Source organism: Aliiglaciecola sp. LCG003, from assembly GCF_030316135.1.
In the GTDB taxonomy this organism is placed as follows: Bacteria; Pseudomonadota; Gammaproteobacteria; order Enterobacterales; family Alteromonadaceae; genus Aliiglaciecola.
In genome coordinates this window covers 3,517,961-3,748,646 of the sequence record NZ_CP128185.1, presented here as the reverse complement: position 1 = coordinate 3,748,646, position 230,686 = coordinate 3,517,961, and the positions used below count along the sequence as shown (strand labels likewise).

Sequence of the window (230,686 nt, the reverse complement as noted above, 5' to 3'; positions counted from 1 at the left end):
TGGCCCGTCCCAAGGCTCCATATGCATAGAGTTAAACTCATAAAACGCACGCAGATCATCGTCCATGGTATTGTTGTTTTGATATGCCGGTGGGACTAACAGACGCATCGCTCTAAATAAATCCATGCCGCCTGCTAAAAATAACTCGAGCATATTATCCAAGGATGATGAATCGGATCCCTCGTTATTCACAAAGGGAGCGGCATCCTGCAAATCTGGTAATAGTGGCGTAACAAATTTTCCGGAGCGGGCTTGTGCCCAATCTCGATTCCCTCTAATGGTGTTTATTTCACCATTATGAGCGAGAAATCTGAACGGTTGTGCTAAAGGCCATTTGGGCAGGGTGTTGGTGGAAAAACGCTGATGGAAAACGCAAATCGCTGACTGCAAGCGTTCGTCCGCTAAATCAAGGTAAAAATTAGGCAAGTCCTTAGGCATGATCAGACCTTTATAGATCGTGACCAAAGCGGATAAGCACGCGATATAAAATTCACTGTCATCCTGAAGACGCTTTTCTACCCGACGACGGGCCATGAATAAACGACGCTCCAGATCTCGTTTCCGCCAACCAGGAGGTGCGTTCACAAATACTTGTTCGATTTGCGGCACACCTTGAGCGGCCAAATCGCCTAGTACTGATTGATCAACGGGGACTTTCCGCCAGCCGACAACTGCAAGAGTTTCTTTGTTGAGCTCTTCATTTAAGGCTTGACGGGCTATTTCGGCTTTTTCTTCATCATGGCTGAGGAAAATCATCCCCACACCGTATTTTTTGCCCAGCTTCCAGCCATTTTCCTCTGTGATTTTGCGAAAAAAAGCATCGGGCATCTGCATTAGCAAGCCACAGCCATCGCCAGTTTTACCGTCGGCGGCTATGCCGCCGCGATGTTGCATGCGATCTAGGGCTTCAATTGCTGTACTCACAAGCCTATGGCTAACTTCACCCTCTATATGGGCAATCAGTCCAAAGCCACAATTGTCTTTTGAATCATTTGGATTATACAAACTCATTAACGTAACTCCTTCAACCTTAGGCCGGGTAAGGTCGTGTATGCCAACCGTTGTGTTGGTTGTTTTGCTGTACTGCGTCGGATCTGACTTCTGTGGTCAGCTTCACCCAACGCTTATCATTATTGTTTTTCTTGTCGTTAGTTTGAGGATACCAGCCGGTTATCGAATTTTTATGTCTTTTTAGCCAAGCGGCCTGACAAAATACCGACATTGCTGATAGAAATCAATTATCGCTTATAGTATATCTTCAGCTTTTTAGTCTAAAAAAAATAAAATATACAATTAATACTTTATTTTCATTGATTTAGGTTCCCAATCTATAATTTGGTTATAACCTAGTGCTAAATGATTATTTATAAAAAAGTTGTTAATAATAGGTTTCAAAAACAAATAAAACTGGAACAAATGGTCAAGAACGTAACTGGTCTTTTGCATAAATATTTATAATTTCTGCATATATCTTAGTGTGTGAGCTGTTCCCATGACTTGAGTATCGAACTTTTACTGCTGGTTTTCGGTGATATGCCTGCGCTGTATAAAAAATAGTCTAACATTGTAGGGGAGTCTTGCTTTATAGCATACAACAATAACTAAAGGATTAATTATGGGCTGGTTTAATACACTATTTTCAGGCGGCGCGACTGAGGTTATCGAGCGAGTAGGGGATGTTATTGATGAATTTCATTTATCCGGAGAAGAGAAGCAAAAATTTAAGCTGCAACTTCGTCAAGTTCTAGCGGCCCGAGAATCAGAAGTTGAACAGACTATTCGGCGAAATTTAGAGGCCAAAGAAAGGATCTTAGTAGCTGAACTTGCCCAAGGTGATACTTATACTAAGCGCGCCAGACCTTCGGTGGTGTATTTTGGATTAGGCATGATCGGATTAAATTATTTTGTCGTGCCTCTAATGGGGCTGCTCTCTGGCAATGAACCCAAACCCTTCCCATTGCCAACAGAATTTTGGGCTGCGTGGGGCGGTATTGTTGCAACCTGGGCGGTAGGACGTAGCTTTGAAAAAGCAGGAGCCGGAAATAGTGTCACTAAGGCTTTGACGGGAACTAAGCGTGTGTCATTACTCGAAGATGATTCGGCTGCAGGTTAAGGGTTTAACATGGCCACAACGACTACAATTAAACAGCATCGCCTATCCGGTGGTGGCTGCCGCTTTAAAGCGTCACCTAATCATGGCAATGTTTTCGCCGCCGGTAGAGCTGATACCATAGTCATTCATTTCACCGCAGGCAGTAGTTTTCAATCTTCAATTGACCATCTATGTAGCGAAAGTGCTAAAGCTTCTGCCCATCTAGTGATTGGCCGTGAAGGTCAAGTAACACAATTGGTGCCATTCGATACCATTGCTTGGCATGCTGGTGATAGCCAATGGCGAGGGCGCAGTGGACTTAATCAATATTCGATTGGCATAGAACTAGACAATGCTGGTGAACTGAAGCGCAATCAAGCGGGGCAATATACATCTTGGTTTAATCGCCATTATGAAGCGAGTGAAGTGTACAAAGGTATTCACCGTAATCAGTCCAGCCCGAGTTTTTGGCATGAATATACTGAATTGCAGATAGAAAAAACCTTCGAAATTTGTAATTTACTTCATGAGGTCTACGCCATTGGGGAAATCGTAGGTCATGAAGAAATTGCTCCCGGGCGCAAAACCGACCCTGGGCCAGCATTTCCCTTAGATAAATTGCGCATGTGTATCAAGGCCGATCGATCAGATGATGGCTCGATTAATGAACTTGAACTCCATCGACAAAAAATCGTTTTGGCTAGTAAACTGAATATTCGTAGTGGTCCGGGCACTGATTTTATGGTGGTAGCTAAGCCGCTGGTTAGTGGTGATAAAGTCAAGGTATTACAGAAGCAGGGTGAGTGGTCGCAAATCGAATTTAGCCAGACCGGTTGGGTAAATGGACGTTATCTCAAAGAAGAGTAACAACACCGATTTTAAGCCTTTATTTAGTCTATGGTAGACTGAAGGTTGTTGTGGTGATGGAATCTCCGGATAAGATTAAATGATTCAATTATCAACGATTTTTATGAGCGTTAGGGCAGATTAACATTCACCCAAGAGCACTTTTCTTGGTAGCATTAGGCATCAACCATTTCTGAGATGATTAAATATGCAGTCTAACGCCCCGATAGATTCTTGGGCAATCCGTGTAGCACAGTTTGTTCAGCGCTTCGGTACACTCAAAACTAGTATCTTATTTGTGTTGCTGACCTTAGCATTTACTATTGGCGGATCTTACGCATTGCGTATGGCATTAAATGGCGAAGTGGAAATAGAAGATTTTGTCAGCGCTATCATTCTAACTATGCTTAGCGCGCCTTGGGTGTTATTTATCTTTACCGAATTGGTTAAACAACTAGAGCAATCCCGCGCCAATTTAACCGCAGCGGTGAAACAGTTAGAAAAATTACGCGAAGCCGATGTGCTGCTAAACCATGAGTTACAAAGTAATATCAAAAAACTCAATCATGAGATTGAACAACGCAAAGTAGCGCAACTCGAACGAGAAGCTGTGTTCCAAGATTTGGAGCGTGAAATAGCCGATAAATCTGAGCAAGAACTGCAAGCCAAACGTCTTTCCACCTTGCTACGCTCTATTATTGATGCCTCCCCCGACCTGATTTATTACCGTAATGAAGAGGGGCAGTTTGCCGGATGCAATCGTGTTGCTGAGCAAATGACAGGTAAAACGGAAGAGCAGCTTATTGGCCTAACTCCCCATCAAGTCTATGATGAAGACTTGGCTAGACAAGTGGTTGCCAGTGACCACGAAGTATTGGAAACCAATGCTAGCATTACCGAAGAATTATGGCTGCGCTTTGCTGATGGCAGACGCAGATACTTCGAAATGCGCAAAGTCCCCTTCTATGATAAAGACGGCACTCGACTAGGTTTGTTAGCTTTTGGTCGGGATATTACCGAGCGTAAGCAGGCGGAAAATGCGGTAACCAAAGCCAACAAAGACAAAACCGCTTTTATTGCTACTATCAGCCATGAGTTGCGTACGCCGTTAAATGGTATTGTCGGTCTGAGCCGCATGCTTAGAGATACCAAATTGTCTGATGAACAATTTAGTTGGGTAAGTACCATTTACGCTAGTGCGATCACCCTAGGGAATATATTCAATGACATTATTGATTTGGATAAACTTGATAGGGACAGATTGGAGTTATCTCTCAAAACCGTTTCGTTAAAAGAATTTACTAATGAATTGAGCAGTATCATTCAACTGCTTGCGGCCGACAAAGGCCTGCGCTTTGAAACCGAAATAATTGAGCCCGTACCTTTCCAGGTTGAGGCCGATGGCACCCGCTTGCGCCAAGTTTTATGGAACCTGCTGTTTAACTCAATTAAATTCACCCAAAAAGGCAAAGTCAGTCTGACGGTTGAAGCGCACAATGCTGACCAACCTGGCGTTAGTATGGTCAAGTTTATTATTCGCGATACTGGTGTGGGCATTCCGAAAGAAGAATTATCAAACATTTTTGCAATGTATTATCAGGTTAATCATCCTGACCATCAATCTGCCACGGGAACCGGTATTGGTTTAGCAATTTGTAAGCAGATGGTCAAAATGATGAATGGTGAAATCAAAGTCAACAGTGTGGTGGGTGAAGGAACCTGCTTTACCGTCGAGTTGCCATTAACTATCAATAACAAACCCCTGCAGTTGGAAGAATTGCATGTTCATGATTTAAATATACTGTTGGTTGAAGACATTGAGCTCAACGTGATGGTAGCTAAAGCCTTGCTAGAAAAACTAGGCCAAAAGGTCGAGGTAGCCATGACCGGCCAAGAAGCGTTAAATATGGCTAGAAACAATCAATATGACCTTATTTTACTGGATATTCAACTGCCTGATATGAACGGCTTTAACGTTGCAAGCGTGCTACATGAAGAGGGATTGGTTGAGCAAACTTCCATAGTCGCACTTACCGCTAATGTAATTAAAACTCGTCAGGAGTATTTAAATAACGGTATGGATGATGTGATTGCAAAGCCAATCAAAAAGAGCCGTGTTATTGAAGTGTTCAATCAGTTATTTAGCGAGCAAAAGCCCCTTCCGCAATTTTCAGTTGAAGAAGCCAAAAACAGTGACATGGAAGCCTTTTTGGATATTGATTTACTGCAAATGTTAGTGGATACCATAGGGCATGAAATGGTTAGAACCAGCATCGGTGTATTTCAAGAGAACATGCCTGATTATATGGAAATCCTTAAGATTAGTCTCAGTGCTAATGAAAAAGACGAAGTCTGCTCACAAGCCCATAAGATAAAAGGCGCTGCTGGCTCTGTAGGCTTGGCGCGAGTGCAGAAAATTGCTAATCGGATCCAACAGGGGGACCACCCTACATGGTGGGAAAACGTGCACGATTGGGTTGAAGAACTGGAAATGGCAGAACGCCAAGACTTGATTAAAGTGCAAGACTGGCTGAACTTACAAAATATCGACGACTAATCTGTGCGAGCTCGTTCAACACCTGTTACATGGTCTAAATTAATTATACTTGCCTTAAAACGCTATATTCCCGCCAAAATCAGCAGCTCTTGAGAGCTGCTGCTCTAACTCAATCTGATGACTTTTAAATTGGATTTCGACCTAGCCTGACAGTCGGTTATGAGCGATAACCAGTAAAACGATTAATTAGCTGTGAAGCTCGCCTTACTGAAAAAGCAGACGTTCACGTTGTTTGGTTTGAATGACAAATTTGTGCCAATTTGGTTGTTGTAAATTTTTACCGGTAATTTCCTCAAGATGAGCCTGCTTTAGGCATCAGTCTCTGATGTAGTGTTCACATTTCAGCGACATTTTAGTCACATTGGCTTTGCTAGACTCCCTGCGTTACATCAATAAATACGGTCGATTTTGGAGGATAGCAATATGAGCACGCAATTTAAAAAGGCATCGTGGTTAACTCTTGGAGGGATAGCAATATGAGCAGACATTTGATAATGGCATCGTGGTTGAGTCTGTCGGCGCTTCTGATTAGCTATCCATTTTTTGCCCATGCCGCAGAGGAACCCGGTGCGCTGACTGTGATAGTCAAAGATCAGAATAGTGACCGGCCACTGTCAAGTGTGCAGATCACGATAAAGGATCGGGAAACGACTTTCACGCAAACCTTTCAAACCGACGAACGAGGTCGCATTGTTATTGAACAACTAGACCCTGGACTCTACTCGGTAAACGTAGCCAAAATCGGGTTCGCTTCATTGTATGAGCCAAGCATACGCGTGGTTACGCGCAAAAATATAAAGATAGAATTCGAACTTAGAGAGAACACAATTGAAGTAGTGGAGGTTCGAGGGCAGCAAGCTGATGTAACTGCTTCAGCTTCCAGCACATATCTCGACAGAGAAGCATTGCGAAGTGCTGTAGGCGGTGGTGCAGATCCGCTCCTCTCATTGGATGGATTGCCAGGCCTGGCATCTGCCAGTGAATTCGCAAGCTTTAGTGTACGCGGCCGTGGCCCAAGAGATAATTTGTTGCTAATTGACGGCTTTCCCTTTGATAAAGCGGTGCACTTTGATGCGACACTGGGAGAAGAGGAAGATGTCGGTGGTGGTGGCCGCTTCTCCATTTTCGCACCGAACGTTATTCGCGGAGCAGAGTTCTCACCGGGAGGGTGGGGTGCGGCTTATGGTGGCCGGGCAGCATCGTTACTCAAACTGGAAGTCGCCGATGGCAATCCAAGCCCTTCAGCAAGTTTCCGCTACGACCTAGCAGGCTATGAAATTGGTTACGACGGTCCAATCGGTATCACTGAAGACGCAACGATGCTCGTTTCTGCTCGACGACTAGACTTCGGCGCTTTGTTTGAAACTATCGATGAACTAGACATTGGGGAGCCTGTGTTAAGAGATGTCATCGTAAAGTCGGTCATACCAATCAATCAAAATAACACATTTGAAATTCTACTTATGGACACGCACGAGGACTATACTCGCGACGTGACACACGTTTTCGCATCGCCTAATTTCGAAGATGCTGCGCTGCAAGATTCTGAACAAGATAGTGATTTATACGGTTTGACATTGCGATCATTGATCGGTGAAGAAGCTGTCTGGACAAACAAGGTTTACTACCGCTCAAGCGACAAGATTAGCTCAGAGGGTGAAGCTTTTCCTGATCTTGTAGCAGCAGGATCGCCTGCGTCTAGTTTTCCGGTGAGGGAGGACATCATTACCATTGGTGAAAATGAAACGGAGACCGGCTGGCGAAGCGACTTTGAGACAGTGAATCAGTGGGGGATGTTCAATGCCGGTGTTCGAGTTACACAAATTGAACTAGACTATAACACTGTGTTAGATGGCGATTGGAACCGATTTACCTACGATGAAGATGATTATAGAGCAGACCCAGATCAGCGTTTTATTGTGCTGACTCCGGAAAACATCAACTCCTCAATACGTCAGAAAGAAACGAGCTATGCCGGCTACGTAGATCAAGTGTTTGAATTCGGTGATTGGGATTTTGGCACCGGCGTGAGGATAGAACGGGACGGTTTTGCCAATGAAAGCTTCGCGGCGCCTAGGTTCAGCGTCAACTGGCAGCCGAGTAAAACGATTAGATATTTCGCAACCGCCGGCATCTTTCATCAGTCGCCACGGTATTTAGAGCTTGCAGCTAACGAGTCAAATGACCTTAAGACCGAAAAAATCATACATAGTAGTGTCGGTTTAAAGTATTTTCCGAACTACAATTGGTCAGTATTAACAGAGGCTTATTATCAAAACCTCGACGACCTAGTGGTAGACCTTGATCGGGCAAGTGGAACCTTTGCCAACATTGGTGAGGGCATATCGTATGGCGTCGATATCGTTGTCAACGGCACGGTCTTCGAAGGCCTTTACGCTACCGCAACTTACTCTTACAACGATGCCGTGGTCGACCGCAAAGACGGTCGCGGTGATGTTGCAGCTGAGTTTAGTCGCGAGCATGTCGCTACACTCGGTTTGACCTGGGAAATAAGCGACCGTTGGAAGGTCGCAGGGCGATACAAATATCTTTCCGGCAGACCAGACGACGAGTTTATTATTCACCCAGACGTGTTGGGGTCAGAACAACCTCTGCGCTACTCGAAAGAGATCATTGAGCGCAATGTCGGTCGCAAAAGCGGTTCCAGTTTGTTGAACGTTCGCGTTGACTATCGGCGCGCATTTGGCCCCATAGATGTAACCGCCTTTCTTGATGTCATCAACGTAACGGCAGCTTCATCGAGTGACGACAACGAGTTTGACTACCGCCGAGGCGTTGAAGTTAAAGACGAGAGCGAAGCAGAGCCGCTTATTGGACTACGTCTGGATTACGCTTGGTAAGGAGCAGCAGATGGAAAATGCACTGAGTGCCGCGCCGATTAGAGCGTTGATTGTCGAAGATAACCGCGACATTTGTGCGAACATTGCCGCGTATCTTGAAAAGCATAGCTATATATTGGACTTTGCCTATGACGGTATTAGCGCGATGCACCTGGCGTTGACGAATCCGTTTGACGTTATAGTGCTGGATCTGATGCTTCCGGGGATGGATGGCCTGAGTTTCTGCCAAAAACTGCGAGCTGATGCCAAACAAGATACTCCCGTGCTTATGCTAACGGCGAGAGACACGCTTAACGATAAACTTGAGGGATTCAAGGCGGGAGCCGACGACTATTTGGTCAAGCCATTCGCATTGCAGGAGCTACATGCGCGACTACAGGTACTGAACAAACGTAGTCGAGGAAAAACTAACAAACTGTTAACTGTTGGTGATCTGACTATGAACCGGTCCACGCTGGAAGTTTATCGAGCTGGGCGTCGCGTCGATCTCAACCCTGCTGGCATGAAACTGCTTCAGCGATTGATGGAAGAGTCGCCGTCTGTTGTGACTCGCGATGATCTCGAGACGTTGTTGTGGGCTGATGACCGCCCTGATGGCGATGCGCTTCGCTCACATTTGTACAAACTGCGAAAGGCTGTCGAAAGGCCGTTTGAAAGCCCGCTAATTCATACAGTGCATCGCATTGGGTACCGAATTGCAGAGGATCCTCAGTAATGTACCGACATAGTTTGCGCAAGCGTGTCGCATTTGCATTTGGAATGTGTGTTGTAGTGCTCAGTATCGTCTGGGGATTCGCTTTCTTCTCTGCGATAAGGTTGAGCGAAGACCGTGTACTGGTGCATCAGCTAGAGCGAGCTGTCGAAAACTATCCTTCTCTTTCGATGAACCTTCGTGGATACGATGAGGTTGCTAACTTGCCGGAATCACTCAGGGAATGGGCACAAACCAACCCCGCTGAAGGATTTTACGAATTCGATACCGAAGAGTTACATGTCGCGGTAATACCTTCCGACAATGAACAGCGAACTGCCTTTGTTGTTTTCGACGTTGCTGGGATTGAGGCTGCATCGTCAGAGGATTGGTGGTTACTGCTCGCAATTACCGGTGTTGTGGGAACGCTAGGTGCTCTCGGTTTTGGGCTTGGAGTTATTGTAATGCGCAGAGCGGTAGCCCCTGTGGTTCAACTCGCTAAGGCGGTTGCGGACCTCGACCTAGAAAATCTATCGGCCGAAGATTATAAACGTATAAAATCTAGTCAGTTTGGTGATGATGAGGTTGGTATGCTCGCGGGGACTATTGAGAAGACACTTGAGCGTATCAGCGCATTTATTGTAAGAGAGCGGTACTTTACCAATTCAGCGAGTCATGAGTTGCGCACCCCAATTACCGTGATAACTGGTGCAATTGAGCTATTAGAAGAAAGCGATCTGTCACCGACCGATATTAAGTCTGTAGATCGAATGAGACGTGCGACACTTGATATGAATACCACTGTTGAAATGTTCTTGTGTCTCGCTCGCGAAACCGACGATGGGTTGTATGACGAGCTGTTTCTAGTCATACCGCTGGTGAAAAAGGCCATAGATCAGCACCGTTACCTACTGAGTGGTAAGTTCATCGATATTGAAATAGAATATCTTGCAAAACCCAGAATATACGGTCATTCACAGGCTTTTTCTATCGCGGTCAACAATCTAGTGCGAAATGCGTTCGAACACACCCTCGACGGACAGGGCCCGATCACAATTCGTATCAAAGAGCACGAGCTATTAGTCACCAATCAGGTGAGCAGTGAAGCTGATGAGAGGTACCCACCGACCAAGGTGGCATCGTCTAACGGTTATGGTCTGGGTCTCGGTATTGTTCAACGGCTATGTGAGCGCAATGGCTGGTCGTTTTCGCTGCTCACTGATGAGGTGCGCGTAATCACCCGTCTTTCGTGGTGACGACGGCAGATCACCGTATTGGTCTAATTAGCAGAGTATAAAGTGATTAAGTTAGGGATGCGAAAGAAGCGTGTATCTTCCTCGTCTCGCTAAATATGTGAAAGTCTGCATTATATTCATATCTTTGCATCTAATTGTTGTATAAATAGGTTCACGTAGTTTTGGCTCCCATACCGCACTACTAGAGATCTTCCCCTATGTCTGTAGGCCCTTTTCACTAAGAAACCGAAGTAAATCTGCTGGGCGTTATGTCTGCTTTCTGCTAACAGCACTCATAGCGGTGTTAGGGTGCTAATGTCACCTTCTAGCACTGAGCTGCCCAACAACTGACTAGCCGGAACGGGGAAAACGCTCATAGCTTTTCTGGCTATTATCAAAATTATTGGCTTAGGGATTGAAAACAGCCATTGTTAGTGGAGTTATCGAGGTACTTTGAAGGTGTTTTATACAACTCTTACTAATTAGCATTGATATAAATAATCAGGTATTAAGAAATTCAAAAATCAAACTATTTTGTGTCAATGGCTAACATTTAAAGTGTTGCCTGAAAAGTAAAAACCGTTCTGCTTTCATCTGAATTCACGGTTAGTGTGCCGTTGTGTGCTGCGGTTATTTGCGACGCAATGAACAAGCCCAAACCCAAGCCTCCGGTTTGTTTATTGCTTTCGTTTCGCCAAAAGGGCTGAAATAGTTTATCAATCGTTTCAGGACTTATTGGCGCGCCTCCGTTACTAACACTTAATGAGAAAATGCCGTGCTCGATAGTTGATTTAACTTCAACTATTTGTTGTGGATCGCCGTGCACAATGGCATTTATTAATAGATTAGACAGCAATTGAGTAAGTCGCTCAGGATCACAATTAAACGAACCCTCTATTTTGATACTGGTTTGGATAGCTCGCTGTGGATGTAATCCAGACAGTTCAGAAACAGTATGAATTAGAATTTCTTGCAGATTGCTAACCGGCTTTACTTTCAATTCAATGCCATTGCCCATTTTTCCATGGGTCAAGTCCATAACATCACTAATCAGACGCTTCATTCTGTTTGCACTATTGTCCATTCGAGCGAGTATTTTTTGAGAGGTTTCATCTTTTACCTGCTCTTTTAAAAAACTGACACCCATCGTAAGGGCAGACAATGGGGTTCTTAAATCGTGACCTAGAATCGCAATATATTGCTCTCGCAACTTGGCGGCTGCCTGTTCGTTGAACAATTCAGACTCCGCAATATTTAGTCTTTCGTCAGCCGTAATCTGCCTAGAAATTAATTCAGCAAATGATTTGATTTTAAGTTCAATTTCAGAGGTTTTTAATTTTGCGGGTAAAGGATCTAAACCACATATTGTGCCGAAAAAGTTGCCATCTTTACTATAAATAGGGAAAGAAAAGTAACTTTCAAACCCGTACATAGTGGGAATTGGACTTTGGCTGTAATGCCCATCGTTTTGAGCGTGCTCAATGATGATTGGTTGTGTCGACTTTCGAACCTGATTACAAAAAGTAGTATCTATATCGAGCTGGTCACCGGGGTTGAGATTAAAGTTAACTAAATCTAACACCGCGCAAGTAGTCCATTTTGAATCAGTTACTCGGGCAATACATATGAAGCGCAGCCCTGTAGCATCCGATAACATCTTCATTATAAAAGGAACAGCCTCTATGGACTGAATGGTACGGATATCTTTTTCGATTAACGAGTTCATAAATACTCTTTGATTAGCACTCTTAGGCACTTTAACGATTGGCGACTGAGATATTTTGTATTTCATTTGTCGCAGGAGTGCCTTTAAGTTTTGAAATAATTTAGATAAAACAAAAGGCAACTAAACGTAATTTTTTAACATTACTCACTGACACTAAGCATCTGACTTCACCCAAAAGCGTTCTAGGCTCGCGGTTATAGATGTGGAAAACTGAACTGCAATTTATTTGATTAGCAGGGTACTTGTGATTAGCCACTAACTACACAGTATTACCCTGAATCTGTAATAGTATCATCAAGAAGTAGTGCTGATAAGCATATTGAATGGGGATTTTGACTTTTTTATAGTATAGGTGTCCTTGATTTAAATGAGCCAAAAGAAGGGGGACTGACGCTGCAGCGTACTTCCATACTGGGGGCACAACAGGAGTGCCGAAACTTGCCGCTCACAACCACGAGGGGCAGCTCACTGCTGCATCCGGCTGTGCCGCGTTAATGAACCTCGAGCCTGCCGATGTCGTGACCGGCACGCTTCCAATGTTTCATGTCGCAGGTACGATCCTAATCGGTATCAGCACATTTATCGCCGCAACCGAAGTAATTCTCATGTCGCCATCTGGGCTGCGCAATCCCGCGATGGTCACCAATTTCTGGCGGATCTGTCAACGATTTGGCGTCACGGTCGCCGGTGGCGTGCCTACGTCAATCGCTGCGATCATCCAGGTTCCTGTCGACGAGGCAGACATCAGTTCACTCCGAAGTGGGCTCACTGGTGCATCATCGCTACCTGTCTCAGTACGTGAAAAGTACGAGACTATCACCGGCATACAACTGAAGGAGATCTTCGGCATGACCGAGGCATCAGGTCTCATCTCCTGCAATCCGTTCCAAAGCCAAAGCGGCGCCGGTTCGGTGGGTTTGCGTCTCCCATATACTATGGTAACTGTTCGCCGCCTCGTAGACGATGGCACACTCGGTGAGGTATGCGAAGTTGGTGAAATCGGCGTGCTGACCATTGCCGGGCCAACGGTCTCACCTAGCTATCGGAACACTGAACAAAACGAAGGGACCTTAAGCGACGGCGCACTTAACAGTGGCGACCTTGCCTACACCGACTCCGAGGGCAGGATTTACATCGCGGGGCGGTCGAAGGATCTCATCATTCGCAGCGGGCACAACATCGATCCTTTGATGATCGAAAACACCCTTCAGCGCCACCCAGCGGTGGCGGTTGCCGCGGCTGTGGGGATGCCCGACGTGTACACTGGCGAGCTGCCAATCTGTTACATCCAGCTTCTCCCAAACATGACCACCACCGAAGACGAACTTCGAGCGTTTGCCGAAACCGAGATCAGCGAGCGGCCCGCGTGGCCCAAACACATCCACATTGTTGACTCGATCCCAGTCACGGCGGTGGGCAAGATTTTCAAACCGACGCTTCGTCGCAACGCGGTCAAGCGCGCCGTCGACACCATCCTCACTAAGAACAAATTTACCGGCAACGTCACAGTGACCGTCGGCGGTCCACGAGGAATGCGCGTCGACGTCAAACTCTCCGACGCTCAGCAAAAAGACGCAACACGACTTCAGGATTTGTTGGATGCCTATCTGTTCGAAGCGACGGTCACGAGCTAGGCATTGGCTGAAGCCGAGCCATCAGAATGGGCAATAACGGCGCGCATCGCAAGAGTTGCGTACCTAAATGCACTAATTGGAAACACGAGAGCCTGCGCCTTTGCATTACCCGCTCTGGTGTATCAGAAAAATGTTGGTAATAATGACTTACAGCAAAGTTAGTTGCCATCTCAAATCGCCTTACCGCAATTACAGGGAGATCCATGTTAATGTGCTAAAACTTAGGCTTTTTACTCTGACCCTTTTGATAGAGACGATTAGCAGACTTTCATGACGTTAGGTTATCATTGACCAATAATGGAATCAGGGAACGTTGGGAATGCACAAAGTAATTTTATTTATTTTGACTTTTTTTGCGTCAACCATGTTGGGTTGCTGATCAACTGAAACAAATACAAAGCGTCTTTTTTTAACTGCGAAAACATAAGGTAGGTGTTTGGAACTGGCAGTTATAACTGGACTGTTGGGGTGAGGGAGAAGATAGAGCAAACTCACTTTGCTCTATCTGTGATTATTGTGTTTGGGTCTTGGCGCAAGGTCGTCAAGTTAAAGCGTCAAGCAACCTTGAGCTAGTTTCCTCGCAGGGAATAGCTGCTGCAAGGTAGTGTTTAATTGTTGCCATTGCTGCGCCATATTATCTGCCTGCTCTTGAGTTAACACTTTACCAAATTCTTTTTCCCGTAGGTCTTCTATTCGAGTGTAATGAAAAATACGCATATCTAGATCCATGGCATCTTTATACGCACGGTAGACATCATCAATATTCTTTTTCGAATCGTCGACAAACACGATAGCTGCAAATTCTCTATCAGCTTTGTCTAACAGGTATTGCAACATTTCGCCTTTATTCATCCCTGATGTCATCATAACCCCTTGCATATAGCTGAGTTCTCGGCCCTTCATTTCTCTAAATATCAGCGTATCTTGCCCAAGTGGTACTAGCGCACTGGCGGATAAGTTAACTTGATTACGGATTAATTCGCGCTCGGTGGCAGCGCGATACTGAGGCGCTCGAGAGGTTAGTGCAACTAGCGTATGTCCCGTGTTTTGCCAATTCACGATGGTACTATTTAGCCTATCTTCGGTTAATCTCATCGGTGATAATTCGTATAGCAAACCAATTGAATCTTCAAATAAACAACTGACTTTTTGCGCTGGAGAGGGTTTAACATCAAGCTTACCCGTTTGCCATTGATACCAAACATCACTGCCTAAATCTGTGCTACTTGTCAGTATGGTATTATCAATATCCATCACAATTAACACGTTTTTAGCACCATACTGGCGGCTTAACTCAGTGGTTTCAGATACTACATCTGCAAAGGTGAGTGTTTCTTGTTTGACCACCCTAGTGGCAACAGGATTAAGCTGAGCATCTTGACTGACTACCGCACAAGATGAAATAAACAAAGTAGAGAAGACTATGGGTAAGTAGCTGGATAGGTTAAGTTTCAAAATTATTCCCGTAAAAATGTTTAGTAAAGAATCAGGCTAAGAAAACTATTATCGGCATAATAAGTCACCAAGTCGACCCTGTAGCATCAGGATGTTGTCACTCATTCTTTTGAAAGGTCTCAAAAAAATTACAACGAAAACATTAGTGAAAAATCAATGCTCTCTGATTATGTCTTTGATTTAGTAAATTGCTTGGCTTTGATCACCAAAATTATTCCGCCTAGAATGCTAATCGAGGCGACTAACAACCTAATAGAAAATGTTTCGTTCAGCAGTAAAATGCCGCCCAGAGCTGCAATAATCGGTACACTTAATTGACATACCGCGGCAATATTAGCGCGCAAATAGGGTAGCACCTGATACCAAATGGCATAACCAATACCAGATGTCAGTGTGCCTGATAGGATGGCGTACACGACTCCCTCAAGTTGAATTTGAGAATGGACGAATAGTATAGGTACTAACATCACCGATAATAGTGATGCTTTAACAAAATTGGCAGCTGTATCTTGTAATGGTGTGGCAGATTTAGCCCCTAACAGTGAGTACCAACCCCAAGCCATTCCTGCCAAGCTCATTAGCAACACACCGGATAAAGATGGTGCTGTTACCCCCGGCGAAATTAAGTAAATAAAGCCAGCAAAGGCGCTAAGTAAGCCAAGCCATTCAAGCTTTGTCGGATGTTGCCCACGGAGGATTCCCACTACTATCATGGTGATCTGCACACATGTAAATAGCACCAGGGCACCTGTTCCTGTGTCTAAATCAATGTATCCATAGGAAAAACCCGCAGCGTAGATAAACAAAGCCAATGCTGACAGCCAACTACCTGAATGAAAAACGGTATTGTTACTTTGGCGGGTAAACAGAATAGTGCTGAGGATTAAGGCGCCAGAAACTAAGCGGATTAAGGTGAAGCTGGTGGCATCGATAGTATGGTTAGCTAATGCCAGTCTGCACAGCAATGAATTGCCAGCAAAAGCAATCAGGGCAAGCGTTGTTAAGCTGATGATTTTTAAGCTTGAAATGTGCTAGTCCCTTATCTATTTGCTATAGGTCACATTAAAAATAGAGTAGCTGTACCTAAAAATGCGAATATCCCCACCACATCGGTAATGGTCGTGAGGATTACGCTTCCGGCCAATGCAGGATCAATTTTCAGACGTTTCATCACCAAAGGTAAGGTTGCGCCAGCGAGGCCTGCGGCTACCATATTGATCATCATCGCAAAGGCTATCACCCCGCCAAGCATCCAATCTTGTTTCCATAGCGCTATCACGGTGGCAATGAGCACCGCCCAAATCATACCGTTGAAGAAGCCGATAGCCAGTTCTTTAGTGATCAAAAACTTGGAGTTTCCGGCGCTAACATGACCCAGTGCCATACCGCGGATAACCAGAGTCAAGGTTTGGTTGCCTGCGACCCCGCCCATACTGGGCACTATGGTATTGAGGATTGCAAGGACCGCTAATTGACTCAGTGTTGCTTCAAATAAATCACTGACTGCAGCCGCGAGTAAGGCTGTCACCAAATTGACCGCCAGCCACACCGAACGCCTTTGGGTACTTTGTAACACCGGCGCAAAGGTATCTTCTTCATCGTCCAAACCGGCCATACTCATCATTGAGTGCTCAGCGTCTTCACGAATGATATCGACAACATCATCAATGGTAATTCGACCTAAAAGCTGGTGGTTTTCATCTACAACTGGTGCAGACAACCAATTATAGCGAGCAAATAATTTGGCTACATCTTTCTCAGGCATGTCTATCGGGATAGCTTCTGGCTCTTCATCCATTAAATCGCTAATCGACAGCTCGGGTAACGCAGTAAGCAGTTTGGTTACCGCGACTGTACCGATTAAGGTGTCATTGCGACTGACCACATAAAAGGTATCGGTACTTTCTGGTATTTCACCTCGCAAGCGCAGATATCTTAGTATTACTTCGATAGTGACATCAGCACGCAGGGTGATGGTGTCGGTATTCATAATAAAGCCGGCAGTATCCTCTCCATAAGATAGGGCTTTTACTGCGCGCAAACGATCTTGCTCGTCCATGGACTGCAGCACATCATTACTGACCGATTGTGGCAGGCTGCTGAGGGTTTCGGCCAAATCATCGATGTCCATATCTTCAAGGGCATCGACCACTTTTTCTGGCACCATTTGACCGATAATGCCATTACGGACATCCTCTGACAGTTCTTCGAGAACATCACCGTAAAAATCAGGGTCAAGCATCTGCCACAACTCGTACCTAGATTTGGTCGGAGTTGATTCAAGCAGTAGGGCTATATCACTAGCAGGCATATCGTGAAGCACTTTGTGCACATGCACAAAACGGCCACTACTCAAGGCTTGATTAATTGCCTTGAGCTGTCGTTGGGCGTGCTTAACTTCTAGGGCTTCTGCCATGAACCTACAGCTTGATGAAAAGATTAAACTTATTAATAGTTTAGTGGAGTAAGGGAGTCAGGTCAGCAATTATATTAGCTTCTGCATCGTTTGTTTATATTTTTGCAGGATGAGCTTATTCTTGTTCGTTGAATTTTTCGACAATCAACTTTTCAATGGCTTCCATAGCAATTTCTGCATCTGGCCCTTCGCTGATCACAGTAACCTCGCGGCCCTGATAACTTTCTAACATCATCAATCCAAGCACACTGACAGCGGAAGTGCTTTTTTTACCTTGTTGCAAGGTGACTTCGGCATCAAATTGGGTGGCGAGTTTAACCAGTTGAGTCGCTGCTCGGGCGTGAAGGCCGAGTTTGTTGACGATAACCATTTTCCTTTCACAACGGATCAACGGTTTAATTCTCGGTGACGGATCTGAACATCTGGATGGGACGCCCCAAAGGTCTTGGCTAAGGATTCGGCCACAAATACCGAACGATGTTGACCCCCAGTGCACCCGATAGCTACTGTCACATAACTGCGATTGTTACGTTCTAGGTGGGGCAGCCATGTGGAGATTAAGTTTTGGATTTGCCAAATAAATTTAGTCACTATAGGTTGAGAGCCAAGAAATATTTCAACCGCAGCATCAAGGCCCGTAAGATGTTTTAAATCCGGCTCCCAGTGTGGGTTGGGTAAGAAGCGGGCATCAAACACATAGTCGGCGTCTTTAGGGATCCCGTACTTAAAGCCAAATGATTCAAATACCAATACTAATCTTGAGCTCTTTTTACCTAAGATACGTTCACGAACTAATTCAGCTAGTTGATGTACCGATAATTTATCAGTATCCAGGTATAAATCGGCTCGCTCAGCGATAGGCGCTAATAGCTGTCCTTCGGCTTGAATTGCATCAGACAAAGATTTGTTCTGGCGTGAAAGAGGGTGCAGACGACGGGTTTCGCTGAATCGTTTTATCAGCATATCGTCGCTGGCATCTAGATAGACAATGGTCATATCCCAAGTGGAGGGTAAGTAGTCAAGTATCTCTACTAATTCCCCCGGGATCTTAGGTAAATTCCGTACATCGATACTGACTGCCACCTGATCGTATTCGTCCACCACTGTGTGAGTAAGGGTGGGTAGTAAGTTGACCGGAATATTATCAACACAGTAATAACCTAAATCTTCTAAGGCCCGCAGAGCGATAGACTTACCTGAGCCAGAACGGCCACTTATGATGATCAATTTCATCCAATGATTGCCTCATACAATTGCCCATCAGTCTCGCATTTTCGGAGTACTTTAAGGACTTCCTTATCACTGAGTCTAGTTGCTATGGTTGCCAAGGTTTGCAAATGCCCTTGGGCTTGTTCTTCAGGAACCAAAATGGCGAAGAAAATGTCAACCGGACAATTATCTATAGCATCAAAGGCTATAGCGGGTTTACAGGTTATTAATATGGCCAAAACCTTATCAATGCCTTGCAAACGGCCATGGGGTAACGCAATGCCATTACCAATTCCAGTGCTACCAAGTTTTTCACGACTTAACAGGCTCGTAAGTATATCGGTTTGATCAATGTCGGGCAGCTTTTGGGCTGCGAGTTGACTGATGATTTCTAATATACGCTTTTTGCTCGTCCCCTGAACTGCACAGCTTGTGCAGTCAGGAGTAAGTATGTCTCTAATTTCCATTAAGATTCAAATTTTAGGTTAATGGCGCTTAACTTTTTCCTTATGCTTGATCACCTGTCGATCAAGCTTGTCAATCAAACTATCAATAGCCGCATACATGTCGTTATGCTCAGAAGTGGCGAAAACTTCGCCTCCTGTCATGTGAACGGTTGCTTCGGCTTTTTGATTGAGTTTCTCGACATTTAGGATTACATGAACATTGTTTATATGGTCAAAATGTCGTTCTAACTTAGTAAATTTCGTGTCTACATAGTCTCGCAATGAATCTGTAATTTCTACATGATGGCCAGTAAGGTTAATTTGCATAAAGCGTCTTCCTTCTGTTGATGAGCCTACAGCAGGCTCTTGCGTTGATTAGACGGTGGGATCGAAAGAGACTCCCGATATTTTGCTATGGTCCGTCGGGCAACCTGTATACCTTGGTCAGCCAACAGTTGAGCAATTTTGCTATCGCTTAATGGTTTCGTCGTAATTTCAGACGCTACCAGCTTTTTAATCAGAGCGCGTATGGCGGTAGATGAACATTCTCCACCTGAGTCAGTCGCCACGTGGCTTGAGAAAAAGTATTTTAATTCAAAAATCCCACGGGGTGTATGCATATACTTTTGCGTAGTTACCCTTGAAATGGTTGATTCATGCATGTCGACCATTTCCGCGACGTCATTTAACACCATAGGTTTCATCATTTCCGGGCCGTGCTCGAAAAATCCAATTTGCTGTTGAACGATACAATTGGCCACTTTTAACAAGGTATCATTTCGGCTTTCAAGGCTTTTAATAAACCATTTGGCTTCTTGCATATGAGAACGGATAAATTGGCTGTCACTGGTATTTTTGGCACTACGGCTCATTGCTGCATATTGCTGATTCACGTTTAACTTGGGCAAGCTGTCTGGATTTAATTCGACTTGCCATCTGCCACTTTTTTTCATTACCGTTACATCAGGAATAACATATTCAGGCTCACCAATAAGTAATGCACTTCCAGGACGTGGATTCAATGTTTGCAACAAGCGCATGGCTTCCCGTAACTCTTCTTCTTTCAAACGCGTCTTACGCATAAGAGTACGATAATCTTTACTGCCGAGAAGTTCCGCATGCTCACCAATTAATAATTTAGCCTCAGCTAACCAAGGTGTGTCCGCTGAAAATTGATTGAGCTGAATCATTAGGCATTCTTGTGGGGAGCGAGAACCTGAGCCTATGGGATCAAACATTTGAATGCGCTTGAGTACGCATTCTACTTCGTCAAGCTCTACTTCATCATCATCGAGACTGGCTAACACCTCTTCGGTGCTCATGGTTAAATAGCCAGATTCATCAATTGAATCAATAATTGCGGTAGCGATGGCGATATCTAAATCGGAAAAATGAGTGAGGCGCATTTGCCACAACAAATGATCTTGGATGTTGTCTGTGGTTTCACCTTGAAATATTTGGTCATCATCACCACCACCACCGCTGATGGAAGCCGGAGCGGAAGACGCGCTAATGTAGTCATCCCAAGTACTATCAATGGGTAATTCGTCAGGTAAATCGTTTTTCTCTAATGCCTCATTTGTGTCCATAGTGTCGGCACTTGCAGAGATAATCTCGTCCGCTTCGTTACCATTATTTTCAGCTAATGCAGCGTCACCGCTAGGGCCATCAGAGCCTTCTTCTATCTCCAATAACGGATTAGACTCAAGCGCCTCTTGTATTTCCTGTTGGAGATCAAGGGTCGACAGTTGCAGCAATCGAATAGCCTGCTGAAGCTGCGGAGTCATTGTGAGTTGTTGGCTAAATTTTAACTGTAACGAGGGTTTCATTTATTTTTTAAGTTCTTACTCAGTTAGCCAGAAAGCTGTGGGTTAAATTCTTGATACCTTAACTATAGCTTGAATTGCTCACCAAGGTATACATCTCTCACTTGTTGATTATTTAATACTTCTTCTGCGGTGCCTGATGCGATCAGTTCACCATGACTTACTATATAGGCTTTTTCACAGACATCCAAAGTTTCCCGAACATTATGATCCGTTATTAACACCCCAATACCTCGCTCGCGCAAGTGTTGAATAATCTTTTTTATATCATTTACCGAAATAGGATCAACACCAGCAAAAGGTTCATCAAGCAGAATAAACTCGGGGGATGCAGCCAAGGCCCTGGCAATTTCAACTCGTCGTCTTTCGCCACCAGACAGGCTCATTCCTAAACTGTTTCGAATGTGGTTAATATTGAATTCATCTAACAAAGAATCGGCTTGTTCTTCTCGCTGTGTAGCGCTTAGCTCTTTGCGGGTTTGCAAAATAGCCATAATATTTTGATACACAGTAAGCTTGCGAAAGATGGACGACTCTTGAGGTAAATAACCTATACCTTCGCGGGCTCTGATATGCATGGGCTGAAAGGTCAGTTCTTTCTGATCAATCATGATCTCGCCTTTATCCAAGGGCACCAAGCCCACTATCATATAGAATGTAGTGGTTTTACCCGCGCCATTGGGACCCAACAAACCGACAATTTGTCCAGTGGACACCTCTAAGCTAACGTCGCGTACTACTTGTCTAGATTTGTACGCTTTGGCTAGATTGGTTGCTCTTAAGGTAGCCATTAAGGTTTTTTATCCTGTTCAAGTTGCTGCTCAGATTCTTTATCATCTGATTTTTTGCGTAAACTGTCCGGCTGAAAAATCGCGGTTACTCCACCTTCACCGTTGTCGCTGCTCTCTGCTACCAGTTGTTCCAGTTCCATATTAAAGATAATCGACTCACCCTTAACTAAACTACTATCCTGATTCAGCTCAGCATTTCCAGAAAGGGTTAGGGTTCTGCTACTGACTTCATATTTGATTTCATTCGCAGCGGCACTTATGGAGCCTCCATCATCAAGTTTCTGGGTATACTTGGCAGGCTCTCCTCTGGCGATGAAAATTTCTTTGCCTTCCCCTAGGCCGGCAATGACTTCTACTTCATCCGCTAAAATCTCCAACGAACCTTGAGTGATTTTGACATCTTTGCGAAAAATGGATGTTTTGGTTTTGCCATCAAAAAAATTAGATTGAGAATCGACTTTTATGGGCAGTTCAAAGTCATTTTCGTCAGCTAATGAAACTTGGCTGCTGGCGATGAAAAATATTAGTGCACTAGCGCGGAGCATATTGTGTTTGGACATGATCTTTTAACTCATATTCTTGTGTGGCTAAGTTTGCTGAAAAGCCATTGCTCATGACAACAAAATTTTTGCCGTTAATTTGTACTGGTTGATCTGACATCATGGTCTTGTCTCCCAGATTAATTTCTAAAAATTGAGTCTTGATGGTTTGGATAAATCCACTTTCGTCCAAGCTGCGGATTTCAACATCAGTTTCCAATTGAATTCGGTTGTCGTCGTACAAGGTTCCTTCTGTCGCCTCAACATGCCAAGGGTTTTGTTGATCCGCCACATATATGGTGTAACGTGGCTGACTAAAGAGTGTGAAACCTAATAACTGATAATGTTCCATCTTTAAGGCAAATACTTGGTGATTAATTTCACCAAACTCATTGTACAAAGTACTGCGCATGTTACGTGCTTGATAGTTAGGTCGCCAAGACTCTTCGTTAGTTTCATTGGTGTTTTGTGGATCTGCGCTCATCCAGCTTGGTACATAAATCAATAAGACCAACAAAAATAATAGGCCGATACTGATAGTTATTCGACTCATGTGCTACTTCCGTAGACATGATTTAACTTATTATTGGCGAACAAAATCAAATCGCACACTTCACGCACGGCCCCAGCGCCACCATAGGTACGGGTCACATACTCGGCTTGTTGACGAACATAGGGGTGGCCATTGGGTACGCTAAAAGCGACATTGCTTTCTTGGAACATGCCAATATCTCCAACGTCGTCACCAATGGAGGCTACATTTTCTTTTTTAATTCCCAAGTGGCTGATCATCTTTTTTACGGCCGATTTTTTGTTTTCTTCGCCTTGTACAATCAAGGATACACCTAAGGCGGACATTCTAGTCTCAACTATGGCAGATTCTCGGCCGGTGACAATAGCCACTTCTACACCGGTTTTTAGCATCGCTTTGATACCATAACCATCTAAAGTATTAAATGCTTTGAGCTCTTCCCCACTGTTACCCATGTAAATATTTCCATCAGAAAACACGCCATCCACGTCACATACCAGTAGTTTTACTTTACTCAGCTTACGGATAAGGTTGTTCTTTACCGGACCATACAGGGTATCAATAGTCGACATTATAGCACTCCAGCTTTGAGCAACATGTGCATATTTAGCGCACCTACAGGTAAGTTGTTGTCATCCACTGCGAACAGTGCGCTTATTCTGTGCTTTTCCATTAGATTCAATCCTTCAACTGCAAGCATATCTGCTCGGCCGGTTATACTATTAGAGGTCATGACCTGTGAGACGGCCGTCGAGTGAATATCGATTCGATTGTCCAAAATGCGGCGTAAATCACCATCAGTGAAGATACCCCTAAGTAGACCTTCATCATTAATGATGCCAGTCATACCTAGCCCTTTACTGGATATTTCCATTAGTGCGCTACTAATGGTCTGTGCTTCTTTTACTAGAGGAAGCTCACTGCCAGTATGCATAATATCTTCGATAGTAAGTAATAACCGCCTACCTAAACTTCCACCTGGATGAGACAGGGCAAAGTCCGCCGGAGTAAATCCATTAGCATCCAGCAGGGCGACCGCCAGTGCATCCCCCATGGCTAAGGTTGCGGTGGTGCTAGCGGTAGGAGCTAATCCTAACGAACAGGCCTCTTGTTCAACTTTGACACACAACACTGCATCAGAATACTTAGCTAATGCGCTGTGTTTATTATTGGTCATGGAAATAATTGGAATTTTAAGCCGCTTGACGACAGGTAACAGATTCAACAACTCAACGGTTTCACCAGAATTAGAAATGGCCAGTAAAATGTCGCGTTCACTAATCATGCCCAAATCGCCATGGTTAGCTTCGCCAGGATGCATGAAAAATGCCGGTGTACCTGTGCTAGCCAACGTAGCTGCTATCTTTTTGCCGATATGTCCAGATTTCCCCATCCCACAAACGACTACTTTGCCGGTGCAGTTAAGCAGTAATTCACAGGCTTTGTCAAAGCTGCTATCGATATATTGTTGCAGCTGCAAAATAGCCTGAGATTCAATCTCAAGCACCTTAATCGCTGACAGTCTAAACGGTGAAGACATACTTAGTTTCACTTAATTTAGTAGAATAAAAAGGCGCAATAGGCGAAATAGCACAATATTAGTGCCACACCTTCCCATCGGTTGATTCGTCTGGTGCCACGAAGATTGAAACTAAAGGCTATCATCAGACTCGTGATGAATAACATCGCATAGACATCTCGGCTAGCGACGTTTTCATCAATGAAACCAGGGGCAAATAACCCTGGCATGGCTAGTACGGCTAACAAATTAAAAATATTCGAACCTATGATGTTACCCAAGGCTAAATCATCTTCGCCTTTCAATACCCCGGCTATACTTGCTGCAAGCTCCGGTAAACTTGTTCCCAGCGCTATTATTGTCAAACCTATTACCAGCTCGCTCATACCGAAGAAGCGAGCAATCTCTACCGCTGAGCCGACCATAAAGTGCGCACTGACAGGTAATAAAATCAGTCCAATTATCACCCAAAAAATAGCTTTAGAGGCAGGTACGCCAATGGGAATTTCGTCTTCTGTTTCTGCTTGCAGTGGATCATCTTTTTCCACATTCATAGAGATAAGGGTTAACCCTCCTATGCTGACGAAAAATAATATGATTAGGATGACACCTTCATTGAAGCTCAGGTAATTATCTGACAAGAAATACATGGCTAATAAGGTCACGGCCAATAGCACCGGCATTTCACGCCGTACAGTAGTTGATGAAACAATTAGAGGTTTGAGCAGTGCGGTTAGTCCAAGGACTAAAGCCACGTTGGTAATATTAGACCCTATGGCATTACCCACAGCGGTATCTGGATTATTGGCCAGTGATGCAGTGGCTGAAACTACAATTTCTGGTGCGGACGAGCCCATGGCAACTATGGTCAAACCAATTACCATAGAAGATACACCGATATTTTTGGCCAGTGCTGAGGCACCAAATACAAATCTGTCAGCACTCCAACTAAGTACAGCCAAACCGGCAATAAAAATAGCTACTTCTGTTATCACTTCATCAATTCTTTGGAAAACAATGGTATGATTATCTCAAAATTCACAGGTATTTCCTATTGCGCTGTTCAATATTATTTAATTCATAATATTGTGATCAATTTTGTCAAAATCAAGCTACAAATTCTTACGATTTTTTTTATTATATTTTGTTACCTTTAGTTTTAGTTACTTACCCTTGAAAAAGGGTAAAATGGCCTCAAATCGGACGGCTCGTTGAAACATAAAGTGTAATTAGCGTGTCTACTACCCAAGGCATCTCGGAGTTTCTAGTGAAAAATGTGATTGAAATAGAGAGTTTGACCTTTAAAAGAGGAGAACGCGTTATTTACGACGATATTTCCTTGCAGATCCCAAAAGGTAAAACAACCGCCATAATGGGACCAAGTGGAATTGGTAAGACGACCTTGTTGAGATTAATTGGTGGTCAATTGAGACCAACCCATGGAGATATCAAATTTCATGGTGAATCCATACCTGGGATGTCACGTAATAGATTATTCAAGGTGCGACGTCAGATGAGTATGCTATTTCAAAGTGGTGCTTTGTTCACTGAAATGAGTGTATTTGACAACATCGCTTATCCATTACGTGAGCACACAAAATTATCCGAAGATTTAATCAACACAATAGTGTTGTTAAAATTGCAAGCGGTTGGTTTACGCGGAGCTGCGAAGTTAATGCCCAGCGAGTTGTCTGGTGGCATGGCGAGGCGAGCTGCATTAGCCCGCGCAATTGCCCTTGACCCAGAATTGATTATGTACGATGAACCTTTTGCCGGTCAGGACCCTATTTCTATGGGGGTATTGGTTAAGCTGATTAAACAACTGAACAATGCATTGAATCTTACCAGTGTGGTTGTGACCCATGATGTTAAAGAAGTGATGAGCATTGCTGATTACGTTTATATAATGGCAGAAAAGAAAATCATTGGGTCAGGTACACCAGATGAAATTCGTCACAGCGACTCAGCACTCGTCCAACAATTTTTACGTGGTGAAGCTGATGGTCCAGTGCCATTTCATTTTCCAGCAGACTCCCTCGAACATGAATTTATGGGATTAAATTAATGGATTGGTTAGCAAATCTGGGGCGCTCGGCATTAGATAAATTTGCCGCTAATGGCCGTGCAACTAACGTGCTAATTGGTGCAGTTATCGCTGTTCCGCAATTGAAAAATGTTTCTTTGACGATCAAACAACTGTATGTGGTTGGTGTGCAGTCACTATCTATAATTGTGGTGTCTGGTTTGTTCATTGGTATGGTAATGGCTCTGCAAGGTTATACCATATTAGTTGATTACGGTGCGGAAGGTAGTCTCGGACCTATGGTGGCATTGTCGATTCTGCGGGAATTGGGGCCGGTGGTGACCGCTTTGTTGTTTGCCGGTCGCGCTGGTTCAGCACTAACCGCAGAAATAGGCCTGATGAAGGCAACCGAGCAACTTAGTAGCTTGGAAATGATGGCGGTTGACCCTTTGCGGCGTATTGTGGCACCGCGTCTGTGGGCTGGAATATTGTCGATGCCTATGTTGGGGCTGATATTCAGTGCAGTAGGTATTATTGGCGGGCATCTTGTTGGCGTAGAGTGGCTAGGTGTTGACAGTGGAAGCTATTGGTCGATTATGCAATCCACAGTCGAATGGAAAGCGGATGTGATGAACGGTGTGATTAAAAGTATCGTATTTGCATTTGTTATTACCTGGATAGCAATTTTTAAAGGATATGATTCAGTTCCTACATCGGAAGGTATCAGTGCGGCTACAACCCAAACAGTAGTGTATTCGTCGCTCGCTGTGCTTGGTTTAGATTTTGTATTAACAGCAATCATGTTTGGAATAGAGTGAGGATAGGGGCATGACATCAAGGAAAATTGAAATATATGTGGGATTGTTTGTTGCTCTGGCTATCGCTGCAACATTAATGCTGGCGTTAAAAGTCGCCAGCCAAGGATCCGTAGGACAAGGCGATACGTATAACTTGTATGCCAAATTTGACAACATCGGCGGTCTAAAGGTGCGCTCATCAGTGAAAGTTGGCGGAGTCACCATAGGACGAGTTGAAGATATCCAGTTGGACCCAGAGGATTTTACCCCGGTAGTAACCTTAAGCATTTCGAAACAATATAATGCCTTTCCAGAAACAAGTTCAGTGTCGATTTTGACCTCAGGTTTGTTAGGTGAGCAATATATTGGCTTTCAGCCGGGCTTTTCAATCGACGACATCGAAAATTTAGCCGAAGGTGATTATATCGCAGATACAAAATCAGCCTTGGTACTTGAAGATTTAATCGGACAATTTTTATTTAGTCGTGATAGCACCCAATAGGCTGCTCAGGACCCGTTAGGACTTATTATGAATAAACCATTTTTAGTTAAAATAGCAGCGCTAGTTCTAGTATTAGCGACTTCAGCTTCAACTGCTTTTGCAAAGGAGATCAGTAAAGACGATCCCTATGCGATGGTGCAAGATGTGGCAACGATTACCTTTGAACGAATTAAAAATGATCAAGCAAAGATAAAAGCGGATCCAGATGTGCTGCGCAATATAGTAAAAGAAGAATTGCTGCCTTATGTAGATTATAAGTTTTCGGCTTATAAAGTGCTGGGCAAATACGTGACCAAAGCACCTAAAGAGCAGTTGCAAGAGTTCGTTATGGTGTTTCGTGAATATCTAGTCACCACTTACGCGGTTGCGATGGGCTATTATGACAACCAAACGGTAGTGTTTGAACCGACCAGCGACTTTGAAGATGAACGAGATGTTACGGTCAGAGCAATCGTAAAAGATCCCAATCGCCCAGATATTAAAATTGCATTCAAAGTACGCAAAGACAGAAAAACCAATCAGTGGAAAGCCTACGATATGATTGCTGAAGGGATCAGTATGTTATCTAGCAAGCAAAGTGAATTTGAGTCTATCTTGCGCCAACAAGGGATAGAAGTTGTAATAGATTTGATGAAAGATAAAATCAATAAACCTATTACCATGGACAAGGCTGAAGGAGCGAACTAAGTGTCTTCAAAATTGACCGTCTCACTTGTGCAGAAAAATCAATTCAAACTGAGCGGCGATTTAAACCGTGAGACGGTGATGCATTGCTGGCCGGAGCAAGCTGAGATTATACAATCTGCTGCTCAGGCCAAGCAAAGCCTGACAGTCAATCTAAGTTCTGTCGAAGCTGTGGATACCGCAGGACTAGCTTGGCTGATGCATTTGGTTAGAGACTGCCAAGCAGCCGAAGTGCCTTTAGCGATCACCCAAGCGCCGACAGGATTGGTGAATTTGGCGAAATTAAGCAACGTTGATCCACTTTTACCGTTACAATAGACTCATGCAAGCATTATAAAAAGACGACAGATGGAAACTAACGAAATAGAAATTTTGCTCAAAGAGCAACTCGGATTGGCTGAAGTACACGTAACTAGCGATGGCTCGCATTTTCAAATTATAGCCATTAGCGATCAATTCGATGATATGAGTCGAGTCAAAAAGCAACAAATGATCTACGGCCCACTAAAAGATAAAATTGCGGATGGCAGTATGCACGCGATTTCTATTAAAACCTTCAATGAAAAGCAATGGCAACGTGAACGCATGTTCAACATGCCTCAGTAGCCTTATATTTTATGCAAAAATTACTTATAAACACTAGCCCTGCGCTGCACGGTGAAGTGGTGATATCAGGCGCTAAAAACGCTGCGTTACCCATTTTGATGTCGACTATCTTGGCAGATTCAGCTTGCCATTTCGACAATGTCCCGCATTTGCGGGATATCAAAACCAGTATAGCCTTATTAGCCGAACTCGGTGTCAAAGCTACCCGTCATGATAATTTGGTACTCGAGCTAGATCCGAGCAATATTGATAATTTCACTGCGTCTTATGATTTAGTCAAAACCATGCGCGCATCGATTTTAGTGCTAGGTCCTTTGCTCGCCAAATATGGTCAGGCGAATGTGTCCTTGCCTGGTGGCTGTGCCATAGGCGCCAGACCCGTCAATTTGCACCTAGATGGCTTGAAGCAGATGGGGGCTCAAATTGACGTGGACAATGGCTACGTTCGTGCCAAAGTTGATGGTCGACTAAAGGGGGCACATATCTTTATGGATATGGTCAGCGTAGGGGCCACCGAAAATCTAATGATGGCTGCGGCTTTAGCGGAGGGCGAAACTGTATTAGAAAATGCGGCAAGAGAGCCTGAAATTACCGATTTGGCTAATTGCCTCAATCGCATGGGGGCCAAGGTCACTGGAGCAGGCACGGATAATATTAAAATTGTAGGTGTAAAACGCCTACATGGTTGCCATTATCGAGTGTTACCTGATCGGATTGAAACTGGGACTTTCTTAGTGGCTGCTGCGGTAACTGGCGGTCATATAAAATGCCTGAATGCCGCACCAGATACCCTAGATGCGGTCTTGAGCAAGTTGAGTCAAGCAGGTGCAGATATTCAAACCGGCGAGGATTGGGTGTCTTTGAATATGCACAGTAAGCGGCCAAAAAGCGTCAGTATAAAAACCGCACCTCATCCCGGTTTCCCTACTGATATGCAAGCGCAATTTGTCGCTATGAATTGTATCGCGCAGGGCAGTGGCGTTGTAACTGAAAATATTTTTGAAAATCGTTTTATGCATGTTCCTGAACTGCAACGAATGGGAGCTAATATTTCACTAGAAGGTAACAGTGCTGTTTGTAACGGTGTTGACCAGTTAAACGGTGCACAGGTGATGGCTACAGACTTACGTGCCTCTGCGAGCCTTATCATTGCTGGGCTGGTGGCTAAGGGTGAAACCGTGGTCGATCGTATCTATCACTTAGATCGTGGTTACGAAAATATCGAGAAAAAGCTAACTAATCTTGGTGCTAATATTCGCAGAGTGGAATAGTAAGTCAGTTGCAGCCCTCCGAACTAATCAGTTCAATTGTCTCTGTTATTGCCAGCAATCTGTTTGTAAATCGTGATTGCTGGCTCCTCCATATTATTGTAGTTATCAATTTGCTTTGTAAGTCGAGATGGCAATCACAACTCGCATTTTGGAAAGATTCTATTTAGTCAGCGATTTGAATTCATATTAAATCTGGAAATCGATTAGCAGATTCGCTAGGCTAACCTTCAGGACATAGTACTGAAAGGGAATACCATGAAATACATATACATGCTGCTTATATTAACCTTAGTCGGATGCAATGCTGATGATGAGCTAACGGCATTAACTGCCACTGCTTCTGAGGATAAAGTTTGGGTGTTTGCGCAGTTTAATGTGCAGGAAGAAACCGATGGTACGGAATCCTATTATTACTATGCGATGATATCCGCACAGACTTATAAGCTCATTAGCAATAATAAGCTCAAACAGGGTTTTATTCTTTTGGAGAATGTGAAGTACTGGGGAGCTAATGATTTAATTTATGACTATCGCGATGAAGAAAACTCCGGTGAGTTGGTGTTTCGAATCGAAGATATTGTTAAATTAGATTTAGTGAATCAGGCTCCAATTGTAGGCAAGGGTGTCGAACAATATGACAGTGAGCAATCCAAAGAAGAAGAGGTCAGTGCCACCCAACAAGCGCAGGATAACGAATCTGAACAAGTAACATCACGTCCTAAAAGAACGCTTAAATCGGGATTATGACGGCTTAGCTTGCTATTTAATCTGCTTGGTTACATCACCTGTCCTCAGCAGAATTAGCGGCTCTTGCTTTTCGCAAAACATCATTACTGTGTAGCTTCGCCCACCACTACTTGAATACTGATAACTTTACCATCTCGGGAAACAGATAATTCCAGTTGTTCTCCCGGGCTACTTTTGGCAATCATATCGAAGGTTTGATCAAGAGTATCTAGCTCAAACTGATTGATTGAAAGAATGATATCAAATTGTTTCAAGCCGCCTAAATCAGCTGGGCCGCCGGCAACAACGTTGGTAACCACAACTCCTGTTACATTGGGATCTATGCCACCAGTAAAGCCTAGTTGTCCATGAGTCGCTCTGCCACTTTCAATGATTTCATCCATGACTCTTCGTGCTAGAGAATAAGGCACAGCAAAGAAAATGCCATTTACATCAACAACTCTGCGTTGGCTATCGAGGGTTTTAAAGTTTGCATTATTAATGCCAATTAAATAGCCATTACTATCAACCAAAGCACCACCAGAATTACCTTCGTGTAAAACTGCATCGGTTTGAATAAATTCTCTAAAATTTTGGGTAACGGTGTGGCCAGAACGGCTGACAATGCCTTGGGTAATAGTCTGTCCGATATTGAGGGGATTACCGATCGCTAGTACTACGTCACCTACACGGATTTCGGGGGCTTCTAATTGAGGAATAACCTGCAGGTTATCGGCGGTGATTTTCAATACTGCTAAATCTGTCAGTTCATCATAACCGGCAAGTTCAGCTGGAAGTCGGCGTCCATCAGGCAAACCTACCACTGTCATTTCTGCATTTTTTATCACATGCCAGCAGGTTAAAATGTAGCCATTTTCAGTCATGATCACACCAGAGCCTAAGCTGGTTCGGTTGACTTGACGGCGTCTAACAATATCGATACTGGAACTGTAAATATTGACTACGGCAGGAGCGGAACGACTAATCGCATCATAATAACTGAGCTTTTCAGGGGCGTGGTTATTTTGACTAAACACGTCCAAACTCAGGCCGCTGCCTTTCCTAAGCTCTGGGACAAGTGCGAGGATTAATGCAGACATAATCAATCCTAATGCGACTGATTTGCCAATAAACTGTAGCCAGGAAGGTATTTTCACGGTTTAAACAAGGTTAAATGACTGATTAGTAAGAATAACACTGAATAAGCCATGATGATAGGCGTGCTAGCCAGGAATCTACAATGCCGGGTTTTTGATAAACTCGGCATTGCAGTTAGGCGGTACTAAAATAATTAGCGAATGACCAGATACAAAGAGGATTTCCCACGTTGCACATTGAGCGCTATCACACCTTCAGCATCTTCCATCTGTCGGCGTAATTCGGCTACATTGTTGATGCGGTTTCTATTCACACCAACAATGATGTCACCCTCTTGCAAGCCAAAACGGGCAGCTGGTGAGCGGGCGTCTAGTTCACTGATCTCAACGCCTTTATTGCCTCGCTCGGTTGTGCCATCGGCTAAGGTTGCCCCTTCCAACGCAGGATGTATTTCACGGGCTGCAACCACCGCTGCACCGGCATCTCCCAAGGTCACTTTGACCTTTTTAGATTTACCCTTGCGTAGTAATGTAAGCTCTACTTCCGCACCCGCGCCCATACTACTAATTTTAGCTCGAAGTTCTTGGAAGCTATCAACGATTCTGCCGTTTATGTGAGTGATAATATCACCAGACTCAATTCCACCTTTGTCGGCAGCTGAATCCGGACTCACCTCGCTGACGAAGGCGCCTTTATTTACTTCTAGATTCATTGCTTCAGACAAACCCGCATCTACGTCTTGGCCGAGAATCCCGAGCAGCCCACGACGGACTTCACCAAATTCAATGATTTGGTCAACGAGACTTTTCATCATATTACTGGGAATAGCGAAACCGATACCCACATTACCGCCATTTGGTCCGAAAATAGCGGTGTTGATACCGACTAACTCACCACGTAAATTAACTAAAGCGCCACCAGAGTTACCGCGGTTAATCGCTGCATCGGTCTGAATGAAATCTTCATATCCGCCAATATTCAAACCCGAACGGCCAAGGGCACTAACGATGCCTGACGTTACCGTTTGGCTTAAGCCAAATGGATTTCCGATAGCCACCACAAAATCACCCACGCGTAATTTATCAGAATTAGCTAAAGGCAGAGCTTTCAGTTTTTCTGAGTCTATTTGTAACAGAGCAATATCGCTTTGTTCATCGGCACCGAGTTTTTTTGCTTTTAATTCGCGCCCGTCAGTCAACATAACGGTGATTTCATCGGCGTTGTCGACAACATGATTATTCGTTACTACATAGCCTTTTTCGGCATCGATAATGACGCCGGATCCTAAACCTTTAAAGGGTCGCTCTTGCACTTGTTCATTCTGACCACCAAAGAAATGACGAAACATCTCTGGCACTCTCTGTCGCGATACCTGGGTACCTTCAACCGAGATGCTCACTATCGCCGGAGTCGCTTCTTGCAGCATCGGCGCTAATGATGGAATTTCTTCTTTATCAGAAGAGAAGAATGGTAACGCAGCATTTGCGTTCATAGTAAATGACAAGGTACTGACAATGATGCCAGTGGTAAGTAACAAACGATTCACAGCTTTTTTCATCGTAATTTTGTCTCCAAAGTAATGCTACTTGATAAAATAGTCAGTCAAATGACCTAACAATGGTGGCCAAAGTTCAGATTTAATTATTTATTGTCGACGACTTGCTTATTTTTTGCGTCAGTAAACAGCCCAGAGCTTTCAGTTGAAAAATCTTTTGGTTGAAATTCCGCCGTTTCGGTTTTGCGCTTTTGCTTCGCTTGTTGATGACGAATGAACAAGGTCGCGTGTTCACCAAAGAAGGTTAAATTATCCTTGCTGTCATCCATTTGGCTTGCATTAAGCACATTTTCATAGGCGTCCAGTTGCTCATTCAGATCTTCACACTGAGATTGCAATGTCGCCACTATTTCACGAGATTGACTAAGATGATCAGCTGCGTGCTGCGCCATCATTTCTTTCAAGGTGCTGTCACTAGCTTTTTCGGCTTGTTCTGCATATTTTCGCTCCAAAAGGAACTTGGCAGCAAAAAATCCAATAATCATACCCACTACTAATAGCAATAGCCCTACTAACCAGTCCATAATGTCTCCAGATTCTACAAATGCTTTACTTAATCATACTCGCTTAGCAAACTATGCGGCCATTTATTTTTCATTCAAGACGATTTTTAACAATTTAATATTAGCGGATATACATGATTACGCCTTGGCAAAAATATCAAAACGATTTAACCGATCCAGAGTTTCTATTCGACGCTGCTCAAGAAAACGCAGTTAAGGAACTTCAACGCTTATATGATGAATTAACCCAACCTCGTAAAAAGCTTACGTGGCGAGTGCATCTGGCCAGCAAGTTTGGAATGGGAATGAGTAAACCCAGTATTCAAGGGCTCTACTTTTGGGGAGGTGTGGGACGAGGTAAAACTTATTTAGTGGATACATTCTATGAGTGTTTACCTTTTGAGCGCAAAATGCGCATTCACTTTCATCGTTTTATGCACAAAGTACATCAGGAACTAAAAACCCTTGGGGGTGAAAGTGATCCATTAAAAATTGTGGCAGACAATTTCGCTAAACAAACTAAAGTGATTTGTTTTGACGAATTCTTTGTCTCAGACATTACCGATGCCATGATCCTTGGCACGTTAATGCAAGAATTGTTTGCCAGAGGTATCTGCTTAGTCGCGACTTCTAATATAATTCCGGATGAGCTGTATCGAAATGGGCTACAACGAGCACGCTTTTTACCCGCTATAGAATTAATTAACCAAAATTGTCGAGTGGTAAATGTGGATTCAGGCGTGGACTATCGCTTACGGACGTTAGAACAGGCGGAGATTTACCATTATCCGTTGGATACAAAGGCGACCGAGAATTTGTCGCGGTATTTTACTCAGCTGGCCCCAGAAGTGGGCAATAGCAATCGTCAGATTGAAATCGAAGGCCGCAAAATCCCGTCTATCCAAGATGCCGATGGGGTTATCATGTTGGAATTTAGAGCGCTATGTGACGGCCCTCGAAGTCAAACTGACTATATGGAGCTAAGTCGATGCTATCATACGGTTCTATTGGCCAACGTAGAACAGATGGGCCGTGAAATAGATGATATCGCTCGGCGATTCATTGCTATGGTGGATGAATTTTATGAGCGAAATGTGAAATTAATCATTTCAGCAGCGGTACCGATGGAAGCCTTATATACTAGCGGACAGCTTAATTTTGAATTCAACCGATGCTTGAGTCGGCTAAAAGAAATGCAATCACATGAGTATTTAGCGACACAACATTTGCCCTAGGCCTAGCTGTCTGGGTAGAATTCACCGACAGAAATATTAACCCAATTAAAAAAGAGCAATTCATAATGGGAAGAAAGTTTGAAGTTCGCAAACTTGCGATGGCGAAAACAGCGGGTCAAAAAACCAAAGTTTATTCCAAATACGGTAAAGAAATCTACGTAGTAGCGAAGAACGGCGGCACGGATCCCCATGCAAACCTTTCTCTTCGCCGTTTAATCGAAAAAGCCAAAAAAGATCAGGTGCCTGGTCACGTAATTGATAAAGCAATTGAGAAAGCCGAGGGCGGTGCAGGTGAAGACTTCTCAGTTGCACGCTACGAAGGATTTGGTCCTGGCAATTGCATGGTGATCGTGGATTGTTTGACGGACAATAATAATCGTACTATCACCGAAGTCCGCAATTGCTTTACTAAAACTAATTCTAAGATTGGTGCTCCAGGCGCAGTTGCGCATATGTTTGATCATCAAGCCGTTCTGGCATTTAAAGGTGATGACGAAGACGCTGCGTTAGAATTATTAATGGAAGCTGATGTGGATGTAGCGGATATTGAGAATGAAGAAGGCGTGATTACGGTTTTCGTTCCTCACACCGAATATTTCAAAGCTAAAACTGCGCTCACCGATGCTATGGGCGAAATAGAATTTGATGTTGACGAGATCACCTTTATTCCGCAAATGCATACCGACGTGACCGGTGATGATGTAGAGGTGTTCGATAAATTTATTGATATGCTCAACGATTGTGATGACGTTCAGGATGTGTATCACAACGCTGAAGTCCAGCGTGAAGAAGCGTAATCCATAAGCTGTCTAATGCTGCATAGATGCTTTAAAAGTAAATAGACTTTTAGCAGACGAATAAGGCCCACTTCGGTGTGGGCCTTCTCATGTTTGTCTCTCCCTCCCCAAATGAGACACCCATGTTTATTCAACACCCCAAATAAGACATCCATTTTTATAAATGATTTAATGAAGACCCTTTATGCAATGTTTGATTGTCAAAGTGTCTTAGTTCTGGGTAGGTAAAATAATGCCTAACTGCAGATTTTGAATACGATATCGGTTATTCATTTGATAAGTCGGTCGATTTACCAAATCCTAAGCAGCCGAAATTACCCGCTTATTGTGGCATGCAGAGACTTGATGATTTGATGTTGTTATGCGTGTTTGAACAATATTTTTGCCTTACCCATGCCTCTTATGCGTTGATGTTTTGTGTGACGCTTGAACTGCTGAAGCATATGCTCACTGCCCACCGCGGTGGCAAAGTGCTTTTCGAATTCAGTGGTGAGTGCCAGCCATTGCTCTGTATTGATGTTTAGTCGTTGAAGAATGTCGCTCTGGCTATGGTCAATATATCCGGCTTTGTCGTCTCGAAGACTTCTGCCAGTGCTATCAACTAGTACACAATAATCAATCAAGCTGAAGGCGATACCTTTGGGCATATTTTGTCGATAATTACCTACAAAACACATCAGAGAAGCAGGTTGTTTGCCTTCTTTGAGGGCGTGAATACGTTGAAACACACTAGTATGCTTGGAGGTTTCTGGCGTACTTTCCATTTTGGAGCGAATTGGGTTTAAATCCACATAGGCCATACAGGCTAGCACCGCGCTTTCATCTAGCAAGGCCTGGCTTTTGAATCTTCCTTCCCAAAACCTGCCCGTGCAGCCATCTTCTGCATTGGCTTCACGAGCAATGTGTTCATTTAATTCACGCATAAACCAACTGATGTCGTATAAGCGATGACGGACAACCTCAACGGTTTCATCCACTGTCAGTTGCTCGCAATGACTTAGTGCATCACCGCGTAAATACTTTTGTGTGAGAAACGTACCCTTGTGTAATCGATGCCAGCGGGTAAGCACCTCTTTATCAGACCAACTGCCCGCAAGGTCTTTATCCACACACAGCACCACATGGGTATGATTACTCATCACCGCATAGGCCGCGATATCAATGGCAAATACCGAACCTAAAAATAACAAACGAGATTCTACCCAGTCCCGGCGATGTTCATAACTTTGTCCCGTGTACTCATCTTCGCCACACAAAAAAGAACGCCGTACACAGCGGGAAACACAATGATAATAAGGGGTATCGATTAAGCTGATTTGATTTTTTCGAGCTTGAGGCATACATCATCCATCCATGGTTGATTAACGTCCTTAAAGCCTAGTCGAAGATTGAAACTTTAACAGTCTAGGAATGGGTGTCTTGATAAGAATAGTCTAGGAATGGGTGTCTTGATAAGAATAATTGATAAGAATATAGGAATAGGTGTCTTGATAAGAATATCTTGATAAGAATATAATAAGAATAATTAAATGGAGAAATTGGGATTTAAACTTTGCTATAGGTTAAATTTTCGTCCGATTTCTTCGGGTGGTTCATTGATAGTGCTCAGCCTGGTTAGGCAATTCATTCACTATAAACAGAACCTGCCTGTTGTAACAAAACCGTCATCTAGCCCAGACCAATTGGGCATTGAAGAGGGACCTTGTAAACCAACGAAAATTCTACTAAATAGCAGGGAGTGAAAATTAACTATATATAAAACAGCAAGTTAAAACTAATTTTCCTATACAAATCAGTACTCTAAATCAGTCCGCAAATTCACTACCATTTTGTAATAATACTGTCACACAATAGCCCTATCCTTGCCGCAGTTTTTATTGTTGGTGAGCTACCAACCTGATTCCACATTAGGGCTTGATTGTATGAAATTTATAAATACGCTGTCTGCTTTATTACTCGCCAGCTTAATGGCCAGTACAACAGCTACCGCACAGCAGGATAAAGATCTGGAGCCTGCTTTAGCAGCTGCTGCAGAGATAAACCAATCAGCGGCCACGTCGCAATCTAAGATCAATACTATTACTGATCAGATTGATAACAAGCTGCAACAGTTCAAAACTATCAATAAAGAAATTGAAGGTTTATTGGTTTATAACAACCAACTTAAAAAGCAAATCGCCAATCAAGATCAAGAGATGCTTGATTTGAATGCGGCCATTGACGAAGTCAGCGTAATTGAACGTCAAATTACCCCATTGATGATTCGCATGATTGATGGTTTAGGCCAATTCGTAGAGTTAGACATGCCTTTTCTACCCGAAGAGCGTGCCAATCGAATTATTGATTTACGCAATATGATGGATCGCGCCGACGTTGCGCCGTCAGAAAAGTTTCGTCGCGTGATGGAGGCCTATCAGGTTGAAATGGATTACGGCCGCACACTGGAATCTTACCCCGGCCTACAGCTGATTGATGGGCAAGAGCGTAATGTTGACTTCTTACGCATCGGTCGTACTGCGTTGATATATCAAACCCGAGACGCTAGCAAACAAGGTATCTGGAATAAACAGACACGCCAGTGGGAAGAGCTTTCTTCTGACTATCGTACCCAAGTTACTAAGGGGTTGCGTATGGCCAAGAAACAAATGGCACCTGACTTGTTGATGTTGCCTGTTGCGATTACAGACTGAGAGATTCCATAGCATGAGAAAATTACTTAGAAATACTGCAGTTCTTTTGGTCGCAACCTTCATGGGTAGCGCTATTGCTCAAGAGAGCAAACCATTGGATCTAGATGCACTGTTAAAGCAGTTGGAGCAAGGTCAATTCCAACAAAATCAACAGAATTCGCAACGTGAGAAAGAATTTGCACAGATGCGTTCTGAGCAAGACCAAATGTTACGTGACGCGGCTAAATTGCGCACAGCGACACTTGCAAGCTCTGAGAAGCTAGAAACCCAGTTTGAAGAAAATGAGTTCAAATTAGCCGATTTAAATGAAGCACTGGATAAACGTTTGGGCTCATTGAAAGAGTTGTTTGGGGTTTTGCAGCAAGTAGCTGGTGACACCAAGAACAAATTTTACAACTCTGTTGTGTCTGCACAGATGCCTGGTCGCTCTGACTTCTTAGATAAAATGGCGCAATCTATGGGCACCAGTTCTAAGCTTGCTACGATTGAAGAAATCGAGCGTGTTTGGTTTGAGATCCAGCGAGAGATGACCGAAAGCGGCAAGGTTACCAAATTCAATACCGATGTGGTAGAAGCCGGTGGCGCTAAAGTTAATAAAGAGGTGGTTCGTGTTGGACCCTTCGCATTAGTAGCAGATGGCATGTATCTAAAATATGAAGGTGAAACCAATACGGTGGCCGAGCTTATTCGTCAACCTGCTGACCGTTACATGAACAGTGCGCAAAACTTACAAGATTCTAATGGTGAACTGGTCGAGTTTGGCCTTGACCCCACTGGTGGCACAATCTTAAGTTTGTTGGTTCAAGCCCCTAGCTTAGAAGAACGAATTCATCAAGGTGACTTGGTCGGTTACATCATTATTGCGGTGGGTGCAGTAGGTATCTTGGTTGCTGTATGGCGTTTCATCGTACTGACTATGATTGGTGCAAAAGTTAACGCACAGTTGAAATCTGATAAGTTGTCCTCAAACAATCCATTGGGTCGGGTATTGAAAGTAAAAGAGAAATATCCTGATGTGGATACTGAGGCCTTAGAACTGCATCTAACCGAGGCCATTTTGGGCGAAGTCCCTAAATTAGGTCGCTTCCTTACCTTGGTCAAAATGATTTCAGTGGTTGCGCCCTTGGGTGGTTTGCTTGGTACGGTAACGGGCATGATTGTAACCTTCCAACAAATTACTTTGTTTGGTACCGGTGACCCTAAGATCATGGCTGGCGGTATATCTTCAGCATTGATCACCACGGTATTAGGTTTGGTTGTGGCTATCCCAACTACCTTGCTTTATGCACTGCTTAGCACCCAAAGCAAAAACATTGTGGCGATTTTGCAAGAGCAAGCCGCAGGTGTAATTGCTGAGCGTGCTGAAAGGCACACTGGCGCTAAGGCATAACATTATGTTTGTTGAGATCTTTGAATCAATCCGAGACTTCACCGAGACCGGCGGGATTATCCTGCTGATCATCGGTGGGCTAATTTTCGTGATGTGGATATTGATACTCGAGCGGATCTTTTATGTGTCTTTTGGTCACAAGCAATTTAAAAAACAGACTATCGAAGCATGGCAAGCACGAAGTGACCGTAGCTCGTGGAACGCTGAGCAAATTCGGCAGGCGATGATTTCCCGTGTGAGTTTAAAACTACGTTTTAGCTTACCGATTATTCAAGCTCTGGTTGCCTTGTGCCCATTGCTAGGATTGATGGGAACCGTAACCGGAATGATAGTGGTGTTTGATGTAATGGCGATATCTGGTGGCGGTAATGCTCGCTCTATGGCGGCTGGTGTATCCCAGGCGACCATTCCAACGATGGCAGGTATGGTTGGCGCTTTGTCTGGTGTATTCGCATCAACATGGTTAACACGTACAGCTAAGACTGAAAAATTGCATTTAGAAGACGCATTAGAGGTTCAACGCTAAGCCAAATGGCGAGTTGAGAAGGGTTATTTATGAAAAAAATTCAGAATTTAGTTGAAGAAGAAGAAGCCACAATTGATATGACACCAATGTTGGACGTGGTCTTTATCATGTTGATCTTCTTTATCGTGACCGCATCCTTCGTTAAAGAATCGGGCATTGATGTGAATCGCCCTGACGCCGCTACTGCGGTGAAAAAAGACCGAGCGAATATACTTGTTGCAATCAGCGACAAGGGTGAAATTTGGATTAATAAGCGCCGCATTGATGTACGCGCAGTACAAGCCAATATTGAGCGTCTTAAAGCCGAGAACCCACAAGGAACAGTGGTGATCCAAGCTGACAGAAAAGCGACCACGGAAGTTCTTATTAAAGTTATGGACGCCTCGCGAGCAGCGGGTGTGTATGACGTGTCTATTGCAGCACAAGAGTAGATTATAATGGCAAGACTACTTCTGGCAGTTGTTTTAGCGTTTTTTATCACCGTCAGCTTGTTCTTTTTGATGCAAGCTTTGATAGCCAGTGGTGATCAAACGCTAGATGACCCTAAACCGGGCGCGCAACTGGATTTTATTCGATTGAAGAAAGAGGAAGCGGTTGAGTCTAAAGACCGTAAACCTCGTAAGCCGCCTCCGCCAAAAGAGCCGCCACCACAGATGGAGCAGCCACAAATGGACACCCCTACTCCTAACGCGGAAGGCTCAGGTATAGCCTTTGAAGCCGACGTGGGTGGAGATATCGCCCTAGGTGGTGGATTAGCGCTGGAATCAGGTGATGGTGAATATTTGCCGATAGTAAAAGTAGCACCGGTTTATCCCCGTCGTGCATTATCTAGAGGTATTGAAGGTTTTGTGATAGTTGAATTTACTGTGAGCAAACTTGGCTCAGTGAAAGATATTCGCGTAATCGAAGCCACACCACCGGATATTTTCAATCAAGCGGCAGTGGATGCGGCAATGAAGTTTAAATACAAACCTCGGGTCATCGACGGTGAGCCGACAGAAGTATCTGGTGTGCAAAACCGTATTACTTTCCAGATTGATGGTTAACAGGAGGCGAACATGAAAGCAATTCCATTCATTCTAGCAGTCTTGACTACCACCTTGGTGGCATCGACTATCAATTTGACTCTGTCAAGCGTGGTTATCGCCCAAGAAAAAGCCAGTGACAAGAAGACCAAGCGCACGCCTGCCATGCGTACCCGGGTTTATGACCAATTAGCCCGGGCGCAATCAGTCGCTGACGAGGGAAAAACTCAAGAAGCCCTTGATATACTTGATGTAGTGGCTAGTAAAGAAACCTCAATGAACAGTTATGAAATCGCCATGTTGCAAAATTTCTACGGGTTTATTTACTACAACGCCGAGAATTTTGACAAGGCCATTGAATCTTTTGAAAACGTAGTCGCGCAACAGCCGATCCCTGAAAAATTCGAACAGAGTACTTTGTTCAGCTTGGCTCAGTTGCATATGATGCGTGGCAACTATGATAAAACCATCGAATATCTAGAGCGATGGGAAAACCTCCAAGCAGGCAAACTTCCGGTAAAAAACTTGGTGCTTAAGGCTCAAGCTATGTATCAGAAAAAAGATTATGAAGCGGCATCCGGCTATATTAATCAAGCTATTGAGCAGCAAGAAACCAGTGATGAAGGCTATAAAGTTGACGAAAACTGGTACGTGCTACAACGTGCTATCTATTATGAATTGAAACAGCCGCAAAAGGTCACAAAAGTACTCGAAAAAATGGTTAAGTTATTTGACCGACCGGATTACTGGATTCAATTGGCCGGCATGTACGGTGAACTTGGTGAAGAGAAAAAACAATTAGCGGTATTAGAATCAGCCTATCAACAAGACTATATCAGCAAAGCCTCTGATATTTTCAACTTGGCGCAACTCTATTATTACCATCAGGTGCCCTATAAAGGCGCCAGATTGATGGAACAAGCCATGCAAAATGGCCTATTGGAAAAGAACTTACGTAACTTGAAATTTTTGGCGCAAAGCTGGACCTTAGCCAAAGAAAATGAAAACGCAGTACCTGTTATGCGCTCGGCGGCGGCGTTATCCGAGGATGGTGAACTCGACGCGCAGTTAAGTCAGTTGTTTCTCAATTTAGAGCGTTATGATGAGGCCATCGAAAGTGCATTAACCGCGCTAGACAAAGGCGGTTTGCGTAATCAAGGTACAACTCATTTGGTGTTGGGCATGGCATATTTTAACAATCAACGTTTTGTTGATGCTTTAAATCAGTTGGCAGAGGCAGAGAAGCACCCGACGAGTCGAGGGATGGCTCAACAATGGCGCAAGTTCGTGCAATCTGAGAAGTCTTCAAAAGAACAGTTGCAAGCAGAATTAGGCTCTTCCTAATCTGGAATTTCCTTGAAAAGGTACAGTTTCGCTAAAACGCCGCAATTTTGCGGCGTTTTTGTTTTGTATTTAAACCGTCCCCACGTATCATGGGGTGACGAATTTAAAAAACAGGGACTTTACCGCTATGCGAAATATATTAATCTTCGCTCTTCCTTTGGCCTTTTTGTCGGCCTGCTCACCAGTAAAAGAATCAGAAATGCAAAGTACCGCCAAACAAATCGAAATGCCTAGTGTTACGAGAATAAAACAGTTAGATATTCCTGCTCCTGTTGCCCCGAAGCAAGACTATACCGCGCAATATCATGGCAAAACCGTGAATGACCCTTATAACTGGTTAAAAGATCCTGGTTACCCTGAGGTTAACGACCAGCCTATCATCGACTATCTAACCAAAGAGAATGAATATTTCAATGCTTTTTTGGCTCCTCATACAGCTCTTGTTGATACCTTGTTTGAAGAATTTAAAGGACGCACCAATGAGCAGGAGAGCTCTGTTCCTTGGATTGATAACGGTTATGAATATCGTTGGTATTATCGTGAAGGTGAAGAATATCGTACTCGTAGCCGCAAAGATTTAGCCACTGGCGAAGAAACTGTTTTCTTAGACGAGACTGCGCTAGCCAAAGATTACGACTATTTTTCACTGGGTGGCTGGGATATCAGTCCGGACAATCGTTATCTAGCCTATTCTTTCAACACTAATGGCGACGAGCGTTATTTGCTGCGTGTTAAAGATTTACAAAGCGGAGAATATTTAGAAGACGAAATCACTGATATACAAGGCGGTGCAGCGTTTGGTGCTGACAGCCAAACTTTAGTGTATGCAAAACTAAAAGAGGGCAAATGGCTGACGGAAAGCGTCAATGTACACAAGCTTGGTACACCCCAATCAGCTGATAAAGTGATGATTGCCGAACAAGATGAAGGTTTCTTCCTTGGTTTTGACATGAGTAGCGACGACAAGTACATCATACTGGTGAGTAGTCAGCGCGAAGTGCAAGAAACACATGTAGTGCCTACTGATGATCTCTATGCAAAACCAAAGTTATTGGTCTCAAGAACACAGGGGTTTTCAAATTCTATTGATCACGCTAATGGACAATTTTACATTCTGGCCAATGATACCCATACCAATTTCCGTCTAGCTACGGTGGATGCTGCTGAGCCAGATTACGCAAAGTGGCAGAGTTTAATTGACGGCTCAGACAGCGTATATCTTTTGGGGATGCAGACCTTTAAAAATTTCATCGCGATTAATGCAAGAGATAATGGCATTGAACAAATTAGGATCCGCAATTATCAGAGCGACATGCATGATGTTGCTTTCCCAGAAGATGTCTATGCCGCCTCTTTAGGTAATAACTCTCAGTTTGAGCAAGACTTTGTGCGTATAGATTATGAGTCAATGGTGACGCCAGAAACGGTGTTCGACTACAATCTAAAAACTAAATCTCTTGAAACTCGCAAAGAAGTAGAAATCCCATCTGGATATGATAAGTCTGAGTATGTTACTGAGCGCAAAATGGCTCCGGGCCGTGATGGCACAATGATCCCCATTTCCATAGTGTATAAAAAAGGCTTTGCCAAAGATGGCTCGCATCCACTTGCATTATATGGTTACGGTGCCTATGGCTACACCATTTCTCCAGGCTTCTCTACCATGCGCCTTTCACTGCTAGACCGTGGCTTTTCGTATGCAATCGCTCATGTCCGAGGCAGTGACATGATGGGCTATCAGTGGTATTTAGATGGTAAATTAGAAAAGCGTCCCAATACGTTTAATGATTTTGTTGATGTAGCTAAATTTTTGGTTCAGGAGCAATACACCACAGCAGGAAATATTTCTATTTCAGGCCGAAGTGCGGGTGGTGAGCTAATGGGAGCTGCGGTCATTCAAGCTCCTGAGATGTGGCGTTCAGTTATCTTAGGTGTGCCCTTTGTAGATGTACTAAATACCATGCTGGATGCCAACTTACCGCTTACTCCACCTGAGTGGAAAGAGTGGGGTAATCCAATCGAAAGCGCCAAGGATTTTGACTTGATCCAAAGCTACTCGCCATACGACAATATTGCAGCCCGAGATTATCCGCCCATGTTAGTAACCGGTGGTATCAATGATCCTCGCGTAACTTATTGGGAGCCGGCAAAATGGACCGCCAAAATGCGCGAATTAAAAACCGATGACAACCTGTTGATGATGCGCATCAATATGGGCGCAGGGCATTTCTCTAACAGTGGTCGTTACGGTAGGTTACGTGACTACGCTGAAGAGTTCGCCTTTGTATTAAAAGCTCATGGGATAGATAAATAAGCATAATGCCAAGTTAAAAAGGTGGCAATAGCCACCTTTTTTATTGAACATAAAAAATGTTTTTCTAATCATGTTATGACTACTCACGCTTGTTACGGCTTACGAGTGTGACCCGAAACAGTTAAGAGTGTCTATTTGCTTAAGTGCTTATATCTGCCAAATGTTGGTATAAGCACTTAGGGTTGGTTAAACTTACTTAAAAACTACTGCGGAACAACGTTGTATTCACTTAAATCGTTACATACATTTGGATTTAACAATCATGCTAGAAATCTCCTCATCCTTGATGAAAACTTCAATGACTTGTGCCAATTGGAACAGCCATATTGGATTCTAGGCCAAGGCAGTAATTGTGTTTTTCTCGAGGATTTTGACGGCACAATCGTGAAGATAGAATCCGATGGCAAACAGCTAACTGAGTTGGAACACGAGTATCAATTAACGGTAAGTGCGGGTGAAAACTGGCATCAACTGGTGTGTTTTTGCATGGAAAATGGCCTTTATGGCTTAGAAAACCTTGCCTTAATTCCTGGGACGGTGGGGGCTGCACCCATTCAAAACATAGGTGCTTATGGTGTTGAGCTTAATCGCTTTATAGAAAGTGTTGAGTTTATTGACATCCGCAGTCTGCAGAAACGCCGTTTTTCGCAACTTGAATGTAAATTTGGCTATCGAGACAGCGTTTTTAAGCGCGATATGCAGGGCCAATTTATTATTACTAAAGTGGTGTTGCGCATCCCGAAGCTATGGGTGCCAATTGCATTTTATGGCGAATTACAGCGGTTAAAAGAACCCACCGCGCTAGATATATTCAATAAAGTCATACAAATTCGCAGTGCGAAATTACCCGATCCTAGGCAAATTGGCAATGCAGGCAGCTTCTTTAAAAATCCTCTTGTGAGTAAAAAGCATTATGCGGCATTGCAATGTGAATGGCATGACATTCCGTGTTATGAAGTGGACCAAACAAGTGTAAAGGTGCCTTCAGCCTGGCTGATTGACAAGTTGGGTTTCAAAGGCCAAAAAGAAGGTGGGATCCAATGCCATCCAACCCAAGCTCTTGTCTTAACCAACGATGGCACAGGAACAGGTTCTCAACTGTTAACTCTAGCTCGAAAAATCCAGCACCAAGTTGAAGCTACCTTTTCGATAAAATTAGAAAACGAAGTTCGTTTGGTCGGCAGTAAAGGTATGATTGAATTATGAATTATCAAACTAATCTTTCGCGAACTGTGCTGTTACAGCGTTTAGCGGACGGTAATTTTCATTCCGGTGAAACACTTGGCCAAGAGTTAGGCGTAAGCCGCTCTGCGGTGTCTAAACATGTAAAAGCGTTGACGGATCTAGGATTGGACATTTTCAGTGTGACAGGCAAAGGCTATCGGTTAGCTAAGCCTCTTTCTTTGCTAAAACACAGCGAAATTATTGCTAATCTAACGCCAAACTACTCTGCACAAATTAACGTGCTCAATGTGATTGATTCCACCAACCAATATTTGAAAGAGTTGAGTCTCAAGCCAAGTAATGGTTATGTCTGTTTGGCAGAAGCCCAGACTGCTGGGAGGGGTCGACACGGTAGAACCTGGGTATCGCCATACGGTGCTAGTATTTATATGTCGATGTTTTGGTCATTTCCGGGTGGGTATCAGGCCATTGGAGGGCTAAGTTTAGCGGTAGGTATTGCGGTGGTTAATGCCTTAACCAAATTAGGCGTAGCAGATTGCCAACTGAAGTGGCCAAATGATATCTATCTTAAGGGTAAGAAGCTGGCAGGTATTCTGGTTGAAGTAGAAGGGCAAATGGGTGCGGCCTGTGACTGCATCATCGGTATTGGATTGAATATTGATTTGCCAGAACATCAAATTACCATTGATCAACCTTGGACTGATTTGGCTAAAGCTACGGGCGGTGAATTTGACCGTAATTTTCTAGCCGCCAACATCATTGATGAGCTAACCACCTCGCTACGGCAATTTGAACAACAAGGTTTGCTGCCGGTTATTGCAGAGTGGAAAAAACTCGACTTTTTTGCAGATCAGGCGGTGACGCTGACAATAGGTAACAAAAAATTGACTGGTATATGCAGAGGAATTGATAAAGATGGCGCGCTTTTGCTAGAGCATAATGGTGAGGTTCGTCCTTTTCACGGAGGTGAGATTAGTGTCAGGGCAGGATAAAAGCTTACTAATTGACATCGGAAACAGTCGGATAAAGTTCGCCTTAGTGGACCGCTCATTCATCGCTGGTGAGGGAGCGCCTATTGAGTCGAAGGTTTGTGAGAACTTAGAGGGACTAAAATTAGCGATTATGCAAGCAGACGAAGTTGTTGTCGCCTCGGTACAAAAAGACCAAGTGTTAGCTCAATTATTTACCCAGCTTGAACAGCAAAATAAAACTTGCAAGCATATTGTCACCGAGTCACGTGCATTTGGTATTGAATGTGCTTATCAACAATATCAAAATTTAGGTATCGACCGATGGCTAGCGGTACTAGGTGCTAGACTGCATACCGCCTTACCTGTCGCTGTAATAGATTTAGGCACTGCAGCAACCTGTGATGTATTAGTTGGCAACCAACATGTTGGTGGTTGGATAGCACCAGGATTCCATCTTCAAAAGGAGGTGATCAGTCAAAGAGCTGCTAAAGTATTTTCAAATGAAGCAATTCCCACAAACTTACAATTTGGAACAGGGACTGAGGATTGCGTAAATTTTGGCTGCTTGGCCATGTTGGAGGGATTTATCAGTAGCGCAGAAAAAATGCTTAAACAGTATGGCGATGAATATAAAGTTTTTATTTGTGGCGGCGATGCGAAATTACTCGGAAAATTTTCCCGTGCTGCAATTGAAATAAAGCCCAATTTAGTCCTAGAAGGGTTGAGTCGATTCGCTTAAATATGCCCTAGAGTGGGCATTGCCGTTGAATTTTTGTCCAATCGGCAGAGTAATTTAACAAATTCCGCTAAATTTAGTGTTTTTTTGGATTTACCCTCTTGCACCCATGGGATCATTACTCTAGAATGCGCACCCACTTGATGCAGTGCCGACTTAGCTCAGTTGGTAGAGCAACTGACTTGTAATCAGTAGGTCGCCAGTTCGACTCCGGCAGTCGGCACCATCAATCTGGAGGGGTACCCAAGCGGTCAACGGGAGCAGACTGTAAATCTGCCGGCTCAGCCTTCGCAGGTTCGAATCCTGCCCCCTCCACCATATTTACTGTGCACTTGCAGGTTAAATCAAGTGCAGGTTGTGACGCGGTGTGTCACGCCACCACTTTTCGACGAGGTGGACAGAGAAAAGGTTTGCGAGCATCGTATAATGGCTATTACCTCAGCCTTCCAAGCTGATGATGTGGGTTCGATTCCCACTGCTCGCTCCAATACAGTGCTGATATGGCTCAGTTGGTAGAGCGCACCCTTGGTAAGGGTGAGGTCGGCAGTTCGAATCTGCCTATCAGCACCATTTTTCTCTCCATTTCAATGAATTGGTTTTTTAATTACTTTGCTAGGAAAAATTTAAAATGGCAAAAGCTAAGTTTGAACGTACTAAAACCCACGTAAACGTCGGTACAATTGGCCACGTTGACCACGGTAAAACGACGCTAACAGCGGCAATCACGACTGTTCTAGCAAAAACTTATGGTGGTTCTGCATCAGCGTTCGATCAAATCGATAACGCTCCAGAAGAGCGTGAGCGTGGTATTACTATTTCAACGTCTCACGTTGAATATGATACTCCAGCTCGTCACTACGCACACGTTGACTGCCCAGGACACGCGGATTATGTGAAAAACATGATCACCGGTGCTGCACAGATGGACGGCGCGATTTTGGTAGTTGCTGCAACAGATGGTCCTATGCCACAAACACGTGAGCACATCTTGTTGGGTCGTCAGGTTGGCGTACCTTACATGGTTGTTTTCATGAACAAATGTGACATGGTTGACGACGAAGAGTTGTTGGAATTGGTAGAAATGGAAGTTCGTGAACTTCTAACTGAATATGAATTCCCAGGCGACGACTTACCAGTAATTCAAGGTTCAGCGCTTAAAGCGTTGGAAGGCGATGAAGCATGGGAAGGTAAAATCATTGAGCTAGCGGAAGCACTGGATACTTATATTCCAGATCCAGAGCGTGCAATTGATAAGCCATTCATCTTGCCAATCGAAGACGTATTCTCAATCTCAGGTCGTGGAACAGTAGTTACCGGTCGTGTAGAGCAGGGTATCGTTAAAGTAGGTGAAGAAGTTGAAATCGTAGGTATCCGCGACACAACTAAATCTACTTGTACAGGTGTTGAGATGTTCCGTAAATTGCTTGACGAAGGTCGTGCAGGCGAGAACGTTGGTGTACTACTACGTGGTACTAAGCGTGATGACGTTGAGCGTGGTCAAGTATTGGCTAAGCCTGGTTCAATCAACCCACACACTAAATTCGAAGCAGAAGTGTATGTATTGTCTAAAGATGAAGGTGGTCGTCATACTCCATTCTTCAAAGGCTATCGTCCACAGTTCTACTTCCGTACAACTGACGTAACAGGTGCTGTAGAGCTTCCTGAAGGCGTAGAAATGGTAATGCCAGGTGACAACTTGAAATTCGTAGTTGAGTTGATTGCTCCTATCGCGATGGACGAAGGTTTACGCTTCGCTATCCGTGAAGGTGGTCGTACTGTAGGTGCTGGTGTTGTAGCTAAGATTATCGCTTAATCTAAGTTCACGCGAGTCCAAAAAAAGCTGCCTAGTGCAGCTTTTTTAATGTCTGCTTATCGGCAAGCAACCAAGCACCAGACGCTTTCAGGACAGCTAGGATTAACATGCCTGTCCAGATAGCACAACATGCCTGTCCAGATAGCAGATTATTCTTTATTTTGACACCCACCTTAAAACTTTTTTAATGAATCAATATGGCTGTCCAGATTAGATAACATGCCTGTCCAGATAAAATATGTCGATAAGATACAAGAAGTTATATATGATTTTGTTCGCTACGGGTTTTCATCTTTGTGTTGGATATGCTGGGATAGGAAGATAGAGGCTTGCAGTCTGGTTTAGCGGGAAAGGTTTTTGCTTCAGTTAAGAGGTTTCATTTGTCGCCAAACTGAATCCGCCATGATGTCATCTGTGGATTCGATGTGGTCTAACCATGTTTTACCAATTAAGTGATCATATTCGTGTTGAAAAATTCGCGCCACAAAACCTTCGATTAAGCGCTTGGTTATATCTCCATTTTCAGCGAGATATTCAATTTCAATCCATTGATGACGTTTTACTTTGCCGCGTAAATTGGGTACCGATAAACAGCCTTCCCAATCAGCGCATTTTTCTTCACTGCTGGCTATGACCTTAGGATTAATCAATACCAGAGGTTCCATGTTGGGAGCATCTGGATAGCGTTCGTTAGGGCGGGAAGCGATAATCATGATGGCGCGAGGATCAAACACTTGCGGCGCTGCAATCCCAATTCCGTTGGATTCCAGCATAGTAGATTTAAGGGCATGGATAAAGCTACAGAAATTGTCAGTTAGCATATCCTCAACATTCACACTGACAGCGGGTATTCTTAAAATGGGCTCGCCGATTAAGGCAATCTTCATTTTTTGTTTACCTTGCCCCAGACTGAGGTAGTCTCGCTAGCTTTATCAACTGGCTTTCCTTCTACTTTCTTATCAGCTATGGGAGCTTTGGCAGGACGTGCTTTGACGTATTTTTTATCACCAGCATTCGCTGTACTCGTCTTCGCACTATCAGGACGCAATTTGATTACCATCCCTTTTAATAAGTTACGTACCACTTGGTCACCGGCTTCTTTGTAGTTACGATGGTCGGGTTTTCGGAATAAAGCATTGAGCTCGCCTTTGCTCATTCTGAAGTTAGCAAGTTGCATTACTGCGATCATATCCTCATCTCGATATGACATAGCGATGCGAATTTTACGCAATACTTCATTATTAGATAGGCGTTGTGACCCGCTCAAAACCTGAGGCTCGACACCTTCTTGTTTGCCACGCTTTTTAATGATCAAGCCATCTAGGAACAGACTGATGGTTTTATCGCGGCAGGGCAAGAAACCATCTTCTTCTTCTTTTTTCATCAGACTTTTTAAATAATCACGATCCATTTCGTGGTCGGCTAAGGCAAATATACTGATGGTAGCTTCATCATTCAATTGCAATGCATAGCGAAGGCGTCGAAGAACGTCATTGTGGTTCATAAACAGGGCCTGATAAAAGATAATGGCTAATTCTACCTGAAAGTTCTGATTTTCAATATGTAAAATATCAATGCAAGGTAAATAGTGGTTCAGAAATCGGCAGATTACATTGACCAAAGGGTTGGATCCTATTGGTTGCATGCAGGGATTACATTTTTTTGGTTCAAATACTGTTGATTCGCGACAAAAAAACTCGACCCCAGCTTCAACTTAACGATAGGATAGCTAGGCACAACATTTAAACAGTTCGCGGCACAAGGATGACTTATTTTCTATGAATATAGATACAACTCGACATTTGCTGACCCGAAAAACCGCATTTTATATGCTAATTCTGGTTATTGTGGCGACCATTTTTCGACCCATTTTAGTTAATCAAAGCATCGTTTTTACCTTGGTTGGTGTACTGAACTGTGTGTTGTTAGGATTACTCTATCTGTATATTAACAACACCAAACCCAGCGTATCTCACGCCTATATGCTTATCGCGATTGGCTTCGCGACAATTTTGCCGCTAACTATTATCTCCGGCGGGGTGAATAGCCAATTTGCAGTACTTTTGCCCATTACACCTGTGGTTATCTGCTTACTAACCAATGCAAGAACTACACTCATTTCGAGTTTTTTCTTGATTGTAGTGATTTTGCTTATGGTGGCATTTGAGCATGATTTTCCCAATTATGCGGCTGAGAATTTGTCTCAGTCGAAAACCTATTCAAGGGCATTTTGGTTGTGTTTGAGTGCTCTACTAAGTTGCTTCTTTGGTATTGAGTTTGACCGTTTAAGTCGTAAACTCAGTCATAAATTGAGATTGCAGGCGACTATCGATGGGTTGACGGGAATTTATAATCGAAGAAGCGTTATCGAATTCCTAGACGATTCAATCCTCAATAGCCCAGATGAGCGAAGTTGGATATCGGTTTTAATGATTGATGCTGATAATTTTAAAATAATCAATGATTCATATGGGCATTTATTTGGTGATGAATGTTTAAAACAAATTGCCAAAAACCTAAAGCAAAACACGCGGAAAAATGTTGATGCTTTGGGGCGCTATGGTGGTGAAGAGTTTTTAGTAGTGCTCAACGACGTGGACCAATCTCAAACTCACTTAGTGGCAGAAAAAATTCGCCAGTCAATCGAACAGATATCAATGGAGTTCGAAGGTGAAGATGTCCCCATTACAGTTTCGATTGGCTATTGTTGTTTACGAGGAAGTGAAATACAAAGTACCGAGCAATTGCTCCAAGCGGCTGATGAAGCTTTGTATGTGGGAAAAAAATCCGGTCGAAATGTGGTGGTAGGTGCAGAAGACAGTCGTTGTACCGCTAAAACGCTGAATCAAATTAATAGCATGGATGCTGCCATTAACAACTCAAAAATTTAGTGATGGGGGAAGAGGGAACCTTGACCGCCATTCACTTTTGTTCAGTTGTTTACGACAATACAAATACTTTGAACCAATCAGGGCTTGATTACCCGTCCATCGCCTACACGTATTTGTCAGATTTGTGTTCTAAGTTAAATTACTCCAGCATAAAGCCGACTTTAATAAAGTAAATAGGGCGCGTCTATAGATGGACGCGCCACCACTCTAATCCTGTCGAAGTGCTTTATTCGGATTAGCCCTAGCAACACTAGCGGCATTGCCACCTACAGTTATCCATGCAATCAGTAAAAGTGATAATCCAACCGTCAAACATATAGGAATTAACCAAAGAGGGTCAATGCGATAGGAGAAATTTTCCAACCAATTTAGCATTGCCAGCGAGGCAATTGGCCATGCAACTAAGTTTGCGATTAGCACGGGTTTAGAAAACTGCCAGATTAATAATCCTACTATATCTCTTACTCGAGCCCCCATAACCTTGCGAATACCAATTTCTTTGGTTCTGCGTTCGGTTGTGAAGGCCGCCAGACCATATAAGCCCAAGCAGGCAATGATTATCGCCAGAAGCGAAAATGCTGAGAACAAGCGAGTTTGAATGCGTTCATCGTTGTACTGCGCTTCCATCATACTGTCTAGAAACTGCAGATTGATAGGTTGCATTGGTACATGTTTTTTCCATATCTGCTCTATCTGTATGCGCAATTGAGCGGGGTTATTGGTCTCAAACGTCAAACTAGCAACATAAAAGCGCAATGGATTGAGTGTGTAAACCGACGGACGAATACCAAAATTTATCGAACGAAAATATATATCAGGGATTACTCCAATAATCTCAAAATGTTGTTGGCCTCTGATGTTGGCTTCTATTGTCTGTCCAACCGCTTGCTGTGCGTTGGCGAAGCCAAATTTAGCTAAAGCACTGTAGTTTAAAATGGCGCTGGCTTTGCCTGCTGGTTGACCATCTTCTACTGTTGATATCTCATCAGAACCATAATTTTGGTCAAACAAACGTCCGGCAAGAGGCTTAACTTGGTACGCTTCAAAAAAACCGTAGTCCATATTGTGATAGTTCAACAGCTGGCTCTGACTGTTATTTTGATCTGCGTCTAGGAGCTTGAAATGGCGGTTGTTTTCATTATCTTGTGTCGGTGCTTCTGATGAGAAAACTACAGATGTTATTCCTGATAGGTTTAGCAATTCCTGGCGCAAGCTCTCCCGCTCATCACCCATTCGATTGACAGCCAATATCATCTTATCATTGCTTACGTAGCCAACATCAACAGATTGTGCATATTGAAGATCTTGACCAGTTTGGCCATGACTTTGTTTATCACCTTACGAATATAAAAGCAGGTGAACGCAGACTGGTAGCCTTTCAGGGAGATGATATGACTCATCAGTTAAGTGTCTCTATGACAGATGTGATTGTAGCTGCAAAGCATGAAAAACTCCTTAGCTTACAAGATATCCAAAATGAGCTTGATGCCAGTCAGATGCAAGCCTGGCAGGACCTGGTCAAAGTACTAACACATGAAATTATGAATAGCATTACTCCTGTAGCATCGCTGGCCAAAACCGCAGTTGATTTGGTGGCGGACACTAAACATAAGGTTGGTGAAAAACCAGAAATAAACTCACATCTGGATGATATAGCTAGTGCCGTTACAACGGTTGCTCGCAGAAGTGAAGGACTGATGACCTTTGTCGGTAGCTATCGAAAACTGACCAGCCTGCCTGAGCCTAACAAGATCTCATTTAAGATCAGTGAGGTATTCAAGCAAGTAGTTGAGATTATAAATCAGCACAGTGGGTTAGATAAAACTAAGCTAAGTTATCATGTTGAACCCAGTGAATTGAAAATGGAGGCAGATCGCGCCATGCTCGAACAGATATTGATCAACTTGGTAAAAAATGCTCAGCAAGCGACGTATCGCATTGACCAACCCATTATCACCTTAAGTGCCGGACTAAACCGCCGTGGTAATGTAGTGATTGAAATAGCCGATAACGGCTCTGGTATAGATGATGAAATCAAGAGTAAAATTTTCATTCCTTTCTTCACCACCAAAAAAGAAGGGTCAGGGGTTGGTTTGGCGTTAACCCGACAGGTAATGAATGCCCACGGCGGAACCGTAAAAGTGACTGCCAGTGGAACCGGTGGAGCACTGTTTAGTTTGGTGTTTTAATTTAATGACAAAAAAAAGAGGTCTAATATTAGGCCTCTTTTCCCATCAAATCATGCTCTAAGTTAGTTTTAATGGATAATTTATCATCCTTTAAAACGCATATTTCGCCGAAAATTGTAGGCGACTCATATCACCATCTGCTCCGGTTTCCAATTCCCGTTTCGCATAAGCGTATTCTGCACCAAAGGTTAGCTCTTTGGATGGAGAAAAGAGTATGTTGGCGCGAGCACTGTACGTTTGTTTAGTGGTGGCGGTGCCTGTTAAAGCAGTGTCATTGTCTGCGCTAAACATTGAATAAGTAAAGTTACTTCTCCATGTGTCATTCCACAGATGACGGTAGGCGATAGAGATACCCGATGAATCAATTGCTTCCAGTTCATTATTGGCGTTGAGCACCGCACCATTTACTGCATTGAGCGCCAAGTAACGACCTAAGCCACTACCGAAGGTGGCCATTAAACGAAGGTCATCTTGACCGAGCATGAACTTAGCAGTCAAACTAATACCAGCGCTAGTTTCTGTCGTATCAATATTAGCTGAGCCTTGCTTGTCAACATATTCTAGCTGACGCAATAGACCTGCTACGGCAAAGTGGCCCCAATCTCCTTTGAAGGTATAGCGAGCCGCTAAGTCAGGCAGAGTATTGTCATCCCCAACGATGCGAGCACCACCGCCAAATGGGCTGATGGTGGTTTCTGGATTTTCCAGTGATACTTCAAAGCCACCACTGCTATATTTCACCATCGCTTGACGGACAAAAATGGTACCGTCTGTTGTACCAATAAAGTCTAATGTTTCTGGTAAGGTTCTAACATCTTGGAAGGTTGACCAAGTTTGCCCGATCAGCCAATTATTGTATTTTATGAATGCGTGTCTTACTCTAGGTTCATATGAATTACTTACCCGCTCATTACCATCCGGTGTGGCATGAAAGTCAAGTTCTATCACCGCAGTAACCGTTTCATTGTTATCAAGATTGGTATTGGTGGTAAATCTGAATCGAGTTTGCTTTATATGTGCATCGAATTGAGTCGATTCTTCATTGCCACCCACTGGGGTTAAACTAGGCAAATAGAAATCTCGACCTATGTTGCCCGCAGCCAGAGTACCATCACTATAACTGCTAAACATGGCGTCTGCTTTGACGTAACCTGAAAATTTCACGTCAGTTTTATCAAGAATATTGGCTTGTGTGTTAAAAGTTGTAAGTCCTGTTATAGCTAGTGCGACCGTTGCTGCAATGTGTGTTCTCATTATTTTTTCCTAGTGCAGAATTAATACCCGCCTAAATTTAGCACTTGGTAATTAAATTTACATATAAGCCGATGGTCTATAAGACTGAAGTCGTACAATATTTAGTAGCGTGAAAAGCTAAGACCAAAGTCTCATTCCACAATAACGGTATAAAGTTAAAGTACGCTAATATGAAGTAACGATGTTTTGAATAAATTTTGGTGGAGAACCTAATGACAGATTTAATTTATCCGGTACCTGAGCACGCCAAGCAAGGCTCACATTTAACTGTTGAGCAACATCAGAAGATGTATCAACAGTCAATAGATGCCCCCGATACGTTTTGGAAAGAACAGGCTAAAATTTTAGATTGGTCGCGCTTCCCTAACAAAATTAAAAATACTTCCTTTGCCAAAGATAATGTCACCATCAAGTGGTTTGAAGATGGTGAATTGAATGTAAGTTACAACTGTATCGACCGTCATTTAGCTACTCAAGCCAATGAGACTGCCATATTGTGGGAAGGAGACTCTCCTGAGGTTGACAAAAAAATAACCTATCAACAACTTCACGATCAGGTCTGTCAACTTGCTAATGGGATGAAAAAGTTAGGGATACAGAAGGGCGATCGTGTCGCTATTTATATGCCTATGGTGCCAGAGGCTGCAGTAGCTATGTTGGCCTGTACCCGCATTGGCGCAGTGCATTCCATAGTATTTGGTGGATTTTCACCTAACGCTATAGCAGATCGCATTAATGACTCTACAGCCAAACTAGTTATTACGGCGGACGAAGGGCGTCGCGGTGGAAATTGCGTACCATTGAAAGTGAACGTTGATCAGGCAATTGCTAATGACCGCTGTCCTAGTATTGAAAACGTCATAGTGTTTAAAAATACTGGTTCGGATGTGGCGTTTTCAGGAAAAGACCTGTGGTGGCATGAATTGACATCAGATTGTTCCGCGCACTGTGAACCTGTTGCCATGAATGCGGAAGATCCACTTTTTATTCTGTATACCTCAGGTTCAACGGGCACACCTAAAGGGGTATTACATACTACCGGTGGTTATTTAGTCTATGCCGCTGCGACTCACAAATATGTATTCGATTACCGTCCAGGTGAAATATATTGGTGTGCTGCAGATGTTGGCTGGATAACCGGACATACTTATATGGTCTATGGTCCGTTAGCCAATGGTGCGACAACCTTATTATTCGAAGGCGTACCCACCTACCCAGATGTAAGAAGAATTTGTCAGATAGTAGATAAGCATCAGGTTAATATTTTATATACTGCACCAACCGCAATTCGCGCCCTCATGGCTCATGGCGACTTCGCAGCCCAAGGCACTCATTGTGATTCTTTGCGTTTGCTTGGGTCGGTTGGCGAGCCCATTAACCCGGAGGCGTGGCACTGGTATCATGAGACTATTGGCAAGGGTCGTTGTCCGATTGTAGACACTTGGTGGCAAACTGAGACCGGTGGCATTATGATTTCGCCTATGCCAAGCATCACAGCTCTAAAACCGGGTTCGGCTACCAATCCATTTTTCGGGGTTCAACCCGCGCTGGTAGATAGCAATGGTGACGAGTTAAGTGGTGCAACAGAAGGCAATTTAATCATTAAAGACAGTTGGCCTGCCCAGGCCAGAACTATTTATGGTGATCATGAAAGGTTCGTACAAACCTATTTCAGTACCTATGATAATTGCTATTTCACTGGGGATGGTTGTCGTCGGGATGAAGATGGCTATTATTGGATCACCGGTCGAGTAGATGATGTACTCAATGTCTCGGGACATCGCCTTGGGACCGCTGAAATTGAAAGTGCATTAGTGTCACACCCGGCCATTGCTGAAGCGGCTGTTGTAGGTTACCCACATGACATTAAGGGGCAGGGGATCTATGTTTACGTTATTCCGATTGAAGGAACAGTAGTGACCGATGAGCTAACTGCGGAAGTCAAACGTTGGGTGCGAACTGAGCTCAGCCCCATCGCTGTTCCTGATCTGATCCACTGGACGTTAGGATTGCCAAAGACCCGCTCTGGAAAAATCATGCGACGGATCTTGCGCAAGATAGCAGCCAATGAGCACAATCAGCTAGGTGATACTTCGACACTAGCAGATCCTGGTGTTGTCGACGAGCTTATCGAGCACCGCTTAAATCCCTAGCAAATAAGTTTGGGCATCCAAAGTTGATGCCCAAACTTTGGCGCTTGCCTGCATTTTCCCTACCTTATTTTACAAACTTTTAACGCAATGATTGATTTGTTCGCTTTAGCCTGTTTGAATGACCACTACCCTATAACAAAAATAAAAACTCATATGTTTACTTTACTCATCGCTGATGACCACCCCCTATATCGGGATGCTTTGCGTTTGGCACTTACTCATTCTGATAAGCCGTTAACACTACTTGAGTCTAGTGATTTAAATCAGACCTTAGAAATCATTCAGCAGCATGATATTGATTTGTTGTTACTTGATTTACATATGCCTGGTAGTAATGATTTGTTTGGTCTGATCCACATTCGCAAACTCTATCCCCAATTACCTGTCGCCGTAGTTTCAGGACTTGAAGATAAAAATATTATTTCAAAAGTGATGGGCAGTGGGGCGATGGGCTTTATACCCAAGACCACCAGCGCGCAATCTATCGCTGAGGCGGTGGGCCGTATTTTGGATGGTGATAATTGGATCCCTGACGCTATGGTCAATGAAATTGAACAACCAGATAGCGAGTTTGTCCAGTTGGCTGAAAGAGTCGCGACCTTGACGCCCGCCCAATACAAAGTGTTGTGTTTTATGCGGGACGGTTTGTTGAATAAACAGATTGGTTATGAATTGGATATCGCCGAAGCAACAGTTAAAGCGCACGTGACGGCATTATTTAAAAAACTGGGTATCAACAATCGTACCCAAGCGGTGTTGATATCCTCGCAATTGCAGTTAGAGCCTCCAGCCCCAGAACTTTGCCACAAAAGCTAATGAGTAAACTTCCTAGTCAGCGGGTTTATACCGTCGATTTTATGCGTTTTGTTGCCATTCTATTGATGGTGATATTTCATTTTATTTACGATCTTAAATTCTTTGGCTATGTAAGCTGGGATACGCCAGACGGTGAGGGCTGGAGACAATTTCGTCAGGTAATACTGACGTTGTTCTTTTTATGTGTCGGTTTTTCTTTAGCGGTGGTGCATGGTTCAGGATTCAAAGCAAAGCATTTTGTACAGCGCTTAACCTGGCTAATCTTGGCAGCGATAGCGGTTACTATTTCTTCCTTAATTATGGCCGCGGATAATTGGATTTTCTTTGGAGTGCTGCATTTCATTGCAGTGGCCAGTGTTTTAACCGCCATCTTTGCAAGTTTACCTAATGTGGCCTTAGTCCTGGGCCTAATAGTTATTGCTATCTACAACTTAGGATGGGTCAGTAGCTTCTTTCCTTTTCATCCAATAGCCCATATGCTGTCAAGCTATACTAATGATTATGTGGGACTTTTCCCTTGGACAGGGGTAGTGTTAATTGGAGTTTGGCTGGCTTATCAAGCTTGGTTTACACGAGATATGGCTAAACATATTGGTAATCGCCCACTCATATCCTTCGCCAGTCGTCATAGTTTAATCATCTATCTTGTCCATCAACCCATACTGTTTGCCATATTCGGAGCCGTTGGCATCTTGAGTTAACTGGCCAATCGACAGAAAACGTCATCGACCCTAGATCTGAGCTTTGAAACTATTTAGTAGCGCACGGAGTTTAGCCGGTTTAACTGGTTTGCTTAAGTAACTGATATGTTTTTCATGACACAACTCCATGATATTGTCTTCTTGATTGGCTGTGACCAATACAGCCGGAATACGCTGTTCAAGTTGTTGCCAAATGAGTTCAATTACCTCAATACCATTTTTGCTTTCACCTAAATGATAATCGACTAATAATACATTGGGGGTATGTTGCTCTAATGTAGCTAGAGCTTGAGCTAAATTGAGAGCTGTATTGGTATGGATATGCCACTTGTCCAACAAGGTCTGCATGGCATCAAGATTTTCGTGCTTGTCATCTATACACAATACTTGCAGGTTATCTAAGTTGGAGCCTAGTATGCTGGTGCTCTTAGACGTTGTGATTTCGGCTTCTACCGCAGGGACAAGGATTGAAAAGCAACTTCCTGTGCCTAATCTTGATCTGACATTAACAGACACATCCAGTTTCGAAGCCATACGAGACACTACTCCTAGACCTAAGCCCACCCCATGTTGAGAACTGCCGTCGACACGGTAAAAATCTGAAAAAATTCGACCTTGTTCTTCTTCGGAGATCCCGATTCCCGTATCCCACACTTGGAGTAAAATGTGCTGTTGGCGTGTTCTGGCAGAGATCAAAATATGTCCGTGTTCACTATATTTAACTGCGTTGGATAGTAAGTTTTGAACTATCCTATATAAGTGTGTTTTATCGGTTTTGACCCAATGACTCCCTAGGCGTGATTTTAGGTTTAGTCCTTTATTTTCTGCCTTCATACTGAATTCATCAAGCAAGGGTTGTAACAGTTGTGCCAACGAAAATGTTTCAATCGATAGCTTAATCTCACCTTGATCTAGCCTAGAAATATCCAGTAAGGTCGAAATTAACGTTTCGCTGGAGGTTACGCTGTCGCCCAATTTTGCCAGTATACTCCTTGCTTCAGGTCCGACCTCAATTTCGTGTAAGGCAGATAGATAGAGCTTTGCCGCGTTGAGCGGCTGCAATACATCATGGCTGGCTAAGGCCAAAAAGCGAGTTTTGCTAGCGTTGGCCGCTTCAGCGTCTTTTCGCGCTTGAACCAGTTGGGTTTCTAACTCAGCCCGGCGTACGATTTCAGAACGTAATTCAGCGTTAATCGCTTGCACTTCCTCGCCCCGTTTCTCAATTCTACGTTCAAGATTAATATTGGCTTCTTTAAGGGCTTTTTGGATCTCGATATGCGAGGTTATATCATTGAAGCTGGTAACGAAGCCGCCGCCGGGTAGGGGATTACCGACCATCTCAATCATGCGACCATCACTGCGTTGTCTGACGAACCTATGCGGGTGTCCGGCTTTGAGATGGGACACGCGCTTTTGCACTAACACCTCAATATCACCCACGCCACATTCGCCGCGCATAGCATTGAACCGAACCAAGTTCTCAATAGGAGTGCCTACACTTAACATGTCATCGGGATAATCAAACAATTCAAGATAACGTTTATTCCACGCCACCATTTTTAATTGTTTATCGATGACACTGATCCCCTGATCTAGACTTTCTATGGAAGTGAATAATGCAGTAGCGTTAAATTGAATGGCTTGTGTGGTGTCATCAAAGAAGGTTACTACCTCTTCAAAATTTAATTTCTTGCCGCTGACAGCACTGTCAATTAGGGCTTTGGCGCTTGATGCGCCGATCACGCCTCCCAATGACAGTTCACAAAACTGCAAAAAATCACTGTCTGGCGAATGGCTTTGTCGTAAGGTTTTATGTTTGCGTCGCTCGAAATCGGAAATTAAGTTTTCAACTCTAGTGTCACCTAAAAAGGTACTCATCAAGGTGGCAAGATCAGCTACCGTTGCTGAGGTTTGTTGTTTTTTGAAGTCACTGAGTTGTCCCTCCCTGGGGGATACGAAAGCTTGTGCCTGAATGCGATCAATTAAACTATCATGGGAAAAAATCGAAAAGAACACATAACACAGAGTATTTGCCGCTAGGCTGAGCATTGCGCCTATACTGATAGTATCCGTCTGCAGCCGATAAGCCGGTTCTCCGTCTGTGAGAGGCAGTAATAACCACAAGACCCAAGTGACAACACCAGCTAAAAGTCCAGCATATACACCATGAGCATGACCCTTCTTCCAATATAATCCGCCTAAAATAGCCGGTAGCAATTGAATCACTAGCGAAAAAGCCACTAGTCCTATGGACGCTAAAGATCGGCTTCCCGCCATGTATTGATGGTACACATAGGCCAATAATAGTAGTGCCGCAATCACGATACGTCTGACATTGACAATCATTTTTGCGTAGTCGGTCAAGCCGTCGCTTTGATGCTTGCGGGCCAATACCTTGGGCAGAATGACGTCGTTAGTCAGCATGGTACTTAGGGTCAAGGTCGCAATGATAATCATCGCGGTAGCCGCCGATAATCCGCCGACAAAAACTAACATTTTTATGATAAGCGAATCAGTCAAAATGGCTAATCCGAGCACGTAGGTGTCGGGATCCTGATTGCCCATCAAGGCTTGTCCAGCAGCAGCCAATATTGGGATAACCATAGCTGTGGCAATGAGATAGAGGGGAAAGAGCCATCTAGCAGTTTTGAGTTGCTGCAAATTTACATTGTCAACCACAGCGACGTGGAACTGACGAGGCAAACAAATTATCGCTGCTGCCGCCATAATCGTCTGTGCAATAAAGGGAAAGGTTTGCAGGCGCTCGAAGGAGGTAAAGGATGATATGGCCACCGAAAACGTGTCAAGGTCATCAAAGTTGGCCCAAAAGTACGCCACTACGGCAACGCAGATGAGAGCTATTAATTTCACGCTTGACTCAAATGCGATAGCCAGTATCAGTCCCCGGCGGTACTCAGTAACGTCGGCTCGTTGGGTACCAAAATAAATCGAAAACAGCGCGATAAACCCGGTCGCTATAAGCACTATTAGCTCGCTATGGGCTTGCGCTGAGACAAGTTGAAAGGCTGAGCCAATGGCTTTTAGTTGCAATGCCACATAGGGAATGGTGGCCAGCAGGGCTATGATGGTTACTAACAATGCAACCGTTTGCCGTTTGCCATAACGGGACGAAATAAAGTCGGCAATAGTCGTAATATTTTGTTTTTTGCTAACCAACACGAGTTTATGTATGAAGCGATAGCCAAAAATATATACCAGCGCTGGGCCAAGTAATATGGGCAAATATTGCCAGTCTTTACGTGCCGCCTCCCCTACTGCACCGAAGAAGGTCCAAGCGGTACAATAAATCGCTAGTGCTAATGAATACACTGCCGGATGAGAAGTGATTGAGCGTGCTAGGGGCGTGTCTTTTTCACCCCAGCGGGCAATCCAAAACAAACCGGTAAGATAAATAAGCGCCAGTGCTACCCAACCTAGAGTCATGCAATTAACCTTTCAAAAAACACTATTTATTTTAATAAGTTATTCCAATCGTGCAGACACCTAGCTAGGTAATGATAACGCTCTGCAAGTGGTTAATTAACCTTATCACATTAAACCAATAGAAAATAAATTAAGGGTCTACGACCATGGTCTCATTTGCCTACAAGCAATAGCGGTCTAGATTAGATAGCAATGCTTTGGTAGGTACATAGATTTTTTGTGTTTGTCCACGCCGAAGCCAATTGCCAGACGACAAGCGTGAGGAAACGAAAATGGCGTTTAAAACAGAAGAAGATAAAAAAGCCTACTGGCGAGAAAATATCTCGTTAATGATGAAACTGCTGACTGTGTGGTTTGTTGTGTCCTTTGGATTCGGCATTCTACTTGTTGATGTATTGAATGAAATCAGGTTCTTTGGTTTCAAATTAGGGTTCTGGTTTGCCCAGCAAGGTGCTATTTACGTATTTGTGGCGTTGATTTTTGTCTACGTTCGTCAAATGAATATTTTAGATAAACGCTTTGGCGTAGACGAAGAGTAGGAGCAAGAAAATGGATGTAAAAATATTAACCTTTATTATCGTAGGAGCCTCTTTCTTGCTCTATATCGGTATTGCTGTTTGGGCCAGAGCTGGCTCAACCAATGAATTCTATGTAGCCGGCGGCGGGGTTCACCCTATTGCTAATGGTATGGCAACCGCAGCTGACTGGATGTCTGCCGCATCATTTATTTCGATGGCAGGTCTGATCTCATTTATGGGTTACGATGGCGCAGTATATCTACTGGGATGGACAGGTGGTTATGTATTACTAGCGCTTTGCCTGGCTCCTTACCTACGAAAATTCGGCAAATTCACGGTGCCCGATTTCATTGGTGACCGTTATTACTCTCAAACTGCCAGAACCGTGGCAGTTATCTGTGCAATTTTTGTCTGTTTCACTTATGTGGCAGGCCAAATGCGCGGGGTAGGTGTGGTATTTAGTCGCTTCTTAGAGGTGGATATCGTCACCGGGGTTGTAATTGGCATGGCAATTGTTTTCTTCTACACCGTTTTGGGTGGAATGAAAGGTATTACCTATACCCAAGTGGCTCAGTACTGTGTATTGATATTTGCATATCTAGTACCTGCAGTATTTATCTCAATCATGATGACGGGTCATATGTTGCCTCAAACAGGCTTCGGAGCAACCTTGATGGACGGTTCGGGGGTCTACTTGCTCGACAAGCTCGATGGGTTGTCGTTGGAGCTGGGGTTTAATGAATATACCTCTGGCACCAAAAGTATGATCGATGTGTTCTGTATTACAGCAGCCTTAATGGTTGGTACTGCTGGTTTACCCCATGTAATTGTACGCTTCTTCACTGTACCTAAAGTACGTGATGCCCGCTACAGTGCAGGTTGGGCATTGGTCTTTATTGCCATCTTGTATACCACAGCACCTTCACTAGCATCTTTTGCTAGGGTGAACATGATCGAAACCATCAATGGCAAAGACCAGATGGGGACTAGTTACGCTGAAGCTCCAAGCTGGATATCCAACTGGGAAAAAACAGGCTTAATTGGTTGGGATGACAAGAATGGCGATGGTAAAATGTTTTACTCGGGTGATGATCGCAACGAAATGAAAGTTGACCGAGATATTATGGTATTGGCGAATCCTGAAATTGCTAATTTACCAGCATGGGTCATTGCTTTAGTTGCTGCTGGTGGCGTTGCCGCTGCACTATCCACTTCGGCAGGCTTGTTGTTAGTTATATCAACGTCGGTATCCCATGATTTACTCAAGCGTAATTTGATGCCCAATATTACTGATAAGAAGGAGCTGTTTTACGCCCGACTCGCTGCGGGGGTGGCAATTTGTATTGCCGGTTACTTTGGGATTAATCCACCAGGATTCGTCGCCCAGGTGGTCGCCTTCGCGTTCGGGTTAGCTGCATCCTCCTTCTTCCCTGCTATTATTATGGGAATATTCATGAAGCGTATGAATGACAAGGGGGCAATCGCAGGTATGTTAGCGGGTATTACGTTTACTGCTGCTTACATAATCTACTTTAAATTTGTTAACCCGGCAGCGAATGTACCGGCTAACTGGTTGTTTAATATCTCACCTGAAGGTATAGGTACAATCGGTATGATAGTTAACTTCGTAGTGGCATTAGTTGTACTGAAGTTCACTGGTGATGCACCAGAAGAGATTCAGCAACTAGTCGAAGATATCCGTTTTCCAAAAGGATCAGGTGAAGCGACAGCTCACTAAGGCAAAGCTCTATGTTCAGCAAAGCCCGGACATTTCCGGGCTTTTTATTTACTTATCCAAAGTTCTAATAACTTTGATAAATGAATATTACCTTTTAAGGAGTAGACAGTGACAAGCATGCCACAACAATCATTGGACTTTCTTAAATCCTCAGCACCTTTTGATATTCTTGATTTGGATGATATAACTCGGTTGGTCAAACACATCACTGTTGCTTATGTGAGTGAAGAAAATGCAGCGCAGATTGTCAGCCAGAAAAAGCGTTCACTGTTTCTGATCAGCAGTGGTCAATTTTCAGTCAAAGATTCAAACAATGCTGAAGGTCACCTAAGTGAAGGTGATTTCTTTGGTGTTGATAATCTGCTCAATCATCTTGATCAAACTATTCAGGTCAAAGTTGACCGAGCTGGATTAATTTATTGTATTGATGCCGCAGCAATTAATAGTTTAATTGAAGAACACCCTAAAATTGCACAATTTTTTCAAACCTATCACTCTGAGCAGTTACATCAAGATGCTGTAACCGATTCTAAATCCATGTGGTTGTATAAACCCATAGAAGAAGTTTTATCAGGACAGCCGATAAGTGTAGATTTGGGTACGCCAATTTTGCAGGGGGTACAATTGATGTCTCAGCATAGTATTTCGTCATTATTGGTCACGCAACAAGACAAACTAGTGGGTATACTGACGGATAGAGATGTTCGCAATCGAGTGGTAACTGAACAGGTCGACGTGCACAGTCCAATTGAAACTATAATGACGTCTGATCCGGCTAAAATTAGCCAGAATAAAACCTTGTTTGACGCGCTCTGCGTGATGACCGAACACAATATCCATCACCTTCCAGTAGTCGACCATATCACTGAAACGCCTGTGGGTATGCTCACCGCCAGTGATATGATCAGGCATCAACGTGGCAACGTGCTGTTTATCATTAATGAGTTGTCAAAAGCACAAAGTCTTTATGATCTTACCCGCTTGAGTTGGCAGCTCCCACATTATTTCGCTAAACACGCCAAAAGGCTAGGGGACTTTGATATTGCCGGAAAAGTGCTGTCCCAAGCCACGGATATTATGACACGAAAACTGATTCTGTTTTATCAGCAACAGCATGGTAGTCCACCATTTGATTATTGCTGGTTAGTATATGGCTCCCAAGCCAGAGACGATCAAACCATGGGTTCTGATCAAGACAATGCGATGCTATTAGCACGCAGTCCAGATGCACAAGAGGCCGAGTATTTTTCATCACTGGCTGACTATGTCTGCAAAGGGCTGGGGAAATGCGGTATCAAGTTATGTGATGGCAATATAATGGCAAGCAATCCCGATTTAAGAATGTCAGTGCAAGAGGCTATTCAGGAAACTCAGAAATGGGTAAGACAACCTACTACGGAAGCCATTCTTCATTTTAATATTTTCCTTGATGTTCGTGCGGTCGCAGGGAACAAAGCGCTCCTCGATAACTTGCAAAAAGCTCGTGAGCCACTCCTGAAACAACCAATATTTTTAGCGGCTTTAGCCCGACATGCAGAAGAAAATAGTGTGCCTTTGTCGATGTTCCAACAGTTTGTCTACAAAAAGGGCCACAGCCGGGATGACTGCATTGATATTAAAACCAATGCGGTGGCTATCATCAACAATCTGGTGCGGATTTACGCTCTTGCTAGTGGTTTGAAAATGCCTTCTACTTTGGCCCGACTAGAAAATTTGCAGGATTCATCACAATTAACTCAAAGTGATGGCAATAATCTACGGGATATTTGGTTGTTTTTAAATCGGTTGCGCTGGCGACATCAATTACAGAACAATGCCACTGATAACTATGTGTGTGTGTCCGATTTATCTTCTATTGAGAAGCATCAGTTAAAAGCCGCATTTAAATCGATAAAACGAGCGCAACAAGCTGTATTAGTTAAATTTTCGGCTGGTATGGGCTAATGTGGCAGTCCCTCATAAACTGGTGGACGCCATCGTTGGCTTTGCCTGAGAAATTTCGGACTCAACCTTGGGGTCAGATCCCATTTTTAGCCGTTGATCTCGAATTGACCTCTTTGGATGCAGAACAATCGAATATATTGTCAATAGGTTGGGTGCAAGGAAAAGCTAGCCTGATCCCCCTTGAAACATGCTATTACAAGGTGATTACCACTACCGCATCTTTGCATCAAAGTCCGATAATTCATGGCCTTGTGGGGCAAGATATTGAAGATGGTGAACCAGTTAGAGTCGCCCTTGAACATTTATTAGACTACGCTCAAAGCCATGTTTGGGTGTTTCATTGTACTAATTTGGATATGTCAGTGTTAACTAAGGTGTATCACAAGCTGGGGATTTCACTGCCGCAATTAGTCACAGTTGATACCTTGCGATTGGCCTTATATCAGCTTAATAAAGCTCATCAAATTCCAGCTCCTAATGCGGCGACCTTAACATCCTGCCGGCAACGTCATAATTTACCCTTGGCACCGGCTCACAACGCATTAGATGATGCATTAGCTACAATGGAATTATTGTATGCACAATTACGTCAGTTTGACCCATTGGGCCGCGAAAGCTTCGCAAGCCTGATGTCCACTGGTGCCGTCAAAGTATTTCAGCATAAACCGATTTAAAGGGCTTTTTTGGTTGGCATAACCACGTTTGCAAAAATTAGCCCTGCCACCAAAGACATTAATATTAAGAAGGTTTCCTGCCCAATATGGTCGGCTTTGATAAAATCTTGCCCCGAGATAAACGAATTCAAACCAATATAGGTTTTTGAGCCGGGGACTAACACGATTAAACCGTGCATAGCCACGATAGTCGATGGTGCGTTGGCAATACGGGAAAACAAATTGGAAAATACCCCCAGAGCGAATGCCCCCATAAATGCGCCCAAGCCATTTTCCAAATAAGCTGAGCTTAAAGTCGAAGCACCGTACGCGATGAAAGTCGACGCAACTGCCCAAGGAACATGTTTGAGTCGAGTACGAAATATAGCGACTAGGCCGGTACTTAACATCAACACGCCAAGCCAATTCACCCATAGTGGCAGGGTATCAGCCGCTTGTAGCTCTTGTTGTCCAAATATGTGATAACCCAAGCTGATACCCAAAAATGCTCCGAAGTAGAGCTTAAACAGCTGCATAATGGCATCCATAACCCGCGCTGTACCGGAGACTAAATTTCGAGATGACAACTCTGCTAGCCCCATAGTAAGAGACAGCCCAGGGACTAAAATAATTAGTGAAGATAAAATGATCAGCCAAACATTAAAACCAGAAGAAAAATAATAACAAATCGCACAGGCGAGGAAGCCCACAGAGAAAGAGGCGACTGGCTCAAGCATCAAGTTGACGCGTTTGGATTTTTGCGCCCATAGTGTCCAGAAATACACCATCAGGCCGAGTAAACCTGAACAGGCAATCTCGGGCCAGCCTGCTCCCATCAACATAGCAAATGCGCTGGTTGAAAGCCCAAAGGCTACACCAGTGATCGATTTATTGTAGGGACTTGGCGTAGAATCAATTTCATCGAGACGCTGGCTAGCTTCTTCCAGCTCAATTTCTCCCGATAATAACTGATAGGCAAGCTCATCAGTTAATGACAGCGAATTCATGTCGAGTTCGCCCGGTTGGATACGGACAGAGTGATTATACTCGTCTTCATGCCGATCGCTCCACAGAACAATAGTCAGCGATGTGGGGGTGGAAATAAACGATGCATGTAACCCAAAGTAGGTGGCAATTTCACTTAGATAGGCTTCTAAACGAAAAGATGGTGAACCATACTTATGTAACATTTTTCCTAATTTAAGGATAAATTTACGTATCTGGGCAAATTCTGATTTATGCATTCTAAAATTCAACTACTGAGTGTGCGGCCTAAGCCAAAAATAATGAAGGTAAGTACCCAAAGGCGCGCAGTTTAGTGGGCGAATCAAATCATTGCAATGAACATTTTTTGTGCATTTGGAATTAAAAAAACTAATCCATATATTGGCGATCATAGCTTGTGAAAATGACTTAGGGTTTCAAGTGCCAATAAGAAAACATCAGCACTGTGTTCACCATCAACATTCTTGACCACAGTCACCGCCCGTTGATGATCGCGGCATAGTATCATCATGGTTGTGCCACCATTACTGCCGCCAGCATGCATTGCTGCATTGTCAAAGCTAGCCATAAGTTGCTGGGCCCTAGAATTGTCTTGGTAATAGCTTCGACGTTTAAAACTGTCGAAATTAATCATCCAGCCAATGCCAAATCCATTTGTACTGCCATCGTTTAATTTTGTCGGACTAAATAACTGACTTAATGACTCGGCTTGTAAATAGCCTGGCGAAGCGTGGGCGACAGCAAAACGGGAGATATCTGACGCCGTAGCGAGAAATCCGCCTCCGGCATACTTATAAGAATGGTCCGTTTGTGGAGCGTTAAACAGTTTTCCATCAATTGTATTATAGGGGCGTTGGCGAAAGGCTATGATGTCGGCCTGGTCGTCGAATACTGAGTCTTGCATACCAAGTGGCGCAAATACTTGCTGTTGCACAATTTGCTTAAAATTCAGCGGGGAGTTGGCACCTTCCAGTGCCGCTGCAATCAGACTAAAGGCGAAAGTAGAGTATTGGGTTTTATCACCGGGTTTAAAAAGTAAATTATCATCTTTAAATATTGTTAAACTGCTGGATACATCGGCAAAATGTTGATTCATTAAAAACTCATCACTGTTATTGTAGTGACGTATGCCAGCGGTATGCGATGCTAATTGGCGTAATGTCAGTGGAGCATGTTTAGTCGGCCAAACACTGACATACTCAGTTATCCCCCTATCCAGATCAATTTTTTGTTGCTCTAACAAACGCATCATCGCTGCCACTGTAATCAATTTGGCAACACTACCTATACGCATTTTGTGCTTAGGCGTCATTGTTACTTGATTTTCTATATCCGCTAATCCATAACCGTTAGCCCAGACTACTCCGGTGTTGTCGGCAATTGCAACACTGATACCAGGCACGGTGCTAGCGGACACAGCTTGTTGAAATTTTGCATCTATCTGCGGCAATACTTGCATAGTTTTACCATGTGCCAAGCCTACAGTGAGCCACAATATTGTATTCAACAAGATAATCTTGGGCGATGTAGCTAACTTTAGAACAAGCATAGGGCGAACCTCTTTGATGACCAATTAACACTGGTCTATTGAATTCTGTTATATAAAATAATGAAAAACTGGTATTGAGCTATTAGATATTCTATTGCTTTAGTAACAATCTGATTCACGTACAATTGATGTGGACGTTATTCTGATCTATATCGTTTGGTTGCGTATCCTTACCATGATCTAAATACGCTTGATAGAAGTAAAAGCTTAATATAGATGAAAATTTTCAATTGCTTTTATAATCTAAAGGTATATGTTTGCATAGATTTTGGGCTTATTACAATAGCCGATGAACCCTGTCACGGCAAAGCAAAGTTGCTAGCATTTTAGGTGGATTATGATTGGATACAAAATCTTTTTGACCTGGTTTAAAATGACTTTATGGATGTTGAGTTTGTCCTGCGTTGCTCAGGTTGCCCAACCTGCGCGGGTGACTTTTGTGCTCAATGCACCAGGCGCGCCTCCGTATTCGTATTTGAACTCTCAAACCAATGAGTACCAAGGTGTGGTAGTGGATTTCTTTGCTGCGCTAGAACGAAGTTTGCAGCTTGAAGTGGTTTATCTTGATTCGAGTCGCGCCCGAAGTGAAAAATTTTTACACGAGGGTAAAGCGGATATCATGTTATCAAGCACTGCATGGTTGGTGACTCCAGAGAAATTGATCTACAGTGCTCCATTATTAAAACATCAAAGTTATTTGTATGGGCTTAAACCTTTACCGGAAGCATTCAGCCTAGACACAGCACCTCGTTTAACAATCTGCACTAGGCGTTCATATTTTTATCCGATTCTGCAACCTTATTTTGCACAACGAAAATTGATGCGGGCGGATTCAAGTAGCCAAAGCACTATGGTCAACATGCTGGTAAAAAACCGTTGCGACCTAGCCATTATGAACGAATACAACGCGCTGGCTATATTCAATGAGGCCCAATTTTGTAAAACTACCTTTTATCAATCCGTTGAACCTATCAGCAGTGTTAACTTGAACTTTATTTTGCGACCAGAGTTGACGGACATACAGGTATTAATCAATCAACATTTAGTTAAATTCATTAGATCTGGCGAATTAGAACAGTCAATGCAAAGGCATGCTAAAAAAATTAACTTGGCCAAGCGCAATGCATGCCTAAATTTTACAGAAATGGAAGACAAAGCAGAATTAACCCAGCTAACCAAATAGTTTCTAGTAGCAGCAGTATTATTGGTTTAGCGCCAACCAGTAATAGTTGTTTGAGATTAGACTTCATCCCTATGGCCGCAATAGAAATTACTAAAGCGAAGCGCGATACATCGTTGGCTGTCTGGGTCACCAGTTGGGGCAAATCGAAAAAGCTGTTGCAACACATCAGCACGACGAAAGCGATTAAGAATAAGGGGAATGATGGTGGAGAGTCAGTTGCGTTTTTAAAATTTAAGCGCATAACTAGTAAAAGACATAGCACTACAGGCATCAACAAAGCTACCCGTACTAATTTAGTTAAGGTGGCGAGATTACCAGTATGCTCAGATACTGAATAGCCCGCCCCCACCACCTGCGCGACATCATGGATAGTGCCGCCTAAAAAGATACTCGTGCTAGTCTCATCTAAATTAAGTAGACCGGCAATTATAGGGTAAATTATCATCGCTAGAGTTGATAAAGATGTTACTCCAATGATAGTTAATAAAGTGTCTCTGTCTTTATGCTTATCATTTGGTAGCACCGCTGAAATTGCCATGGCGGCTGATGCACCACAAATCCCCACGGCGCCACCGGTCAATACGCCAAAGCGTTTGCTTAGACCAAATACTTTAGCCAACAAGATTCCGACCACAATGGTACTGGCTATTGCAACAATAAGCAGCAAAGCGGTTTTCCATCCAAGGGCAATCAAATCACCTAATGCAATGCGCAATCCAAGTAGCGCAATGCCGAAACGCAGCACATGACTGGCGGTAAACTCTATACCCGCTTGGCATTTAGTCTCCTCATAAAGGAATGACAAAGCAATACCCAACAACAATGAAAACAGCATGGCTGGAGCAGCATAGTGCTGGCTGAGAAACAATGCTGCCATGCCGACAATTGTTACGACAATAATGCCGGGTAATTTTGGGGTGATATAATTCATTTAGATGAGTGCCATTAAGCTATCGATTGTCAGGGGGTACTGGCACAGCATAAGTATCTGTTTACTCTGCGTCTAGTGAAATACGAAGTAAAAGTGAGGAGCTAAGCTAAGCAGGGTTCCTCTGTATGCAAAAGCCTAGGTAAACCGGAGATGAAGTAGTTAGCGCGCTGATTTTAATGTGATGCTTTATCTATGTGATGGTGAAATAGCTAACAATGAATTGGGTACCAACAGGCAAATGCAAAAGTTAAGGAGCAAAAGCAAATATGCGGTTAGTACCCAAAAGGTCACATTATAGTTTGCTGATCTCTGCATTCGACTGTTCAAACTCGTCTGGCGGTATACTTTGAGCAATTAATCCGCCTCCAAATGCGCGATATATTTCAACAATTTGAGCGAACACCTGCGCTTGGGTTTGGGCTAGATTATCTTTTGCTTGCAGCACGATTCGTTCGGCATCAAGCAAAACTAAAAGGTCAATAGTACCAGCATCATACTGCAGTTGAGCGATGTGCTGTGCCCCTTCACTGGCAACAACTTGCTGACGAAGTAAATTGAGTCTTAGCTGGCTTTGAGTGTATACGGACAAAGCTGTTTGCGCTTCGTTTAAGGCATCAAGTACCACCTTATGGAACTGGTGCTTGGCGCTGGTTAATTGCGCATCGGCGATGTCCACTTGCGCGAGCATAGAGCTGAAGTCCAAGGCTGACCACGAAATACTGGGAGCAATCGACCATGCTTTAGTTTGATTGCCCAAGTAGGCTAAATCGCCGGACAAAAAACCAACGAAACCCGACACACTAATATCAGGGTATAAACTCGCAGTTTGAAAGCCTAATTGTGCATTGGCAGCAGCTAGTTGGCGTTCAGCTAGCAGTACGTCGGGACGTTGATTTAGCAAGTTGGCGGTGACACCGATTGCCACTGGCCGGGTCAACACTAAGTGCTCAAGGGGAGTTATGTCTGAGCTATAAAATTGTCTAGGTTGGAATATTGATAGGCTATCATCCTGAGGCGGCAAGCCCGCAAGGGTTTTGATGCTATTTTCAATCCTAATTGACTGGGCGGTCAAAGCGGGGATCCTGGCTTTAACTCCTAATAACTGAGCCTCAATTCGCAGCCCATCTAGCTCGGATACAAACCCCGCATCCTGGCGCGCATCAATCACTTGTTGAGTTTTCCCCAGACTGCCTAAATTGCGTTTAGCCACTTCAATCTGTGTTTGTAGGCCGTTCCACTCGCCATATAAGGTTGCGACTTGGGCCGCTAAATTAACTCGTACTTGCTGCCATGCATAGGTTTGCACTTGCACATCGGCTTCAGCTACCTGACGGGCAAACTCCAGCTTGTTAAACAAATCTAAGCTCCAGCGTAAATCAGATCCTGCTCTATAACTGCGAGAATTGAGCCGCGCTTGACTGCCACCAATTACGACTTGGTCGCTGACGGTATAAGTTGCACCGATTTCGCCTTTAGGCAGGTCGTCATTGTCCGCATCGGCAAACATGGCATAAGCAGCCTCAATATTCGCTTGAGCGATAGCCAACGACGGATTGTTTTGCAAGGTAATAACTATCAGTGCGTTTAATCCCTGGTCGTCAAAATGCTGCCACCAATGGTTATCTCGCTGGCTCAATGAGGTGCCCGCCGCCGATTTGATTTGCACTTGGTTAACTCGCAGTTCCAACGGCGCTTGATATGCATCAATTACCTGCACGCAACCTGATAAAATAAGAGCACTTGCGATGGCTGGCAATATTCTTAACGACTTATGCCCCATGATGGCTTCCCTCATTGCTTGATTGATTAGGCGCTTTCAAAGGCAATTTATTGGCGTGACGACGTCTAACCAAGTGATAAAATACAGGGGTTAAAACTAAGCCAAATAGGGTTACCCCAATCATGCCGGAAAAGACCGTAATACCCATCGCTTGACGCATTTCTGCTCCTGCACCGGTTGAGAACGCCATAGGGACTACACCCATAATGAAGGCAATTGAGGTCATCAGGATTGGCCGCAAACGCATACGGGTTGCTTCCATCAAAGCGTCCATTAGGTTCAACCCTTGGTGTTCTTTTTCTTTGGCAAATTCGACGATCAATATGGCATTCTTGGTAGCCAATCCGACTAGTACTATGAGACCAATTTGGGTGAAAATATTGTTGTCACCACCGGCTAAAATCACCCCTGTCATCGCGGATAACAGTGTCATTGGCACAATCAGAATGATAGCTATTGGCAAACTCAAACTCTCGTATTGCGCCGCCAGCACTAAAAACACTAGTAACACTACTAGTGGGAAAACTAGCATGGCGGTGTCACCGGCTAATATCTGTTGATAGGTTAAGTCGGTCCATTCGTATGACATGCCTATGGGTAAGGTTTCGTCCAATATTTTCTCAATGGCTGTTTGTGCCTCACCTGTGCTGTAACCTTGCCCCGGTGCAGCATTAATTTCTGCAGTTTTAAAGCCATTGTAATGCATCACTCTATCGGGGCCGGCGACAAATTCAACGGTGACGAAGGAACCTAATGGGATCATCTTTCCTTGGGCATTTCGCACTTTTAATTGAGTGACTTGTTCAGGCTCTTGCCGAAAGGTATCTATAGCTTGCACGTTTACCTGATATGTCCGACCAAACTGATTGAAATCATTAACATACAAGGAGCCAAGATAAACCTGCATGGTTTGGAATATTTCGCTGATGGAAACCCCTTGCATTTTGGCTTTTTCCCGGTCAATTTGCACATCTAACTGAGGAACATTCACCTGGTAGCTGGAAAATACGCCCGCTAGTTCTGGGGTTGCCCATGCCTTTTGAGTAACTTGCTGGGTAACTTCATATAGGGCTTCATAACCAAGGTTAGCTTTGTCTTGGATTTGCAACTTGAAGCCACCAATGGTGCCCAAGCCCTGGACTGGAGGTGGTGGAAAGATTGAAATGAAGGCATCTTGAATAACTGAAAATTTCTGGCCTAAATCTGCGGCGATAGCATTTGCCGATAAGTTGTCAGTATTACGCTGCTCGAAATCTTCAAGCGTCACGAAAATGATGCCGCTGGATGGGCTGTTAGTAAACCCATTGATGTTCAATCCAGGAAACGCCACGGCAGATGCCACACCTGGATGTTCCAGCGCAATTCGGGACATCTCTCGAATGACCTCTTCGGTGCGATCTAATGAAGATGCATCAGGCAACTGTGCAAAAGAGACTAAATACTGTTTGTCTTGGCTGGGCACATAGCCTGTTGGTGTGCTGGCAAATTGACCGTAAGTTAAAGCCAATAGACCCACATAAAGTACCATCATAATAGCACTGGAACGTACCACTTTTTTGACTGTAAAACTGTAGACTTTTTCGCCTCGAGCAAAGACTCGATTGAAAGGCTTGAACAGCCAATAACCGAAGAGTTTATCCATCAGACGAGTTAACCAATCTTTCGCTTGTGATTTGTCTTTAAGCAGTATTGCGGCCAAAGCAGGGCTAAGAGTTAATGAGTTGAATGCTGATATAAATGTAGATATGGTGATAGTAAGTGCAAACTGCTTGTAAAACTGTCCGGTTAGGCCTGACATAAACGCAGTGGGAATAAAAACCGCAGCTAAGACTAAGGTTGTGGCTATGATTGGGCCAGTTACCTCTTTCATTGCTTTTTGGGTAGCAGCAAGAGGGGCGAGGCCCTGCTCTATATTTCGTTCGACATTTTCGACCACTACAATTGCGTCATCAACTACAATCCCAATCGCCAGTACTAGACCGAAAAGAGACAGGGCATTTAGCGAAAAGCCAAGTAAATGCATCACCGCAAATGTCCCTACTAGAGAGACTGGGACAGCCACTAAAGGGATTATCGACGCTCGCCACGTTTGTAAAAATAGTATGATCACAATAACCACAAGTAAGATGGCTTCGAGTAGGGTGGTGATCACCGCATCAATGGAGCCTCGCACAAATACTGTAGGGTCGTAGGCAATTTCATAGCTTACGCCTTGGGGGAAGGTTTGTTGAAGCTCGGCCATTTTACGGCGCACATTGTCCGAAATATCAATTGCATTAGAACCAGGAGCCTGAAAGATTGGCATAGCGACTGCTTGTTCGTTGTTTAGTAGCGAGCGCAACGCATATGAATTTGAGCCCAATTCAACTTTAGCTAGGTCATTTAAACGAGTAACCTGGCCGGAATCGCCCACTTTAACAATGATATTTCTGAACTCTTCTTCGCTGTTTAAGCGCCCTTTGACATTGATCAAGAACTGAAAATCACTCGCACCTGTGGGTTGAGCTCCCAAACTACCTGCAGCCGCTTGTTGATTTTGCTCGCGAATAGCATTGACGACGTCAGAAGTACTCAAATTCAACGCGGCTACTTTTTCTGGGTCTAACCATACACGCATACTGTATTCGCCAGCACCAAAGATCCGTACATCACCCACTCCCTCTATAGCATTGAGTTGGTCTTTCACATTTAGCTGTGCATAATTAGACAGATACAAGGTATCGTAATCATTGTTAGGCGAGGTTAAATGTACCACCATAGTCAAATCTGGAGATGACTTTTGGGTTACTACGCCAAGTTTTTGCACCACCGCTGGTAATCTAGGTAGCGCACGGTTTACTCGGTTTTGCACTAGCGTTTGCGATTTATCCACATCGGAGCCAATTGCAAAGGTGATGGTTAAGGTCATACGTCCATCAGAGGTAGCCTGTGATGACATATATAACATGTTTTCGGTGCCCTGAATTTCTTGCTCCAAAGGACCAGCAACTGTATCAGCTATGACTTTAGGATTAGCTCCAGGATAACTCGCGGTGACCACTACTGTGGGGGGAACCACTTCTGGGTACTCAGTTATGGGCAATTGCCATACCGCTAGAGCACCAGCGATAAAGATTAAAATCGACAGCACCCCTGCAAAAATAGGGCGACGAATAAAAAATTGCGAAAAATTCATGTTACCTTCCAACTGGAATGGCAGTAGTAGGGGGATAACTAATGCTGGTTTTAGCTAAGCTATTTGGTGTACGAGCTTCGTCTACACGTAACTGTTGAGCGTTTAATTGCTCAAGAACCGCAGAGGGTGCCATGCTGACAGTCTCTGGTGATATCTGACTACCAGGACGGACCCGCTGTAACCCCTTCACCACAATTTTTTCACCAGCTTGCAAACCAGATTTGATGATCCTCAGGCCATTCAATTTTTCGCCTAGGACTACATTGCGGTATTGAGCAACGTTCTGTTGATCAATCACTAGTACATATTTATTGCTCAAATCCGTAGAAATCGCTTTATCATCAATCAAAATCCCTTGATAAGATTCGCTAGCAAATAGTTTTAGCCGCGCAAATAATCCTGGGATCAAACTTCCATCGGCGTTATTGAACACAGCGCGACCGCGAATGGTGCCAGTGTCTGGATTAACCGCGTTATCAATAAAATCAATCTCACCCTCATAGGCATAATCATCGCCTGAAGCCAGAGCCATATATACAGGGTTGTGTGAATCAGCAGCATCGGGGCGGCTGCCACTTTTGGACAGGGCCCGATATTTCAAATACGTTTGCTCATCCACATCGAAATAGGCATACACTTCTTGTGTCGACACTAAGGTAGTTAGCAGGGTTTGCCCAGCATTCACATAGTTGCCTTTGGTGACGATAGCATGAGAGACACGACCGGAAATGGGAGCTTCTACTCGTGTGTAACTCAGATTTAATTTGGCAATATCCAACTGCGCCTTAGCTGAATCTACATTGGCCTGTGCTTGCTGCTCAGTCGCTGATCTGTTTTCAACTACCTCAATTGAAATGGCATTCTGACTAAGCAGGTTTTTCGCCCGTTGATACTCTTTTTGGGCCAGATTAAGGGTGCTTTCAGCACTGGCAAGAGTGGCTTTTAAGTGCTTCACTTCCGCTTTATATGGGCCGTTATCAATAAAAAATAGCGGCTGGCCAGCTTTGACCATACTGCCCTCAGCAAAATTAATAAAATCGATGTAACCAGATACACGAGGCCGTAACTGAACGGTTTGGGGAGCTTGTAATCTGCCACTAAATTCGTCTGTCTCGGTTAAGCGCTGGCTTAATACTTCAGCAACTGTGACCTGTGGTGCTGAAAATTGGGATTGAGTATTGGCTTGCTCGGCTGGTGCACAAGCGCTAAGCACAAACATAGCCGCAGCGGCGGCCAGACCGAATATATTATTACTACTGACATGTGTGGTGAGTGATTTCATCTTCTTAGCTCCTCAACTAATCTATTTGACGGATTGCATTATCCGTGACTACAATAAATAAAAATAATTATTAAATTGTATCGAATACATTTATTTATGTGATGTATTGGAGTCCTCCACGTGGAGAGCCTATGCGCCCGCAAGATCTGAATTTATTGATGGTGTTTGATGCCATCATGACTGAAAAATCCATCACCCGAGCAGCGGATAGGCTGTCTATGACACAGCCTGCGGTGTCGAATTCTGTTAGCCGGATGCGCACGGCATGGAAAGATGAAGTGTTTGTAAAAGACGGACGCAACATTCAGCCCACTATCTATGCGCAAAATTTGTGGGAAAAAATTAAGTTGCCACTCAGTAGCTTGTCAGATGCCGTGGACCCAAAAGTGTTTGACCCGGCCACGGCCAGACGCACATTTCGCATTGCCAGTGCCGATATTGTAGCGGATACCGCGTGGGCGCATTTGCGGAAAATTATTGAACAGGAAGCGCCGCATATTAATATTCATGCTATTCCATATACTATTGTGAATGCGGATAAGGTGTTGGATGATGCTGAAGTTGACTTAGTGATTGGTGACGCTAGCGGGACGTCATCGACCTTTCGTTCAGAGTTCCTATTCACCCCTAGCTTTTTGTGTGTAATGCGCTTGGGTCACCCTCTGGCTAAACAAAAATTGGGTTTGCATGAGTTTGCCAACGCCGACCATCTGCTAGTCTCATTGTCTGGTGACACCACTGGTGTCACAGATCAAGTATTGATGCAACATGGGTTATCGCGCAGAGTGGCACTGACGGTGAACCACTTCTCTTCGGTGGCCAAATTAGTCCAAAATAGCAATTTGATTTGTGTGGTGCCTACAGCTGCAGTTTATGAAGCCATCTTGGATGAGAAAATTGCGGCCACCCGCCCACCTATAGATATTCCACCCAATCAAATTTCGATGATATGGCACAAGCGCCAAGACCGAGATGAGGGTTTAGCTTGGCTGCGTCAGCATTTAAAGCAAATAATTGTTAGTAATACAAAAAATAACACCAAGGCGACTATGCTGAAGCTGTGTAAAAGCAATCCGCAGATCTGTTCGGCGGCCGAACAAGATAGCCATATTGACAACGTCAGACCCATAACGCTAAACACTGCAATTTGAACCATTAGGCATACATTTTTGATAAGCAGAGTCACTTGTGACTAGCTATAATTGCAAGAGCAGACATCCTCTGACTGGCAATCCTGTGAGTTTCGGTGAAGTGCAGTCTAGTCAATCTGCTAAACCTTGCTGGCAACCCACACATGGGTTAGCCAAATTGCTATTACCTAAGTTGAGTAAAAGCTAAACGGGATCAAACGGATTCAAAGCCAATTAGATATTTCGCTTAAATATGAGGTTTTTGGGGTGAAACTACTAGATTTGGGGGCGAAGTGGCTGGAAAAATCAACCTAAGGCTACTATGTTTATAGTATGCATTAGGAGATGTTTATGAAGTCAATCCCACTATTCTTCATCATACTTAGCGCCTTGTTAGGGTGTCAAACCGCCTCGAACCCAATAACTCAACAAAGTGATTCACTTCTTAATGATCAGGCATACCCCCAATACAAAGAGATCAATATCGAAACTGAACAGCAAATTTTCGGGCTGGATCAGGAAGCCATAGACTTTGTTCGACATAGTGTCGGTAAAATCCAAGATCCCGTTGACCGAATGGAAACCCTGATAAGTAAAATTTTTGACCGCTCAGAATTTAATCTCTTGTATATGGGCAGTGCCAATACCACCGCAACTCAGACATTTAAAAATAGAGCTGCAAATTGTTTATCGATGTCCATTATGACTTATGCTCTGGCTAAAGAAGCCGGTTTTAGTGTGCGCTTCCAAGATATACAGATCCCTGAATACTGGACACGCCGTGAGGGCTACAGTCTGCTTAATGGGCACATTAATTTGCAGATATCCCCACGAGACCGAAACGGTATTATCCATTTGCTTGCCGATGGCTATGAAGTCGATTTTGATCCGCAAAGTAATCGTAAGAAATTTCCTAAGCAATTTGTTGGTAAAGAGATGGTTATCGCCATGTTTTACAACAACAAAGGGGCTGATGCATTACTCTCAGGTAACCACACCAAAGCCTATGCTTACTTTAAGCACGCAGCAGAGATTGCACCCAAATTCGAGTCCACTTGGGTGAACTTGGGTATTTTATACCGTCTGTCAGGGTATTATGATGACGCGCAAAACTCATACAATCACGCTATTGAACTGCAACCGGGAAATTTAACCGCTTGGGAAAACTTGGCGTTTTTATACGATTACACCGGACGAACCCAAGAAGCTCAGGCCATCAATGCTAGATTGGAACGTTTGCGTGGAGCCAATCCGTTTTACCATTATATTTTAGGGGAACAGGAGTTGGACAATGGCAATCTTGACCTAGCCCTGAAACATTATCGTGATGCGCTGAGGTTGGACAAAAGCAAACATGAAATATATTTTGGATTGGCCAAGACTTATTACCAATTAGGCGATATAAATCGTAGTCAAATGTACTTTAAGCGTGCCCGTGACCGCTCTAGAAATGACCAAGATCAAATGCGCTATCAAGGAAAGCTCGATTTACTCAGTAGCCACAATGATAAAAACATTTAACCTTACTCCGTATCTTTGTGCGGCTTTTCTCTGCCTATATGTTGACGTGAGCAAAGCTGATCCTATCTGTAGTCAATACAAGTTGAATCAAAGGGTCAACGCTGAGCAACTATGGAGCGACTTTTCAACACTTGCATCGGACAAAATGCAGGGAAGGAAAAGTCAAACCAAAGGAGCATTGCTTGCTCGCGAGTATATTCAACAGCGTTATGCGAATGCAGGTTTGGCCGGTGTTATTAGTGAACTGGACTACTTATTACCTTTTACCTATAAACATGGATGGACCGAATTTGACGGTGTAAATGTTGCGGGCTGGGTAAAAGGGGCGGTTTTTCCCGATCAATACATTGTGGTAACAGCCCATTATGATCATTTGGGTAAAAAAGGCCGTGATATATATAACGGCGCTGATGACAACGCCTCCGGTGTGTCAGCCATGTTGGCATTAGCGGATAAAAAAATGTCTGAGCAGCCTAAACACTCCATTATATTCCTCGCCACAGATGCCGAGGAGAAAGGTTTATATGGCGCCAAAGGGTTCCTACAAAAGCCCCCAGTTTCGCTATCTAAGATTAAATATAATTTGAATTTGGACATGCTGTCGCAGAATAAGTCTGATAACCGTCTGTATATTTCTGGCGCCCGTTCTTATCCCCAGTTGGCACCGCTAGTGCAAGAGGCTATATCCTCAGCGGGACTATGTTTAGTTTCAGAACACCGCAACCAAAGACGAAATAGTGCAGGCTTTAAACGGACTAATTGGCGTAAAGCCAGTGATCATGGCGCTTTTGCTAAACTTGGTATCGCCAACCTATTTATCGGAGTGCTGGATCACCCTTACTACCACTCTAGTAATGATACGGTGGATAAAGTTGATGCAAAATTTTTTACCACTGCGGTTGAAACCAGTCTGCATGTATTAGAGTTATTGGATAACTTATAAGGAGGGAGTAAACAGGTTTGTGGATATCCCCCAAACCTGTTTTATATAACAGACAACTAATTAAGCTAGATAACCCCTAACTCTCGTAAACGTTCTTTCAAGTAGCTATCTGCGGTATGTCTTTCTGACAGCACCACGTCTGGGCGAGGATGCAAAAAAAGTGGTAAAGATATTCGTGATTTAGACATGTCTGCGCCATCCGGATTAACAACTCTGTGAGTGGTAGAAGGGAAGTAGCCGCCAGAAGCTTCTTGCAGCATGTCACCAATATTGATAATCAAATTGCCGAAGTCACTAGGGACATCTATCCAATCGTCACCCGTGCCCTTAACTTGTAGGCCAGGTTCGTTGGCGGCGGGTAAAATGGTGATCAAGTTTATATCTTCATGGGCAGCGGCGCGAATGGCATCGACTTCTTCGCTACCCGTCAGTGGAGGATAGTGTAATATGCGCAGTAAGATTTGTTGACTTTCGGTGATCATCTTCGAAAGGGGTTGACTGTACAGGGCAGCCACTTCAGGTGGAGAGTGTTTTTCGACCCAATCTAATAATTCAGCCGCCAACTCTGTGGCTGCTTGATAATAAGCTGCAATCTCTTGTTTTAATTGGGGCGGGCATTTTCCCCAAGGATAATAGTGAAAATATTCTTTTATATCGCGTTTCTTAAAGCCTTTAGCAGTTTCAGAAACACGTGTAGGGAAGAAACCATCTTGGGTCTCTTTGTCATACAAGTACTGTTCTTTATCTTCTGAATCAAAAAAAGTCTGCCAATTATTGTATATGGATAACACAGATGATTGTTGAATCGGATGATTTTTCAATACACCGAATCCGGTTTTATGTAGAGACTCTACAAACAGTTTATCTGCATTTTCTGCAGTATAATCAACGGCTTCTAGTTTCATTGTAATTCCTCATATAACGCTTTAGCTTGGCTGAAGTCAAATTGTTCAAACCGAAGCTCACTATTCTAATTGTCAGCCAAAGATTGCCAGTATAAAGGCAATCTTGCGCTGATCTGTATCAATACTTAACTAACTTAAAGTGATATAAACAAACCGGCTAAAGCGGCACTCATTAAATTAGACAAGGTTGCGGCAATAACAGCTCTTAAGCCTAATTGTGCAATTTCTTTCCGTCTAGTGGGAGCCAATGCTCCGATGCCACCCATCAAAATGGCAATTGATGAGAAGTTAGCAAAACCACATAATGCGAAGGTGATTATTGCTTGGGATTTGATCGACATATCGGCTTGATATTTCACAAAATCAAGGTAGGCAACAAATTCGTTTACCACCATTTTTTGACCAATGAAACTTCCAGCCAGATTGGCTTCTTCCCATGGCACACCTAACACCCAAGCTAATGGTTGAAATAGGTAACCGAGGATCAATTGGAAGCTTAACTCATCGTGACCAAACAAACCGCCTATGCCGCCAATGATCCCATTAAGAATGGCGATCAGTGCAATAAAAGCTAATAACATGGCACCTACATTTACGGCCAATTTCATGCCTGATGCGGCTCCTGTCGCGGCAGCATCAAAAATATTAGCATAGTCGTTATCATCGCCTTTTAGTTCTTCCAGTTCGTTTTTAACCGACTCTGTTTCAGGCATGATTATTTTGGCCATTAATAGCCCACCTGGAGCAGCCATGAAACTTGCTGCTAATAAAAATTTAATGTCCACCCCAAGTTGGGCGTATCCCACCATGGCAGCGCCTGCCACTGATGCAAGTCCACCCACCATAATGGCAAATAATTCAGAGCGGCTCATTTGTGGAATAAAGGGTTTCACTACTAATGGTGCTTCTGTCTGGCCGACGAAGATATTGGCCGCAGCTGACATAGATTCGGGACGGCTGGTTTTTAACGCAAGTTGCAGTGCACCGCCGATGAGGCGAATAACCCAACTCATAACACCGATGTGATACAGCACCGCAATTAAAGATGAGAAGAAAATAATCGCGGGTAATACGTTAAACGCGAAGATGAAGCCGAGGGATTTATCACCAAGAGGACCAAACAGGAAATTCACACCCGCTTGACCATAGTCCAGAATGGCAGTCACACCATTTGACATGAAAAGTAATGCTTCTTTGCCCGCGGGGACGTATAAAATAAAGGCCCCGATCGTTGCTTGAATGCCAAATGCACCACCAACGGTTCGCCAATTAATTGATTTGCGATGGGCAGATAGCCCAAATGCGATGGCAATTAAAACAACTATGCCAAGAACACTTATCATGTGATTTCCTTCTTCTTATTATTTTTTATTTAAGGGTCATTTAATTATTATTTTTGTCTAGTGCTTGTTGGATATGAGATTTGATAACATCCAAGGCAATATAATTTTCCCCGCCTTGAGTAACAATAACATCAGCGGTAAAGCGGCTTGGTGCGATAAACTGGTGATACATAGGTTTGACAGTGGTTTCGTATTGATGGGCTACAGATTCTAATGTTCTGCCCCGTTCGGCTATATCCCGCATGATGCGACGCAGCAGACATATATCTAAAGGTGTATCAACAAAGATCTTCACATTATAAAGGGGCTCTAACTCAGGGCTAGCCAGCAGCATTATACCTTCAACGATGATCACAGGGGCAGAGTGTAAGATTTCTCTTTGTTGCAATCGAGTATGGGTTTTATAGCAATAGGTTGGATACTCAATTGATTTTCCCGCTTTCAAGGCTTTGAGGTGGTCGACCAACAATTCATGCTCAAATGCTTTAGGATGGTCGTAGTTGTTTTTTTCACGCTCCTGCATGGGGAGGTGATCTTGAGCGCGATAGTAATGGTCTTCGCGCAAAATTTGCACGGGGCGGCCCGTTTGAGCGAACTCTTTTAGCAAGTTTTCAGTGAATAGCGATTTACCAGAGCCGGAAGCACCTGCGATAGCAATTATTAATGGAGAAGACATTTCGACCCTGAAGCAAAATTAAACTTGGTGAAAGATACCAGTCATGACCAAAAAAGTCAGTCTTAAAGCACAAATTTATTACTAAAATAGCTGTAAAAAAGAATAAAATTTGACCTTGACTGCTTGGTCAGGTATCTATATGACTGTTTAGTCAGGATTTTACTGCAAGCTGAGCAACAGATGTAAGACCAACTGGTCAAGAAAGTAAATGAAACGTTACAACGGCGTGACCTGGGTGTTAAATGAAAGAAATAATATTCTTGCTGACACTGTGGTCATAAAAGTGTAATAATTGAGCTGCTACAATCTGTTTTCAGTTATCGGTATCCAAGAATACGAAGCAGCGCTATAAGACTGCTACTGATTTTGGCTAGACAGAAACGAACACACTCTACTTAGGAAACACACAATGTTTAAAAAAACCAAACTGAATCGTATTGCGATTGCAGTTGCTATGTCTGTTGGCATGTCTACTGCGGCAATGGCTCAGGAGACTTCATCTAGTATCGCAGGTAAAATCACAGGTCCTACAGGGGACGCTGCGGTAGGTACCGTATTAACCATCAAACACGTACCATCTGGTACAGTTAAAACTGTTGTTGTGAATGCAGCCGGTCAGTTTAGTGCAAAAGGTTTGCGAGTTGGTGGACCATACACTGTAACAGTTGACTCTGATAAATTCGAAGATGCAACAGTAGACAATGTTTTCCTTACCCTAGGTGAAACACTACCTTTTGAGCTTGCACTTAACTCTCAGCAAAATATTGAACGTATCGCAGTAACAGCGGCACAAGTAAGTAGCTACGATTTTGGTCAAATTGGTCCGGGTACAACTTTCAGCCTTGCTGATCTTGAAACCCTTCCTTCTGCAGACCGTGATATTAAAGATATCGTTCGTCTAGACCCAAGAATCAGCATCTCTGAAGACAATGGTGATGAATCTATCATCTGTGGCGGTAGCCACCCACGTTTCAGTAGTTTGACGGTTGATGGCGTTCGCATGAACGACAGCTTTGGTTTGAACGCTAACGGTTACCCAACTACTAGAATGCCATTCTCTTTTGATGCCATTGATCAAGTAGCGGTTGAAATTGCTCCTTTTGACGTCCAATACGGTGGTTTTACTGGTTGTAACGTAAACGCAGTAACCAAATCTGGTACTAACGAAATCCACGGTGGCGTGTTCTTCGATTATACTAGCGATTCATTATCGGGTGACAAAATTGGTGATGATACTGTTGATCGTGGAGATTACACAGTTAAGCGTTACGGTTTTAACGTTGGCTTCCCATTACTAGAAGATACTTTGTTTGGTTTCGTTTCTTACGAGAAGCTTGAAGGTGCACAAATCTTTGACTATGCCGCTGTAACTGGTGGTGCCGTATCTATGGATGAAGTCAATCGTGCGATTCAAATCGCTCGTGACGTGTATAATTATGATGCAGGCGGTATGCCAGCTTCTGCACCAGTAGAAGATGAAAAGCTACTAATTAAACTTGATTGGAACATCAATGAAGATCATCGTGCGTCTTTAGTTTATAACTACAACGATGGTTTCTTAATTGACCAGTCAGATGATAGAAGCAGCAATTTAACCCTTTCTAATCACTTCTATAAGAAAGGTGCACAACTAGATTCAATCGTTGCATCTGTTTATTCAGATTGGACAGACAACTTCTCAACAGAAGTTCGTATTGGCCGCACGAAACTGGACAACACTCAAGAATCTACGGATGCCGCTAGTGGCTTTGGTGAAGTACAAATCAGCTCACTTTCTGGTGGCGGTACTATTTTCCTAGGTCCGGATGACTCTAGACAATCAAATGATCTTGATTGGGAAAATACTACACTTAAAATCGCTGGTACTTATTACCTAGACGAACACACCATCACCGGTGGCTATGAAAACGAAAACCTAGATATCTATAACTTGTTTATGCAGCACACTATCGGTGAATACCGTTTTGGTGGCGACAGAAACCGTAACTCAAGTTCAGGTACTTCAGGCTTAGACGATTTCGAAGCCGGTATTGCTGATGATGTTTACTATAACAACTCTGCTGGCACCAACAATCCTATAGATGCTGCAGCGACTTTCTCTTATTCAACTCATGCAGCATATGTTCAAGATGAGTGGGTAATTGATGACCTAACACTAATGTATGGTTTGCGTTATGACTGGATCACTAGCAGTGATAAGCCAAAATACAACGCTTTGTTTGAAGACCGTTACGGCTTCTCTAATCAAGCTACCTTTGATGGTAAAGACTTGCTTCAACCACGCTTTGGTTTCAACTGGTCTGCAGCGGATAACTTAGAATTCCGCGGTGGATTCGGTCTGTACTCTGGTGGTAACCCTAACGTTTGGCTTTCTAACAGCTACTCGAATGATGGTGTAACCAACATTGATACCTATCGTGGCGATATCAATATTCTAGATGCAGTTAAGTCTGGTGCAGGCAACGCAATCTATGATCCAATCCAAGCGATGGTTGATCAGGTGACTGCAAACAATCCTTCTGCTGGTTCAGAGCCTTCTACCAATGCCGTAGATCCTAACTTTGAAATGCCTTCAGAGTGGAAATATAACGCTGGTGTGACTTATAGCACTGAAGATGAATATATCTTCTCTGTTGATTTCTTGCATGCCAAGAAACAAGACTCTGCAACTATTGTTGATTTGAGTATTCAACAAACTGGTGATGTTACTATCGATGGTCGTCCAATTTATGAAAAACGCACTTTGGGCGCTGATGAAGTAACTCGTAACTCTCGTTACAGTGACTTGATGCTTACCAATGCAAAAGCAGATGGTAGTTCAACTACAATCTCTTTCGCTGTGAAAAAAGAGTATGATTTCGGTCTAGACGTTCAGTTTGGTTATGCATACAACGAGTCAGAGGATTACAACCCTATGACAAGTTCTGTTGCTTACTCTAACTTCACCAATATTGCTGTATCTGATCAGAATGATCCTGGTGTTGGTACTTCAAACTACGAGATCCCGCACAACTTTACACTTAGCTTACGTTATTCAGCTGAGTTTGTTGACGGCTATAAAACACGTTTCTCAATGTTTGCTAACCGTAAAGCAGGTCGTAACTTCTCTTACTCCTTTGATAATTTCCAAGCTGGTACTGACTTAGCGGATTACCGTTCATTGTTATATGTACCAACTATGGATGAGTACGGCTCTAAAGTGACTTTTGAATCTGCTGCTGTTCAGCAAGATTTTGATGCCTTTATAGCAAGTGCTGGTTTAGAAGGTTACCGAGGACAAATCGTACCAAGAAACTCAGCTACATCTAGCTGGGCGACACGTGTCGATTTCAGAATCGATCAGGACCTTCCTGGTTTCTTCGACGGTCACAATGCTAACGCATTCCTAGTTATCAAGAACCTAGGGAATATGTTAAACAGTGATTGGGGAATCCAACGTCGCGGTCCTTTCAACACAGCATCTGTTGTTGAAGCTGAACTGAACGATGACGGTACTTATACCTACTCAGACGTTAACCCTAATGTTGCCAATGAATCTGCATTTGCTACAGGTTCACTTTGGGAAGTACGTTTAGGTGTTAAATATAACTTCTAATGTTTGATTAGAATGACAAAGCCGGTCCTAGTGACCGGCTTTTTTTATGGGAGATCACCATGAAAAAATATTTACTGATTAGCTTGGGACTACTAATTACTATGACATCAAGCCAGGCTGAAACAATCCGAGTTGCTACCTTTAATGTCAGCATGGAGGCGGGTAATTATGTTGAAACAGGACAAACCCTTGACCCGCTAGCGCTGACAAAGCAATTAGCTAGCGGTAAGCATCAACAGATTAAAAATATTGCGCAAATTATTCAGCGGGTGCGACCGGATATACTGCTGCTCAACGAGTTTGATTATATACCTGACGCTAACAAGGGCGTGTTAGCCTTTATCCGTAATTACCTGAATGTCTCCCAAGGCGAGGCACAAGCGATTGACTATCGGTATTATTATACGGCAGCGGTTAATACCGGTGTACCTAGTGGTCAAGACTTAAATCATGATGCAAAGGTTGAGTCAGCAGGTCAAGATGCCTTTGGCTATGGTCAATATCCTGGTCAATACGGTATGCTACTACTAAGCAAATTCCCTATAGATGATAAGCAAGTAAGAACTTTCCTGTACTTCTTATGGAAAGATATGCCTGAGGGTCTACTGCCTAGTATTAAGGCCGCTGATGGAACGCCATGGTATAGCGAAGCTGCAAAGCAAGTAATGCGTCTATCCTCGAAATCCCACTGGGATGTGCCGATTAATATCAATGGCCAAGTTTTACACATACTCGCCAGCCATCCCACACCGCCAGTCTTTGACGGGCCTGAAAATCGCAATGGTAAACGTAACCATGATGAGATCCGTTTTTGGGTCGATTATTTATCGGCTGCTAAGCGTGCAGAGTATATTTACGATGACCAAGGTAAGCGAGGTGGATTTAGGGGTAGTCGATTTGTGCTGTTAGGCGATTTAAATGCTTCTGAGCATGAAGGGGATAGATTTGGCTCAAGCATAAAAGCTTTACTACAGCACTCTGCTGTTGCGCAGTACTCTATGCCAGTCAATCAGTCCGGTCAGTTACTGCGGCCTGAAAATCCGTTTGCAAGCCTGCATACTGCGCAATGGGGTTTACAGGTAGATTATGTGCTGCCTTCTAAAGCGGGGTTGAAGGCGGTGGATGCAGGGATATTCTGGCCGGGTACAAACAGTGCAGATTACAACTTGATTAAAGATCGACAATCATCTTCGGATCATCGACTTGTGTGGGCAGACGTTAAGGTGCTGGAGTGAATTAACTCCAGCGGTTCATTTTGTGATAGTTATACGTTGTCGAACAAGGCTACTACTCTTTGTAGGGTATCTTCGATATTGCTAACATCAGCAGGGGCAATGAAAATCGTATCGTCTCCTGCTATGGTGCCCAATACCCCATCTTTTTGGCTCAATGAGTCAAGCAATCTAGCAATCAACTGAGCAGCGCCAGGACTGGTGCGGATAATAACCATAACATTATTGTGCACCACATCGAGTACCAACTGCCTAAGGGGACTTTTAGCGGTTGGCATGCCCATCTCTGGTGGCAAACAATAAACCATATCGCCACGTGCGTTGCGAGTCCGTACAGCGCCAAATTTACTGAGCATCCTAGAGACTTTAGATTGACTAATGCTACCAAAGTTTTGCTGTTTGAGAGCGTCTACGATGCCCCCTTGGGAACCAAAGCTTTCTGCTTTTAAAATATCTTTAAATGCTTTGATTAATTCTTCTTGTTTATTATTTGACATGCCACCCTCATATTTAGCTGCTATAGTTTGACACAATCTTATGGGTGTCGAAAGCACGAAGTGCCTTATTGATTTCGCTGTTTTTAAACCAGCTTGTTATAAGCTGATTTAATTAGGACTTAATCATTATGTTGAATACTGAGTATAGTGCCCATATATAGCCTTTTTATTAGGTATAAATTGTATTTTTTGATGGCTTGCATTAGTGTTTGCCGTCATTCTTAACGTTCCCACAGGAGACAACTATGAAAGTAACGGTATTAGGTGCTGCAGGCGGTATAGGTCAGGCCCTTTCTCTATTATTAAAAACCCAGTTACCAGCAGGATCTGAATTAGCATTATATGATGTTGCCCCTGTCGTTCCAGGCGTTGCCGTTGACCTTAGTCATATTCCTACCGACGTTAAAGTTGAAGGTTTTGGCAAAGATGACTTAGCGCAAGCGTTAAACGGTTCTGACATCGTATTGATTCCTGCAGGCGTTCCCCGTAAGCCTGGTATGGATCGTTCTGACTTATTCAATATCAATGCTGGCATTGTTAAGAATCTGGTTGAAGGTATCGCAGATAATTGCCCTGAAGCTTGTACTTGTATTATTACCAACCCAGTTAATACTACAGTTGCAATTGCTGCTGAAACATTGAAGGCAAAAGGCGTTTACAATAAAAACAAATTGTTTGGTGTGACTACCCTTGATGTGATCCGCGCGGAAACATTTGTTGCTGAACTTAAAGGCTTGAACACAGCAAGTGTGCATGTCCCGGTTATCGGCGGTCACTCAGGCACCACGATTCTTCCTCTTCTTTCTCAGGTTGAAGGTGTATCTTTCAGTGATGAAGAAGTGGCAAGCCTTACTCACCGTATTCAAAACGCGGGTACTGAAGTGGTTGAAGCGAAAGCCGGCGGCGGGTCTGCAACGCTTTCTATGGGACAGGCAGCAGCACGATTCTGTTTATCTTTAGTCGCAGCAATGAAAGGTGACAACGTAGTAGAGTACACTTATGTTGAAACCAATAGTGCTGATGCCGCTTTCTTCTCACATCCTGTTCGATTAGGTCCTAACGGTGTAGAAGAAATTCTACCTTATGGAGAGCTAAGTGATTTTGAGCAAAAAGCAAAAGAATCTATGCTTGAAGGCTTGCGTGGTGATATTGAACTAGGTGTGAAGTTTGTAAATGGCTAATCTTAGCTAAACAATAAATTTAAAATAAACCAGTTGCAGTTTTTACTCAGCTGGTTTTTTTGTTTTCGGGGGAGCACAGTTGTCGTGTAAGCCAATCCATCGCGGCTTCTTTGTTGGTGAAAAATTCAAAGGTCTCGCCCGCTAGCTGATATATGCTGGCAAGATGTGCCTTACTGAATGAAGGGTGAGCCGTATAGGTGACAATAATAGCAGTAGCAACTCTATTATGGGTTTTCTCTTGGCGTATAATTTGTTGCAGTTTTTTGGCCGCATCGGGCAAAAACGTACTGTTGCCGTGCATAATAGCTAACACTGCCCAGGGCTGCAAATAGAGCTCCTGTAGCATTTTTGTAGCTTCTTCATCCGTTGAACTGAGCATTTCGATATTCCACGGACCTGTGCCTTCGATAACTAATATATTGTTTTCACAAATGGCACTTAGTTGTCCATGACCGGGGAATTTCATTACTACTAAACCTACTAAACGTTAATATTTTGAGTGGGCCGACCAGCAAATCCTAGTCGACCCATGTGAACATTATAGCATTATTTTTTAACCTGTATTACGCATTCCTACGGCAATTCCGGTAATCGCAACCATCATCGCCCGTTCTAAAGTTGCATCATGTTGCTCATCAGATAATTTACGAATACGGCTGAGCAGTTCGATTTGCAGAAAGTGCAGGGGTTGCAAATATCCAGCGCGAATACTCATGGATTCTTTACCTTTTGGATCTGACTCCATTACACTTTGTTGCTTCAACAGCGACATGAGTAATTCTATGCTGTCGGCTAACTCCTCACGCAACGACTCACCAAAGTGCTGCAATTGCTCAGGAACAAGTCGATGATCATACTCTTCGCTGATACGGGCATCTGCTTTGTTAAACACCATGTCGAGCATAGACAAGCGGGAGTGAAAGAATGGCCAGTTTTGTAACATGTCATCGATTACTTCTTGATGACCGGCTTGCTGGGCACTTTGTACGGCTTTCATCACGCCCAACCATGAGGGCAAGACTAAACGGGTTTGCGCCCAAGCGAAAATCCAGGGTATGGCACGAAGACTCTCGATCCCACCAGTGGGTTTACGCTTGGCAGGACGACTACCTAAGGGTAATTTACCTAATTCTTGCTCAGGGGTTGCGACTCTAAAATAGGGCACAAAATTTTCATCATGGCGCACAGTTTGACGATAATTATCTCTGCCGGCTTCAGCCATCAAAGTGATAGCATCGCGCCAATCTTGCTTAGGTTTTGGGGGGGGAAATAATATGGCTTCAAGAATTGCACTTGCATAGATCCCAAGGCTGTTCTTAGCCAATTCAGCCATACCAAATTTGTAACGAATAGTCTCACCTTGTTCGGTGACTCTGAAACCGCCACTGAGTGAGCCAGGTGGTTGGGAATGAATCGCCGCGTGAGCGGGCAGTCCGCCTCGCCCAATGGTGCCGCCGCGACCATGAAAAAGAGTCAATTTGGTATTGTACTCTTCGGCTAATTGGACCAAAGATTCTTGAGACTCATATTGTGCCCAACCAGCGGCTAATGCCCCTGCATCTTTGGCCGAATCTGAATAACCGATCATGACAAATTGGGTACCTTGAATATATCCACGATACCAATCAATATTAAAGAGTTCGCGCATCACCTTTGGTGCGTTGTTTAAGTCGTCTAGGGTTTCAAACAGCGGCGCGACCGGCATAGGCCAATCGACTTGGGATTCCTTCAACAGCAGTTGCACGGCCAATACATCGGACGGTTGGCTCGCCATAGAAATGATATAAATGCCAAAACCTTGCTGACTATTTTGTGAGATGACTTTGCAGGTATCCAAGACTTCTTGCACATCTGCAGACGGTTGCCAATTAGAAGGTATTAATGGTCTTTTGGAGCCTAATTCACGCAGCAAAAAAGCCTGTTTATCTTGCTCATTCCAATTACTGTAATCACCCATTCCGAAATAGCGAGTTAGCTCGCCAAATACGTCAGCGTGGCGTTCAGAATCTTGACGAATATCAAGCTTTAGCAAATGTACGCCAAAGCAGTGCACACGACGGATTGAATCCAACAGCATGCCATCTGCAATCTTTTGCATACCGCAGGCATGCAGTGAACGATAACAATCGAGCAAGGGTTCAAGTAAATCTTCCTGACAGCTTATCCATGACGATGAATCCACCGGTTTATGAGCAAGATGTTCGCCGATTCCTTCTTGGGTGGCCCGCAAACGATTTAGCAGTGGTCTTAACAAGGCTCTGTAGGGTTCGCGGGCATCTTGACCTACTTTATCTCGAAACGCCTGATCACAGTCAGACATTGACAACTCAACCTGCAAGCGGTCGATATCCTTAGCAAATAGTCTCGCAGCGCATTTGCGCGCCAGTAGTAATACCTGTTGGGTCACTTCTGATGTCACATTCGGATTACCATCACGATCCCCACCCATCCACGAACTAAATTGCACTGGTGATGCATCAATCGGTAAGGATAGATTAAATTGCTGTTGTACCTTGGCGTCCAGCGAGCGAATAAAGGCAGGAACCGCGTCCCACAAGGAGTTTTCAATTACTGAAAAACCCCAACGAGCCTCATCCACAGGAGTAGGGCGGATGGTACGAATTTCCTCGGTATGCCACGCTTGGCTGATTAAATCAGCGATGCGGGTTTCAACCTCCTCACGCTCTTGTGCTGACAAGTAACTTTGATGCATTTTGCGAAGACAGCGCGCCAACTCGCTGTGTTTATGAATAAGGGTGCGACGTGTCACCTCTGTGGGGTGCGCCGTTAGGACCAAATCAATTTTAAGTTGCTCAAAGGCGGATGCAAACTTGTCCTGTTCAATATCAGCCGATTCAAGATGACTAAACAGCACACTGACAGGGTCATCTTCAGTGGTGATGCTATTAAATTCTTGCTCGGCAATATTAGCTAAGTTGAGAAATTGTGAGAATGCGCGACCAATGGTCAGCAAGTCATCGTTTTCTAGCTCTTGGAATAAACTTTTGAGCTGCTCAGTAGCTTGCTTTGTACCTTGATGAGATTCTCTGCCTGCTATGCGAATAGATTCAATTCGCTCAAGCCATGCATCACCCAGCTGTGCTCGGATGGTATCTCCCAGAGTTGTTCCCAAAAATCTCACTGACTCTTTCAATTGGATCGCAAGTTTCTCTGTCACATTTCCTCCATTAGGGTATTTAATCGCGTGTTAGGACTATATTACTGAAACCTTAACCATAAGGCGCACGTTTGTCCAAACTCATTAGTTATGCGTTATTCCAACACTAGTCAATAATTAACTCATCGGTAAATATATCGATAAATGCTTAGGTTGCATATGAATGTTCCGTTTAGCTTGATAAATGTTTTTGTCTATGCTTATAAATTAGAATCAATCAGCATTAAAATCGGCATATTTTTGATGCTCAAATGTCCATATTCGGCCATTTTGGGTATAAAGCCCCTTGTCGCTTGTGATAACATTAGCTATTTAATCCTACAACTAATTAGGAATCATAGTGACAGATAAATTTAACAGTATTGAGCGTCAAGCAAGTTACGGAATTGGTTACCAGATGGGTGAGCAATTGGCCGCTAACCCTTTTGACGGATTAGATATCGAAGCGGTTAAAACAGGCTTGGCGGATGCTTTTGCGAAACAAGCACCACAAGTCGACAATGAAGCCCTTGGTGCTGCATTTAATGAAATTCATCAGCGTATGCAAGCTGCTAAAGCAGAACAGCACAAAGGCGCTATCGATGAAGGCGTGGCGTTTTTGAGTGAAAATGCTAAACGTGCTGAAATCACTGTGACTCCTTCTGGGTTGCAGTACGAAGTGCTAGCGACTGGTGAAGGCGATAAGCCTAGTGCCGCTGCTACTGTTCGTACTCATTATCATGGTACTTTGCTTGACGGCAGCGTGTTTGATAGCTCTTACGATCGTGGCGAGCCTGCAGAGTTTCCAGTCAATGGAGTTATCAAAGGATGGACAGAAGCATTACAAATGATGCCTGTGGGATCTAAATGGCGTCTATACGTACCTCATGACTTGGCATATGGTGAGCAGGGCGCGGGTGGTGCAATTGGGCCATACAGCACGTTAGTATTTGATGTTGAGTTACTGGATATCGTAGCTTAATCAAGCGATAGACTCTAAATTAGTAGAATAAAGGCCGGTATTTCCGGCCTTTATTATTTGTGCTGCCCACGGCTTAATATTTCCCCTTCGGTTCTGCTTATTTAACATTCTATTAAAAGATATTCATATCGTAAGCTGCTAAACTGGCGACCTTAAAAATTCATAATCCTGCAAATTTGAGGTAGTAATGTTTGACCTGATCACCAAGCGAGACAGTAACGTTAAAAATGATGTGCTGTCTGGTATTACCGTAGCATTGGCACTTGTGCCCGAAGCGGTCGCATTCGCATTTGTGGCTGGTGTTGAACCCATGGTGGGTCTTTACGCAGCATTTATGATGGGCCTGATTACGTCAGCTATAGGTGGACGTCCTGGAATGATTTCCGGCGCCACGGGTGCCATGGCAGTGGTAATGGTCGCTCTGGTTGCTACCAGTGGCGTACAGTACCTATTTGCGGCAGTGATAGTGGCGGGAATACTGCAAATACTCGCTGGGGTATTTAAATTAGGTAAGTTTATCCGCTTAGTGCCTTATCCAGTGATGCTGGGGTTTGTAAATGGACTGGCGATTGTTATTTTTCTAGCGCAACTTGGTCAGTTCAAAGTCAGTAATATCTTGGGTGAACAAGTTTGGATGCAAGGCAGTATGCTGTATTGGATGTTGGGTCTGGTTGCTTTAACCATGGCTATCATCTATTTTTTGCCCAAACTGACCACTGCTATTCCCGCATCTCTGGTGGCTATCGTAACTGTGACATTGTTAGTACATGGTTTGGATCTGGAGGCTCGCACTGTTATCGATTTCGTCCGTGACATGCTACCTGAAGAGCAAAAAGCCAGCGCCACCCTTGCTGGTGAGCTGCCGAGTTTTGCTATCCCACTGGTGCCATTCACACTAGAAACCTTATACATAGTGTTACCTACGTCGGTTATTCTATGTTTAGTCGGCTTGATTGAATCCTTACTAACTTTGTCATTGATCGATGAGATGACGGATACTCGCGGCAATGGCAATAAAGAGTGCGTTGGCCAAGGCGTAGCAAACACCGTGAATGGTTTCTTTGGCGGAATGGGCGGTTGTGCGATGATCGGTCAAAGTATGATCAACATCAATTCTGGCGGTCGCGGTCGCTTATCCGGCATAACAGCTGCGCTTGTGTTGCTTGGCTTTATTTTATTTGCTGCACCCTTGATTGAAATGATCCCATTAGCTGCACTGGTTGGCGTCATGTTTATTGTGGTAATTGGTACATTTGAGTGGGCTTCTTTTCGTATTGTACGTGGTGTTAATAAAGAAGATGCATTTGTATTGTTCTTAGTTACAGGCATTACCGTGGTAGCGGATTTGGCCATTGCGGTAGTTGTGGGTGTGATTGTGTCTGCTTTAGTTTTTGCATGGAAACATGCTACTCACATTGCAGCAAAAACCCATACTGATGAAGATGGCTGGAAAGTATACGAGCTGGATGGGCCACTATTCTTCGGTTCAGTTTTGCATTTCAGAGATTTGTTTAGCCCGCAGAACGATCCAAAAGATGTCGTTATCGATTTTAAAGAGTCGCGCATTTGGGATTCATCGGGTCTAGATGCAATAGACGGCTTAGCGGATAAATACAAAGAGCAGGGCAAAACCTTGCACATTAGACATATTAGTCCCGAATGCAGTGAGTTATTAACTAAAGCTCAAGGCTATGTTGAAATGAATGTAAATGAAGATCCCCGCTACCGCATTGCTTCAGACAAGCTCGGTTAAGGGTTCTAACTTAGCTTACGCTAACTATATTATTAGCATAAAAAAAGACGTCCATTTAGGACGTCTTTTTGTTTATGAATTGGGCAAAAATAAACGATTATTTTTGCTTGGTTAGCCACAATACTAATTGTACAAACTGATCTGGCGTCATATCGCGGCCAAAAATAGCTTGATATTTATCATTCACAATAAAAGTAGGAACACTAGATACACCCTTTGTGAGCTGGTCATTCTTGCGCTCTTGGCTACGGATACCAAAGCTGGTTGCCATCTTCTCTAATTTCTCGCCATCACCACCGGCTTGACTGAATATATCTTTTATATCCTGCATTCCAGCCACATTTCGACGTTGTTTATGAATAGCATTGAACAAAGCGGCGTTGAATACATCCGCCTGACCCATAGCCTTGGCAGATAACATCGCTCGGGTGGCATCACTTGCAGCAGGGGCCATGTTGGCATGCGCCTTTATAAAGGTGACATCATCGGGCAGTTTGCTCTTTAATTCGGTGACGATAGTTTCAAAGGTGAAACAGTGAGGACACCAAAACGAAAATACTTCGCGGATGTTTTTTGTCTCGCTAGCGGTATCGCTAATGATTTCGTAATGTTCACCTTCTTCCCAGTTCGATTGAGCAAAAGACAGTGCTGGGATGAGGCATAGCAGCGCTGCGGTGCATTTGATCAAAGCTTTAAAAGTCATAGATTTCAAATTCCTTATATATGTATTATTAAGATTGTTTGGACAGCCAAACCACCAATTCAACCATGTCATCGCGATTCATATCGCTAGTAAAAGTAGCCTGATATTTGCCATTTACAATAATGTTTGGCACACCGCTAATATGCTGACCAAAGGTGGTGATGGTTTGTGAATTTTGCTCAAATAAGCTAGCCAATTCGTCACTGGCGATCAGTTTATCAAATTCTGCTGGCTCTACACCTTTGGCTTGGAAAATAGTTTTAAGTTCCGCTAAGCCATTTATGGGTTGTTGTTGTAAATGGATGTAACTAAAGATTGCTTGGTTTAACTCATCTTCTTTATTGAGTAAGCGGCCCACTAGCATCGCTTGGGTTGCTGCATTTTGTGTCTCAGGACCAGTAAAACGCATAAAATTGACATGAACTTTGTTAAATCTGACGGTTGATTCGAGTTGCTGTTTAATTTTTTCAGCTATAGGTTCGAAATTAAAGCAATGCGGGCACCAAAAAGAGAAGAACTCAGTAACATCAGAAGTCTCAGCTACTTCTTCATTAAGCACCTTGTAGTGCTCTCCTTCAACCCATTGATTTGCATCGCTAACTACTACAGCGTTCTCGACTTTAGCGGTTTCTGCTTCTACTGGTTTCTCTTCGGCGCACGCTTGTAAAGTCATGATCAGAAATAGTGATAAAAATGCATAACGTTTTTTCATACTGGATAATCCCCAAAAAATTTTTCAAAGGTTAACATAGCTATTAATCGAATAGGTATAGTAAATCTGCTAGATGAATCTAAATTGAAGATAAATGACGGTATAAAATGAGCATCAATAAAAAAGCCCACAAAGTTTATGCATCTTTGTGGGCTAAAGAGCCAATAGCTTGTGCTTAAAGCAAATTGTTTATTACTAGAAGACGTAGTTAACCGCAACACGCATTAATGTGGCATCGGCTGTATCATCGACATCATCACTATATTTGCTGATGTCAGCTTTTAAGGCCACGTTAGTGTCCATGTCATATCTAAGGCCTAGGGTAATAACACTGTATTCATCAAAAAAGTTTTGCTGAACACCGGTAACCGCTGCAGTAAAGGTTGGTTGCAATTCAGCAGGTAAAGCCGCTACTTGGTCAAGGAAACGTATTTCACCACGGCCATCTAAGCTTTCGTAAGTGATTGAAGGGGTAAATTTTCCGGTGCGGATCCCAGCAGTTACGTAGTATGCAGTATCTTTTGGTAAGAATGAATCTTTGATATTCACTTCGGTGATTTCAGCACTGATAAACCAATCAAATTGGTCAATTTCCACACCCAGCCCCAAAAATTGAGCGGTATCGTCTTGTAAACGTAATGAATCTACAATTGAAGGCGAAAATGCGGCCAATTGAGTAAAGGTTGGTTCAAGAACACTAAGATTAAAGGTTGTACTACCGCGCCCGGCTACTGCGCGGATTTTAAACCACTCATAGCCCGCTTCAGCAGTAACCACTACGATGTTTTTGGCTTCAAGTTTTTCATCTTCCTCCCCACCAGTGCCATCGGGTACAGTAATGTCGCTGTTAATCGTGCCAGTGGATAGCTGAAAATTGTATTCCCAGTCACCCGAGTAGGTACTGTAGTCAAAACGTAGACCTTCAATATTGTTGAAGGATACATCATAGACTGCGCGTGGTGCGGTAACCCAATGATAGGAGTAACCCACATCTTTAGAGGCTGAATATCTAAATAAAGGTAATCTCAAGCGGCCCGCAGAGATACTTAAATTCTCAGTAGCTTGATAGCTGATGTAGGCCCATTCGAATTCTGCTTTGTAATTATTAACGCCTTTAGCTACAAGCTGACCGGTAGCGGTCATTTTGTCATTGATGTCTCCGCTAACTTGAATAGCAAATAAGCTTTCTTCACTGAAGGAAAAGCTGTCATCATAACCATATAAGCTATCTTCACTGCTCGTTATACCGCCAACCATGTTAGCAAAACCATTGATGCGAACTTCAGCACTGGCTGAAAATGTTAAGGCGCAGGCTAGTGTCGTAAGTGTTAAAATTCTTTTCACAATAATTCTCCAGAATTAGTTCAACGGAACGACTTTGACACCGTTTGTTACAGCGCTTTCATCGATATATCCAATAGCATTTTTGTTGTTCATTATAATGTCCAAAACGGCGGCATCGTCATTAACTTCTTTCGGCGGAATACCTTTACCGGTAAATACTAACTTTGACCAATACGCAGCTACCTGAGTAGAGCTTCTGCCCAATAATTCAGAATCAAATTCAGCGCGAATGGCTGAGCTTTCGGCCTGATTAATGGGTAAGGTTTCTTTGCCATCAGAAAACTTCTTTTCTTTGCCTAAAAAAATTCGTTGCACATCTTTGACGCTTAATGCGGCATTATTATCTGGATGCACAACTACCACAGCGGCAGCAAAAGACAAGCTGGAGAATAGGGTGGTGAGCACCCCCGCCAGAGCGGTTCGTTTGATAGAAGATTTCAACATATGGTATTTCCTCAAATAAATAGATAGTGCGTAATTTACGGGTTGGTTATTGCGTTATTAGTGACACCTATGCAGTAAATAGTGTTTTCAAAGGACAACTTAGCTAGGTCAATTGACCCTCTCATGTTGTTCTTATTGATTATATTGTTTGAATACCTCTGTCGCTTTACATGCCTAAAAACGATCTGAATGCCAGAAGTATTTGCGCAATTTAATTGAAAGATACTGATTTCACGTCGCCAGTAACAGCTGCGCTGTCGACGTAGCCGATAGATGCTGGGTCGGCTGATACGGCAGCCACCACATCAGCATCGCTTGATACTTCTTTAGGTGGGATCCCTTTACCGGTAAAAACTAATTTTGACCAGTAAGCGGCAACCTGAGTCGAACTGCGGCCGAGGACACTTGAGTCAAAATCACTGCGAATGGCGCCTTCTGTTTGGTTGATTGGATAGACAGCAGTTCCGTTACTAAATTTCTTTTCTTTGCCCAAGAATATTCTTTGTACTGCTTTAGTGTCTAACGCGTTTTCATTACTTGGATGAACTATGACAACCACTTCTGCACAAACACTAGCAGCGGCAGTTAATAATAATACTGCAGTTGATATATTTAGAAAGCAATTGCGAATCATAAGTCCCTCATAAAACTAGTGTAAAAAGCAAATCAGGTTGGAAGCGGGACGAACCATACAGATTCCCTTGCTTATTTCCAAGCTAGTCGAGGTATGAGTATTTCGATAATAGTATTAAATTTCATACCATACTTCCCGTATGCAACCGAACCATTGAATAAATTAGTAGATTGATGTTGGACTACAGATTGGCAAACCTATTTTAAGCTTTAAATCTCAATATAACTAGGCATTTCCTCTAGTACTGCGGTCCAATCCATCAATACAAGGTTTTAAAAATGCCCACAAAAACAAATCTAGCCGAATATAAAAAATATTCTAGTTTTTATTTTGTCCTGAAAGGCATGTAAATATATATATATCAAGTAGCACCCATGAGCACTGTGCACATAGGTACTTTGCAGGCTTTAAAGGCTGATCGTGGTGGAAACAGATAATGCTCTACCAGCGGAGTTGTAATTGAGCACCTCTTGATACTCATTATCGAGCAGATTCGTTAGACTTGCTTTAAATGAAACGTTTTCTGATAAATGCCAATATGCCGACAGGTTAGTCACACTATAACTTTCCAACGCCTGTCCACCTATATCTTCAGCACCGCTGACGCTTCGATGAGTTAGCTCAACAAATAGCGTATCGTTAAGCAAAGCTTTTTTGAGCCCCAGATTAACTTTATTGCGAGGACGTCTTAGGCGTAATTCGCCCCTACTATCGGTTGCATTATTGTGGGTATAGTTACTTGAAAACGTCAGACCGTTGTGGAAATTATATTCAAAGTTGGCTTCAACACCGCGGGATTTGCTTTGGCCTGCAACTTGTAAATAGCCTTGGAAGCCAATTGAATCAAAAATTATTTCATTCTCAACCTGTTGGTCAAAGTAAACAACTTCTATCATATTGCCTTGGGGAGTGGTTAGTTCAAAACCCACGTCTAAACCTTTGCTATTCTCTTCTTCGAGTTGCAAGCCTGCAGCATCCCCATAAGCGAAAGGGCCATCATTGTAATTTTGCTCATACAGACTCGGTGCTCTAAAGCCTGCACCATAGCTGGTCTTTAATTTTAAATCTAAACTACCCAATTCAACATGTTTAACAGCGCCAATTCGTACACTATCAAAACCGCCAAAGGTGTCATTGTCGTCGTGGCGAATGCCAAGATTGAAAAAAGTACTTTGGTCAAACTCACCTAGCCATTCGGCAAAAATACTCTTTTGATGACGGGATAAGTTTTCACCGTCTAAGTTTTCTTGTTTATTTTCTGCGCCAAATACAAAGCGCTGGCTTTGCCAAGCGTAACTTCCAATATACTCGAATTTATTAACTGAACCGCTATTGATAAAACCAAATTCGCCATTGTTGATGAAGCGTCTTTCAATATCAGTGGTGTTAAAAGCGACTTCATGACTACTCTTTTCATCTTTGTACGCCAACGAGCCCCGCATAGTGGTTTGTTCTGAGTCTGTCAGGCAGTCGTTACTCGCTGCAAAGGTGGTGTTGTCAAAACATCCATCATATTCATTTTTTGCATCGACTTGGCGGATAACCATTTTAGCCTGCCAGTTTTCAGCAATGTTATAGTGGCCCTTGATATAAGTTGTATCGTTGTCGTAGCTATCTTTCTCGCCGGATAGATCTGTGGTTTGAGCGTTGAAGCCTGAACTGGATAAATTCGATACCGCTAGCAATACACCGCCTTGCTCATTACCAAGGGAGAGGTTTGCAGAAAGTCCTTTGGTATTGTAACGAGACCCGCTAAACGTCGCGTTGGCTGAAAGACCATTCGCAGGCTCTTTGGTATACATGGTAACAATTCCGCCAGCATCGGCGCCATAAGCTAAACCTTGCGCCCCGCGCAATATTTCGATCCGAGACAGTTGTTGTGCCAATACATCATCGAAAATTGGCGAAACCTGCGGTGCTGAAGGGTCCGTTAGCTCCACACCATCGATATACAATTTGGTTCTAAAACTTTCTTCGCCACGGATCCTCAAAGTGGTTGTTTTACCTAGCCCGCCAGCGTTAGAAACATTAATACTGGGGGTGTTGCGTAAAATGTCTGCGACGCTGAGGGTACTTTGACTGCGTAAATCGATTTCATCCAACACTGTTATGCTGGTGGCAAGGCGATATTCAGGTTGTGCGAAACGACTAGATACCACTGACATCTTTTCAATGCTTTCATCCGGTGCAGAACTTAAATCACGAGATAGTGCGTTGCTAGAAACAAGAATCGATAATGTACTTAGTGCTATAGCTATAGGAGTTTTTTGCATATTGTTAACCTTGGTTTGTACTCCGCCCGAGTACAGGTAAATGGGGATCCACTGCTGTAGGGATCATTCGACGTCCAAGGCCGGTATCCGGGCTCACAAGTGTCATAGTAATATGACGGCATTAACACCTTCCCGTTAAAAAAAAACAGTGGTATATGGTTAATGTTTGACTTGTTTACCGTTGCGGGGGCAGCGTCAGCTTTGATGTAAATTAATTTTCATCTCACTGTCTTCCCGTTTAACTGCCCCTATAAAAGGAGGCAGCACCTTGGTCTCGTTTTATTATAGCTTGATGATATAAAAAGAATAAAGAACTATGTTTAATGGAATTAAAAAAGCGTAATACTCGGCTCCTGCAAAGCGGAATACTGCTCTTTGAGAGCAAGGATTTGTTGTTCCCAATATTTAGCTTCCGCAAACCAAGGGAATGCTTGAGGGAATGCAGGATCTTGCCATCTGCGGGACAGCCAAGCCATATAGTGGACCATCCGCATCGCACGCAGAGGTTCTATTTGGCCAAGTTGACGGGTGTCGAAGTGATAGAATTCGTCATAGGCTTCAATTAATGTATCGAGTTGAATGCGCTGTTGGTTTTGGTCACCAGATAACATCATCCACAGATCTTGAATGGCAGGTCCCATTCTACAATCGTCTAAGTCGACAAAGGTCGGGCCATCACGCCATAAAATGTTGCCGGGGTGGCAATCTCCATGCAAGCGAATCATTTTCTCTGGCTTATAGAGTTGGCTAGTCAAACTTACCACTTGTTCCAATATTGTGAAGAAAGCAGTGTGCAAACTCTGTGGTATCAATTGGGTGTTGTGCAACGTCTCTGTGGCATCAATTAAATGCTCTTGGATTGAAAATGAAGGGCGATAAGTAAAAGGCTTACCTTGACCAACCTGGTGAATACGGCCAATGAAGCGCCCCATCCATTCTACTTGGTCTAGGTTGTCGACTTCGAATTGACGCCCACCCACAGAAGGAAATATCGCAAACTGGTAACCTTGATACTGATGAAGGGATTGTTGCTCAATTCGTATAGGCGCGACGACTGGAATTTCGTGGTCATGTAGCTCTTGGGAGAAATCATGCTCTTCTTGAATCTGCTCTGTGGACCAGCGCTGTGGCCGATAGAACTTGGTCACATAGCGCTTATTGTCCTGTGCAATAAATTGGTAAACCCTATTTTCATAGCTGTTGAGGGCTAGAAGACCGGATTCAACCAAAATTCCCTTTGATTCAATGGCATCAAGGATCAGGTCAGGGCCCAACTGTTCAAAATTAAATTTAGCGTCGTCAGTGATACTCATTGATAAATAAACTTACTTGGCTCACTGACTTCTACAGGTTCATCGCCGTCAATGGAAAAGACTTTAAACCTGAATTCTGTCACTGTTTCTTTTAGTGCATAGGGGTCTATCGCGACGCTAACAGCTAAGTTAAGCACTTCGCCTCCTTGCACTTTTACTTGATTGTTGCCCATATACCTATGCCCCTTTAGTCCCAGTACTTCTATTTGGTAGACACGTTCTGTTTGCGATTTGTTGAGTACTTTAAGTGAGTATACGTTTTCAATAAGACCATCGTTGGTTTCTCTATACAATGAGTTACGATCTCGAATAATATCGACTTCTAGTGGCACTCTGCTCATGATTTCATATACTAATAGCGACACCATGATCACGAGTACAACCGCATAACCTACTAGTTTCGGGCGCACTATCTTAGTTGTCCCTCCCGCAAGCTCGTGCTCGGAGGTAAAGCTAATTAAACCTTTCGGATAATTCATCTTATCCATCACGCCGTTACAGGCATCTACACAGGCTCCACAGTTGATACACTCATATTGCAGTCCATTGCGAATATCTATACCGGTTGGACAAACTTGCACACAAAGGTTGCAATCTATGCAATCTCCCAATCCTTGTTGCTGGATGGCTTCATGAGACGTTTTTCTGGAACGAGGTCCTCTTTTTTCACCTCTAGAAGCATCGTAGGCGACAGTGTAAGTGTCTTTGTCGAACATCGCTGACTGGAATCGAGCATATGGACAAATGTGGGTACACATAATCTCGCGCATCCATCCCGCATTTCCATAAGTGCAAAGGGTAAAGAATATCACTGATAAGCCGGACCAAAATCCCGCATTGAAGCTGAAAAAATCAATGAATAATTGATCTATGGGCGTAAAATATCCGACAAAAGATAACGCAGTAAGCAAGGCAACCAGAATCCAAGAACTGTGTTTGAGGGTTTTACGCCAAAATTTATCAAAATCCATTTTGCGCTGATCAAGCTTGATACGCTTGTTTCTTGCGCCTTCAATCTTTTCTTCAAACCAGATATAAATAAAGGTCCATGTAGTTTGCGGACACATGAACCCACACCATACGCGTCCAGCGAAGGTTGTGATGAAAAATAACGCAAACGCACTGATGATCAAAATCCAAGCCAATAAGGTAAGGTCTTGTGGCCACAAAGTTAAGCCGAAAATATTGAATCGTTGCGCTCCGATATCCAATAATATGGCTTGATTACCGTTATATTGAAGCCAGGGTAAAATGGCGAAGGTGCCTAAAAAAATCAATCCAAAGAATCGCCTGAACGTTTCGAGGGTTCCTTCAACCGCACGAACATAGATTCTACTTCTAGGGGTATAGGCATTTTCATGTTGGCTGGGATCGGGTTTGTGGACTTTAACCGGTGAGATGTCTTTAATCGGAATGCGCTCACTCATTCATGTGCCCTTATATTACAGCGATGGAAACCATTATGGGTAGACTATGTCTTGTAGCCGATTGGCTTTGACAGCAATAATTATCGCATATATTGCCCAGTAGTTGTTAATCTGGATCAAACTTAGATGGAATTATTTCGATAGCCACTGGCTACTCAGGTATTACCCCAATCACTTAGGTATGATCAGCAATAATAGCATTTGCTATGCTACTTGGCTGTGATGATCTATTCTGCGTCCATGATAAGCAGTAAAGTCAGTGTATGTTAAGGTACTTTTTCATTTTCTCGGAGATAATATTATTAGTCATGTTGCTAAGGTCTTCGTTTGTGCAGTATTTTTTAGCTGATATTCAGAATAATCTATCTGATTTTATGACTGAGATATCATTGCAGATAGAAGAAACTCAGTTGGCGGGTTTACGCTCTTCACTCATGCCTTACACCCAGCAAATGCGCGAGTTTCAAAAAGACTATATTGAGCAGATTACCTCTAGCTCCGGAAGTCTTGAAAATTTCCATACTCGATACTGTGCACAAAGAGAAATCAATCCCTATGTCAATGGCGCTAATTTAGAGATGGTGTGCCACACTATTGATAATTCAAAATTGCTAACGGTGAACAAAGCGTCCTAGCAAATGGATTGGTATAACAATACAGGCCAAAAGACATCGACAGGCTTGTCACTTCCCAGCAGTCAATCTTTTCTCCGCATTTCCTTGCTATCAATGGAACAATTACGCGGTAGTTACTGTCTATTCAGTTAGATAGGTAAATTTACATTCATGTTCAATTCAGCTAACTAGGCTACAATTATTGATATCCACTAACAAAACATGCTTTGTCGGTAACCATGGCAGACACTGTTAAATAAAGAGGGACCATTATGAAGACTTCAATTTCGTTACTATTAACAGGAGCCACGCTTAGTTTATTTGCCAGCGCAAGCTATGCAAAAGCTGAAGTCGAAATCATTTGGGAGAACCCAACTGAATATCGAGACGTAAAGCCAACCATGCAGAGTCGGACTAAATTTCGTGAACAAACGTTAGAGCAATTGGAGGAATACCTGATTGAATTGGCTGAAGATCTGCCCGACGGTTATGGGTTGAGTTACAAGGTAACTAATCTTGATTTGGCTGGTGAAGTATGGCCTGCTTCTTTCGCTGGATTCGGACATTCTAGTAATGATGTGCGAGTAGTCAAATCCATCGATATTCCGCGCATGGACTTTTCATATGTTTTAAAAGACGCCCAAGGTTTAGTCCTGCAAGAATCAGCCGAGGTAAAACTCAAAGACATGAGTTTTATGGATAGACATAATGCCTTCTTTAAAAATGAAAATTTAAGGTATGAAAAAAATATGCTCCAGGATTGGTTTAAAACTGAATTTTCTAAACTGTTAGAAAAAAATTAAAGCTAATTTGCTGTCATAAACCGCCACTTTTGCCTGGCGGTTTTTTTTTGACCATTTGTTCAACATTACCAAAATAAATAATTGTTATAAATCAATATGAAACGATGGTTTCATATTAAATGATGTGAAATATAATTCCCCAGCCTTCCTCTGTAGGCGTTTAATTCGTTGAATTACTGTACTATTTCTGAGACTATCGAAGTGCAAAAAGGACGGTAGTTGTCATGTATTTGTCATACAAGTTACGTAGCATCCGGCCACGCTAAAATAATAAATATAAAGCCAGGAAATGGCATTTGCAGTACTCACGATTTAGGAGATCTCATGAAAACCAAACTCACTGCTATTGCAGCACTTTGTTGTGCTTCGATGGCAACCCTAGCATATGGAGAAACCATATGGGCGGAAGACTTCAACAATCCAGCTTATAATCTCAAAGGTGCCACCAACACCACAATAGATATGGCGGGTATTACCAAGTGGACAATTGATGTATCTAGCGCATCCTTGACCGCGGATACAGATTATTTTCGCGTTGAAAACGGTGCTATGGTTGGTCGCGATCTTGATGGCGATGCAGTTTGGATTTCTGAGCCCATCAATATTGCAGATAAAACCAATGTGTCTTTTAGTTTGCTGGCTGCAGGAACGGGCTCTCACGAAAACACCGATTATTTTGACGTCGCTTATTCAATAGATGGCGGTGCGCCAACCTTAATCACCAACTGGAATGCCTCAGGCAGTGATTCCCATACACTGATTGATGATGTCTGGGCTTCTGCCACTATTATTCAAGACGTTGCTCTGGGCTCTGAGTTAGTCATTACAGTGACCATGAAAAATAATGCAGGCGGTGAATATTATCGCTTGGATGACGTCTTAGTTACCACTGGCGGTAGCGACGATGATGATGGAAGCTTAGAAGGCGTATGCTTTAATTGTCCTGACTTGCAAAAAATTAAAGATGCTGCTGTATTTGTTGATAGCGAATATTATGCTGCTGTGCTAACAGAACTAGATAATTCTAGCCCGGCCAATGTGATTAAAGACACGATCAATGCCGTTATCACCCAAGATCATAAAGTACTGACTTATTCAGAAGTATGGACTGCACTGACCGAAACAGATGAAGATCCAAATAATACTGACAATGTGATTCTACTTTACAGAGGAATTTCTATTCCCAAGTTATCTAATGGTAGTGGCTCTCAAAGTACCAACCCTGATAATTGGAATCGCGAGCACACTTGGCCTAAAAGTCACGGTTTCAGCAGTAGCAGTTTAGAAGCTTACTCTGATATTCATCATTTACGTCCTACTGATATTTCAGTTAACTCTTCTCGCGGTAATCTAGATTTTGACAACAGTGAAAATCCTTTACCAGAAGCGTCTGAAAATCGCTATGATGATGATTCTTTCGAGCCTCGTGACCTTGTAAAAGGTGATGTTGCACGGATGGCTTTTTATATGGATACCCGTTATCAAGGCTTTGGCAATGATTCGACTCCTGACCTTCAATTGGTTGACCGTCTCACTTCAGTGGGTGAAGCGAAACTGGGTCGCTTATGTACATTGATAGCTTGGCACAATGGCGATCCTGTCAATGAAGCAGAGCGTTTGCGCAATGATACTATCTATGAGTATCAAGGTAACCGTAATCCCTTTGTGGATCATCCAGAATGGGCTGATATTTTGTTTGATGCTCAGACCTGTGATCAGGTAGATCCTGAAGATCCAGTCGATCCAGAAGATCCTATTGACCCAGAGGACCCAGTTGATCCGCAAGATCCCCCTGTTACCACCGGGGCGATTTTTATCTCTGAGTATATTGAAGGTAGCAGCTACAATAAAGCCATTGAACTTTACAACCCTACTGCAAATGCAATTGATTTGGCCGCTGGCAACTACCAGTTAAATCGTTTCTCAAATGGTTCAACCTCAGGTGCTGCTATCAATCTAGAGGGTGTCATTCCAGCCAACGGTACTTATGTTATCGCAGAGGGTAGAGCTAATGCTGATATATTGGCCAAATCTGACCAGATCTCTGGCGGGATTAGCCATAACGGTGATGATGCTTATACCTTAACTGCCGATGGCGTGATTATCGACTCCTTTGGTAAAGTAGGAGAAGATCCGGGTACAGCTTGGGGTGTGGATCCAAACCGCACTGCTAATAATACTTTAATTAGAAACCCGGATGTATATTCTGGCGATGTGATCGCTGATGACGACTTTGATCCGTCAGTTCAATGGACAGGCACCGGTAATAATAATTCCGATGATTTGGGCCAGCATACGGTTCTACCTCGTGAGTTATTTATCTCTGAGTACATCGAAGGTTCAAGCTTTAATAAAGCAATTGAAATTTATAACCCTTCAGGCATGAGTGTTGACTTGGCTGCGGAAGGTTACCGCCTTGCCCGTTACTCTAATGGTTCTACTTCTCCAGCATTCTTAGCATTAACTGGCACCCTTGCAGGACAAGATGTATATGTTGCGGCTAATCCTGATGCTGACCCAGCGATACTCGCACAAGCTGATCTGCTTTCCGGCACTATTAGCCATAATGGCGATGATGCCTATGTGTTGTTCAAAGGCGATGAGGTTATCGACTCCCTCGGTCAAGTCGGTACTGATCCTGGTGCTGCGTGGGGTACGGGTGACGTTACCACTAAAGATCATACTTTAGTCAGAATGGCCTCGATTACCGCTGGCGATACTATTGTTGATGATGCCTTCGATCCTGCTAACGAATGGGATGGACATCCAAATAATACCTTTAGCTTTATCGGCTCTCACAGCCTAGGTGGCGGCGACAATGGCGGTGACCCGGGTGATCTGGATCTGGAGCTGGGTGTATGTACCGATGCGGCTACCTTTATCCATGAGATTCAAGGGTCTGGCGAAGCTTCCCCTTTGTTGTCTGAGCAACATGTTGTTGAAGCGGTTGTCACAGCAAGCTTTGCAGCACTAAATGGTTTCTTTATACAAGAAGAACAAGCTGACCAAGATGCTGATCCTTTGACTTCTGAAGGTTTATTTGTCTACTTCACCGGTGACAGTGAGTTACCTGCTGCAGGCTCTGTGGTTCGAGTCGTGGGCAGCGTATCTGAAGCATTTGGTAAAACGCAAATTGAAGTAGGCCAAGCGCCTCTTGATTGTGGTGTGGGCAGTGTTGTTGCAACAACCTTTAGCTTGCCATTATCAAGCGCGGACCAGCTTGAGTCACTTGAAGGTATGTTAGTTACAAACGAAGCCTCATTAACCGTAAGTGACAATTATAGTCTTGGTCAGTACGGTGAAGTGACACTGTCTTCTGGACGAATCTTTATCCCGACTAATGTCTATGCTCCACTTTCGCCACAAGCTTTGGCTTTAGCGGAAGAAAATGCATTAAATAGGGTTATTTTGGATGATGGAGTCAATGGCACCAACCCAGAAAATGTTATCTATCCTACCAGCGGTCTATCGGCCAGCAACTCGTTGCGCACTGGTGACACTGTGAGTAGCTTGGTCGGAATTATGGATTATAGCTTTGGTAATTATCGTGTTATTCCAACGCAATACCCAACGATAGTGCAAAGTAATGCACGAGAAGCACAACCGGATATCAACCGCGGTAACCTAACTGTTGCGAGTTTAAATGTGTTGAACTTGTTCAACGGTGACGGCCAAGGCTCAGGTTTCCCAACCTCTCGTGGTGCCGATTCGTTGCTTGAGTATGAACGCCAAGTTGCAAAAACGGTAACCGCTATTGCGGCAATGGACGCTGACATTGTGGGTTTGATGGAAATCGAAAACGACGGTTTTGATGCAACCAGTATGATTGCTGAATTAACCGATCGTTTGAATGCTCAAGCGGGTCAAGGTACGTACGCCTTTGTTGCTCATACTGGCCCAATTGGGACAGATGCCATAGCGGTTGGACTTCTTTATAAGCCAACTGTGGTATCTCTTGTGGGTGATGTTCAACTTAACTTCGATGGTATTTTCAATCGTCCACCCGTGGCGCAAACATTTGCCATTGATAATGGCGCAGAAATTACGGTAGTCGTTAATCACTTTAAGTCGAAAGGCTGTGGTGGCGCATCAAATGGCAACGCGGACCAAAATGACGGTCAGTCGTGCTATAACGAACGCCGCGTTAGTCAGTCGCAAACGTTGACTGCTTGGTTATCAACCAATCCAGCATTTGCTGACCAAGAAAATGTGTTAATCATTGGTGATTTGAATGCTTACGCTAAAGAAGATCCAATTGCAGCTCTTGAAACTGATGGTTTCGTTAACTTAATTGAAACCTTCCAAGGTGCTGACGCCTATTCTTACACCTATCAAGGCGAGTTTGGTTACTTGGATCACGCATTGGCAAATAGCGCACTGCTTGAGCAGACAGTTGATGCCATTGAGTGGCATATCAACTCTGATGAGCCTAGAGTGCTTGATTACAATGTAGAAAATAAATCTGCAGCGCAATTGAATGATTTTTATGCGCCAGATGCATTTAGAGTATCAGATCATGATCCAGTGATGATCAGCTTTGACTTAGCAGCCGCTCAAATGGTTGGTGACTTAGATGGTGATAACGATGTGGATTCAGCGGACCTTAGAGCCTTAATGGTTATGATCCGCAATGGTCAAGCTACCCTTGAGCAACATGACTACAACAATGATGGAATGCTAAACGCTAGAGATGTTTCAGCGCTACGCGCATTCTGTACTCGTAGAGCCTGTTCAACTCGTGGATAAATGATCCTAGCCAATCAATAAAAAACCGGTGAGGTTACCTTCACCGGTTTTTTTATATCTTTTACAAAGCGTGTTTATAAAAGTCTGCTTATAACGCGCAGTTAAATTACAATTCTCTACTGATAATCAAAGTCGCTATCGGCAACATCTACTAAGTCGCTAGCATCGTTTAGCAGATTGCATTTGAAGGTTTCTTTTCTGGGTAGCATACGTTTAATATAAAAGTTCTTGGTAGCCGACTTACCACTAGCGATGCTCTTATTGTCACTGCGTTGAGCACTGTCAGCCATACTGAACCACAAAACTCCAAGCAAGCAATACGCACTATAATTCATGTAATCATAGGCCGCTCCGGCTAAATCGACCGCTGGCTGCGATTTGATTTGCTCAGAAAGTTGATGCCATTCAGCTAATAGTTCTTGAGCCTGTTGCTTGGCCGTAGCGTCTTGAATGTCGCTGATTAAATTATCGAAAACAGACTTAGTAGCCGCTAACATCTTGCCGTTATCTCTGGATAGCTTGCGACCAACTAGGTCTGCGGCTTGAATACCATTTGTACCTTCGTATAATTGGGTAATGCGACTGTCTCGCATTAATTGCTCCATGCCCCATTCGCGAATAAAACCATGGCCACCGTAAACTTGAACACCAAGTTGACTGACTTCTTGGCCCATATCAGTCATAAAACCTTTTGCTATAGGCGTCAGAAAGGCCAGTACCGCGGCGGCATCTTGTCTTGTTTCATCGTCTTGAGAGTTCTTCTCAATATCCATTTGGGTCGCATATAGCAAAGCCAATGCGCGGCTTCCCTCGGTCAGTGATTTTTGCGTGAGCAACATTTTGCGCACATCAGGTTGAGCGATAATGGGGTCGGCTTTACCTTCAGGGTTTTGGATACCTTGTGGGGCACGAGATTGTAATCGCTCTCGCGCGTAGGACAATGCACCTTGAAAAGCTGCCTCAGCAATGCCAAGACCTTGTAAACCCACTTGGAAACGCGCATCGTTCATCATGGTAAACATACAGGCTAAACCTTTGTGCGGCGCGCCGACTAAATACCCTTGTGCTTGATCGAAGTTCATCACACAGGTCGGGCAGGCTTTTATGCCCATTTTTTTCTCGAGACTTCCGACCGAAAGGCTATTGCTATCGGTGAGTTGTCCGTTTTCATCCACTAATATTTTGGGTACGAGAAACAAACTTATTCCTCTAACGCCTTCGGGGGCATCAGGCAGGCGGGCTAATACCAAATGCAAAATATTATCTGTCCAATCCTGATCGCCACCGGAGATAAAGATTTTACTGCCGGTGATAGAGTAGGCACCGTTATCTAGTGGTGCTGCTTTAGTGGAAAGCAGGCTTAAGTCTGTACCGGCATGCGGCTCGGTTAGACACATAGTACCCGTCCATTCACCGGAGATTAGTTTGGCTAAATAAGTGTCTTTTAAACTTTGGCTACCGTGTTTATTGATTGCCAGTACTGCGCTTTCTGTCAGCATAGTGATGAGTCGCCAACTGATATTCGCGGCATTGATCATCTCGTGAACGGGAATAGCCATTGAATAGGGTAGATCTTGACCATCATATTCAGCACTACCAAGCATCGCGTTCCAACCATTGGCAACATACTCTTGGTAGGCAGCAGCGAATCCGTCAGGGGTAGTGACTTTGCCATTTTCAAGTTTGCAGCTTTGCTCGTCTCCTTCCCGGTTTAATGGAGCCAATACTTGCTCGGCAAATTTAGCGCCTTGACTCAAAACTTCGTTGACGAGCTCTTGGTCAAAGTCTTGCAAACCAAGATTGAGATAGTGTTGATCTAATTTCAGCCAGTCATGCAGAAGGAATTGCATGTCGGTAAGTGGAGCTTGATATTGAGGCATAAGGTGTCCCGCTGTTTCTAGTAACTGTTCAGACCAGTATACATACAGACAGACAATATTTTAATTATTTGCACAAATATCTTTGCATAACTGTGCTAAATATCCACTTAGCGATGGGGTTTAACCGCGTTTTTTGAGTCCTCCACTTGATTAAACATCGCACGTAAGGAGTTGAGACGCTCACTGAAGCGCCATTGTCTATCTGTAATAGCGTACGGATCAATCAATTGAATGTTTTGTATCTCAGTGTGAGACCATGCAGGTAAGGGGAACTGAGTAATACTACCGTCAAAATTACCCGCTAGGGTGCAGGCGAAGTAGTGTAGGTGGTTTTCGTTTTCACCCAACCATTTGACTACTTCTACATTAAAGCCAGTTTCTTCCCAGGTCTCTCTATGGGCGGTACATTGGGCCGATTCGCTGCCGTCGGATGTGCCGCCTGGTACATCGTATTTCCCGCTCAATCTATGGGTTACCGTCAGCAGTTTGCCGTCGAGCCGGATTATACAGGCCGCATTTGCCGGTTGAATCGGTATTTGTTGGTCTTTTACTCGACAAGCAGGCGCACTGGGGGGAGACTCACCACAAGAAGTAAGACCAATGGTCGATATTGCTAGGTAAACGACTAATCTTTTTGACACCGGCTCGCGTACAATAAAGTGATTAAGATTAGAGTCAGTGTACTATGAAAAATTTGACTTTAAACCTTATTCTAATCACATCAGCCATCAAATTTGTAACAGGGAACCCTTGAATGACGATTAAAAAATTGCTTTCACCACTGCTGATTGCGACTCTCGCACTAATCGGGCTTTTGATTTATTTAAATCTCCCCCAGCAGCAGCAAGCTTCGGATGGTGGACAGGGTCGCAATAATGCAACGCCAGTGGTTGTATTTACGGTTAAGAGTATCGACTTTCCGGTGACAGTTGAAGGATTAGGCACTGCAAAAGCCAATGAAGCTATTACCTTAACTTCTCAGCAGTCCGATGTCATTCAACAGATTAATTTTGATGATGGTGATGAAGTAGAAAAAGGGCAACTATTACTTTCGATGAATAATCGAGAAGAGCGCGCTCGGGTAAATGAATTGGATATTTCGTTGCAAGAAGCTAAAAGGCAGCTAAAACGAGTGACAAACTTGGCACGCAATAGTGTAGCCTCAGAACAATTACTCGATGAACAACAAGCCAAAGTTAAAACCTTACGGGCTCAGTTGGAAGTCGCTAATGCGCGATTGGAAGAACTTGAATTGCGCGCTCCATTCTCAGGCAAGCTTGGTATTCGTCAGGTTAGCGTCGGTGCTTACTTGACTCCGAGTGATGTGATCACAACCTTGGATGATTTGCGCAAAATAAAAGTAGATTTTAGTATCTCCGAAAGCCATCTACCTTCCCTTTCAGTTGGTCAAATTGTGACAGCGGGTTCAGTCGCCTACCCAGGCAAAACCTTCAATGGTGCAATTAGCAGTGTGGATTCACGGGTAGATGCGAATACTCGCTCTATCAAGGTAAGAGCAATAATCGATAACCCTGACAGGCAGCTACGTCCAGGTATGTTGCTGCAAATTACCTTGCAAAAACAGGTGGTGAAATCTTTAGTGGTGCCCGAAAAAACCATTATTCCAAATGAGGACAAAAAATTTGTGTTTGTCATCGAGGATGGTAAAGCAGTTCAAAAAGAAGTGATAACAGGGCTAAGGCGGCCGGGAATAGTGCAAATTGTTTCTGGATTGCAAGCAGGTGAACAAATAGTCACTGAAGGGGCATTGAGGCTTAGAAACGGCTCAACAGTATCCATTCTTAGTAAAGCCCAACTGTAAGCGGAGCCTATTATGTTGTTATCTGATATTTCGGTTAAGCGACCGGTTTTCGCCTCGGTAGTCAATCTACTACTGATAATTTTTGGTGTCGTCGCTATCACTATGCTGTCATTGCGTGAATATCCAGACATTGATCAGCCGATCGTATCTATCAATACAAGTTACCCAGGCGCGTCGGCCAATATTGTCGAAACTCGTATTACTCAATTATTAGAAGACCGGATATCGGGTATTGAGGGTATCAAGAACATTACATCGACAAGCCGCAATGGTCGTTCCTCAATAAGCATAGAGTTTAACTTATCCAGAGACATAGATGCTGCGTCGAATGACGTGCGCGAGCGTGTAAGCCGAGCATTAAACAATTTGCCGGACCAAGCAGATCCTCCTGAAGTATCCAAATCCGATTCCGATGAAAACGTCATTGTTTGGTATAACCTGCGCAGTGATAATTTATCGGTTCTAGAGCTGACGGATTATGCTGACCGCTTTTTAGTCGACCGCTTATCTGTGGTCAATGGGATTGCCAGAGTGCAATTAGGCGGCGGCAGAACTTACGCAATGAAGGTGTGGCTTGATCGCAATGCCATGGCCGCCCGCGACATTACGGTGGCAGATATTGAGCGTGTAATCCGCTCTGAGAATGTCGAATTACCCGCTGGACAAGTTGAATCTCTGGATCGAAATTTCGAAGTCCGTGTGGCGCGCAGCTTCTTGACCCCCGATGATTTTGCCGATCTAACCATTAAGGCCGGTGCAGACGGTTACTTAGTTAAACTCGGCGAAGTGGCGAAGGTTGAGTTAGCCTCCGAAGATGATGAAACTCAATTTCGCGGTGATGGCATTAATATGATTGGTTTGGGGATCATTAAACAATCCAAAGCCAATACTCTTGAAGTTGCGCGCGAAGCAAAAGAAGCCATGCGTCAAATATCAGAATCCTTGCCGGAAAACATTTTCATCGTTCCAAGCTATGACTCGTCAGTATTCATTGAAGAGTCGATTAATGAAGTTTATAACACCTTGGCTATTGCCATGGCATTAGTCGTGTTAGTCATCTATATCTTCCTTGGTAATATTCGCGCAACCATTATCCCGGCGGTGACGGTGCCAGTATCGCTGGTGGCCGCTTTCATAGTGATGTATGCACTTGGATTCTCGATTAACTTGTTGACCTTGCTTGCTTTGGTGTTGGCGATAGGTTTGGTGGTAGATGATGCCATAGTAGTGATCGAAAATATTTACCGTCGGATAGAGATGGGCGAACCGCCATTATTGGCGTCCTATCGTGGTGCGCGGGAAGTTGGTTTTGCGGTAATTGCGACTACGCTGGTATTAATTTCCGTGTTCGTTCCCTTGGTATTTCTAGAAGGGAATATCGGTCGTTTGTTTACTGAGTTTGCCCTGGCAATTGCCGCAGCAGTAGCATTCTCGAGCTTTACCGCACTAACCTTGTCACCTATGCTGTCTTCCAAACTGTTGAGCAATCGTTCACGTAGCTCAGGCTTTGGCAAATGGATGGATAAGAGCTTTAAGAATATAGAATTAAAATATTTCACTAGTCTAAATTCTACCCTACACCAGCCATTCTTAGTCGCAATCATGTTGATTGTCAGCGTGGCTGCGCTGGTGCAACTGAGTCAAAACATTCCTAGCGAATTCGTTCCTAAAGAAGACCGCGGTAATTTCTTTATTTCGATGCAAAGCGCTGAAGGTGCAAGCTTTGAGAGCAACGCTGCGAACCTCAAGAAAGTTGAAGATATTTTGTTGCCCTATTTGGACACCGGAGAAGTCAACCGAGTGTTGGTAAGAACACCGGGGTTCGGCGGTAGTGCAGGTATTGCTATTGTCGGGATGGGGCCTTGGAAGGACCGCACCCGACCCACCTTTGAGCTAATGGATGAAGTCAGCGAGAAACTTGCCCAGATCCCGGATGTGAGAGCATTTGCAATCATGCGAAGCAGTTTAGGTGGTGGAGGCTTAGGTCGCCCCGTACAATTTGTATTGCAAGGAAATACCTACGAAGATTTAGTTAAATGGCGTGATATTGTGCTTGAAAAAGCTGCCGAAAATCCTAAGTTACTGCGCTTAGATTCTGATTATAAAGAAACATTGCCGCAGTTGTCCGTGCATATTGATCGTCAAAGAGCAGCCGACCTAGGAGTATCCATCTCTGAAATAGGCCAAACTTTGGAAACCATGTTGGGTCAACGCCGTGTTTCCACTTATCTGGATCGTGGCCAAGAATATGACGTCATTATGGAAGGCTGGGAAGACGATTATCGCAGCCCGCAAAGTATCGATAATCTTTATGTTCGCTCCGCTCGCAGTAACGAGCTGATCCCTATGGACAACTTGCTAACCTTTGAAGAGCGCGCTACATCGGCTCAGCTTAATCGCTACAATCGAATGCGTAGTATCACCATCAGTGCCAATTTGGCAGATGATTACACTGTAGGTGAGGCGTTGGCCTATCTAGAAGATATCGTCAAAACCGAATTACCAGATAGCGTATCCATTGACTATAAGGGCGAATCGCAACTCTATCAAGAGTCGGGTAACTCGATTATTTTCATCTTTATTTTAGCTCTGGCTATTACCTATCTGGTACTCGCGGCGCAATTTGAAAGTTGGGTGCATCCTTTGGTTATCATGCTGACGGTGCCTTTGGCTTTATTAGGGGCCTTTATCGGTCTTTATATTGCCGGTGCTAGCTTGAATATTTACAGTCAAATTGGGTTGGTGATGTTGATAGGTTTGGCGGCCAAAAATGGCATTTTAATTGTTGAGTTTGCTAATCAACTCAGAGATGCGGGAATGGAGTTTGAACTGGCGCTAAAACGAGCCGCCACACAGCGACTGCGGCCCATTGTAATGACCGGATTTACCACAGTATTCAGTGCGCTGCCCTTGGTATTGGCTACTGGACCAGGCTCTGAGAGTCGTGCGGTGATAGGGATTGTAATCTTTTCTGGAGTATTACTGTCTGCGTTGATGACCTTGTATGTGGTTCCGATAGCTTATTTCTGGTTAGCAAGACATACCGGTTCGCCAGAACAGTTGACCCATAAACTGGAAGAGCTGGACGAAGAGATACCTTATAAAAAAGGTGAGATTCAATAGCATCATTTGTGAGTAGTTACAGGCTTTAATAACCTAAGGCTTGGGTTATTTGCTCTATAGTACGGTTGTATTTTGCTTATTTGTGAATCTAGGGTAATACTTATTTTCTATAGTTATAGCTATTATGAGTGTTAGGTTACAGGGCAGTGAATTGGCTGGGTAAGAGGTTTAAGACGTAATGCAGATCCTATTTGTACATGGCATGGGCCGCTCGCCAATCTCTGGTACCCCACTTTTATGGCGTCTAAGACGCCATGGGCATAGTGTTGATGTAGTCAGTTACTTTGCCGGGGTTGAATGCTTTAATTCAATTGTTAAGCGCGTTCAAAACAAAATTACCGATCTGTCCGAGCGAGGGCAGTACGTACTCGTTGGGCATTCCCTTGGTGGCGTGATATTGCGAGCGGCATTGCAAAAGCTGGGTGATATGGACAACCCCCCGCAACATCTGTTTCTATTAGGTTCACCGGTCTTTCCAGCCCGATTGGCCCGTAAGAGCCAGAATGATTTGAGCTATAAATTGCTGGCTGGAGATAGCGGACAATTGCTAGCCTCGAAAAAGAGATTGGGGTCTATTGAGATGCCCAATACGCCTACCACGGCTATCGTTGGTACAAAAGATGTAGCTTTGACAAAACGTTATTTTCAGGACGAAGAGAATGACGGAGTGGTGGCAATAGGGGAAGTCACCCACAGCGGTATAGAAGAGATAATTAGCTTGCCAGTTATTCATACCTTTTTGCCCAGTAGTCACAAAGTCTGCTCCATCATCATAGATAAAATAAGCCATCTTCAAAGCCAGCTTGCCGTAATTAATTAAGTACCAGACATAAAAAAGGCCACTTATCAGTGGCCTTTTTAATGCTGTAGCAACTTAGCTGAATATTAACGTTATATTATTATTCGTCTAAGAAACTGCGCAATTGTTCAGAGCGGCTTGGATGACGCAATTTACGCAAGGCTTTGGCTTCAATTTGACGAATACGTTCACGGGTAACATCAAACTGCTTACCCACTTCTTCCAATGTATGGTCAGTATTCATATCGATACCAAATCGCATCCGTAACACCTTAGCTTCACGGGCAGTTAAGCCTGCTAACACTTCTTGTGTCGCGTCTTTCAAACTTCCACCAGTAGCAGAATCAAGCGGCTGCACTATGGTACTATCTTCAATAAAGTCACCTAAATGTGAATCTTCATCATCGCCGATGGGGGTTTCCATTGAGATAGGTTCTTTGGCAATTTTAAGCACTTTACGAATTTTATCTTCTGGCATTATCATGCGTTCGGATAACTCTTCAGGAGTAGGCTCACGCCCCATCTCTTGAAGCATTTGACGAGAAATTCGGTTCAGCTTATTGATTGTTTCAATCATGTGTACTGGAATACGAATAGTTCTAGCCTGATCCGCAATTGAACGAGTGATTGCCTGACGGATCCACCATGTAGCATAAGTTGAAAACTTATAACCGCGACGATATTCAAACTTATCTACTGCTTTCATCAAGCCGATGTTACCTTCCTGAATAAGATCAAGGAATTGTAGGCCTCGGTTAGTGTATTTCTTAGCGATAGATATTACCAAGCGTAAGTTGGCTTCAACCATTTCCTTCTTGGCGCGACGCGCTTTTGCTTCACCAATAGACATACGTCTGTTGATGTCTTTAATATCAGCGATGATTAATCCAGTCTCGTCCTCGACTTGATTCATCTTGCTAATTGCACGCTCTAATTCTTCGCGGACTTCGAGCATTGCTTCTACATAAGGAGCACCACTTGCCAACACGGCCACTAACCAATCAGTGGTTGTTTCATTACCCGCAAAGGCTTTAATAAAGTCTTTTTTCGGCATTTTTGCATTCACAACGCAGTGTTTCATCACTATACGTTCTTGAACACGAACACGGTCCATCATGCCGCGCATGTTTTTAACCATGCGATCAAATTGTTTAGGAATTAAGCGAAATTCTTTGAATACTTCGCTTAGTTCGTTAATTTGCTTTCTAGCGTCTTTATGAGAACGACCTTTAGCTGCGATAACATCGCGCGCTTTGTTGTACTGTTCTCTTAAAGCATTGAACTTTTCACGGGCGAGTTCAGGATCAGGACCCGTATCTTCTTCTTCCTCGTCCTCATCGTCTTCGTCGCCATCTTCATCATCAAGCTCTTCTTCAGATAGCTCAGATCCAACATGGGTTGCCGTTGGAGCGACGTCTGTTTCATTAGGATCAACAAAACCGATGATGATATCACTCAAGCGAATCTCTTCGGCTTCAAATAAATCCCATTGGTCGAGTAAATATGTAATGGCTTCTGGGTATTCTGCAACGGAGCATTGAACCTGGTTAATACCATCTTCAATACGCTTAGCGATTTCAATTTCACCTTCACGAGTTAATAGCTCAACCGTGCCCATCTCACGCATATACATGCGCACAGGGTCAGTGGTGCGACCGATTTCGCTTTCAACCGTGGCTAGTGCTTGAGCCGCAGCTTCCGCGACTTCCTCATCAGCAGTAGTTTCTTGCATTAACAATTCATCTGCGTCAGGTGCAGATTCAAATACTTGAATCCCCATGTCGTTGATCATGCGAATAATATCTTCGATTTGATCCGAATCGACAATGTCCTGCGGGAGATGATCGTTTACTTCAGCAAAAGTTAAGTAACCTTGCTCTTTCCCTTTTACGATAAGGAGTTTTATCTGAGACTGCTTGCTTTGCGCCATATAACCTACGTTTCTCAAAATCAGTTAAAAAGTTTATCTGAAAGCCAAACTCTAAAGAGCTCAACACCGGATAAATCTGCGTGCACCGAGGCGTTTGCGAATTAGCCAGTATAGCAGAAAATATACGCTTCAGGCCAGTAATTCGAACGATTTAGTCGGTATTTAGTATGCTTATTTCGTTTGTTTCTACTAGGTGTGGGTGATTAGTTTGGATTCAAGTGTCAATTGAATGTTTTTTATTCAGCACTGTAAGTCGCTTTCGTTTGCGTCAGTAGCTTAAATTCTTGCTTTTCTTCAGCAGTCATAGCACTGCCAATCGCGGTAAGTTGTTGATATCTAGCTTTGAGTTGTTGCTCAATTAAACGATTGAAACTATCAATATATTGCTTTTCAGGACGTTTATCATCGGCATCATGATCGACTTGTAAAAGTTGATTCAAAAAGCGTGCTTCAGGGTCACCGCGAAAATGTTCCAGTACATGACCAGTATTGCTTTGTGGGTTGGCCACACAAAAAGATTGCATCTTAATTAATACTGGTAAGCCTTTAATAAATTCTGGATTTAGGGCTTGGGGTTGTATTTCCGCATGTTGTGAGGCCAAATTTGGATGCAACAGCAGCAATCGAAGTAGCTTCCTAACAGGTGAAACACTGGTGGTCGCAGGTGTTTTATAATCAAGTTTCGGCGATTTACCGCGCTCATTGGCGTGTTTTAAATCCTGTAAAATATCAGCTTTATAACTGTTACCTTTAACTTTTTTACGTAATTCTTCTTCAAGTAATACGACTAAGTTTTCCGCATTTATTTGGCGTATATATCCTTGCGCAGCTTGGGTCAATGCTGCTTTTCCTTCGCTGCTACCGACATTATGCTGCTGTATTAAATTTTCAAAAAAGAATTGTGATAGAGGCACAGACTCTTCACTTAGTAGGCGCTCAAATTCTTGCTTTCCAGCTTTTCTGACTAAGGTATCGGGATCTTCACCGTCAGGTAAAAATAAAAATTTTAATTGTACGCTGTCTTTAAGATGGGGGAGGGCATTTTCTAGCGCCCGCCATGCGGCTTCACGACCTGCACGGTCACCGTCATAACAGCAAATAATCTCAGGTGCGGCACGAAATAGCATCTGAATGTGTTCTGGTGTAGTGGCCGTACCCAAAGAGGCTACCGCATAATCAATATCAAACTGGGCTAGTGCGACTACGTCCATATAGCCTTCAACAATCATTAAACGTTCAAGTTTTCGGTTGGCTTGTTTAGCTTGGAAAAAGCCATACAATTCATGGCCTTTATGGAAAATTCGAGTTTCAGGAGAGTTGAGATATTTAGGGCCTCCTTCCTCCAAGACTCGTCCACCGAAACCTATGACTCTGCCGCGTTTGTCGCGAATAGGAAACATGATGCGATCACGAAAAAAGTCGTAACGGCGGCGATTGTCATTCTCAGTAATTAATTTCAGATCAAGTAACTGTTGCTGCTTCTCCGGTGTTGTCCCGAAGGCCTTATAGATACCATCCCACTCCGGTGGGGCGTAACCAATCCCAAAAGCCTTGACTACTTCACCACTCAAACCACGTTGTTTGAGATAGTCCACGGCCTTTGTTTTTTGTGGATGATGCTTTAGCTGATGTTGAAAAAAGCGGCTGGCTTGTTCCATGAGTTCATAATCATCAGCGATTTGGGCTTTCTGCTGTGGCGTAGGGCCTGGCTTGGTTCCTTGTTCCCGAGGCACTTCTAAGCCATGAAAGCGAGCTAGTTCCTCTACCGCTTCAGGAAACTCCAAACGGTCGTATTCAATCACAAACGAAATAGCATTGCCGTGGGCACCGCAACCAAAACAATGGTAAAACTGTTTATCTTGACTAACGGTGAAGGATGGGCTTTTTTCATTGTGAAATGGGCAGCATGCCTGATAATTGCGGCCTGCTTTTTTGAGTTTAACACGGCTGTCTACCAACTCGACTATGTCAGTGCGAGCGATGAGATCATCAATGAAATCTTTTGGTATACGTCCAGCCATGAATATTAGTCAAACTCTAATTAGGTTTTGGGAGGTGCATTAGGTACTTTATCGCTAGCACCAGAAACAAACAAGCCGCAATTTTTGCAAATCGCGGCTCGATTTTCTAATGCTTTTTGACGTCAATCAAGGGGCTAAGTTGGCTTTTATTTGACCGCTTAGTTTACCCATGTCTGCTCTGCCTTGAACCTTAGGTTTTAACCAAGCCATGACTTTACCCATGTCTTGCATACTTGCTGCTTGAGTTTCAAGCATCGCCTGCTGAATGAGATCATTAAGCTCTTCTTCAGTTAACGGTTGAGGCAAAAAAGTCTGCAAAATTACTATTTCTGCGTTTTCGGTATCAGCGAGATCTTGACGATTAGCTTGCTCATACTGACTTGCAGCGTCATTGCGTTGTTTCACCATCTTAGTGATGAGCGCAATGACATCGGCATCAGTCAACTCGATTCGCTCGTCTATTTCCCGTTGTTTTACAGCAGCAAGAGCCATTCTTATCGTGCCCAGACGTAACTTGTCTTTAGCACGCATTGATTCTTTCATTGCGCTGGTCAATTGATCTTTGAGGGTCATCAGAAACTCAGAAATATATATGCAAACTTAGACGGGCCATTGCTTGATAACCTAAGGCTATCAAGCAAATCAAGCGAGAATTAGTATAACTTGATACGACGTGCGTTTTCGCGAGCTAACTTTTTCAAATGACGCTTTTTAGCAGCTGCTTTCTTACGTTTACGTTCCCAAGTTGGCTTTTCAAAAAATTCGCGACGACGAACTTCTGAAAGAACACCTGCTTTTTCACATGAACGCTTAAAACGACGCAGCGCTACGTCAAATGGTTCGTTCTCTCTTACTTTAACGATTGGCATTAAACTCTCACCTCAAATATTTAATCTTGTTTACCAGCTCTTAAATTAGCCAGTGCGGTCAAAAATGGTGCGGAATTTTAATCATTTCCGCAAACAATGTAAAGTGAAGATTCAGGATTATTTAATAAAAAGACCGATTCAGTGGTCAATAACCGTTGATTCGGGCGCTTCAGAAGCGACAAAAGTAGCATACTTGCGATGAGATAGGTAAACTTCCGGTCTAATTTAAGACTTTTTTAATTGGTACTATGCGAATTCTAGGAATTGAAACCTCTTGTGATGAAACTGGCATCGCCATCATTGATGACGATTTGGGCTTGTTATCACACCAACTATACAGCCAAGTAAAATTGCACGCCGACTACGGAGGTGTGGTACCCGAATTGGCCTCTCGAGATCATGTTCGTAAAATAGTCCCATTAATTAAAGCCGCGCTGGTTGAAGCGAATTGTAAAGCCGAGGATATTGATGGCATTGCCTATACAAAGGGCCCAGGTTTAGTTGGCGCGCTCTTAGTAGGTGCATCTGTGGGACGCAGCTTAGCCTTTGCTTGGAACGTCCCTGCGATAGGTGTGCATCATATGGAAGGTCATCTGCTCGCGCCGATGTTAGATGATCCAAAACCTGAATTTCCGTTTATCGCCTTATTAGTTTCAGGCGGACATACCATGATGGTGAAAGTATCCGGTATAGGCCAATATGAAGTGTTGGGTGAGTCAGTGGATGACGCTGCTGGTGAAGCATTCGATAAAACAGCTAAAATGATGGGCCTAGAATATCCTGGTGGTCCCTTACTGGCCAAATTAGCTGAAAAAGGTATATCCGGAACCTATACTTTCCCTCGTCCAATGACAGACAAGCCTGGTTTAAATTTTAGTTTTAGTGGTCTTAAAACTGCAGCATCCAATACCATACGTAAAGAACCAGAGGATGAGCAAACTCGAGCGAATATTGCCTGTGCGTTTCAAGAGGCCGTTGTAGATACTTTAGCGATTAAATGTCGTCGGGCTTTAAAATATACAGGCTTAAAAAGATTAGTAGTTGCAGGTGGAGTGAGTGCTAACACACAGCTACGTAGTCAACTAGAAGACATGATGAGTAAAATCAATGGGAAAGTCTACTATCCCCGCTTAGAGTTTTGTACTGACAATGGCGCTATGATTGCCTATGCCGGCTTGCAACGACTAAAAGCAGGACAGACTGAACCTTTAGAGAGTAAAGCTAAGCCCCGCTGGCCACTAGATAGTTTGCCGGCTATTTAAATTATAATAGTTGACTGGCTGCTCATTTTTTATGCAGTCCCGTTGCCCGGCCTTTTTCCCATATTTTACTTTCAAGCCCCTGAAAAAGGCGGACTATATTGTCTTTGTGTCGTGCTACTATCAACAAGGCAAGCATGGACACCGGCACTGTGTATTCGGGTTTAATAAAGTAGGTCAGAAGCGGTGATAGCGCGACCGCGACTATGGCGGCTAATGATGAATATCCTGTAGCGAAGACAATCAATGCCCAACAGGCTATCAACGCACCAGCCAACTCCACTCCAATCGGCAACATGGCGCCAAAAGCGGTAGCCACCGCTTTGCCACCTTTAAAACTAAAAAAAAGTGGGAAGATGTGACCCAAACACGCCATGATAGCTACACAGCCCAACATGATTGGTGTGAATCCCAAATAGTAACTCAGCCAAACTGGCACAGTTCCCTTGAGTACATCAAAAAGTAACACTAATACTGCAGGCAGCCTTCCCCCTAATCGTAAAACATTAGTAGTACCGGGGTTACCTGAACCATGTGTTCTGGGATTAGGTAAATAAAAAATTTTACTGACTACTATAGCGCTTGAGACTGAGCCTGCCAGGTAAGCTGATGCAAGCATCAATATTGTCAGTGCTGTCATGTACTTGGCCTTCTTAAACAGTTAAACTGCCACCCAATCGAATCTTGTGGGGTGAGGGGCATTGTAGTTAGATGTGCTGTCACTTAATAGTCTTTTACTTAAATAACTGCGCGGATCTGTCATGGACAAAATTATCATACAAGGCTTGCAGGTCAAGTCACTTATTGGCGTTTACGAATGGGAACGCAAAACTAAACAATCTTTGTTGATTGATGTGGAAATAGGCATGGATCTGTCTAAAGCCGCACTGAGTGACAAAGTGGCGGATACTCTAGACTATGCTGCATTAGCACTGGCGATTGAAGAGCTTGCAAACAACAGCAGTTTTGAATTGTTAGAATCACTAGCAGGTCATATTATTAACCACTTATTTACTTATAACGGCGTTTACAAAATTCGATTGTCAGTCACTAAACCCAAAATATTGGCTAACGCAACTGCGGTAACCGTTGAACTTAATCGAACTGCGCACTAGTTAGATGCGACATCAAATCTATATTAGCGTTGGTAGTAACGTCGAACGTGATAAATATACTCGGGCTGGCTTGCAAGGTTTATATCAGGCATTTGGCGCACTTTCATTATCCAGTGTTTACGAAAGTGAGGCGGTAGGCTTTAGTGGTAGTCACTTTTATAATCTTGTAGTGGGTGCGCAAACAGAAATGTCTATTTCGCAAGTATGCCAGCAGTTAAAAAAAATCGAAGATCGCAATGGTCGGCTACGGGGCGAGAAAAAGTTTGCTCCTCGAACCTTAGATTTAGACTTGCTCTTGTATGATGACCTAGTGACTAATGATCAGGTTATAGTGCCAAGAGGCGAGATTGAATATAATGCATTTGTGTTACTACCCTTAAGCGAGATTGCTGCCGATTTTACCCATCCCACTGCCGGGAAAACAATTGGTTCATTGTGGCAAGCCTACGACCAATCCCAACAAAAACTATGGAAGATCGATTTTAATTGGAGCCCCACAGAGTCATGACACTGTTTGAAATTATTGTTTTAGCAATTATCCAAGGCATTACTGAATTTCTACCGATTTCAAGTTCTGCGCACTTAATTTTGCCATCGGAGTTGCTCGGTTGGACGGAGCAAGGTTTAGCCTTCGATGTGGCTGTTCACGTTGGGAGCTTGTTAGCGGTGATGATTTACTTTCGAGAAGATATATCACGGATGTTATTAGCGTGGCTACAAACCGGCTTTAGCCGTAAGCAAAGTGACGATAGTAAATTAGCTTGGTGGGTGATCCTAGCCACTATCCCAGCCGTGGTGGTCGGTTTCTTGGCCAAGGACTTCATCGAACATTATGCCCGTGAAGCACTGGTTATAGCTATTACCACTATCATTTTTGGTCTTGTATTGTGGTATGCGGACGTGACAGGAAAATTACATAAAAACATCTATCAGTTAAATTGGAAAAGCGCGTTAATAATAGGGCTTGCCCAGGCTTTGGCGTTGATTCCTGGTACCTCACGCTCTGGTATTACTATGACGGCGGCGCTAATGCTAGGCTTGGACCGTCAGAGCAGTGCAAGATTTTCGTTTCTGCTATCGATTCCTGTGATCCTTGGGGCAGGTTTGCTTGCTACACTTGATTTGGTTAAGCAAGACGCAGCGGTGGATTGGCAAGCGTTGTTTTACGGGACGGTATTATCCTTTGTTAGTGCCTATGCTTGTATTTATTTATTCTTGTCCTGGATCTCCAAAATAGGCATGTTACCTTTTGTAATTTATCGTCTAATTTTAGGTGCAGTGTTACTCGGATTTGTGTTTATCTGATCCGCTAAGCAAATTGAGAAACTTAGTGTTCAACCGAAAAATGTAGAGTAGGAAGCAATAACATGGCTGAGACAATATTCGACAAAATTATTAATCGCGAAATCCCTGCGGAGATTATATTTGAAGATGATCAAGTGCTGGCGTTTAAGGATATCAATCCTCAGGCACCCACTCATTTTCTAGTTATTCCCAAAAAACAAATCGCCACAATTAACGATATTGAACCCGAAGATGCGGCCTTGATAGGACAGCTTTATTTAGCGGCTGCGAGTATCGCAAAGCAATTGGGTGTAGCTGAAAGCGGTTATCGGACTGTGATGAATTGTAATCCAGATGGCGGCCAGACCGTTTATCATATTCATTTGCACGTTTTGGCCGGTAAACCTATGGGGTGGCCGCCATATCAAAATACCATGAAGCAGCAGCTCCCGTAATATTAGATTAGGATGCTGATTTTTGGGGCTTGGTGAATGGCAGGGGCTTAGATTTGACGAAATTGCTTAATGCGCGTAATTCTAATGGTTTGCAAAAATAAAACCCCTGTAAATAATCAACCCCTAAATCGCGTAAAATGTTCGCTTGTTGAACGGTCTCCACTCCCTCGGCTATCACTTCATAACCAAAAGCTTCGGCTATGTTGAGCACGGCTTTCACAATGGGTAAGCCATTGGTATCGAGGCTGTGAACAAAGGCCCGATCAATTTTGACGATATCGGCTGATAATTCTTGGATAACCGATAACGAAGAATATTCGGTACCAAAATCATCAATGGATATATGAATATTTCGCTGTTTCAAAGCGGTGATTTTCTCCAACAAGGCTTCCTTGTCAGCGGCGAAAACCGATTCTGTGATTTCTATGTGCAGGCACTCTGGAGCCAGCTCAGTTTGAGCTAATACCGAATCTACGAAATCGATGAATTCATTGTCCTGCAATTGAATCACACTGACATTAACGCTTACCGCAATAGTTGCATGCTGTTGCCAAGATACCGCTGTACTACAGGCCTGTTGTAACACCCAATTTCCTATTTTACGAATTAAACCGTATTGCTCTGCTATAGTGATGAACTCGTCAGGCGGGATATTCTCATTATTTAGGTTCCATCTCAACAGCGCTTCAAATGCGACTGTAGTATGGGTTTTGGCGTCAATTATAGGTTGATAGACTATTCTCAACTGATCTTCTTCAATGGCTTCACTAAGGGCATCTTTGAGACGTTGTTCTCTGGCTAATTGCTTTCCTAGCCGCTCTGAAAATAAGCCTGCAGTACAAGGAGAATTCTTTTTCTGGAAATACATGGCAGTGTCAGCTAACTGTATGAGTTTTATGCCACTGACAGTGTGCTCTGGATACATTGCGATGCCGACTGTCGCGCCTAGGTTTAAACGATTGCTTTCAAACACATAGGGATTGGATATTTTAGCAATTAGTTGTTGAGCTAATTCCAACGCGCTGTTAGCATCTGCTTGATCTAGTCCGACTAGAAATTCGTCTCCCCCCCAGCGACATAGCAATTGCTCGTCTGGACAACTATTCTTTAGGCGCTGAGCCGTCTGTTGTAGCACTCTGTCGCCGGCTTCATGGCCAATGCTGTCATTGATCTTTTTAAAGCCATCTAAATCGATAAATAATAACGCAAAGGTCCCGCCACTTTTCTTGTCATATTCTATGTGCTTATCAAGTTGAGATAGAAAAGCTGTGCGGTTGAAAAGGCCAGTGAGCGGATCAATATTGGAAAGTTGATAAATTTGATTGGTCCGCTCCTCAACCTCTTCTTCCATATGCTCAACCAAAATCGCATTTTCATTTTTAAGCCGAATGGCCACTTGATTAAACTCGCCGGACTTTTTGGCGGTAATAACCATCACAGCTGAAAAGGCAAGACCAAGCAGTCCCAAAATATACTGATGATGTACGTCAGACGTTAATAGGGCTAGTGAAAATGGGACCAATAAAATTGCTGAATATAAAATCGCAGTAGGTTTGTGTGCACCTAGTATGGTGGCCGCACCGCCAGCCATAGCCGCTACTATTATGATATTAAATGCCAGTTCAATGGTTTCAATATGCGGAAACACCATTAAACAATAGAAGCACCACATCAACGCGGTTAAGATGGTTCCCGAGGCAAAGCGAAGCACATACTTTTGCCCATCATAAATAGTGCCACGTTTAGTCTTCTGCCACACTAGCGCATCGGCAAAGCGTAATACAAGCAGAGCTGCCATCCCGATCCACCAATACAACTTCATTTCAAAAATGTTTGCGTCTTTGAAACCAAAGACCATTAAACAAGATGAAAGCAGGCTTATAACCAAGCCAGAATAACAATTGGTGTAGAGTAGTTCTGCGGCGTCGCGTTCACCTTTTTTTTGCAATTCTAGTGATGTATTAATGTTACATTCTCGTCGGTGTATGCGTTATGATTAAGTGGTAATAAGCAGGCCTTGTATGATTGATGCTAAGCATACAAGGCCGTACCGCCTTATAAGCCCAGTACTTCTTTACCTTGTTCAAAGGTAATGTCTACAGGGATGCTAGCATCGGCTAAACGTTGTAAATCATCAGCTAAAGTTGTACTAATTACTCCTTGTTGCTTGACCAATTGGGCTACGCCGTCATAATCACCGTCGCCTTGCAAGGTTAATATCAACTGAGAAAGTGCGGCTATAGCATCACTCATTTTATCCATGTTTACACTGTAGAGGCCGCTTTCGTTTCGACTAAAAGCGCCATTTTGCTTGAAGAAGTTAAACCTTATCATGTTCGCTTTACCGTGAGCACTAGAGGCACCAAATCTAACTGAGCGAAATATCCCTGCCATAAAGGTAACATAATAATCTTCCAGTTGTCCCTCGCTAATGGCGCCTTTACTCAGCAACTGTTCAACCATATAGAGGCCTAAAATATCGGCTTTACCTTCTTCTAAAGCCGAAGCATGTTCCTTCAGTGCCCCGCGCACTGTACTTGAACCTTCCAAGGTGTTCTTGATCCCTAAGCCATGGGCAACTTCATGGAACATCGTGTTAGCAAAAAATGCGTTAAAGGTAATGTGCTTACGCTGTTCCGGTACCATAAGAAGCTCGGAAATTGGCATTAAAATATGCTCAAACTTAGCTTGCATGGCATTTTTCAACTGTAGTCTACGAGTGCCCTTTTGCAATTGAACTTCTTCATCATTAGGGAGATTGATAGCAATGGTTTTACTGCCAGCATTTGAATGTCCAGCATAATAAATCACGTCGTAAGCATTGAGATCCGCATTGCTACCGGGCATTTCAGCTTTATACTGGGCAGGAACTGGCAGTCCTTGTTGCAGCTCTGGCAAGAAGGCAGCGTATTTCGCTAATTTTTCACTCCAACTGAGATCTTTTAACAATACGTATGACTCAAAAGCAGCGCGATAGCCAAACAACTGATCTTCATAGGTTTCAATCGGACCGATGACCAGCTCAATTGGGTTATCTTTCATTTCCATCCAGGCAAAATCTGATGGTTGATAATTATCGGAGGTTAGGGCCTGAGCACGCATGCTTAGATAATTTGAGAACGCTTTATTTTCAGCTAAGGTCGCTGCCTTTAGCAGCAATTTGGCGACTTGATCGAGCTCTTCAGCAAAGTATTCTGAATAAGGGATCTCAACTAGATTACCCTCCATGTCCCGAGAGACCATTGAATACAATCCGTCATGACTAGCGAGCTTGCTCTTTTCATATTCCTGCTTGGACATATCCTCAGGATAAAATTGCGCGCCTAGTGGCTTATCTGCAATGCCGCTTAAAAAGGCTTTGTCTCCATTTAGCCTATCCCAAGGGCCATAATTGATAGCGCTGAACTGTCTGACTTTCGGATCAGCAATGGAGGCTAAAAACTCGTTTTTGTTTTCTCCATAGGCTTGCGCCCAAAATAAGTCGTCCATAATCTTTGATGCATCAATCAGCAAGCCTAGCATTTCTTTCTGAGCCGCAGAATATGCAGAAAGATCAGCGGTAAGGGCGACCGGAAAATAGATATCTAACCGTTGTTCGGCGTCTTTCAACAGAGTCGGAGGCTGGGATTCTGAGGACGTTTTTCGCTCTACTTTCGGGGCCGGATCAGTTTCTGCAGAGGGGCTGCAAGCAGAAAGTAACACCGCTGCTAGAATTACAGAAAGAGTTTTTTTGCGAAACATTTTTTATCCTTATTTGTTTTTTTTGTTAATTGCATAAATAATTGAATTGCAAATTTAAATTGCGTTACGTAGCCTAAAGTCGCATTCTATTTTGGTTTGTTGCAAAGTATTATAAGCAACTTCAATAAGCCAAAAGCCATGTGATTGACGTGGTAACCGTTAAGATACATCATAATAGAAGATTTTGAACACTCAAAGTGTTGAATAAAGAGCGATTGGATTGCCGCTGAATCAGCCATCGCCGAAAACAATAGGTAGGAATATGTCCACTGAGAACGCACTATTAACCATTTTGGTCGAAAAAATTAAAAACGATACAATTGTTTTGCCCACCCTTCCCGCCATAGCCTTGAAGGTCAGACGGGCGGCTGATGATCCAAATGTAAACTTGCATGCAATGGGCGATATTATTGCGCAGGACCCATCCTTAAGTGCGCGAATTATCAAAATATCCAATAGTGCTTATCTCGGCAGAACAGTAAAAGTGACCTCTGTTTCTCAGGCCGTCACACGAATAGGCTTGAGTCAAATCAAGAACATTTCTACCGCATTGGCAATGGAACAATTGTTTGTGTCGAAGAATGAATTGGTAAAAGAATACATAATAAAAATTTGGGACAATACTATTGATGTTGTCTCATATGCGATGGCAGCATTGCAGGTATACACCAAAACTAAGCAGCGTCATCTGAGTTTGGACACTATGACATTAGCCGCTTTGGTGCATAATATTGGTGTGCTACCAATTTTAACTGAGGCTGAACGACATGAAGAGGTATTCGCGAATCCGACCTTTTTGAATACCGCTATTGTTAAACTGTCAGGGCATATCGGCGGTAAAATTATGCGTCAGTGGGGGTTTGAAAATGATTTTGCTGAAGTGGCTGAAAAGTGGCGTGATATGAATTTTGTGCCAGAAGGTGTCACATTTATTGACTTCGTGCGTTTAGGAGCCGTTTTGAGTGGATCTTTTGAAAGCCAAAAAGAGAAGGTTTTGCAAATTTGCATAGACAAGAAAATTATTGAGGATTTAAGTGTCTATGACAGTGAAGAGTTCTTGGAAATGCGCGATAGCGCTAAGTCAGTTTTCGCTTAACTAGCCCTTCACGAACAGATTAAAAAAGCCGAGTGATAACTCGGCTTTTTTAGTTACTCACAAATCTACACTGGCGCTAGTCTTGATCTAACTCAAATGTGGTTTTCAACCACTGAGCAAAACGCACAATTTCACCTGACATCAAGGCAAAATCTGCATCTAAACGTGCCAGCTTATCTTCCTTAGCGATATCGTCGTTTTGCTCTTTGACTACATCGGTAAACTTGAGGCGCTTAATTGACAAGTCTTCCTCAATCATTGCGCTGAGACTTTCATCCCACTCAACGGCTAGCTTATGAACAAATTTTCCAGCATCTATATGTTGAATGATTTCGTCTTCGCCAAGATCTTGGTTTTTGACCCGTACGATACTATCTTGTTCACCCTGACCTCGAAATTCAGCTTCTTCTAATAGTTGAATTGCCGCCGGGGATGAGCCATCTTTAACCCAGCTAGTCAGGTCAGCTTGGATGCTTTTCCGAGCCAAAGGTACTACAGGTAACGAGGTCATCGCTTTGCGTAACATTGCCAAAAAGGCTTCAGCTTTGCCATCTGCTGACGCATCAACCACTACAAGATTATCTTGTAAAGAAACGAATCCGTGGGTAAAGCTATTCTTAGTAAATGCCTGAGGAAGCAGTCTATGAATAATTTCCTGCTTTAAGTCTTGTTGGGCCTTTTTGCCCACTGGCGAACCGGTCTCTGCTTCTATTTGAGCCACTTTTTCTGCCAGTTCAGCGTTGACTACCACTGCCGGTAACAAGCGCTCTTGTTTCTTTAAGCAAATCCAAATACGGCCTTGGGCACTATGGATTAAACTGTCACCTTGTTGCAATGGTGAGGCAAAGCCCATGCTGGATAATTCTTGGCTGCTGCACGGACGAAAGGCAAATGCACCTAGTTGCTTTTCTAGGTCTGTTTCGTTCCAATCGAGTGATTGAGTGATGGAAAATAATTTAAGATTTTTAAACCACATAAAGAATTCTTAGATAACATCTGATAATCAAAATAAGATGGGCAGGGTAGCACAATTTAGAGCTGAAAAAATGCATCAATCCCAAAAATAGCGGCCACAAATGACCGGCTAAAATGGGAGAAATATTAAAAAGCTCAGATTCTAAGATAGTAAATAACCGCTTAGATATTGATATTTTGCGGAAAAGTAATTTCGTATTTAAGCCCTTGGCCTTCAATGCTGGTTGCGACTATTGTCCCCTTTAGGGCTTGGGTGACCAAGTTATACATAATGTGGGTGCCTAAACCACTGCCGCCTGTCCCTCGCTTGGTGGTAAAAAAAGCATCAAAATGTCGCGCTAGATTATCATCAGATAAGCCTTTTCCGTCGTCTTGATATTGAATAAATACTTCGTTCTCTGAATGAGATACATTGATACTTATAGTGCCAGCAGGATTCTCATCAAAACCATGGATCAACGAATTCATGATCATATTGGTAAAAATTTGTGCAATTACACCTGGGGCACATTTAACTACCAAATCGTCTGGGCATTCCACATTAATGGTGTGTTTGGTTTTTTTGAAACTTGGGGCTAAAGACTGGATAACTTCGTTTATATAGACTTTAAGGTCAACATCTCTGATGGCTTCGCTGGTCTGGTCCACGGCAACTTGTTTGAAGCTGGAGATAAGATCCGAAGCGCGGTTTAGGTTGCTTAAAAGTAAATCGGTGGTTTGCTGTGCTTCTGACAAAAAAGCGCTCATTGTTTTGCCAGTTAGCGTTTTATCTTCATAAGCACTTTGTAATACTTTAATCCGCTCTTGTAAAAAGCTCGCAGCAGTGACACCTACACCCAAAGGGGTATTCACATCATGGGCAATACCTGCAACCAAACCACCCAAGGAAGCCATTCGCTCTGATTCGACTAATTGATCTTTTGCCATATTCAATGTTTCCATCGAATCGGCCAGCTCATTATTGCGTTTACGCAACTCATCTTCGATGTATTGACGGTTTTCATTTTCTTGACGTAACTCACGCTGATTAACAATGAGCTCATCTTTTTGTTGCTCTAAATCAAGCATAATCTTGCTCAAGGAGGCTGTTTTCTTGGCAACTTCTTGTTCCAGCAAAATATTTTGATCGTCCAATCTTTGATTTGCTTGGGTTAGTTCATTACGGGCAACTCGGAGTTTTTGTTTGTAGTCGATGAGGTCGTCGATTAGTTCATTGTATGAAACTTGCAACAGCTTCAATTCGTTTTCATCTTCTATATGCAAATGTAATTTTGACGACTCGGGTCGGTCCACATCGAATTCACTGATTTGCTGGGTAAGCTCCTCTAATGGGTCGGTGAGCATTTGTCTAAAAGCGTTGAGAAATAGGAATACCAAAAATGCGGTTTTGATGATGGCGTTGCCAATGAGAAAAAATACTCCCACTTCTATACGCCCGAAAATAATCCCTGCACTGGAGTATAAAGTGACATCTCCAACATGAGAGGTGCGTCCGGAAAACTCAAATATCAGTGGAAAAGAATAGCCGAAAGTACCGCCAGCATGATCACGCATTATGCCGGTCGTGATTATTTCATCCGCTTGCGGTGAGGTTCTGCCTTTGTTGGCGATATATTCACCATTTTCATCTCGAATTTGCACACCTTCGATAATCGGTAAGGCCATTAATCCATCCGCTATAGAGACCGCTTGGGGGTTGTTCAATTCCCAAATGGCGCGGGTTAGGCTCACACTAAAGGTGTTTTTCAATGTCTGCAGTTCACTTTGAATGTGATTTTTGGCGTTCAAATACTCGGTTAGGATCTGCCCCACAGTAACCACTAAAGTTAGAATGAAGTACACTGACAATACCCTAGTCAGTAACTTCTTCGACAATCCTGTTTTGACTTTAGCCATTCACATACCTATACGCGAAAAAAAACGCTATTCCCATGAAAATTAAGAATATGCGTATTCAGGCTAATAAACAAGCCACTGAATAAAATGAGACCAGAACAAAAGCTCAAATAATCAAATTATCTGCGCTTTCAACCGACTATTTAAGGCTATTTTGCCGGGCTCATCGTGAAGCGCCAATCAGTGGGTGATCCACTGGTTAATTCGTGCTATTGGTCAATTTTGACAAATTTGTGATAAGTTTAATAAAAGTGTCACAACTCAAACTAATAATGGCGCCTTTATAATGAGCAGGAATAAATCAATGCCTAGAAGAATTTTACTGGTTGAGGACGAAGCGCCAATCAGAGAAATGCTCGAATTCGTATTAGAGCAATCAGGTTTCGAGACTCTGCAAGCTGAGGATTACCAAGTTGCTTTGGATATGGTTAAAGAGCCTTATCCTGATTTAATTCTTTTGGACTGGATGCTTCCCGGTGGAAGCGGGGTGCAATTGGCTAAAAAATTAAAACAACATGAATTTACCCGAGACATTCCGATCATAATGCTAACGGCGCGGGGAGAGGAAGAAGATAAGGTGCGGGGTCTTGACTCAGGCGCAGATGATTACATTACTAAGCCATTCTCACCCAAAGAGTTGGTTGCTCGGATCAAAGCGGTGATGCGACGGGTGACTCCAACCTCTGCTGAAGAACCCATCTCATTTAATGGTTTGGTGCTAGATCCTGTATCTCATAGGGTCAGCGCAAATGAGGAACCCTTAGAAATGGGGCCGACAGAATTCAAATTATTACATTTTTTTATGACACACGTTGAACGTGTGTACAGTCGCGAGCAACTGTTAGACAATGTTTGGGGAACCAATGTTTACGTGGAAGATCGCACTGTGGATGTGCATATTCGTCGTCTCAGAAAAGCGATCTCGAAATTTAGCCATGATGATATGATCCAAACCGTACGCGGTGCGGGCTATCGTTTCTCTACAAAGGTGTAATAAAACAGCACAATGTTCATCTTTCAACTCACTATGCCGAACTAGTGCCATGTATTATCCTTTTTCATGGCTAAAAAGTCTTTTTAGGGTCCTTGCTTTTTACCTTTGCGTAGTGGTTTTGGGCTTGTATTTCGACGCCCTTGCAGTCAGCATTGCAATCGGCTCGACTTGGCTGTTAGCCTTTTATTCTTGGCATCTGTACCGTTTTAATCGCTGGGTCTGGCACAGTAAAAAGATGACTCCACCCAGAGCAGCAGGCTTTTGGGAGCATATATACGAGGGTGTGTATTACATTCAGCGACGCAATCGTCGCAAGCGTAAAGAACTCACCCGTTTGGTAAAACGCTTTAGGGAAGGTTCGGAAGCCCTGCCTGATGCCACCGTTGTGGTTGATTCCAATGCCTGTATCGTGTGGTGTAATCGATTGGCAAGAATAGAATTGGGCTTGCGCTGGCCACAAGATTCTGGTCGACGGGTTGATAACCTTATTCGCCATCCAAAATTTATTGAGTTTTTCCACAACGGTAAATACGACTTTCCCATTGAGGTTCCATCTCCTTCAAACGTACAAAAAATATTTGAGTACCGGGTTATGCCCTATGGTGAGAAACATCTATTGCTCATCGCCCGTGACGTCACTCGCCTGACTCAACTTGAGCAAATGCGCAAAGATTTTGTCGCCAACGTATCCCATGAATTACGTACTCCGCTTACCGTATTAAATGGCTATCTGGAAATGTTACCAACGGTTGAACATGTTCCTCCCGCTTTTCTGAAAAAAGCCTTCAAGGAAATGCGCTCACAGTCAGAGCGAATGCAAAATCTAGTTGAAGAGTTATTAGTGTTGTCGCGAATCGAAGCGAGTTCAGAGCGGGTTTTCGAAAAGCCCGTCAATGTGCCACAAATGTTAGGGGCTATTCAAGTCGAGGCAAATACGCTGAACAAAGATAAACATCACCAGATTAGTTTCGACATTCATCCTAGCTTGCTGGTATATGGCATCGAAACTGAATTGCGCAGTGCATTTTCAAACCTGATTTTCAATGCCATTCACTACACCCCACCGGGTGGATTGATTAAAGTTTGTTGGGAGTTCAAAGACGGGCAAGCCCGCTTTAGCGTTATTGACAATGGAGACGGTATTGCAGAGAAACATATTAACCGGCTCACCGAGCGATTTTATCGTGTAGATAAGGCGCGTTCGCGTAAAACTGGAGGCTCAGGTTTGGGCCTATCTATCGTTAAACATGTGCTTACCCATCATAATTCGAAATTAGAAATTCGCAGTGAAGCCGGGCAAGGCAGTGAGTTTTCCTTTACATTTTCTGGTGAACTCATCGCCGAGGATAAACATAAAGTAACGGAAAAAATGCCGTGAACATTCGGTTAATTCAATGCTGGCTGTGTGCACTAGTTTTGGTCTCCCCATTGGATAATTTAGTCTGTGCGCAGACATTCGAAGGGCCCAATGATAGCTCTGTAAATCGCACAGAAATTTTCAGTCGCTACCAAAAACAACCGGGTGTAGCAGGCTCTATAACGTCAGTGGGTTCTGATACCTTGGCTAATCTGATGACCAGTTGGTCGGTGGAATTTAGACGATTATATCCTCAGGTTAAATTTCAAATTCAAGCATCAGGCTCATCAACTGCCCCGCCTGCACTGACTGAGGGAACGGCCAACATAGGCCCGATGAGTCGGGAAATGAAAACCAGCGAGATAAGTTATTTTAGCCGTCGCCATGGCTATAAGCCTTACGCGGTTAAGGTAGGTATAGATGCGATTGCATTATTTGTCGATACTAATAATCCACTTGAGGGTTTAACTAAGGTTCAGGTTGACAGTATTTTTTCGGCTACCCGATTTTGTGGTGCAAGCAAACATGCTCACATCTGGAATGATGTTGGTGTTAGCGGGTCTTATGGTAGTAAACCGATCAAAATTTTTGGGCGTAATTCAGTATCCGGTACTTACGGTTTGTTTAAGCATATCGCGTTATGTGACGGTGATTTCAAGGCAACCGTCAACGAACTACCGGGTTCAGCCTCTGTGGTGCAATCTGTCGCCTTTTCAAATGGTGCTATTGGTTATGCCGCCTATGGACACAAAACCACCGCGGTTAAAGCGCTAGCCATAGCGGATCAAACCGGAGCCTTTATTCCTGCCAGTAGCCAAACAATTGCCAATGGCGACTATCCGTTTACCCGTTTTTTATATTTAGTGGTTAACAAACATCCCACAGATCCTTTACCATTACTTGAACAGGAGTTTTTACGCTTTGTGTTGTCTGATAAAGGACAGCAAATAGTGCAGCAAGAAGGATATGTAGGTATGCCAAATGAAACTATACAAAGGCAATTGAAAGCCCTTCTAAATTAAAATTGTCAGGACATAATTGATGGCGAGTTTACCGCAAAATTGGAAGCAATGGGTGTTACAAAGTCTACTGCAAGGGAGCGATGGGGTAGAAATACTCAAAATACTGTTACAAAATGGCTTTACCTTTGAAGCCTCAAAAAAGGCGTTGGGTGGAAATTTACCTGAGGGGATCCAATGCAACAAAGATGAGGCTTTTTTTGCGCGGGTATCGAAGCCGAAACTATTGACTCAATTAGAAAGTTATCAGGCTGAAGTGATTGATGATGATCGCTTACAGATGATTAAAATCGATAACTTTCTCAATAAGCAGGAGTGTGACGCCCTTATTGCGTTAACCAAATCTAAGATGCGTCCCTCCGAGATTCCAAAACGCGCAGAACAGATTTATCAGGGATTTCGGACTTCCTCCACCTGTGATTTACCCTTCACCAAAGATCCCTTGGCCTTTGAGATAGACAAAAAGATCGTTGATGCCTTGGGCCTAGGCGTCGGTGAACGAGAGGTGATTCAGGCCCAACATTATGCCGTAGGGCAGCAATTTAAAGCTCATTATGATTATTTTGTACCTGGCTCTGAGGATTTTAAAACCTATTCAAAAGATGGTGGACAACGTACTTGGACATTCATGATTTATCTAAATGGTGAATGTGAAGGAGGGGAAACAGAATTCGTTAATATCGGCCGGTCATTCAAACCGAGGACAGGCACCGCCTTGGTTTGGAATAATTTGTATCCTGATGGAACACCTAATCCCGATACTATGCATCATGCTCATCCGATTACCCAGGGTGAAAAAGTAGTTATCACTAAATGGTTTAGAGAAGATAGTTACCAATAATTAATCTGCTTGCCGTTGCAAATATCTGTGATGGCTGATTGCAGTCATGATATATGTAATCTAGCTAGTGCGGTCAAGCTTTTACTGTTTTTATGAAACTTTTGTTACAGAACTGCAATGTAACAAAACTGTCACTGATGTTGGATACTCTTCTCGCGGTTCATAATTTTAGCTACCAGGTCTTACCTACCAAAAACCTGGAGCACACAAAACTCGCATTTGGAGAGCATCAATGGAACTTAAAAACATCTTTAGAGCTAGCGCTATTGCGGCGGCTTTAGTTCTCGCCGGTTGTGGCGGTGACATTAATATTAATGAAGGTGATGTAGATAACAGTATAACCAACCCACCTCCACCTCCTGTAACGCCTCCACCACCACCGACCACAGATGTTTATTTGCCAAGTGTGCAAAGTGCAGTGGAAGCTGGATATGCGGTAGATGCATCTAGCGACTTTCCAAGCATAACCGACAAGCCTATTTACCGTCTTTCATCCATCACTAGTGAAGTGAAAATCACCAATGATGCTCACTGGGTGTTAAATGGCCGTGTTGCCGTGGGTAACGACAACGCTGATAGCGCCATTCTTCATGTCCAAGCAGGAACCACTATTTTCGGTGAAACCGGTGATGATTACTTAGTGGTTCGCAGAGGTTCACAAATTGATGCTAAAGGGACCGCAGCTCAACCTATAACAATGACCTCGCAGCAGGATTTAGAAGGTGCGGAAACCACTATCGGTCAATGGGGTGGTTTGGTATTGCTCGGTAATGCACCGACCAACTTGTGTAACACCGGTGATGATACCGAAACATCTGCCGATGAGCTTGCCAGTTGCGGTGTACCTGCTGAAGGTGATGCCGGTCAATATGGCGGTAATGACCCAGAAGACAATTCAGGAACCTTACAATATATCGTGGTTAAACATGCAGGTAAGGCCTTGGCCTCTGGGGATGAGCTAAATGGTATTTCATTTGCTGGTATTGGCTCAGGTACTGTTGTCGATCATATCCAAGTTCACCAAAACCTTGATGACGGTATCGAATTTTTCGGTGGAACCGTAAGCGTCAGTCACATCGTATTGACTGACATCGGTGATGACTCTCTTGATTGGTCTTTTGGTTGGACCGGTAGTGCAACTAAAATTTATATCCAACAAAGTGCTGCGGGTGGTGATAACGCAATCGAAGCTGATAATAACGAAGATAATCCTGATTGGTCGCCATTAACCAAACCTACAGTGTCTAACGTGACTATTGTCGGTGCTGATGGCACCAATGGTGTGCGTCTGCGCAATGGTACAGCTGGTGTATTGTCTAATATCTTGGTAACCGGTCCAGCGACTTATGAAAACTGCCTACGAGTAAATGGCGCTGAAGCTATCGCTAATGCAGTGTCAGGGGAATTAACCTTAACCAACTCTGTTGTCGCTTGTACTTCACCTGCCAATAACTTTGGTAGTGATACTATCGGTGATGGCGACACCCAAGCTTGGTTCGAAGGTCAAACTGGCAATCAAACCTTAACTACTGGCGAGTTGTTACTTGAAGCCAACGGATATTTCCCAACCGCCTCATCTCCTCTAGTTATGGGTGATGAAGTGGTAGGTGCATTTGACCCAACGGAAGCCAACTGGTTAGACGGCTGGACAGTGGCCATCAATGGCGGTTTCCCAACTGATATTCAAAACGCTTTCGAGCAGGGTTTAGCCACTGATGTATCGACAAGCTATCCTGAGCTTGATGATAAGCCAGTTTACAAACTTGCTGATGGTCAGACATTTGTTTCTGACGTGACTTTGACAAATAATGCCCACTGGATCATTAAAGGTCGCACCGCAGTGGGTAATGACAATGCGGCCAACGCAACGCTATATATTGAACAAGGGACTACCATCATCGGTGAAGATGGTAACGACTTCTTAGTGGTGCGCCGCGGCTCTAAAATTGAAGCGGTTGGTACTGCCAGCGCTCCAATCACAATGACGTCTATCCAAGATGTATTGGGTCAGGAAACCAGCATTGGCCAGTGGGGTGGTGTGGTTATGTTAGGTAATGCCCCTACTAACCTGTGTAATACCGGCGATGACACTGCAACATCAGACGCTGAGCTGGCTAGTTGTGGTGTACCGGCTGAAGGTGATGCGGGCCAATATGGCGGTAACAACCCAGAAGATAATTCAGGTACATTAAAATACCTAGTAGTGAAGCATGCGGGTAAAGCACTGGCTGCTGGTGATGAACTTAACGGGATTAGTTTTGCTGGTATCGGTTCAGGTACTAAGGTTGAATTTATCCAAGTTCATCAAAATCTAGATGATGGAATTGAATTCTTCGGTGGAACGGTAAGTGTGCGTAATGTGGTCTTGACGGATATCGGTGATGATTCACTCGATTGGTCATTTGGTTGGACCGGTAATGCGCAGAATGTTTATATTCAGCAAAGTGCTGCGGGCGGAGATAACGCCATTGAGGCGGATAACAACGAAGATAATCCTGATTGGACACCATTAACCAAACCAACAGTTGCCAACGTGACTATCGTTGGGGCTGACGGAACCAATGGTGTGCGCCTGCGTAATGGTACGGCTGGTGTTATAAGAAACTTGGTGGTAACTGGCCCAGATAGCTATAAAAACTGTGTACGAGTTAATGGTGCTGAAGCTATCGCTAATGCAGTATCGGGCGAGCTAAGCGTGCAAAATTCTGTAGTAGCTTGTTCTGAAACCGGTGATTTTGGCAGTGACACTATTGGTGCTGGCGATACTCAAGCCTGGTTCGAAGGTCAAACTGGTAACTCAGTCGTCGCATCATCAGCACTGCTTCTTTCTACCGATGGTTTTACACCAAAATCAAGTTCACCTTTGCTTGGTAGCGGCGTTGACTTATCTGGCGACAATCCATTCTTCGTCAAAACCGATTATATCGGAGCTTTTGACGGTGAAAATAACTGGATGGAAGGTTGGACAGTTGCAGTGAATGAAGAATTCCCTGCAAATGTGCAAAACGCCTTCGAGCAGAGTTTAGCAACTGATGTGTCAGCTAGTTTCCCTGAAATTACTGACAAGCCAGTTTATCAATTGGCGACTAATACAACATTTACTGCTGATGTAACCTTAACCAATGATGCCCATTGGTTAATTAAAGGCCGAACTGCAGTGGGTGAAGATAACGCCAATAGCGCAACCTTGTACGTACAGCGCGGAACGACTATTTTCGGTGAAGATGGTAATGACTTCTTAGTAGTACGTCGCGGCTCGAAAATTGAAGCTGCAGGCACGGCTACATTGCCAATTACTATGACTTCTGTTCAAGATCTTTCAGGTCAGGAAACCTCAATCGGTCAGTGGGGCGGACTAGTTGTATTGGGTAATGCACCGACTAACCTGTGTAACACCGGCGATGACACCCAAACCTCTGAAACTGAGCTCACCAATTGTGGTGTGCCAGCTGAAGGTGATGCGGGCCAATACGGCGGCAACAACCCAGAAGATAATTCTGGTACGCTAAAATATGTGGTAGTTAAGCATGCTGGTAAGGCATTGGCAGCCGGTGATGAACTAAATGGTATTAGTCTAGCGGGTGTGGGCTCTGGAACAGACGTTGATTATATCCATGTACATGAAAACCTCGATGACGGTGTTGAGTTCTTCGGTGGTACAGTAAATGTTAGTCACCTGGTGCTTACCTCAATCGGTGATGACTCTATGGATTGGTCGTTCGGTTGGACAGGTAAAGCACAGTATGTTTTGGTTAAGCAAGATGTTGCTGGTGGTGATAATGCAATCGAAGCTGACAATAATGAAGATAATCCAGACTGGATTATTCTGACTAAACCAACAGTATCCAATGTGACAATTATTGGCGCAGCGGGTACTAATGGTGTGAGATTGCGTAACGGTACAGCGGGCGTGATTAAGAATCTATTGGTGTATAGTACATCATCAGATTATTCAAACTGCTTGCGGGTTAACGGTGCTGAAGCCATAGCCAACGCAGTGGCTGGTGAGTTAAGTATAACTCACTCAACCGTCGCTTGTGATGCCACCCAAAACTTTGGTTCAGACACTATTGGTGACGGAGACACTAACGCCTGGTTCAACGGTCAAACGGGGAATACAGTGAGCACTGCTGATATGTTAGGCCTTGATGCTAACGGTTTCACCCCAGCCGCAGGGTCAGGTTTATTAGGAAATGGCTTTGATAGTTCATCCCTTGATAACTTCTTTGATAGCACCGACTACATTGGTGCATTTGATGGTCAAGTAGATTGGACACTAGGGTGGGTAACAGTTGGTTTAGAAGATTGATTCTGAATGTTTTAAAAAAAGCTAAGACGAATAATCGTCTTAGCTTTTTCATGTTAAGAATCTTTTCCAGCTTTATAGGAATGTCAGTAAATGAAAACTAAATTAGACTCAATGCTCAGAAGAAGCCGCGTAAGTTTGGCAGTTGTGTCTGTGCTTTGTTGCGGCACTTTGGCTTCAGACGTGTTGGCCCAAAGTAGCGAAGAAGACGCTGCAATTGAAGAGGTCGTTGCAACGGGAACCCGTTTAAAAGGTACGGCATCTGCGGTATTACAAGAACGCCAAAATCAGGCTTTCGTAGCTGATATTTTGGGTGCAGAACAAATTTCTCGTACCGGTGACGGTGATGCAGCCTCTGCGCTTCGTCGAGTTACCGGTCTGACTTTGGTAGATGGTAAGTTCATTTATGTGCGTGGTTTGGGTGAGCGTTATTCGAGTACTCAGTTAAACGGTATGACGGTTCCCAGCCCTGATCCGACCCGCTCAGTGGTGCCGTTGGATTTATTCCCATCAGACATTATTGAAAGTCTGAATGTGCAAAAATCCTTCTCGCCCAATATGCCTGGGCATTTTGGTGGTGGAAACGTCAACATTCGGACAAAATCAATACCCACGGATTTTGTATTTAGTGTGAGTGGTGGTTTAGGCTACAACACTGAAGACAGCAACGATGGCTATTTTTACGCTGGTGGTGGTGATGACTGGACCGGTCGCGATGACGGCACGCGGGCACTTCCCGATGCCTTTGCAAATGCATTAGCAGCATCAGGTTCGGCTGGGATAGAGGGCTCTTCGTCCACCACATTGGCTGACACCCAAGCGCTATTGTCTTCATTAAACTGGGATATCGGCCCTGATCCTAAAAGTATTGATCCTGATTTCAACGTTGGGGCGACTCTAGGGAATGTCTATGACTTAGACAACGGCAGCGTTTTGGGCTTCCTTGCTACTGTCTCTTATAGTAACGAATGGGCCGTTACCAATGAAAAAAACGGCTCTGATATTGGCGGAGGCTGTGACAACAGTGGCGCTCGCTGTTTTACCAAGGCATTAAATGGCCCCTCTACTGAGCAAAGCGTGCGCTGGAGTGGCATGTTCAATGTCGGTTATGAATACGACTCGAACAACAAAATTGAGTTGGTAAATATGATCTTGCACGATATGCGAGATCGAGTGCGTTACCGTGATTATTTCGATGCTAACGAGTCAGAAGAAGGGGTGACTGAGCTCAGTCGCTTAGACATTATCTTCGAAGAACGTGAAATGGTTTCAAGTCAGCTCAAGGGGACTCACAATTTACCTAATTGGTGGAATTCTTATTTTGATTGGTATGCGGGTACTAGTCGTGCATCTCGTGATGCACCTGATATTCTGGAAGTGACTTTTGAGAAAAACTTCAATCAAGCCGGTGAAGTTCAATTTGAAGGTCTCCAGGATCTCGCTGCAACTAACTTGGTTCGGCAATATCAGACCTTGCAAGATACCTCTGATACTTGGGGATTCAATGCGGCAGTCCCTATTTTCGGTGATGGTTATGAAGTTGAGTTGAAATTCGGTAGTGACTACTATGAAAAAACCCGTGATGCGGAAAATATTGATATCGGTATTCGTCATTTTGGCATAAATGATACCTTCAAACAGGGTCAACGTTTAGATCAGATCTTCACTCCCGAAAACATCGCCAACTCTGATTTTTATTTGAGCTCAACTGGCCGTGGTTTGTTTCAAGACAATACTGGCAACGGCGATAAATACTCCGCCGCCAGTAAGCTTGAAGCGTATTACTTTATGGCTGATGCCTTTATCTCCAATTCGTTCCGCGTATCTGGTGGTGTGAGATGGGAAAGATTCCAACAGGTGTCCATTCCGTATCGGCCACATAGTGATATTTTTGCCATTGAGCGGGAAGAAATTCTCGAGTCGGTTTATAACGAAGATGATTTGTTTCCTTCTTTAGCATTAACTTACATCATGGATGAAGAAATGCAGTTCCGGGTAAATGTCAGCCAAACCGTCATCCGCCCTGACTTACGTGATATTAGCGCCAGCTTCTTTATCGATCCTTTAACCGAGTTCTTGGTCCGTGGTTCGCCTTTGTTGCAACAGGCCGAATTAGACAATTTGGATCTAAGGTGGGAATGGTACAAACCAACGGGCAACAACTTATCGGTAGCTTTGTTCTACAAAGATATGGCTAATCCTATCGAAATGATTGAATTAAGTGGTGGTGAAGGTGTACCACAGCTGCTAACGGCCAATGCTGAAACCGGCGAGCTATATGGTGTTGAATTTGAATTTTTGCAGGATTTGACCTTCATATCCAGCGATTTATCTAACTTCTTTATGTCAGGTAACATTACTTTGTCAGACTCTGAAGTGAAGATCGGTCGTGATGACGACAATTCTTTGTACAATATTCAGCTTCGTGATGCATTGAACGCATCCTCTGTGACTACGCCAATCACCAACGATGTGCGACGTTTAGTCGGCCATTCTGAGTGGGTTGTTAACATGCAGTTGGGCTGGGATTCGTTGGACGGTGAGCATTCGGCATCTTTAGTATATAACTCTTTCGGTGAACGAATTATTGTCCCAGGAGTAAGTGGTAACGAAGATGCACAAGAGCAGCCATTTCATTCTTTGGACTTGGTCTATACCTATTATCCGGATTTTAATACCACGGTTAAGTTTAAGATCCAGAATATACTTGGTGAAGAAAAAGAGATCACCCAAGAAGGCCTGCAATTACTAAACGAAACCGTAGGTACGTCATTTAGTGCCAGCCTGAGTTGGGATTTCTAACTTTCTCAAGTTTAGCTTAATCTGAACTCGGAAAATGTTTTCCGAGTTCAGATTGTTAAGCTCCACGGCGAGAGTAAATCAGCCAATGGTCGATCAGCCAATCAACACGCAGTTCTGCTCTTCGTTAATCTTTGCCTAGCTCAATTCTCTATGGTTATGGATCACATTAAAAACGTCTTTAAAGTTATGAGCGATGGGGCCAACATCCATAGCTATATTTAATCCATGACTGATATCGATTGCAGAAATCACGCCCCGTAGATTTTGCTCAATATCAAAGACCAGTAGGTGCAGCTCGCCAAGTTGACGCATGGTTGCCAGTGCATCTCCAATGCTGCTTTTGGCAATTTTTTCATAGCTAACGCCGTGCAGTTCGCTAACCGGCACCATCACCTCTTTAACTGTCATATCGCCACGTGTGACACCACGTTCGTTGGCAGTTTTAAGCACTTTTCGGCTGAGTAAATCTGCCATATTAATAATGCCCAAAATATTCATTTTCTTGTCCACCACTAACTTAGATTTAACGTGACTTTTTTGCATAACATGCAAGGCCTCATCAATCGTGGAGTCGTCATCCAGAATATTGGGGTTGGGTCTGGAAAAGTCTGTCATAACAAAGAGTGCAGGGCTATGCAGGGTTAATGTCTCCGTATTGGCGTCCTGTCTGTCGATGCAGAATGTTTTGGACAAGCCTAATGCAATGGTGGGAATGGTTTTAAATTCGCTCATGTGTGATTACTCCGTTTTGCCAACTTGAGTAATGATCCTAGTTAAACATTGGGTCATATCGGCGTGTGCAAATGTTGTTACACGATATAAATAAATACAATTGTGCTGGTGTGTGTTGGATATGTCATTGGCTATTAATGCCCTAACTATAACCGCTATGGCTAACACAGATTGCCCTGATACTGTTAAATACAGTACCTAATTAAAATGACCTTAATGCAAATAAAAAGTTTAACGCTAAAGGTGCGAACGCGATGAATAGTCGAAAGCGAGGGTTAATTGGCAGTTGATGAAATGATTAGCTCCACAGCAGAGTAAAAATACCCGAGCTAGGCGTATATTTACTCTAGTAACATTAGAGAGTTTTTGGCTGTTAGCTCATCACGCCATTGACTATGGGTTCAAACGCGGTAAGGCTATCCATTAAGCTTGAGTTACCTAAACCATGTTGCGGGAAAGCTGCGGAAAAGCCACCTTGTTCCCCGTGTAACGCCATGTAATTGAGGATCACGGTTTCAACCAGTAAGTTGACGTTGTTTGCCGCAGGCGTCGCTGCGGTCTCGACCGAAGCATCGCGGCGCATGTAGCCTATTTGCTGATGTTGCGCTTGTTGTTCTGCACTCGCACCGAGTAATTGAGGCGTACCATTTGGGTTATAGACCAAAAAGAATGACGCGGCCGTGGAAGAATTGTCTCCAGTCCACACTCCCTTGCCACGACCATCGACTGAATCATCAATCATACCGTTGCTCGCAACTGAACCGTCACTGCAAACATACATCATCAGTGGTACACCCAATTTAGCCGCATATTCAATACAGGCTCCCATACAGCGACCCGCGCGCAAGTCGCGTACTTCGCCCACCATACGGTTGCCTGTGTGGTAATCAAAGCCGCCCATGGTGATGGTGCCTGCTCCGGCAAAACCATTAATGACTAATTTCATTACCGCAGCTGCTTTTCTAAATTCGCCATCACTATCAAATTCTGCTTGGCTAAATATACCGGCATCACCAACAATATCCCCATCCAGCTCCGGATTGAGTGAGGATGGGTCACCAAATCTATCGGTAATATCTGCACTTTTGACATAGCCACACCGAACCAAATCTTTGATCACTTCATCTGTGGTGATTTGGGTATTGACCTTACCCAACTTCATGTCGCTTATCCGTTGGATCGACTCCATCACCGCGACCGAGTCTTGCTGACTTAACAAGCCTACGAGATCGCCAGTGTCAACTAAACCTGTCACATCCGAAGGACGATCAATTTTGGTTGGACGCTTGGCAGAGTCTATCATCGCTGCGGGTGACATACTGTTGCCGCCAGAATCTGAATTGCGCGAGCCCACCAAAGTAAGCAGCGAACCATCCGCGCCTACTTTATTGATGCCATACATCGGATTATGCGGATTATTGCCCGTGTCATTCTCTGAGCGGGCGGGGATCACCGCACCATTGATATTCGCACGATTTGTCGGGCTGACTTTTTCCAGTATGCCCCTAAGAAAGGCGCTGTCAGAATGAAAGGCCAAACCCAACTCAGTATTGATAAAGTCACTTAAACCTGTGGCGGGATTCATTATTGAAGGCACCATGTCGCCGGGTAATCCCAGTTTGCTATAGCCACCGGTACTTAAAAAATCCAATTGGCCGCCACGACCACCGACCAGCACATTTGAACCTGAAATATTTGCTCCGCCCGCCAAATCAAAGCAGATAAACGGAATTTTTCCCGCACCTTGGGTTGCGATACCACAGTTAGCTTTAAGGGCTTCAAGATCGCCAGATAACGCTGCATTGGCATTGCGAGGATTGCCAAACAGGCTAAATACTGAGCCTGCCATCACTGTGCCTAATCCGGCAGTAAATCCTTGAGCGATGAACTCTCTCCGTGATACTGGCTTTGCATGGTCATCGTGCAATAAAGGTGCATCGGCGGATAAATTGTTAAATTTTTTGTTGTTCATGTTCAAACCTTTATTGCTGTTATTGTACAAGCATGGCTGCACTGCCGATGGTTGCAGCGCAAGTGGCTTTCACCACTGTGCGGGTATAAGTTGCATCACAGACTTTATTACCTGAACAATCTGTCAGAGTATCAATCAAGTTATTTAGCTCTTGAGCCACGTCACTGCGTTCTGGCTGGCTCGCAAGATCTTGTCCAATCACACGATCGAGTAGCGGTGTCACAATCAGCTCTCGATTTTGCGCTGTAAAGGCTTGGTCGGCGGCTTGATTAAAATCGAATCCGCTGAAGTAACTTGCGCGCAAATTGTTATTCTCAACCAATTGGTCGCAATATTTTATTGCCATCTGAGTGATAGCCATTTGATTGGACGCCAGAAAACTAGTTGGATCGGTAACGGTTGGGAGTTGCTGTTTAAGGGTTTCAAACGCAGCTTTGACTTCACTGTTGCTAGTAGGAACTGTGGTGATTGTAGCCAGAGTAGCATTGATTTCGGCAAAATTACGTACCCCAATATCGGCCTGCGCGGGCAGGTCGGTTGGCAGGCTTTGCGCCGGAGGCTCGGCTTCGACAACAATATTGCTGGCATCACCCAATTGTTCGAAGGTTAGAAAAAACTCATCAAGTTGCGGACCTTTTTCAATTGCGACAGTTGTACCTAAACGAGACAAGTGCTGCCCTTGGCCATTTACATAGTCAGATGGATTGATACTAGCCTGTAGATTTTGGAATACTTGCCCGGATGCCACTTCTTTACCGTTCAGACCGATTCGGACGCCGTCGATCGCAACAGTTTGGATCTCGGCGCTACTATCAAGGCTAATGAAAAAGGGTTCTGCGAAGAGGTAACTGTAACTGTCAAATTGACTGACTTCCATCACCACATAACTTTGAGCGATGTTGCTGTGCTGGGATACGTTAAATAGTAGGAAAAACTTTTGTCCGATGCCTGCGTCAAAGTTTTGCGCAATTTGACTGGGACTCAGAGCGCGATTATGTACCGCAGCCATACGTATCGAGCCTGCCCATGGAAACTGACCAGATACTTCGCTACCCATAACAAAGGCATAGGTACTGTTCCATTCATTGAAGTTACCCACCGGGATATCATCATTCGCGTTGGTCAATGCGCCATTGACATAAACTTGTCTACCCTTTATTGGATCATAAGTGATCACCACATGCTGCAAGCTAGCTTGCAAAACATCATCTGCATTAGGGGTCGAAAGTGCAGGCTCACCATTGGCATCAGTATTGTCGGTACGCAGTAAAAAGTCGTAATTATAGAGGGTTTGACCCAAGGTGAAGTTGCGCGTATCTGCACCGCCTGAATAACTCATAATACGAGCGGGGCCTTCTTGGGTCACATTGGCTGGCACCACCCAAGCTTCAATGGACAGCTCGTTAGTCGCTGTCAATAAATCATGAAGCTTTTTACTACTGGTGGTACTGCTTTGAGCTTTACCGTTTAGCAACTGAATTCCCCATCCGCCTATCCAGTTCACGTCACCGCTTAAGGTCAGATCCATCGCGGGTTCAACACCACTGGTATCGAATGCGGTGGTACCTGAACCGGTTTTAAATTCCCATTTGGCTATCAGGTCATTTTCAAAACGACCGCCGCCTGTGGCCAAAGTGCCATCGAATAGGGTTAATGCTTGGCTATTTACCAGTTGCGGATCCAATTCTGTCAGCTCTATGCCATCCGACATTGCTTGAATGGCAGTAATCAATTCGTCACTGTCGCTGGCACAATCACTCCAGCAGTTGTGGAATTCATCTCGTACCCTACCGACAAAGCGCGAAGCGGCAGGGTTATCCAAATTAAGCCGAGACTTGGATACTTGGTAGGCTTCGTCAGCATCGCTCGAAGCAAAATAAGGTGCAATAGGAATAGTCGCAGAGCCGACGTGGCAGTTAACACAATAGGAGGCTAACAATGGATGAACGGTACTGGCGAACAAGTCACTGCCAAGCGGAAAGTTTTTATTTGCGCCTGGTGATTTTTCAACGGGGGCTTCCAGTTGGATCTGGTTAGCCGTCACGTCAGTATCAGCCCAATTTGTGATCCAAGTCGTCATAATGTCAGCACAGGCCGCAGCACTGGACAACCAACAATTATGCCCCCCAGCAACCTTAGTGACCAAGGTTGAAGTTTCGGGCTCGGCCAGATTCACCAATGGGTTAGTGGCTACATAGGCTAAATTAATGTCATCGTTACGGGCAAACTCTGGTGATTGACCGGTTTGAACATGACAGGCACCGCAACGCTCGACACTGCTAATATTGTCCCACAAATTGAGTTTGTAACGCTGCACGTCATCAGTATTAGCGGGTGGACCTGAATAGGTTTCCCCCGGCTGTTGGGTTGGCGGTGGCAGCGGGGTTTTCTCTACCTTCGCAGTACTCCCGCCACAGCCATTTAGTAATAGCATAAACGCACTTACCACTAATAGATTAATCGACCGAGAGATAGTTGACTGCTGCATCTCTAGCTCCCTTTACAATAGTTTGCTGCATCGGCAAAGACACGTTTAATTTGAAAGCCACTGTTTTCGAAGTTGCTGATCATCTGGGTAACCTGGGCTCGGTCGTTACCATCCTGTGGATCTCTGAGACAAACATTGGTGAATACTTTTTTGACCTGGCATTGGGCGAACTTTTGACTATTGGCCAATTCTTGGCCCATGCTTTTGGCTCCGGATCCTGAGCCGGGCAGAGTGCTGTCCCAGCCTAGATGTTTGTTTTGTCCCGCGCGCCAGTAGTTGTCCCATTTATCATCTTGGATAATAAATCCGAATGGAAAATTATTGGCATTGATTTGATGTTTGCTAGTGACTCGAGAATTGCTAATCGGATCATTCTGGCCGGCTGAATTATACAATAGTCGGCCTCTTAAACCCTCTGGGTCGGCGTCGCTATCGTAACGGTAATCATAGTAGGCAAAAGCTTGAGCTAAAGGATCCATGCCTGAGTGGCAACCAATACAGGAGTTTAAAAATATTCGGCTGTCGCCGCCGGGACTGCGACTGACGTCTTGGCGGATGCGATCTGGTGCGCGGCTGATATCTTTTACACCTTCCAAATCGGTACACAAATGGTTAATCAGGGTAAAGCGGAACATGGCGCGATTCGTGCCGTCTTTGAAGAATGATTTGGCCGCTGCGCGGGTGGTTAACACGCCGGCAGTGGCTTCTGCTGGAAGTCCAGTAACAGCGGTTTGAGTGGTAGCTGTTAGTGCACTAGAAAGATCCAGCTCTTGGTCTTCTAATGCCTGATAATGGTCATTATTATCAACTGCATAGCTTGGTAGGTTTAAACTATCGTTGCCAACATAAAGCAGATTGCCACTGAGAATTTGTCGAAAATCTACATCATCACGGGTAATCCCAATAACCGTTGCAGTATAGTCGTTTAAAGGGGCAAAACTATCTGCCTCTTCATTGGTCCAAGGGGTGATCCAATTTTTAAGGGTGACACTGTAGAAGCCGGGGTTGTCCATCGCCAAATAGGCTGCTTGCTGATTGTCACCTTGCTCAAGTAAAGTGGCCATGGCGTCTAACGTGGCTGCATTTGCAGGTACACCTGCTAAGCGGTCATGGATTCGTTTAGCTTGTTCACGAGGCCCAGCCCAACCATTGATTGGCAACGCTAGACTATTTACGAATAACAGACCTAGCAGACTAATCTTTATACTTTGTTGCTTGAACCTAACATGGCCTTTTTTTGATACTACACTTTTCAAATTTTGGCGCTCCTAACTGCTTCCAAGGTAAAAATAGTCGAATTACCCACTAAGGGTAAATATAGTTGCTGAGCTTAGGGTCTAGTTATCAATACCTTTCATGGCATCCATAAAATTAAACCTGCTGAGGGGCATTCGTTTAATCGGACATTATTACCCGTATAAATATCCGCTAGCTAAAATGACCTGGGGATCAGATAGCGACGCTCACCAATTGGCAAGCAACAGCTGTGACCCTTTAGCATAAATTAGACCACTAGGTATTCGGTGGGCGTTGAAGGGAATGGATCCAAGTGCTATCCCAATCTTGGTTCGAATATCGTACCCAATTAGCCACAGCAAATTCAGTCTAACGATCAGATTAATGGATGGATTTGGACAAACTCCCTTTAAATCAGCTTTTTATGTATATACGGCGGGCGTAATTGGCTGTCTGTCATCTGTGACATGGTGGTTTCGCCGGCAACTAAATGGAATATTTTTTCAATCTAACCAGTTCAATCACGAAAATTTTTTGAGGGGCAGGGGCATTAAAGGTATGAGATTACATTACTTTGGATTGATCCCCTGATTGTTTAGCTCTAGGCAAAATGAAACACTCGCCAGCCTAGTTAAAAGCAATAGCTGTTTGAGTATTCGGATACTAGTCGGCCCCAAGTCCGTCAGTCTGTATGCAGAGACAGTTTAAAGTTTAAAGTTGGCAGTGGATAATTGCTCGCGCAAATTATCGCTACTCAGAGACAACCGTCTAACGTTGGAGGCTTGAAAGTTACAATGAATTATGTTCGTTTTACAACACTAGGGCTCAACTCCAACCTTATGGTTTTTGCTGGTGCTTGCTGCATGATCTTGCTTAGCGGCTGTGGCGGTGGCCAAGCTTTAGTATCAAACAATCAGCAGCCTGATCCCGTGGTAGTGGATATCCCCATCGCCTATATCAAACGTGCTTTGCCTTTGAATGAAGATGGTGAGCTACTCACAGCCGACTTGACTAACCCGACTGATTTTATTCCCGGCGCTGCGATTTACCTTAAACCTAGAGCTTCTGCCAGCGCCGTTGAAAGCAATATTACTGACCGAGCTTTTTATACCGAAGAGCAAATCAGCCAAGCCAGTCAAGATAATCCGTTAGCCGGTTATGATGTGAAAGATTTAGAAGTCTCTTATGATGGCGAACGTTTACTTTTTGCCATGCGCGCCCCGGAAATTGAAGATGCTGATGATGATCAGCAACCTAGTTGGAATATCTGGCAATACAATCGTCTGACTGACCAGCTTTCCAGATTAATAGTGTCTGATATCGTAGCTGAAGAAGGCCAGGATACCGCACCGGTTTATCTGCCAGATGGGCGGATATTGTTTAGCTCCACTCGCCAAGCGGGTAATCAAGCAGTATTGTTAGATGAAGGCAAACCTCAATATCAAGGTTTAGAAGAAGGCTTGGACCAGCATGCTTCTGTACTGCATGTGATGTCAGCGAATGGCCAAGACATCCAACAAATCTCATTTAATCAATCCCATGATCTTGATGCTACCGTGCTAAGCAATGGCAAAATATTGTTTAGTCGTTGGGACCAAGCGGGCAACAACAACACGATTAACTTGTATCAGATGAATGCCGATGGTTCTGGCCTAGAAATTGTTTACGGCCGACATAGTCATAATATTGAACGCAGCGAGCAAGCGCTGCAATTTACCCAGAGTCGCGAGCTAGCCGATGGCCGATTATTAAGCGCAATTCGTAGCTTTAATTCGTCCACAATAGGCGGTGACTATGTGGCTATCGACATTCAGAACTTCATCGATATTCAACAACCGTTTGCCAATCAAGGTGGACTTTCAGGCCCGGCACAACAGCCGATATTATTTGATAATATCAATATCGACGGCAGTATTTCGCCTGGTGGACACTTTAACGCGGTTTATCCTTTGTGGGATGGTAGTGAACGTGTTCTGTTTAGCTGGAGTCAATGCCGAGTGTATGACCCTGATGAAGAATTGCTAGAAGGTGAAGAGCGCCGTATTCTGCCTTGCACCGATGCCTTGTTGGCCAATCCTGATGTGCAAGCAGCTCCACTTTTGTTTGGTTTGTGGATGTTTGATCCCATTGAAAACACCCAGTTACCGATTGGTGTACCGACAGAAGGTGTGATGTTTAGCGAAGTCGTGGCGATGGAATCTAGAGCGTTTCCTGATGATGCTCAAATAGCCGAAGTCTTTAGTCAAGATTTAGCGGATGCTAGTTTGGCTCAGATCCATATTAAAAGCGTGTATGATTTTGCCGGTGTGGATGCATCCCCGCAAGGTATTGCGGTGTTAGCTGACCCTACGCAAACTCCAGTATTGCAAAGACCCGTACAATTCATTCGTGTGGTTAAAGCTGTATCAATTCCTGACCAAGATGTAAGGGATTTTGACAATTCTGCGTTTGGTCGCAGTCGCAATCAGTTAATGCGTGAAATCATTGGCTATGTGCCAGTACAACCCGATGGCTCTGCACTTTTTAATGTACCCGCGAATTTGCCACTGGCAATCAGCTTGTTAGATATTAATGGTCAACGGGTCAGCGAGCGGCATCAAAATTGGATGCAATTTGCGCCCGGAGAAGTAAAGACCTGTAATGGCTGCCATACTCAAAGTAGTGAATTACCCCACGGCCGCGTGGCAGCAGAAGCTCCATCGATAAATTTAGGCGCTGCCACAACCGGAACGCCATTTCCTAATACAAATCCTGTATTGTTTGCTGATACTGGCGAGACCATGGCGCAAACCAATGGTCGATTTAACGGCGTTCAACGCCCACAAGCCGATATTGAATTTGAGGATATTTGGACCGATCCGGCTATTGCCAATCCTGTGCCGGGCTTTGCTTATACCTATGCTGATTTAGCTACGGCCATACCTATTACTTCTGCTTGTGCAACCCAATGGACATCACTTTGCCGTATTCAAATTAATTATCCTGATGCCATTCAACCTATTTTTGAATTGCCCAGAATGGTCTTAGCCGAAGATGGCATTTCGGTACTTGCCAATCACACTTGTACAAGCTGTCATTCGCCCATCGACGAGGCGCAAATGCCGCAGGTGCCAGTGGCGCAACTGGACTTAAGCGGTTCAGTCTCAGTTGATAACCCCGATCACCTCACCAGTTATCGCGAGCTAATGTTTACTGATAACGAACAAGAATTGTTGGAAGGCGCAATAGTAGATCGTCTAGTTGCGGTGCTTGACGCCAACGGCGATCCGGTGTTTGAAGTTGATGAAGATGGTGAGCTAATCCTCGATGCTGATGGGAATCCAATTGCGGTATTTCAAAATATCAGGGTGGCAAATGCTATGAGTACCAATGGTGCCCGCAGCAGTGCGAGATTCTTTAACCCGTTTAGCGCCACCGGCAGTCATCAAAGTTGGCTATCAAAGGCAGAACTCAAACTGATTGCTGAGTGGCTGGATATTGGTGGTCAGTATTACAATAATCCTTTTGCAGCTCCGGCGGATTAATGATGGAAAAAATGGCCAAATGGTTCTTCCTGATAGGGTTTGCCTTAATCGTTAATCCAGCCTTTGGCGAAGATATCTTGCCAGAGGTGCAAATTGCACAGCCTTATATCGAATTGCATACGGGACCCGCGATGGGGTATCCGGTGTTTTACGTGGCGACGAAAGATGAATGGATAACGGTTCTCAAACGTCGCACCAACTGGTTCAAAGTCCGAACACGTAAGGGAAAGGAAGGTTGGGTGAAATTGGCTGATCTGGCAATGACACTCAGTAGTGAAGGCCAGCCGGTGGAGATTGTTCAGCAAAGTTTCGCAAGCTATCAACAGCGAGATTTTGAATTTGGCGCCAATGGTGGCTCTCTTGATGGTGTGCCTTCGTTATCGGTGGTCGCCAGTTGGGTTTGGACTGAAAATATCGCTACAGAACTGAGTCTTAGTCAGGCACTAGGCGATTTTTCAGAAAATCGTTATGCAACTTTAAGTATCACTCATAGTCCCTTCCCTGAATGGCGCTGGTCACCGTATTTTCGACTGGGCGCAGGGCAAATACAAACTAAACCGCGAGCTAACTTGGTGCAGTCTGGTGAAGATACACGTACTAACGATCTACTCGCGGCGAGCATTGGTGTGCGCTATTACCTGACACAAAACTTTGTGCTCAAACTGGAATATCAAAATTTAGTTGTGCTTACCGAGCGTGACGAGAATGAGGAGTTGGAAGAGTGGAAACTCGGATTTGCAGTATTTTTCTAGGCGTTATGCTATTGGGCAGCGCATCCCATGCAGTGGCTCAGCAGGCTGAACCACAAGACACTCGCACATCTACTCAAACAGTGTTTGAACCTGACTTGCAACGTAGAGATATCAACGCTGCAAAAATCGACAGTGAAAATTTTGAATTAGGGTTGTTTGTTGGTGTGTTGAGTATCGAAGATTTTTCTTCCAATGCAGTGATTGGTGCTCGTGTTGCTTATCATGTTAATGAAGATTTCTTTGTGGAGGCTAGCTATGCCCAATCCAAAGCGGGTAAAACCAGTTTTGAAAAATTGAGCGGCGGTGCGCCCTTTCTAACTGAAGATGAGCGTGACTATACCTATTATAACTTGTCCCTCGGGTATAACCTGAACGGCGAAGTTTTTGTGAGCAATGATTTGGTATTTAATTCCGCGACCTATTTTACCTTGGGCGCAGGTAGTACAGATTTTGCCGGTGATAGTCGTTTTACCATAAGCGCTGGTGCTGGCTATCGTTTGCTGCTCACCGATTATTTTGCCCTCCATGTGGGCCTCAAAGATCATATTTTTAATAGTGAAATTATTGGCGAAGAAAAAGCCACCCACAACATCGAGTATGGACTGGGTGCAACCTTTTTCTTTTGAGCCAAACTAACTGAATAGCTGACGGAGTATTGTCATGAATTCAAAACCATTTTCTAATTTTTATTATCTATTTGTCGCGGTGATTTCATTGTTGATCATAGCCACATTTACCGCCAAGGCGTCTGATACCATCAGCAGCGCTCCAGATTTCACCCTGAAAAGCCAGTCTGGCGAAAATATGCGCTTGGAAGAGCAGCAAGGTAATGTGGTATTGATTAACTTTTGGGCATCATGGTGTGCGCCATGTCGCGAAGAATTGCCGCATTTTGAAGCAATGCAGCAAGAGTACCAGGATATCGGTTTTACCGTATTGGCGGTGAATGTGGATGAGAATCCAGAAAAGGCCACGGCATTGCTTAAAGATATTGCAGTGAGCTTCCCGGTATTGTTTGATGATAACGATCAAGTCAGCAAGCTTTATGATGTGCGTGCCATGCCCACTACGGTGATCATTGATCGGGATGGCAACAAGCGCTTGACGCATTACGGATATAAAACTGGCGACGAGACCAAGTATCAGTCCGTGGTTAAAGCTTTACTAAGAGAATAGTGAGCAAAGTGACTAATTCTTTTGTTTATATAGGTAGGGCTATGCTTAAAAAAATTGCAGCAGGATTAATGGCCAGTGTCAGCGTGGCGTATCTCACCGGATGTGTCAGTACCCTGGAGCCATGGGTTAAGCCTTATGAGCGTGACAATCTAGCGGATCCCATCATGGCCCTCAACCCTAATCCAGTTTCCTTTAGCTACACCAAACATGCTTTTCAGGCTAGGGAAGGGGCGCGAGGTGCAGAAGGTGGAGCGGGAGGTGGCTGTGGCTGTAACTAAAACAATGACCAAGCCTTGGTTGCTGATTTTGCTGATAGTGCAATTACTCTTAGCAATTTCCCTAGGCGTAAACGCCGCGGTTCTGCCTCAGGAACGTGCCGATGTGATGTATCATTCCTATCAAGGTGACGGCATGTCTATAGATGGTCCATCGGTATTGCTGCGTAAACAAATCGGCAACAAAGTATCGGTGTCGGCTAATTATTATGTGGATATGATATCCGGCGCCTCTATTGATGTACTAGCCACCGCCAGTCCCTACACAGAAGAGCGCACAGAGCACAGTGTAGGAATTGACTTTTTGCACAATAAAACCCTGTTGAATCTAAATTACACCAGTAGTTCGGAAAATGATTTTGAAGCTCGTTCTGTGCATTTTGGTATCTCACAAGACTTCTTCGGTGACTTGACAACCCTTAGTCTAGGTTATGCCAAAGGTTGGGATGAAGTAGGCAAGCGAGGGGATGAAAATTTTGCTGAAGAAGCTGACCGCCAACAATTTCAACTAGGTCTGACTCAAGTACTGACTAAAAATATGATCATGGGACTCACCTTTGAAACTATAACGGACGAAGGGTATTTGAATAATCCATATCGTGCGGTACGGTATACCGATACAACGGCAGACAGGGGCTATCGCTTTGAAACAGAATTGTATCCCAATACACGTACCAGTAATGCTGCCGCGCTCAATCTAAATTACTATTTAGCATATCGCGCCAGCATCTATGGCGAAGCTCGGATTTTTTCTGATACTTGGGGTATTGACGCCAATAGTTTTAAAGTAGGATATATCCATACCTTTGGTGATAATTGGATTTTGGATCTGCGCGTACGGCATTATCAGCAGGATAGGGCGGATTTCTATCAAGATTTATTTACCCGTAGTGCTGAGCAGAATTTTCGCGCCAGAGACAAAGAGATGAGTAGCTTCAGAAATAGCTCTATAGGATTTAGTTTGACTTATGAGTTTAAGTTTTCTCAATCTTCTTGGTTGAAAAAGAGTACGATAAATTATGAGTTAGATCATCTGCGTTTTGAGTATGATGATTTTAGAAATATCCTCGCTGATGGACCGGTTGGCGCTGAACCTTTATTTGAATTTTCAGCTAACGTCACGAGAATATTTGTATCAATTTGGTATTAGGTGAGATTATGAATGTGCGTACTATTTTCCTCTCAATAGCGTTATGGTGTATGGCTGGATTTAGCGCTGCGCAATCACCAGAGCCCGTGTCTGTGCAGGATAACCAACCCATTGCTAAACAGTTACAGGCGCTAAGAAAAGAATTGGTCGAGCTAAATCGGGACTTATTTGTACTTGAAGAAGATTTACTTTTTCCTTCTAGCACCCAAGTAGTAGTCTATCTTTCAATGGATGTAGGCACTTACTTTAAGTTGGATTCTGTGGAACTACGTATTGATGATAAAGTCGTTGACCATTATCTTTATACTGAACGGCAAGTGGATGCGCTAAATCGCGGTGGTGTACAGCGCTTACATATCGGAAATTTGGCCCAAGGTGAACATCAGTTAACTGCTTTCTTTACGGGGATGGGGCCAAAAGATCGGGAGTATAAGCAGGCGACAGCCATAACCTTTAGTAAAGGGTCAGACGCCAAGGCGTTTGAGCTGATTATTTCCGACTCGACGTCAAAGCAGCAAGCTGTATTTTCTGTTGTTGAACTGTAATTATCTCATTCAAGCAAGGATGGCTAGATTGTCTCTATTGTTGCGCAAGGTTATTTATTCAATCGCTTTATTACCTCTGGTAATGAGTGCGGCATTTGCCCAGCAAAAATGTGAGCCGGCGCAAGTCGATAAAGCCTATCAACAAATTCTCTATCACTATTTCCAGCAAGATATTCATCAAGCGTTAACTCAATTTAGTGTATTACAACAACGCTGCCCAAAAAGTTTAAATAAGATTAACCAACCAGGCATAGACCCCATGATCCTAAAGGGAGGAATGAGCCTAGCCTATGGATTGGAGCAGCAAGCGGTAGACATTTTTAATCAATTGCTGGTGGACAATGCTGACCTGAAAACTCAAACCCAGGCATGGCTACTACTCGGAAAAGCTTTATTCCACAAGCAGCAATTTGAAGCGGCCGCACAGGCCCTTGGCAATATTAGCTTAAGCAGTGCCAATCAATATTTGGATATCGCTGACAAAGACGAGTGGATTTATCTGCAAAGCCAATTGTCTCATCATGTTAAATTAGCACCAGCTTCGATAAGTCCCAGTAAAGATTATTGGTTAGCGGAATTATCCGACGACTCAGTGTTCCGCCAATATGTGACGTACAATAAAGGCCTAGCGCAACTGCAAAATGGCCAATATGCTGTTGCAATACAAACCTTGGAGCCGCTAGGAAATCGACAAACGCGCTTCTTTATCGATTGGTTAGATGGCTGGTGGTCGCCCGTTTCTGATTTTACCGATACTGAAATCGACGCGTTGCGGGACCGTACTAATTTAACCATCGGCTATGCCCATCTGAAGAATAAACAAGCCTTGCAGGCCCTAGACGCATTTGATCGCATTCGAGTGGACAGTTTAGACACAGATTCAGCCCTATTAGGCTATGGTTGGGCCGCTGCCCAGCGGGAAGAATACCAGACCGCCTTGTCGGCCTGGCAGAGATTGCAAAAAATGCCGCGCAGTAACGAATACGTGATGGAATCTTATTTAGCCTCGTCCTATGCTTATGAACAGGCGTTTGCACCCACTCAAGCGCTAGACAATTTAAAGCGCGGACTCGCCCGTTTTGACCAAGAAACACAGTTTCTGCAAAACCAATTAAACACTATTAATAATCAGTTTTTTATTCAATTAGCCGGAAATGCAGATTGGACCGATAAAGTGCCAGACCATCTGGCGGCTGTCATGCTAAGCAACGAGTTCCGCAATCAAGTGCAGGTTTTATCGCAAAGCTTGACCGCCGAAGCACAAATGCAGCTATGGCAAACGCAATTAGACACCTTTAATTTAATGCTCGATGAGCGGCAGCAAAACTTTTTGTTTCGGGCTGAGCAACTACGCCAAAATGACTTGCTGTTGAAGCTAGAGACACTCAAAGTGTGGCGTAATAAGTTATCTGCCAGTATTGAGAGGGCCGCCTCCGAACCTGCTCTTTTAGCCGATGAACAGCAAATGAGCTGGAATACTCGTCTGGCTAAAGCTAAACACACTCATCAGCACATTGTCCTAATGCGCCAACAATTGCAGCAACCGCCGTTAGCAGATAGCTACGCAAAGCGTTTACAACGCATCGAAGGGATCCTCAGTTGGCAAGCGATGGAGCAATATCCAAGTCGTGTGTGGGAAGCGAAAAAAAGTTTAAAGCACGTGGATACTTTAATTTCTGTAACTCAGGGCCAACAGGCTAGATTGCAACAGCATTTAGATGCCAAGCCAAAGTATGATGGCCAGCGGCAACGCATCGGCGTTTTACGTCAGAAATTAGAGCAACAGCAAGTCGTCAACCAATCGATTCAGAGTTTACAGTTAACTGAATTAAATCAATTGTTTGCGAAGAAAATACAGCAACAGATAGGACAGCTTGCGAGCTACACTTTGCAAGCTCAGTTGGCCACGGTGCGGCTAAATGACAAGGCTTTTCGTAAAGCGCAAGCAGATAAGCAGGGGGCGCAATGATGAATAAGTCTAGGGTTAAGTTTACCTCCGCCATGCTGTTCAAAGTGATATTTGCTAGTACCTCGATCATCTCTTTAGCAGGCTGCGCCAATATGTTTGATTCACCAGAAACGGCAGTAGTTGAGCCAAAGAAAACACTTGGTGAGCTCTATTTTGAGCCCGTGCCCCTAAACCATGATCCCTTGCCAGACAATGGGCTGGAGAATTTGCGGGATGCCTATACGGGGTTGCTCAATGTGTTAGACGATCCTGAGACCTTAAAGATAGTTCAGTATCGTTTGGCAGATTTAGAAATATTGCTAGCAGAACAAAAGCAAGAAGTGGGCAGTGTAGTGCTTGAACAAGGTTATTTTGATTTGGCCATTGCACAGTACCAACAAATACTCGCTCAACACCCAAATCAACGGGACAACGCTGAGGTATTGTATCAACTAGCCAAATCCTATGATTTGCAAGGGCAGTCTCAACAAAGTCTGGAGGTTATTGAGCAATTGCTGAACGACTATCCCCATAGCATGTATGCACCAGAATTGTATTTTCGCAAAGGTGAGATCTTATTCAACCGTAGTGATTATCTAGGTGCCATCGCGGCCTATAGTAAAGTACTGGAAAACGGCGAAAGCAATGATTATTACATGACATCGGCTTACATGCTGGGCTGGAGCTACTATAAGTCGGAGCAGTACAACTTTTCGTTGCGTGCCTTTACTAGGTTACTCGACCAGAAGTTGCCCAACAGTGTCATTGATTCCCATATGCTAAGGGAGCTGCGCAGTGAGCAGCAATTGGAAAGTCTGGCAGTTGGAGAAAAACGTCTGGTCAATGATAGTATTCGTATGATGGCATTAATGTTTTCCTACCAGGGCGCAGAACAGAGTCTGCTAAGCTTTTACCAAGAGGTTGGCGGTCGCCATTATGAAAACTTATTATACGACCGTTTAGGTCAGCAATTCCTCAATGAAGATCGTTTCCGTGACGGTGCTTTGGTGTATCGGGCCTTTACAGATGTGCATCCCGAGCACAATCAAGCGCCGTTTTTTGCGGTAAAGCAAATTGATGCCTTTATTTTAGGTGACTTTCCCACCTTAGTACTACCGGCCAAACAAAGGTTTATTGGCGAATATGGTATTCATGGGCCTTACTGGTCCGATTGGGGACAACTGCTGCAAGATGAGGTGAAACCTTTTCTTAAAGCATATCTACAGGAATTGGCACAGTTTGAACACAGCAAGGCCCAATTGCTCTCCAACGCCAACGCCGCCGCTGACTCCGATACTACTCAACTAAGCAATGTAGCTGAAAATCGTCAAAAATCTTTGCAAGCCTATGAGCAAGCGGCAAACTTATATCGGCAGTTTATTGAAACCTTTCCGCGGGATGACCTGACCCCAGAAATTACTTTCAACTTAGCTGAAAGTTTATTCGAGTCTCAACAATATGCAGCGGCGATCGAAGCCTTTGAAAAATATGCTTACCGCTATTTGAAAGAACCTCGCGCGGCAGAAGCGGGTTACGCTGCCATCTTAGCCTTTCGTGAATTGAGAGCAAAGCTGACCGACCCACTAGAACAGCAGCGCTGGCAAGATGAGCAGTTAGCCAGCCAGCAACAATTCGTTAATCGCTTTGCTAGAGATCCTCGAGCGGACAAGGTCTTGTATGACTCCATGCAGCAACAGTTTGACTTAGCTCGTTACCTAGGGGCGATTGAAAGTGCAGAACAATTGCTAGCCTGGAAGCCTGAAATTGAGCAGATACGTCGCATTGCCGGTATGCAAGTTATCGCCCACAGTGAATTCGCTCTAGAACAATATCAACGAGCGGAAAACAGCTACCAGTTAATTTTGACTAATATTGGGCAAGATGATCCGCGATATGCAGATATGCTAGACCGTCTAGCGGCCAGTATTTACAAACAAGCCGAAGCCAATCTAGCCAAGCAGTATGTATCCTTAGCCATAGATGACTTCTTGCGAGTGATCGAAAAAGCGCCACTAAGTAAGGTGCGGGTAACTGCACAATATGATGCCGCTAGTTATTTACTGGAAATGGCTCAGTGGCAGCAAGGCATCGAATTATTGGAAGACTTCCGTCAACGTTTCCCTCAGCACCCCCTTTTGGTGGGAATACGAGATAAACTCATTTTCGCGTATCAACAAAACCAGAACTGGTTATTGGCCGCACAAGAGCTAAATCAAGTTTGGCAACAGCAGCCGGAAACAGAGACTGGGCGAGAAGCCTTGTTTGTGGCCGCTCAGTACTTTAAAAAAGCCGGTGAAACTCAGCAGGCGTTGGAGGCTTACCGCAATTACGCCAACACCTATACTTTACCTTTTGATGATGCGACTGAAGCCCGTTTTGAAATGAGCGAATTTTATTTAGTTGCTCAAGATGATAGCAAGCGTCGTTTTTGGTTAAATAAGTTGATTGAAGCTGATGCACAAGCCGGGGCAGGGAGAACAGACCGTTCTCGTTATTTGGCCGCTATGTCTTCCATGGTATTTGCCGAAGATGCGCTGCAGACATTCCAACACATAAAGCTAACCTTGCCTTTGAAATCCAGCTTAGCCAAAAAGCGCGGTGCGCTAGATACCGCTATGAGCCTCTTAAATCATACCCTTGATTACAAGATTGCGGAGTTCAGTACCGCAGCAAATTATAAAATTGCAGAAATTTATGCTCAATTGGCCAGAGACTTGATTGCTTCAGAACGACCCAAGGGACTGAATGCCTTAGAATTGGAGCAATATGATATTTTATTAGAAGAGCAGGCGTATCCCTTTGAAGAGCAAGCCATCGAAGTGCATGAAGCTAATATAAAACGAAGTTGGCAAGGTGTGTATGATCGTTGGGTTAGTGAAAGCTTTGCAGCCTTGAGCGCTTTGTTGCCCGGGCGTTATAACAAAGTTGAAAAAGTCGCGGAGGTGGTTGATGAAATATATTAAAGCGCCAATCCCAATGCAATGCTTAAGCCGCTACAAATCTTTTGTGCTGGTATTTGGGCTGCTGGTCTTGTCCGGCTGTGCCAATTTCAATCAAATGCTTAGCACTACTACAGGCAATCAAATTGACCATAAATCAGTAGTCGCTGACGGTGAAGTTGGAACCCAAGCAGCGCCACAATTAAGCCCCTTTGAACAAAAAGTGGCTGATTTGAAAGCCCGACCTAATGTGTATTTCTCCGCCTCGCCACAGGTTGATGAAAGCGTGAAATATCAATTTAATCAAGCACTTCAAGCGAAAAATAATAAGCAATTCGACCTTGCTAAACAGCGATTTACGGCCCTGACCAAAATGACCCCAAATTTGTCAGGCCCTTGGTTGCACTTAGGTGATATTAAACTGTTGGAACGTGAGAATGTCGGTGCTGACCAATGGCAAGCTAATCAAGACGTCTTACTTGCCAGTAAAGCTCTGTATGAAAAAGCGGTTGATGCTAATCATGCTAATTACTTTGCACATAATCGGTTAGCCAAGGTGTACCGCGAGCTTGGGCGTTTTGAACAGGCTGAGCGACATTACAAATTAGCTATTGCTAGTTGGCCTGCCTATGCCAATGCCTATTTAAATCTCGGTATCCTATATGATTTATATTTAGGCAATAAACAACAAGCACTTGAGCATTATGAAATCTATCAGGCATTGCAAAATAAGCCGATTCGGCAAATACGCGGTTGGATTGCCGATTTGCAACGACAACTTCCTAAAGCGCCGGTGAGTGCCTCCAATGATATCTCCCAACCTCTTGCAGCAGGAGCAATGGATGAATAATTTAGTGGTAATGATCAGTCTGGGGTTTGCCTGCTCATTTTCAGCTTTGGCTGAAGATACTGGCAAAAACCGTGAAGAGCAGCAACCTATACGTCCCTTAACTACCAGTGCTGCGCAGCAGCCAATTCGGACTGACGTGCAAGGACCGACGGCACCATTGCCAACTCGGGCAATGACAGACTCAATGAAAACTGCTGATGGAAAATTGCATTTGCAGGACACTATCAGATCCAGTCGTGAGCAGCCCAAAGTACTGACAATAGTGCCTTGGCAACCACCGCGCGATAAAGCCTCACTACCCAGTCCCTTTGTAAAACGGATTGAACAAGATTTTATGCCTGTAGAACGCCAGGAATTTACCCGATTAGTGGAGCATTTTGAGCGGGTGTCTGGTGCACCTCAGCCACAGAAGTAACACCAGATAAAACCCAATAGCACTGCTAAGTTATTAAATAAGTTAACTTTGTAGAGATTGATATACGCTACAGTGGTGGATTAGCAAGTAGACTGTCCCCATTGCAAATTAAGGTACTGTTATGGAAATTTTCAACGTTATTGTACGGTTCTTTCAAGAAGGTGGAACATTTATGTTTCCCATTGCCGTGGTATTGGCTATCGGCTTAGCCATTGCGCTGGAGCGCTTTATATTTTTAACCATGGCCAAGGGCACTAATCAGCGGGCATTCAGACAAATCGAACCTATGCTTGAATCAGCAAATTACGCTGGGATTGTTAAATTTGGTCAGTCAAATGATGCACCCATTAGTCGCATTATCGCCGCTGGAATTGATAGAATGTCTATCAGTCAGCGTCGTGAGGACATTGAGTACGCAATGGAAGAGGGTTTAATGGAGAGCACCCCTAGACTTGAGAAACGTACTGGCTACTTGGCGACTCTTGCCAACATCTCAACCTTGTTAGGTTTGCTGGGTACCATTATCGGTTTGATCGCGGCGTTTTCTGCGGTTGCCTCAGCGGATCCATCAGAAAAAGCCAGTTTGTTATCGCAAAGTATTTCAGTTGCGATGAATACCACGGCATTTGGCTTGATTGCAGCCATCCCCTTATTGGGCTTTCACGCTATTTTACAAACCAAAACCACCGAGATTATTGATAGCATGGAAATGGCTGGGGTGAAGTGTCTTAACACCTTAATGGGCCGTCAATCGATTACCACTCACTCTCGTTCTTCGGATTAATTCAGCATGTTGGGCAGAACTAGACGTCTGCAAAAATCGGACGCAGAACTCGACATAACCTCATTCATGAACTTGATGATAGTGTTAGTGCCGGTACTGCTAATGATGATGGTGTTTTCTCGTATCACTGTGGTGGAACTCACTCTGCCTGAATTGAGTGAAGCAAGGGAACAGCAATTGGATGAGAAAGACCAACAACTGGAAATTATCGTTCGTCATGACGGCATCGAAGTATTTTATCCCCAAAGGTATTTAGTCGAAGCTATCGCTAATACTGAACAAGGTTACGATTACCTAGCATTGCAAACACTGCTAAAACAAATAAAGCAGACTTTGAAAAATAAACAGTTAGAGAAAAATCAGGCGACCTTATTGTTGGAGCCGGATATTCCATATCAAGTCATAGTGGCATTAATGGACACAACCCGATCCTATGACGAAGTCGTGGTGGCATCTGTGGTACAAGCAGAGCTTTTTCCTCAGATTTCCTTAGGTGATGCTCCGGCAGCGCCTGATGCCCAGAATGCGACCCCATAGCAAAGAGGAGTAAAACGATGAAAAAATCAGTTCGCGCCTCTCGTATGGAAAGGCACCACAAAAGAATGGCCAAGGAGTCCAAACTCAGTCTGGTTTCCTTGATGGACATCTTTACCATTTTGGTATTCTTTCTGATGTTTAATGCATCGGATGTGCAAGTCTTGCAAACCCACAAAAGCGTGCAACTGCCTGAATCTTCAGCTGATACTGCCGCCCAAGAAACCTTAGTGTTGCTAGTTAACAGTCAAGATATCCTGCTACAAGGCCAGAAAATGGCTGATGTGGCGCAAGTGATGTCACAGAGCGACGATATTATCGATGCCTTAGAAAAAGAGCTGCTCTATCAGAAAAGTCGAGTTAAAGTGATTGCCGCTGATCACCAGGACGCTCAACATTCTGAAGAGATTGCCCGTGCGATTACCATTATGGGTGACCAAGCCATTCCATATAAGTTATTGAAAAAAATTATGCAAACCTGTGCTCAAGCGGGCTACACCAATATTTCATTGGCGGTAGAGCAGAAGCCGATTGAGGGGGATGCGTGAGTAGTTTGACTCAACCAGTTTATTTCAGAAGTCAATTACCCTGGTCATCCAGCGAACGGGACGATAAAGTCTTCCATCGTCTGACTATTGGGGTTTTAGCCCTAACAATTTTTTTGGCGTTGTTGGTGAAATGGCAACAGTTGCCCGAACAGACCCGCGAAGAAAAAGAACGAGTCCCCCCCCAGTTGACCAAAATACTAGAAGCGCAGAAAGTAGAACCGCCCAAACCGATTGAACCGCCAAAAGTGATCCCTCAAGAGAAACCTGTAGAGGTTAAAGAGCCGCCTAAGGTCGAGCCTGAGAAGCCTAAACCGGTAGAAAATAAAATTGTAAAGCCAATTGAAAAACCCAAACCTGAAGTGAAAAAGCCGACCCAAGCTGAATTGGCTCAACAGGCTAGAGCCAAAGCGCAAAAAACCGGTTTACTGCAATTTCAGGATGAGCTTAATAGTATGCGCAGCCAAACTAATATTAACAATCTGGCTGATACCGAGATGATCCAAGGCGCAGGCAAAACCAATGAAGCGCAACGGGCGTTTGTGGGTAAAAAAGTGGCTGAAAAAAGTGGCGGGTTAAATACCGGTGAACTATCTACTGATGTGGGTGCTAGAGGGGAGCTGGCCGGACGTAAAACCACTGAATTTGACGCACCGAATGAAGGTTTGGCGTCTTTGGCTGCCAAAGAATTGGTCACCGAAGACGCGGTGATTGGCAGCCGAGATATAGAATCTATCCGCAAAGGGTTTGATGCAAATAAAGGCGCTATCTACACCATCTATCGTCGTGCATTACGGGAAGATCCAGGCTTACAAGGCAAGGTTACGGTGAATTTGGAAATCGCCCCTGACGGCTCCATTACTCAGATAAAGTTAGTTTCAAGTGAACTGAACTATCCGGAGTTAGAAGATAAATTGCTCAACCGGATAAGGTTGATTAATTTTGGTCCTTCGTCTGTCACCACCACAACCTTGGATTACTCCTTCGACTTCTTGCCCTTCTAATCAATATTATAGCCTCTGGCGGCTATATCATTGGGCGAAACGTTATTATGGAAGGGCAGCCGAATTGATATTTTTGCACTTGTACTCACATCAACGTACAATCCGCCGCGGAGTGGGTCAAGACAGTCGCCGCATGCTGCGCAAGCAGAATGGGGAGGAAAGTCCGGGCTCCATAGGGCAGGGTGCCAGATAACGTCTGGGCGGCGTGAGCCGACGACAAGTGCAGCAGAGAGAAGACCGCCTAAGCAGCAGTGCTTTGCACTGCGGCCGGTAAGGGTGAAAGGGTGCGGTAAGAGCGCACCGCACCGCTGGCAACAGCGTGTGGCAAGGTAAACTCCACCCGGAGCAAGACCAAATAGGATCTCGTATGGCGTGGCCCACGTTGAGATCGGGTAGGTTGCTTGAGCCAGTGAGCGATTGCTGGCCTAGATGAATGATTGTCGTCTCTTTGAGATTACAGAACCCGGCTTACCGACCCACTCCAACTAATTGTAAGTATTGAATCTAATTCAATACTTAGTGCAGTTTGCTATTAATATGGCTACTATAAAAGTAAGGGATGCGTGTAATTGCAGTAGCCAATTCCCCATTTTTATACCCTAGGGTAGAAGGTTCTATTTACTCTAGGTTGACCGCCCTTAAAACGTCAGATTCAATAACCACTCAAACTGACATTCGAAGAATCAAACACTTACCAGAACAATCAACGGCTATGCGTAATTTCTATGGCACCTCTGGATAACAAGTTAATACAGTAAATGTCTACTAGTGGCATATTTCGTGCATTACCTGTGTATGTTCATTTGTGAATTAATCCAATAGTCGACTAATGCTGCAGCAAGCCAGAATCCAATATTTGTCCAGAAAGTATATCGCTGCTTGTGTGACAACGGCTGTAAATCAGCCCTGCTGAAATTATTTCGCACAGGTTATATCAAACACAAATGGTAGGTCATAAGTAACAGAGTATAGAAATTATGAAAAAGTTTATTTATTCGTTGTTAATTCCTTTAGCAGCCCTTTCTACAGATCTGTATGCAAATACAACTAACTCCAATTCGTCGTCAGTCATGGCTGAATCGACACCAACGCCAATTTTATCTTTCCCTAACTTCGAAGCCAATACAAAGCAAGTAAAAACCAATATTGTGTTTTTCTACACTGATGCAGCTTTGTCACGCTTAGGTGGAATAGATAAGCTAAATGACTATATTAACCTTGCAGTAGAAAATGCTAATTTGTACACCTCGACTAATAACATTAGTCTTGAACGCAGTATATCAGCAGTCATCCCTTATCCAGAGGAGCTTGATGAGAGCAAGATTAGCATCGCTGAGGCTGCCTTGTACGTTCGGGAAAACCTGGCCTCACTGACACAAGAATACAACGCTACTTATTACGCTGTCATCGTCGGCAGTATTCCGGATAATGTTGTCGGCATAGCCTCACAAGGTGGTTCAGTATCTTACTTCACGCCCAATTATCTAGACGGTATAGAATATAGCACCCTGGGGCACATGCTGGGACATAACGATGGGTTAGTGCATGAGGTTACAGGTAACGAAGGTTATGACACCATGGGTGGAAGTGACTGCGGGACTGTCTCGAGTTTAATGTCTCCTCAAGTACGAAATAGAACTGAATATTTGTTGTCATCACCTCAAACAATGAACAACCTAACGGCTGAAAATTGTGGTGATCCTGATACTGCGGATGTGCGCTCTTACTATTTTAATGCCGTAGAGAATGATCTGTTCATTAATGCACAAGGCCCATTCAGTAATTATGTCGCTCCAATTGCCAGTTCAGGACAAATAACCTACTCACTCGCAGCAGATTCGTTCGATGAAAACAGCGGGTCTATCTCAGTTATGGTTAATTGGGCAGAAGTATCAGATCCAGCCAGCTTTGTAGAACTTTATGTCAGACCATTAACAGCCGACGAAAATGATTATCAGTTCGAAAACCAGCGAATAGCGCTAACGACCGCCAGCGGCAGCGAAGTATATGAAATAACCCTCACTGATGATAATGAAATCGAAGAAGTCGAGTCCATTGAAGTGGGCTTCAGATATCCGGTAGGGGTGTCTATTGGTAGCGAGCCAAGGGAGATATTTATCGTATCAGAGGATTCTTTGTATAAGGGTGATGTGACTATATCCGGCAACATCGTTATTACTGAAGGCCAATCAAAGACTTTAACATTAGAGCGCACAGGGGGCGCTAATGGGGAGTTGAGGATTTCCTTCACTGCATATAATGATACTGCGACAAACAGCGATTACACGATTAGTGAACCCCAGTTCGTATTTTCAGATGGCGAAAGAACGAAAGACGTTGTGATTACTGCCATCGATGACTCAATTGACGAAAATGACGAGGCTTTTTCAATCAGTATTAGTAGCACAGACAAGGATTCAACGGTTAGTGGTAGCGTAGAGATCACTATAGTCGACAATGACGACACACCTCCAGCATCAGTTAAGCTACCCGAGTCGAGTGGTTCTGGCGGGGGAAGCATGGGGATCAGTGCGTTTCTGTTGGGATTAGTTGCGTTGCTAAGACGTCAAAAGAACAGTCATTCGGCAGTTCATTAGGCGCGGAAAAGGGCTGTTAGTTTAAAGGGTTCTTTACCAGTAGGGTCGGGTTACTTGAGTCGCTTCTAACGTGTAAATTTTACAACCTACATGAAAATTCTACCTGTGGGGGGAATGACTTCATCATTGTGCGAGCCCCCAACCCGGGAAACCGACCCACACTATGAATACAGCTGACCACGGAATTATCATGTGGTTAGCCACATCTCATTGGCCCAATTTACGCCAAGCATTGACAGCTCGGTACTGGTCAAAATTCATCTATAGTCCAAAGGTATGGCTAGCTCCTCAAGACCAACCATCTGAACTTAAAAAAACTCAATAACTAAGTTATCATATTGCGGAAATCCCATTAGTTGCGAAAATTATTGTTTTTGCCAGGGGAGTATATTTTGATTTGCACTCGCAACAGACTCAGCAGCAGTAGGATATAGCAGTATGAAAGGGACAATTCTCGATTTTGATTCAATTCTGGGGCAATTAGTTATAAGTGGCGACACTGGAGCGCGCCATGATATTTCGATGGACCAGTGGCGCAGTAGCGTTGAGCCCACGGTCGGTATGCAGGTTGATTACGAGTTTAATGGCGGACAAGTCGCCAATATTTATGCACTGCAGGTACAGTCCTCCAAAGTAGAAATAACCGAGCATCCTTCGATGCACCGAACCACCTCGGTATTGGCGGTGTTATCTTTACTCTTTGGGATCTTGGGGTTGTTCTTTTTTGGCTCATTGCTTGCCGTAATATTTGGGCATATCGCCCGTTCGCAAATTCGTAAAAGTGAAAACCAAATCGAAGGAGACGGCTTGGCGCTAGCCGGCTTAATTACCGGCTATCTAGGTGTGGTAATGACACTTTTGATCTTGTTAGTATTTGGCTCAAGTATATTTCTAAGCATGTTTTAAATTGCTTAGGGAAATAATCATTTCTACTTAGGCCAAAGCTCAGTACTGACCAATAAGATTCTTTCGTTTGGCAATCTTTTCTGCTTTTTTGAAAACCAAAATCCCAATAGCGAAATAGATTGCGGAATTCGCCACTACCAGCAAGATATCACTGGCAGAAAATACGCTATGTTCAAGCACCCAGCCGCGAGCCAAAGACACACTTGGGGTGAAGGGTAGTAAACTGGCGGGTCCAATTGGTAGGCCATCTATGGCCACCAATCCTATCAAAAATAACGTGAGGATTTGTCCCACAGTCTCGACACGTTTAAAGACCAGTGCTAAACCACTGACAATTAACCCCAGGCCAATCAAAGAGGGAGCACCCAATAAAAGTGCAGCGTAGAATAGGGCAAAATTGATATCAATCCAATTACCGGTTAACCACATGGTTAAATAGGCAAAGATGGTGGTGTAAAGTAGCCCTAAAGTTACATCGACTAAGGCTTTGGCAAACAGGATGGACGTAAACCCCTTAGGGCACAGGAATAACTGTTCTAAGTAACCTTTTTGAGTATCTTCAACCACGGTGCGGGTTGATGTCATATAACAGGTTGTGGCGTAGCTCCACAGTAAGAAGCCAAACAACAAGCCGTCTAGGGATGTTCCTTCGGGGGATTCTAGCAAAAAGGATTTAACCCCCAAGAACAGCCCAATGAACATCACGCACATCACCGTCAGACTGGTGACAGTTTCAAACCAATATTGGCGCATATCGAACCACTGCAATTTAACTTCATTGCTCAATAATAATAACCAACTCATGCTGCAACCTCGCCTAATCGGGCTTCGCGGGCAGCCGAATCGATATTTAAAGAGTGATAGGCGTCTTCGATTGAGATGGGGGTCATGGTTAAATCCAGCAACATTATCTTGCAATTATGCAGCCACGCGAGCAATGGCATGACTTGTTCGCTATGTTCATATTCAATAATGACACTGTCTTGCTGTTGGTAGTGTTTGAAATGACCGTGACACTTTTCCTGTGCCGCGTGAAAGACGTTTTGTAGCTCAGCTTGCTCAACTTTGATGCACATAGAATAGGAGTACAAGGTCTTTTTCAGCTGTTCAATACTACCATTAAAGGCCAGTTTACCGTCGTTAATGACTAAAACTTTTTGACATATTTTATCGATGAAAGCTAAATCATGGGAGGTAATCAAAAAGCCTTGCTGTAAATCTTTGGACTGTTGTCTGATGATGTTTTGTAACTCTGAGACTGTCTCAAAGTCTAAACCTAGGGTGGGCTCATCCAGTAATAATAATTTTGGCGAATAAGCTAAAGCACAAAGCAATGCAGCCTTTTGCTTATTGCCAGTAGATAGTTTTAGTACCTCCTGATGGTGATATTGTTGTAAACCGAGACGTTGCTCTAAGGTTGCGATAGTTTGTGTGATTTTATTGCCGCCAAAGCCCCTTAATGCCGCAAAATATTGCGCATTTTGACTGGCGGTTAAGCGCCAGTTTGTATTTCTACTACCGCCTAGAACGGCTCCAATATGGGCTAGATATTTAGGGTCTTTTCCTATTGATATTCCATCAAACTCGATTTGACCAGAATCAAACTCAATCAAGCCACAAATGGATTGTATGGTGGTGGTCTTGCCTGAGCCGTTGGCTCCTAATAGCGCGACGATTTCTCCTGGTTCAATGGTGAACGAAATGTCACTTAAAACCCGTTTTTGTTGATAACTTTTTGATAATGATTGCACAGCTAGCATGGCGAAGTCCGTGGCCTAGTTATGAACTAGTAGTCTATGCCTGGGAGTTTTTATTACATATATGTTTAAATTTTTTAAATAAATAGGCAGAAACGCCAATCTTCTAATATATTTTAAGCATAGTCATTATGAGGCGTCGTTTATTAATAAAATATTAACTCCAACAATCATTGATATTGAAGCAAGTGGATTTGGCAGTGTCAGTTATCCTATAGAGGTTGGCGTGATGACCTTTTTGTCACAGAAGTATTGTCGCTTGATTAAACCCGAAGAAGACTGGCAGCACTGGTCTGAAGAAGCTGAAAACTTGCATGGGATATCCCGAGAGATGCTCGAACTGCATGGTCATGCTCCTACGCAAATATGTGCTGAGCTAAATCAATTGCTGTTGGGCCAAACTGTTTATTCTGATGGTTGGGTGGTCGACTACCCATGGATGATAAAACTATTTTATGCGGCCAGAATGCCGATGAAATTCACTCTCAGTCCATTAGAAAATATCTTATCGCAACAACAGATGGACAATTGGTATGAAAGCCAAGAGGTGATTTGCGCCGCAACGCAGTGCCATAGGCACCGCGCCAGCAGCGATGCGGAACTGATCCAGAGTGTGTATATGCATACCCAACTTTTGCCTCAATCAGCCCCAATATTTTGACTCAATATTCATTTATACTTTGGATTTGCTTTGGGCTGCTACTTGTTCAACCTGACGCCACACTCTAAGCAAGTTTTTGCCGAGAATTTTGTCGATGTCTGCTTCACTGTAGCCTTTATCTAATAAGCCTTGAACCAAATTGGGGTAACTAGACACATCTTTCAATCCAACCGGCAATGAATCACCCACTCCATCATAGTCAGAACCAAGTCCAACATGATCGATACCGACCAGTTTGACTACGTGTTCAATATGTTCAATGACAGTGTCGACATTTGCATAGGGGAATGGCGCTGCTTGCCGGTACTTCGCTTCATAGTCCTTAAATTCAGCACTATCTTCGCCATGTTGTTGCTTAACGATATCTCGTTGGGCTGATAATTTGGTGCGCCACGCCCGAGATTGCTGATCAACGAAAGTCGAGCCAAAGTTAATCATAATGACCCCTCCATTTGCGGCAAGAGCTTTGAGCATATCGTCATCCATATTGCGCTCGAATCCCGGCGTAAAGCTGCGCAGGGAAGAATGGGAGGCGATGACAGGCGCGCTACTCAATTCAATGGCTTGATAGAATGCGGCATCGGACACATGGGATATATCAACCATGATGCCTAATTTGTTCATTTCTGGTACCAGTTGTTTACCAAATGGACTGAGTCCTTTCCACTTGCGGCGTAAATCATAAGAGGAGTCTGAAATATGGTTGCTCATGGAGTGGGCCAAGGTGATATAGCGAATGCCTCGTTGATAAAACTGTCTTAGATTATCTAAGCTACCTTGAATCGGTGAGCCATTCTCCATTCCCATGGGCAGTGAAATTAGACCTTTGGCAAATTGGGCTTCCACATCTGCAACTGTCTTGGCAATCGCAAACTTCTCCGGTGCCCGACCCACGATGGCTTCAACATAGTCGATTAATTGATGCGCCAGTGCAGTAGATTGAGCTGAGCTATCTAGTGAAGCTGGGATGTAAATAGACATAAAGGGAGCGTTCAAACCGCCGGCTTTAGCCCGTGGATAATCAAAGTCACCGTCGGCAGTAGCCTTGGTCACGTCAACCCATTTTTCTTGTAAGCGGTAGGGGACGTCAATATGACCATCCACCAGAATCATGCTCTGGGCCAACTTAATTGCTTTGTCAGATGCCGTATAGGTTTTTGTTTGGGCGCTAACATTGCCGCTCAACGCCAATGCTACACTTATCCATAGTAGTTGTTTCATACTGTAAATTCCTTGATGCTGTGCTTAGGATCTAATTCAGCCTATCCTATAATGTATTCTACTTAGTGTTAAGCTGTTGAACTCAAATAATGTGCAGTGTTTTTATCTGAAGGGTTATTGCGAATAGAGGCTGATCTGTTCAATATTCTCTAAACACGCGATAGCCTATAATGAAATAGCGCCTGTTTGATAACCTAAACAGTGAAACTTACCAAGAAAATATCATGACTAACCTTAGAAAAAGCAACATTGCAAAGCTTCCTCAAAATGTATTTGACGTATTAATTGTGGGAGGGGGAATTAATGGTGCAGTTTCTGCAGCAGCACTTGCGGCCAAAGGAGTCAAGGTTGCCCTAATTGATAAAGGTGACTTTGCTGGATTCACCAGTTCAAATTCATCAAACTTAGCTTGGGGGGGGATCAAATATTTAGAGAGCCATGAATATGCATTGGTGAATAAATTATGCAAAAGCCGTAATCATTTAATGCGCAGTTACCCCTCTACGGTGAAAGAGATACGCTTTTTTACCAGTATTCAAAACGGTTTCCGCTTCCCGCCATGGTTTGTTTTTATGGGCACCATTTTATACTGGATTATGGGCCGCTTCTTCACCCGTATGCCAACCTATATGTCAGCCAAAAAAATCAAGGCAATGGAACCCTTAGTTGATACCACCAACACTGCCGGGGGGTTTGAGTACTCTGATTGCTATCTGTACGACAATGATGCGCGATTTGTCTTCAACTTTATTCGTTCTAGCATGAGTTATGGCTGTATTGCGGCCAACTATGTGAGTCTAACTGCAGCCACACGAGAAGGGGATAACTGGCTTGCGCAGGCCAAAGATGAAATCAGCGGTGAGACCATTCAAATTCGCAGCAAAGCAATGATCAATGCCACTGGACCCTTTGTGGATCAAGTTAACCAGATAAATCATCAACAAACCGAACACCATCATGTATTTTCCAAAGGCATTCATCTGATTGTTGACCGGATTACCCAAAGTAATAAAGTGCTGACCTTTTTTGCTGATGATGGTCGATTGTTTTTCATAATCCCTATGGGTCCGAAAACCTGTATAGGTACAACAGATACCCAAGTGGATCAACCTTATACCCAAGTAACCGATGCCGACCGCGATTTTATTTTGTCGAACGTGAACAAGTTGCTGGCGTTAGATAAACCATTAACTAAAGAGGATGTTATCGCCCAGCGATGTGGGGTAAGACCCCTTGCTATCAAAGGGCAGGGAGGCAAAGCCGATTGGGTGCAATTATCCCGTAAGCACGCCATCGATGTGGATCACGACAGTAAATATATGTCTATATTCGGTGGCAAACTGACTGACTGCCTTAACGTGGGTGATGAGGTGGCTGAATTTGTTGCCAGTTTTGGCATCGACTTACCTTTCAAAAATCATAAGTGGTACGGTGAGCCCAATGACTTCATCAAACGGGAATTTTACCATCGGGCAAAACTTATGAACTTGGATGAACTCACCCCTGCAAGCTCATCTGAACCCTTAACGCAACGATTTTGGCGGCGATATGGGCGTAACGCAATCAACATGCTAGAAAAAATTCGGGAAAATCCGCAAATGGGCGAGTTACTGATAAAAAATAGTGAGTACCTCAGAGTTGAAATCGAGCATGCTGCGGATCGCGAAATGGTCACTAAACTCGAAGATTTTCTGCGTCGCCGGGCTAAGATATCACTGGTTGTTCGCAAACAGGATATCCTCAATGCGCCGGGATTGCGCGAAGCTTGTGACATTCTATTTGGCGATGAAGCCGAAGCCAAATTGCAAGAATATATCGCATCACTGGATAATACGTGAGTTGGCTTTTGTGCTTAGTTAATCAATCAAGTTAAAGCAAGGTTGTCTAGCACCTTGGCTTGGTATACCTGCATTGTGAGGTGTGCAGCGGAACTAGCGGTGATTTTGATTAGTTAAATTTGCTGAATTCTACCGCGGTGCATGTCTGAGTTTCATCACTAAGTAGGTGTTGGGTGAAAAAAGCACAATAAACACTTATTTTTAACAATCTATTTGCAAATTTACTATTTTGGGTGGTGACTTCGTTGCGCAAATAAATGATACTTGCTGACCTTCTCGCCCAAGGTGACCCTTTATTTTGGTCAAACTATAGAGTTTGCTATTTAACTTAGGGCCAGAGAGTGATTCCAGACTCCGTCATGGGATTCTTCACGGAGCATTATTAAAAAAGAGACAAGATTTAATGAAAACGAATTATATTCCATTAGACAAAGAGAAACATAGCGCCCTTAAAGTTAACACTAAACATAACTTTGAATTCGCCAAAGAAACCCATTTAGCATCGGCAACATTGCGTGAGTTTGCTCAGATTGCTAGCTGCATGCCGATTATCTTTATTAAAGATCAACCTAACGGCAGCTTTCACACTATAGCGATGTTAGGTTTGGAGCCAAGTAGCAATTTATATTTCAGCCAAGATAAATGGCAAGGCCACGTTATGCCTTTGAATATTCAACGCTTTCCTTTCGATGTAAGACCTGACGGCGATAAGTTAGGTGTGTTTATCGATGAGAACAGCGAGTTGGTGGGTGATGAAGGTGAAAGCCTGTTTACCGCTGAAGGCGAACCTTCAGAATATTTGAAAAATCGTCAAGATCTTCTAGGTGAAGTAGCCAATAGCGAACTAGCCACTCAACGTTTTGTTAAACGAATTGTTGAGCTAGAGCTTTTAGATGAAGTTCAATTGAACGTTCAATACGCTACGGGCGAAAAACGCAATGTGACAGGTCTTTTCAGCATAAATGAAAAGCGTGTTAATGAACTAAGCGATGAAACCATCCTAGAATTGAAAAAGAACGGCTATTTAGGTGCGATATACACTGTTATGTTGTCACTTGCACAGCTTAACCGCTTGGTTCAATTATCTGCTAACACAGATAAACCGATTCGCGGTATTCAATTAAGTTTGGTTGGTGATAAAGCGCAAGCTCCTGCTGCTAACTAAGATACCTACACTTCTACGTATTTCTTGATTGGTTACAGGTTGAAATACTCAGTGTTATTGATAAAAGGCTGCTTGTGTTACACAAGCAGCCTTTTTTATAAGCTCGTTTCGACAATTCAAAAACCACTAACCACTAAAAAACAAGCGGTGCACAGACAATATATTGCCGTATTCAGTTATTCAACGTCGCCCTCAGTCTCGATTATTTGATAAGAGGTAGTGGATACGAAACTCTGCCCCGCGCGCAATATCGGACTGGGAAAGTGCGCAACATTGGGACTATTGGGATAGAATTGAGACTCTATACAAAAGCCCTGATGAGCACAGTAGTGTTGGTCATTTTTACCTATCAGATCCGAGCCGATAAAGTTGCCAGTGTATACTTGCACACCGGGCATAGTAGTGCGGGCGATAAGCTTTCTGCCGCTGATCGGCTCAATGACCTCTGCTGCTAATTGCAGGTGCTGTTGTGCAGCATCAAATCCATCTACGCACCAGTTATGATCTAGACCACTGGCTGCTTTTATCTGTGCGTCATCTTGGTGAATAAGTGTTCCCAATTTGGTAAAATGCTGCAAATCAAAGGCGGTACCCTTCACTGATTTTAGTTCACCGGTTGGAATGGCTTGCTCGTTTGCCGGAGTATAATGGCTTGCATGCACTTTAATTAGTTGCTCAAAAACTTGGCCGCTATCATGCCCTGCTAGATTGAAATAGGTATGCTGAGTGGGATTAAAAACCGTATCTTGATTTGATATTGCCCGGTATTCAATGCTCAAACAATTATGTTTGTCCAACTGCATGGTAACATCCACCGACAAGGTACCAGGAAACCCTTGATCACCATCTTCACTGATAAGACTCAAGCAGATCGATGGCTCTGCGCTATTGGCTTGTTTTGTTACCGTCCAAATTCTATTGTGAAAGCCGTCAACTCCGCCATGCAATGAGTTTCCCTGTAAGTTTGTACTCACCTTTATGGGGTTTCCATCAATCTTAAATAGGCCGTTTTCGATGCGGTTCGCGTAACGACCCACGGTGCGACCTAAATAGCCTTGATCGGCTAGATAGTCGTCTACACAATCAAATCCTAAGACGATATCGGTTTGCTTGGGATCACCCAACTGCCAGCTTCTAATGGTCGCCCCAAGAGTTAATACCTCAACGGACATGTTATTTTGGTTGGTCAAAGTATATGACGTTATGGGATGACCATCGGGCATGTGGCCAAATAATGTTTGTTCAATCATGGATTGATTCCGTTATATAAAATTAAATTAAGCCACAGGGCATGTAATGCTATTAGCCAGCAATAGAATTATCACGTTTAGCGTTTGAACCCCAAGGTGCTTTGCACTGCACTTTTCCATCCACTAAGCAGCTTCTGTCGAACTGAATCTTGCATTTGAGGCTTAAACTCAGCATCGATTTTATTGCTATCTTTTAGAGACTCCAATGATGGGTAGATGCCTAAATGCAAACCGGCGAGGTAGGCGGCACCTAGGGCTGTGGTTTCCATGATGCTCGGACGTTGCACTTCAATGTTTAATACATCAGCAATAAACTGACAGACCCAATTATTAGCTACCATACCCCCGTCCACTCTCAAAACCTTGGGGGTGACCCCATCTTCCGCCATCGCGTTTAGCAGATCTGAGGTTTGAAAGGCGACAGATTCTAATGCCGCGCGAGACAGATGAGCGTTGGTTGTCCCGCGGGTTAGACCATAAATTGCTCCTCGCGCATCAGGGTCCCAGTAGGGTGCGCCCAACCCAGCGAAAGCGGGCACCAGATAAACACCATGCTCATAGTCTAAACTGGTTGCCAAAGGCTCGGTCTGAAAGGCATTGTCAATAACTTTAATACCATCTCTTAGCCACTGTATGGCAGCTCCGGCGATAAAAATAGAACCTTCCAGAGCGTAATGGGTGGTGCCATTGATTTTATAGGCCACTGTGGTTAGCAGTTTATGTTCAGACTCGAATGCTTCTTCACCAGTGTTGACTAAGACAAAGCAACCTGTGCCATAAGTACTTTTGATGCTACCTTTTGTAAAACAGCATTGACCTATGGCGGCCGCTTGTTGATCGCCTGCGACCCCACAAATGGGTAACGCTTCACCGAATAAGGTTGATTCAGTCATACCATAATCATCGGCGCACTCTTTCACCGTGGGTAGCATAGACTCGGGTACATCGAACAGCGTCAGTAACTCTTCATCCCAGTGTTGCTGGTGAATATTAAATAAATTAGTCCGGCTGGCATTGGTAATGTCTGTGGCATGAACTTTACCGCCGGTTAAGCGCCAAATAATGAAGCTATCTATGGTACCGAATGCGAGCTCGCCAGCTTTGGCTTTCTGCCTCGCGCCTTCTACATGCTCTAGGATCCAAGCTATTTTAGAAGCCGAAAAATAAGGATCGAGTAATAGGCCTGTTTTATCGCGAACATGTTGTAGCTGTCCCGCATCGATAAGTGTTTTACATGCAGCTGCGGTTCTGCGATCTTGCCAAACAATTGCATTGTAAATGGTTTTACCAGTTTTACGCTCCCAGACTAAGGTGGTTTCGCGTTGATTGGTTACACCAATTCCCAGCACTTGAGCGCCTTTTTCATTTGCCTGCTGCAACGCTTTTTTGCACACCGCCAAGGTTGATTGCCAAATTTCCTCAGGGTCATGCTCTACCCAGCCGTCATTGGGGTAGTGTTGGATAAATTCTTGTTGGGCAGAGCAAACTATTTCGGATGCAGCATTAAACACTATGGCACGGCTGGAAGTGGTGCCTTGGTCGATGGCCAAGATACAATTGTCCATATTCACAATCGAATTACTCCGTAAATTTAAAGCTTATTTAGGTAACAGTTGATAATAACTTCGGTGGAATATACTGCAGTGGTACAGGGAATTTGTCGAGTGATATACAATCCGTTTTTTTGTGAATACCGAGAGTCATGTTATTTACATCGTTTCACTGCATATAACGAATTGGTTGCTTAGCCCATTCTGATTGGAGTTTTTTTAAGCAAAACCCGCGCAGATTATAAAATTCATTTTAGCTGTACATAAAAACAGCTTTTTCGGCTTTTCTCATATTAATCAGCCTCTTTGGTTGAGCCCTTAATTTATATAGCTTTGCAGCTAATCAATAAAGCCATTTTTGTCCTTGACAAGGGGTCGAGTGGAAACCTAAACTCTATTTTGTGGGTAATTGTGGCAAAAAGTGGATCATTATGATCTTTTTGTGTCGCAAACTGGTGCTAAACAAAAAACAATAAAAGCAAACAAATAACAAAGGCTAGGGGATATGTTCCGCGGCGCTAACGCAATCAATCTAGATGTAAAAGGCAGGGTGACGATACCTACACGGTATCGGCAGTTGTTGCTGGATGATTGTCAGGGACAACTAGTTTGCACGATCGATACACAACAAAGCTGCTTGCTACTTTACCCACTTCCTGAATGGGAAGAAATAGAATTAAAACTCAGTAAACTTTCTAGCATGATACCCCATGAACGTCGCCTGCAAAGGTTGTTGTTGGGCTATGCAACGGAAGGTGAAATGGACAAAAATGGTCGTTTACTGTTATCCGCACCGTTGCGCCAACATGCTCAGTTAGAAAAAGAAATTATGTTGGTAGGTCAATTAAACAAGTTTGAAATCTGGGATGCCAAAGTCTGGCAGGATCAAGTACATCAAGATATTGAAACCGAAAAAGCGGGTCAATTTGAATTAACCGAACGTTTGCAGGATTTCTCACTATAATGACTACTTCTGATCTGGCGCAATCCCAAGCGTTGCATAAATCAGTTCTACTGAGCGAGTCAATTGATGGCCTAGCGATTCGTCCTGACGGTGTCTATATTGATGCCACTTTTGGTCGTGGAGGTCACTCAGAACAAATTCTGCAACTGCTTTCGCAACAGGGTCGACTAATCGCCCTTGACAGAGATCCTCAGGCAATTGAATCAGCTAAGCGATTCGCTAAAGACCCTCGATTTTGCATTGAGCATGTCACCTTTTCTGACATTCAACAGGTTGCCGAAAAGCATCAAGTATTAGGCAAAGTAGATGGCATACTGATGGATTTCGGGGTGTCGTCTCCGCAATTGGATGACGCACAGCGTGGCTTTAGTTTTATGCGTGAAGGCCCGCTAGACATGCGCATGGATACCTCTAAAGGTGTCAGTGCTGCCGAATGGCTAAAGTATGCCGATGCCGACGATATCACTCAGGTGATCAAAGAATTTGGCGAGGAAAAATTTGGTAAACGCATTGCACATGCGATAGTCACTACCCGTGATGAATCGCCAATTACGACCACACTGGAATTAGCTAAATTGGTCGACTTAGCGGTGCCAGTTAAAGATAAATATAAGCACCCAGCAACCCGCACGTTTCAAGCTATTCGCATTTATATAAATAGTGAATTGGACGAAGTGCGCTCTGGATTGAAAGGTGCACTAGCCTGTTTAGGCTCAGGCGGACGCCTGGCGGTAATCAGTTTTCACTCATTAGAGGATCGCTTAGTTAAACGCTTTATGCGTGAACAAAGTCGCGGTATGCAAGTGCCTGCTCGGATGGCCATCACCCAAGCAGAAATAGACGCTACCCGTGCCATGAAATTAATTGGCAAGGCCATCAAGCCTAGCCAAGCCGAGATAGGGCGAAACCCGCGAGCGCGAAGTTCGGTCTTAAGGGTCGCTGAGAAGCTATGACGGAAACCAGGACCAACTTCAATCTGGTCACCATTATCCTCTCAGAATTAGCCCGTCATCCGATACGGGTTTTGTTGTTTTTAATGGTTATGATTAGTGCCTTTGCCGTGATCCTCAGTGCTCACCACAATCGACAGATGGCGATTGCTATGGAGCAGATGATGCAACAGCAGGATCAGTTGGATATCGAGTGGCGTCATTTGATCCTTGAGCAAGGTGCTTTAACTGATCATAACCGCATTGAAGTGGCAATGAAAAATCAATTGAATATGCGTCGCCCATCACCTGAAGAAGAAAAAGTGGTGAGACTCAAATGAATGCTAAAACCAAACAAGCCAAAAAGAATATCGCGCCAAGCCTAATGCAGTGGCGCTTTATGGTTGTGGTGGGCGTGATTTTTTTAGTCTTTGCGGTACTGACTGCACGTGCTGCTTACATCCAAGTGATAAACCCTGATATTTTGATTGAGCGTGGTGATAATCGCACTCTTCGTGTGCGTAATACCGCAGTCTATCGCGGTCTAGTGACTGACAGGCATGGTGAGCAACTGGCTGTAAGTGTACCGGCTAAGGCAGTATGGGCACATCCGCCCACGGTCAATGATCCTGCCAAAGCTGCATTGCAAGATACCCGTCGATGGGAAGCGCTAGCACAGGTATTGGGTCAGAATGTAGACGAGCTTATCAAAAAGGCATCTAGCCAAGATAAAAAGTTTGTTTACTTACAGCGCCAAGTTTCCCCAGCCATGGCAACCTTTGTTGAAAATTTAGATATACCAGGGGTTCATTTGGTCGATGAGTCACGCCGTTTTTATCCTGCCGGAGAAGTCACCGCTCATGTAATAGGATTTACAGACGTTGATGATAAAGGCATTGAAGGCATTGAAAAGTTGTATGACGAGTGGCTATCTGGGACCCCTGACTCACGCACCATTCGTCGCGATGGCAAAGGCCGTCAAGTAGAAGTGCTGCTCGAGAAAAAAGGTAAAACTGCGCAAGATATCCAGTTAACCATCGATCAAAGAATTCAGTCAATTGCTTATCGCGAGCTAAAGTCGGCGGTACATTATTATCGGGCAACCTCTGGCTCAGCGGTGGTAGTTGATGTTAATACCGGGGAAGTATTGGCGATGGTCAATAGCCCATCATATAACCCAAATAATCGACAAGGTGTATCGGAACATCGTATTCGTAATAGAGCCATAACCGATACCTTTGAGCCAGGCTCATCGGTGAAACCTTTGGCTGTCATCAGTGCGCTTGAATTTGGCTCGGCGAATATGGATACGGTAATCGACACCTCACCTGGCTGGAAACGTCTCGGCGGCAGCATAGTGCGTGATTCGCGAAATTACGGAAAATTGGACCTTAACGGCATTATTCAAAAGTCGAGCAATATCGGCACATCCAAGTTGGCTTTGTCGGTGCCGAAAGAATTTTTACTCGATACCTACTACAACATGGGCCTGATGAGCGACACCGGCACCAATTTGATTGGCGAGCGTGAAGGACTATTTAACGAGCAGCGGCGTTGGTCTGATTTTGAACTATCAACTTTATCTTTTGGTTATGGTTTAACCGTCACCACCATGCAATTAGCCAGAATGTACGCGATTCTAGGGAATGGCGGCTTAAAGCAACCCTTCAGCATTATAAAATCAGACGAGCAGAAAATCACTGAGCGGGTTATTAGTCAAGGGAATGCCGATAAGCTCCTTAGCATGATGGAAAGTGTGGTTGAAGAAGGCGGCTCCGGTCGCAAAGCGCGGGTGCCAGGCTATCGTGTGGCCGGTAAAACGGGCACTAGTCGTAAAGCCGTTAAGGGGGGGTATGGTGAACAATATGTGAATATATTTGCCGGCGTCGCCCCGGTTTCCGATCCTCAAATTGCAGTAGTGGTATTAATCAATGAGCCAAAAGGGGACTTGTACTATGGCGGCGACACAGCGGCGCCTGTGTTCAGCTCGATTATGTCAAGCTCGCTGCAGTTGTTGAATGTGACGCCTGACGCTAAAGATGTGTCTTCCATTGCAAAACGGGAGGCGCCATGAATACCTTAGCGGTGACGCCATACAACATTAAACAAGTGTTAGCTGACTTCCAAATAGACGCACCGCAGGTGGTGGTGGATAATCTGGTTTTAGATAGCCGCGAAGTTGGCATTCATAGTGTCTTTGTTGCGGTTAAAGGACATAGCTTAGACGGCCGTGACTTTATCCCGCAAGCCATTAGTTTGGGGGCGCGGATGATTATTCAAAATACTGAAATAGCCACTGAACATGGCAAAGTAGAAATGCGTGAACAAAGCATTTTGCTATCGTTTTTTGAGTTAAATAATAAAGTATCTGCATTGGCGGCACGCTTTTATGGTTTTCCAGCAGATCAGCTAGATATCATTGCAGTCACAGGTACAAATGGTAAAACCTCTACGGTGCAATTGGTCAGTCAATTGCGTGCATTGTGTGGTCAAGGTTCCGCTTCGATTGGAACTTTGGGTGCGGGGATGTATAGCGCCGATATTAGCGACTTAGAAAAAACCCTAAATACTACGCCTGATGCCTGTCAAGTGCAGCGCCTTATGGCAAAATTTAAAGCTTCACAGGCCACCCAAGTCGCCATAGAGGCCTCGTCGCATGCGCTAGTTCAGGGCCGCATTCAAGGGCTCAAAACCGATATCGCTGTGTTCACCAATTTGACCAGAGATCACCTCGACTATCATGGCACCATGCAAGAATATGCACAGGCTAAGCGTCTGTTGCTCGGTCAACCTGGTTTACGCAATGTAGTGTTGAACATGGATGATCCCGAGGCCTTTAATTGGTTGGAGAGGGTCAGCGAAAGTCAAACTGTGACGGTGTTTTCCCAACAGCTTAGTAAAGCTGCGCTGCCGCAGAACGTTCAGTATTGCCTAGCGTCACAGGTCCAATTTAGCCACACCGGCTTGCGCTTTGAACTTGATTCTAGCTGGGGGCAAGCTGTGATTGAGTGTCAACTGATGGGCAACTTCAATGTGTCAAACTTGTTGGCCGGTATAGCCTGTCAACTGATTTTAGGTTCGCCGCTGGATTTGCTGGCACAGCATTGTCTGCAGTTAAAGCCGGTAGCCGGGAGAATGGAATTGTTTCACTGTCTTACCGGCGGAAACATTATCGTAGATTTCGCGCACACTCCTGATGCGCTAGAACAAGCCTTAAAGTCAGCCAGAATGCACTGTAGTGGTAAGCTCGTGTGCGTATTTGGTTGTGGCGGTGATAGAGACAAAGGAAAGCGTCCATTGATGGGCCAAATCGCTGAAGCCTTCAGCGACAGGGTAATCATCACTACCGACAATAGCCGCTCGGAAGCACCAAGCTCAATCGCCGCGGATATTCTCGCGGGTATCAAGAATAAACAAAAAGTCCAACTTGAAGCTGACCGTAAAACGGCAATTCAAATGGCATTAAAAGATAGCCAACCCGGTGACTTAATTGTCGTCGCCGGTAAAGGCCACGAACGCATACAAATCATCGGCGAGCAAAACCTGCTTTATGATGAACGCGCATATGTAGAGACGCTTTCTTTGGGGAAACAGCAATGATTACGGTGACACTTGAGTGGGTAGCTGAGCAAGTCGATGGAAGATTAATAGGTGAAAATCGCTCTATCACGGGCGTCAGCACAGATACCAGAACGATTGCTCCTGGAGATTTATTTATTGCCCTTGTTGGGCCTAATTTCGATGGCCATAAATTTGTTGCAGCAGCAATTAAACAAGGTGCCTTGGCGAGTATCGTATCCCAGCCTATCGAATCAGATTTACCTTATATTCTGGTAGAGGATACAAAATTAGCGTTAGGTGCGTTGTCGGCTGCAGTAAAAGCAAAGGTTGCTCCGAAAACGGTTGGGATTACTGGCAGCAGTGGCAAAACGACAGTCAGAGAAATGGTCACGGCTATTCTATCCCGTATCGGCAACGTATTGTCCACCAAAGGTAATTTCAATAATGACATTGGTGTGCCTCTTACCTTGTTACGCCTAGAGCCTAAACATGACTTCGCGGTGATAGAAATGGGCGCCAACCATTTGGGCGAAATTGCCTACACCACAAACTTAGTCAAGCCGGATGTTGCCACTATTGTTAATGCTGCAGCGGCACATCTAGAAGGGTTTGGCAGTTTATTAGGGGTGGCTAGAGCGAAAAGTGAAATCTTCAAAGGGTTGAATGAAAAGGGTATCGCAATTTTAAATCTTGATAGCCAGTTCCATCAATTTTGGTCGGGCAAACTGAAACACCAGCCCACGCTGAGTTTCTCCATGTCTGAAAATAGCGATTTTTATGCTGAAGATATTACGCTTGGATTGGACGGTTGTGCGCAGTTTTTACTCAATACCCCGCAGGGCAATATTCATTTAAATCTAGCATTGCCAGGTGAACACAATGTCAGTAACGCCTTAGTTGCTGCAGCACTGGCGATGAGTGTTGGCGCGGGTCTGGATGATGTTAAGTTCGGGCTGCAAAACATGCAACAAGTTGCTGGGCGCCTACAAGTTAAACAACTGACCAATCAAGTTAAAATTTTAGATGACACCTACAACGCCAACGTATCGTCAGTCAACGCCGCCATTGATCTATTGAGTAGCTTCAGTGGACATCGGATTTTGATCCTCGGTGACATGGGCGAATTGGGCGAAAAAGCCCGTTACTATCACGAACAGGTGGGTTTGCACGCAAAACACAAAATGATCGACTCGCTGTTAACCGTTGGCGTGTTAAGTCAATCCGCTAGTGATGGATTCGGCGGCAAACATTTCAGCGACAAAAGCAAATTGGTCGATTACGTCAACGAATTATTAGCTAAAGAGCAGCGAGACATAACTATTTTGGTCAAGGGCTCTCGCAGTGCTCGCATGGAAGAAGTGGTTAAAGCATTGGAGGAATCGCCAGTGGGAAAGTTTGAAAGAGTTAGGGAGCGAATCGCATGCTGATTTGGTTGGCAGAATGGCTGCAGCAGTATGACTCAGGTTTCAATGTCTTTTCGTACCTGACTCTGCGAGCCATTTTAAGTACCCTAACGGCTTTGCTGATGGCTGTTTTAATCGGTCCTGCCATGATCCGCGCACTGCAAAGAATGCAGATTGGCCAAACGGTACGTGATGACGGACCGCAAAGTCATTTGTCTAAATCTGGCACGCCGACCATGGGCGGTTTACTTATTCTTGCGGCGATTTTGACCAGTGCTTTGTTATGGGCAGATTTGAGTAATCGTTATGTATGGGTGGTCTTGTCTGTCGTGGTGGGCTACGGACTGATCGGCTTCATTGATGATTACCGGAAAGTCATTCGTAAAGATCCCAAGGGATTAATCGCTAAGTGGAAATATTTCTGGCAGTCACTGATTGCCATCGGTGTTGCGATCTACTTATATACCTATCGTCAGGACCCTGCCGAGACCGCATTATTGGTACCGTTTTTTAAAGAAGTGATGCCGCAGTTGGGCATGTTCTTTATGGTGGTAGTGTACTTTACTGTGGTCGGCACCAGCAACGCGGTTAACTTAACCGATGGCTTGGATGGCCTGGCTATCGTGCCGACAATCTTAGTCGCAGGGGCACTGGCAATCTTTGCATACGCGACGGGCAACATTAACTTTTCAGCGTATCTAAATATTCCATATATCCCACTTACCAGCGAGTTGGTGATTGTCTGTACCGCGATTGTGGGGGCAGGGTTGGGATTTTTATGGTTTAACACCTATCCAGCTCAAGTGTTCATGGGAGATGTGGGTTCTTTGGCACTAGGTGGCACCTTAGGGATTATGGCGGTTTTAGTCCGTCAAGAGATTGTGTTAATCATAATGGGTGGCGTTTTCGTGATCGAGACCTTGTCGGTGATATTACAAGTGGGTTCGTTCAAATTGCGCGGTAAACGTATTTTTCGTATGGCCCCTATCCATCATCACTATGAACTGAAAGGATGGCCAGAGCCTAGGGTTATCGTTCGGTTTTGGATCATTTCTTTGATCCTCGTGTTGATTGGACTGGCTACGTTGAAATTGAGGTAGTAACTAAGTGCACAAGCCTGATTTGCAAAATAAGCATGTTGTGGTAGTTGGCCTAGGGCTAACCGGACAATCATGTGTGCGTTTTTTGCAATCCCAGGGAGCGAAAGTTACTGCCATGGACACCAATCCAAATAAAGCTATGCCTGAGGATGTGACCCTATTGACCGGTGAGTTCGATCAAGGGGTATTATGTTCAGCAGATATGGTTGTGCTCAGCCCAGGCATAGACCCGCGAATTGGCGCAGTGCAAGGAGCAATTTCTGCTGGCATAGAGGTTATTGGTGATGTTGAATTATTTGCCAGATTCAATACTATCCCAGTCATTGCTATTACCGGCTCAAATGGCAAATCAACGGTAACCAGCTTAGTCGCTGAAATATTAAATTGTGCCGGTATAAAAGCATTGATGGGCGGTAATATTGGCACCCCAGTCTTAGAGCTTTTACACGCGGATGCTGAATATTTGGTACTAGAATTGTCCAGTTTTCAATTGGAGACACTGAGTTCTTTAGCACCAGTATCTGCCACTATTCTAAATGTTACCGAAGATCATCTAGATCGACACCTTACCTTGGCTAACTATTCCGATGCCAAACAACGTATTTATCACCAAGCAAAATATAAAATTGCCAATCGGGACGACAGCCAGACTTGGCCACAAGATTATCAGCCCCAGCTTAGCTTTGGCTTAACGCAAAGTGATGAGGGTTTAAGTTGGGATGCTCAAAATAACGCTATTTTACGTAATGGCTTACCCTTGATTGTGCCTGTAAAATCCACCCTCAGCGGCAGTCATAACATGCTAAACATACAAGCCGCTATCGCTTGTGTGTTGCCATTAGGTATAAAGGTGCAAGCTATTAACCTTGCCCTAGGACAATTCCGTGGGTTATCCCACAGGTTCGAATTAGTTAGTCAATTCAATCATGTTCGCTGGATCAATGATTCCAAAGCCACCAATGTTGGGGCTACTATTGCAGCAATCCAAAGCTTGGCAAATCGCTCGGCGGGGAAACTTATTCTTATCGCCGGAGGTGATGGTAAAAACGCCGATTTCACTGAGCTGCAAGGCACCTTGCTGAATGACGTGGATTTAGTTATTACTCTAGGCAAGGATGGTCGTACCATTGCAGGATTAAAGCCGGGCAGTGTGGAAGTCGCTAGCCTAGAAGAGGCGGTGGCATTCGCAGCCAAGTTAGTGGAAAAAGATGATGTAGTTTTACTTTCTCCAGCCTGTGCAAGTTTAGATATGTTTGATAACTATCAACATCGTGGTGAGGTGTTCAAGCAATCGGTGTTAGCCCTGCAAAAGGGGGGGCCTCATGAGCGCTAGCATGACTCAACAGGAAAGTTACTCACAATACACCGGCTTGCGCCGCCTTTTCGCGCAGCGCCATGATGGTGTCAGCGTAACGAAGTTGCCATTTGACGTGTATTTCATTTTGCTCAGCATCGCTTTGATGGCTATCGGTTTAGTGATTGTCACCTCGGCATCAATGCCGGTAGCCGCCCGCTTATTTGATGAACCCTTTCATTTCGCTATCCGTCATTGCATCTATCTCGGGTTATCCATAGTGGCCGCAATTGTCGTGCTACAAATTCCTATGCAATGGTGGCGGATCAGCAACCCTTGGTTATTGTTATTTAGTGTGCTGTTACTGGTATCAGTTTTATTCATCGGCCGGACGGTTAACGGTAGTACTCGTTGGTTAGTAGTCGGGCCAATCACCATACAGGTCGCTGAAGTGGCTAAGTTGTTCTTCTTCTGTTACTTAGCGGGCTACATGGTGCGTCGCTATGAAGAAGTAACTGAAAACCTTAAGGGGTTCCTCAAACCCTTGGTGGTATTTTTTGTGCTTGCGGTGTTGTTACTGTTGCAACCGGATTTGGGCACAGTGATAGTCATGTTCGCCACTACTATAGGTTTGTTATTTTTAGCAGGCGCTAAACTGTGGCAGTTCTTTGGGTTGGTGATCACTGGCCTATGCGCGATTACGGCTCTTATACTGGTCGAAGGTTACCGTATGGACAGGATGAAAGTTTTCCTCGATCCCTGGCAAGACCCATTCGGAAAAGGCTATCAGCTGACTCAATCGTTAATGGCTTTTGGACGGGGAGACTGGTTAGGTCAAGGCCTAGGTAATAGCTTGCAGAAATTGGAATATCTGCCAGAAGCTCACACAGATTTTATTGTTGCCATATTAGCTGAAGAGTTTGGCTTTATGGGTATTGCGCTGGTGTTGGCTTTATTGTTTACACTAGTTTACAAAGCCTTGAAGTTGGGTAACTTGGCCCTATCTAATGACCGCCCCTTTGACGGGTATCTCGCCTATGCAATAGGTATATGGTTTAGCTTTCAGACGGCTGTAAACGTGGGCGCCAGCGCGGGTATCTTGCCCACCAAGGGGCTGACTTTACCGTTAGTCAGTTATGGTGGTTCTAGTTTAATTATTATGACAGTCGCGGTGTCTATTCTTATTCGTATTGACTTTGAAATACGTGTGGATGGTGTACAAGCGATGAGCAAAGGCAATAAATCTAAATCCACTAAAGGCAAATCTAAAGTTAAAAAATTGCTCACTGATGTAGCCCAAGGCGATGTCGAGGTGGGCAATGAATAAGACATTGTTAGTCATGGCAGGAGGGACCGGAGGTCACGTGTTTCCAGGTATTGCGGTCGCTAAAGAGTTAGCGGCACGAGGCTGGTCTATTCACTGGTTGGGCACGGCCATGCGCATGGAAGCCGATATAGTACCTAAAGCAGGATATTCCATTAGTTTCATCGATGTTGTGGGTGTCAGGGGCAATGGTTTGTTGCGTCTGCTTAAAGCGCCGTTTCAACTTTTGCGTGCAATCGTTCAAGCTAGAAAAGTGATCCGTCAGGTTAAACCTGATGTGGTGCTAGGCATGGGCGGTTTTGCCAGTGGCCCTGGCGGTATTGCAGCTTGGATGGGCGGAATTCCTTTAGTGGTGCATGAACAAAATGCGATACCGGGCTTAACCAACAAAGTATTATCAAAAATTGCGAGTAAAGTTTTAACTGGCTTTGACAATGCGTTTGCGCAACAACCTACAACTGGCAAATTCTATTGGGTGGGGAACCCTGTCCGTGAGGATTTCGCAAAGGTTGCTGCCAAAGCCGGTTATAAAGAACAGATTAATGTCCTAGTTGTGGGCGGCTCATTAGGGGCGCAAGCTCTGAATCAGCAGGTGCCTAGGGCGCTAGCTGAATTTACTAAGATCAGTGTGCAACATCAAACTGGTAAAGGTCATGTTGAAACTGTTAAACAAGACTATCAACACCACATAGGTCAAAAATTTAATTGGCAAGTTAGTGAATTTATAGACGATATGGCAGTGGCCTATAATTGGGCAGATATCGTCATCTGCCGTGCCGGCGCATTAACGGTAGCTGAGGTGGCAATGTCCGGAGTGACAGCCATATTTGTACCTCTGCCCTATGCGGTTGATGACCATCAAACTATGAATGCTAAAGCTTTGTCAGATAATAAAGCTGGATTTTTGCTGCCACAATCACAACTCGAAAGTGGCAAATTAGAGGAATTAATGAGAGAACTACTATCCAATCCTGATGTTCGCATTGCTACTGGTATCGCGGCCCGTAAATTGGCAAAACCTGACGCGACAAAAACCGTTGCTGAAATTTGCATTGAATTGGGAGCGCAAGTGGCATGATTAAGCCTGATAAAATTCATTATCATGTACCAGAGATGCGTCGTATCAAGCAAATCCATTTTATTGGTATTGGTGGTGCAGGTATGGGTGGCATTGCCGAAGTGTTGCTCAATGAAGGGTATCGGATAACAGGCTCTGATCAACAGAATAATGCGATGACAGCTCGGTTAACGGGCAAAGGTGCACAAGTGTTTATTGGTCATCGCCACAGCAATGTGCAAGATGCCAATGTAGTCGTGGTATCCAGTGCGATTGATCACAATAATCCAGAGATCATCGCCGCCAAACGTGAGCGCATTCCAGTGATCCGTCGGGCCGAAATGCTAGCTGAATTAATGCGCTTTCGTCATGGCATTGCAGTTGCGGGTACCCATGGGAAAACCACAACAACTAGTTTGTTGGCGACCATTTTCGCCCAAGACGAATTAGATCCAACTTTTGTGATTGGCGGGCTCTTAAATAGCGCGGGTACCAACGCAAAATTAGGTAGCAGTCGTTATCTTATCGCTGAAGCAGACGAAAGTGATGCTTCATTTGTGCATTTGCAACCTATGGTCTCGATTGTGACCAATATCGAACCTGATCATATGGATACCTATGATGGTGACTTCCAGCGTATGCAAGACACCTACGTAGACTTTTTGCATAACTTACCTTTCTACGGTTTGGCCGTGGTATGCATTGATGATCCAGTTATCCAATCGCTAGTGCCACGTATCGGCCGTAAAATACTGACATACGGGCTGGGCAAAGAAGCTGATTTTAGCGCGCAAAATATTGAGTATGCGTTCAATCAAAGCAAATTTACCGTGATTCGAAAGGGACACACCGATCTAACTATCGAGCTCAACATTGCCGGTAAACACAATGTACTAAATGCTTTAGCTGCCATTGCTGTTGCCACTGACGAAGGCGTGGCAGATAAAGCTATCGTCGCTGCGCTTGCTGCGTTTGAGGGTATTGGTCGTCGCTTTGAACAATTAGGCAGCTTTGAAACCGGTGATGGATTGGTAACGCTGGTAGATGACTATGGTCACCATCCCACTGAAGTAGAGGCGACCATAGCCGTTGCACGCAACAATTGGCCAGATAGACGTATAGTGATGGCCTATCAACCTCACAGATTTACTCGTACCCGAGATTTATATGAAGATTTCGTACGGGTGCTATCTCAAGTCGATGTGTTATTGCTGTTGGAAGTCTATTCGGCAGGTGAGTCTCCAATTGAAGGAGCTGATAGCAAAGCCCTGTGTCGTTCAATTCGTCAACGGGGACAAATTGAACCTATTTACGTGGCCAATAAAGATGAGCTGCCGAGTTTGTTAGCGGAAGGGCTCAAAGATCAAGATATATTGATGACCCAAGGCGCGGGAAATATCGGTCAGATAGCAAGTTATTTACAAAGTATTAAGTTAGACAAAAACATTTTGAGCGAAAGGAGGCCTGTATGAGCGCCGCAACCCAGGTCGATGTAAAACAATTTGGCAAGGTGGCTGTTATGCTCGGTGGCGCTTCTGCGGAACGGGAAGTTTCCCTTCGTTCTGGACATGCCGTGCTGAACGCCTTGTGTGAAGCAGGTGTTGATGCCCACGCCTTCGACCCGGCCGAAAAAGCAATCACTGACTTAATCACAGAAAAATTTCAAACTGTGGTGATCATGTTACACGGTCGCGGCGGTGAAGACGGCAGCATGCAAGGGGCGTTGCAATTGTTAAAACTACCCTACACGGGTAGTGGTGTATTAGGTTCTGCTTTAGCAATGGATAAAGTCAGAACTAAACAGATTTGGCAAACCCTAGGCCTGCCCACCGCTAAATACCACATTGCAGAAAAAAGAAGCTTTGATGCGGGATCATGCAAGGTTATAATGGCAAGCTTAGGAGATATTGTTATGGTTAAGCCAGCGCAGGAAGGTTCCAGCATTGGTATAGCCAAGGTAACAAGCGCCACACAATTAGAAACGGCCATACAAGACGCGTTCAAGTATGATGATACTGTCTTGTTAGAGCAGTTCATTCATGGTCCAGAATTTACTGTGACTATTCTGAATGGCGAAGCATTGCCATCTATTCGCATGTCCACTCCTCGTACATTTTATGATTATCAAGCGAAGTATCACTCCGACTCCACGGAGTATTTCTGTCCCAGTGGTTTATCCGCCGAGGACGAAAGTATGCTAGGTAAAATGGCTTGTGAAGCCTTTCATGCAGTGTCTGGCAGTGGTTGGGGAAGAGTCGATTTTATGCAAGATAGGTCAGGAAGTTTTTACTTACTGGAGGCTAATACGGTGCCTGGTATGACCGAAAAAAGCTTGGTGCCGATGGCAGCTAAGCAAGCTGGTTTGAGTTTTTCACAACTAGCCTTAGCGATATTATGCACGGCTAAAGTTGCATAATGGAGAGTTTAGCTGACAAAACAAGCATGAGTTCTCGCTATCAGATATCGGGAATAGTGTTTTTGTCAGTAGTGATTTTATCCTTAGTCTATGCAGGCTGGTGGTTGAATCACTGGTTGGAAGATGCGCAAAAATCACCGCTACAAAGAGTGATTGTTACGGGGAATAGGGTGCATATTGGTGAGTACGTGATTGAACAGCGAATTCGTCAACAACATCCTGAGAGCTTTTTTGAATTAGATGTCAATCAAGTCCATCAGGAGATTGAGGCACTACCTTGGGTACACCAAGCGTCGGTACGCAAACGCTGGCCGAATAGTTTGAACATACATGTGATCGAAGAGATTGCCAGTGCACGGTGGAACAACGATTCATTGTTGAATCAGTATGGCGAGACATTTTTAGCGCAGTTAGATGATGAATCTTTGCCAAATTTATTCGGACCAGGTGGTAGCGAACAGACTGCACTGCGAGGGTATAGAGCGATGCAAACTCTGCTCAATGGCGCTAATTTGCGCATAGTAGAATTATATCTGAGTGAGCGTTTCGCTTGGAATTTGCGTTTGAATAATGGCGTGAAACTCAATTTAGGTCGTTCGGAGTTTGTCGACCGGTTGCAGCGCTTTGTAGATGTATATCCGCTGCTCAAACAGCAAGACAGACAGGTCGATTATGTAGATTTGCGTTACGACACGGGGTTGGCCGTGGGGTGGAAAGACGCAAATTCGAAGAAACAAGAGAGCTAGTGAAAGTGAGTAAAATAGGTATGTCTAAGGTGGCAGAAAGAAATCTAATCGTTGGCTTAGACATGGGGACCAGTAAGGTCAAAGCTGTGGTGGGTGAAGTCTTAGATAGTGGTGATATCAGTATCGTAGGCGTGGGCACATCTTCATCTAAAGGAATGGATAAGGGTGGGGTGAATGATCTGAATTTATTAGTTCAGTCTGTTCAACGTGCTGTAGATGAAATGGAACTGATGGCAGATTGCCGAGTTTCATCGGTATTTATGTCTATCTCGGGTCGGCATGTTAAATGTCAGAACGAGAGCGGTATGGTACCCATCAACAATCAAGAAGTGACAGCAGATGACGTCGACAATGTAGTGCACGCGGCTAGGTCAGTGCCTATTGCCCTAGAACGTCGTTTGCTGCATGTATTGCCACAGGAATTTACCATAGACGTACAAGAGGGAATTAAAAATCCCATTGGTATGTCCGGAGTAAGAATGGAAGCCAAAGCACATATCATTACTTGTGCTGATGACATGGCTAAAAATTTAGTTAAATGTGTTGAACGTTGTGAACTTAATGCAGACCAAATTATCTTCTCTGCACTGGCATCAAGTTATGCGGTGTTAACCGAAGACGAAAAAGAATTAGGGGTGTGTGTGGTCGATATCGGTGGTGGCACTATCGATATGGTGATTTACACCGACGGAGCGATACGTCACACCGCAGTGATCCCAGTTGCGGGTAATCAGATTACCAGTGACATTGCAAAAATATTTAGAACACCAATTAGCCATGCTGAAGATATAAAAATAAATTATGCCTGTGCTCTGCGAGACATGGTGAGCATGGAAGAAAATATAGAAGTGCCAAGTGTAGGCGGTAGACCCGCACGAGCCATGTCTCGTCACACATTGGCTGAGGTGATTGAGCCTCGTTATCAGGAATTATTTGAATTGGTCCACGAAGAGATCAAATCCAGTGGATTGGAAGAGCAAATCGCTGCCGGAATTGTATTGACCGGCGGCTCTGCAAAAATGGAAGGGGCGGTTGAATTTGCCGAGGAACTATTTCAGATGCCGGTGCGCGTAGGCGTGCCTATTGGCGTCAAAGGTCTATCTGAATACGTAGAAGATGCCACATTTGCAACCGTAATAGGTTTGTTGCAATACGGCAAAGAGTCAATGCAGTCAAAAGCGACGCAAAAAACAAGCGCTGCTGAAGGGCTTTGGCACCGTGTTCAGAGTTGGTTTAAAGGGGAGTTCTGAGAATGGATCAGTCTCAGAATCTTTAATAAAGTGAATGTTGAGTTGTGAAACTTACATTCTATCGCGCAAAAATCGGAGAAATAAAATGTTTGAATTAATGGATAGTCACAGCGAAGAAGCTGTCATAAAAGTAATCGGCGTCGGCGGCGGCGGTGGAAATGCGATTGAGCACATGGTAGCTCACAGTATTGAGGGGGTGGAGTTTATTGCGGTAAACACCGACGCTCAAGTATTGCGAAGCTCATCGGCCAATGTAACCCTACAAATTGGTTCTGGTGTAACCAAAGGTCTAGGTGCGGGGGCGAATCCAAATATCGGTCGTCAGGCAGCTGAAGAAGACCGAGAGACAATTCGTCAAAGTCTTGAGGGTGCCGACATGGTATTTATCACCGCAGGAATGGGCGGCGGTACAGGAACTGGGGCTGCACCTGAAGTAGCTAAGATAGCCAAAGAATTAGGCATTCTTACGGTTGCGGTTGTGACTAAGCCCTTTCCTTTTGAAGGCCGTAAACGAATCGAATTTGCTGAACAAGGTATTGAAGAGCTTACCAAATATGTAGATTCATTGATCACCATCCCGAATGAAAAATTACTAAAAGTAATGGGCCGTGGTACGCCTTTGTTGCAAGCCTTTAGTGCAGCGAACGATGTATTGCGCGGAGCGGTCCAAGGTATCGCTGAATTGATTACCCGTCCTGGCTTGATCAATGTGGATTTTGCGGATGTAAAAACTGTCATGTCTGAAATGGGCACGGCGATGATGGGCAGCGGCTCTGCAACGGGGGAAGATCGTGCAGAAGAAGCCTCAGAAGCAGCAATTGCGAGTCCTTTATTAGAAGATATCGACTTAACCGGCGCGCGGGGTATTTTGGTTAATATCACAGCGGGTCCTGATTTCTCCATCGATGAGTTTGAGACCGTAGGTAATGCAGTGAAGGCCTTTGCATCTGAAAATGCAACCGTCGTTGTGGGTACGGTAATTGATATGGAAATGACTGATGAACTAAGAGTGACTGTTGTTGCCACAGGAATTGGTGCGGAACGTAAACCTGATATCTCCTTAGTCAGCAGCCAGGGTTCTCGTGTTAGCGCTGAGGCCAAGCAGTTTAAACTGCAGTCGGAAGGCAGTGATCGTGTTGGCAACGCCGCCACTGATATGAATAAAATAATGGCGACAGAAGAAAAAGCTGAAGCCAAATCTGATTTGGAATATCTCGATATTCCAGCGTTTTTGCGTAAACAAGCAGATTAAAATATAAACAAAGTGAATTTATTCGTCGAAAACAGGTCTTATGCAAATACTGTAATACTTCGATGAATATCAGGCAGGAAAAGTCGCTTGCGCAGTGATATGGCCCCTTAAACCCTGAACGAATATGTTCATTGTTGGGCTTTTGTGTCAGCTGAAATACGGATTGATTTGGTTCTATGTTGCAGTTTTTTGACATTGGACCAGTTGGTCAGTATACTATGCGCCGTTTTTTCGCTTGTTAATTTAGGATAGGCAAACTGTTAGATGATTAAGCAACGCACAATAAAACATGCTGTGCAAGAAACTGGGATTGGTCTGCACAAAGGTGAAAAGGTCACCATGACTCTCCGGCCTGCGCCGGCGAATACAGGTATTGTATTTCGCCGTATAGACCTTGAGCCTCATGTAGATATCCCAGCAAAAGCAAACGCGGTTGGAGACACTGTGCTTTGTACTTGTTTGAGCAATAAAGACGGTGTGTCGATCTTTACAGTTGAGCATTTATCTTCGGCATTAGCTGGATTGGGCATAGATAATATTATTGTTGAAGTGAACAGTAATGAACTACCGATAATGGACGGCAGCGCGAGTCCGTTCATTTTCTTGCTACAATCTGCTGGAATCGAAGAGTTAAATGCAGCTAAAAAATTCATTCGAATCATCAAACCAATTCGGGTTGAAGATGGCGATAAGTGGGCGGAGTTTCGCCCCTATGATGGTTTCCGAGTCGATTTCAGAATTGATTTTGCACACCCGGTTATCAGTCAGACTCGTCAGCACCTTGTAATGGATTTTGATGCCTCTTCCTATGTTGATGAAGTTAGCCGAGCACGTACCTTTGGTTTTATGCGTGACCTAGAATATATGAACGCCAACAATCTTGCCTTAGGCGGTAGCATGGAAAATGCAGTCGCGTTAGATGAGTACAGAGTATTGAACCCTGAAGGGCTTCGTTACGATGACGAATTCTTGAAGCACAAGATCCTAGATGCTGTTGGAGATTTATACTTAGGTGGTCATAGTATTGTGGGTGAACTAAAAGCCTATAAATCTGGTCACGGTTTGAATAATAAATTACTCAATGCGATGCTTGCCGATGCATCTTGTTGGGAATTTGTTAGTTACGAATCCAACGAGGATGTGCCAATTCACTTTGCGCCAGCGTTATTAGCGAATTAAGATAATTAGAAAAAAAATGCCGCATCTAGCGGCATTTTTTGTTTATGCGTTCAATTACCTTGATAACCTTATGTTTTACAAGGTATTGTTACAGCCATAATAAAAAGTGGTTAATTGGGGGAGAAGAAACCCTGTTGTTAGCCGATAAGATTGTATAAAATTTAATCACGTAGGTTGTGTTCTGATACCATAAACAGCTATCAAGTTAGGTTAAAGAAACATAGAATGCTTGCGGATTGATAAAGTAATGAGACAATAAAACAATGAGCTTAACACTACATTACAAGGGCAAGTCAGGTGAATTTTCCTATCAAATAGGAAAACGACCTTTAGTGGTTGCCTTAGTATTGGTCGGTGGATTATTGATGTTATCGAGTCGCTCAATAAATGCACCGGATGAAACCCTTGCCCGTATCGACTTTGCTCACACCGGCTTGACCCAGCAGAAGCAAGAAGTCGCGGCCTTAAAATCCGCCACCCAAGAGCAATTGACCGGGGTGGTATTGAAATTGGCTGAAGTACAAAGTCAAATGCAGCGTGTTAATGCGCTAGGTTCCCGACTTGTGCAACAGGCAGGCTTGAACTCAGATGAGTTTAGCTTCAACGAATTACCTCCTATCGGCGGACCGCTAACAGAAATAAGCATAAATTTTGAAGGCAACAATGAGTTGCTAGGCCGCATCGATACTATGTTGCAGGAACTAGATAGCAAGACTCAGCAATTAAGTGCCCTTGAATCTATCATGATGAATCACCATATCCGTGAAGAGGCTGATTTAGCGGGGAAACCGATTGAATCAGGATGGTTGTCCTCATACTATGGTGTGCGTAAAGACCCCTTTAATGGTTTGCCGGCGATGCACAAAGGTATCGACTTTGCGGGCAAAGAAGGTGAATCAGTCATCGCTACTGGTGCAGGTTTAGTGACCTGGTCAGGTGAACGATATGGCTACGGCCAATTGGTTGAAATCGATCATGGCGACGGAATTGTGACTCGCTATGGTCACAACAAAGCTGTCAGTGTTAAGATGGGCGATGTTGTGACAAAAGGACAGCAAATTGCTTCTATGGGCAGTTCTGGCAGATCAACTGGTGTCCACGTGCATTATGAAGTGTTGCGCGACGGAAAACAGCAAGATCCATTACCTTTTGTCTACCGAACGCAATAACTAGTGTTCGACTTAGGTTATGCAAATAGTATTAACCCCATATATCAGACAATCGGCTCCACACGGAGCCGATTGTGTTATTTAAACTCTCTGCTTTGCAATGACGCAAGTAGTGTTAACACGTTAGATTGGAAGCTGTAAATCCATGTTTTCGAGTATTGTCAGAAAAATTTTTGGTAGTCGTAATGACCGCCTGTTGAAGAAACTCAACAAAAACGTTGTGCAAATTAACGAGCTAGAAGCACCGTACGAAGCATTAGATGATGATCAGCTTAAAGGCAAAACCGCAGAGTTTAAACAACGTCTGGAAAACGGTGAAACCCTTGAAGATTTGCTGATTGAAGCTTTTGCTGTGGTTAGGGAAGCGAGTAAACGCGTTTTCCAAATGCGCCACTTCGATGTGCAAATGCTCGGTGGCCAAGTGCTGCATCAAGGTAGGATTTCAGAGATGCGTACCGGTGAAGGTAAAACCCTGACCTCTACATTACCCACCTATCTGAATGCGCTGTCTGGCAAAGGGGTTCACGTTATTACTGTGAACGACTACTTAGCCAGTCGAGATGCGGCCTGGAGTACACCTTTATTCGAATTTTTGGGTTTGACAGTCGGCTGTAATGTACCTGGCATGTCCCATGTAGATAAAAAAGCCGCTTACGCTGCTGATGTGACCTACGGTACAAATAACGAATTCGGCTTTGATTACCTGCGTGACAATATGGCTTTTAGCCCGCAAGACCGGGTACAACGCAGTCTAAATTTTGCGGTAATCGATGAAGTTGACTCTATCTTAATCGATGAAGCCCGAACTCCATTGATTATATCTGGTCAAGCAGAAGACAGCTCTGAGCTGTATCGTGCTATCAACCTGATTATCCCCGAACTTATTCAGCAAGCTGATGAAGATAAAGAAGGTGATGAAGCAGGCCGTGAAGGTGAAGGTGATTTCACCATCGATGAAAAAGGTAAGCAAATCCATCTAACAGAACGTGGACAGATACACGTTGAAGAGATTTTGCAGCGTCAAGGTATTCTAGCCGAAGATGACTCCTTATTTTCAGCGACTAATATATCATTACTTCATCATGTGAATGCAGCCTTACGCGCACACAAATTATTTAGCCGAGATGTTGACTATATTGTCAAAGACGATGAAATCGTAATTGTTGATGAGCATACAGGCCGCACTATGGAAGGCCGTCGTTGGTCTGAAGGGCTGCATCAGGCAGTTGAAGCTAAAGAAGGTGTTAAAATTCAAAATGAAAACCAAACCTTAGCTTCTATTACCTTCCAGAATTACTTCCGTTTATATGAAAAATTGTCGGGAATGACAGGAACGGCAGATACCGAAGCCTTCGAGTTCAATCATATTTATGGTCTTGAAACTGTGGTTATACCGACCAATCAACCTATGATACGTAAAGACAAGGCAGATTTGATTTATCTAACTGCTGAAGAGAAATACGAAGCCATAGTTGAAGATATTAAAGAATGTGTGAAGCGCGGCCAGCCAACATTGGTGGGTACAGTTTCGATTGAAAACTCTGAATTGATATCACGGATTTTGAAAAAGGCAAAAATACCCCACAAAGTATTGAACGCCAAATTCCATGAACAAGAAGCAGATATTGTGGCCCAAGCCGGTCGTTCTGGCGCAGTTACTATAGCGACCAACATGGCGGGTCGTGGTACAGATATAGTTTTAGGCGGTAACTGGCAATCTGAAATTGATAAAATCAATGATCCTAAGCCGGAAAAAATTGAACGTATTAAGGCCCAATGGAAAGAGGATCATCAAAAAGTCCTAGATGCCGGTGGATTACATATCATTGGTACTGAGCGTCATGAATCCCGTCGTATTGATAATCAGTTGCGTGGTCGTTCTGGTCGTCAAGGTGATCCAGGTTCTTCGCGTTTCTACTTATCATTAGATGATGCCCTTATGCGGATTTTTGCCTCAGAGAAAATGGGTGCAATGATGAAACGCTTAGGTATGGAACGTGGTGAAGCCATAGAACATCCTTGGGTTACCCGAGCGATTGAAAATGCCCAACGTAAAGTTGAGGGGCGTAACTTCGACATTCGTAAGCAATTGCTTGAGTTTGACGATGTGGCTAACGATCAACGTAAAGTTATTTACGAGCAACGCAACGAGTTGTTGGACGAAGGCGATATTAGTGAAACCATCCAGGCTATTCGTGTTGATGTGGTGACTAATCTGGTCAATGAATATATTCCTCCGCAGTCGCTAGAAGAAATGTGGGATGTGAAGGGTCTTGAAGAACGTATTCAAGGGGATTTCTTACTAGAAATGCCGATTCAAAAGTGGCTTGATGAAGATGATAAACTGCATGAAGAAAAAGTCCGTCAGCGTATTTTTGAAGAAGTAAATGCGGCCTACAAATTCAAAGAAGATACCGTCGGTGTGGATGTTATGCGCCAGTTTGAAAAAGCGGTGATGCTACAAAACCTAGATAGTGCTTGGAAAGAGCATCTAGCGGCGATGGATCATCTGCGTCAAGGTATTCACTTACGTGGCTATGCTCAGAAAAACCCCAAGCAAGAATATAAGCGTGAGTCTTTCCAGCTGTTTTCTGAGATGTTGGAAAGCTTAAAAGTAGAAGTAATCAATATTCTCAGCAAGGTAAAAGTAAAGGCAGAGTCGGATGTTGAAGCGGTTGAAGAGCAACGTCGCCAAGCCGATGATATGCCAAAAAACTATGAGCATGAGTCGCCTGAACAGTCTACCCAGGATGCGCAGGATCAGCCGTCAACCTCAGTAAGGGAAGGTCCCAAAGTGGGCCGTAACGATCCCTGTCCTTGCGGATCAGGCAAAAAATATAAACAGTGTCACGGCAAGCTTAACTAAGTTTACCGGCTGATATATCAGGGACATCGTGATAATAAACGCTGTCCCTTTTTTATGTGGATAGATAAATGAAAGTAGTTGATGTTGCCGTCGGGGTGATCCGCCAAGATAACAAGATTTTTGTCAGTAAGCGGGCAGAGGATGTCCATCAGGGGGGCTTGTGGGAATTTCCTGGTGGAAAAGTCGAGGCGGGTGAGTCCGTGGAAAGCGCAATGTGTCGCGAGCTGTACGAAGAGGTCGGTATAGAAGTAACTAAGCAATCACCCTTTATGTTGCTTGAGCACGATTATGGTGACAAACATGTGCGCTTACATATTCATATGATTGAGCAATTTAAAGGACGGGCACATGGCAAAGAAGGGCAGCTTACACAATGGATTGCCATCGATAAACTTGTGGATTTAAACTTTCCAGCTGCCAACCAAGCCATTATCGACAAGTTACAGAGTCAAACTAAATAACTCCGATAGGCGGCTTTTAATCGGCTAAGAACGTTTTTGGCGGTACTTAGTTGGTGTTTTCCGTAGCCTTTAAGATGCGTTTTCTCATTTTGATGGCGAAACTCTCGGTCTTTATTACTTTACCCAGTTCAGTGTTAATGGAACGAATTAATATCAGCAATTCGCGATATTTTTTTGCTTCGCTTTGCAATAATTGGTCAATTTGTCCTAACTTACTCAAGCAACATTGCTTTACGTCGAGATTATATTGTTGACCTAAAAAGTCGACCAGCTGACCGCTATCGCTCCCTCTAGCACTGTAAGGCTGATTCTTGGCTTCTTCGATCTGCTTGCGTAATTCAATGGTACGCTTCAACACACTAAGAAGCAGGCTTTGACCTATACTGACCAATTGCGGCGAAAGGCTTTGATAATAGTCCTCTAGTTGCTGTAATTTATCATCTTGATGGTTAGTGATATTATTTTTCTGATAAATGCGTTTTGCCTCAGACATTGCATGTTTTGCTATAATCAGAGAGTCCAAGTTTTCAGCTATATTAGCTCGAATACTCGGGGTTAGAATGCGGTTGGCTTTAGCTATGGGGATTTGTGCTTCTTTTATCGCGGTTTCGCGGAACAACATAGAATCGGTTTTTATCGGTTGGTTGTCGCAACCATTAATTCCTATGATGAGTAACAAAACAATACTCGTTTTCCCTATCCAGCTAAACATTAAAACCCTCTTATTTTCCATCGTTATGATAACTTTATGGGTAAATTGCCAATTTTGTCTGGCTAAATGTTATCATGCAAAAGAGCATTAAGGTAAAGGTAAAAATGGCTAAATCCAATATATCAAAGCTGCTGGAAAAGCACGATAATCTTATTCATTCAGAGTCAATGAAAGTGGTCTCCCATGTTCAGCGACAAGATGAAGGATGGATGATGAACACTATCCTGATTGAAGGATACGAGGTGCCGTTTAAATTCCGTCGTAAAAAAGTGTATAAAAACTTAAATGGCAGTGTGGTCAATTTGACCTATTATCCGATTACTGAGACGGTTGCAGGTATGGAATTCGAAGCAATGAAAGTAGTCCGAATTAAGGTTGCTTAGCGATTTGTATTTAATCCATAAAGGTATCCATGCAGCTTCTATACAGTGGTGTAGTGTTACACCATAGACCTTATCGCGAGACCAGCTTGATTGTTGACTTCTTAACCAAAGAGAGCGGTCGCGTGTCGGCTGTTTGCCGTGGTGTGCGTGGCGCAAAGAGCGCTAAAAGTGGCGAAAAAAAGAGTTTACTGCAACCATTCCAGCCACTATTGTTGGGTTTATCCGGTCGCCACGAGCTTAAGAACCTAACTCAGTTAGATAGTGACGGTAGAGCATTCAATTTAGATGGCCCTGCACTTTTCTCGGCACTATACTTAAATGAATTACTTAATCGCATGTTACCCAAAGAAGTGACCTATCCAGAAATTTATGATCTTTATCTGGCAAGTTTGCTTAGACTTTCAAAATTAGAAAATATTGAAGCGGTCTTACGAGAGTTTGAAATCAGCGCATTGCACCATCTGGGCTATGGTTTTGATTGGCTAGCCGATTGGCAAACCAACCAAGCATTGGTCCCCGATGCTTATTATGCTTTCGTCAATGAATACGGTTTCCAAGGATTGCCTTATGCAGAAGGTCATGGCAATTGCTTTTTAGGAACAACCCTCCAAGATATCAATAATTTTAACTGGAATAGCCAAAGCCTAGCGGCAGCTAAACGAATCACAAGAATGGCTTTTAGACCGATTTTAGGGGACAAGCCATTAAAAAGCAGAGAGCTTTTTCAAAAATTGGAGAAACAAGGTGAGTGAATTATTTCTAGGTGTCAATATCGACCATATTGCCACTTTACGTAACGCTAGAGGAACCCAATATCCAGATCCCGTTCATGCTGCTGATATCGCAGAAAGAGCCGGTGCAGATGGAATAACAGTCCATTTGCGCGAAGACCGCAGACATATTAAAGATCGGGATGTGCGCTTACTCAGAGAAACCATCAATACTCGCTTGAATCTGGAAATGGCGGTCACCGAAGAGATGTTGATGATCGCCATTGAAACCAAACCTGAATTCTGTTGCTTGGTACCCGAAAAGCGCGAAGAACTTACCACCGAAGGTGGGTTGGACGTGGTCGGTAATCTTGACCGTATTCGCACCGCTTGCGCTCGTTTAGCCGCCGCCGATATCTTGGTTTCACTATTTATTGATGCCGAACAGCAGCAGATTGATGCAGCAATAGAAGCTGGAGCGCCCTATATCGAAATACATACGGGTCAATATGCTGAAGCACGCACAGAACAACAACAGCATGCAGAATTAGAGAAGTTGCGTGAAGGTATTGCCTATGCACATTCCAAAGGGCTAAAAGTCAATGCAGGTCATGGATTGCATTATCACAACGTTAAACCTATAGCCGCAATTCAGGGCCTTGTAGAGCTCAATATTGGTCACGCTATTATCGCCAGAGCGGCTTTTGATGGTTTACATACCGCTGTGGCAGATATGAAACGACTTATGACCGAGGCGCGAGGTTAGTTTGGCCATTGTTGGATTAGGCACAGATATAGTCGAGATCGCGCGACTGGAGCAGCAATTGGCCAAATCAGACCGCTTGGCTGTAAGGATCTTGACCGAGTATGAGATGGAAATATTTGAGCAACACTCCTATCCAGTCCGTTATCTAGCCAAACGATTTGCTGCCAAAGAAGCTGCCGTGAAAGCCTTGGGAACGGGAATTGGACACGGGATCAGTTGGCAACATATAGAAGTTCAAAACTTGGATAAAGGCCAGCCAGTTCTATCGCTTAGTGGCTACTTTGCTGAGCTTTGCGAGCAACGGGGTATCAACAGCGTGCACGTGTCGATTTCTGATGAACAGCATTATGCGGTCGCGACGGTTTTACTGGAGCAAAAGTAATAGTTATGGTGAATATATTTAAACCCCAGCGCAAGCCTCAGGGCAAGGCTGTTGGTGCCAATAACGTAGGCAGCAAGAAAGTTGTAAAAATTGCAAAGTTAGATCAACACGGTCAAGGCATTAGTGCAGATCATCAACCTATTATGTTTGTTGATGGAGTCTTGCCAAATGAAACAGTAGAAGTTGTTATCACTGAGCATAAAGCGCGGATGCTGCGAGCGAAAGTGTTGAATGTGCTTGAAGCTAGTCCTTATCGCCAGGTTCCTTTTTGTCAGCACTTTTCCCAGTGTGGTGGCTGCCAAACTCAGTTTTGTGCCAGCGATGCTATGTTAAACTTCAAGCAGCAAGCCATTGAGCAACAAATTCTACACACCCCAATCGGTACCGGGAACAAATCAAATAAGCCGGCCAAAAGAGGACTTGTTAAGTCGCGAAAGCAATCACTGTCTGCGGCAAATTCATCTCGAACAATAGCAGATAAAATGACAAACCTGCCTTGGGTGAATCAAATTCAGGGCGATGTTCAGCAATATCGCCGTAAAACACGTCTGGCCATTGACGCTCGAAATCCACAAGACATCCGTATCGGTTACCGCGGTAAAGCGGATAACAAAGTGTTTTCACTGCAAGAGTGCCCAGTGCTGGTAGCAGACTTGCAAAAGCTGATTGAGCCGATCAAAGCAGCGATACAAAGTTTGCAAAGTCCAGCTAAGATTGCTCATATTGCCATGCTAAAAGGTGATCGAGGAATTCAAGTTAACTTACGACAGGTAAAGCCGTTATCATCCAACGACCATACTATACTGACTAAGTTAGCCCAGAGATTAGACATCCAGATTGTTTTGGAAGGTAGTGAACAACATCAGCAGCCATTGAATGGGGAGCATAGTGGCGTGCAGTTTTCCCCTGTCGTTGGTGTGCTTTTAGAAGCACAGATGGATGACTTCATTCAAGTCAACCAGCAGATAAATGGCCAAATGATCGTTCAGGCCATTGATTGGCTGCAATTGAGCCAAGACGATACTGTCCTAGACCTATTTTGCGGTATAGGCAATTTTAGTTTGCCTATGGCCCAACGGTGTAAGCAAGTGATTGGTGTGGAAGGCGTGGCCAAAATGGTGCAACGTGCAAAGCACAATGCACTATCCAATCACATTGAGAATTGCCGTTTCGAACAAGCCGATTTGGCCCAAACCGCATTTTTTCAGACTAAGCCGGCAGTATCTTATCAAAAAGTGTTACTTGACCCTGCCCGCGAAGGCGCTTTGGAAGCGGTCTCTCAGTTAGCGAAACGCTCTTTGTCGCACATTGTTTATGTATCTTGTAATCCAGCTACATTTGCCCGAGACGCAGCAAAATTACTCGAAGGGAATTATCGGATTGAAAAAATCAGTCTGATGGATATGTTTCCACAAACCGCTCATACTGAATTGATGGCACTATTTGTGCCTGATTCTTAATTGTTAATAGCAAACGGACCTGAATATGGTTTCAATTCGAACAGTGCACCAACCTCAACGTCCACCCTTCGACGAGTGGTTGGATAGCTTGAGCCTTTCGGATAGCACCAAGCAAAAATTGCGCAATACGGCCAAATCTCCAGAAACCTTGTTGATTGGGCAAGAAATGGTGGAAATTCTGTCGGAATTGAACATGGATGATGAGACGCTCCAAGCTTCATTAGTCTACCCATATTGCGAAATGCATGAGTTAAACGACGAACAAATCGAACAAGAGTTTGGGGCAGGTATTCAGCGCCTAATTAGCGGCGTGCGCCGTATCGACGCGATTAAGTCCTTACACACTCGGGCTGGGAAACGCGCCGATGAAAGCCAGATAGATAATATTCGTCGTATGTTATTGGCCATGGTCGAAGATGTTCGTACCGTGCTGATTAAACTGGCTGAACGTATCTGTACGCTACAAAGAATCAAGCGCGAAGATGAAGAATTGCGGGTGATGGTGGCCCGTGAGTGTGCCAATATTTATGCGCCTTTGGCGAATCGTTTAGGCATCGGTCAGTTGAAATGGGAGCTGGAAGATTTATCCTTTCGCTATCTGCATCCTACAACCTACAAACAAATCGCCCAACTACTTGATGAGCGCCGTGCCGATCGTGAGCAGTACATCGCTGATTTTGTGACTAACTTGCAAAAAGAGTTAGATGATGCCGGGATAAAAGCTCAAGTACAGGGACGACCCAAACACATTTATAGCATCTGGAAAAAGATGCAGAAAAAGAACCTAACCTTCGAACAATTATTTGATATCCGTGCGGTGCGAATTATCGCTGAGCGATTACAAGATTGCTACAGTGCCTTGGGTATAGTTCATTCGATGTTTAAACATATTCCCAACGAATTTGACGACTATATTGCCACGCCAAAACCCAATGGATACCAATCTATCCACAGTGTAGTAGTTGGCCCTCAAGGCCGCTCGATCGAAATCCAAATTCGTACCCATCAAATGCATCAAGATGCTGAGTTAGGGGTGGCAGCGCATTGGAAATATAAGGAAGGAGTCAGTACTGAACGCTCTTCTTATGAAGAAAAAATTAATTGGTTACGTAAAATACTCTTGTGGCAAGAAGAAGTGGCTGAGTCAGGCGATATCGTAGAAGAGTTGCGCAGCCAAGTATTTGATGATCGCGTATATGTATTCACTCCCAAAGGTGACGTTGTTGATTTACCGCTTGGCTCAACGCCGCTCGATTTTGCTTATTATATCCATAGTAATGTGGGTCATCGCTGCATCGGGGCCAAAATTGGCGGGCGCATCGTACCGTTCACCTATCAGCTAGAAACCGGTGATCAAGTGGAAGTATTGACCGGTAAAAATCCGAATCCGAGTCGTGACTGGATGCACCCAGGGTTAGGCTATGTTCATTCTTCTCGCGCCAGAGCCAAAATCCATACCTGGTTCAAAAAGCAAGATAAAGAGAAAAATCAACAGGCTGGCAAGGAATTACTGGAACGAGAGCTCAGCAAGGTAGGGTTAGCGTTGAAACAGGTAACCAAAGCCTGTGAGCGATTTAACGTTAACCAAGTTGAAGATTTATACGCCGCCGTTGGCGGTGGCGATATCAGGATCATGCAAGTAGTCAACTACCTACATCAGCTTGATGCTCCGCCTCCAACTATTGACCCTAGGGTAAAAACGACCAAGGCCAAGCCCCGCAAAGGAAATAAGGATAGTATTGTGGTTGAAGGGGTAGGCAACTTGATGAGCCAGATCGCAAAATGTTGTCAGCCATTGCCAGGGGATCCCATCCAAGGTTATATCACTATGGGCCGGGGGGTTAGCGTGCATAGAGCAAGTTGCGAGCAATTGAGTCATTTGCTCGATCAACACCCCGAACGGGAAATAGATGTTAATTGGGCCAGTGAAGTGGCTGGCAGTTTTCAAACTGAATTGGATGTTTATACCGCCGATAGAGACGGGATCCTGCGTGATATTACGACCATACTGGCCAACGAAAAAGTTGCCTTGCTGGGCGTCAATAGTATCAGTGACACTAGTGATCATACGGCTAAGATTAAGCTTTCACTGGAAATGAAAGACCTAAATACCCTTTCTCGTACTACCGCTAAATTATTACAGATAAAGGGTGTGTCTGATGTGAAGCGGTTGGATCGTTAATATGCAGCCTAACAACAACTTTATTCAAACAGAGCGGTTACTCTGGGTTATGGAACAACTGCGTGATCCCGAGACAGGCTGCCCATGGGATTTGCAGCAGACCTTTTCATCTATAGTGCCGCACACCATCGAAGAGGCCTACGAGGTAGCGGATGCTATCGAAAATGGTAATATGCACGAGGTGAAAGATGAACTTGGTGATCTGTTGTTTCAAATTGTGTTTTATGCACAATTGGGTAAGGAGCAGCAGCATTTTGATTTTGAAGCCATAGCACAAACCGTTGCGGATAAACTGATTCGCCGTCACCCACACGTTTTTGCTCAACAATCCAAGGTGAGTGTAGAGCAGGTCGCGCAAAATTGGGATGCCATCAAGCAGCAAGAACGAGCGGCAGCGGGCAAAAAAGTTGATGATAGTATCCTCGCCAACTTGACCCAGGGCATGGCACCGCTGATCAAAGCGCAAAAACTGCAAAAACAATGTGCAAAAGTGGGTTTCGATTGGCCTGAAATCTCCCCTGTGATTGACAAAATTCATGAAGAAATTGACGAAGTGATGGAAGAGGTTAATCAACACGTTCATGATCCTAATCGTATTGAAGAGGAAGTCGGCGATTTACTTTTTGCAGTAGTGAATTTTGCCCGCCACGCGGGCGTGGACGCAGAAACGGCTTTGCGTAAAGCCAATGTAAAGTTCGAAAGCCGTTTTCGCAAAATAGAGCAAGCCTTTGCTAATTCAACAATTACGTTGAATGACGCTTCTCTTGAACAAATGGAAAGTGAATGGCAAAAGCTTAAAAATAATTAGTCTAAACAGTGGCACTCGACCACAATTCTATCCGCTATCAGCACAAACGATAGCGTTATACTTTAGTCTTGTAATACATTGTTTCAGTTGCGTTCCCCCTTGTTTTACAACAGTATAGTTGCCTTCCTATATCATCGTTAAGATTATAAAATGTCAAAATACCATGGGTTAATAATTGATGACGACCCTATTAGTCTAGAACTGCTACTCAATGTAGTGACGGATATGGACAGTATAAGTTGCACTACCTTTGCAAATGGGGTTGACGCTTACACCTACCTTCAAAATATAAAATCTACCGAAATTGATGTTGTAATCTGTGATTGGAAAATGCCCCTGATTAATGGTCTGGAGTTATACACTCATTTTCGCAAGCTTTTCAAAGAAATACCTTTTTTGCTGGTTACCTCTGAAATAAACTCAGAGGTGCTGGAGTATGCTAAAAACGTTGGTATCGATGATGTAGTGGCAAAGCCTTTCAAAAGCAGCAATTTACAGCAGCGCATTCGACGTTTATTAGAATATTCAGCGTCGAAAGCCTAATCGCATCAAGCCATGCTTAACTCGTGTGGTGTATTAGCTGAGGTGGTTAAAAAAGCCAGACCCGTGTTATCAGCGCTGCTAAGGCATAGAGCTACACAGGTCTGATAGTCATGCTAATCGAAGCTTTTTCTAAATGGCACTATCAACATACACAAAAACATTATCCAAATACTTGAGCCACCACCAGATGATGATTCAATTGGTGTCGGGAGCATGACTGGGTCGGTTTGATTTACCCCTGTGAAGCTTATGTTTCTCACTAGTGCTTGGTCATCTCCAGCCGTTGTATTTTGATCTTTGCGATATGTCCATTCGACTAAGTTATCGCCCTCTGGCAACTCAACAGTTTTTCTGGCAAAGGCCACTTCCCCAGAGATGAAGTCAATTTCTTCTCCGTTAACGATTAAATAGAGGGCGTCGAAAGGCTCTGTGGGTTCGTCAACATTTTCTTCTGATGAAACTGACCATTCAAAACTTAGGCTTCCTTCACCCTGTATAGATGCGAGTAAAATACTGGACTGGGAGCCACCTATAATGCCACTGCGCACTCCGCCACCGGTGTTGACACGCCAAACACTGTCCCCGCCACTAAAATATTCTACTGCAGTATTAATGCTTCCTGCTGCGCTTGCCAGTGAGCTTGCACTAGGAAGTGCAAAGGCGGAGATGTCTATGCCATTGGTGGGTATGTCAGACACATCAGAGGTTAAGTTAATTCGTGTTTGCTTTAGACCCGCAGTGCTTGTTAGCAAGGTCACTAACAGGTCGCAACTTTGCTCAGTTGCTAAGGTTAGGCAATTGCTATTGTCTAGGCTGAAATCTGCGGTGTTGCTTAAGCTAAAAGTAGGTGAAATGATAGAAGAAGAGTTATTCGTCACCTTATAGGTCTGGGTATGGGCCTTATTCACTGGGGAATTATTAAAATTAGCCTGGCCATTTATGCCCATCCCAAAACGGGTTGCATTAATAAAACCCAACAATTCGCCTACGCGAGCGTAGACACCAGGGTAACCAGAGGCTGCACAACCAATTCCCCAACTTGTAATACCCACTTGCAAAGGGCCGCTGTTAGACTCAACAAATAGCGGGCCACCACTATCTCCTTGGCAGGCACTTCTGCCACCCAAATCAACTGCAGCACAAATCATATTGTCGGTTATGCCAGTGGCGCTAGCAGATATGTTCTGCGACTGAGAAAACGCCTGTCGGCATTGGTTATTGCTAAGTATGGGTAACTCGACTTCTTGCAAAATATCAGGGAAGTCGCCAGTCGGACCTTCATCGGGTGCATAGGCAATTCGCCCACCCCAGCCAATTGATTTTGCAACTGTGTTATTATTAGCAAATTGAATGGTGGTTTGCGCGTCAGCTAACTGTATTGCTGGAGCGTCAACACTGCGAGTAAGTTCGATGAGTGCCACATCACTATCGAAAGTATTTTCATCATAATTAGGATGTGTGTAAATCCGCTTAATGGTGACCGCGTCATCGGCGCCATTGCTTAAATCATATTCGCCGACGTTAACCCGCAATTGATCTGCAAAAGGGGAGTCAACACAGTGCGCGGCGGTGAGTACCCATTTATCACCTAAGAAGGTAGCTCCACATGAGGCGTTTTGGGTTGAACCTCCAGCCAACTGGACACTTATTGAAGCTGATGGAGAAGAAAGTTGAATCAGCGCTTCACCACTTAGTTGCGATACGCCAACAACTGGGATAGTGCCGTCGAAGTCATTTCCTAAGGTGCCACTGGTGATTTCACCCGCAACATTATTGTAAATGATAGCGCCAATTCCACCACCGGCTTGACAATTTAGGGCTTTTTCTGCAAAGGTGAAAGTCCCTCGCTCGATGAGACAGATCCGGCCCTGCACGTTAGTACAAATCTCACCCGCAAGCCCGCAGGAACTAAGCAGTCCTTCCACTTCGCCTAAGGGCGAAAATAAAAAATCAGTTGAACTGTAAGTCTGTTCGTTAACCCTTGCTGTGGTAGTCACTTGTTGACCAACAGAAACCAGTGCAGACATAAATGGGTAGTCACCGAGCTGGGCATCAGATCCGCCGATAATACGGGCTTCGCCATTTGCTTGGGCAACAGACACAGCCTGCTTAATACGTTGTTGTTCTTGTGCTCTTAAGGTTTCAGCATGAGCTAAATGACTATGAATGACGAGCAACATAATTAATGAAAAACGAATATAATACACAGGCCTATTCCACTGGTTTAAAGTTGATGTTGAGCTAACTAATAGCTAAAGATTGAGTAAATATACAAGGTGCTGACGAGATAAACTATAAGCAATTAAAATTATTAAATACCCCTTTAGTACGAGAGTGGCTAAAAAAGGTGCTACAAATAAGCTGAATTTTTAATTTTGCTCTCGCGTTTTATCCAAACTTCTGTATAATTCGCGCCCTGCCCAGTTACGCCCACTTTGGGAAAGTGGAAGAATCATTCGACTCGAAGGGGTCATAGGTTTGATTTTAGAGGTTTTCTGGAATGGGATACAGTCGTTTTTAGCGTACTTGACCAAGCAGAAGACAATAGGTAACAATTTCGAGATATCGGGTATTTAATAATGAAAACTTTTGTTGCAAAGCCAGAGACGGTAAAACGCGACTGGTATGTAGTTGACGCTGCAGACAAAACACTTGGTCGTTTGGCCACTGAAATTGCGCTTCGTTTGCGTGGTAAGCATAAGCCAGAATATACACCTCACGTTGATACTGGTGATTACATCATCGTTATAAACGCTGAGAAAATCACTGTGACAGGCCGTAAAGCTAAGGATAAAAAATATTATTCTTACACCGGTTATGTTGGTGGTTTGAAAGAAACAACGTTTGAGAAGCTTCAAGCACATAAGCCTGAACTGATCATAGAGAAAGCGGTAAAAGGTATGTTGCCTAAAGGTCCTCTTGGACGTGCTATGTTCCGCAAAATGAAAGTGTACGCTGGTACTGAGCATTCACATGCTGCTCAACAGCCTCAAGTTCTAGACATTTAAGGAGCGAGAAAATGGCAGATACTCAATACTACGGCACTGGCCGTCGCAAAAGCTCTACCGCTCGCGTTTTTCTTCGCCCTGGTAGTGGTAACATTGTTGTTAACAAACGTCCTCTAGACGAGTTTTTTGGTCGCGAGACTGCACGTATGATCGTGCGTCAACCGCTAGAGCTTGTTGAATTGACTGAAAAGTTTGACCTATACGTCACCGTCGCTGGTGGTGGTATCAGTGGTCAAGCTGGTGCAATTCGTCACGGCATTACACGTGCTTTGATGGAATATGACGAGACACTTCGTCCAGCATTACGTAAAGCCGGGTTTGTAACTCGTGATGCACGTAAAGTTGAGCGTAAGAAAGTTGGTCTTCATAAAGCACGTAAGCGTCCTCAATTCTCAAAACGTTAATTGTTGGCGTTACCAATCTATTTCAAAAACCCGGCTTGTCCGGGTTTTTTATTGCTTAACATTTATCCGCAATAATGGTGCTTTACCGTCTAAATCCTATGGATTTAAAATTATTCTTATAAAACCACGCTTTATTTGTGTAAATCCTTGTCTTTAATAGGGGTTTTCTTTTATCATTTCGTGTTATTAGAAAACCGTCATTTCTTGTGCTAGTTTGCCGATAGAGAATCTCTATCAAAGCGACTTGTTACGCTCAAGAAGTATCACTAAATCCGAACTTGGAGAAAAGTGGATGAGCAATGTGTCAGATGATGCGAATGATTCGTCTTTGAATGGTAACCAACCTCAAGACAACCCTAGGCGCCGTTTTTTGACGGTAGCTACGTCAGTTGTTGGTGCGGCTGGTGTTGTTGGTGTCGCAATACCTTTTATAGGTTCATGGAACCCAAGCGAAAAAGCTAAGGCTGCTGGTGCTGATGTCGAAATTGATATTAGTAAAATCGAGCCTGGACAGCTGATCCGTGTTATCTGGCGAAGTAAGCCTGTGTGGGTAAGTAGACGAACTCCAGAATTGTTGGCTTCGTTGAAAAATCATGATGACCAGTTAAAAGATCCGAACTCAGAAACTGAACAACAACCTCCATTTGCGAAAAACTATTACCGCTCATTAAAAGAAGAATATCTGATTTTGGTCGGAATCTGTACCCACTTAGGCTGTTCACCGCAGCATTTAGCCGATGGGGATTTCGCTAAGTACGTTGAAGGCGTGCCAGAGGGCTTCTTCTGCCCATGTCATGGTTCCAAATTTGATATGGCTGGCCGGGTTTTTGAAAATGTCCCAGCACCACTGAATTTGCAAGTACCACCTTATTTCTTTGTAGATGATGGCACTGTTATCATCGGTTCGTTGGGCGAAGGGGAGACAGCTTAAGATGTTTAAAAATCTATTAGATTGGATCGAATATCGTATTCCAATGATGCGCGTTGCTAATATGCACGCCATCCAGTACCCCGCGCCGAAGAACATGAACTTCTGGTACATATTTGGTTTTTTGGCGACTATCGTTTTAATTAACCAAATAGTGACTGGTGTTTGGTTAACCATGAACTTTGTCCCTACCGCTGAAGGCGCCTTTGCTTCAGTTGAATACATCATGCGAGATGTACCTTATGGCGATATACTGCGCTACATGCATTCCACAGGCGCATCGGCGTTCTTTATCGTTGTGTATCTGCATATGTTCCGCGGCATGATGTACGGCTCTTACCAAAAACCACGCGAGTTACTGTGGTTGTTCGGTATGTTTATCTACTTAGCCTTGATGGCTGAAGCCTTTATGGGCTATGTGTTACCTTGGGGGCAAATGTCTTATTGGGGCGCACAAGTAATTGTATCTCTATTCAGTGCTATTCCAGTCATAGGCCCAGATCTAGTTGAATGGATCCAAGGTGACTATGTTATCTCGGGTGCGACCTTAAACAGATTTTTTGCTTTGCACGTAATCGCTTTGCCTTTAGTGATAGTCATACTAGTGTTTTTACACATAGTTGCTTTGCATGAAGTTGGTTCAAATAACCCTGATGGCGTGGAAGTGAAACGTAAAAAAGGTTCATTGACAGAAGAGCAAAAAACCAAGTTTAAAATGCATGAGTATTACACCGACAAGTACGACATTATCGATGACGTTGTACCTTTCTTCCCGCACATAGTGCTGAAAGATTTAGTTGCCTTCTGTGTATTCCTTGCGTTGTTCAGCTATGTAATGTTCTTTGCGCCAGCAATGGGCGGATATTTCTTGGAAGGACCAAACTTCGAAGTGGCTAATCCATTGAAGACACCTGCGCACATTTTTCCTGTGTGGTACTTCACACCGTTTTACGCGATTTTGAAAGCCATACCCGATAAATTGGGTGGCGTAATTATGATGTTTGCAGCTATTGTTGCGTTGTTCTTACTACCTTGGATTGACCGTGGCAGAGTTAAATCATGGCGCTATCGTTGTGGCTTCCACAGATGGAACCTGATTATATTTTCAGTGGTGTTTATTTTCTTAGGGTATCTAGGTGGTACACCACAGGAAAACTGGAAAATTGTTGCGTCACAAATCGCTACTATCATGTACTTTGGTTTCTTTGTTCTATTGTTTATTTACAGTAAAAATGAAAAGACTAAGCCTGTTCCAGAGAGGATCACAAAATGAAGAAGTTAACGTTTATTTTATGCTTCCTGTTTTCAAGCTCTGTTTTTGCAGCCGGGGGGGAAGATTTTCCGAACGATAAGGCTAACATCGATTTAACCGATAAAGCTTCCCTGCAAAACGGCGCTAAGATGTTCAACAATTACTGCTTAGGTTGTCATAACATGCAGTATCAGCGCTATCAGCGCAGTTTTGTTGACTTGGACATTCCGTTGGAGCTAGGACAAAAACACCTGCAATTCACCGGTGAAAAAGTTTCAGATCATATCCAAAGTGCAATCCCGGCAACGAGTGCTGCAACTTGGTTCGGTGCACCGCCACCTGATCTAACCTTAGTGTCCCGTGTTCGTGGCGCTGATTGGTTATATACTTACTTGCGTACCTTTTACGTAGATGAGAGTAAAACCTTTGGAGTGAACAACAAGCGTTTTCCTAACGTTGGTATGCCTCATGTGTTGCAGGAACTGCAAGGGACTCCAAGAGAGACCCATGAAGAGCGTATGATCGATGGTGAAATGAAGCAAGTATACGTAGGCATTAAAACTGACGGAAAAGGTGAGTTAAGTCCTGAAGAATATGATGCAGCGGTACTCGACTTGGTTAACTACTTAGTTTATGTAGGTGAGCCTGGTCGGTTGAAATTGGAAGCCATTGGCAAATGGGTTTTAGCCTTTATTGTGGTGTTATTCATTTTCGTTTACTTACTGAAAAAAGAATATTGGCGTGATGTGCACTAATTCGCCAAAAAATCAGGTATAATCCGAAAAGGGGCGAATCTGCCCCTTTTTTTAATCGGCTGGTAATATTTAATGTTACGAGCATTCAATCATCTTAAGTTACAAACAGACTAATTTGGTTGTTCTATATTGTTGATTCTGGAGGATAGTTAATGGCTGTAGCCGCGAATAAACGTTCAATAATGACGTTGTTCTCTGACACGAGTGATATTTACAGTCACCAAGTACGCATTGTGCTTGCAGAAAAAGGGGTAGGGGTTGAAATCAGCTATACTGAACCAACCAACTTACCAGAAGATTTGCTAGATTTGAATCCATATGGAACGGTTCCCACTTTAGTAGATCGCGAATTAGTATTGTACAAATCACACATCATTATGGAATATTTGGATGAGCGTTTTCCGCATCCGCCATTAATGCCTGTTTACCCGGTTTCACGGGGACAAAGCCGTTTGATGATGCACAGAATTGAGCAAGATTGGTATTCAATTGCGGATAGCATTATGTCTGGTAAAGGCGATTTAGATGCATTACGTAATGAATTGCGTGAAGCCTTGTTGAGTTTAGCGCCGTTGTTTGCAGAAACACCGTTCTTTATGAGTGAAGAGTTTAGTTTGGTAGATTGTTATCTTGCTCCATTACTGTGGAGATTGCCGGCTTTAAATATTCAACTTACCGGTACAGGCAGCAAAGAAGTGCATGCTTATATGAAGCGCATTTTTGACCGTAGTTCATTCAAAGCCTCGTTAACGGATCAAGAACGGGAAATACACGATCCACTTTAAGTGGAGCATGTTTTAAAATGATGACATCTCAGCAGCCTTATATCATCAAAGCTTACTATGATTGGTTAGTAGACAATTATCTCACGCCATATCTAGTCGTTGATGCAACTGTGCCGGGTACTTCAGTGCCACAAGAGTTTGTGAAAGATGGGCAAATCGTACTTAACGTTTCCCCAGACGCTTGTACAAACTTGAAGTTAGGCATTGAAGAGATTTCGTTTGATGCACGTTTTGGCGGAGTGCCACGGAAGTTAGTGGTTCCCTGTTTAGCGGTATTAGCGATTTATGCCAAAGAAAATGGAGCCGGAACCGTCTTCACAATAGAAGATGAATTATCGGAAGTGGAAGGCGAAACACCCAGTGTTGAGTCTCCGAAAAAACCGAATAAGAAGGGGCCACCCAACCTTACGGTTGTTAAATAATGAAAAGGCGCTGCACAGCGCCTTTTTTATTTGTTAAATTAACTTGGTAAAGTGAATTTAGTTAATTAGGAAAAATCTATGCGATCTTGGCTGTGCCTCTTAACATTAGTTTTAGTCGGTTGTGAAGAACAAAATGTGGCAGATGATTCGATTTGGAAAATCTGTGATCGTTATCAAGATATATGTGACTTTACCCATTCGGGGGCGTTGTGCTCAATTCCTCGTAATGATGTTATACGCGACTTGGCGAAGCAAAGAGAACAGCTTACCTCCATAAATACCTATCTAGCTTTAAGATCTTTAGATAGCTATAAAACCTGTCTTGAGGATGCGCACATTTCTCAGTCTGTGCGCAACAAATCAGACAAGCAATCGCAGGTCACCACTATCCAACAAATACCGGCATTACAGAAAAAGCTAGTCAATAGCACGGTAAAAATGTCTCGCCCTGAAGTGAATTTATGGTTATGGAGTCACTCCCAGCGGCAAGATAATTGGGAGTCAATGGAAAATGGTTTTCAAGACGCGAAAGAAGTCCACGTAGACATTTACGTCGCCTTGATGGCCGATGCTGCCGAAAATGATATGGAAAAAGGGCTAGAGTTTGCTCGTTTGGCTCTACAAAAAGCCTCGGTCATAGCCGACATCCAACCGTCAGTTTATGAATTTTATGTGGGTTATTATTTGGCCAAAAACGATTTGATAAAAGCGGCAGTTTGGCAAGGACTATACAGTGCGCTGGATGAGGAAAAAGCCCACATCAACGCAAATTATTTCAGGTTGTTTGAAAAGATGTCTACAAGTCAGATAAGCGCAGCACAATCTAAAGTTGATGAACTCTTGTTCGACGCCAAATGGCTAAATAAAGATATGAGCTCATTCCCCAAACAACTGATTTAGTGATAGGTGGGTTAACACATTAGTGAATTGAGAATGAGGTCGGTAATCACGATCTGCGGTGAAGGCTATAAAGGGTATCGACAAAATAGCAGGAAAGTCGATATTAGGTGCGTAAATCAACCTAATAAAGGCTTTGGAATAACTGCCCACTATAATAGTAACTACTATTCTTAGCCGGTACTGTTAAATAGTAAGCAATAGCGAACTAGGCTTAATCCTGCTGGGTGGGAAACGTCATGATAAACTCTACACCCTCTTCAGGCTTGCCGATGACTATGCTTCCTTTGAGCTTTTGCGTAACCAAATTAAACACTATGTGCATCCCCAAGCCCGACCCACCTTCTGACCGGGTAGTGGTGAAAAAGGGTTCGAATATATTCTCACGAACTTGATCACTTAGCCCTTTACCATTATCACGATAGGTCAACACTATTGACTGCTGTTTATTTAAGGTTGCATTAAGTTGTATAGAATGTTGCTTATTTCGCTCAAAACCATGTAGTAAGCTATTTTCCACTAGATTGGTAATGATTTGTGCAATCGCGCCTGGGTATCCGTGGATATCGATATTCTCATCAATGCTTTGGGTACATGTTAGGTTATACCCGACAAATTTAGGTTTCACCGTCATCAGCACTTCTTCAACGTAAAAGGCTAAATTAAAATCCCTTAAACCCTCTGAGCTTTGATCTACCGCCACTTCCTTAAAGTTATGAATCATCTCTGCTGCCCGTTGCAGATTAGCAATCAAAATGGTACATGACTCGCTGGTATCCTGCATGTGTCTTTGCATATAAGAGCGGGTGAGTGAGTTTTCCTTAAACTTAGTGGCAAGTTGATTCACAAACCTCTCTAAGCTAGTACTGGCGGTGACCGCCACCCCAAGTGGGGTGTTTATTTCATGAGCAATCCCAGCCACCAATCTTCCTAGCGAAGACATTTTTTCACTTTCAATGGCGTGTTGTTGCATCTCACTAAGGGTTTCTAAGGCAGTGCGCAATTCAGTATTTGCTTGTTCTAATTCGTGAGTACGAGTCTTCACTCGCTGCTGCAAAGTAAGGTTGGCTTTCTCAACTTTGCGAGCCATATCTAGCAAGAAACGAGTTAAATCATTCAGCTCATTAAACTGAGTTGGCTGTATATGGGCATCAAATACACCGTTGGCATACTGCTTGACTAGATAATTGAGAGAACGTAAGGGTTTAACAATCTTACTCGACATTAAAACGGCAATTATTATCGATGGGATTAAAATGGCAATCATCAGCACTAGTACGGATGACAAAGCTGTATTTAAAGGGACCGCACTTTCTGCCATATGTAACGAATAGACAATGTTGATAGACGGACCTAATTCTCCCAAAGGTAAGCTAACATGTTGCCACTCATCATCTGTAGGCGGTTGTATAGACGATCGGGTTAAAACTCCTTCATTCACTATGCTTACATGTTCACCTTCTGCAACAACCAGATGGTCAACAAGTGCTTGCAACGGGATAATAATCAGTAATTGAGCATTGTCGCCCTTGGTTGCATCAGAGTGTAAATCAGCGGCAACATTAATCAGAATGAATGTTTGCTGTTCAACTGTGAGCAGTGAGGCTTTTTCTGGGTTTATAGGGTTTATAGGGTTTAAATGGTGTATCAGTTGCTTTAAATTTGTCGTGGACGTTAATAGGGGCTGAGGTTTCGAATTTGGCGCTAACAGAATAATACTATCTATGACATTAAAACGTGTGCGCAATGCCTCGAGTCGAGGGAGCAGTCCTGAGTATTGACTGGTATCTAGTTGGCTGTGTGAGACGATGTCCGCGGCCTGATAGGCGATGTTGATGAACTGCAACAACACGCTTTCGGCTTTATGTAGGTTGCTCCGAGCTTTTTCCTGCAGCAAATCTAATTTTGCTTGAGAGCTTACTTCAGCGATTTGGCTGACTAAAACCACAGTAACTAACATAAATGGGATAGTCACCGCAGTAATAAATAAATTGCGCCAGTAGGTAAATATAGAACGACTTGCTAGGGCCAAAATTCTTCTTCTTTTGCTACTAAGGCTATAAAAGAGCGCAAACTAGGTTAGGCTACTTCAATCTTAAAGTGATTCGAATACTTTGATGACACGGGCAACTCCGCTGACATTTCGGGCAATGTCTACGGCAATATCCGCCTCATTATTTTTTACTAAGCCCATTAAAAAGACCTCGGAGTCTTCTACTACAACTTTGATGTGTAATCCGTCTATACGCTTGTCGCCAATTAAGGCAGTCTTAACCTTACCTTCTACCCACAGATCATTTGCCGAAACACTGGCAGGAATGACATTACCGATGCGGACTTGATTATGTACTTTAACTAAATTTTTCACACCCTGAGCGGTTGTTGAAATCTCAGTTAACATAGCTTGCTCAGGCGCTTGGCCAACTAATAATGCTACCCCGTTAAAAACGGTAATGTTAATATTGGCTTTCTCTAATTTCGTATTCTTGGTGATTGCGTTAGATAGCCGCGCTGCCGCTGTTTTGTCATCCACCTGAGTGCCTAATGTACGCCTATCGTGGGCCGCAGATGCAGCCCCTACGCCAGCCCCGACCACTAGTGCAGCGCAACCTTGTAGCACGCATAATAGCGTTACAATGATAATTACATAGTGGCGTTTGAGCTGGAACATTATTTGTTACTCCGGGGCTTGTTCGGGAAAGAGGCTATCGTCTATGCATTCGCATAGGTTGTGTATCACCAGTAGATGCACTTCTTGTATACGAGCAGTGCGGCTCGAAGGCACTCTGATCTCCACATCATTGGGGCCGAGCAAACCAGCCATTTCACCGCCGTCTTTCCCGGTTAGGGCAACAATAGTCATATCTCGGCTTAATGCCGCTTCCATTGCGCAAATTACATTCCGAGAGTTTCCACTAGTAGATATGGCCAATAATATGTCACCGGCTTGGCCTAAGGCTCTGACTTGCTTTGAAAATATCTCATCATAGCTATAGTCATTGGCAATGGATGTGAGTGTTGACGTATCTGTGGTCAACGCCATTGCGGGCAAACTGGGGCGATCTCGCTCGTAACGATTCAACATTTCTGACGAAAAGTGTTGTGCATCGCCTGCAGAGCCGCCATTTCCGCAAGACAGTATTTTATTACCGCGGATCAGGGCTTCAACCATCATTTGTGAAGCGCGAAAAATAGATTCAGGTAGCACTTCACCTGCGGCTATTTTGGTTTGGATACTTTCAGTAAAGTTAGCTTTAATTTGTTCAATCATGGCTGTCTCAGTAATTATTGTAATGTGTAACTTATGGCGGATAGTTTAGCGTGATTTACACACTCTTATACCATTGAATGTCATCACCATCTATAGCAACCAAGTCGATTCGGTGTGCCACCATTGCTGGGTTAAGATCGTGATTATGCATAAAATGTTTCATCGCCAAAGTGAATTTTTTTCTTTTTGCAGCATGAAAATATTCAGCCGCATGACCATGCTCAGTATTTTTGCGGTATTTTACCTCGACAAAAACCCATTCAGAACCATTTTTCATTATTAGATCAATCTCACCTGTTCGGCATTGATAATTGCTGGAATGGAATAGCAAACCATGTTCCATCAGGTATTGCCGAGCGCGATTTTCAGCTTGTTGCCCAGTTACCCGTGATAGGCTTTGCTTAATCCATTGCAAGCAGAATAACCTCGTTTTCTGTAATTTTACCAAAAGGAAGTTGGCGCAAAATATTGCCCTTAGAATCCACTGATAATGAGCCTGTCAGGCCCTTTTGGCTGACCTGCGGCAGGACACTTAAAGCTGCCAACTCAGGTAAGATATTTAATGAATCGTACCCTAACGCAAACAATCTCTTTAATGTGTCATCTCGTTGTGGCCAGATCTGCTCTACTTCTTGATGTAGTGCAAGATTGTTATTGCTGGGTAACATCCATGGCATATCTGAAAAAATCATATTGCGTAAGTCTCGCAAGCTGTTGTTGCTAAAGTTTTGGCTAAAACTACGTGATGACGCATAAACGGGCACGCTTTTATCATTGAAGGGACTTAAACTAGCTTCCACAATAGGATTTAGTAACTCTGTTTGTTCAGGAGTGGAAAATAATATAATGGCATCAACGTCGCGGCGATTTCTAGGTACCGCATAGATTTGGTGACTGGTGAGGCCCTCTATTTGATCGATTCGATCTTTGCTTTGTGCTACATCTAATAGTCCAGTCAAACTGGTTCGCATACTTTTATTGTCATTAAAGGTCGCAAGATTAGCTGGCGAATTATCACTAGATAAGGACAACCAACTTTGTAAGAAAGTGTCTGCCATTCTACGGCCAGCGCCATTTTCTTGAGAAATAACAATAGGGTGCCTGGCACCACTGTTAAATACTTTTAGTGCGATTTGCACCGCTTCATCTTCTGGTGACAAGGCGAAATAAACACGCAAGCCAGGTTTTATTGGCTGGGGCGGGTTCGGCAAAAGCTCAGACGATGATGGCAGTGCAGACGAAAGCTCCACTGGCGGCGTGTCTTCAATATCTAATCGATTCAGCCCTACAATGTTCAAGCCTTTGTCAGCCAGAGCACTGAACTCACTTAGTTTATCCTTCATAAGAGGGCCGATAACCACATCAAAATCAGCCGTCTGTGCAACTAATTCATTGATCTCGATGCTCTGAGAGTCAAAAAATCGCACTGCTGGGTAGGGTACATCTGCATTCATTTCTAGTTGCTTTGTCTGGGCTAAATAAGCGGCTATAACCCCTTCTTTAATAGCCAGACCCTGCTGTACAAAGCGACCACTTAGCGGCAATAAAACTGCAATTTTTTGTTGTTTTAGAGCAAGGGTTTGCATGGCCACAGAAATTTCCTCTGGCAAATGTTCAGACAGCGGATGTCCAGCAAAACGTTGTTGCCATTCTTGCACCGCGATTTGTAGTTTGTCTGCCTGTAAGCCGTAGCGTTGCACTATCAGACTAAGTTGCACCCAAGGGGTAAGCTCAGGTGCTCGTAAGCGAGCGGTTTCAAGTTCGGCTTCAGACAAATTTTGCAGCAGGTACCAAATGGTTTCAGAGTCTTCTGGTGTATTGTTAAAATAGCGGACTTTACTTTTTGCGGCGCTCAACCACTGTTTGGTGTGAATATAATAACGACTTTGAATATCGATCACCCGTTGCGTCTGACCCAATTCAGGGTTGATCTGAGGCAGGTAAATTCCAAGGGTTTTATAATCTACTTTCGGTGCTTCTAATAGGCACTCAGCTAGCAGTACATAGGCCAAGTTATGTAACTCGACATCTTGTATTTGGGGCTCTGCCAATTGCACGATTTTAGTTGTTTGCTGGCATGCACCAAGTTGTTGGTATGCCTCAGCAGCTTGCAATATATATTGATTGCGACGGTGTTTATCGCCTTCATTGCGATCGGCAAGTTCAGCTTGTTGTAAATAGTAGTCGGGATCGTTAATTGATTCCGGCTGCAGATTGTCAGTTTGCGAAGGCTGGTTGTCGATGACTACTTCTTGGCTGGTTTTCTTCGGGGTAGAGCCACAACCTACTATCAGTATCGACGATAAACAAATTACGCTCCACTTCAACTTATGCATGTATGTTCTCAAAAATTCCAACCTATTTGCTTTCAGGTAGTTTAAAATGCCTTATGCAGTAAAACAATCAAAGGCTGACCCTAAGTGACAGAAACTGGTACATTATTTATCGTTGCAACCCCAATTGGTCATTTAGACGACATAACCCTGCGTGCAATTAGCATTCTCAACCAAGTTGATATCGTCGCTGCTGAAGATACTAGGCACAGTCAAAAACTGCTGCAGCACTATGATATCAAAACGAGAATGACATCGTTACATGATCATAATGAATCTCAACGGGCTAAACAATTGATTGAACATTTACTTAAAGGTTCAAATGTGGCGTTGATTTCTGATGCAGGGACGCCCTTAATTAGTGATCCAGGATACAGCTTAGTTAACCAATGCCGACAGGCTGGGGTGACAGTTGTGCCCGTGCCTGGAGCATGCGCAGCCATCGCGGCAATGAGCGCTTCCGGTATGGCAACGGATCAATTTCGCTTCAATGGTTTTTTACCGGTTAAACAAATGGCGAAGCAACAAACCTTGGGTTTGTTGAAAGCTGAAATTGCCACCACCGTATTCTATGAGTCGCCGCGTCGTATCGTGAATACCCTCGAAGCAATCATTGCGGTGCTTGGTCCTGAACGCAAAGTTGTCATTGCCAAAGAAATTACCAAGGCATTTGAAACCTTTTATGCGGACACTGCTGAGAATGCTTTGGCTTGGTTATTGGACGATCCGAATCATCAACGGGGCGAGTTCGTATTGATGGTCGCTGGGGTGAAAATTGATGGCGAGGATTTACCTCAAGAAGCGTTAAGCCTACTCGAAAGTTTAATCAAAGAATTGCCCTTGAAAAAAGCGGCTGCCATTACCGCTGAGCATTATGGGTTAAAGAAAAATGCCCTGTACCAATACGGTTTGAGTTTGAATGACTAGGGTTAGTTCGCGATCCAAAAATCTATCCTTTACGAGCTTTGCAATATTGTGTGCCCTATTTATTATGCTGAGTGTCAAAGTTCAGGCTA

At 43.9% G+C, this 230,686-nt stretch carries 193 protein-coding genes, 4 tRNA genes, 1 other RNA gene, 1 pseudogene and 1 riboswitch (2 of these 200 cut by a window edge); of the genes and pseudogenes, 127 read left to right on the top strand and 72 right to left on the bottom strand.

What is annotated here, in order from left to right; translation table 11 throughout:
• Positions 1 to 1,011, bottom strand: partial view of a glutamate synthase large subunit gene (gene gltB / locus QR722_RS16310; protein ID WP_286284000.1) — the beginning only. The gene continues 3,456 nt to the left of window position 1, outside the view; the window shows 1,011 of its 4,467 coding nt (coding positions 1-1,011); its start codon is at positions 1,009 to 1,011; its stop codon lies beyond the left edge, outside the window.
• A 604-nt stretch (positions 1,012 to 1,615) separates the two neighbouring features.
• Here gltB and QR722_RS16305 point away from each other — a divergent pair.
• From QR722_RS16305 to QR722_RS16280, 6 genes are all read left to right on the top strand, one after another.
• The gene (locus tag QR722_RS16305) at positions 1,616 to 2,113 is read left to right on the top strand and encodes a 3TM-type holin (protein ID WP_286283999.1); all 498 of its coding nucleotides are present in this window, start codon (positions 1,616 to 1,618) and stop codon (positions 2,111 to 2,113) included.
• A gap of 9 nt (positions 2,114 to 2,122) precedes the next feature.
• Positions 2,123 to 2,959, top strand: a complete 837-nt coding sequence (locus QR722_RS16300; RefSeq protein ID WP_286283998.1) for an N-acetylmuramoyl-L-alanine amidase — start codon at positions 2,123 to 2,125, stop codon at positions 2,957 to 2,959.
• 187 nt (positions 2,960 to 3,146) lie between these two features.
• Complete coding sequence (arcB, locus tag QR722_RS16295) at positions 3,147 to 5,495, top strand: aerobic respiration two-component sensor histidine kinase ArcB (RefSeq protein ID WP_286283997.1); 2,349 nt, start codon at positions 3,147 to 3,149, stop codon at positions 5,493 to 5,495.
• Between the two features lie 476 nt (positions 5,496 to 5,971).
• Entirely contained in the window at positions 5,972 to 8,356 is a 2,385-nt protein-coding gene (locus QR722_RS16290) for a TonB-dependent receptor (protein WP_286283996.1), read from the top strand.
• A gap of 10 nt (positions 8,357 to 8,366) precedes the next feature.
• Positions 8,367 to 9,071, top strand: coding sequence for a response regulator transcription factor (locus tag QR722_RS16285; RefSeq protein ID WP_502872440.1), 705 nt, complete (start codon positions 8,367 to 8,369; stop codon positions 9,069 to 9,071).
• Entirely contained in the window at positions 9,071 to 10,303 is a 1,233-nt protein-coding gene (locus QR722_RS16280) for a sensor histidine kinase (RefSeq protein ID WP_286283995.1), read from the top strand. The genes QR722_RS16285 and QR722_RS16280 overlap by 1 nt, the downstream gene beginning before the upstream one ends.
• 532 nt (positions 10,304 to 10,835) lie before the next feature.
• Here QR722_RS16280 and QR722_RS16275 read toward each other — a convergent pair.
• The gene (locus QR722_RS16275) at positions 10,836 to 12,008 is read right to left on the bottom strand and encodes a GAF domain-containing sensor histidine kinase (RefSeq protein ID WP_286283994.1); all 1,173 of its coding nucleotides are present in this window, start codon (positions 12,006 to 12,008) and stop codon (positions 10,836 to 10,838) included.
• Between the two features lie 395 nt (positions 12,009 to 12,403).
• On the opposite strand from QR722_RS16275, the pseudogene QR722_RS16270 reads away from it, so the two are divergent.
• Positions 12,404 to 13,039 (top strand): annotated as a pseudogene (locus QR722_RS16270) (AMP-binding protein); the annotation flags it as partial.
• 159 nt (positions 13,040 to 13,198) lie between these two features.
• Positions 13,199 to 13,642: an AMP-binding enzyme gene (locus QR722_RS16265; protein ID WP_286287710.1), complete on the top strand. Its 444-nt coding sequence runs from the start codon at positions 13,199 to 13,201 to the stop codon at positions 13,640 to 13,642.
• A gap of 546 nt (positions 13,643 to 14,188) precedes the next feature.
• On the opposite strand, the gene QR722_RS16260 is transcribed toward QR722_RS16265, so the two are convergent.
• The 14 genes from QR722_RS16260 to QR722_RS16195 all read right to left on the bottom strand — a co-directional run bounded on the left by QR722_RS16260 (position 14,189) and on the right by QR722_RS16195 (position 25,370).
• Complete coding sequence (locus QR722_RS16260; RefSeq protein ID WP_286283993.1) at positions 14,189 to 15,097, bottom strand: DUF2608 domain-containing protein; 909 nt, start codon at positions 15,095 to 15,097, stop codon at positions 14,189 to 14,191.
• Between the two features lie 167 nt (positions 15,098 to 15,264).
• Entirely contained in the window at positions 15,265 to 16,062 is a 798-nt protein-coding gene (locus QR722_RS16255) for a DMT family transporter (RefSeq protein ID WP_353506888.1), read from the bottom strand.
• A gap of 92 nt (positions 16,063 to 16,154) precedes the next feature.
• Positions 16,155 to 17,513 (bottom strand): magnesium transporter, encoded by a 1,359-nt coding sequence (gene mgtE / locus QR722_RS16250; RefSeq protein ID WP_286283992.1) that lies wholly within the window; start codon positions 17,511 to 17,513, stop codon positions 16,155 to 16,157.
• A gap of 115 nt (positions 17,514 to 17,628) precedes the next feature.
• On the bottom strand, positions 17,629 to 17,883 hold the full coding sequence (locus QR722_RS16245) for an HPr family phosphocarrier protein (protein ID WP_286283991.1): 255 nt from the start codon (positions 17,881 to 17,883) through the stop codon (positions 17,629 to 17,631).
• A 17-nt stretch (positions 17,884 to 17,900) separates the two neighbouring features.
• Positions 17,901 to 18,746 carry an RNase adapter RapZ gene (gene rapZ / locus QR722_RS16240; protein WP_286283990.1) on the bottom strand — a complete coding sequence of 282 codons (846 nt, stop codon included), beginning with the start codon at positions 18,744 to 18,746 and terminating at the stop codon, positions 17,901 to 17,903.
• Positions 18,743 to 19,189, bottom strand: a complete 447-nt coding sequence (ptsN, locus tag QR722_RS16235) for a PTS IIA-like nitrogen regulatory protein PtsN (protein WP_286283989.1) — start codon at positions 19,187 to 19,189, stop codon at positions 18,743 to 18,745. Before ptsN ends, rapZ begins: the two co-directional genes overlap by 4 nt.
• Positions 19,190 to 19,207: 18 nt before the next feature.
• On the bottom strand, positions 19,208 to 19,495 hold the full coding sequence (gene hpf, locus QR722_RS16230; RefSeq protein ID WP_286283988.1) for a ribosome hibernation promoting factor: 288 nt from the start codon (positions 19,493 to 19,495) through the stop codon (positions 19,208 to 19,210).
• Between the two features lie 26 nt (positions 19,496 to 19,521).
• Positions 19,522 to 20,997 carry an RNA polymerase factor sigma-54 gene (locus QR722_RS16225; protein WP_286283987.1) on the bottom strand — a complete coding sequence of 492 codons (1,476 nt, stop codon included), beginning with the start codon at positions 20,995 to 20,997 and terminating at the stop codon, positions 19,522 to 19,524.
• A 62-nt stretch (positions 20,998 to 21,059) separates the two neighbouring features.
• Positions 21,060 to 21,785, bottom strand: coding sequence for an LPS export ABC transporter ATP-binding protein (lptB, locus tag QR722_RS16220; RefSeq protein ID WP_286283986.1), 726 nt, complete (start codon positions 21,783 to 21,785; stop codon positions 21,060 to 21,062).
• A complete protein-coding gene (gene lptA, locus QR722_RS16215) occupies positions 21,785 to 22,330 on the bottom strand; it encodes a lipopolysaccharide transport periplasmic protein LptA (RefSeq protein ID WP_502872482.1) in 546 nt (181 codons plus the stop codon). The genes lptB and lptA overlap by 1 nt, the downstream gene beginning before the upstream one ends.
• Positions 22,317 to 22,877: an LPS export ABC transporter periplasmic protein LptC gene (lptC, locus tag QR722_RS16210; protein ID WP_286283983.1), complete on the bottom strand. Its 561-nt coding sequence runs from the start codon at positions 22,875 to 22,877 to the stop codon at positions 22,317 to 22,319. Before lptC ends, lptA begins: the two co-directional genes overlap by 14 nt.
• The gene (gene kdsC / locus QR722_RS16205) at positions 22,874 to 23,428 is read right to left on the bottom strand and encodes a 3-deoxy-manno-octulosonate-8-phosphatase KdsC (RefSeq protein WP_286283981.1); all 555 of its coding nucleotides are present in this window, start codon (positions 23,426 to 23,428) and stop codon (positions 22,874 to 22,876) included. The genes lptC and kdsC overlap by 4 nt, the downstream gene beginning before the upstream one ends.
• Complete coding sequence (locus QR722_RS16200; protein ID WP_286283980.1) at positions 23,428 to 24,396, bottom strand: KpsF/GutQ family sugar-phosphate isomerase; 969 nt, start codon at positions 24,394 to 24,396, stop codon at positions 23,428 to 23,430. Before QR722_RS16200 ends, kdsC begins: the two co-directional genes overlap by 1 nt.
• A 17-nt stretch (positions 24,397 to 24,413) precedes the next feature.
• A complete protein-coding gene (locus QR722_RS16195) occupies positions 24,414 to 25,370 on the bottom strand; it encodes a calcium/sodium antiporter (RefSeq protein ID WP_286283979.1) in 957 nt (318 codons plus the stop codon).
• A 272-nt stretch (positions 25,371 to 25,642) separates the two neighbouring features.
• On the opposite strand from QR722_RS16195, the gene mlaF reads away from it, so the two are divergent.
• The 8 genes from mlaF to QR722_RS16155 all read left to right on the top strand — a co-directional run bounded on the left by mlaF (position 25,643) and on the right by QR722_RS16155 (position 31,005).
• Positions 25,643 to 26,440, top strand: coding sequence for a phospholipid ABC transporter ATP-binding protein MlaF (gene mlaF / locus QR722_RS16190; RefSeq protein ID WP_286283978.1), 798 nt, complete (start codon positions 25,643 to 25,645; stop codon positions 26,438 to 26,440).
• On the top strand, positions 26,440 to 27,216 hold the full coding sequence (gene mlaE, locus QR722_RS16185) for a lipid asymmetry maintenance ABC transporter permease subunit MlaE (RefSeq protein WP_286283977.1): 777 nt from the start codon (positions 26,440 to 26,442) through the stop codon (positions 27,214 to 27,216). The genes mlaF and mlaE overlap by 1 nt, the downstream gene beginning before the upstream one ends.
• 10 nt (positions 27,217 to 27,226) lie before the next feature.
• Positions 27,227 to 27,697, top strand: a complete 471-nt coding sequence (gene mlaD / locus QR722_RS16180) for an outer membrane lipid asymmetry maintenance protein MlaD (RefSeq protein ID WP_286283976.1) — start codon at positions 27,227 to 27,229, stop codon at positions 27,695 to 27,697.
• Between the two features lie 27 nt (positions 27,698 to 27,724).
• Positions 27,725 to 28,384, top strand: coding sequence for an MlaC/ttg2D family ABC transporter substrate-binding protein (locus tag QR722_RS16175; RefSeq protein WP_286283975.1), 660 nt, complete (start codon positions 27,725 to 27,727; stop codon positions 28,382 to 28,384).
• The gene (locus QR722_RS16170) at positions 28,385 to 28,699 is read left to right on the top strand and encodes an STAS domain-containing protein (protein ID WP_286283974.1); all 315 of its coding nucleotides are present in this window, start codon (positions 28,385 to 28,387) and stop codon (positions 28,697 to 28,699) included.
• Between the two features lie 30 nt (positions 28,700 to 28,729).
• Positions 28,730 to 28,987, top strand: coding sequence for a BolA family protein (locus QR722_RS16165; protein ID WP_286283973.1), 258 nt, complete (start codon positions 28,730 to 28,732; stop codon positions 28,985 to 28,987).
• 11 nt (positions 28,988 to 28,998) lie between these two features.
• Complete coding sequence (gene murA, locus QR722_RS16160) at positions 28,999 to 30,258, top strand: UDP-N-acetylglucosamine 1-carboxyvinyltransferase (protein ID WP_286283972.1); 1,260 nt, start codon at positions 28,999 to 29,001, stop codon at positions 30,256 to 30,258.
• Positions 30,259 to 30,513: 255 nt separating this feature from the next.
• Positions 30,514 to 31,005, top strand: coding sequence for a hypothetical protein (locus QR722_RS16155; RefSeq protein WP_286283971.1), 492 nt, complete (start codon positions 30,514 to 30,516; stop codon positions 31,003 to 31,005).
• Positions 31,006 to 31,088: 83 nt separating this feature from the next.
• Here the strand turns inward: QR722_RS16155 and QR722_RS16150 are convergent, their stop codons facing one another.
• The 3 genes from QR722_RS16150 to QR722_RS16140 all read right to left on the bottom strand — a co-directional run bounded on the left by QR722_RS16150 (position 31,089) and on the right by QR722_RS16140 (position 34,161).
• On the bottom strand, positions 31,089 to 32,084 hold the full coding sequence (locus tag QR722_RS16150; protein ID WP_286283970.1) for a trypsin-like peptidase domain-containing protein: 996 nt from the start codon (positions 32,082 to 32,084) through the stop codon (positions 31,089 to 31,091).
• 191 nt (positions 32,085 to 32,275) lie between these two features.
• Positions 32,276 to 33,640 (bottom strand): DegQ family serine endoprotease, encoded by a 1,365-nt coding sequence (locus QR722_RS16145; protein WP_286283969.1) that lies wholly within the window; start codon positions 33,638 to 33,640, stop codon positions 32,276 to 32,278.
• A gap of 83 nt (positions 33,641 to 33,723) precedes the next feature.
• Positions 33,724 to 34,161, bottom strand: coding sequence for a ZapG family protein (locus QR722_RS16140; protein ID WP_286283968.1), 438 nt, complete (start codon positions 34,159 to 34,161; stop codon positions 33,724 to 33,726).
• A gap of 113 nt (positions 34,162 to 34,274) precedes the next feature.
• On the opposite strand from QR722_RS16140, the gene zapE reads away from it, so the two are divergent.
• Together zapE and QR722_RS16130 are read left to right on the top strand one after the other, a co-directional pair.
• Positions 34,275 to 35,375 (top strand): cell division protein ZapE, encoded by a 1,101-nt coding sequence (gene zapE, locus QR722_RS16135; protein WP_502872439.1) that lies wholly within the window; start codon positions 34,275 to 34,277, stop codon positions 35,373 to 35,375.
• 65 nt (positions 35,376 to 35,440) lie between these two features.
• Positions 35,441 to 36,172, top strand: coding sequence for a YebC/PmpR family DNA-binding transcriptional regulator (locus QR722_RS16130; protein WP_286283967.1), 732 nt, complete (start codon positions 35,441 to 35,443; stop codon positions 36,170 to 36,172).
• Positions 36,173 to 36,531: 359 nt separating this feature from the next.
• Here QR722_RS16130 and QR722_RS16125 read toward each other — a convergent pair whose 3' ends face one another.
• Entirely contained in the window at positions 36,532 to 37,512 is a 981-nt protein-coding gene (locus tag QR722_RS16125; protein WP_286283966.1) for a transposase, read from the bottom strand.
• Positions 37,513 to 38,094: 582 nt separating this feature from the next.
• Here QR722_RS16125 and QR722_RS16120 point away from each other — a divergent pair.
• The 15 genes from QR722_RS16120 to tuf all read left to right on the top strand — a co-directional run bounded on the left by QR722_RS16120 (position 38,095) and on the right by tuf (position 50,166).
• Complete coding sequence (locus QR722_RS16120; protein WP_286283965.1) at positions 38,095 to 38,862, top strand: DUF3450 domain-containing protein; 768 nt, start codon at positions 38,095 to 38,097, stop codon at positions 38,860 to 38,862.
• A gap of 13 nt (positions 38,863 to 38,875) precedes the next feature.
• Positions 38,876 to 40,252 (top strand): MotA/TolQ/ExbB proton channel family protein, encoded by a 1,377-nt coding sequence (locus QR722_RS16115; protein ID WP_286283964.1) that lies wholly within the window; start codon positions 38,876 to 38,878, stop codon positions 40,250 to 40,252.
• A gap of 4 nt (positions 40,253 to 40,256) precedes the next feature.
• Complete coding sequence (locus QR722_RS16110; RefSeq protein WP_286283963.1) at positions 40,257 to 40,778, top strand: MotA/TolQ/ExbB proton channel family protein; 522 nt, start codon at positions 40,257 to 40,259, stop codon at positions 40,776 to 40,778.
• Positions 40,779 to 40,807: 29 nt separating this feature from the next.
• Positions 40,808 to 41,209 (top strand): ExbD/TolR family protein, encoded by a 402-nt coding sequence (locus QR722_RS16105; protein WP_286283962.1) that lies wholly within the window; start codon positions 40,808 to 40,810, stop codon positions 41,207 to 41,209.
• Positions 41,210 to 41,215: 6 nt separating this feature from the next.
• A complete protein-coding gene (locus QR722_RS16100) occupies positions 41,216 to 41,824 on the top strand; it encodes an energy transducer TonB (protein WP_286283961.1) in 609 nt (202 codons plus the stop codon).
• Between the two features lie 12 nt (positions 41,825 to 41,836).
• Positions 41,837 to 43,147 (top strand): tetratricopeptide repeat protein, encoded by a 1,311-nt coding sequence (locus QR722_RS16095; RefSeq protein WP_286283960.1) that lies wholly within the window; start codon positions 41,837 to 41,839, stop codon positions 43,145 to 43,147.
• A 127-nt stretch (positions 43,148 to 43,274) separates the two neighbouring features.
• Complete coding sequence (locus QR722_RS16090; protein ID WP_286283959.1) at positions 43,275 to 45,461, top strand: S9 family peptidase; 2,187 nt, start codon at positions 43,275 to 43,277, stop codon at positions 45,459 to 45,461.
• 219 nt (positions 45,462 to 45,680) lie between these two features.
• Positions 45,681 to 46,667: a UDP-N-acetylmuramate dehydrogenase gene (gene murB / locus QR722_RS16085; protein WP_286283958.1), complete on the top strand. Its 987-nt coding sequence runs from the start codon at positions 45,681 to 45,683 to the stop codon at positions 46,665 to 46,667.
• The gene (birA, locus tag QR722_RS16080; RefSeq protein WP_286283957.1) at positions 46,664 to 47,638 is read left to right on the top strand and encodes a bifunctional biotin--[acetyl-CoA-carboxylase] ligase/biotin operon repressor BirA; all 975 of its coding nucleotides are present in this window, start codon (positions 46,664 to 46,666) and stop codon (positions 47,636 to 47,638) included. The genes murB and birA overlap by 4 nt, the downstream gene beginning before the upstream one ends.
• The gene (locus QR722_RS16075) at positions 47,622 to 48,356 is read left to right on the top strand and encodes a type III pantothenate kinase (protein WP_286283956.1); all 735 of its coding nucleotides are present in this window, start codon (positions 47,622 to 47,624) and stop codon (positions 48,354 to 48,356) included. The genes birA and QR722_RS16075 overlap by 17 nt, the downstream gene beginning before the upstream one ends.
• Positions 48,357 to 48,503: 147 nt before the next feature.
• Positions 48,504 to 48,579 (top strand) — tRNA-Thr (locus QR722_RS16070).
• A 7-nt stretch (positions 48,580 to 48,586) separates the two neighbouring features.
• Positions 48,587 to 48,671, top strand: a tRNA-Tyr gene (locus QR722_RS16065).
• A gap of 94 nt (positions 48,672 to 48,765) precedes the next feature.
• Positions 48,766 to 48,840: transfer RNA gene (locus QR722_RS16060), tRNA-Gly, on the top strand.
• 7 nt (positions 48,841 to 48,847) lie between these two features.
• Positions 48,848 to 48,923 (top strand) — tRNA-Thr (locus QR722_RS16055).
• Positions 48,924 to 48,981: 58 nt separating this feature from the next.
• A complete protein-coding gene (gene tuf, locus QR722_RS16050; protein ID WP_286283955.1) occupies positions 48,982 to 50,166 on the top strand; it encodes an elongation factor Tu in 1,185 nt (394 codons plus the stop codon).
• 362 nt (positions 50,167 to 50,528) lie between these two features.
• Here the strand turns inward: tuf and def are convergent, their stop codons facing one another.
• Both def and QR722_RS16040 read right to left on the bottom strand, forming a co-directional pair.
• Positions 50,529 to 51,053, bottom strand: a complete 525-nt coding sequence (gene def / locus QR722_RS16045; RefSeq protein ID WP_286283954.1) for a peptide deformylase — start codon at positions 51,051 to 51,053, stop codon at positions 50,529 to 50,531.
• Positions 51,050 to 51,811 (bottom strand): YehS family protein, encoded by a 762-nt coding sequence (locus QR722_RS16040; RefSeq protein WP_286283953.1) that lies wholly within the window; start codon positions 51,809 to 51,811, stop codon positions 51,050 to 51,052. The genes def and QR722_RS16040 overlap by 4 nt, the downstream gene beginning before the upstream one ends.
• Before the next feature lie 133 nt (positions 51,812 to 51,944).
• Between QR722_RS16040 and QR722_RS16035 the strand changes: the two genes are divergently transcribed.
• The gene (locus QR722_RS16035) at positions 51,945 to 53,057 is read left to right on the top strand and encodes a GGDEF domain-containing protein (protein ID WP_286283952.1); all 1,113 of its coding nucleotides are present in this window, start codon (positions 51,945 to 51,947) and stop codon (positions 53,055 to 53,057) included.
• Between the two features lie 207 nt (positions 53,058 to 53,264).
• On the opposite strand, the gene QR722_RS16030 is transcribed toward QR722_RS16035, so the two are convergent.
• Positions 53,265 to 54,311, bottom strand: coding sequence for an ABC transporter permease (locus QR722_RS16030; protein ID WP_286283951.1), 1,047 nt, complete (start codon positions 54,309 to 54,311; stop codon positions 53,265 to 53,267).
• A 137-nt stretch (positions 54,312 to 54,448) separates the two neighbouring features.
• On the opposite strand from QR722_RS16030, the gene QR722_RS16025 reads away from it, so the two are divergent.
• Positions 54,449 to 55,246, top strand: coding sequence for a sensor histidine kinase (locus tag QR722_RS16025; RefSeq protein ID WP_286283950.1), 798 nt, complete (start codon positions 54,449 to 54,451; stop codon positions 55,244 to 55,246).
• A 90-nt stretch (positions 55,247 to 55,336) separates the two neighbouring features.
• Here the strand turns inward: QR722_RS16025 and QR722_RS16020 are convergent, their stop codons facing one another.
• Entirely contained in the window at positions 55,337 to 56,500 is a 1,164-nt protein-coding gene (locus tag QR722_RS16020) for a DcaP family trimeric outer membrane transporter (protein WP_286283949.1), read from the bottom strand.
• Between the two features lie 212 nt (positions 56,501 to 56,712).
• Here QR722_RS16020 and acs point away from each other — a divergent pair, with 212 nt between their 5' ends.
• The 3 genes from acs (at position 56,713) to QR722_RS16005 (ending at position 60,170) form a co-directional block, all read left to right on the top strand.
• Positions 56,713 to 58,653, top strand: coding sequence for an acetate--CoA ligase (gene acs / locus QR722_RS16015; RefSeq protein ID WP_286283948.1), 1,941 nt, complete (start codon positions 56,713 to 56,715; stop codon positions 58,651 to 58,653).
• A gap of 153 nt (positions 58,654 to 58,806) precedes the next feature.
• Positions 58,807 to 59,469 (top strand): response regulator, encoded by a 663-nt coding sequence (locus QR722_RS16010; RefSeq protein WP_286283947.1) that lies wholly within the window; start codon positions 58,807 to 58,809, stop codon positions 59,467 to 59,469.
• On the top strand, positions 59,469 to 60,170 hold the full coding sequence (locus QR722_RS16005) for an acetyltransferase domain-containing protein (protein WP_286283946.1): 702 nt from the start codon (positions 59,469 to 59,471) through the stop codon (positions 60,168 to 60,170). Before QR722_RS16010 ends, QR722_RS16005 begins: the two co-directional genes overlap by 1 nt.
• A 30-nt stretch (positions 60,171 to 60,200) precedes the next feature.
• Here the strand turns inward: QR722_RS16005 and QR722_RS16000 are convergent, their stop codons facing one another.
• Positions 60,201 to 63,614, bottom strand: a complete 3,414-nt coding sequence (locus QR722_RS16000; protein ID WP_286283945.1) for a PAS domain-containing hybrid sensor histidine kinase/response regulator — start codon at positions 63,612 to 63,614, stop codon at positions 60,201 to 60,203.
• Positions 63,615 to 63,886: 272 nt separating this feature from the next.
• On the opposite strand from QR722_RS16000, the gene QR722_RS15995 reads away from it, so the two are divergent.
• The 4 genes from QR722_RS15995 (at position 63,887) to QR722_RS15980 (ending at position 68,488) form a co-directional block, all read left to right on the top strand.
• Entirely contained in the window at positions 63,887 to 64,153 is a 267-nt protein-coding gene (locus QR722_RS15995; RefSeq protein ID WP_286283944.1) for a DUF4212 domain-containing protein, read from the top strand.
• Positions 64,154 to 64,163: 10 nt separating this feature from the next.
• Positions 64,164 to 65,870: a sodium:solute symporter family protein gene (locus QR722_RS15990; RefSeq protein ID WP_286283942.1), complete on the top strand. Its 1,707-nt coding sequence runs from the start codon at positions 64,164 to 64,166 to the stop codon at positions 65,868 to 65,870.
• A 108-nt stretch (positions 65,871 to 65,978) separates the two neighbouring features.
• Positions 65,979 to 67,814: a putative nucleotidyltransferase substrate binding domain-containing protein gene (locus QR722_RS15985; protein ID WP_286283941.1), complete on the top strand. Its 1,836-nt coding sequence runs from the start codon at positions 65,979 to 65,981 to the stop codon at positions 67,812 to 67,814.
• A complete protein-coding gene (locus QR722_RS15980) occupies positions 67,814 to 68,488 on the top strand; it encodes a 3'-5' exonuclease (protein ID WP_286283940.1) in 675 nt (224 codons plus the stop codon). The genes QR722_RS15985 and QR722_RS15980 overlap by 1 nt, the downstream gene beginning before the upstream one ends.
• Here QR722_RS15980 and QR722_RS15975 read toward each other — a convergent pair.
• Positions 68,485 to 69,711 carry a threonine/serine exporter family protein gene (locus QR722_RS15975; RefSeq protein ID WP_286283939.1) on the bottom strand — a complete coding sequence of 409 codons (1,227 nt, stop codon included), beginning with the start codon at positions 69,709 to 69,711 and terminating at the stop codon, positions 68,485 to 68,487. The two genes, QR722_RS15980 and QR722_RS15975, sit on opposite strands and share 4 nt — an antisense overlap.
• A gap of 149 nt (positions 69,712 to 69,860) precedes the next feature.
• On the bottom strand, positions 69,861 to 71,021 hold the full coding sequence (locus QR722_RS15970; protein ID WP_286283938.1) for a serine hydrolase domain-containing protein: 1,161 nt from the start codon (positions 71,019 to 71,021) through the stop codon (positions 69,861 to 69,863).
• A 337-nt stretch (positions 71,022 to 71,358) separates the two neighbouring features.
• Between QR722_RS15970 and QR722_RS15965 the strand changes: the two genes are divergently transcribed.
• Positions 71,359 to 72,204 carry a substrate-binding periplasmic protein gene (locus QR722_RS15965; protein ID WP_286283935.1) on the top strand — a complete coding sequence of 282 codons (846 nt, stop codon included), beginning with the start codon at positions 71,359 to 71,361 and terminating at the stop codon, positions 72,202 to 72,204.
• Here QR722_RS15965 and QR722_RS15960 read toward each other — a convergent pair.
• The 4 genes from QR722_RS15960 to QR722_RS15945 all read right to left on the bottom strand — a co-directional run bounded on the left by QR722_RS15960 (position 72,158) and on the right by QR722_RS15945 (position 79,372).
• Positions 72,158 to 73,135 (bottom strand): YeiH family protein, encoded by a 978-nt coding sequence (locus QR722_RS15960; protein WP_286283934.1) that lies wholly within the window; start codon positions 73,133 to 73,135, stop codon positions 72,158 to 72,160. The two genes, QR722_RS15965 and QR722_RS15960, sit on opposite strands and share 47 nt — an antisense overlap.
• Positions 73,136 to 73,427: 292 nt before the next feature.
• Positions 73,428 to 74,915: an efflux transporter outer membrane subunit gene (locus tag QR722_RS15955; RefSeq protein WP_286283932.1), complete on the bottom strand. Its 1,488-nt coding sequence runs from the start codon at positions 74,913 to 74,915 to the stop codon at positions 73,428 to 73,430.
• On the bottom strand, positions 74,905 to 78,090 hold the full coding sequence (locus QR722_RS15950; RefSeq protein WP_286283930.1) for an efflux RND transporter permease subunit: 3,186 nt from the start codon (positions 78,088 to 78,090) through the stop codon (positions 74,905 to 74,907). Before QR722_RS15950 ends, QR722_RS15955 begins: the two co-directional genes overlap by 11 nt.
• Before the next feature lies 1 nt (position 78,091).
• Positions 78,092 to 79,372, bottom strand: a complete 1,281-nt coding sequence (locus tag QR722_RS15945; RefSeq protein ID WP_286283929.1) for an efflux RND transporter periplasmic adaptor subunit — start codon at positions 79,370 to 79,372, stop codon at positions 78,092 to 78,094.
• Positions 79,373 to 79,503: 131 nt separating this feature from the next.
• Here QR722_RS15945 and QR722_RS15940 point away from each other — a divergent pair, with 131 nt between their 5' ends.
• The 3 genes from QR722_RS15940 to QR722_RS15930 all read left to right on the top strand — a co-directional run bounded on the left by QR722_RS15940 (position 79,504) and on the right by QR722_RS15930 (position 82,966).
• Positions 79,504 to 80,523 (top strand): LysR family transcriptional regulator, encoded by a 1,020-nt coding sequence (locus tag QR722_RS15940; protein WP_286283928.1) that lies wholly within the window; start codon positions 79,504 to 79,506, stop codon positions 80,521 to 80,523.
• A gap of 330 nt (positions 80,524 to 80,853) precedes the next feature.
• The gene (locus QR722_RS15935) at positions 80,854 to 82,023 is read left to right on the top strand and encodes a tetratricopeptide repeat protein (protein WP_286283927.1); all 1,170 of its coding nucleotides are present in this window, start codon (positions 80,854 to 80,856) and stop codon (positions 82,021 to 82,023) included.
• Positions 82,007 to 82,966 carry a M28 family peptidase gene (locus QR722_RS15930; protein WP_286283926.1) on the top strand — a complete coding sequence of 320 codons (960 nt, stop codon included), beginning with the start codon at positions 82,007 to 82,009 and terminating at the stop codon, positions 82,964 to 82,966. The genes QR722_RS15935 and QR722_RS15930 overlap by 17 nt, the downstream gene beginning before the upstream one ends.
• A 65-nt stretch (positions 82,967 to 83,031) precedes the next feature.
• Here the strand turns inward: QR722_RS15930 and QR722_RS15925 are convergent, their stop codons facing one another.
• From QR722_RS15925 to udk, 3 genes are all read right to left on the bottom strand, one after another.
• On the bottom strand, positions 83,032 to 83,871 hold the full coding sequence (locus QR722_RS15925) for a 2OG-Fe(II) oxygenase family protein (RefSeq protein ID WP_286283925.1): 840 nt from the start codon (positions 83,869 to 83,871) through the stop codon (positions 83,032 to 83,034).
• Positions 83,872 to 84,005: 134 nt separating this feature from the next.
• Positions 84,006 to 85,214: a NupC/NupG family nucleoside CNT transporter gene (locus QR722_RS15920; RefSeq protein ID WP_286283923.1), complete on the bottom strand. Its 1,209-nt coding sequence runs from the start codon at positions 85,212 to 85,214 to the stop codon at positions 84,006 to 84,008.
• A gap of 40 nt (positions 85,215 to 85,254) precedes the next feature.
• On the bottom strand, positions 85,255 to 85,890 hold the full coding sequence (gene udk / locus QR722_RS15915) for a uridine kinase (RefSeq protein ID WP_286283920.1): 636 nt from the start codon (positions 85,888 to 85,890) through the stop codon (positions 85,255 to 85,257).
• Between the two features lie 409 nt (positions 85,891 to 86,299).
• Here udk and QR722_RS15910 point away from each other — a divergent pair, with 409 nt between their 5' ends.
• Together QR722_RS15910 and QR722_RS15905 are read left to right on the top strand one after the other, a co-directional pair.
• Positions 86,300 to 89,485: a TonB-dependent receptor gene (locus QR722_RS15910; protein ID WP_286283919.1), complete on the top strand. Its 3,186-nt coding sequence runs from the start codon at positions 86,300 to 86,302 to the stop codon at positions 89,483 to 89,485.
• A 59-nt stretch (positions 89,486 to 89,544) separates the two neighbouring features.
• Complete coding sequence (locus QR722_RS15905) at positions 89,545 to 90,720, top strand: endonuclease/exonuclease/phosphatase family protein (RefSeq protein WP_286283918.1); 1,176 nt, start codon at positions 89,545 to 89,547, stop codon at positions 90,718 to 90,720.
• A 29-nt stretch (positions 90,721 to 90,749) separates the two neighbouring features.
• On the opposite strand, the gene argR is transcribed toward QR722_RS15905, so the two are convergent.
• Positions 90,750 to 91,214, bottom strand: a complete 465-nt coding sequence (gene argR / locus QR722_RS15900) for a transcriptional regulator ArgR (protein WP_286283917.1) — start codon at positions 91,212 to 91,214, stop codon at positions 90,750 to 90,752.
• Positions 91,215 to 91,459: 245 nt separating this feature from the next.
• Here argR and mdh point away from each other — a divergent pair, with 245 nt between their 5' ends.
• Positions 91,460 to 92,395, top strand: coding sequence for a malate dehydrogenase (gene mdh / locus QR722_RS15895; RefSeq protein WP_286283916.1), 936 nt, complete (start codon positions 91,460 to 91,462; stop codon positions 92,393 to 92,395).
• Positions 92,396 to 92,441: 46 nt separating this feature from the next.
• Here the strand turns inward: mdh and QR722_RS15890 are convergent, their stop codons facing one another.
• Entirely contained in the window at positions 92,442 to 92,861 is a 420-nt protein-coding gene (locus QR722_RS15890) for a hypothetical protein (protein WP_286283915.1), read from the bottom strand.
• A gap of 87 nt (positions 92,862 to 92,948) precedes the next feature.
• Positions 92,949 to 95,573 carry a phosphoenolpyruvate carboxylase gene (gene ppc / locus QR722_RS15885; RefSeq protein ID WP_286283914.1) on the bottom strand — a complete coding sequence of 875 codons (2,625 nt, stop codon included), beginning with the start codon at positions 95,571 to 95,573 and terminating at the stop codon, positions 92,949 to 92,951.
• A gap of 340 nt (positions 95,574 to 95,913) precedes the next feature.
• Here ppc and bamJ point away from each other — a divergent pair, with 340 nt between their 5' ends.
• Together bamJ and QR722_RS15875 are read left to right on the top strand one after the other, a co-directional pair.
• The gene (gene bamJ / locus QR722_RS15880; protein ID WP_286283913.1) at positions 95,914 to 96,534 is read left to right on the top strand and encodes a BamJ family beta-barrel-assembly machinery protein; all 621 of its coding nucleotides are present in this window, start codon (positions 95,914 to 95,916) and stop codon (positions 96,532 to 96,534) included.
• Positions 96,535 to 96,721: 187 nt separating this feature from the next.
• A complete protein-coding gene (locus QR722_RS15875) occupies positions 96,722 to 98,287 on the top strand; it encodes a SulP family inorganic anion transporter (protein ID WP_286283912.1) in 1,566 nt (521 codons plus the stop codon).
• A 97-nt stretch (positions 98,288 to 98,384) separates the two neighbouring features.
• Here the strand turns inward: QR722_RS15875 and QR722_RS15870 are convergent, their stop codons facing one another.
• From QR722_RS15870 to ccoG, 8 genes are all read right to left on the bottom strand, one after another.
• Positions 98,385 to 98,990, bottom strand: coding sequence for a thiol:disulfide interchange protein DsbA/DsbL (locus QR722_RS15870; RefSeq protein ID WP_286283911.1), 606 nt, complete (start codon positions 98,988 to 98,990; stop codon positions 98,385 to 98,387).
• A 28-nt stretch (positions 98,991 to 99,018) separates the two neighbouring features.
• Positions 99,019 to 99,702, bottom strand: coding sequence for a thiol:disulfide interchange protein DsbA/DsbL (locus QR722_RS15865; RefSeq protein WP_286283910.1), 684 nt, complete (start codon positions 99,700 to 99,702; stop codon positions 99,019 to 99,021).
• A gap of 195 nt (positions 99,703 to 99,897) precedes the next feature.
• Positions 99,898 to 101,046 (bottom strand): porin, encoded by a 1,149-nt coding sequence (locus tag QR722_RS15860; protein WP_286283908.1) that lies wholly within the window; start codon positions 101,044 to 101,046, stop codon positions 99,898 to 99,900.
• A 15-nt stretch (positions 101,047 to 101,061) separates the two neighbouring features.
• Complete coding sequence (locus tag QR722_RS15855) at positions 101,062 to 101,490, bottom strand: type 2 periplasmic-binding domain-containing protein (RefSeq protein ID WP_286283907.1); 429 nt, start codon at positions 101,488 to 101,490, stop codon at positions 101,062 to 101,064.
• 211 nt (positions 101,491 to 101,701) lie between these two features.
• Positions 101,702 to 102,124 carry a type 2 periplasmic-binding domain-containing protein gene (locus tag QR722_RS15850; RefSeq protein ID WP_286283906.1) on the bottom strand — a complete coding sequence of 141 codons (423 nt, stop codon included), beginning with the start codon at positions 102,122 to 102,124 and terminating at the stop codon, positions 101,702 to 101,704.
• Positions 102,125 to 102,531: 407 nt separating this feature from the next.
• Positions 102,532 to 104,397: a TonB-dependent receptor plug domain-containing protein gene (locus QR722_RS15845; RefSeq protein ID WP_286283905.1), complete on the bottom strand. Its 1,866-nt coding sequence runs from the start codon at positions 104,395 to 104,397 to the stop codon at positions 102,532 to 102,534.
• A gap of 61 nt (positions 104,398 to 104,458) precedes the next feature.
• A riboswitch (cobalamin riboswitch) is annotated at positions 104,459 to 104,682 on the bottom strand.
• A 44-nt stretch (positions 104,683 to 104,726) separates the two neighbouring features.
• Positions 104,727 to 105,710 carry a serine/threonine protein kinase gene (locus QR722_RS15840; protein WP_286283904.1) on the bottom strand — a complete coding sequence of 328 codons (984 nt, stop codon included), beginning with the start codon at positions 105,708 to 105,710 and terminating at the stop codon, positions 104,727 to 104,729.
• Entirely contained in the window at positions 105,707 to 107,137 is a 1,431-nt protein-coding gene (gene ccoG, locus QR722_RS15835; RefSeq protein ID WP_286283903.1) for a cytochrome c oxidase accessory protein CcoG, read from the bottom strand. The genes QR722_RS15840 and ccoG overlap by 4 nt, the downstream gene beginning before the upstream one ends.
• A 329-nt stretch (positions 107,138 to 107,466) precedes the next feature.
• Here ccoG and QR722_RS15830 point away from each other — a divergent pair, with 329 nt between their 5' ends.
• The 3 genes from QR722_RS15830 (at position 107,467) to QR722_RS15820 (ending at position 113,300) form a co-directional block, all read left to right on the top strand.
• Positions 107,467 to 107,772, top strand: a complete 306-nt coding sequence (locus QR722_RS15830) for a hypothetical protein (protein ID WP_286283902.1) — start codon at positions 107,467 to 107,469, stop codon at positions 107,770 to 107,772.
• Positions 107,773 to 108,023: 251 nt separating this feature from the next.
• Positions 108,024 to 108,554 carry a DUF3016 domain-containing protein gene (locus QR722_RS15825; RefSeq protein ID WP_286283901.1) on the top strand — a complete coding sequence of 177 codons (531 nt, stop codon included), beginning with the start codon at positions 108,024 to 108,026 and terminating at the stop codon, positions 108,552 to 108,554.
• 324 nt (positions 108,555 to 108,878) lie between these two features.
• Positions 108,879 to 113,300 carry an ExeM/NucH family extracellular endonuclease gene (locus tag QR722_RS15820; RefSeq protein WP_286283900.1) on the top strand — a complete coding sequence of 1,474 codons (4,422 nt, stop codon included), beginning with the start codon at positions 108,879 to 108,881 and terminating at the stop codon, positions 113,298 to 113,300.
• Positions 113,301 to 113,416: 116 nt separating this feature from the next.
• Here QR722_RS15820 and QR722_RS15815 read toward each other — a convergent pair whose 3' ends face one another.
• Entirely contained in the window at positions 113,417 to 115,180 is a 1,764-nt protein-coding gene (locus tag QR722_RS15815; RefSeq protein WP_286283899.1) for an acyl-CoA dehydrogenase family protein, read from the bottom strand.
• 107 nt (positions 115,181 to 115,287) lie between these two features.
• Positions 115,288 to 115,821 (bottom strand): NUDIX hydrolase, encoded by a 534-nt coding sequence (locus QR722_RS15810; RefSeq protein ID WP_286283898.1) that lies wholly within the window; start codon positions 115,819 to 115,821, stop codon positions 115,288 to 115,290.
• Between the two features lie 113 nt (positions 115,822 to 115,934).
• Between QR722_RS15810 and QR722_RS15805 the strand changes: the two genes are divergently transcribed.
• The 3 genes from QR722_RS15805 to QR722_RS15795 all read left to right on the top strand — a co-directional run bounded on the left by QR722_RS15805 (position 115,935) and on the right by QR722_RS15795 (position 120,945).
• Entirely contained in the window at positions 115,935 to 117,002 is a 1,068-nt protein-coding gene (locus QR722_RS15805) for an efflux RND transporter periplasmic adaptor subunit (protein ID WP_286283897.1), read from the top strand.
• 12 nt (positions 117,003 to 117,014) lie between these two features.
• Complete coding sequence (locus QR722_RS15800) at positions 117,015 to 120,125, top strand: efflux RND transporter permease subunit (protein WP_286283895.1); 3,111 nt, start codon at positions 117,015 to 117,017, stop codon at positions 120,123 to 120,125.
• Between the two features lie 178 nt (positions 120,126 to 120,303).
• On the top strand, positions 120,304 to 120,945 hold the full coding sequence (locus tag QR722_RS15795) for an esterase/lipase family protein (RefSeq protein ID WP_286283894.1): 642 nt from the start codon (positions 120,304 to 120,306) through the stop codon (positions 120,943 to 120,945).
• Positions 120,946 to 121,024: 79 nt separating this feature from the next.
• On the opposite strand, the gene rpoD is transcribed toward QR722_RS15795, so the two are convergent.
• The 4 genes from rpoD to rpsU all read right to left on the bottom strand — a co-directional run bounded on the left by rpoD (position 121,025) and on the right by rpsU (position 125,744).
• Positions 121,025 to 122,854 carry an RNA polymerase sigma factor RpoD gene (gene rpoD, locus QR722_RS15790; RefSeq protein ID WP_286283893.1) on the bottom strand — a complete coding sequence of 610 codons (1,830 nt, stop codon included), beginning with the start codon at positions 122,852 to 122,854 and terminating at the stop codon, positions 121,025 to 121,027.
• 236 nt (positions 122,855 to 123,090) lie between these two features.
• Positions 123,091 to 124,875 (bottom strand): DNA primase, encoded by a 1,785-nt coding sequence (gene dnaG / locus QR722_RS15785; protein WP_286283892.1) that lies wholly within the window; start codon positions 124,873 to 124,875, stop codon positions 123,091 to 123,093.
• Positions 124,876 to 125,001: 126 nt separating this feature from the next.
• Positions 125,002 to 125,448: a GatB/YqeY domain-containing protein gene (locus QR722_RS15780; protein ID WP_286283891.1), complete on the bottom strand. Its 447-nt coding sequence runs from the start codon at positions 125,446 to 125,448 to the stop codon at positions 125,002 to 125,004.
• 80 nt (positions 125,449 to 125,528) lie between these two features.
• On the bottom strand, positions 125,529 to 125,744 hold the full coding sequence (gene rpsU / locus QR722_RS15775; protein ID WP_008845199.1) for a 30S ribosomal protein S21: 216 nt from the start codon (positions 125,742 to 125,744) through the stop codon (positions 125,529 to 125,531).
• Positions 125,745 to 125,992: 248 nt separating this feature from the next.
• Between rpsU and tsaD the strand changes: the two genes are divergently transcribed.
• On the top strand, positions 125,993 to 127,006 hold the full coding sequence (gene tsaD, locus QR722_RS15770; RefSeq protein WP_286283890.1) for a tRNA (adenosine(37)-N6)-threonylcarbamoyltransferase complex transferase subunit TsaD: 1,014 nt from the start codon (positions 125,993 to 125,995) through the stop codon (positions 127,004 to 127,006).
• Between the two features lie 22 nt (positions 127,007 to 127,028).
• Here tsaD and plsY read toward each other — a convergent pair whose 3' ends face one another.
• Entirely contained in the window at positions 127,029 to 127,643 is a 615-nt protein-coding gene (gene plsY, locus QR722_RS15765) for a glycerol-3-phosphate 1-O-acyltransferase PlsY (RefSeq protein WP_286283888.1), read from the bottom strand.
• Between the two features lie 121 nt (positions 127,644 to 127,764).
• Between plsY and folB the strand changes: the two genes are divergently transcribed.
• From folB to QR722_RS15745, 4 genes are all read left to right on the top strand, one after another.
• Positions 127,765 to 128,118 carry a dihydroneopterin aldolase gene (gene folB / locus QR722_RS15760; RefSeq protein ID WP_286283887.1) on the top strand — a complete coding sequence of 118 codons (354 nt, stop codon included), beginning with the start codon at positions 127,765 to 127,767 and terminating at the stop codon, positions 128,116 to 128,118.
• A 4-nt stretch (positions 128,119 to 128,122) separates the two neighbouring features.
• On the top strand, positions 128,123 to 128,626 hold the full coding sequence (folK, locus tag QR722_RS15755; protein ID WP_286283886.1) for a 2-amino-4-hydroxy-6-hydroxymethyldihydropteridine diphosphokinase: 504 nt from the start codon (positions 128,123 to 128,125) through the stop codon (positions 128,624 to 128,626).
• Positions 128,623 to 129,423, top strand: coding sequence for an undecaprenyl-diphosphate phosphatase (locus QR722_RS15750; RefSeq protein WP_286283885.1), 801 nt, complete (start codon positions 128,623 to 128,625; stop codon positions 129,421 to 129,423). The genes folK and QR722_RS15750 overlap by 4 nt, the downstream gene beginning before the upstream one ends.
• Positions 129,424 to 129,485: 62 nt before the next feature.
• Entirely contained in the window at positions 129,486 to 129,857 is a 372-nt protein-coding gene (locus QR722_RS15745) for a histidine triad nucleotide-binding protein (protein WP_286283884.1), read from the top strand.
• A 7-nt stretch (positions 129,858 to 129,864) separates the two neighbouring features.
• Here QR722_RS15745 and QR722_RS15740 read toward each other — a convergent pair whose 3' ends face one another.
• Both QR722_RS15740 and QR722_RS15735 read right to left on the bottom strand, forming a co-directional pair.
• Positions 129,865 to 131,655, bottom strand: a complete 1,791-nt coding sequence (locus tag QR722_RS15740) for a putative bifunctional diguanylate cyclase/phosphodiesterase (protein ID WP_286283883.1) — start codon at positions 131,653 to 131,655, stop codon at positions 129,865 to 129,867.
• A 257-nt stretch (positions 131,656 to 131,912) separates the two neighbouring features.
• Positions 131,913 to 133,598 (bottom strand): dipeptidyl-peptidase 3 family protein, encoded by a 1,686-nt coding sequence (locus QR722_RS15735; protein WP_286283882.1) that lies wholly within the window; start codon positions 133,596 to 133,598, stop codon positions 131,913 to 131,915.
• A gap of 262 nt (positions 133,599 to 133,860) precedes the next feature.
• On the opposite strand from QR722_RS15735, the gene QR722_RS15730 reads away from it, so the two are divergent.
• Entirely contained in the window at positions 133,861 to 134,694 is an 834-nt protein-coding gene (locus QR722_RS15730) for an HDOD domain-containing protein (protein ID WP_286283881.1), read from the top strand.
• Between the two features lie 76 nt (positions 134,695 to 134,770).
• On the opposite strand, the gene rdgC is transcribed toward QR722_RS15730, so the two are convergent.
• Positions 134,771 to 135,670 carry a recombination-associated protein RdgC gene (gene rdgC / locus QR722_RS15725; protein WP_286283880.1) on the bottom strand — a complete coding sequence of 300 codons (900 nt, stop codon included), beginning with the start codon at positions 135,668 to 135,670 and terminating at the stop codon, positions 134,771 to 134,773.
• A gap of 161 nt (positions 135,671 to 135,831) precedes the next feature.
• Entirely contained in the window at positions 135,832 to 137,565 is a 1,734-nt protein-coding gene (locus QR722_RS15720) for a sensor histidine kinase (protein ID WP_286283879.1), read from the bottom strand.
• Positions 137,566 to 137,869: 304 nt separating this feature from the next.
• On the opposite strand from QR722_RS15720, the gene phoB reads away from it, so the two are divergent.
• The 6 genes from phoB to QR722_RS15690 all read left to right on the top strand — a co-directional run bounded on the left by phoB (position 137,870) and on the right by QR722_RS15690 (position 148,884).
• Positions 137,870 to 138,559: a phosphate regulon transcriptional regulator PhoB gene (phoB, locus tag QR722_RS15715; RefSeq protein WP_286283878.1), complete on the top strand. Its 690-nt coding sequence runs from the start codon at positions 137,870 to 137,872 to the stop codon at positions 138,557 to 138,559.
• 49 nt (positions 138,560 to 138,608) lie between these two features.
• A complete protein-coding gene (gene phoR / locus QR722_RS15710; protein WP_286283877.1) occupies positions 138,609 to 139,937 on the top strand; it encodes a phosphate regulon sensor histidine kinase PhoR in 1,329 nt (442 codons plus the stop codon).
• Positions 139,938 to 139,939: 2 nt separating this feature from the next.
• Positions 139,940 to 140,938 carry a PstS family phosphate ABC transporter substrate-binding protein gene (locus QR722_RS15705; RefSeq protein WP_502872481.1) on the top strand — a complete coding sequence of 333 codons (999 nt, stop codon included), beginning with the start codon at positions 139,940 to 139,942 and terminating at the stop codon, positions 140,936 to 140,938.
• Between the two features lie 19 nt (positions 140,939 to 140,957).
• On the top strand, positions 140,958 to 141,776 hold the full coding sequence (locus QR722_RS15700; RefSeq protein ID WP_286283876.1) for a 2OG-Fe(II) oxygenase: 819 nt from the start codon (positions 140,958 to 140,960) through the stop codon (positions 141,774 to 141,776).
• A 232-nt stretch (positions 141,777 to 142,008) separates the two neighbouring features.
• Entirely contained in the window at positions 142,009 to 146,085 is a 4,077-nt protein-coding gene (locus QR722_RS15695; protein WP_286283875.1) for a beta-helix domain-containing protein, read from the top strand.
• Between the two features lie 90 nt (positions 146,086 to 146,175).
• Complete coding sequence (locus QR722_RS15690) at positions 146,176 to 148,884, top strand: TonB-dependent receptor domain-containing protein (RefSeq protein ID WP_286283874.1); 2,709 nt, start codon at positions 146,176 to 146,178, stop codon at positions 148,882 to 148,884.
• Between the two features lie 135 nt (positions 148,885 to 149,019).
• Here the strand turns inward: QR722_RS15690 and QR722_RS15685 are convergent, their stop codons facing one another.
• The 4 genes from QR722_RS15685 to QR722_RS15670 form a co-directional block, all read right to left on the bottom strand.
• Positions 149,020 to 149,616: a CBS domain-containing protein gene (locus QR722_RS15685; protein WP_286283873.1), complete on the bottom strand. Its 597-nt coding sequence runs from the start codon at positions 149,614 to 149,616 to the stop codon at positions 149,020 to 149,022.
• Between the two features lie 373 nt (positions 149,617 to 149,989).
• Entirely contained in the window at positions 149,990 to 151,588 is a 1,599-nt protein-coding gene (locus tag QR722_RS15680) for a general secretion pathway protein GspF (RefSeq protein ID WP_286283872.1), read from the bottom strand.
• Positions 151,589 to 151,607: 19 nt separating this feature from the next.
• On the bottom strand, positions 151,608 to 154,076 hold the full coding sequence (locus tag QR722_RS15675) for a LamG domain-containing protein (protein ID WP_286283871.1): 2,469 nt from the start codon (positions 154,074 to 154,076) through the stop codon (positions 151,608 to 151,610).
• Positions 154,077 to 154,078: 2 nt separating this feature from the next.
• Positions 154,079 to 155,332, bottom strand: a complete 1,254-nt coding sequence (locus QR722_RS15670) for a hypothetical protein (protein WP_286283870.1) — start codon at positions 155,330 to 155,332, stop codon at positions 154,079 to 154,081.
• A 774-nt stretch (positions 155,333 to 156,106) separates the two neighbouring features.
• On the opposite strand from QR722_RS15670, the gene QR722_RS15665 reads away from it, so the two are divergent.
• The 18 genes from QR722_RS15665 (at position 156,107) to QR722_RS15580 (ending at position 175,256) form a co-directional block, all read left to right on the top strand.
• The gene (locus QR722_RS15665; protein WP_286283869.1) at positions 156,107 to 158,836 is read left to right on the top strand and encodes an HzsA-related protein; all 2,730 of its coding nucleotides are present in this window, start codon (positions 156,107 to 156,109) and stop codon (positions 158,834 to 158,836) included.
• On the top strand, positions 158,836 to 159,588 hold the full coding sequence (locus QR722_RS15660) for an SH3 domain-containing protein (RefSeq protein WP_286283868.1): 753 nt from the start codon (positions 158,836 to 158,838) through the stop codon (positions 159,586 to 159,588). The genes QR722_RS15665 and QR722_RS15660 overlap by 1 nt, the downstream gene beginning before the upstream one ends.
• On the top strand, positions 159,558 to 160,214 hold the full coding sequence (locus tag QR722_RS15655) for an outer membrane beta-barrel domain-containing protein (RefSeq protein ID WP_286283867.1): 657 nt from the start codon (positions 159,558 to 159,560) through the stop codon (positions 160,212 to 160,214). The genes QR722_RS15660 and QR722_RS15655 overlap by 31 nt, the downstream gene beginning before the upstream one ends.
• Positions 160,215 to 160,248: 34 nt before the next feature.
• Positions 160,249 to 160,764: a TlpA family protein disulfide reductase gene (locus QR722_RS15650; RefSeq protein WP_286283866.1), complete on the top strand. Its 516-nt coding sequence runs from the start codon at positions 160,249 to 160,251 to the stop codon at positions 160,762 to 160,764.
• Positions 160,765 to 160,805: 41 nt separating this feature from the next.
• Complete coding sequence (locus QR722_RS15645; protein ID WP_286283865.1) at positions 160,806 to 161,042, top strand: DUF4266 domain-containing protein; 237 nt, start codon at positions 160,806 to 160,808, stop codon at positions 161,040 to 161,042.
• Positions 161,029 to 162,189, top strand: a complete 1,161-nt coding sequence (locus QR722_RS15640; RefSeq protein WP_502872438.1) for a DUF3570 domain-containing protein — start codon at positions 161,029 to 161,031, stop codon at positions 162,187 to 162,189. The genes QR722_RS15645 and QR722_RS15640 overlap by 14 nt, the downstream gene beginning before the upstream one ends.
• Positions 162,190 to 162,197: 8 nt before the next feature.
• Positions 162,198 to 162,734: a hypothetical protein gene (locus QR722_RS15635; protein ID WP_286283864.1), complete on the top strand. Its 537-nt coding sequence runs from the start codon at positions 162,198 to 162,200 to the stop codon at positions 162,732 to 162,734.
• 28 nt (positions 162,735 to 162,762) lie between these two features.
• Positions 162,763 to 164,703 carry a tetratricopeptide repeat protein gene (locus tag QR722_RS15630; RefSeq protein WP_286283863.1) on the top strand — a complete coding sequence of 647 codons (1,941 nt, stop codon included), beginning with the start codon at positions 162,763 to 162,765 and terminating at the stop codon, positions 164,701 to 164,703.
• The gene (locus QR722_RS15625; protein ID WP_286283862.1) at positions 164,700 to 167,645 is read left to right on the top strand and encodes a tetratricopeptide repeat protein; all 2,946 of its coding nucleotides are present in this window, start codon (positions 164,700 to 164,702) and stop codon (positions 167,643 to 167,645) included. The genes QR722_RS15630 and QR722_RS15625 overlap by 4 nt, the downstream gene beginning before the upstream one ends.
• Positions 167,632 to 168,471 (top strand): tetratricopeptide repeat protein, encoded by an 840-nt coding sequence (locus tag QR722_RS15620; protein ID WP_286283861.1) that lies wholly within the window; start codon positions 167,632 to 167,634, stop codon positions 168,469 to 168,471. Before QR722_RS15625 ends, QR722_RS15620 begins: the two co-directional genes overlap by 14 nt.
• Complete coding sequence (locus QR722_RS15615; protein WP_286283860.1) at positions 168,464 to 168,886, top strand: hypothetical protein; 423 nt, start codon at positions 168,464 to 168,466, stop codon at positions 168,884 to 168,886. The genes QR722_RS15620 and QR722_RS15615 overlap by 8 nt, the downstream gene beginning before the upstream one ends.
• Positions 168,887 to 169,007: 121 nt before the next feature.
• Positions 169,008 to 169,670 carry a MotA/TolQ/ExbB proton channel family protein gene (locus QR722_RS15610; RefSeq protein WP_286283859.1) on the top strand — a complete coding sequence of 221 codons (663 nt, stop codon included), beginning with the start codon at positions 169,008 to 169,010 and terminating at the stop codon, positions 169,668 to 169,670.
• Between the two features lie 6 nt (positions 169,671 to 169,676).
• Complete coding sequence (locus tag QR722_RS15605) at positions 169,677 to 170,207, top strand: ExbD/TolR family protein (RefSeq protein WP_286283858.1); 531 nt, start codon at positions 169,677 to 169,679, stop codon at positions 170,205 to 170,207.
• 17 nt (positions 170,208 to 170,224) lie between these two features.
• Positions 170,225 to 170,752, top strand: coding sequence for an ExbD/TolR family protein (locus tag QR722_RS15600; protein ID WP_286283857.1), 528 nt, complete (start codon positions 170,225 to 170,227; stop codon positions 170,750 to 170,752).
• The gene (locus QR722_RS15595; RefSeq protein ID WP_286283856.1) at positions 170,749 to 171,753 is read left to right on the top strand and encodes an AgmX/PglI C-terminal domain-containing protein; all 1,005 of its coding nucleotides are present in this window, start codon (positions 170,749 to 170,751) and stop codon (positions 171,751 to 171,753) included. The genes QR722_RS15600 and QR722_RS15595 overlap by 4 nt, the downstream gene beginning before the upstream one ends.
• 109 nt (positions 171,754 to 171,862) lie before the next feature.
• An RNA gene (rnpB, locus tag QR722_RS15590) (RNase P RNA component class A) lies at positions 171,863 to 172,240 on the top strand.
• Between the two features lie 490 nt (positions 172,241 to 172,730).
• Positions 172,731 to 174,350: a Calx-beta domain-containing protein gene (locus QR722_RS15585; protein WP_286283854.1), complete on the top strand. Its 1,620-nt coding sequence runs from the start codon at positions 172,731 to 172,733 to the stop codon at positions 174,348 to 174,350.
• A 438-nt stretch (positions 174,351 to 174,788) separates the two neighbouring features.
• Positions 174,789 to 175,256, top strand: a complete 468-nt coding sequence (locus tag QR722_RS15580; RefSeq protein ID WP_286283853.1) for a DUF4190 domain-containing protein — start codon at positions 174,789 to 174,791, stop codon at positions 175,254 to 175,256.
• Between the two features lie 39 nt (positions 175,257 to 175,295).
• Here QR722_RS15580 and QR722_RS15575 read toward each other — a convergent pair whose 3' ends face one another.
• Together QR722_RS15575 and QR722_RS15570 are read right to left on the bottom strand one after the other, a co-directional pair.
• Positions 175,296 to 176,060: an ABC transporter permease gene (locus tag QR722_RS15575; protein ID WP_286283852.1), complete on the bottom strand. Its 765-nt coding sequence runs from the start codon at positions 176,058 to 176,060 to the stop codon at positions 175,296 to 175,298.
• Complete coding sequence (locus QR722_RS15570) at positions 176,057 to 177,016, bottom strand: ABC transporter ATP-binding protein (RefSeq protein ID WP_286283851.1); 960 nt, start codon at positions 177,014 to 177,016, stop codon at positions 176,057 to 176,059. Before QR722_RS15570 ends, QR722_RS15575 begins: the two co-directional genes overlap by 4 nt.
• A gap of 223 nt (positions 177,017 to 177,239) precedes the next feature.
• On the opposite strand from QR722_RS15570, the gene QR722_RS15565 reads away from it, so the two are divergent.
• Positions 177,240 to 177,674, top strand: a complete 435-nt coding sequence (locus tag QR722_RS15565) for a hypothetical protein (RefSeq protein WP_286283850.1) — start codon at positions 177,240 to 177,242, stop codon at positions 177,672 to 177,674.
• Between the two features lie 12 nt (positions 177,675 to 177,686).
• Here the strand turns inward: QR722_RS15565 and QR722_RS15560 are convergent, their stop codons facing one another.
• Complete coding sequence (locus QR722_RS15560) at positions 177,687 to 178,895, bottom strand: dipeptidase (RefSeq protein ID WP_286283849.1); 1,209 nt, start codon at positions 178,893 to 178,895, stop codon at positions 177,687 to 177,689.
• Between the two features lie 224 nt (positions 178,896 to 179,119).
• Between QR722_RS15560 and QR722_RS15555 the strand changes: the two genes are divergently transcribed.
• Positions 179,120 to 180,733: a glycerol-3-phosphate dehydrogenase/oxidase gene (locus QR722_RS15555; protein WP_286283848.1), complete on the top strand. Its 1,614-nt coding sequence runs from the start codon at positions 179,120 to 179,122 to the stop codon at positions 180,731 to 180,733.
• 403 nt (positions 180,734 to 181,136) lie between these two features.
• Positions 181,137 to 181,898, top strand: coding sequence for a SapC family protein (locus QR722_RS15550; RefSeq protein WP_286283847.1), 762 nt, complete (start codon positions 181,137 to 181,139; stop codon positions 181,896 to 181,898).
• A gap of 176 nt (positions 181,899 to 182,074) precedes the next feature.
• Here QR722_RS15550 and QR722_RS15545 read toward each other — a convergent pair whose 3' ends face one another.
• Together QR722_RS15545 and glpK are read right to left on the bottom strand one after the other, a co-directional pair.
• Complete coding sequence (locus tag QR722_RS15545; RefSeq protein WP_286283846.1) at positions 182,075 to 183,148, bottom strand: aldose epimerase family protein; 1,074 nt, start codon at positions 183,146 to 183,148, stop codon at positions 182,075 to 182,077.
• A gap of 77 nt (positions 183,149 to 183,225) precedes the next feature.
• Positions 183,226 to 184,713, bottom strand: coding sequence for a glycerol kinase GlpK (gene glpK / locus QR722_RS15540; protein WP_502872480.1), 1,488 nt, complete (start codon positions 184,711 to 184,713; stop codon positions 183,226 to 183,228).
• 490 nt (positions 184,714 to 185,203) lie between these two features.
• Here glpK and mraZ point away from each other — a divergent pair, with 490 nt between their 5' ends.
• The 19 genes from mraZ (at position 185,204) to mutT (ending at position 207,669) form a co-directional block, all read left to right on the top strand.
• The gene (gene mraZ, locus QR722_RS15535) at positions 185,204 to 185,662 is read left to right on the top strand and encodes a division/cell wall cluster transcriptional repressor MraZ (RefSeq protein WP_286283844.1); all 459 of its coding nucleotides are present in this window, start codon (positions 185,204 to 185,206) and stop codon (positions 185,660 to 185,662) included.
• The gene (gene rsmH / locus QR722_RS15530) at positions 185,662 to 186,615 is read left to right on the top strand and encodes a 16S rRNA (cytosine(1402)-N(4))-methyltransferase RsmH (RefSeq protein WP_286283843.1); all 954 of its coding nucleotides are present in this window, start codon (positions 185,662 to 185,664) and stop codon (positions 186,613 to 186,615) included. The genes mraZ and rsmH overlap by 1 nt, the downstream gene beginning before the upstream one ends.
• A complete protein-coding gene (ftsL, locus tag QR722_RS15525; RefSeq protein WP_286283842.1) occupies positions 186,612 to 186,932 on the top strand; it encodes a cell division protein FtsL in 321 nt (106 codons plus the stop codon). The genes rsmH and ftsL overlap by 4 nt, the downstream gene beginning before the upstream one ends.
• A complete protein-coding gene (locus tag QR722_RS15520) occupies positions 186,929 to 188,665 on the top strand; it encodes a penicillin-binding transpeptidase domain-containing protein (protein ID WP_286283841.1) in 1,737 nt (578 codons plus the stop codon). The genes ftsL and QR722_RS15520 overlap by 4 nt, the downstream gene beginning before the upstream one ends.
• Positions 188,662 to 190,191: a UDP-N-acetylmuramoyl-L-alanyl-D-glutamate--2,6-diaminopimelate ligase gene (locus QR722_RS15515; RefSeq protein ID WP_286283840.1), complete on the top strand. Its 1,530-nt coding sequence runs from the start codon at positions 188,662 to 188,664 to the stop codon at positions 190,189 to 190,191. The genes QR722_RS15520 and QR722_RS15515 overlap by 4 nt, the downstream gene beginning before the upstream one ends.
• A complete protein-coding gene (gene murF, locus QR722_RS15510; protein WP_286283839.1) occupies positions 190,188 to 191,579 on the top strand; it encodes a UDP-N-acetylmuramoyl-tripeptide--D-alanyl-D-alanine ligase in 1,392 nt (463 codons plus the stop codon). Before QR722_RS15515 ends, murF begins: the two co-directional genes overlap by 4 nt.
• On the top strand, positions 191,573 to 192,655 hold the full coding sequence (gene mraY / locus QR722_RS15505; protein WP_286283838.1) for a phospho-N-acetylmuramoyl-pentapeptide-transferase: 1,083 nt from the start codon (positions 191,573 to 191,575) through the stop codon (positions 192,653 to 192,655). The genes murF and mraY overlap by 7 nt, the downstream gene beginning before the upstream one ends.
• 7 nt (positions 192,656 to 192,662) lie before the next feature.
• On the top strand, positions 192,663 to 193,988 hold the full coding sequence (gene murD / locus QR722_RS15500; RefSeq protein ID WP_286283837.1) for a UDP-N-acetylmuramoyl-L-alanine--D-glutamate ligase: 1,326 nt from the start codon (positions 192,663 to 192,665) through the stop codon (positions 193,986 to 193,988).
• Positions 193,978 to 195,276, top strand: a complete 1,299-nt coding sequence (gene ftsW, locus QR722_RS15495) for a cell division protein FtsW (RefSeq protein WP_286283836.1) — start codon at positions 193,978 to 193,980, stop codon at positions 195,274 to 195,276. The genes murD and ftsW overlap by 11 nt, the downstream gene beginning before the upstream one ends.
• Entirely contained in the window at positions 195,269 to 196,351 is a 1,083-nt protein-coding gene (gene murG / locus QR722_RS15490; RefSeq protein ID WP_286283835.1) for an undecaprenyldiphospho-muramoylpentapeptide beta-N-acetylglucosaminyltransferase, read from the top strand. Before ftsW ends, murG begins: the two co-directional genes overlap by 8 nt.
• Positions 196,348 to 197,802 (top strand): UDP-N-acetylmuramate--L-alanine ligase, encoded by a 1,455-nt coding sequence (murC, locus tag QR722_RS15485; protein WP_286283834.1) that lies wholly within the window; start codon positions 196,348 to 196,350, stop codon positions 197,800 to 197,802. Before murG ends, murC begins: the two co-directional genes overlap by 4 nt.
• The gene (locus QR722_RS15480; protein WP_286283833.1) at positions 197,799 to 198,746 is read left to right on the top strand and encodes a D-alanine--D-alanine ligase; all 948 of its coding nucleotides are present in this window, start codon (positions 197,799 to 197,801) and stop codon (positions 198,744 to 198,746) included. Before murC ends, QR722_RS15480 begins: the two co-directional genes overlap by 4 nt.
• On the top strand, positions 198,746 to 199,492 hold the full coding sequence (locus tag QR722_RS15475; protein ID WP_286283832.1) for a cell division protein FtsQ/DivIB: 747 nt from the start codon (positions 198,746 to 198,748) through the stop codon (positions 199,490 to 199,492). Before QR722_RS15480 ends, QR722_RS15475 begins: the two co-directional genes overlap by 1 nt.
• A 20-nt stretch (positions 199,493 to 199,512) precedes the next feature.
• Positions 199,513 to 200,742 carry a cell division protein FtsA gene (gene ftsA / locus QR722_RS15470; protein ID WP_286287701.1) on the top strand — a complete coding sequence of 410 codons (1,230 nt, stop codon included), beginning with the start codon at positions 199,513 to 199,515 and terminating at the stop codon, positions 200,740 to 200,742.
• Between the two features lie 85 nt (positions 200,743 to 200,827).
• Entirely contained in the window at positions 200,828 to 201,994 is a 1,167-nt protein-coding gene (ftsZ, locus tag QR722_RS15465) for a cell division protein FtsZ (protein WP_286283831.1), read from the top strand.
• 264 nt (positions 201,995 to 202,258) lie between these two features.
• Positions 202,259 to 203,173, top strand: a complete 915-nt coding sequence (lpxC, locus tag QR722_RS15460; RefSeq protein ID WP_286283830.1) for a UDP-3-O-acyl-N-acetylglucosamine deacetylase — start codon at positions 202,259 to 202,261, stop codon at positions 203,171 to 203,173.
• A gap of 263 nt (positions 203,174 to 203,436) precedes the next feature.
• Entirely contained in the window at positions 203,437 to 204,342 is a 906-nt protein-coding gene (locus tag QR722_RS15455; RefSeq protein ID WP_286283829.1) for a M23 family metallopeptidase, read from the top strand.
• A 145-nt stretch (positions 204,343 to 204,487) separates the two neighbouring features.
• A complete protein-coding gene (gene secA / locus QR722_RS15450) occupies positions 204,488 to 207,208 on the top strand; it encodes a preprotein translocase subunit SecA (RefSeq protein ID WP_286283828.1) in 2,721 nt (906 codons plus the stop codon).
• Between the two features lie 68 nt (positions 207,209 to 207,276).
• The gene (gene mutT / locus QR722_RS15445; protein WP_286283827.1) at positions 207,277 to 207,669 is read left to right on the top strand and encodes an 8-oxo-dGTP diphosphatase MutT; all 393 of its coding nucleotides are present in this window, start codon (positions 207,277 to 207,279) and stop codon (positions 207,667 to 207,669) included.
• Between the two features lie 46 nt (positions 207,670 to 207,715).
• On the opposite strand, the gene QR722_RS15440 is transcribed toward mutT, so the two are convergent.
• A complete protein-coding gene (locus tag QR722_RS15440; protein WP_286283824.1) occupies positions 207,716 to 208,381 on the bottom strand; it encodes a hypothetical protein in 666 nt (221 codons plus the stop codon).
• A gap of 104 nt (positions 208,382 to 208,485) precedes the next feature.
• Here QR722_RS15440 and QR722_RS15435 point away from each other — a divergent pair, with 104 nt between their 5' ends.
• The 8 genes from QR722_RS15435 to QR722_RS15400 all read left to right on the top strand — a co-directional run bounded on the left by QR722_RS15435 (position 208,486) and on the right by QR722_RS15400 (position 215,615).
• The gene (locus tag QR722_RS15435) at positions 208,486 to 208,764 is read left to right on the top strand and encodes a hypothetical protein (RefSeq protein WP_286283823.1); all 279 of its coding nucleotides are present in this window, start codon (positions 208,486 to 208,488) and stop codon (positions 208,762 to 208,764) included.
• A gap of 29 nt (positions 208,765 to 208,793) precedes the next feature.
• Positions 208,794 to 209,516, top strand: coding sequence for a DNA repair protein RecO (recO, locus tag QR722_RS15430; protein WP_286283822.1), 723 nt, complete (start codon positions 208,794 to 208,796; stop codon positions 209,514 to 209,516).
• Positions 209,509 to 210,240: a pyridoxine 5'-phosphate synthase gene (gene pdxJ / locus QR722_RS15425; RefSeq protein ID WP_286283821.1), complete on the top strand. Its 732-nt coding sequence runs from the start codon at positions 209,509 to 209,511 to the stop codon at positions 210,238 to 210,240. Before recO ends, pdxJ begins: the two co-directional genes overlap by 8 nt.
• Before the next feature lies 1 nt (position 210,241).
• Positions 210,242 to 210,622, top strand: a complete 381-nt coding sequence (gene acpS, locus QR722_RS15420) for a holo-ACP synthase (protein WP_286283820.1) — start codon at positions 210,242 to 210,244, stop codon at positions 210,620 to 210,622.
• A gap of 5 nt (positions 210,623 to 210,627) precedes the next feature.
• Positions 210,628 to 212,082: a 23S rRNA (uracil(1939)-C(5))-methyltransferase RlmD gene (gene rlmD / locus QR722_RS15415; RefSeq protein ID WP_286283819.1), complete on the top strand. Its 1,455-nt coding sequence runs from the start codon at positions 210,628 to 210,630 to the stop codon at positions 212,080 to 212,082.
• A gap of 25 nt (positions 212,083 to 212,107) precedes the next feature.
• Positions 212,108 to 214,264, top strand: coding sequence for a GTP diphosphokinase (gene relA / locus QR722_RS15410; protein WP_286283818.1), 2,157 nt, complete (start codon positions 212,108 to 212,110; stop codon positions 214,262 to 214,264).
• Position 214,265: 1 nt separating this feature from the next.
• Positions 214,266 to 215,072, top strand: a complete 807-nt coding sequence (gene mazG / locus QR722_RS15405; protein ID WP_286283817.1) for a nucleoside triphosphate pyrophosphohydrolase — start codon at positions 214,266 to 214,268, stop codon at positions 215,070 to 215,072.
• Positions 215,073 to 215,222: 150 nt separating this feature from the next.
• Positions 215,223 to 215,615 carry a response regulator gene (locus tag QR722_RS15400; RefSeq protein WP_286283816.1) on the top strand — a complete coding sequence of 131 codons (393 nt, stop codon included), beginning with the start codon at positions 215,223 to 215,225 and terminating at the stop codon, positions 215,613 to 215,615.
• Between the two features lie 113 nt (positions 215,616 to 215,728).
• Here the strand turns inward: QR722_RS15400 and QR722_RS15395 are convergent, their stop codons facing one another.
• Positions 215,729 to 217,822 carry a trypsin-like serine protease gene (locus QR722_RS15395; protein WP_286283815.1) on the bottom strand — a complete coding sequence of 698 codons (2,094 nt, stop codon included), beginning with the start codon at positions 217,820 to 217,822 and terminating at the stop codon, positions 215,729 to 215,731.
• A 372-nt stretch (positions 217,823 to 218,194) separates the two neighbouring features.
• On the opposite strand from QR722_RS15395, the gene rplM reads away from it, so the two are divergent.
• The 8 genes from rplM (at position 218,195) to QR722_RS15355 (ending at position 224,069) form a co-directional block, all read left to right on the top strand.
• A complete protein-coding gene (gene rplM / locus QR722_RS15390; protein WP_286283814.1) occupies positions 218,195 to 218,623 on the top strand; it encodes a 50S ribosomal protein L13 in 429 nt (142 codons plus the stop codon).
• Between the two features lie 11 nt (positions 218,624 to 218,634).
• Positions 218,635 to 219,027, top strand: a complete 393-nt coding sequence (gene rpsI / locus QR722_RS15385) for a 30S ribosomal protein S9 (protein ID WP_286283813.1) — start codon at positions 218,635 to 218,637, stop codon at positions 219,025 to 219,027.
• Positions 219,028 to 219,319: 292 nt separating this feature from the next.
• Positions 219,320 to 219,958, top strand: coding sequence for a ubiquinol-cytochrome c reductase iron-sulfur subunit (gene petA, locus QR722_RS15380; protein WP_286283812.1), 639 nt, complete (start codon positions 219,320 to 219,322; stop codon positions 219,956 to 219,958).
• Between the two features lies 1 nt (position 219,959).
• Positions 219,960 to 221,228, top strand: a complete 1,269-nt coding sequence (locus QR722_RS15375) for a cytochrome b (protein WP_286283811.1) — start codon at positions 219,960 to 219,962, stop codon at positions 221,226 to 221,228.
• A complete protein-coding gene (locus tag QR722_RS15370) occupies positions 221,225 to 221,962 on the top strand; it encodes a cytochrome c1 (RefSeq protein WP_286283810.1) in 738 nt (245 codons plus the stop codon). Before QR722_RS15375 ends, QR722_RS15370 begins: the two co-directional genes overlap by 4 nt.
• A gap of 152 nt (positions 221,963 to 222,114) precedes the next feature.
• Complete coding sequence (gene sspA, locus QR722_RS15365; RefSeq protein ID WP_286283809.1) at positions 222,115 to 222,747, top strand: stringent starvation protein SspA; 633 nt, start codon at positions 222,115 to 222,117, stop codon at positions 222,745 to 222,747.
• A gap of 20 nt (positions 222,748 to 222,767) precedes the next feature.
• Positions 222,768 to 223,169 (top strand): ClpXP protease specificity-enhancing factor, encoded by a 402-nt coding sequence (locus QR722_RS15360; protein WP_286287699.1) that lies wholly within the window; start codon positions 222,768 to 222,770, stop codon positions 223,167 to 223,169.
• 78 nt (positions 223,170 to 223,247) lie between these two features.
• The gene (locus tag QR722_RS15355; RefSeq protein ID WP_286283808.1) at positions 223,248 to 224,069 is read left to right on the top strand and encodes a DUF2989 domain-containing protein; all 822 of its coding nucleotides are present in this window, start codon (positions 223,248 to 223,250) and stop codon (positions 224,067 to 224,069) included.
• 211 nt (positions 224,070 to 224,280) lie between these two features.
• Here the strand turns inward: QR722_RS15355 and QR722_RS15350 are convergent, their stop codons facing one another.
• From QR722_RS15350 to QR722_RS15330, 5 genes are all read right to left on the bottom strand, one after another.
• Positions 224,281 to 226,098 (bottom strand): sensor histidine kinase, encoded by a 1,818-nt coding sequence (locus QR722_RS15350; protein ID WP_286283807.1) that lies wholly within the window; start codon positions 226,096 to 226,098, stop codon positions 224,281 to 224,283.
• A gap of 63 nt (positions 226,099 to 226,161) precedes the next feature.
• Positions 226,162 to 226,737: a BON domain-containing protein gene (locus tag QR722_RS15345; RefSeq protein WP_286283806.1), complete on the bottom strand. Its 576-nt coding sequence runs from the start codon at positions 226,735 to 226,737 to the stop codon at positions 226,162 to 226,164.
• A gap of 6 nt (positions 226,738 to 226,743) precedes the next feature.
• Positions 226,744 to 227,337 (bottom strand): phosphoheptose isomerase, encoded by a 594-nt coding sequence (locus tag QR722_RS15340; protein ID WP_286283805.1) that lies wholly within the window; start codon positions 227,335 to 227,337, stop codon positions 226,744 to 226,746.
• A 55-nt stretch (positions 227,338 to 227,392) separates the two neighbouring features.
• Entirely contained in the window at positions 227,393 to 227,752 is a 360-nt protein-coding gene (locus QR722_RS15335) for a YraN family protein (RefSeq protein ID WP_286283804.1), read from the bottom strand.
• Positions 227,739 to 229,673, bottom strand: a complete 1,935-nt coding sequence (locus QR722_RS15330; protein WP_286283803.1) for a penicillin-binding protein activator — start codon at positions 229,671 to 229,673, stop codon at positions 227,739 to 227,741. Before QR722_RS15330 ends, QR722_RS15335 begins: the two co-directional genes overlap by 14 nt.
• A gap of 84 nt (positions 229,674 to 229,757) precedes the next feature.
• Here QR722_RS15330 and rsmI point away from each other — a divergent pair, with 84 nt between their 5' ends.
• Together rsmI and QR722_RS15320 are read left to right on the top strand one after the other, a co-directional pair.
• The gene (gene rsmI, locus QR722_RS15325) at positions 229,758 to 230,597 is read left to right on the top strand and encodes a 16S rRNA (cytidine(1402)-2'-O)-methyltransferase (RefSeq protein WP_286283802.1); all 840 of its coding nucleotides are present in this window, start codon (positions 229,758 to 229,760) and stop codon (positions 230,595 to 230,597) included.
• 64 nt (positions 230,598 to 230,661) lie between these two features.
• Positions 230,662 to 230,686 carry the beginning of an FAD:protein FMN transferase gene (locus QR722_RS15320; protein WP_286283801.1) on the top strand. 917 nt of this gene lie beyond the right edge of the window, so 25 of the gene's 942 nt are visible here — the first part of the coding sequence; it begins with the start codon at positions 230,662 to 230,664; its stop codon lies off the right edge, out of view.

Excerpts from the sequence above, each read along its gene's own strand:
- QR722_RS15615 (WP_286283860.1), top strand. The coding sequence starts at position 168,464 with ATGAATAATTTAGTGGTAATGATCAGTCTGGGGTTTGCCTGCTCATTT.
- QR722_RS15820 (WP_286283900.1), top strand. The coding sequence starts at position 108,879 with ATGAAAACCAAACTCACTGCTATTGCAGCACTTTGTTGTGCTTCGATG.
- QR722_RS15875 (WP_286283912.1), top strand. The coding sequence starts at position 96,722 with ATGTTTGACCTGATCACCAAGCGAGACAGTAACGTTAAAAATGATGTG.
- QR722_RS15905 (WP_286283918.1), top strand. The coding sequence starts at position 89,545 with ATGAAAAAATATTTACTGATTAGCTTGGGACTACTAATTACTATGACA.
- QR722_RS15550 (WP_286283847.1), top strand. The coding sequence starts at position 181,137 with ATGAAAACGAATTATATTCCATTAGACAAAGAGAAACATAGCGCCCTT.
- QR722_RS15475 (WP_286283832.1), top strand. The coding sequence starts at position 198,746 with ATGGAGAGTTTAGCTGACAAAACAAGCATGAGTTCTCGCTATCAGATA.
- QR722_RS16245 (WP_286283991.1), bottom strand. The coding sequence starts at position 17,883 with ATGGTTATCGTCAACAAACTCGGCCTTCACGCCCGAGCAGCGACTCAA.
- zapE (WP_502872439.1), top strand. The coding sequence starts at position 34,275 with ATGATTACGCCTTGGCAAAAATATCAAAACGATTTAACCGATCCAGAG.
- QR722_RS15370 (WP_286283810.1), top strand. The coding sequence starts at position 221,225 with ATGAAGAAGTTAACGTTTATTTTATGCTTCCTGTTTTCAAGCTCTGTT.
- QR722_RS15645 (WP_286283865.1), top strand. The coding sequence starts at position 160,806 with ATGCTTAAAAAAATTGCAGCAGGATTAATGGCCAGTGTCAGCGTGGCG.
- QR722_RS16090 (WP_286283959.1), top strand. The coding sequence starts at position 43,275 with ATGCGAAATATATTAATCTTCGCTCTTCCTTTGGCCTTTTTGTCGGCC.
- QR722_RS16150 (WP_286283970.1), bottom strand. The coding sequence starts at position 32,084 with ATGTCTGCATTAATCCTCGCACTTGTCCCAGAGCTTAGGAAAGGCAGC.
- secA (WP_286283828.1), top strand. The coding sequence starts at position 204,488 with ATGTTTTCGAGTATTGTCAGAAAAATTTTTGGTAGTCGTAATGACCGC.
- ftsW (WP_286283836.1), top strand. The coding sequence starts at position 193,978 with ATGAGCGCTAGCATGACTCAACAGGAAAGTTACTCACAATACACCGGC.
- QR722_RS15720 (WP_286283879.1), bottom strand. The coding sequence starts at position 137,565 with ATGGCTAAAGTCAAAACAGGATTGTCGAAGAAGTTACTGACTAGGGTA.
- QR722_RS15330 (WP_286283803.1), bottom strand. The coding sequence starts at position 229,673 with ATGCATAAGTTGAAGTGGAGCGTAATTTGTTTATCGTCGATACTGATA.
- QR722_RS15675 (WP_286283871.1), bottom strand. The coding sequence starts at position 154,076 with ATGCAGCAGTCAACTATCTCTCGGTCGATTAATCTATTAGTGGTAAGT.
- QR722_RS16290 (WP_286283996.1), top strand. The coding sequence starts at position 5,972 with ATGAGCAGACATTTGATAATGGCATCGTGGTTGAGTCTGTCGGCGCTT.
- petA (WP_286283812.1), top strand. The coding sequence starts at position 219,320 with ATGAGCAATGTGTCAGATGATGCGAATGATTCGTCTTTGAATGGTAAC.
- recO (WP_286283822.1), top strand. The coding sequence starts at position 208,794 with ATGCAGCTTCTATACAGTGGTGTAGTGTTACACCATAGACCTTATCGC.
- QR722_RS16020 (WP_286283949.1), bottom strand. The coding sequence starts at position 56,500 with ATGAGAACACACATTGCAGCAACGGTCGCACTAGCTATAACAGGACTT.
- QR722_RS15620 (WP_286283861.1), top strand. The coding sequence starts at position 167,632 with ATGAAATATATTAAAGCGCCAATCCCAATGCAATGCTTAAGCCGCTAC.
- QR722_RS16130 (WP_286283967.1), top strand. The coding sequence starts at position 35,441 with ATGGGAAGAAAGTTTGAAGTTCGCAAACTTGCGATGGCGAAAACAGCG.
- QR722_RS15690 (WP_286283874.1), top strand. The coding sequence starts at position 146,176 with ATGAAAACTAAATTAGACTCAATGCTCAGAAGAAGCCGCGTAAGTTTG.
- QR722_RS16115 (WP_286283964.1), top strand. The coding sequence starts at position 38,876 with ATGAGAAAATTACTTAGAAATACTGCAGTTCTTTTGGTCGCAACCTTC.
- phoB (WP_286283878.1), top strand. The coding sequence starts at position 137,870 with ATGCCTAGAAGAATTTTACTGGTTGAGGACGAAGCGCCAATCAGAGAA.
- folK (WP_286283886.1), top strand. The coding sequence starts at position 128,123 with ATGCGACATCAAATCTATATTAGCGTTGGTAGTAACGTCGAACGTGAT.
- lptC (WP_286283983.1), bottom strand. The coding sequence starts at position 22,877 with ATGAGTCGAATAACTATCAGTATCGGCCTATTATTTTTGTTGGTCTTA.
- QR722_RS15795 (WP_286283894.1), top strand. The coding sequence starts at position 120,304 with ATGCAGATCCTATTTGTACATGGCATGGGCCGCTCGCCAATCTCTGGT.
- QR722_RS16140 (WP_286283968.1), bottom strand. The coding sequence starts at position 34,161 with ATGGACTGGTTAGTAGGGCTATTGCTATTAGTAGTGGGTATGATTATT.
- tuf (WP_286283955.1), top strand. The coding sequence starts at position 48,982 with ATGGCAAAAGCTAAGTTTGAACGTACTAAAACCCACGTAAACGTCGGT.
- mdh (WP_286283916.1), top strand. The coding sequence starts at position 91,460 with ATGAAAGTAACGGTATTAGGTGCTGCAGGCGGTATAGGTCAGGCCCTT.
- acs (WP_286283948.1), top strand. The coding sequence starts at position 56,713 with ATGACAGATTTAATTTATCCGGTACCTGAGCACGCCAAGCAAGGCTCA.
- QR722_RS16200 (WP_286283980.1), bottom strand. The coding sequence starts at position 24,396 with ATGTCTTCACCGTTTAGACTGTCAGCGATTAAGGTGCTTGAGATTGAA.
- QR722_RS15955 (WP_286283932.1), bottom strand. The coding sequence starts at position 74,915 with ATGGGGCATAAGTCGTTAAGAATATTGCCAGCCATCGCAAGTGCTCTT.
- QR722_RS15855 (WP_286283907.1), bottom strand. The coding sequence starts at position 101,490 with ATGTTGAAATCTTCTATCAAACGAACCGCTCTGGCGGGGGTGCTCACC.
- QR722_RS16145 (WP_286283969.1), bottom strand. The coding sequence starts at position 33,640 with ATGAAAAAAGCTGTGAATCGTTTGTTACTTACCACTGGCATCATTGTC.
- QR722_RS15700 (WP_286283876.1), top strand. The coding sequence starts at position 140,958 with ATGGCGAGTTTACCGCAAAATTGGAAGCAATGGGTGTTACAAAGTCTA.
- QR722_RS15870 (WP_286283911.1), bottom strand. The coding sequence starts at position 98,990 with ATGACTTTTAAAGCTTTGATCAAATGCACCGCAGCGCTGCTATGCCTC.
- murF (WP_286283839.1), top strand. The coding sequence starts at position 190,188 with ATGATTACGGTGACACTTGAGTGGGTAGCTGAGCAAGTCGATGGAAGA.
- ftsL (WP_286283842.1), top strand. The coding sequence starts at position 186,612 with ATGACGGAAACCAGGACCAACTTCAATCTGGTCACCATTATCCTCTCA.
- QR722_RS16100 (WP_286283961.1), top strand. The coding sequence starts at position 41,216 with ATGGCAAGACTACTTCTGGCAGTTGTTTTAGCGTTTTTTATCACCGTC.
- QR722_RS16105 (WP_286283962.1), top strand. The coding sequence starts at position 40,808 with ATGAAAAAAATTCAGAATTTAGTTGAAGAAGAAGAAGCCACAATTGAT.
- ccoG (WP_286283903.1), bottom strand. The coding sequence starts at position 107,137 with ATGAGTGAGCGCATTCCGATTAAAGACATCTCACCGGTTAAAGTCCAC.
- QR722_RS15515 (WP_286283840.1), top strand. The coding sequence starts at position 188,662 with ATGAATACCTTAGCGGTGACGCCATACAACATTAAACAAGTGTTAGCT.
- rsmH (WP_286283843.1), top strand. The coding sequence starts at position 185,662 with ATGACTACTTCTGATCTGGCGCAATCCCAAGCGTTGCATAAATCAGTT.
- QR722_RS16225 (WP_286283987.1), bottom strand. The coding sequence starts at position 20,997 with ATGAAACCCTCGTTACAGTTAAAATTTAGCCAACAACTCACAATGACT.
- QR722_RS15585 (WP_286283854.1), top strand. The coding sequence starts at position 172,731 with ATGAAAAAGTTTATTTATTCGTTGTTAATTCCTTTAGCAGCCCTTTCT.
- tsaD (WP_286283890.1), top strand. The coding sequence starts at position 125,993 with ATGCGAATTCTAGGAATTGAAACCTCTTGTGATGAAACTGGCATCGCC.
- dnaG (WP_286283892.1), bottom strand. The coding sequence starts at position 124,875 with ATGGCTGGACGTATACCAAAAGATTTCATTGATGATCTCATCGCTCGC.
- QR722_RS15610 (WP_286283859.1), top strand. The coding sequence starts at position 169,008 with ATGGAAATTTTCAACGTTATTGTACGGTTCTTTCAAGAAGGTGGAACA.
- QR722_RS16035 (WP_286283952.1), top strand. The coding sequence starts at position 51,945 with ATGAATATAGATACAACTCGACATTTGCTGACCCGAAAAACCGCATTT.
- argR (WP_286283917.1), bottom strand. The coding sequence starts at position 91,214 with ATGTCAAATAATAAACAAGAAGAATTAATCAAAGCATTTAAAGATATT.
- rplM (WP_286283814.1), top strand. The coding sequence starts at position 218,195 with ATGAAAACTTTTGTTGCAAAGCCAGAGACGGTAAAACGCGACTGGTAT.
- QR722_RS15680 (WP_286283872.1), bottom strand. The coding sequence starts at position 151,588 with ATGAACAACAAAAAATTTAACAATTTATCCGCCGATGCACCTTTATTG.
- QR722_RS16005 (WP_286283946.1), top strand. The coding sequence starts at position 59,469 with ATGAGTAAACTTCCTAGTCAGCGGGTTTATACCGTCGATTTTATGCGT.
- QR722_RS15840 (WP_286283904.1), bottom strand. The coding sequence starts at position 105,710 with ATGAGTATCACTGACGACGCTAAATTTAATTTTGAACAGTTGGGCCCT.
- QR722_RS15730 (WP_286283881.1), top strand. The coding sequence starts at position 133,861 with ATGTCCACTGAGAACGCACTATTAACCATTTTGGTCGAAAAAATTAAA.
- QR722_RS16275 (WP_286283994.1), bottom strand. The coding sequence starts at position 12,008 with ATGAACTCGTTAATCGAAAAAGATATCCGTACCATTCAGTCCATAGAG.
- rdgC (WP_286283880.1), bottom strand. The coding sequence starts at position 135,670 with ATGTGGTTTAAAAATCTTAAATTATTTTCCATCACTCAATCACTCGAT.
- QR722_RS15340 (WP_286283805.1), bottom strand. The coding sequence starts at position 227,337 with ATGATTGAACAAATTAAAGCTAACTTTACTGAAAGTATCCAAACCAAA.
- QR722_RS15745 (WP_286283884.1), top strand. The coding sequence starts at position 129,486 with ATGGCTGAGACAATATTCGACAAAATTATTAATCGCGAAATCCCTGCG.
- QR722_RS15555 (WP_286283848.1), top strand. The coding sequence starts at position 179,120 with ATGACTAACCTTAGAAAAAGCAACATTGCAAAGCTTCCTCAAAATGTA.
- QR722_RS15930 (WP_286283926.1), top strand. The coding sequence starts at position 82,007 with ATGATAAAAACATTTAACCTTACTCCGTATCTTTGTGCGGCTTTTCTC.
- QR722_RS15845 (WP_286283905.1), bottom strand. The coding sequence starts at position 104,397 with ATGCAAAAAACTCCTATAGCTATAGCACTAAGTACATTATCGATTCTT.
- arcB (WP_286283997.1), top strand. The coding sequence starts at position 3,147 with ATGCAGTCTAACGCCCCGATAGATTCTTGGGCAATCCGTGTAGCACAG.
- mlaD (WP_286283976.1), top strand. The coding sequence starts at position 27,227 with ATGACATCAAGGAAAATTGAAATATATGTGGGATTGTTTGTTGCTCTG.
- QR722_RS16000 (WP_286283945.1), bottom strand. The coding sequence starts at position 63,614 with ATGACTCTAGGTTGGGTAGCACTGGCGCTTATTTATCTTACCGGTTTG.
- lpxC (WP_286283830.1), top strand. The coding sequence starts at position 202,259 with ATGATTAAGCAACGCACAATAAAACATGCTGTGCAAGAAACTGGGATT.
- QR722_RS15910 (WP_286283919.1), top strand. The coding sequence starts at position 86,300 with ATGTTTAAAAAAACCAAACTGAATCGTATTGCGATTGCAGTTGCTATG.
- rpsI (WP_286283813.1), top strand. The coding sequence starts at position 218,635 with ATGGCAGATACTCAATACTACGGCACTGGCCGTCGCAAAAGCTCTACC.
- QR722_RS15685 (WP_286283873.1), bottom strand. The coding sequence starts at position 149,616 with ATGAGCGAATTTAAAACCATTCCCACCATTGCATTAGGCTTGTCCAAA.
- QR722_RS15865 (WP_286283910.1), bottom strand. The coding sequence starts at position 99,702 with ATGAAAAAACGTTATGCATTTTTATCACTATTTCTGATCATGACTTTA.
- sspA (WP_286283809.1), top strand. The coding sequence starts at position 222,115 with ATGGCTGTAGCCGCGAATAAACGTTCAATAATGACGTTGTTCTCTGAC.
- QR722_RS15890 (WP_286283915.1), bottom strand. The coding sequence starts at position 92,861 with ATGAAATTCCCCGGTCATGGACAACTAAGTGCCATTTGTGAAAACAAT.
- QR722_RS15780 (WP_286283891.1), bottom strand. The coding sequence starts at position 125,448 with ATGACCCTCAAAGATCAATTGACCAGCGCAATGAAAGAATCAATGCGT.
- QR722_RS15635 (WP_286283864.1), top strand. The coding sequence starts at position 162,198 with ATGAATGTGCGTACTATTTTCCTCTCAATAGCGTTATGGTGTATGGCT.
- QR722_RS16165 (WP_286283973.1), top strand. The coding sequence starts at position 28,730 with ATGGAAACTAACGAAATAGAAATTTTGCTCAAAGAGCAACTCGGATTG.
- QR722_RS15455 (WP_286283829.1), top strand. The coding sequence starts at position 203,437 with ATGAGCTTAACACTACATTACAAGGGCAAGTCAGGTGAATTTTCCTAT.
- QR722_RS15825 (WP_286283901.1), top strand. The coding sequence starts at position 108,024 with ATGAAGACTTCAATTTCGTTACTATTAACAGGAGCCACGCTTAGTTTA.
- QR722_RS15560 (WP_286283849.1), bottom strand. The coding sequence starts at position 178,895 with ATGAAACAACTACTATGGATAAGTGTAGCATTGGCGTTGAGCGGCAAT.
- QR722_RS15750 (WP_286283885.1), top strand. The coding sequence starts at position 128,623 with ATGACACTGTTTGAAATTATTGTTTTAGCAATTATCCAAGGCATTACT.
- rpoD (WP_286283893.1), bottom strand. The coding sequence starts at position 122,854 with ATGGCGCAAAGCAAGCAGTCTCAGATAAAACTCCTTATCGTAAAAGGG.
- ftsZ (WP_286283831.1), top strand. The coding sequence starts at position 200,828 with ATGTTTGAATTAATGGATAGTCACAGCGAAGAAGCTGTCATAAAAGTA.
- QR722_RS15355 (WP_286283808.1), top strand. The coding sequence starts at position 223,248 with ATGCGATCTTGGCTGTGCCTCTTAACATTAGTTTTAGTCGGTTGTGAA.
- QR722_RS15945 (WP_286283929.1), bottom strand. The coding sequence starts at position 79,372 with ATGAAATCACTCACCACACATGTCAGTAGTAATAATATATTCGGTCTG.
- udk (WP_286283920.1), bottom strand. The coding sequence starts at position 85,890 with ATGTCTTCTCCATTAATAATTGCTATCGCAGGTGCTTCCGGCTCTGGT.
- QR722_RS16285 (WP_502872440.1), top strand. The coding sequence starts at position 8,367 with ATGGAAAATGCACTGAGTGCCGCGCCGATTAGAGCGTTGATTGTCGAA.
- mlaE (WP_286283977.1), top strand. The coding sequence starts at position 26,440 with ATGGATTGGTTAGCAAATCTGGGGCGCTCGGCATTAGATAAATTTGCC.
- QR722_RS15440 (WP_286283824.1), bottom strand. The coding sequence starts at position 208,381 with ATGTTTAGCTGGATAGGGAAAACGAGTATTGTTTTGTTACTCATCATA.
- kdsC (WP_286283981.1), bottom strand. The coding sequence starts at position 23,428 with ATGTCGACTATTGATACCCTGTATGGTCCGGTAAAGAACAACCTTATC.
- QR722_RS15950 (WP_286283930.1), bottom strand. The coding sequence starts at position 78,090 with ATGAATTTTTCGCAATTTTTTATTCGTCGCCCTATTTTTGCAGGGGTG.
- QR722_RS15520 (WP_286283841.1), top strand. The coding sequence starts at position 186,929 with ATGAATGCTAAAACCAAACAAGCCAAAAAGAATATCGCGCCAAGCCTA.
- QR722_RS16010 (WP_286283947.1), top strand. The coding sequence starts at position 58,807 with ATGTTTACTTTACTCATCGCTGATGACCACCCCCTATATCGGGATGCT.
- QR722_RS15435 (WP_286283823.1), top strand. The coding sequence starts at position 208,486 with ATGGCTAAATCCAATATATCAAAGCTGCTGGAAAAGCACGATAATCTT.
- QR722_RS15545 (WP_286283846.1), bottom strand. The coding sequence starts at position 183,148 with ATGATTGAACAAACATTATTTGGCCACATGCCCGATGGTCATCCCATA.
- murG (WP_286283835.1), top strand. The coding sequence starts at position 195,269 with ATGAATAAGACATTGTTAGTCATGGCAGGAGGGACCGGAGGTCACGTG.
- QR722_RS16300 (WP_286283998.1), top strand. The coding sequence starts at position 2,123 with ATGGCCACAACGACTACAATTAAACAGCATCGCCTATCCGGTGGTGGC.
- QR722_RS16110 (WP_286283963.1), top strand. The coding sequence starts at position 40,257 with ATGTTTGTTGAGATCTTTGAATCAATCCGAGACTTCACCGAGACCGGC.
- QR722_RS16265 (WP_286287710.1), top strand. The coding sequence starts at position 13,199 with ATGATCGAAAACACCCTTCAGCGCCACCCAGCGGTGGCGGTTGCCGCG.
- QR722_RS15580 (WP_286283853.1), top strand. The coding sequence starts at position 174,789 with ATGAAAGGGACAATTCTCGATTTTGATTCAATTCTGGGGCAATTAGTT.
- QR722_RS15815 (WP_286283899.1), bottom strand. The coding sequence starts at position 115,180 with ATGCCTCAATATCAAGCTCCACTTACCGACATGCAATTCCTTCTGCAT.
- QR722_RS16040 (WP_286283953.1), bottom strand. The coding sequence starts at position 51,811 with ATGCAACCAATAGGATCCAACCCTTTGGTCAATGTAATCTGCCGATTT.
- mraZ (WP_286283844.1), top strand. The coding sequence starts at position 185,204 with ATGTTCCGCGGCGCTAACGCAATCAATCTAGATGTAAAAGGCAGGGTG.
- QR722_RS15935 (WP_286283927.1), top strand. The coding sequence starts at position 80,854 with ATGAAGTCAATCCCACTATTCTTCATCATACTTAGCGCCTTGTTAGGG.
- QR722_RS15960 (WP_286283934.1), bottom strand. The coding sequence starts at position 73,135 with ATGAATTATATCACCCCAAAATTACCCGGCATTATTGTCGTAACAATT.
- QR722_RS15925 (WP_286283925.1), bottom strand. The coding sequence starts at position 83,871 with ATGAAACTAGAAGCCGTTGATTATACTGCAGAAAATGCAGATAAACTG.
- def (WP_286283954.1), bottom strand. The coding sequence starts at position 51,053 with ATGAAGATTGCCTTAATCGGCGAGCCCATTTTAAGAATACCCGCTGTC.
- lptB (WP_286283986.1), bottom strand. The coding sequence starts at position 21,785 with ATGGCTACCTTAAGAGCAACCAATCTAGCCAAAGCGTACAAATCTAGA.
- lptA (WP_502872482.1), bottom strand. The coding sequence starts at position 22,330 with ATGCTCCGCGCTAGTGCACTAATATTTTTCATCGCCAGCAGCCAAGTT.
- QR722_RS15735 (WP_286283882.1), bottom strand. The coding sequence starts at position 133,598 with ATGTTTCGCAAAAAAACTCTTTCTGTAATTCTAGCAGCGGTGTTACTT.
- QR722_RS15970 (WP_286283938.1), bottom strand. The coding sequence starts at position 71,021 with ATGCTTGTTCTAAAGTTAGCTACATCGCCCAAGATTATCTTGTTGAAT.
- mazG (WP_286283817.1), top strand. The coding sequence starts at position 214,266 with ATGCAGCCTAACAACAACTTTATTCAAACAGAGCGGTTACTCTGGGTT.
- QR722_RS16030 (WP_286283951.1), bottom strand. The coding sequence starts at position 54,311 with ATGATATTGGCTGTCAATCGAATGGGTGATGAGCGGGAGAGCTTGCGC.
- relA (WP_286283818.1), top strand. The coding sequence starts at position 212,108 with ATGGTTTCAATTCGAACAGTGCACCAACCTCAACGTCCACCCTTCGAC.
- QR722_RS15625 (WP_286283862.1), top strand. The coding sequence starts at position 164,700 with ATGATGAATAAGTCTAGGGTTAAGTTTACCTCCGCCATGCTGTTCAAA.
- plsY (WP_286283888.1), bottom strand. The coding sequence starts at position 127,643 with ATGACAGCACTGACAATATTGATGCTTGCATCAGCTTACCTGGCAGGC.
- QR722_RS15575 (WP_286283852.1), bottom strand. The coding sequence starts at position 176,060 with ATGAGTTGGTTATTATTATTGAGCAATGAAGTTAAATTGCAGTGGTTC.
- QR722_RS15650 (WP_286283866.1), top strand. The coding sequence starts at position 160,249 with ATGAATTCAAAACCATTTTCTAATTTTTATTATCTATTTGTCGCGGTG.
- QR722_RS15360 (WP_286287699.1), top strand. The coding sequence starts at position 222,768 with ATGACATCTCAGCAGCCTTATATCATCAAAGCTTACTATGATTGGTTA.
- QR722_RS15400 (WP_286283816.1), top strand. The coding sequence starts at position 215,223 with ATGTCAAAATACCATGGGTTAATAATTGATGACGACCCTATTAGTCTA.
- hpf (WP_286283988.1), bottom strand. The coding sequence starts at position 19,495 with ATGCAAATTAACCTTACTGGCCATCATGTAGAAATTACAGATTCATTG.
- ftsA (WP_286287701.1), top strand. The coding sequence starts at position 199,513 with ATGTCTAAGGTGGCAGAAAGAAATCTAATCGTTGGCTTAGACATGGGG.
- QR722_RS15600 (WP_286283857.1), top strand. The coding sequence starts at position 170,225 with ATGAAAAAATCAGTTCGCGCCTCTCGTATGGAAAGGCACCACAAAAGA.
- QR722_RS15605 (WP_286283858.1), top strand. The coding sequence starts at position 169,677 with ATGTTGGGCAGAACTAGACGTCTGCAAAAATCGGACGCAGAACTCGAC.
- QR722_RS15965 (WP_286283935.1), top strand. The coding sequence starts at position 71,359 with ATGATTGGATACAAAATCTTTTTGACCTGGTTTAAAATGACTTTATGG.
- QR722_RS15975 (WP_286283939.1), bottom strand. The coding sequence starts at position 69,711 with ATGCATAAATCAGAATTTGCCCAGATACGTAAATTTATCCTTAAATTA.
- QR722_RS15980 (WP_286283940.1), top strand. The coding sequence starts at position 67,814 with ATGTGGCAGTCCCTCATAAACTGGTGGACGCCATCGTTGGCTTTGCCT.
- QR722_RS15740 (WP_286283883.1), bottom strand. The coding sequence starts at position 131,655 with ATGGCAGCTCTGCTTGTATTACGCTTTGCCGATGCGCTAGTGTGGCAG.
- QR722_RS15920 (WP_286283923.1), bottom strand. The coding sequence starts at position 85,214 with ATGATAAGTGTTCTTGGCATAGTTGTTTTAATTGCCATCGCATTTGGG.
- QR722_RS16280 (WP_286283995.1), top strand. The coding sequence starts at position 9,071 with ATGTACCGACATAGTTTGCGCAAGCGTGTCGCATTTGCATTTGGAATG.
- QR722_RS15665 (WP_286283869.1), top strand. The coding sequence starts at position 156,107 with ATGAATTATGTTCGTTTTACAACACTAGGGCTCAACTCCAACCTTATG.
- QR722_RS15805 (WP_286283897.1), top strand. The coding sequence starts at position 115,935 with ATGACGATTAAAAAATTGCTTTCACCACTGCTGATTGCGACTCTCGCA.
- QR722_RS15570 (WP_286283851.1), bottom strand. The coding sequence starts at position 177,016 with ATGCTAGCTGTGCAATCATTATCAAAAAGTTATCAACAAAAACGGGTT.
- QR722_RS16095 (WP_286283960.1), top strand. The coding sequence starts at position 41,837 with ATGAAAGCAATTCCATTCATTCTAGCAGTCTTGACTACCACCTTGGTG.
- QR722_RS15990 (WP_286283942.1), top strand. The coding sequence starts at position 64,164 with ATGGATGTAAAAATATTAACCTTTATTATCGTAGGAGCCTCTTTCTTG.
- mraY (WP_286283838.1), top strand. The coding sequence starts at position 191,573 with ATGCTGATTTGGTTGGCAGAATGGCTGCAGCAGTATGACTCAGGTTTC.
- QR722_RS15660 (WP_286283868.1), top strand. The coding sequence starts at position 158,836 with ATGATGGAAAAAATGGCCAAATGGTTCTTCCTGATAGGGTTTGCCTTA.
- birA (WP_286283957.1), top strand. The coding sequence starts at position 46,664 with ATGAATTATCAAACTAATCTTTCGCGAACTGTGCTGTTACAGCGTTTA.
- phoR (WP_286283877.1), top strand. The coding sequence starts at position 138,609 with ATGTATTATCCTTTTTCATGGCTAAAAAGTCTTTTTAGGGTCCTTGCT.
- mgtE (WP_286283992.1), bottom strand. The coding sequence starts at position 17,513 with ATGGCAGAAGCCCTAGAAGTTAAGCACGCCCAACGACAGCTCAAGGCA.
- murA (WP_286283972.1), top strand. The coding sequence starts at position 28,999 with ATGCAAAAATTACTTATAAACACTAGCCCTGCGCTGCACGGTGAAGTG.
- QR722_RS15375 (WP_286283811.1), top strand. The coding sequence starts at position 219,960 with ATGTTTAAAAATCTATTAGATTGGATCGAATATCGTATTCCAATGATG.
- folB (WP_286283887.1), top strand. The coding sequence starts at position 127,765 with ATGGACAAAATTATCATACAAGGCTTGCAGGTCAAGTCACTTATTGGC.
- QR722_RS15695 (WP_286283875.1), top strand. The coding sequence starts at position 142,009 with ATGGAACTTAAAAACATCTTTAGAGCTAGCGCTATTGCGGCGGCTTTA.
- QR722_RS16025 (WP_286283950.1), top strand. The coding sequence starts at position 54,449 with ATGACTCATCAGTTAAGTGTCTCTATGACAGATGTGATTGTAGCTGCA.
- rpsU (WP_008845199.1), bottom strand. The coding sequence starts at position 125,744 with ATGCCAATCGTTAAAGTAAGAGAGAACGAACCATTTGACGTAGCGCTG.
- QR722_RS16125 (WP_286283966.1), bottom strand. The coding sequence starts at position 37,512 with ATGCCTCAAGCTCGAAAAAATCAAATCAGCTTAATCGATACCCCTTAT.
- QR722_RS15995 (WP_286283944.1), top strand. The coding sequence starts at position 63,887 with ATGGCGTTTAAAACAGAAGAAGATAAAAAAGCCTACTGGCGAGAAAAT.
- QR722_RS16305 (WP_286283999.1), top strand. The coding sequence starts at position 1,616 with ATGGGCTGGTTTAATACACTATTTTCAGGCGGCGCGACTGAGGTTATC.
- QR722_RS15850 (WP_286283906.1), bottom strand. The coding sequence starts at position 102,124 with ATGATTCGCAATTGCTTTCTAAATATATCAACTGCAGTATTATTATTA.
- QR722_RS16120 (WP_286283965.1), top strand. The coding sequence starts at position 38,095 with ATGAAATTTATAAATACGCTGTCTGCTTTATTACTCGCCAGCTTAATG.
- QR722_RS15345 (WP_286283806.1), bottom strand. The coding sequence starts at position 226,737 with ATGTTCCAGCTCAAACGCCACTATGTAATTATCATTGTAACGCTATTA.
- mutT (WP_286283827.1), top strand. The coding sequence starts at position 207,277 with ATGAAAGTAGTTGATGTTGCCGTCGGGGTGATCCGCCAAGATAACAAG.
- QR722_RS15800 (WP_286283895.1), top strand. The coding sequence starts at position 117,015 with ATGTTGTTATCTGATATTTCGGTTAAGCGACCGGTTTTCGCCTCGGTA.
- QR722_RS15940 (WP_286283928.1), top strand. The coding sequence starts at position 79,504 with ATGCGCCCGCAAGATCTGAATTTATTGATGGTGTTTGATGCCATCATG.
- rlmD (WP_286283819.1), top strand. The coding sequence starts at position 210,628 with ATGGTGAATATATTTAAACCCCAGCGCAAGCCTCAGGGCAAGGCTGTT.
- QR722_RS16155 (WP_286283971.1), top strand. The coding sequence starts at position 30,514 with ATGAAATACATATACATGCTGCTTATATTAACCTTAGTCGGATGCAAT.
- ptsN (WP_286283989.1), bottom strand. The coding sequence starts at position 19,189 with ATGGAAATTAGAGACATACTTACTCCTGACTGCACAAGCTGTGCAGTT.
- murC (WP_286283834.1), top strand. The coding sequence starts at position 196,348 with ATGATTAAGCCTGATAAAATTCATTATCATGTACCAGAGATGCGTCGT.
- QR722_RS15480 (WP_286283833.1), top strand. The coding sequence starts at position 197,799 with ATGAGCGCCGCAACCCAGGTCGATGTAAAACAATTTGGCAAGGTGGCT.
- rapZ (WP_286283990.1), bottom strand. The coding sequence starts at position 18,746 with ATGAAATTGATCATCATAAGTGGCCGTTCTGGCTCAGGTAAGTCTATC.
- QR722_RS16175 (WP_286283975.1), top strand. The coding sequence starts at position 27,725 with ATGAATAAACCATTTTTAGTTAAAATAGCAGCGCTAGTTCTAGTATTA.
- glpK (WP_502872480.1), bottom strand. The coding sequence starts at position 184,713 with ATGGACAATTGTATCTTGGCCATCGACCAAGGCACCACTTCCAGCCGT.